The 200,403-nt window shown below is 60.2% G+C and carries 174 protein-coding genes, 6 tRNA genes and 1 pseudogene (1 of these 181 cut by a window edge); 103 read left to right on the top strand and 78 right to left on the bottom strand.

Going from position 1 to position 200,403, the window contains the following annotated elements; translation table 11 throughout:
- Window positions 1-876 carry the 3' portion of a sulfate adenylyltransferase subunit CysD gene (gene cysD / locus QP990_RS00495; RefSeq protein ID WP_086588811.1) on the top strand. Its footprint begins 24 nt before the window's first position, so only the last 876 of its 900 coding nucleotides appear in the window; the start codon falls outside the window, past its left edge; its stop codon occupies window positions 874-876.
- On the top strand, window positions 876-2,159 hold the full coding sequence (locus QP990_RS00500; RefSeq protein ID WP_239208684.1) for a sulfate adenylyltransferase subunit 1: 1,284 nt from the start codon (window positions 876-878) through the stop codon (window positions 2,157-2,159). Before cysD ends, QP990_RS00500 begins: the two co-directional genes overlap by 1 nt.
- Here the strand turns inward: QP990_RS00500 and QP990_RS00505 are convergent.
- From QP990_RS00505 to QP990_RS00530, 6 genes are all read right to left on the bottom strand, one after another.
- Window positions 2,156-2,350, bottom strand: a complete 195-nt coding sequence (locus QP990_RS00505) for a hypothetical protein (RefSeq protein WP_200288575.1) — start codon at window positions 2,348-2,350, stop codon at window positions 2,156-2,158. The genes QP990_RS00500 and QP990_RS00505 overlap by 4 nt on opposite strands.
- A gap of 111 nt (window positions 2,351-2,461) precedes the next feature.
- Window positions 2,462-2,866 (bottom strand): hypothetical protein, encoded by a 405-nt coding sequence (locus QP990_RS00510; RefSeq protein ID WP_239208682.1) that lies wholly within the window; start codon window positions 2,864-2,866, stop codon window positions 2,462-2,464.
- Window positions 2,867-2,935: 69 nt separating this feature from the next.
- Window positions 2,936-3,262, bottom strand: coding sequence for a hypothetical protein (locus QP990_RS00515; protein WP_086588807.1), 327 nt, complete (start codon window positions 3,260-3,262; stop codon window positions 2,936-2,938).
- Window positions 3,253-4,407: a TRAFAC clade GTPase domain-containing protein gene (locus tag QP990_RS00520; RefSeq protein ID WP_200288577.1), complete on the bottom strand. Its 1,155-nt coding sequence runs from the start codon at window positions 4,405-4,407 to the stop codon at window positions 3,253-3,255. Before QP990_RS00520 ends, QP990_RS00515 begins: the two co-directional genes overlap by 10 nt.
- Before the next feature lie 98 nt (window positions 4,408-4,505).
- Window positions 4,506-5,060, bottom strand: coding sequence for an LppP/LprE family lipoprotein (locus tag QP990_RS00525; RefSeq protein WP_200288578.1), 555 nt, complete (start codon window positions 5,058-5,060; stop codon window positions 4,506-4,508).
- Between the two features lie 268 nt (window positions 5,061-5,328).
- Window positions 5,329-6,315: a hypothetical protein gene (locus tag QP990_RS00530; protein WP_239208680.1), complete on the bottom strand. Its 987-nt coding sequence runs from the start codon at window positions 6,313-6,315 to the stop codon at window positions 5,329-5,331.
- A gap of 1,379 nt (window positions 6,316-7,694) precedes the next feature.
- On the opposite strand from QP990_RS00530, the gene QP990_RS12275 reads away from it, so the two are divergent.
- The gene (locus tag QP990_RS12275) at window positions 7,695-8,285 is read left to right on the top strand and encodes a nucleosidase (protein ID WP_200288580.1); all 591 of its coding nucleotides are present in this window, start codon (window positions 7,695-7,697) and stop codon (window positions 8,283-8,285) included.
- Between the two features lie 52 nt (window positions 8,286-8,337).
- Here QP990_RS12275 and QP990_RS00540 read toward each other — a convergent pair whose 3' ends face one another.
- The 5 genes from QP990_RS00540 to QP990_RS00560 all read right to left on the bottom strand — a co-directional run bounded on the left by QP990_RS00540 (window position 8,338) and on the right by QP990_RS00560 (window position 16,340).
- On the bottom strand, window positions 8,338-9,711 hold the full coding sequence (locus tag QP990_RS00540; RefSeq protein ID WP_239208678.1) for an AI-2E family transporter: 1,374 nt from the start codon (window positions 9,709-9,711) through the stop codon (window positions 8,338-8,340).
- A gap of 107 nt (window positions 9,712-9,818) precedes the next feature.
- The gene (locus tag QP990_RS00545; protein ID WP_239227013.1) at window positions 9,819-13,262 is read right to left on the bottom strand and encodes a bifunctional proline dehydrogenase/L-glutamate gamma-semialdehyde dehydrogenase; all 3,444 of its coding nucleotides are present in this window, start codon (window positions 13,260-13,262) and stop codon (window positions 9,819-9,821) included.
- Between the two features lie 599 nt (window positions 13,263-13,861).
- Window positions 13,862-14,560: a response regulator transcription factor gene (locus QP990_RS00550; RefSeq protein ID WP_284797962.1), complete on the bottom strand. Its 699-nt coding sequence runs from the start codon at window positions 14,558-14,560 to the stop codon at window positions 13,862-13,864.
- Between the two features lie 215 nt (window positions 14,561-14,775).
- Window positions 14,776-15,966, bottom strand: a complete 1,191-nt coding sequence (locus QP990_RS00555; protein ID WP_284797963.1) for a sensor histidine kinase — start codon at window positions 15,964-15,966, stop codon at window positions 14,776-14,778.
- A gap of 197 nt (window positions 15,967-16,163) precedes the next feature.
- Entirely contained in the window at window positions 16,164-16,340 is a 177-nt protein-coding gene (locus tag QP990_RS00560) for a hypothetical protein (RefSeq protein ID WP_239206754.1), read from the bottom strand.
- 450 nt (window positions 16,341-16,790) lie between these two features.
- Between QP990_RS00560 and dnaK the strand changes: the two genes are divergently transcribed.
- From dnaK to QP990_RS00585, 5 genes are all read left to right on the top strand, one after another.
- Window positions 16,791-18,641 carry a molecular chaperone DnaK gene (gene dnaK / locus QP990_RS00565; protein WP_005325523.1) on the top strand — a complete coding sequence of 617 codons (1,851 nt, stop codon included), beginning with the start codon at window positions 16,791-16,793 and terminating at the stop codon, window positions 18,639-18,641.
- Complete coding sequence (grpE, locus tag QP990_RS00570; protein ID WP_034655552.1) at window positions 18,641-19,348, top strand: nucleotide exchange factor GrpE; 708 nt, start codon at window positions 18,641-18,643, stop codon at window positions 19,346-19,348. The genes dnaK and grpE overlap by 1 nt, the downstream gene beginning before the upstream one ends.
- Before the next feature lie 96 nt (window positions 19,349-19,444).
- Complete coding sequence (dnaJ, locus tag QP990_RS00575) at window positions 19,445-20,650, top strand: molecular chaperone DnaJ (protein WP_284797964.1); 1,206 nt, start codon at window positions 19,445-19,447, stop codon at window positions 20,648-20,650.
- A gap of 20 nt (window positions 20,651-20,670) precedes the next feature.
- The gene (locus QP990_RS00580; protein ID WP_284797965.1) at window positions 20,671-21,120 is read left to right on the top strand and encodes a heat shock protein transcriptional repressor HspR; all 450 of its coding nucleotides are present in this window, start codon (window positions 20,671-20,673) and stop codon (window positions 21,118-21,120) included.
- Between the two features lie 244 nt (window positions 21,121-21,364).
- Entirely contained in the window at window positions 21,365-22,885 is a 1,521-nt protein-coding gene (locus tag QP990_RS00585; protein WP_284797966.1) for an aldehyde dehydrogenase family protein, read from the top strand.
- A 51-nt stretch (window positions 22,886-22,936) separates the two neighbouring features.
- On the opposite strand, the gene QP990_RS00590 is transcribed toward QP990_RS00585, so the two are convergent.
- A complete protein-coding gene (locus QP990_RS00590) occupies window positions 22,937-24,103 on the bottom strand; it encodes an alpha/beta hydrolase (protein ID WP_284797967.1) in 1,167 nt (388 codons plus the stop codon).
- Window positions 24,100-24,363 carry a hypothetical protein gene (locus QP990_RS00595; protein WP_284797968.1) on the bottom strand — a complete coding sequence of 88 codons (264 nt, stop codon included), beginning with the start codon at window positions 24,361-24,363 and terminating at the stop codon, window positions 24,100-24,102. Before QP990_RS00595 ends, QP990_RS00590 begins: the two co-directional genes overlap by 4 nt.
- A 91-nt stretch (window positions 24,364-24,454) precedes the next feature.
- On the opposite strand from QP990_RS00595, the gene QP990_RS00600 reads away from it, so the two are divergent.
- Complete coding sequence (locus tag QP990_RS00600) at window positions 24,455-25,270, top strand: carbon-nitrogen hydrolase family protein (RefSeq protein WP_284797969.1); 816 nt, start codon at window positions 24,455-24,457, stop codon at window positions 25,268-25,270.
- Here QP990_RS00600 and QP990_RS00605 read toward each other — a convergent pair.
- Entirely contained in the window at window positions 25,267-26,439 is a 1,173-nt protein-coding gene (locus tag QP990_RS00605) for an FAD-binding oxidoreductase (RefSeq protein WP_284797970.1), read from the bottom strand. The genes QP990_RS00600 and QP990_RS00605 overlap by 4 nt on opposite strands.
- A 179-nt stretch (window positions 26,440-26,618) precedes the next feature.
- Between QP990_RS00605 and QP990_RS00610 the strand changes: the two genes are divergently transcribed.
- The 9 genes from QP990_RS00610 to fbaA all read left to right on the top strand — a co-directional run bounded on the left by QP990_RS00610 (window position 26,619) and on the right by fbaA (window position 38,574).
- The gene (locus QP990_RS00610) at window positions 26,619-27,992 is read left to right on the top strand and encodes a sodium/glutamate symporter (protein WP_284797971.1); all 1,374 of its coding nucleotides are present in this window, start codon (window positions 26,619-26,621) and stop codon (window positions 27,990-27,992) included.
- A 260-nt stretch (window positions 27,993-28,252) separates the two neighbouring features.
- A complete protein-coding gene (locus QP990_RS00615; protein WP_284797972.1) occupies window positions 28,253-29,665 on the top strand; it encodes a TetR/AcrR family transcriptional regulator in 1,413 nt (470 codons plus the stop codon).
- Window positions 29,666-29,797: 132 nt separating this feature from the next.
- Window positions 29,798-32,353, top strand: a complete 2,556-nt coding sequence (gene clpB, locus QP990_RS00620) for an ATP-dependent chaperone ClpB (protein ID WP_239208658.1) — start codon at window positions 29,798-29,800, stop codon at window positions 32,351-32,353.
- A gap of 55 nt (window positions 32,354-32,408) precedes the next feature.
- Window positions 32,409-33,266, top strand: a complete 858-nt coding sequence (locus tag QP990_RS00625; protein ID WP_023019996.1) for a sulfurtransferase — start codon at window positions 32,409-32,411, stop codon at window positions 33,264-33,266.
- A gap of 88 nt (window positions 33,267-33,354) precedes the next feature.
- Entirely contained in the window at window positions 33,355-34,833 is a 1,479-nt protein-coding gene (locus tag QP990_RS00630) for a hypothetical protein (RefSeq protein ID WP_284797974.1), read from the top strand.
- 69 nt (window positions 34,834-34,902) lie between these two features.
- Entirely contained in the window at window positions 34,903-35,493 is a 591-nt protein-coding gene (pyrE, locus tag QP990_RS00635) for an orotate phosphoribosyltransferase (RefSeq protein WP_051138304.1), read from the top strand.
- Window positions 35,486-36,151: a TrmH family RNA methyltransferase gene (locus QP990_RS00640; RefSeq protein WP_284797975.1), complete on the top strand. Its 666-nt coding sequence runs from the start codon at window positions 35,486-35,488 to the stop codon at window positions 36,149-36,151. The genes pyrE and QP990_RS00640 overlap by 8 nt, the downstream gene beginning before the upstream one ends.
- 54 nt (window positions 36,152-36,205) lie before the next feature.
- The gene (locus QP990_RS00645) at window positions 36,206-37,396 is read left to right on the top strand and encodes a glycoside hydrolase family 76 protein (protein ID WP_023027775.1); all 1,191 of its coding nucleotides are present in this window, start codon (window positions 36,206-36,208) and stop codon (window positions 37,394-37,396) included.
- Between the two features lie 143 nt (window positions 37,397-37,539).
- Window positions 37,540-38,574 (top strand): class II fructose-bisphosphate aldolase, encoded by a 1,035-nt coding sequence (gene fbaA / locus QP990_RS00650; protein ID WP_023019991.1) that lies wholly within the window; start codon window positions 37,540-37,542, stop codon window positions 38,572-38,574.
- A 150-nt stretch (window positions 38,575-38,724) separates the two neighbouring features.
- Here the strand turns inward: fbaA and QP990_RS00655 are convergent, their stop codons facing one another.
- Complete coding sequence (locus tag QP990_RS00655; protein ID WP_284797977.1) at window positions 38,725-39,780, bottom strand: HNH endonuclease signature motif containing protein; 1,056 nt, start codon at window positions 39,778-39,780, stop codon at window positions 38,725-38,727.
- Between the two features lie 165 nt (window positions 39,781-39,945).
- Here QP990_RS00655 and QP990_RS00660 point away from each other — a divergent pair, with 165 nt between their 5' ends.
- Window positions 39,946-41,145: an aromatic acid exporter family protein gene (locus QP990_RS00660; RefSeq protein ID WP_200288594.1), complete on the top strand. Its 1,200-nt coding sequence runs from the start codon at window positions 39,946-39,948 to the stop codon at window positions 41,143-41,145.
- A 16-nt stretch (window positions 41,146-41,161) separates the two neighbouring features.
- Here the strand turns inward: QP990_RS00660 and QP990_RS00665 are convergent, their stop codons facing one another.
- Window positions 41,162-41,989 carry a hypothetical protein gene (locus QP990_RS00665; protein WP_284797978.1) on the bottom strand — a complete coding sequence of 276 codons (828 nt, stop codon included), beginning with the start codon at window positions 41,987-41,989 and terminating at the stop codon, window positions 41,162-41,164.
- An 87-nt stretch (window positions 41,990-42,076) separates the two neighbouring features.
- Here QP990_RS00665 and QP990_RS00670 point away from each other — a divergent pair, with 87 nt between their 5' ends.
- The 5 genes from QP990_RS00670 (at window position 42,077) to purT (ending at window position 51,517) form a co-directional block, all read left to right on the top strand.
- Window positions 42,077-43,369 (top strand): adenylosuccinate synthase, encoded by a 1,293-nt coding sequence (locus tag QP990_RS00670; RefSeq protein WP_284797979.1) that lies wholly within the window; start codon window positions 42,077-42,079, stop codon window positions 43,367-43,369.
- A 372-nt stretch (window positions 43,370-43,741) separates the two neighbouring features.
- On the top strand, window positions 43,742-44,065 hold the full coding sequence (locus QP990_RS00675; RefSeq protein ID WP_284797980.1) for a malonyl-CoA-ACP transacylase: 324 nt from the start codon (window positions 43,742-43,744) through the stop codon (window positions 44,063-44,065).
- Window positions 44,066-44,800: 735 nt separating this feature from the next.
- Window positions 44,801-49,012, top strand: a complete 4,212-nt coding sequence (locus QP990_RS00680; RefSeq protein ID WP_284797982.1) for a VaFE repeat-containing surface-anchored protein — start codon at window positions 44,801-44,803, stop codon at window positions 49,010-49,012.
- 155 nt (window positions 49,013-49,167) lie between these two features.
- On the top strand, window positions 49,168-50,013 hold the full coding sequence (locus tag QP990_RS00685; protein ID WP_284797983.1) for a class F sortase: 846 nt from the start codon (window positions 49,168-49,170) through the stop codon (window positions 50,011-50,013).
- A gap of 151 nt (window positions 50,014-50,164) precedes the next feature.
- On the top strand, window positions 50,165-51,517 hold the full coding sequence (gene purT / locus QP990_RS00690; RefSeq protein ID WP_284797985.1) for a formate-dependent phosphoribosylglycinamide formyltransferase: 1,353 nt from the start codon (window positions 50,165-50,167) through the stop codon (window positions 51,515-51,517).
- A 23-nt stretch (window positions 51,518-51,540) separates the two neighbouring features.
- Here purT and QP990_RS00695 read toward each other — a convergent pair whose 3' ends face one another.
- Window positions 51,541-52,044: a GNAT family N-acetyltransferase gene (locus QP990_RS00695; RefSeq protein WP_284797986.1), complete on the bottom strand. Its 504-nt coding sequence runs from the start codon at window positions 52,042-52,044 to the stop codon at window positions 51,541-51,543.
- 3 nt (window positions 52,045-52,047) lie between these two features.
- Entirely contained in the window at window positions 52,048-53,409 is a 1,362-nt protein-coding gene (locus tag QP990_RS00700) for an FAD-dependent oxidoreductase (protein WP_239208110.1), read from the bottom strand.
- Between the two features lie 228 nt (window positions 53,410-53,637).
- On the opposite strand from QP990_RS00700, the gene pta reads away from it, so the two are divergent.
- Window positions 53,638-54,999, top strand: coding sequence for a phosphate acetyltransferase (gene pta, locus QP990_RS00705; protein WP_284797988.1), 1,362 nt, complete (start codon window positions 53,638-53,640; stop codon window positions 54,997-54,999).
- Window positions 55,000-56,223 (top strand): acetate kinase, encoded by a 1,224-nt coding sequence (locus tag QP990_RS00710; protein ID WP_005325574.1) that lies wholly within the window; start codon window positions 55,000-55,002, stop codon window positions 56,221-56,223.
- 132 nt (window positions 56,224-56,355) lie between these two features.
- Here QP990_RS00710 and QP990_RS00715 read toward each other — a convergent pair whose 3' ends face one another.
- From QP990_RS00715 to QP990_RS00725, 3 genes are read right to left on the bottom strand one after another with little or no spacing between them, the layout of a single operon-like run.
- Window positions 56,356-58,929, bottom strand: coding sequence for a serine/threonine protein kinase (locus tag QP990_RS00715; RefSeq protein ID WP_284797990.1), 2,574 nt, complete (start codon window positions 58,927-58,929; stop codon window positions 56,356-56,358).
- The gene (locus QP990_RS00720) at window positions 58,926-59,939 is read right to left on the bottom strand and encodes a glutamate ABC transporter substrate-binding protein (RefSeq protein WP_023019976.1); all 1,014 of its coding nucleotides are present in this window, start codon (window positions 59,937-59,939) and stop codon (window positions 58,926-58,928) included. The genes QP990_RS00715 and QP990_RS00720 overlap by 4 nt, the downstream gene beginning before the upstream one ends.
- Complete coding sequence (locus QP990_RS00725) at window positions 59,939-61,384, bottom strand: hypothetical protein (protein WP_023019975.1); 1,446 nt, start codon at window positions 61,382-61,384, stop codon at window positions 59,939-59,941. Before QP990_RS00725 ends, QP990_RS00720 begins: the two co-directional genes overlap by 1 nt.
- Before the next feature lie 70 nt (window positions 61,385-61,454).
- Here QP990_RS00725 and QP990_RS00730 point away from each other — a divergent pair, with 70 nt between their 5' ends.
- The 3 genes from QP990_RS00730 to QP990_RS00740 are packed head-to-tail and all read left to right on the top strand — an operon-like array spanning window position 61,455 to window position 63,748.
- Window positions 61,455-61,949 carry an NUDIX domain-containing protein gene (locus QP990_RS00730; protein WP_023019974.1) on the top strand — a complete coding sequence of 165 codons (495 nt, stop codon included), beginning with the start codon at window positions 61,455-61,457 and terminating at the stop codon, window positions 61,947-61,949.
- A gap of 29 nt (window positions 61,950-61,978) precedes the next feature.
- The gene (locus tag QP990_RS00735; RefSeq protein WP_023019973.1) at window positions 61,979-62,962 is read left to right on the top strand and encodes an ABC transporter ATP-binding protein; all 984 of its coding nucleotides are present in this window, start codon (window positions 61,979-61,981) and stop codon (window positions 62,960-62,962) included.
- A 6-nt stretch (window positions 62,963-62,968) separates the two neighbouring features.
- Window positions 62,969-63,748 (top strand): ABC transporter permease subunit, encoded by a 780-nt coding sequence (locus QP990_RS00740; protein ID WP_023019972.1) that lies wholly within the window; start codon window positions 62,969-62,971, stop codon window positions 63,746-63,748.
- 131 nt (window positions 63,749-63,879) lie between these two features.
- Here QP990_RS00740 and cls read toward each other — a convergent pair whose 3' ends face one another.
- The 4 genes from cls to QP990_RS00760 form a co-directional block, all read right to left on the bottom strand.
- Entirely contained in the window at window positions 63,880-65,343 is a 1,464-nt protein-coding gene (gene cls / locus QP990_RS00745) for a cardiolipin synthase (protein ID WP_023019971.1), read from the bottom strand.
- A complete protein-coding gene (locus tag QP990_RS00750; protein ID WP_239208105.1) occupies window positions 65,344-66,153 on the bottom strand; it encodes an exodeoxyribonuclease III in 810 nt (269 codons plus the stop codon). It lies immediately after the preceding gene.
- Window positions 66,154-66,241: 88 nt separating this feature from the next.
- Window positions 66,242-67,231 (bottom strand): GNAT family N-acetyltransferase, encoded by a 990-nt coding sequence (locus QP990_RS00755; RefSeq protein ID WP_023019969.1) that lies wholly within the window; start codon window positions 67,229-67,231, stop codon window positions 66,242-66,244.
- Window positions 67,231-67,854, bottom strand: a complete 624-nt coding sequence (locus tag QP990_RS00760; RefSeq protein ID WP_023019968.1) for a peptide deformylase — start codon at window positions 67,852-67,854, stop codon at window positions 67,231-67,233. The genes QP990_RS00755 and QP990_RS00760 overlap by 1 nt, the downstream gene beginning before the upstream one ends.
- On the opposite strand from QP990_RS00760, the gene QP990_RS00765 reads away from it, so the two are divergent.
- The 3 genes from QP990_RS00765 (at window position 67,853) to QP990_RS00775 (ending at window position 70,272) form a co-directional block, all read left to right on the top strand.
- Window positions 67,853-68,128 carry a DUF3263 domain-containing protein gene (locus tag QP990_RS00765; RefSeq protein WP_239208104.1) on the top strand — a complete coding sequence of 92 codons (276 nt, stop codon included), beginning with the start codon at window positions 67,853-67,855 and terminating at the stop codon, window positions 68,126-68,128. The two genes, QP990_RS00760 and QP990_RS00765, sit on opposite strands and share 2 nt — an antisense overlap.
- Before the next feature lie 23 nt (window positions 68,129-68,151).
- Window positions 68,152-68,955, top strand: coding sequence for a LytR C-terminal domain-containing protein (locus QP990_RS00770; RefSeq protein ID WP_239208103.1), 804 nt, complete (start codon window positions 68,152-68,154; stop codon window positions 68,953-68,955).
- Between the two features lie 180 nt (window positions 68,956-69,135).
- Window positions 69,136-70,272, top strand: coding sequence for a glutamate--cysteine ligase (locus QP990_RS00775; protein ID WP_023019965.1), 1,137 nt, complete (start codon window positions 69,136-69,138; stop codon window positions 70,270-70,272).
- Window positions 70,273-70,307: 35 nt separating this feature from the next.
- Here the strand turns inward: QP990_RS00775 and QP990_RS00780 are convergent, their stop codons facing one another.
- The 8 genes from QP990_RS00780 to QP990_RS00815 form a co-directional block, all read right to left on the bottom strand.
- Window positions 70,308-71,777, bottom strand: a complete 1,470-nt coding sequence (locus QP990_RS00780) for a glycosyltransferase 87 family protein (RefSeq protein ID WP_284797993.1) — start codon at window positions 71,775-71,777, stop codon at window positions 70,308-70,310.
- Window positions 71,778-71,792: 15 nt separating this feature from the next.
- Window positions 71,793-72,173, bottom strand: a complete 381-nt coding sequence (locus QP990_RS00785; protein ID WP_284797994.1) for a monovalent cation/H(+) antiporter subunit G — start codon at window positions 72,171-72,173, stop codon at window positions 71,793-71,795.
- On the bottom strand, window positions 72,170-72,445 hold the full coding sequence (locus QP990_RS00790) for a monovalent cation/H+ antiporter complex subunit F (protein WP_023019962.1): 276 nt from the start codon (window positions 72,443-72,445) through the stop codon (window positions 72,170-72,172). Before QP990_RS00790 ends, QP990_RS00785 begins: the two co-directional genes overlap by 4 nt.
- Window positions 72,445-72,972 carry a Na+/H+ antiporter subunit E gene (locus QP990_RS00795; RefSeq protein WP_239205427.1) on the bottom strand — a complete coding sequence of 176 codons (528 nt, stop codon included), beginning with the start codon at window positions 72,970-72,972 and terminating at the stop codon, window positions 72,445-72,447. The genes QP990_RS00790 and QP990_RS00795 overlap by 1 nt, the downstream gene beginning before the upstream one ends.
- Entirely contained in the window at window positions 72,965-74,791 is a 1,827-nt protein-coding gene (locus QP990_RS00800) for a Na+/H+ antiporter subunit D (RefSeq protein ID WP_239208100.1), read from the bottom strand. Before QP990_RS00800 ends, QP990_RS00795 begins: the two co-directional genes overlap by 8 nt.
- Window positions 74,784-75,284, bottom strand: coding sequence for a Na(+)/H(+) antiporter subunit C (locus QP990_RS00805; protein WP_023019959.1), 501 nt, complete (start codon window positions 75,282-75,284; stop codon window positions 74,784-74,786). Before QP990_RS00805 ends, QP990_RS00800 begins: the two co-directional genes overlap by 8 nt.
- A complete protein-coding gene (locus tag QP990_RS00810; RefSeq protein ID WP_200288614.1) occupies window positions 75,285-78,266 on the bottom strand; it encodes a Na+/H+ antiporter subunit A in 2,982 nt (993 codons plus the stop codon).
- Between the two features lie 329 nt (window positions 78,267-78,595).
- A complete protein-coding gene (locus QP990_RS00815) occupies window positions 78,596-79,963 on the bottom strand; it encodes a M20/M25/M40 family metallo-hydrolase (RefSeq protein ID WP_239208098.1) in 1,368 nt (455 codons plus the stop codon).
- Window positions 79,964-80,191: 228 nt separating this feature from the next.
- Between QP990_RS00815 and QP990_RS00820 the strand changes: the two genes are divergently transcribed.
- From QP990_RS00820 to QP990_RS00850, 7 genes are all read left to right on the top strand, one after another.
- Window positions 80,192-82,162, top strand: a complete 1,971-nt coding sequence (locus QP990_RS00820; protein ID WP_284797997.1) for an OPT family oligopeptide transporter — start codon at window positions 80,192-80,194, stop codon at window positions 82,160-82,162.
- 232 nt (window positions 82,163-82,394) lie between these two features.
- Entirely contained in the window at window positions 82,395-84,041 is a 1,647-nt protein-coding gene (gene groL / locus QP990_RS00825) for a chaperonin GroEL (RefSeq protein ID WP_023019954.1), read from the top strand.
- 661 nt (window positions 84,042-84,702) lie between these two features.
- On the top strand, window positions 84,703-84,876 hold the full coding sequence (locus QP990_RS00830) for a hypothetical protein (RefSeq protein WP_023019953.1): 174 nt from the start codon (window positions 84,703-84,705) through the stop codon (window positions 84,874-84,876).
- A 44-nt stretch (window positions 84,877-84,920) separates the two neighbouring features.
- Window positions 84,921-85,055 (top strand): hypothetical protein, encoded by a 135-nt coding sequence (locus QP990_RS00835; RefSeq protein WP_023019952.1) that lies wholly within the window; start codon window positions 84,921-84,923, stop codon window positions 85,053-85,055.
- A gap of 171 nt (window positions 85,056-85,226) precedes the next feature.
- Window positions 85,227-86,126, top strand: a complete 900-nt coding sequence (gene ppk2, locus QP990_RS00840) for a polyphosphate kinase 2 (protein ID WP_023019951.1) — start codon at window positions 85,227-85,229, stop codon at window positions 86,124-86,126.
- A gap of 275 nt (window positions 86,127-86,401) precedes the next feature.
- Window positions 86,402-87,544 carry an alpha/beta hydrolase gene (locus tag QP990_RS00845; protein WP_284797998.1) on the top strand — a complete coding sequence of 381 codons (1,143 nt, stop codon included), beginning with the start codon at window positions 86,402-86,404 and terminating at the stop codon, window positions 87,542-87,544.
- Between the two features lie 106 nt (window positions 87,545-87,650).
- On the top strand, window positions 87,651-89,297 hold the full coding sequence (locus tag QP990_RS00850) for a metallophosphoesterase (protein ID WP_284797999.1): 1,647 nt from the start codon (window positions 87,651-87,653) through the stop codon (window positions 89,295-89,297).
- A 22-nt stretch (window positions 89,298-89,319) separates the two neighbouring features.
- On the opposite strand, the gene QP990_RS00855 is transcribed toward QP990_RS00850, so the two are convergent.
- The 5 genes from QP990_RS00855 to QP990_RS00875 all read right to left on the bottom strand — a co-directional run bounded on the left by QP990_RS00855 (window position 89,320) and on the right by QP990_RS00875 (window position 95,633).
- Window positions 89,320-93,222, bottom strand: a complete 3,903-nt coding sequence (locus QP990_RS00855; protein ID WP_284798000.1) for a Pls/PosA family non-ribosomal peptide synthetase — start codon at window positions 93,220-93,222, stop codon at window positions 89,320-89,322.
- The gene (locus tag QP990_RS00860; RefSeq protein ID WP_023019947.1) at window positions 93,223-93,681 is read right to left on the bottom strand and encodes a MarR family winged helix-turn-helix transcriptional regulator; all 459 of its coding nucleotides are present in this window, start codon (window positions 93,679-93,681) and stop codon (window positions 93,223-93,225) included. It lies immediately after the preceding gene.
- Window positions 93,682-93,718: 37 nt separating this feature from the next.
- Window positions 93,719-94,015, bottom strand: coding sequence for a rhodanese-like domain-containing protein (locus QP990_RS00865; RefSeq protein WP_086588224.1), 297 nt, complete (start codon window positions 94,013-94,015; stop codon window positions 93,719-93,721).
- A gap of 99 nt (window positions 94,016-94,114) precedes the next feature.
- Window positions 94,115-94,891, bottom strand: a complete 777-nt coding sequence (locus QP990_RS00870; protein ID WP_284798001.1) for an endonuclease domain-containing protein — start codon at window positions 94,889-94,891, stop codon at window positions 94,115-94,117.
- 253 nt (window positions 94,892-95,144) lie between these two features.
- A complete protein-coding gene (locus QP990_RS00875) occupies window positions 95,145-95,633 on the bottom strand; it encodes an inorganic diphosphatase (protein ID WP_218840696.1) in 489 nt (162 codons plus the stop codon).
- Window positions 95,634-95,700: 67 nt separating this feature from the next.
- Between QP990_RS00875 and dacB the strand changes: the two genes are divergently transcribed.
- From dacB to QP990_RS00940, 13 genes are read left to right on the top strand one after another with little or no spacing between them, the layout of a single operon-like run.
- A complete protein-coding gene (dacB, locus tag QP990_RS00880) occupies window positions 95,701-96,987 on the top strand; it encodes a D-alanyl-D-alanine carboxypeptidase/D-alanyl-D-alanine-endopeptidase (RefSeq protein ID WP_284798002.1) in 1,287 nt (428 codons plus the stop codon).
- Window positions 96,977-97,924, top strand: a complete 948-nt coding sequence (tilS, locus tag QP990_RS00885; RefSeq protein WP_239205449.1) for a tRNA lysidine(34) synthetase TilS — start codon at window positions 96,977-96,979, stop codon at window positions 97,922-97,924. The genes dacB and tilS overlap by 11 nt, the downstream gene beginning before the upstream one ends.
- A gap of 12 nt (window positions 97,925-97,936) precedes the next feature.
- Window positions 97,937-98,524 (top strand): hypoxanthine phosphoribosyltransferase, encoded by a 588-nt coding sequence (hpt, locus tag QP990_RS00890; protein WP_023019936.1) that lies wholly within the window; start codon window positions 97,937-97,939, stop codon window positions 98,522-98,524.
- A 12-nt stretch (window positions 98,525-98,536) separates the two neighbouring features.
- A complete protein-coding gene (gene ftsH, locus QP990_RS00895) occupies window positions 98,537-100,891 on the top strand; it encodes an ATP-dependent zinc metalloprotease FtsH (RefSeq protein WP_284798003.1) in 2,355 nt (784 codons plus the stop codon).
- Entirely contained in the window at window positions 100,891-101,484 is a 594-nt protein-coding gene (gene folE, locus QP990_RS00900; protein WP_005325658.1) for a GTP cyclohydrolase I FolE, read from the top strand. Before ftsH ends, folE begins: the two co-directional genes overlap by 1 nt.
- A 39-nt stretch (window positions 101,485-101,523) precedes the next feature.
- A complete protein-coding gene (gene folP, locus QP990_RS00905) occupies window positions 101,524-102,486 on the top strand; it encodes a dihydropteroate synthase (RefSeq protein WP_284798006.1) in 963 nt (320 codons plus the stop codon).
- Between the two features lie 3 nt (window positions 102,487-102,489).
- Window positions 102,490-102,870 (top strand): dihydroneopterin aldolase, encoded by a 381-nt coding sequence (gene folB / locus QP990_RS00910; protein WP_284798007.1) that lies wholly within the window; start codon window positions 102,490-102,492, stop codon window positions 102,868-102,870.
- Complete coding sequence (gene folK, locus QP990_RS00915; protein WP_284798009.1) at window positions 102,870-103,355, top strand: 2-amino-4-hydroxy-6-hydroxymethyldihydropteridine diphosphokinase; 486 nt, start codon at window positions 102,870-102,872, stop codon at window positions 103,353-103,355. The genes folB and folK overlap by 1 nt, the downstream gene beginning before the upstream one ends.
- Window positions 103,352-103,825 (top strand): DUF3180 domain-containing protein, encoded by a 474-nt coding sequence (locus QP990_RS00920; RefSeq protein WP_005329908.1) that lies wholly within the window; start codon window positions 103,352-103,354, stop codon window positions 103,823-103,825. The genes folK and QP990_RS00920 overlap by 4 nt, the downstream gene beginning before the upstream one ends.
- Window positions 103,826-103,830: 5 nt before the next feature.
- Window positions 103,831-104,862 (top strand): DUF6779 domain-containing protein, encoded by a 1,032-nt coding sequence (locus QP990_RS00925; RefSeq protein ID WP_284798010.1) that lies wholly within the window; start codon window positions 103,831-103,833, stop codon window positions 104,860-104,862.
- A complete protein-coding gene (locus QP990_RS00930) occupies window positions 104,863-105,537 on the top strand; it encodes a hypothetical protein (protein ID WP_284798011.1) in 675 nt (224 codons plus the stop codon).
- Entirely contained in the window at window positions 105,534-106,436 is a 903-nt protein-coding gene (locus tag QP990_RS00935; RefSeq protein ID WP_284798012.1) for a pantoate--beta-alanine ligase, read from the top strand. Before QP990_RS00930 ends, QP990_RS00935 begins: the two co-directional genes overlap by 4 nt.
- Window positions 106,436-107,056, top strand: coding sequence for a GNAT family N-acetyltransferase (locus QP990_RS00940; protein ID WP_284798014.1), 621 nt, complete (start codon window positions 106,436-106,438; stop codon window positions 107,054-107,056). The genes QP990_RS00935 and QP990_RS00940 overlap by 1 nt, the downstream gene beginning before the upstream one ends.
- 12 nt (window positions 107,057-107,068) lie before the next feature.
- On the opposite strand, the gene QP990_RS00945 is transcribed toward QP990_RS00940, so the two are convergent.
- The 6 genes and pseudogenes from QP990_RS00945 to QP990_RS00970 form a co-directional block, all read right to left on the bottom strand.
- The gene (locus tag QP990_RS00945) at window positions 107,069-108,370 is read right to left on the bottom strand and encodes an aminopeptidase C (protein ID WP_284798016.1); all 1,302 of its coding nucleotides are present in this window, start codon (window positions 108,368-108,370) and stop codon (window positions 107,069-107,071) included.
- Between the two features lie 13 nt (window positions 108,371-108,383).
- Window positions 108,384-109,682 carry an aminopeptidase C gene (locus QP990_RS00950; protein ID WP_284798017.1) on the bottom strand — a complete coding sequence of 433 codons (1,299 nt, stop codon included), beginning with the start codon at window positions 109,680-109,682 and terminating at the stop codon, window positions 108,384-108,386.
- Window positions 109,683-109,733: 51 nt separating this feature from the next.
- Window positions 109,734-110,675: an ArsA family ATPase gene (locus QP990_RS00955; RefSeq protein WP_023019923.1), complete on the bottom strand. Its 942-nt coding sequence runs from the start codon at window positions 110,673-110,675 to the stop codon at window positions 109,734-109,736.
- Window positions 110,666-110,923 carry a cory-CC-star protein gene (locus tag QP990_RS00960; protein ID WP_239205465.1) on the bottom strand — a complete coding sequence of 86 codons (258 nt, stop codon included), beginning with the start codon at window positions 110,921-110,923 and terminating at the stop codon, window positions 110,666-110,668. Before QP990_RS00960 ends, QP990_RS00955 begins: the two co-directional genes overlap by 10 nt.
- The gene (locus tag QP990_RS00965; RefSeq protein WP_284798018.1) at window positions 110,907-112,619 is read right to left on the bottom strand and encodes a carbon starvation protein A; all 1,713 of its coding nucleotides are present in this window, start codon (window positions 112,617-112,619) and stop codon (window positions 110,907-110,909) included. Before QP990_RS00965 ends, QP990_RS00960 begins: the two co-directional genes overlap by 17 nt.
- Window positions 112,620-112,840: 221 nt before the next feature.
- Window positions 112,841-114,943, bottom strand: a pseudogene (locus tag QP990_RS00970) (PhoX family protein).
- A 190-nt stretch (window positions 114,944-115,133) separates the two neighbouring features.
- Between QP990_RS00970 and lysS the strand changes: the two are divergent.
- On the top strand, window positions 115,134-116,711 hold the full coding sequence (lysS, locus tag QP990_RS00975; RefSeq protein WP_284798020.1) for a lysine--tRNA ligase: 1,578 nt from the start codon (window positions 115,134-115,136) through the stop codon (window positions 116,709-116,711).
- Window positions 116,712-117,303: 592 nt separating this feature from the next.
- Complete coding sequence (locus tag QP990_RS00980) at window positions 117,304-117,768, top strand: hypothetical protein (RefSeq protein WP_284798021.1); 465 nt, start codon at window positions 117,304-117,306, stop codon at window positions 117,766-117,768.
- Window positions 117,769-117,772: 4 nt separating this feature from the next.
- On the opposite strand, the gene crtI is transcribed toward QP990_RS00980, so the two are convergent.
- From crtI to QP990_RS00995, 3 genes are read right to left on the bottom strand one after another with little or no spacing between them, the layout of a single operon-like run.
- Complete coding sequence (gene crtI, locus QP990_RS00985; RefSeq protein ID WP_284798023.1) at window positions 117,773-119,302, bottom strand: phytoene desaturase family protein; 1,530 nt, start codon at window positions 119,300-119,302, stop codon at window positions 117,773-117,775.
- A 10-nt stretch (window positions 119,303-119,312) separates the two neighbouring features.
- On the bottom strand, window positions 119,313-120,188 hold the full coding sequence (locus QP990_RS00990) for a squalene/phytoene synthase family protein (RefSeq protein ID WP_284798024.1): 876 nt from the start codon (window positions 120,186-120,188) through the stop codon (window positions 119,313-119,315).
- Between the two features lie 25 nt (window positions 120,189-120,213).
- The gene (locus QP990_RS00995) at window positions 120,214-121,650 is read right to left on the bottom strand and encodes a GuaB1 family IMP dehydrogenase-related protein (RefSeq protein ID WP_284798025.1); all 1,437 of its coding nucleotides are present in this window, start codon (window positions 121,648-121,650) and stop codon (window positions 120,214-120,216) included.
- Between the two features lie 111 nt (window positions 121,651-121,761).
- Here QP990_RS00995 and QP990_RS01000 point away from each other — a divergent pair, with 111 nt between their 5' ends.
- Window positions 121,762-123,183: an MDR family MFS transporter gene (locus tag QP990_RS01000; protein WP_239208073.1), complete on the top strand. Its 1,422-nt coding sequence runs from the start codon at window positions 121,762-121,764 to the stop codon at window positions 123,181-123,183.
- 66 nt (window positions 123,184-123,249) lie between these two features.
- On the opposite strand, the gene QP990_RS01005 is transcribed toward QP990_RS01000, so the two are convergent.
- Window positions 123,250-124,476, bottom strand: coding sequence for a serine/threonine protein kinase (locus QP990_RS01005; RefSeq protein ID WP_284798026.1), 1,227 nt, complete (start codon window positions 124,474-124,476; stop codon window positions 123,250-123,252).
- A gap of 222 nt (window positions 124,477-124,698) precedes the next feature.
- Here QP990_RS01005 and QP990_RS01010 point away from each other — a divergent pair, with 222 nt between their 5' ends.
- Entirely contained in the window at window positions 124,699-127,455 is a 2,757-nt protein-coding gene (locus QP990_RS01010) for an ATP-dependent Clp protease ATP-binding subunit (protein ID WP_284798028.1), read from the top strand.
- An 82-nt stretch (window positions 127,456-127,537) separates the two neighbouring features.
- On the opposite strand, the gene QP990_RS01015 is transcribed toward QP990_RS01010, so the two are convergent.
- Window positions 127,538-128,665: a lipase family protein gene (locus QP990_RS01015; RefSeq protein ID WP_284798029.1), complete on the bottom strand. Its 1,128-nt coding sequence runs from the start codon at window positions 128,663-128,665 to the stop codon at window positions 127,538-127,540.
- A gap of 142 nt (window positions 128,666-128,807) precedes the next feature.
- Between QP990_RS01015 and QP990_RS01020 the strand changes: the two genes are divergently transcribed.
- Window positions 128,808-128,978 carry a DUF4236 domain-containing protein gene (locus QP990_RS01020; protein WP_080970400.1) on the top strand — a complete coding sequence of 57 codons (171 nt, stop codon included), beginning with the start codon at window positions 128,808-128,810 and terminating at the stop codon, window positions 128,976-128,978.
- Between the two features lie 56 nt (window positions 128,979-129,034).
- On the opposite strand, the gene QP990_RS01025 is transcribed toward QP990_RS01020, so the two are convergent.
- Window positions 129,035-129,895 carry an A/G-specific adenine glycosylase gene (locus QP990_RS01025; protein ID WP_239205483.1) on the bottom strand — a complete coding sequence of 287 codons (861 nt, stop codon included), beginning with the start codon at window positions 129,893-129,895 and terminating at the stop codon, window positions 129,035-129,037.
- 35 nt (window positions 129,896-129,930) lie between these two features.
- Here QP990_RS01025 and QP990_RS01030 point away from each other — a divergent pair, with 35 nt between their 5' ends.
- Window positions 129,931-130,545, top strand: a complete 615-nt coding sequence (locus QP990_RS01030) for a carbonic anhydrase (protein WP_284798030.1) — start codon at window positions 129,931-129,933, stop codon at window positions 130,543-130,545.
- Between the two features lie 63 nt (window positions 130,546-130,608).
- Window positions 130,609-131,301, top strand: a complete 693-nt coding sequence (locus QP990_RS01035; protein WP_284798032.1) for a hypothetical protein — start codon at window positions 130,609-130,611, stop codon at window positions 131,299-131,301.
- Window positions 131,302-131,304: 3 nt separating this feature from the next.
- On the opposite strand, the gene radA is transcribed toward QP990_RS01035, so the two are convergent.
- Both radA and QP990_RS01045 read right to left on the bottom strand, forming a co-directional pair.
- Window positions 131,305-132,666, bottom strand: a complete 1,362-nt coding sequence (gene radA, locus QP990_RS01040; RefSeq protein ID WP_259825268.1) for a DNA repair protein RadA — start codon at window positions 132,664-132,666, stop codon at window positions 131,305-131,307.
- Between the two features lie 73 nt (window positions 132,667-132,739).
- Window positions 132,740-133,327: a hypothetical protein gene (locus tag QP990_RS01045; protein ID WP_284798033.1), complete on the bottom strand. Its 588-nt coding sequence runs from the start codon at window positions 133,325-133,327 to the stop codon at window positions 132,740-132,742.
- Between the two features lie 191 nt (window positions 133,328-133,518).
- Between QP990_RS01045 and QP990_RS01050 the strand changes: the two genes are divergently transcribed.
- The 5 genes from QP990_RS01050 to rlmB are packed head-to-tail and all read left to right on the top strand — an operon-like array spanning window position 133,519 to window position 137,703.
- Complete coding sequence (locus QP990_RS01050) at window positions 133,519-134,103, top strand: CarD family transcriptional regulator (protein WP_005325718.1); 585 nt, start codon at window positions 133,519-133,521, stop codon at window positions 134,101-134,103.
- Window positions 134,075-134,824 carry a 2-C-methyl-D-erythritol 4-phosphate cytidylyltransferase gene (gene ispD / locus QP990_RS01055; protein ID WP_239208069.1) on the top strand — a complete coding sequence of 250 codons (750 nt, stop codon included), beginning with the start codon at window positions 134,075-134,077 and terminating at the stop codon, window positions 134,822-134,824. The genes QP990_RS01050 and ispD overlap by 29 nt, the downstream gene beginning before the upstream one ends.
- Complete coding sequence (ispF, locus tag QP990_RS01060) at window positions 134,817-135,299, top strand: 2-C-methyl-D-erythritol 2,4-cyclodiphosphate synthase (protein ID WP_023027768.1); 483 nt, start codon at window positions 134,817-134,819, stop codon at window positions 135,297-135,299. Before ispD ends, ispF begins: the two co-directional genes overlap by 8 nt.
- Window positions 135,300-135,343: 44 nt before the next feature.
- Window positions 135,344-136,732, top strand: coding sequence for a cysteine--tRNA ligase (gene cysS / locus QP990_RS01065; protein WP_284798035.1), 1,389 nt, complete (start codon window positions 135,344-135,346; stop codon window positions 136,730-136,732).
- Between the two features lie 23 nt (window positions 136,733-136,755).
- A complete protein-coding gene (gene rlmB, locus QP990_RS01070; protein ID WP_023019902.1) occupies window positions 136,756-137,703 on the top strand; it encodes a 23S rRNA (guanosine(2251)-2'-O)-methyltransferase RlmB in 948 nt (315 codons plus the stop codon).
- 16 nt (window positions 137,704-137,719) lie between these two features.
- On the opposite strand, the gene QP990_RS01075 is transcribed toward rlmB, so the two are convergent.
- The 5 genes from QP990_RS01075 to QP990_RS01095 all read right to left on the bottom strand — a co-directional run bounded on the left by QP990_RS01075 (window position 137,720) and on the right by QP990_RS01095 (window position 142,204).
- On the bottom strand, window positions 137,720-138,730 hold the full coding sequence (locus QP990_RS01075) for an HNH endonuclease signature motif containing protein (protein ID WP_200288647.1): 1,011 nt from the start codon (window positions 138,728-138,730) through the stop codon (window positions 137,720-137,722).
- 64 nt (window positions 138,731-138,794) lie between these two features.
- The gene (locus tag QP990_RS01080; RefSeq protein ID WP_239208066.1) at window positions 138,795-139,631 is read right to left on the bottom strand and encodes a PHB depolymerase family esterase; all 837 of its coding nucleotides are present in this window, start codon (window positions 139,629-139,631) and stop codon (window positions 138,795-138,797) included.
- An 11-nt stretch (window positions 139,632-139,642) separates the two neighbouring features.
- A complete protein-coding gene (locus QP990_RS01085; protein WP_200288649.1) occupies window positions 139,643-140,557 on the bottom strand; it encodes a metal ABC transporter permease in 915 nt (304 codons plus the stop codon).
- The gene (locus tag QP990_RS01090) at window positions 140,535-141,236 is read right to left on the bottom strand and encodes a metal ABC transporter ATP-binding protein (protein WP_023019898.1); all 702 of its coding nucleotides are present in this window, start codon (window positions 141,234-141,236) and stop codon (window positions 140,535-140,537) included. Before QP990_RS01090 ends, QP990_RS01085 begins: the two co-directional genes overlap by 23 nt.
- Window positions 141,236-142,204, bottom strand: coding sequence for a metal ABC transporter solute-binding protein, Zn/Mn family (locus QP990_RS01095; RefSeq protein ID WP_200288650.1), 969 nt, complete (start codon window positions 142,202-142,204; stop codon window positions 141,236-141,238). Before QP990_RS01095 ends, QP990_RS01090 begins: the two co-directional genes overlap by 1 nt.
- Window positions 142,205-142,284: 80 nt before the next feature.
- Here QP990_RS01095 and QP990_RS01100 point away from each other — a divergent pair, with 80 nt between their 5' ends.
- Complete coding sequence (locus QP990_RS01100) at window positions 142,285-143,382, top strand: LacI family DNA-binding transcriptional regulator (protein WP_284798037.1); 1,098 nt, start codon at window positions 142,285-142,287, stop codon at window positions 143,380-143,382.
- Between the two features lie 25 nt (window positions 143,383-143,407).
- Here the strand turns inward: QP990_RS01100 and otsB are convergent, their stop codons facing one another.
- The 5 genes from otsB to QP990_RS01125 form a co-directional block, all read right to left on the bottom strand.
- Window positions 143,408-144,187: a trehalose-phosphatase gene (gene otsB / locus QP990_RS01105; RefSeq protein WP_200288652.1), complete on the bottom strand. Its 780-nt coding sequence runs from the start codon at window positions 144,185-144,187 to the stop codon at window positions 143,408-143,410.
- Between the two features lie 18 nt (window positions 144,188-144,205).
- Complete coding sequence (locus QP990_RS01110) at window positions 144,206-144,724, bottom strand: META domain-containing protein (protein ID WP_023019894.1); 519 nt, start codon at window positions 144,722-144,724, stop codon at window positions 144,206-144,208.
- Window positions 144,721-146,163: a trehalose-6-phosphate synthase gene (locus QP990_RS01115; protein ID WP_239208064.1), complete on the bottom strand. Its 1,443-nt coding sequence runs from the start codon at window positions 146,161-146,163 to the stop codon at window positions 144,721-144,723. The genes QP990_RS01110 and QP990_RS01115 overlap by 4 nt, the downstream gene beginning before the upstream one ends.
- Window positions 146,164-146,177: 14 nt before the next feature.
- Window positions 146,178-146,537 (bottom strand): hypothetical protein, encoded by a 360-nt coding sequence (locus QP990_RS01120; RefSeq protein WP_239208063.1) that lies wholly within the window; start codon window positions 146,535-146,537, stop codon window positions 146,178-146,180.
- An 86-nt stretch (window positions 146,538-146,623) separates the two neighbouring features.
- Window positions 146,624-148,360, bottom strand: a complete 1,737-nt coding sequence (locus QP990_RS01125) for a threonine/serine exporter ThrE (protein WP_239208062.1) — start codon at window positions 148,358-148,360, stop codon at window positions 146,624-146,626.
- 151 nt (window positions 148,361-148,511) lie between these two features.
- On the opposite strand from QP990_RS01125, the gene QP990_RS01130 reads away from it, so the two are divergent.
- A tRNA-Thr gene (locus QP990_RS01130) sits at window positions 148,512-148,584 on the top strand.
- A gap of 27 nt (window positions 148,585-148,611) precedes the next feature.
- Here QP990_RS01130 and QP990_RS01135 read toward each other — a convergent pair.
- On the bottom strand, window positions 148,612-149,166 hold the full coding sequence (locus QP990_RS01135; RefSeq protein ID WP_023019890.1) for a TetR/AcrR family transcriptional regulator: 555 nt from the start codon (window positions 149,164-149,166) through the stop codon (window positions 148,612-148,614).
- Window positions 149,132-150,643 (bottom strand): MFS transporter, encoded by a 1,512-nt coding sequence (locus tag QP990_RS01140; protein ID WP_239208395.1) that lies wholly within the window; start codon window positions 150,641-150,643, stop codon window positions 149,132-149,134. Before QP990_RS01140 ends, QP990_RS01135 begins: the two co-directional genes overlap by 35 nt.
- A gap of 172 nt (window positions 150,644-150,815) precedes the next feature.
- Between QP990_RS01140 and QP990_RS01145 the strand changes: the two genes are divergently transcribed.
- The 3 genes from QP990_RS01145 (at window position 150,816) to QP990_RS01155 (ending at window position 154,970) form a co-directional block, all read left to right on the top strand.
- Window positions 150,816-152,561 (top strand): pyruvate dehydrogenase, encoded by a 1,746-nt coding sequence (locus tag QP990_RS01145; RefSeq protein ID WP_023019888.1) that lies wholly within the window; start codon window positions 150,816-150,818, stop codon window positions 152,559-152,561.
- A 186-nt stretch (window positions 152,562-152,747) separates the two neighbouring features.
- Window positions 152,748-153,452, top strand: coding sequence for a response regulator transcription factor (locus QP990_RS01150; protein WP_023019887.1), 705 nt, complete (start codon window positions 152,748-152,750; stop codon window positions 153,450-153,452).
- A 12-nt stretch (window positions 153,453-153,464) separates the two neighbouring features.
- A complete protein-coding gene (locus QP990_RS01155) occupies window positions 153,465-154,970 on the top strand; it encodes a cell wall metabolism sensor histidine kinase WalK (RefSeq protein WP_284798039.1) in 1,506 nt (501 codons plus the stop codon).
- On the opposite strand, the gene QP990_RS01160 is transcribed toward QP990_RS01155, so the two are convergent.
- Window positions 154,967-155,398 (bottom strand): HIT family protein, encoded by a 432-nt coding sequence (locus QP990_RS01160; protein ID WP_023019885.1) that lies wholly within the window; start codon window positions 155,396-155,398, stop codon window positions 154,967-154,969. The two genes, QP990_RS01155 and QP990_RS01160, sit on opposite strands and share 4 nt — an antisense overlap.
- A 35-nt stretch (window positions 155,399-155,433) precedes the next feature.
- On the opposite strand from QP990_RS01160, the gene purD reads away from it, so the two are divergent.
- The 5 genes from purD to QP990_RS01185 all read left to right on the top strand — a co-directional run bounded on the left by purD (window position 155,434) and on the right by QP990_RS01185 (window position 162,123).
- The gene (gene purD, locus QP990_RS01165; RefSeq protein ID WP_284798040.1) at window positions 155,434-156,708 is read left to right on the top strand and encodes a phosphoribosylamine--glycine ligase; all 1,275 of its coding nucleotides are present in this window, start codon (window positions 155,434-155,436) and stop codon (window positions 156,706-156,708) included.
- A gap of 41 nt (window positions 156,709-156,749) precedes the next feature.
- Window positions 156,750-158,180: an adenylosuccinate lyase gene (purB, locus tag QP990_RS01170; RefSeq protein ID WP_284798041.1), complete on the top strand. Its 1,431-nt coding sequence runs from the start codon at window positions 156,750-156,752 to the stop codon at window positions 158,178-158,180.
- A 133-nt stretch (window positions 158,181-158,313) separates the two neighbouring features.
- Window positions 158,314-159,207: a phosphoribosylaminoimidazolesuccinocarboxamide synthase gene (locus QP990_RS01175; protein WP_284798043.1), complete on the top strand. Its 894-nt coding sequence runs from the start codon at window positions 158,314-158,316 to the stop codon at window positions 159,205-159,207.
- A 52-nt stretch (window positions 159,208-159,259) separates the two neighbouring features.
- The gene (locus QP990_RS01180; RefSeq protein ID WP_284798046.1) at window positions 159,260-161,383 is read left to right on the top strand and encodes a S9 family peptidase; all 2,124 of its coding nucleotides are present in this window, start codon (window positions 159,260-159,262) and stop codon (window positions 161,381-161,383) included.
- A gap of 56 nt (window positions 161,384-161,439) precedes the next feature.
- Window positions 161,440-162,123 carry a DUF2334 domain-containing protein gene (locus tag QP990_RS01185; RefSeq protein ID WP_023019880.1) on the top strand — a complete coding sequence of 228 codons (684 nt, stop codon included), beginning with the start codon at window positions 161,440-161,442 and terminating at the stop codon, window positions 162,121-162,123.
- A 213-nt stretch (window positions 162,124-162,336) separates the two neighbouring features.
- Here QP990_RS01185 and QP990_RS01190 read toward each other — a convergent pair whose 3' ends face one another.
- A complete protein-coding gene (locus QP990_RS01190) occupies window positions 162,337-165,114 on the bottom strand; it encodes an ExeM/NucH family extracellular endonuclease (protein WP_284798048.1) in 2,778 nt (925 codons plus the stop codon).
- Window positions 165,115-165,346: 232 nt separating this feature from the next.
- Here QP990_RS01190 and purS point away from each other — a divergent pair, with 232 nt between their 5' ends.
- The 8 genes from purS (at window position 165,347) to QP990_RS01220 (ending at window position 172,932) form a co-directional block, all read left to right on the top strand.
- Complete coding sequence (purS, locus tag QP990_RS01195) at window positions 165,347-165,589, top strand: phosphoribosylformylglycinamidine synthase subunit PurS (protein WP_238801984.1); 243 nt, start codon at window positions 165,347-165,349, stop codon at window positions 165,587-165,589.
- Entirely contained in the window at window positions 165,590-166,273 is a 684-nt protein-coding gene (purQ, locus tag QP990_RS01200) for a phosphoribosylformylglycinamidine synthase subunit PurQ (RefSeq protein WP_284798051.1), read from the top strand.
- Between the two features lie 13 nt (window positions 166,274-166,286).
- Entirely contained in the window at window positions 166,287-168,596 is a 2,310-nt protein-coding gene (gene purL / locus QP990_RS01205; RefSeq protein WP_284798053.1) for a phosphoribosylformylglycinamidine synthase subunit PurL, read from the top strand.
- A gap of 221 nt (window positions 168,597-168,817) precedes the next feature.
- The gene (locus QP990_RS01210; protein WP_284798056.1) at window positions 168,818-170,452 is read left to right on the top strand and encodes a histidine-type phosphatase; all 1,635 of its coding nucleotides are present in this window, start codon (window positions 168,818-168,820) and stop codon (window positions 170,450-170,452) included.
- A 94-nt stretch (window positions 170,453-170,546) separates the two neighbouring features.
- The gene (locus QP990_RS12295) at window positions 170,547-171,035 is read left to right on the top strand and encodes a hypothetical protein (protein ID WP_396127264.1); all 489 of its coding nucleotides are present in this window, start codon (window positions 170,547-170,549) and stop codon (window positions 171,033-171,035) included.
- A 15-nt stretch (window positions 171,036-171,050) separates the two neighbouring features.
- Window positions 171,051-171,455 carry a hypothetical protein gene (locus QP990_RS12300; protein WP_349839550.1) on the top strand — a complete coding sequence of 135 codons (405 nt, stop codon included), beginning with the start codon at window positions 171,051-171,053 and terminating at the stop codon, window positions 171,453-171,455.
- A gap of 90 nt (window positions 171,456-171,545) precedes the next feature.
- Window positions 171,546-172,112, top strand: coding sequence for a type ISP restriction/modification enzyme (locus QP990_RS12305; protein WP_396127265.1), 567 nt, complete (start codon window positions 171,546-171,548; stop codon window positions 172,110-172,112).
- A 109-nt stretch (window positions 172,113-172,221) separates the two neighbouring features.
- Entirely contained in the window at window positions 172,222-172,932 is a 711-nt protein-coding gene (locus QP990_RS01220; RefSeq protein WP_374048529.1) for a hemolysin III family protein, read from the top strand.
- Window positions 172,933-173,075: 143 nt separating this feature from the next.
- On the opposite strand, the gene QP990_RS01225 is transcribed toward QP990_RS01220, so the two are convergent.
- Entirely contained in the window at window positions 173,076-174,062 is a 987-nt protein-coding gene (locus tag QP990_RS01225; RefSeq protein WP_248100183.1) for a tellurite resistance protein, read from the bottom strand.
- A 70-nt stretch (window positions 174,063-174,132) separates the two neighbouring features.
- Between QP990_RS01225 and QP990_RS01230 the strand changes: the two genes are divergently transcribed.
- Complete coding sequence (locus QP990_RS01230; protein ID WP_259825240.1) at window positions 174,133-175,152, top strand: LysR family transcriptional regulator; 1,020 nt, start codon at window positions 174,133-174,135, stop codon at window positions 175,150-175,152.
- A 56-nt stretch (window positions 175,153-175,208) separates the two neighbouring features.
- Here the strand turns inward: QP990_RS01230 and QP990_RS01235 are convergent, their stop codons facing one another.
- Complete coding sequence (locus QP990_RS01235; protein WP_248100185.1) at window positions 175,209-176,369, bottom strand: asparaginase; 1,161 nt, start codon at window positions 176,367-176,369, stop codon at window positions 175,209-175,211.
- 134 nt (window positions 176,370-176,503) lie between these two features.
- Window positions 176,504-177,514, bottom strand: coding sequence for an acyl-CoA thioesterase (locus tag QP990_RS01240; RefSeq protein WP_284798060.1), 1,011 nt, complete (start codon window positions 177,512-177,514; stop codon window positions 176,504-176,506).
- A gap of 33 nt (window positions 177,515-177,547) precedes the next feature.
- On the opposite strand from QP990_RS01240, the gene QP990_RS01245 reads away from it, so the two are divergent.
- From QP990_RS01245 to purM, 3 genes are read left to right on the top strand one after another with little or no spacing between them, the layout of a single operon-like run.
- Entirely contained in the window at window positions 177,548-177,952 is a 405-nt protein-coding gene (locus tag QP990_RS01245) for a sterol carrier family protein (protein WP_284798061.1), read from the top strand.
- 10 nt (window positions 177,953-177,962) lie between these two features.
- On the top strand, window positions 177,963-179,459 hold the full coding sequence (gene purF, locus QP990_RS01250) for an amidophosphoribosyltransferase (protein ID WP_284798062.1): 1,497 nt from the start codon (window positions 177,963-177,965) through the stop codon (window positions 179,457-179,459).
- An 18-nt stretch (window positions 179,460-179,477) separates the two neighbouring features.
- Window positions 179,478-180,530, top strand: coding sequence for a phosphoribosylformylglycinamidine cyclo-ligase (gene purM, locus QP990_RS01255; RefSeq protein ID WP_284798063.1), 1,053 nt, complete (start codon window positions 179,478-179,480; stop codon window positions 180,528-180,530).
- An 86-nt stretch (window positions 180,531-180,616) separates the two neighbouring features.
- Here purM and QP990_RS01260 read toward each other — a convergent pair whose 3' ends face one another.
- A complete protein-coding gene (locus QP990_RS01260; protein ID WP_023019866.1) occupies window positions 180,617-180,811 on the bottom strand; it encodes a DUF3073 domain-containing protein in 195 nt (64 codons plus the stop codon).
- Between the two features lie 140 nt (window positions 180,812-180,951).
- Window positions 180,952-182,016 (bottom strand): folate-binding protein YgfZ, encoded by a 1,065-nt coding sequence (locus tag QP990_RS01265; RefSeq protein ID WP_284798065.1) that lies wholly within the window; start codon window positions 182,014-182,016, stop codon window positions 180,952-180,954.
- 30 nt (window positions 182,017-182,046) lie between these two features.
- Between QP990_RS01265 and QP990_RS01270 the strand changes: the two genes are divergently transcribed.
- The gene (locus tag QP990_RS01270; RefSeq protein ID WP_284798068.1) at window positions 182,047-182,910 is read left to right on the top strand and encodes an aminodeoxychorismate lyase; all 864 of its coding nucleotides are present in this window, start codon (window positions 182,047-182,049) and stop codon (window positions 182,908-182,910) included.
- Here QP990_RS01270 and QP990_RS01275 read toward each other — a convergent pair.
- Window positions 182,907-183,602, bottom strand: coding sequence for an FABP family protein (locus tag QP990_RS01275; protein WP_239208377.1), 696 nt, complete (start codon window positions 183,600-183,602; stop codon window positions 182,907-182,909). The two genes, QP990_RS01270 and QP990_RS01275, sit on opposite strands and share 4 nt — an antisense overlap.
- Window positions 183,603-183,655: 53 nt before the next feature.
- Here QP990_RS01275 and QP990_RS01280 point away from each other — a divergent pair, with 53 nt between their 5' ends.
- Window positions 183,656-184,693 carry a diacylglycerol kinase family protein gene (locus tag QP990_RS01280; RefSeq protein ID WP_284798069.1) on the top strand — a complete coding sequence of 346 codons (1,038 nt, stop codon included), beginning with the start codon at window positions 183,656-183,658 and terminating at the stop codon, window positions 184,691-184,693.
- Here the strand turns inward: QP990_RS01280 and QP990_RS01285 are convergent.
- Window positions 184,677-185,504 carry a DUF2993 domain-containing protein gene (locus QP990_RS01285; RefSeq protein WP_200288673.1) on the bottom strand — a complete coding sequence of 276 codons (828 nt, stop codon included), beginning with the start codon at window positions 185,502-185,504 and terminating at the stop codon, window positions 184,677-184,679. The two genes, QP990_RS01280 and QP990_RS01285, sit on opposite strands and share 17 nt — an antisense overlap.
- Window positions 185,505-185,537: 33 nt before the next feature.
- Here QP990_RS01285 and mshD point away from each other — a divergent pair, with 33 nt between their 5' ends.
- The 5 genes from mshD (at window position 185,538) to pstB (ending at window position 190,696) form a co-directional block, all read left to right on the top strand.
- Window positions 185,538-186,455 (top strand): mycothiol synthase, encoded by a 918-nt coding sequence (mshD, locus tag QP990_RS01290; RefSeq protein ID WP_284798074.1) that lies wholly within the window; start codon window positions 185,538-185,540, stop codon window positions 186,453-186,455.
- A gap of 214 nt (window positions 186,456-186,669) precedes the next feature.
- The gene (pstS, locus tag QP990_RS01295; RefSeq protein WP_179386949.1) at window positions 186,670-187,773 is read left to right on the top strand and encodes a phosphate ABC transporter substrate-binding protein PstS; all 1,104 of its coding nucleotides are present in this window, start codon (window positions 186,670-186,672) and stop codon (window positions 187,771-187,773) included.
- Between the two features lie 121 nt (window positions 187,774-187,894).
- Window positions 187,895-188,941 carry a phosphate ABC transporter permease subunit PstC gene (gene pstC, locus QP990_RS01300; RefSeq protein ID WP_023019858.1) on the top strand — a complete coding sequence of 349 codons (1,047 nt, stop codon included), beginning with the start codon at window positions 187,895-187,897 and terminating at the stop codon, window positions 188,939-188,941.
- A 14-nt stretch (window positions 188,942-188,955) separates the two neighbouring features.
- Complete coding sequence (gene pstA / locus QP990_RS01305; RefSeq protein WP_284798077.1) at window positions 188,956-189,870, top strand: phosphate ABC transporter permease PstA; 915 nt, start codon at window positions 188,956-188,958, stop codon at window positions 189,868-189,870.
- A 52-nt stretch (window positions 189,871-189,922) separates the two neighbouring features.
- Window positions 189,923-190,696 carry a phosphate ABC transporter ATP-binding protein PstB gene (pstB, locus tag QP990_RS01310; RefSeq protein WP_023019857.1) on the top strand — a complete coding sequence of 258 codons (774 nt, stop codon included), beginning with the start codon at window positions 189,923-189,925 and terminating at the stop codon, window positions 190,694-190,696.
- Window positions 190,697-190,765: 69 nt separating this feature from the next.
- On the opposite strand, the gene phoU is transcribed toward pstB, so the two are convergent.
- Together phoU and dusB are read right to left on the bottom strand one after the other, a co-directional pair.
- Window positions 190,766-191,494 (bottom strand): phosphate signaling complex protein PhoU, encoded by a 729-nt coding sequence (gene phoU / locus QP990_RS01315; protein ID WP_284798080.1) that lies wholly within the window; start codon window positions 191,492-191,494, stop codon window positions 190,766-190,768.
- A gap of 101 nt (window positions 191,495-191,595) precedes the next feature.
- A complete protein-coding gene (gene dusB / locus QP990_RS01320) occupies window positions 191,596-192,741 on the bottom strand; it encodes a tRNA dihydrouridine synthase DusB (protein ID WP_200288675.1) in 1,146 nt (381 codons plus the stop codon).
- 191 nt (window positions 192,742-192,932) lie between these two features.
- Between dusB and QP990_RS01325 the strand changes: the two genes are divergently transcribed.
- Both QP990_RS01325 and QP990_RS01330 read left to right on the top strand, forming a co-directional pair.
- Window positions 192,933-194,435, top strand: a complete 1,503-nt coding sequence (locus QP990_RS01325; protein WP_284798082.1) for an acetyl-CoA hydrolase/transferase family protein — start codon at window positions 192,933-192,935, stop codon at window positions 194,433-194,435.
- A gap of 109 nt (window positions 194,436-194,544) precedes the next feature.
- Window positions 194,545-194,617, top strand: a tRNA-Lys gene (locus QP990_RS01330).
- A 31-nt stretch (window positions 194,618-194,648) separates the two neighbouring features.
- On the opposite strand, the gene QP990_RS01335 is transcribed toward QP990_RS01330, so the two are convergent.
- The gene (locus QP990_RS01335; protein ID WP_023019853.1) at window positions 194,649-194,981 is read right to left on the bottom strand and encodes a metal-sensitive transcriptional regulator; all 333 of its coding nucleotides are present in this window, start codon (window positions 194,979-194,981) and stop codon (window positions 194,649-194,651) included.
- 82 nt (window positions 194,982-195,063) lie between these two features.
- On the opposite strand from QP990_RS01335, the gene QP990_RS01340 reads away from it, so the two are divergent.
- From QP990_RS01340 to QP990_RS01365, 6 genes are all read left to right on the top strand, one after another.
- Window positions 195,064-195,139, top strand: a tRNA-Glu gene (locus QP990_RS01340).
- A 35-nt stretch (window positions 195,140-195,174) separates the two neighbouring features.
- Window positions 195,175-195,248: transfer RNA gene (locus QP990_RS01345), tRNA-Asp, on the top strand.
- An 85-nt stretch (window positions 195,249-195,333) separates the two neighbouring features.
- Window positions 195,334-195,648 carry a DUF4288 domain-containing protein gene (locus tag QP990_RS01350; protein WP_239208370.1) on the top strand — a complete coding sequence of 105 codons (315 nt, stop codon included), beginning with the start codon at window positions 195,334-195,336 and terminating at the stop codon, window positions 195,646-195,648.
- An 83-nt stretch (window positions 195,649-195,731) separates the two neighbouring features.
- Window positions 195,732-195,805: transfer RNA gene (locus QP990_RS01355), tRNA-Asp, on the top strand.
- 19 nt (window positions 195,806-195,824) lie between these two features.
- Window positions 195,825-195,897 (top strand) — tRNA-Phe (locus QP990_RS01360).
- 49 nt (window positions 195,898-195,946) lie between these two features.
- Entirely contained in the window at window positions 195,947-196,237 is a 291-nt protein-coding gene (locus QP990_RS01365) for a GNAT family N-acetyltransferase (protein WP_239208369.1), read from the top strand.
- Window positions 196,238-196,277: 40 nt separating this feature from the next.
- On the opposite strand, the gene epsC is transcribed toward QP990_RS01365, so the two are convergent.
- Both epsC and cysK read right to left on the bottom strand, forming a co-directional pair.
- On the bottom strand, window positions 196,278-196,841 hold the full coding sequence (epsC, locus tag QP990_RS01370) for a serine O-acetyltransferase EpsC (RefSeq protein ID WP_034655513.1): 564 nt from the start codon (window positions 196,839-196,841) through the stop codon (window positions 196,278-196,280).
- Between the two features lie 70 nt (window positions 196,842-196,911).
- The gene (gene cysK / locus QP990_RS01375) at window positions 196,912-197,847 is read right to left on the bottom strand and encodes a cysteine synthase A (protein ID WP_023019849.1); all 936 of its coding nucleotides are present in this window, start codon (window positions 197,845-197,847) and stop codon (window positions 196,912-196,914) included.
- A 265-nt stretch (window positions 197,848-198,112) separates the two neighbouring features.
- On the opposite strand from cysK, the gene ramA reads away from it, so the two are divergent.
- The gene (gene ramA / locus QP990_RS01380) at window positions 198,113-198,952 is read left to right on the top strand and encodes an acetate metabolism transcriptional regulator RamA (RefSeq protein WP_005325834.1); all 840 of its coding nucleotides are present in this window, start codon (window positions 198,113-198,115) and stop codon (window positions 198,950-198,952) included.
- A gap of 21 nt (window positions 198,953-198,973) precedes the next feature.
- Window positions 198,974-200,242 (top strand): UDP-N-acetylglucosamine 1-carboxyvinyltransferase, encoded by a 1,269-nt coding sequence (murA, locus tag QP990_RS01385; RefSeq protein ID WP_284798087.1) that lies wholly within the window; start codon window positions 198,974-198,976, stop codon window positions 200,240-200,242.
- Window positions 200,243-200,403: the final 161 nt, after the last annotated feature.

Here is a 200,403-nt window from a genome sequence, read left to right on the forward strand (position 1 = left end):
AAAGACCTTGAAAACGAGTCCATTCACATCCTGCGTGAGGTGGCCGGCCAATTCGACAAGGTAGGCATCCTTTTTTCGGGAGGCAAGGACTCCGTCGTTGTCTTCGAGCTGGCCCGCCGCGCCTTCGCTCCGGCCACGGTTCCGTTCGAGCTCCTCCACGTCGATACCGGGCATAACTTCCCCGAGGTCATCGACTTCCGCGACCGCCTCGTGGAAGAATCCGGTGCCCGCCTGCACGTCGCCCGCGTCCAGGATTGGATCGACCGCGGTGACCTGCAGGAGCGCCCCGATGGCACCCGCAACCCGCTGCAGTCGGTGCCGTTGGTAGAGACCATCGCCGAGCGCGAGTATGACGCCGTATGCGGTGGCGCCCGCCGCGATGAGGAGCGCGCCCGCGCCAAGGAGCGCATCTTCTCCATCCGTGATTCCTTCGGCGGCTGGGACCCCCGCCGCCAGCGCCCCGAGCTCTGGGACCTGTACAACGGCGGCAAGATGGCCGGCGAAAACGTCCGCGTCTTCCCCATTTCCAACTGGACCGAGTCCGATATTTGGGAATACATCGGCGCCCGCGAACTGGAGCTGCCCTCCATCTACTACTCCCACGAGCGCGAGGTATTCAAGCGCAATGGCATGTGGCTAGCCCCTGGTGAATGGGGTGGCCCGGCCGAGGGCGAGGAGCTAGAAACCCGCACCGTGCGCTACCGCACCGTGGGCGATATGTCCTGCACCGGTGCCGTGGAATCCACGGCATCGACGCCGGATGAGGTGCTCGCGGAGATTTCCATTTCCACCCTCTCCGAGCGCGGTGCCACCCGCGCCGATGACAAACTCTCCGAGTCCGCTATGGAGGACCGCAAGAAGGAAGGCTACTTCTGATGACCACCACCCTCGCGCCGAATGTCGGCGCCCTCAAGCAGCGCGATACCCTGCGCCTGTGCACCGCCGGCTCCGTTGATGACGGCAAGTCCACCTTCGTCGGCCGCCTGCTCTATGACACCAAGTCCGTGCTTGCAGACCAGGTGGAGTCCATGGAGCGCACCTCCACCGACCGCGGCTTCGACGGCATGGACCTCTCTTTGCTTGTCGACGGCCTGCGTGCCGAGCGCGAGCAGGGCATTACCATCGACGTGGCTTATCGCTACTTCGCCACGGATAAGCGCACCTTCATCCTCGCCGATACCCCGGGGCACGTGCAGTACACCCGCAATACGGTCACCGGCATGTCTACCTCCCAGGTAGTGGTGCTTCTTATCGACGCCCGCCATGGCGTCGTCGAACAAACCCGCCGCCACCTCAACGTCGCCGCCCTCCTTGGTGTGCGCCACGTGGTCCTCGCGGTGAACAAGATTGACCTCGTGGACTATGACGAGCAGGTCTTTCGCGATATTGAGTCCGAGTTCAACCAGATCGCCGCGCGCTTAGACATCACCGATACCACCGTGGTGCCGATTTCCGCGCTCAAGGGCGATAACGTGGTCGAGCGTTCCTCTAATATGCCCTGGTACACCGGACCGACTGTCCTCGAGGTGCTCGAGACCGTCCCCGTGGCCACTGGCCGCGCCGATGAGCTGGACTTCCGTTTCCCCATTCAGTACGTCATCCGCGAGCACGCCTCCGATTACCGCGGCTACGCCGGCCGCGTGAAGGCAGGCTCCATCTCCGTGGGCGATGAGGTTGGCCTTCCCGAAGGCCGCACCAGCACCGTCACCCAGATTGACACTGCCGACGGCCCCGCCGACTCCGCCACCACCGGCGACTCCGTGACGCTCCTGCTTGCCGACGACATCGATCTCGCCCGCGGCGATCTCATCGCCGGGTCCCAACGCCCCGCGGCCACCCGCGAATTCGATGCCACAGTCGTTGGCCTGACCGAAAAGGACATCAAGCCCGGACAGATGCTCAAGCTGCGCTACGGATCCTCCCTGGTCAAAGCCCGCATCGCCGCCATCACTCGCACCCTGGACCTCGATGGCGTTTCCGATGTTGAGAACCCCGAGTCCGTCGCTATGAACGACATCGCCCACATCACCATCCAGACCCAAGCCGAGCTCCCCGTCGAGGACTACGCCGCCCGCGGCGCGGTGGGCAACTTCCTGCTCATCGACCAATCTTCCGGCAACACCCTCGCCGCCGGATTCGTGGGCCACCGCCTGCGCTAGTTGTTCTTCGTGCCGCTGCTGCTCTCACTTCTGTCACCGCGCATCATAATGATGCCCGTGACTCCGAGCAGTAGCGGCGTGGAGATACCGAACACCGTAGGCCCTACTACGGTTAAGTTCACGCTCAGCAGGACAACCGCCGCCACCAGAGCGAAAGCTCCGAACTTCTGCTGAAACGTCTTCTCGCTCATTACTATCTCTCCTTCGGCTACGCTTTGGCCACGATAACCTGCTCCTAGTTCCCCGCGAAAGCCTAGAACGCGGCCACTTTTGGCTGCCGCGCCCCTCTAGGCTTTTGGTACTTATGGGAAGAATACTTCTCCCACAGCGGGGCCTAGCTCTGAGAAAAATTCTGGAGTGTTGCCGGCGACCTTTCCCTGCCATTGGATTTTGTCATCTTCGTTGTAGTCCAATGCGCTGGCCAGCGTATCTCCGGCTAATCGGTCTAACCAGCCTTCTATAGCGGTTTCTTCTTCCGACATGGCAGAACCAAGTCCCGGAAGAACCGTCATTTCCACTCCCACATACGCAATCCCTCTCGGTTTCGAGACTGTGAAAATGGCGTATGCGAGTCCTGCAGTTCTCCACACCGCCCGAAGCTCTACTGAAGCCGGAGAAAGCCCATTGTCTCCTGCGTAGTATCGCTTTAGTAGGCAGTTCATCTTCTCCGCGAATTCTGTTGAATTCCAGCCATCAGTCACCTTCATTATTCCTCTGGGGATAAGGTCTTGATATTCACGGCGGCGATTAACTGTTTAAAGAGCCCAGATTCTTTTCTAATTTTCTGCATTCCAGAGCTTGCTGTATTCGTCCGCAATCAAGGGCCACATAAAAGAGCATGCTTCGTCGTAGGAGCGTACATCGGTAATGGCATGGCCGCTGATAACTAGGTCGTGGTAAATCAAGCGACCTGATTCATCATGGCGTTCCTCTGGATCTGGAAACCTTAATGCCAAGTGTCCATTGCAGCGCTCAAACACGTGGCGGGAGTTTTCAAAGCCCGAAAATGCCTCAAGATATGGCGGCAATGGGTCCTTATAGCCGCCATCGAGTAAGAACTTATGGCCCCAGTGTTTGCCTCGCGTAGCCCAGATTATTTCCATCGCGGCGACCTTTCGAGAATGTCGTTGTCGATGCTCTCGCGCAATTTCATGACGAAATCTGTAAGCAACAATTCCTTAAATGCATGCTTTTCCACCGCATTCTTTCGAGCCTCGGCAATCACCGGAATGGCTGCAGACATGAGCGGGTCAACCAGACCAGCGATACCTTGAGCCTTGGCCAGGAAATTAAATGGCATCTTGTTTACTTTGCCAAGCATCGCAAAAGCCGATTGTGCTATACCAAGTCCCCTTTTCACCATCTTTTCGTCCGCTAGGCCAGCCGGGAGAAGGCGCAATACATTCCACCGCTGGTAGCGCTGGATAGGCAAAATCGTAGATAACGGAAGCAAGGCGTCGACGCCTTTGTGCTTTTCTAAATCAATTGTGCCGTTCTTGAATTCAGCTGAAGAGATGACGATGTAGTCCTCTCCGACGGATAGAGCCTCGTCGCCGTTGACGAAATCTGCCAGAACTTTGCGCAGCGCGTTCAGTTCATCAGCGGCATGAAGAACGACGAGCTCATGGAGCCTGTGCGCATCCAACTCCGGCATGAGGTCGGCTTTAGAAAGCGCGATAACCCAGATGCGGGGAAACTGCTCCAGCCGTTCATTGTCAGCAATGATGTCGGATTTAATGCCCAGCAATGTGTTCCGGAAGGTGCCGAATAGTGACTTGAGGTAGCGATCTTCGTCGCCTTCGTGGTCGAGCAGCTTTTGTGCGTCAACCAAAACCAGAGCGACATCTGATTGGATCAGCTGGCGGAAAGTATGAGCCCGATCATTTCGTTCGCTTTCAGAGCTGACCTCTGACTCGAACCATTCGCCTGGATAGTCATGCCAAGTAATGCCAATGTGCGAAGTCTTCTTCTTCGCGTCCAAGGGCTGTGACTCTGGTACGAATTTAAAACCGAATGGAGAGGAAACAAACTTATCCTGCATCGGAGCTTGGGCTTGCTCCTTCATTCCCAAGTATTTTTGGAGCAGTTTATTTCCGCGCGCAGAATCGTCCGCTAAGAATCTGTACCCGTTCTTATGGATAGTCGATGGCTCGTGGAAGCGGCCAAAGAGTGAGGAAAGAAGGACTGTCTTTCCGCTTCCAGCCTGACCAAAAACTGCGATGTGCTGGTGAATTTGTTGTTTGCTCATAGTGCGAAAATACATCAGCTGAAAACATCATGCCTGACGCCTGCGAGAAATTCTTCAGAGGCCAAGGGGTGGGTAAAAGCGGTGGATTGATTACGCCTTTAGCTGCCTACAGATGTTGGCGGTACGTCGCCGGACATGATGACCTTTTTCTGGCCTTCATCCCAGCGGAAGCCAGCGTCAGTCGTACCGGAGCGGTTCGCGTTGCCTTCGCCTTCGCGCGGCCAGTGGTAGGTTACCGCGATCTCGGAGTCACTGACGCGCTCAATAGTGGGGGCGAATCCATAGGGCTTTGCCGTTGCGGTGCCTAAATATTCGCCATGGTTAAACAACATAATGTGGAAGGGTGAAGAACTAGTTCCTCCCTCAACCATCAGCGTTTCCCACGATAGAGATGCACAGGGATCGTAGCCTGAGGAATCGAAAAGCTGCCATCCGATGGTGCCCCACGGAGCTACTTGGGATACGCCCTCGGAGAAAGCAGCTTGGGCATCTGCCGCGCCACACGACGAAGTGGTGTCGGCTTCTGGGCTCGGCTGCTCGTCATCCATCATCACGTTCGGTGGCACCGGCCGAGTAGGTTCTTCTTCCGCCGCAGCAGAGTCAGTGGACGATTCTTCCGGCTTGGCATCGCTACTTTCTTCCGTAACGGACATTGACGCCGACTCAACCGAAAACTCCTGTGCGGTTGTATCCGACGTTTCGTCATCGCAGGAAGCCAAGGAGAAACTAATAAGGGCGGCGCTCGCTGCAATGCTTATACGGCTTATTCGGCCTAGGTGGGCAGATGATTTAGGCATAAGATATTGCTTTCAAATTGAGGCGGTAGATGAAAAGTCAAAGGGGTGCACGCTGCGTTGTAGCGGGTGTAGGGAGACAACGCAGCAGAAGGGGAGTGACAGGGAATCGAACGCGGAATCGGGGTTAGCAGGGGTCAGAGAAATCCGCGTCATTATTGAGGGATCGGGCATTGCCGCCGTATTTAGCCTTGAGCTCGCAAACCTTTTCCACGCTGTGGCCGGCTTCATAGATGATGGCATAGACAGAGCCGCTCTCAGTACGGCTGCGCAGGGAACTACATGCGCCGCCCCGGATTATCTTGGAACCTGGGTACTTTTTGTGCACTCGGTAGGGCTCGGAAATCGGATCAGTTGCCGGCGGGATGATGACCGATTCCGCGATGAGTACGTAGCTGCCATCGCATTCGCCGTACCAATAATCTTCTGGCGGAAACTCCTCCTCGGCGGTAATGGGCCTGTCGCGAACCTTTGGAGTTTGCGTTTGCTGTGCATCGCAGAGTTGGAGCTGGTTGGTCAGCTGCTTCGGGGCGCCAGCGGTGTCCAACTTGCCCTTGTCGTAGCACTGATTGACGGAGTCTCCAGTCGTATTGTCAGACCGATACAACTTCCACTCATTATCGGTCCAGTAGAACAGTCCATAATTTGAGGATTGCTTTTGGGCCATGTAAAGCCAGGTGCCATCGCAAAACAGCTGAAGCGTGCCAATTGGAACGTCCATTAGGTCATCGGCTAGCGTTCCACACTTCTCCTCTGCGGAAGGTCCAGTGCTAGCGCTCTTAGCTTGTGTAGACGCAGCTTTCTTTTCAAGAGTGGATTCTTCTTCAGAAGCCGCTCCTTCGGTAGTTTCCTCGCTGCTGTTTTCTTGAGAATGAAAATTCGGTTCAGCGCTGCTCGAACCATCAGAATCCTTGTTTCCCGTTAGCGCCCAGGCGCCACCGCCAATAAGCGCAATGATGGCGAGAGCGGCAACGACAATAATGGCGGTGCGCGTGCCTTTGCTTGAAGATTCAGTGCTTGTTCCTGTGCCGGGGTCCTGCATAGAGGAGGCAGGCCCGTTCGAATCTGAAAGTGGGGTTGAGTCTGGTGGACCCCAAGAATTCTTGTCGTTCAAAGGTAAGGCTCCTTTGTGCGCTGTCCAGAAAGAGAAATGCGAAAGAAAGAGAATGATTAAGAATCATTCCGCGTCATACTATAGGCATAAGAGTTGCAAAGATTCTCTCGAATGGGACTATGAAAGGGGTATTTGCAACGTGCCACTTTTCTATTATGTAACTCGTAGGGATTAAGTACGTCATAATCTGTCTGACTGAAAAACCAACAGCGACCAAGCTGAGAAGTCCCAAAACCTCCTAGAAGGGCTTCATCTGATGCCTGCTTTCCGAGACAAGACCCAAATGAAGGAAACCGGGGAGGCCAATGTCCGGCTTAAGTCCAAGCATGACCAAAAATTATTTCCCCAATGAGGGGGAGAAAGGAGCCCTCGTGGGGCTGGACCGCAATCTCAACGCCGCGGAATTGCACGCAACTCGCAACCGGGTGAGTGTGTCCCCGGATCTCATCCGTCGCTTGGGTAGTGCCCTAGGCTATGACGCTATCGAGGCCTTCGGCTCCGAAGCACAGTCGGAATTGAACCAGGTCTTTGATTTGGGAGACATCATCGATCTGATGCTGCTTAGCCAGCTGTCGGACATGGAAGTCGCGCCGGGAATGGAGCAGCAGGTGGAGGGGGACGTCGCCAAGCAGCTGCTGCGGCGCATCAGTGCTGGTGATTACTTGACGCGCCGACAGGTGCATGACCGCCTGCCACGGGCGACGGTGATGCTCTACCGCATGGGGCATCCGCGGCTGTGGGCTTTTGCTGCGCGCCAGCGCCTGCCCCAGGACGCACACAAGGCAATTCCGGGGTCCTTTCACCGCGATATCACCGGGCCGTATACGACGCCGGAAGAGGCATGGCTGGGCATGTACGTGGCAGATGCTACGCGCCTGGGTGAGCTAAATACGCAGGTAGAAGATGCGGGGCTAGACGAGGACAGACAACAGCGCCTGCGGCTGGGTATGAGCCTGGCTGATACCTACCGCCAAGTCTGGAGCTCCGCGCGCGGTCATTGGCGCGTTAGCCCTCAGACGCGTTATATCGTGCCTTCGCGTTTTGGTTATTGCCCCTTTGTTTTCCGTGTGGCCGAGGGCGGGTGGCGCCGCGATTCCTTCGATGGGAGCCACGATCGCTTTATGGCCACTGAAGGCTATTGGATTGACGTGGAGCGCGAGCGGCTCATTCACCTTGGCGCGCCTGATCCGCACGACGCCTGGCTACCCACGGCACAGGTGGCCGCCGAAGCCCCCCACGGAGGCCGACCTGGCGGTCGCGCGCGTGCTCAGCGGGAAAATTATCGCACTCGGTGCTGGCCAGAAGAATATTACGATTCGCCTGCGCCAGAAGAACCGCACGTTGAACTTCGATTAGGGAGGGCAGGTATTCTCACAGGCATGGAGAATCTCAACGGACGTACCCTTTTCGTCGCCGCTGTCGATGCGGAGGCCGCGCACATTCCGGAGGGCGAGCCCCTGCTCATTACTGGAATCGGCACGGTTCCAGCGGCCATTGCCTTAACGGAGGCTCTTGCCGACGCCCGCGCTAATGGCGCCCTTCCCGAGCGCGTGGTCAATATCGGCACGGCCGGCGCGCTTGTCGACGGCATGGCTGGCGTCTTCGAAGTAGGCAAGGTCACCAAACACGACTTCAAGCTCGAGGTGCTTACCGATATCAACCGCTACCTGCTGCCAGAGGTCATCGAGCTGGAAACCTCCGGCCGCTTGCCGGTTCGTGGGCTGGCCACGGGCGATATGTTTGTCTCCGATACTGCCCTGCGCACTGAGCTGGCCCAAAAATCCCAGCTCTGCGACATGGAAGGCTATTCCATTGCCGCAGTATGCCAGCGCTTCGACGTGCCCTGCACCCTGCTCAAGCAGGTCTCCGATTCCGCGAATGAGGAGTCCAAGGGCACGTGGGCCAACGTCCTCGACCGAGGCGCGCGCCAGCTCGCCTCGGCCGCTACGGATCTAGGCTTTCTGCGCTAAATACTAAAGCGCGCCGGCGGAGGGCCGGCGCGCTGCTTGTGGTCGCTGAGTCTTAGCTCAGCGGGCTCATGGACTGGTAGAGCTGCTCTACCATATCGCGTGGAGTCTCGTCATGTTCGTAGGTGACGTCGCTGAAGTCTTCAGGATCATCCTTGGAGCCGGTGATGATGTCTATATCTGAAGGCTCGACTTCCCCGGAGCGCAGCGCAGCCATTTCGGCGTGGTAGCGCACGACAACGGCAATGGTTGCGGCCACGGGGACGGCGAGGAACGCGCCAACAATGCCGGCCAGGGTGGAGCCAACGGTCACAGAGAGTAGGACGACCGTGGCGTGCAGGCCCATGGCCTTGGACTGCAGCAATGGTTGGAGGACGTTGCCTTCTACTTGCTGAACGATGATGATAACTGCCAAAGCAAGAAGCGCGTTGGTTAGTCCATTGGATACCAGAGCGATAATAACTGCCAAAGCACCGGCGGTTACGGCACCGATGATGGGGATGAAGCTGGCGAAGAAGGTCACCACGGCGATGACGAGTGCTAACGGAACTTGCAGAGCCCACAGGCCAAGGCCGATAAGTATAGCGTCCACCATGGCCACAGCTGCCTGCGCTTGGATGAAGCCGGACAAGGTCTTCCAGATGCGCGCGCCCAGCTCGGTAACGTGCCAGCCGGTGGAATTGCCGGTGTACTTGCGCAGCCAGGGCAGGAATTTGTCGCCGTCTTTGATGATGAAGAAGGTGACAAAGAGCATGATCAGCGCGGCCACGACGATGGAGCTGGCCATGGAGAAGCCGGAGATAACGCCGGTGGCGATAGTGGAGGCTTGGCCCTTGGCAAACTTGACCACGTCTTGGAGCACGGATTGCAGCTGGTCACTTTGGATATCGATGGGGGATTTTTCCACCATCTCTGTCAGCTGGTTAATGCCATCTTCGGCTTGGTCAATGAGCGTCTGGCTCTGGCTGGTGACAACCGGGGCCATGGCGGCAAAGACGCCGCAGAAGATGATGATGAGGCCGAGCAAGGTGCTCACGGCCGCGAGTGAGCGCGGGAATCCCTTGCCGCGCAGCCAGGCGCTGACTGGGTAAAGCACCGTGGAGACAAGGATGGCGAGCAGGACAGGGAGCAGGCCTACCCAGATGAACTTGAGCAAATAGCCCGCCAGGGCCAGGCCGGCGACGATGAGGATAAAGACCACCGAGACCTTGGTCATGGTGCGGAAGTCCTTGGCCAGGATGGCAGACTTATCATCGCACTCGGCGGGGTGCTCGCTGGCGGCTTCTGCACCGAGATGCGCATCATCATAAGCGACGAGGGTATGCGAATCTTCCTCGCCTGGCTTCTGAATCTGCGTTGCGGTGCCTTTTTCCTGCGCAGACGGGCGCTGGGCCTCGTCGCGGGAAGATGAATTATGTGACGTAGACATTGCTTACCACTATGCCACATAAAACGCGCAGCGCATATATGAAAAAGGAGGTAGCGGCCCACGGGCGGGACGCTACCTCCTGGGAGTGCCTTTAATGCGGCGGGAGATTACTCCTCGCGCAGGTTGCCTACGTTGCGGATGATGCCGAAGCGGTGCATGGTTACAGAGACTGCCTGCTCAAGGAGGTAAGGGATGAGCTCACGGCGGCCGTCGGCAAGCACCGGCTGGTCCAGCACCACGGAGTTGGAACGCACCGCGGCCTCGTAGATGGAATCCGGCACGGTGCCCAAGGCGCGCACGCGGGAGGAGGGGTCGTTGGCCACGTCGGTGGCAAAAGCCTCGTCGGTAATGGCCTTGACATCGAAACCGAGGTCCTGCAGCTGGGTAGCAACCTCCGGGGTGGCGGAGATTTCCGTTGCGGTACCGGTGATGGCGGCGGCCAGCACCTGGCGAGCAACCTCGCGCAGCGCATAGCCCTCGCCCACACGCACGCGCAGTTTGGTCAGCAGCGGACGGTAGCGGAAGATATTGGCCTCAGAGACCAACCCGGTGCGGTCGTGATTGCGGCCGAACTCTTCCTGCCAAGCCAACTGGTCCAGCTCAGCGGCGCGCCACAGCCAGGTGATGTCGTCCTCGGTGAGCTTGCCGGAGAGGTTATCACGCAGGCGGTGAAGAACAGCAAGGCTGGCTGGGGCGATATCTACGTTGCGCGGCTTGAGCTCGCCATCAGCCCACTCACCCATTTGCGCCACGTAGTTCGGGCCGCCGGCCTTAGCACCCGGGCCCATGACGGACTTCTTCCAACCGCCGAAGGACTGGCGCTGCACAATCGCACCGGTAATGCCGCGGTTGACGTAGGCGTTGCCCACCTCAACGTTGTCGATCCAGTACTCAATCTCGGCGTCGTCAAGCGAGTGGATGCCACCGGTCAAGCCGTAGCCGGTGTCGTTTTGCCAGGCAATAGCCTCTTCCAAAGTATCGGCATACATGATGCCGAGGATGGGGCCGAAGCACTCATTCTTGTGGTACCAGGAGCCCGGCTGCACATTATCGCGAATGCCCGGGGACCACAGGGTGCCTTCCTGGTTGAGCTTTTCCGGCTTGAGCAGCCACTTCTCACCCGGCTCGAGCTGGGTTAGGCCGCGTAGGAGCTTCTCGCTCGGCTCCTCGGCCAAGCCGTTCATGGTGGTGGTGATATCAAAGCCCGGGCCCGGCTTAAGGGTCTTGACAGCATCCAAAAGCTGGGTGCGCAGACGCTCGGACTTGCCTGCCGCGCCGACGAAGATAACCAGGGAGGCCGCCGAGCACTTCTGTCCGGAGTGGCCGAAGGCAGAGTTATAGAGGTCATCGATGGCTAAGTCGGGGTCTGCCGCTGGGGTGATGATGAGCGCGTTCTTGCCGGAAGTCTCTGCCATGATGTTCATCTTGGGCTTCCAGGAACGGAAGAGCGCACCGGTATCGGACGCACCGGTGAGGATGACATTGTCTACATCATCGTGGGAAAGCAGCGCCTTGCCGGCCTCGGCTTCATCAGTAAGCACCAGCTGCACCAGATCCGGATCCAGGCCCTGCGCCTCGAGGGCGGTGCGGAAGGCTTCCACCACGAGCTTGCCACAGTGAACCACCTGCGGGGCTGGCTTGACGATGACCGCCGAGCCGGCCGCCAAGGATGCCGCAATGCCGCCGGTGGGAATGGCGATGGGGAAGTTCCATGGCGGAGTTACCACGGTGACGGTGTGCGGGGTGAACTGGGAGTAAGACTCCTCCAGCAGGCGCGCGGACTGGCCGTAGTAGGTGCAGAAATCAATCGCCTCAGAGACCTCAGGGTCGGTCTGAGTAACGGTCTTATTGGCCTCATATGCGGCCACGGAGATGAACTTGCCGCGCTGGGAAGCAATCTCGTCCGCGACTGCCTCGAGGGCCGCGGCGCGCTCGGCGGCAGGACGCTTACCCCACTCGGTGCCGAGCTCCTTGGCGCGGGCGATGTGGCTTTCTACCGCGGCTGGGTCGGTGACCTCTGTGATGCCGTGTTCGCCCGGGTTGCGCTTGAGCGCTTCCTGCGCCCACTGGCGGTTCGGGGCGAGAGCCGGGTCAGTATCAGCCTCGTTGGTAAAGCGGCCGGTGCGCGGTGCCTGGCGGCCATCCTCCTCGAGGCGGTTCTGGGTGCGGCGGGCGCCAGCGAAGGTGTCCCAGCGCTTGGCGACGGCCCGACGGAACGTCTCTTCCTGGTCCGCAAGCGGCTCCTCGCCTGGGGCAAAGAGTGCGTAGAGGAAGTTCTGCGGTGCGGAGTTCTCTTCCAAGCGGCGTACCAGGTAGGACACGGCGACATCGAAGTCTTCTGCGTGGACAACCGGGGTATAGAGGATCTGGCGGCCGTCAAAGACCTTGCGCACCGCTGCCTGCTGCGCTGGGGACATGCCCTGCAGCATCTCCGAATCCATCATGTGCAGCACGCCGCGCTTCTTGCCCAGCTCATAGGCCATTGCTGCGGTGTAGAGGTTGTGGGTTGCTACACCGATGCGGACGCTATCGGCGTACTCTTCGCGCAGGATGAAATCCAATAGGCGGTAGTAGTTGGCGTCTACGTCGAGCTTGTTGGTGTAGGTAGCCAGTGGCCAATCGTGGACCTCGCCCTGCACGGTTTCCATGGATAGGTTCGCGCCCTTTACAATGCGCACCTTGACCTTGCCGCCGCCCTTAGCCACGCGCTCCTTGGCAAAGTCAGCGACATCCTTGAGCGCATCGAAGGTATCTGGCAGGTAAGCCTGCAGCACGATGCCGGCATCTAGGGTGAGGAACTCCGGCTCGCTGAGCAGCTCCTTGAACAGGCGGATGGTCAGGTGGAGATCGTGGTACTCCTCCATGTCCATGTTGATAAAGACCTTGTCGGTACGGTCCGCCGCAGCCTGGTACAGCGGACGCAGGCGCTCCTTGAGGCGCTCTACCGAGCCATCGATATCCCAGTGATTGAGCTGGGCCACCATGGAGGAAGCCTTGACCGAAACGTAGGTTACGCGTGGGTTCTGGATGAGCTTGAGGGTGCGCTGCGCGCGGGACTTAGCCTCTTCCTCACCGAGCACGGCCTCACCCAGCAGGTTGAGGTTGAGCTGTTCGCCGGATTCGGCGGCCTTGTCCAGAATCTTGTTGAGTGCATCAGACTCGGCGTCCAGAACGAGGTGGCCAACCATCTTGCGCATGTATAGGCGGGCCACCGGCATGACCAGGTTGGGCAGGATTGGGCCGAAGAAGCCACCGGCGCCAACGAGCGCACCATTGATGCTGCCTAGGAACGACGGGTCATAGTGGGAGGAAATATCCTTCAGCGCGTGTGCGGCAACCTTGTCATCTTCTGGGCGCATGACGCGGTCGACGAAGTCCATGGTGAACTTCACGCCGTCGTCATCGCGCAGCAGGTCCGCGAGCTGTTCGGTGGCCTTATCTTCTTCGTCCGCAGTGGACTTCAACCAGTCGTGGGCGCGGCTAATCGCTGCGGGCAGGACTGCTTCCACATCATCAGAGATGGGCAAGCGGGTATTTGCAGGAGAAGTCATATGGGTTCTACCTCTATTTCAAACGGGTCACATCCTAGACACCACCCTTCACGCGGGAGTGAAGGTAGATGTATCTGCGCCGGTCTGGGACTGCCGGGCGATACGGCGTCTGGATGGTGAGCTGTGAGCTATGTGGTGCTGCAGAGTGCAAGCGGGGTGAGGAGCGAACACGCGGGTGCGCGCGACGCAATGTGAGGGTCGCAGAGATTCGGTATGAAATGCGATGTTCAGCGGGCCTTTATGCGGGACGAATGCGGACGGGGGGCCTATCGCTGCTGCGACGAACGCGCGCCAGGTTGGTGTTCAACACTCACCTGCTTTCTATGACGTGACTATAGGGGCAGAGGAAGAAACGTGAGCGGTATAGCGCTCTGACGTGCGACAACCCTGCAGGTTCAGGTTCCTATTGTTGCCTAGGAAATACTATGAAGTTTGGTGTTGCCGTAATTATAGGGAAGCGACAAACGTGATGCTAGTCTCCTTTGCAAATCGCTATGCGGGGGTAGAAAAACAAAAAATAAACCCCAGCATGTGGGGTTTAGAGGGGGTATTGACTCATCCGGGGGTATTCCACCCCCGGATTGTCCAACAATCGGGGTTTAAGAACCGTAGCCGGCCTTGAGCGCCTTCACCGCCAGTTCGAGGCGGGACTTGGCATGGAATTCACTGAGCAGGGTAGATACATATTTCTTCACCGTGCCCGGTGCGTAGTGCGTGCTTTTGGCAATTTCTTCATTGGACTTGCCTTGGCAGACCAGGTCCAGAACCTGCTCTAAAGCAGGCGAAATGTGATGGTTGTCCTTAATTCTTGCGGTTGCGGCGGCCACATCGGCATCGCTTCCCTCAGTGTTCCAATCGGGAAGTTGCTCAAATAAGCGGGTGAGGGATTGCGGGGTGACAACCGTGCCGCCGCGTACAGCCTCACGCACGGTATCCAAGATATAGACCGGCTTGGAGCTTTTCAGAATATAGGCTGCAGCCTTATTGGACATGACCTCTTTGAGGGTCTCGTCATTGTCCATCGCGGTCATCGCGACAAAGACCGGCGGGTCTTCCATCTTGTTGACCTCGCGCAAGAGGGTAGTGCCATCCATCTCGGGCATATGGATGTCCGCGACAATGACGTCAAAGTCTTGCTCCTGCAATATATCGAGGGCGACCTTGCCATTTTCTGCGGTGGCGCGCACCTCCATGTCCTCGGCCGAGGCGAAGTAACGCCCCAATGCTTCGAGGACAAGTGGGTCGTCATCGACGACCAAAAGGGAAGTTTTTACTTCGGGCACCACGGCGACGGGCAACCAAAGACCATATCGACCGGCGATTGATATTCAGTGGTGGGTGAAAGATCGCCCGGCGTTAGTCCTCCCAAAAGAGAAGAGGACAGCAAAAATGGAGCGAGAAAACTAGCAAGTGCGGCCTGCATATGCGGAATCCTTTAATAAAGTCTGCTTTAGTCAGAAACAAGCGATAGCTTAGTGTACGCCATCTAGGTTTGCTAGGCGACGTGTCGAAGCTAACCAGCCTTTTGGGTAGAGGGTGGAAGGAAAAGCGAAAGCTCCCATTGATTGTGCTCAAGCTTAGCATCGACACGAGCGTCAATTGTCGCCGCAATACGCGACATTGATGCCATGCCGATACCCGAAGACATGTCAGCGTTGGTGCTTGTGGGCTTAGATACTGGGTTAGTGATTGTTATGACGGTCCAACCGAGGTGAGGTCGCACCGAGATTACGATTTCAGCGCCTGCGGGTGAGTACTTCACGGCATTCAAGCAGGCTTCCGTGGTGATGGCAGCGATGGAGTCCAGTGTTTTCGGAGGAAAATGCGGGGCAAAATCCTCGGCGCTTACCTCCACAAGTGGCTTTCGATTGAGCCTTGAAAGGCGGGTTTCTTCTTGGGAAAGAAGCTGGGCAAAGCTATCAGGTTTGGTGCTGGAACCGAAGCTTATTCCGTCGGAAACGCCTTCGATATTGTTTCGGAGAACCTTAGTTAGTGCGCGCACTTCGGACATTGATGAGCGCATGGAATCGCTAAGCTCATCTAAGCGTTTAGCGAGTTTCGGGTCTTTGGAATATTCGAGGCTTAGGGCTTCTAGCTGCATCGTGTTAACAGTAAGGCTCGAGACCACGGAGTTATGGAGAGTTTCGGCGAGATCTGATTGTCGCCGTTGTACGTCGGCGTTCCACTCGACCATGGCTGTTTTGTATCGCTGCGCAGAGTGCGCGAAAGTCGCGCCAATTACTGCACCGACTCCAATAAACATTGCCCAAGCAAAAGCGGCAGCAGGATTAACGCTGATCTTTGCGGTGCCGGGATCGATAAGGCCGACCGCCCAAAAGACAGCACCGACTGCAAAAGTTTGCCAATTTTTGCCGTGATAAGCGATGACGGCAATGAAAATTGGGGTTAAAAAAATATAGCACAGGTAAGGAGTGCCCACAGCGAATGTCGAGCTCATCCATACGGCAACAAAGACTACTGACATCGTGATTGGGCGGCGGAAAGCTAAGGTGGTAACGACAGTTAGAACCAAGCCAAAGATGGCAGCAGATAACTGGTGCTCGGTGGGAGTAAAGAAAGCGCCGAGTAACGTCAACGTCACACAAATCACTGCAGTTAACGCGGCGGTTCGCTGCAGAGTCATGGCCGCGCGGATGCGCTGGTAGATGGGTGGCTGTGAAGATTTCGGCACGATGCGGTCCACGCTTCCTGGTTGCTAAGGCTCAACGGGGTTTATCTCCCTAGTCTATGTACAGCGGTGCGGGTGCAGCGAACGTAGAGCAGCGATTGAAAACAGCGAAACCCCCGCACCTTCGTGCGCGGTTCCTTGTGGTGGGTTCCGTGCGGAGGTAGAAGGTGAGGGGGTTTAGCTGGTCTTCATGAAGGAGTGCAGAGTGCTAATTACTTAGCTTCTGCAGCAGCCTCTGCGTCATCCTTGGAGGACAGGCCCTCGAATACGGAGGACAGGCCCTCGGAGTCGGTGTTGGACTCGGAGGAAGCCTCGACGAGGCCCTTGATGCCCTTGACGAGTGCCTCGAAGTCGATGGCGGAGCTGAGGTCTACTAGGGAATCGAACATATACATTCCTTTCGGATAGGCGGAGTAAAACTACAATCTCTCTCTGGGGTAGCAGCTCTTAACTGCTGTGATTCCTAGTATGCGGCAGTGGGGGCGCGCCGCCAATCCTCTTTTGGATCCTTTCTGAGGTAACTTTTGGATCCTCTTAGAGATGTTTAAGGATCCCGTTTGGGTCTGAGGCTGTGTGGGGGAGGGGGTTAATGGGCAGGGGCGGGAAAGTGGGCGTCGGAAAGAGCGGCGGTGAGCTGGTAAAAGTGGGACATTTGAGAAAAAGTTGAGTCTTGGGGAATAACTTTTGTAGGCTGCTCGTTGTAGAGATTGAGTGACATAGGCTCAAGGTTGTGTGACTGGGTGTGAAAGTTCTGTTACAGTAGCGCTCGGACACAACGAGAAGTTGAGTCACTGACAATCAACTTTATTAATTACCCCAAGATAAAAGGAGAAGAAATCATGGGACGCGCAGTAGGTATTGACCTTGGTACGACGAACTCCGTCGTTTCCGTACTGGAAGGTGGCGAGTCCACCGTTATCGCTAACTCCGAGGGCTCTCGCACCACGCCTTCCGTCGTTGCCTTTGCAAAGAACGGCGAAATTCTGGTTGGCCAGTCCGCTAAGAACCAGGCGGTAACCAACGTTGACCGCACCATTCGCTCCGTCAAGCGCCACATCGGCACTGACTGGAAGATCAACATTGATGACAAGGACTACACCTCCCAGGAGATTTCTGCTCGCACGCTGATGAAGCTGAAGCGCGATGCAGAGGCTTACCTTGGCGAGGATGTTACTGACGCCGTTATCACCGTTCCTGCATACTTCGAGGACGCACAGCGCCAGGCCACCAAGGAAGCTGGCCAGATTGCAGGCCTGAACGTGCTCCGTATTGTCAACGAGCCAACCGCAGCCGCTTTGGCTTATGGCCTGGAAAAGGGCGAGCAGGAGCAGACCATCCTGGTATTTGACCTGGGTGGCGGCACCTTCGACGTCTCCTTGCTGGAAATCGGCGATGGCGTGGTTGAGGTTATGGCAACCGCCGGCGATAACGAGCTGGGTGGCGATGACTGGGATCAGCGCATCGTTGACTGGCTGGTAGACCGCTTCAAGACCTCCCAGGGCGTTGACCTGACCAAGGATAAGCGCGCCGTGCAGCGTCTGCGCGAGGCTGCAGAGAAGGCAAAGATTGAGCTGTCCTCCTCCCAGCAGGCCAATATCAACCTGCCGTACATCACGGTTGACTCCGATAAGAACCCACTGTTCTTGGACGAGACCCTGACCCGCACCGAGTTCCAGAAGATCACCCAGGATCTGCTGGATCGCACCAAGGCTCCGTTCAACCAGGTCATCAAGGATGCTGACCTTTCCGTCGGCGATATTGACCACGTTGTTCTCGTTGGTGGCTCCACCCGTATGCCGGCCGTATCGGACCTGGTCAAGGAACTCACCGGTAAGGATGCCAACAAGGGCGTTAACCCGGACGAGGTTGTTGCCGTAGGCGCTGCCCTGCAGGCAGGCGTTCTGCGCGGCGAGGTCAAGGACGTGCTGCTTCTTGACGTCACCCCGTTGTCCCTCGGCATTGAGACCAAGGGTGGCGTGATGACCAAGCTCATCGAGCGCAACACCACCATTCCGACCAAGAAGTCCGAGACCTTTACCACCGCAGAAGACAACCAGCCTTCCGTGCAGATTCAGGTCTTCCAGGGTGAGCGCGAGATGGCTACTGCCAATAAGCTCCTCGGCTCCTTCGAGCTCGGCGGCATTGCTCCGGCACCGCGCGGTGTTCCGCAGATTGAGGTCACCTTCGATATCGATGCCAACGGCATCGTCCACGTGACTGCAAAGGACAAGGGCACCGGCAAGGAAAACACCATCAAGATTCAGGATGGTTCCGGCCTGTCCCAGGAAGAAATTGACCGCATGGTCAAGGACGCCGAGCAGCATGCCGAAGAGGACAAGAAGCGCCGCGAGGAGCAGGAGCTGCGCAATAACGCAGAGTCCACCTCCTACCAGACCCGCAAGTTCTTGGACGACAACGCTGACAAGGTATCCGAGGACGTTAAGACCAAGGTCACCGAGGCTGCTGACGCCGTCGATGAGGCCCTGAAGGGCGATGACCTCGAGGCCATCAAGTCCGCAGTGGAGAAGCTGTCCACCGAATCCCAGGAGATGGGCAAGCAGATCTACGAGGCACAGGCTGCTGAAGCTGGTGCTGAGGGCGCAGCTGATGCTGGCGCTGCTCAGGGTGACCCGAACGTCGTCGACGCTGAGGTAGTTGACGAGGATGAGAATAAGGATGGCAATAAGTAATGACTCAGGACAGCGGAATGCCGCATAACCCAGGCGACCCGGAAAACACGGATCCGGAGGCTACCTCGGCTGACCGCGCTGAGGCTGCTGCCGAGCAGGCTGAGGAGGCCCAGGCCGCGCAGGAAGCGCAAGCTGATGCCACCGAAGAAGCCGAGCTGGATCCCACCCTCGATGCTGACCTTGAAGAAGCGCTGGCAGACGTCAACGCCGATGAGGTAGAGGCCGAGGCCGCGGGTGAAGAGCCCGCTGGCAACGGCGTCAGCGATGTGGAAGCACAGTTGGCAGAACGCACGGAAGACCTGCAGCGTCTGAATGCGGAATACACCAACTACCGCCGCCGCACCGAGCGTGACCGCCAAGCCGTAATCGAGACCGCCAAGGCCAAAGTCATCGCAGATTTCCTGCCTGTCCTTGATGACCTGGAACTGGCCGATGAACACGGTGACTTGGAAGGCCCGCTCAAGGCTTTTGCGGATAAGCTCCACAGCACGCTTGAAAAGCACGAGCTTGCCGCCTTTGGCGAAGAAGGCGACGCCTTCGACCCGGAGGTTCACGAGGCCGTGCAGGACTTGTCTTCAGGCGATGAGCAGGTGCTGGGCACCGTGCTGCGCAAGGGCTACCGTGTGGGCGACAGGCTCGTGCGCAATGCCCTGGTCATCATCGCGGACCCCAGCGATGAGTCCAGCGGCTCGGAAGATTCCGAGTAAATAACATAAAGGGCGCCCTGGGAACTGACGATTGACCTTCCCGCGGCGCCCTTTTACTTAACTTTATCGATTCTCTTTGAAAGGAGGAGATGCCCAGTGAGCGCTAAACCCGAATGGGCAGACAAAGATTATTATGCGGATCTGGGGGTCTCCTCGTCCGCAGAACAGAATGAAATTAAGCGTGCCTACCGCAAGCTAGCACGCGAAAACCACCCCGATACCCACCCCGACGACCCCGCAGCAGCGGAAAGGTTCAAAAAGGTGGCGGAAGCCTACGACGTGCTTTCCGACGCCTCTGAGCGCAAGGAATACGACCAGTTCAAGGCCATGCTCCGTAACGGTGGGGGCTTTGGACGGATGGGAGGCGCCGGATTTCCCGGCGGGTTTCGATCCACGCGCATGGATGGACAAGGTGCGCAAGAATTCGACCTCTCGGACCTCTTCGGAGGATCCGCTGGAGGAGCGGCTCAAGGCGGCGGTGTTGGGGATATCTTCGGTAGCGTTTTCAACCGCGGCGGTGGTGCTGGCCACTCAGCTAAACCGTCGCGGGGGGCCGACGTCGAAACGGAAATAACCCTCGACTTCCGCGAGGCCGCCAAGGGAACCACCATCCCTCTGGCATTGAGCGGCAATGCGCCGTGTACCACGTGCCATGGCTCTGGTTCCGCCTCTGGCAAGACCTCTACCTGTGGTACCTGCAGTGGCACCGGTTTTACCTCTGAAAACCGCGGCGCCTTCGGCTTTTCCGCCCCCTGCAAGGATTGCGATGGCACCGGCCGCCGCATCACGGACCCGTGCAAGGACTGCCACGGTACCGGCACGGTTCATCGCACCCGCAATATCACCGTGCGCATCCCTGCCGGCGTCATTGACGGCCAAAAGGTTCGCCTTGCTGGTCAGGGCGAAGCCGGACCGAACGGCACTCCAGCCGGTGACCTCTTCGTGGCGGTAACCGTCAAACCGGACAAGGTTTTCACTCGAGAAGGCGATGACCTGCACGTTACCGTCCCGGTCTCCTTCACGGAGCTGGCCTTGGGCGATACCATCGCGGTTCCTACCTTGGATAACCCGGTACGCGTGAAGATCCCCGCCGGCACGCCGGACGGGCGAACGCTGAGGGTGCGTGGAAGGGGCATCGCCAAGCGCGGGGGCAACTCCGGTGATCTTTTGGTTACCGTTCAGGTCACCGTGCCCACCAAGCTCGATGCCGCCGCCTCCAGTGCCCTGCGTACCTATGCTCAAGCGGAAAAGGACTCCGGTTTCAACCCGCGTGCGGGTTGGGCCGGCGCCGAGAACGCTTAGGGTAGGAGGTGTGTTAAGGAATGAGCACTGGAAAGGCAGAAGATTTCGGCACCGCGGTATATGTGATTTCCGTGGCCGCGGAACTATCCGGAATGCACGCCCAGACGCTGCGAACCTATGACCGCATGGGCTTGGTTTCCCCGGCTCGTACCCGTGGCGGTGGCCGCCGCTATTCCGACCGCGACATCGAGCTGCTGCGCAAGATTCAAGCGCTGTCCCAAGATGATGGCGTCAATCTTGCCGGAATCAAGTCCATCATCGAGCTGACCGAGGAACGCGATCGCCTTGAAGCCGAGCGCGACGCCCTAGCTGAAGAGGTGCGGACCCTGCGCGAACAGGCCGCCGGGCGCCGCCCGCAGCGCAGCGGCGAACTTGTCCATGTCCCTCGGTCTACCTCCGTGGTGATGTGGAGTCCGCATACCGCGCGCGAGCGTAAACGCGCCCGCGGCCGTGGTAACGGTCAGGACTAATTCTTACTCTGCAGACGAGTACATCCCGCCCCGCAGCCAGCGTCGCCGCTGGCTGCGGGGTTTTCTTCTGCCTGCACAGTGACGGTGTGATGTTAAGGCTTGCAAAGGGGATAGCTGCAATCAGTGCGCGTTGCAAAGTTTGGGGTTAGTATATTCAACACAAAGGTGACCTATGGCACATAAACAATAACGAGTGTCATGTACCACCGATGATCCTCGTATTCTCCAGGAAAGGACACGCACCATGACCCTGTACGCAGCTCCGGGAACCGAAGGCTCCATCGTCGATTACCGGGAACGCTATGACAACTACATTGGCGGCCAGTGGGTAGCACCCGTCGACGGCGAATATATGGACAACATCAGTCCGGTCAACGGCGAGGTATTCTGCCAGGTAGCTCGCGGCAAAGAAGCCGATATCAACCTGGCTATCGACGCCGCGGAAAAAGCCTTCGAGACCTTCGGCAAAACCACTCCAGCCGAGCGCGCATTGCTCCTGCACCGCATAGCGGACCGCATCGAGGAAAATCTGGAAAAGATCGCGGTCGCTGAAACCTGGGAGAACGGTAAGGCTGTGCGCGAAACCCTTGCCGCCGATATTCCGCTCGCCGTAGATCACTTCCGCTACTTCGCCGGCGCCATCCGCGCCCAAGAAGGCCGCCTATCCCAGCTCAACCAGGACACCGTGGCCTACCACTACCATGAGCCGCTCGGAGTAGTGGGCCAGATTATCCCGTGGAACTTCCCGCTGCTCATGGCCGCTTGGAAGATCGCGCCCGCACTGGCTGCAGGTAACTGCATTGTTATGAAGCCAGCGGAGCAAACCCCTGCCTCAATCCTGCTTCTCATGGATATTATCGGTGACCTCCTCCCTGCTGGCGTGCTCAATATCGTCAACGGACTAGGTGAGGAGGCAGGCGCGGCACTCTCCGGCTCGGACCGCATTGCCAAGATTGCCTTCACCGGCTCTACTCCAGTGGGCAAGATCATCAACAAAGCCGCCGCAGACAAGGTCATCCCCGTCACCCTGGAACTGGGTGGTAAATCCCCATCTATCTTCTTTAAAGACATCATGGATGAAGATGATTCCTACCTGGAAAAGTGCGTTGAAGGCTTCGTTATGTTCGCCCTCAACCAAGGTGAGGTCTGCACCTGTCCATCCCGCGCCCTGGTGCACGAGGACATTGCGGATAAATTCTTGGAGCTGGCCATTGAGCGCGTGAAGAAGATCAAGATCGGTCACCCACTTGATACGGAAACCATGATGGGCGCGCAGGCTTCCGAGGAGCAGATGGACAAGATTAAGCAATACCTGGAGATCGGCCCGCAGGAAGGCGCGGAGACCCTCATCGGTGGCCACGTGAACAAGGTAGAAGGCTTGGAAAAGGGCTACTACATTGAGCCCACCGTGTTTAAGGGCAATAATGACATGCGCATCTTCCAGGAGGAGATCTTCGGCCCAGTACTCTCTGTAGCCACGTTCAAAGATTATGACGAGGCGATTGCCATCGCTAACGCTACTAACTTTGGCCTCGGTGCAGGCGTATGGTCGCGTACTCAAAACATTTGCTACCGCGCCGGCCGCGATATTCAGGCCGGCCGCGTATGGGTAAACCACTACCATGACTACCCGGCGCACAGCGCCTTCGGCGGCTACAAGGAATCCGGCCTTGGCCGTGAGAACCACTTGATGATGCTGGGTCACTATCAGGAGACTAAGAATATGTTGGTCTCCTACTCGGAACAGCCGGCCGGCCTGTTCTAAAACACCTCCCGCGGGTAAATCTGTGCAGGCGGTTCCACAATGTCGTGCGGCCTAGCGGGCCCGTGCCACTTGGCCTAGGCCGCGCAGGAACCGTGGGTCCTCCCAATAGGTGCCGTGGTCACCAGGGAGGCCATCTGCGCCGGGAAGGGGAGTGGCACCAAAGGCATCCGTGGTGGGATCGGGGCCATGGATGCCGCCGTGCGGCCCCGTCGCAATGGCGATGGGGTCGTGCGCGTTGGTAGCTGCCCAGATGCGGCCATGGAGTTCTGAGGAGTGGCTAGTGCCGGTTCCGGGGCTGCCGACGAGCACTACGTCATCAGCAATCTTGTCCTCCTTAGCGGCGTGCCCGGTGACTACTGAACCATAGGAATATCCCACTACGGTGCGCTTGGCCTGCGGATAACGCGCACCAAGCGCGCGCTGAAACCGGACGAGCTCTTGGCCAGCGGTGCGCGCGGGGTCGGCATGAATTGCCCGAGGCAGGGAAGATGGCGCCTGGTAGCCTAACCACACCACGGTCGGCCCACCGCTGGCTTTAGCCAAGTTGCGGCCCCGGTCCACCGCGCGCTGCCAGGTTTCTGGATCGGAGGAGTGAACTCCTTCGACAAATGTGGTGAGCGATGCCGGCGTGGTCCGGAATTCGCCTGGATCCACCATGGCAACAAGCCGTCCGTCGCTTGCTTCTAATACCTTCATATCTGGGTTTTTCGTGGCCAGCTGAGCCACGTGCTCGTTGGCTTGGGCTAGGTTAATCTCGTGAATGGTGTCCACAGGTAGATCGGAAAATTCTTCAAACCGCACGGGAGGAGAAACACCAGCAGGCGTACACAGGGCATCAATTTCTTGGGAACAGAGCCAATCGAGGGAATCGCCCAATGCTCGTACCTGACTTAATAGGAGCCCAGCGGCGCTGGCCGCCGCGACATTATGCTCGTCTATCTCACCTAGGAATGCGATGATGCGATCTTCTAGTTCCTCACGGCGGGCCTGCAGGTTGGCGTGGCGGTCAAGGGTGGCGGCAACGTGCTCCATCTGGTGCAACGACGGTGCCAGCCAGTCGGTATAGCTTGCCAAGCTGGTGCGAGCGGCGTCGCCAGCAGGCCCTCCCAGCGATAGACTAATCCAATCATGGTGCGAATCTATAAAACGAACGTGCAGTTCAGAGCGTTCTGTGCGCAGTTGGCTGGCGCCATTTCTTAGAGCCGCTGAGAGGGTCATCGAGCGGCTCCTAGGGATTGGCCTAGCTGGGAATCCACCCCGGCGGCGGTGTTGAGGAAGTCCGCGACGGAGCGCAATTGCTCGGTCGTGGCATCCTCAGTTGCGGACACGGTGCTGGACCAAGCTGACCGGGCTCGCTCCAGCGCGTCCGCGGTCCGGCAGGCGGTATCGAGCGCGGCCGTCGGCGGTGGCAGCGGAGGCCGTGAGAGCAGGGAACGGACATAATCGGGTAAGTGCGTGGGAATTTCTACATAGTTCATGCCCTTTAGCCTGATGGACATCGCGGTTCAGCGCTATGGGCACAGAGGCAGCCTGTGGATAACTCGGTTCTGCTTCATTACTTTGGAAGGCATGAAGGTAGCAGCAGTGCAGTTAACATCCACCGGAAATATCACCGAAAACCAGGAGATAGCCCTAGCAAAGATCCGTGAAGCCGCTGGAAACGGGGCGCGACTTATCGTGCTGCCAGAGGCCACGTCACAGAATTTCCGCTCCGGGCGTCTTGATGAGCAGGCGCAATCACTCGAAGGCCCGTTTGCCACGGCGATCCAAGCTCTGGCAGAAGAACTCGAGGTTACCGTCGTAGCCGGCATGTTTTGCCCAGCCGATACCGTTGAGCGCGATGGCAAGACCATCAATCGGGTTAGCAATACAGCGCTTATTGCAGGGCCTGGCGTGTTAGGTGGGTACGACAAGATTCATACCTATGACGCCTTCGATTACCGCGAATCGGATACTGTCTTGGCCGGCGAATCGCTGGTTGCCTTTGATGTTGATGACCTTGTAGTGGGCGTGGCCACCTGCTATGACATTCGCTTCCCGGAGCAGTTCAAGGAGCTAGCTAGCCAGGGCGCGCAGCTTATCGTGGTGCCTACCAGCTGGGCAGACGGCCCCGGCAAGCTGGAGCAGTGGCGCCTGCTTACGGCCGCGCGTGCCTTGGATTCCACCAGCTACATTGTGGCGGCCGGCCAATCGCGCCCAGGCGGTGACGCAGAAGCGGGCAATCCCTCCGGCCCGACGGGCATTGGACATTCCACCATCGTTGATCCGAATGGGGTGCGCGTGGCCGAGGCTGGCTACGAAGATGACATCCTCTATGCCGAGATCGATCCGAATGAGGTAGCGAAAACCCGCCGCACCTTGCCGGTCGTGGCCCCTGCGGACTAGGCGAGTGCTGCGTAATCCTCCGGCTGCCAGCGCCCGTCGCGGCCCCAGCTAAGGACATCGATCTGCTGCTTGTTCAAGCCCTTCTTAACCAACTCTTGTTTACCTTCCGCAACCTCTTCGGCGGGGCCGACGAGCAGGAAGCGCGGGGGAGTGCCTGTGGATAACTCCACCTCGTTGACTACTACATCGGTCGGCTCTCCGGAGACCACATAATCGGCACCGGGGGCCAATTCGCGGGCGTTGAGCAACCACGGGTCCCTTTCTTCCCGCACGATGCGGCGCACTCGGACTCCTAGCGCTGCCAGATTTTGCTGGAAGTAGGTGTCATAGTGGGCAGCGGGGCTGCCCGCTACGGCAAAGATGCGCGGTACGTGATTGTGGTCGCCGTCGTCCAGCGCGGCGAGCGCCGCGCAGCGGGCCGTGGCCCATCCGGTGCCGTAGGCAATGATGATTAGCTCTTCTGCGCCCGCGTTGTGGAGGCTTATTCCACCAGCGGGCTGGCCAAGGGTCCACCAATCACCGGGCTGCGCGTGCGCGAGGGACCGAGAGGCCTCACCCGCGGTGGAGACGTGGAAGACTAACTGGCCGGTTCCGTCGCTAGGCTGTGCGGGAGTAAGCATGCGCCATTGACCGGGCAAGTACTGCGTGGTCACGGGAAAGTGCTGTCCCGGTTGATAGGGCACGGCTAAGCCGGCTTCCACGCGAATAATAGAAGTATCACGGGTGGGATGGTCTACAGCCACCACTTGCGCCGAGTGCGCCGGTGCTTCGCCGGCGGCATCAGATTCCCCGGCAGCCTCGGCCATCGTTGTGCATATGCGATGGATGACATCGCGGGCGAAATCGTACTGATACTGCGTCAGTGCCAGGACTCGCAGGCCCGCTATCAGGGCGTGTTCAAAACGAGAATAAATCTCGGCCGGAAACCCATGCCGGCGGTGATCGCGGGCGAGTTGGGTGAGCTTTGCAGAGACTTCGGAAAGCAGGGGCTGTCCCGGCTCCGTATGTTCAATCACCCACGCCAGCGCGGGGACCAGAGAGGTATGGGTATCGTGCATAGACAGGGCGAATATTTGCCGGGATTCGGGCACCGCGTTAAAGAAATGCTCGTGCACCGCATCGCGGTACTCGTTTGCGTAATTTCGAAAATGCTCGCCCAATTCCCACATGTCTCATCATCCTAATAGTCGGTGCCGCACCGGAGGTCGAGCTACATACTGAAAGCTGTAGTGGGGGTGAAAACGGGAGCCTATGTTGTGGATCACTTAGTGGAAGGTATTGTATTCCCTATCCGTCTGCCCTCTAACGGGGGCAAGCCGCCATAATTGCACAGCTAGAAAGGGTCTCCATGGAAGATTTTTCCGCTTATACGCTCATGCTGGATGTGGGCTGGATTTCTTTGCTCATGGTCATCGGCAATGTCCTGCGTCACCAAGTGAAGTTCATCTTCCAGGACCTGTTGCTACCTGCCCCGATTACCGCCGGCCTCATCGGCTTGCTGGTTGGTCCAAACGTGCTGGGTTGGATTAAATTCTCCGATAACTTGGGTGACTACACCTCCATCCTCATCGCGGTGGTCTTTGCGTCTATGGCCTACTCCATGGAAGTAGGCGGAAATATGGGCAAGGGTGCGCGCAATATGTGGGGCTACTCCACCATGATGTTTACCGGCCAGTGGGGCCTGTTCATCGTGCTGGGTCTTTTCCTCTTTGCGCCGCTATTTGATACCCCAAATTGGTTCGGCATGATGCTGCCCGTTGGCTTTACCGGCGGCTTTGGTACCGCCGCGGCCGTGGGTGGCGCGCTCGAAGGTGTAGGCGCTGATGCGGCATCCTCGCTGGGCTTTACCTCGGCGACCGTCGGCACGCTGGCCGCAATCATTGGCGGCGTTATCGCCGGCAACTGGGGCATCCGCAAGGGCAAGGTTTCCCACGTGCCCAAGGAGCTGCCGGAAGAGCTGCGCCGCGGCTACATCAAAAACATTGATGATCGTCCGTCGCTCGGCCGCGCTACCACCAATCCCTCGTCCATCGAGCCGCTCGCACTGCACTTCGGCTTCATCATCCTGACCGTGATGACTGCCTACGGCATCAACCAGGGTTTGAGCAGCATCTGGGAGAATGTCTCCGTGCCGCTCTTTGCCATGTCCATGGTGGTGGGACTATTCTTCCGCGCGCTTATGAACTTCGTGGGCGCCGAGGACTACCTAGATAAGGACTCCATTTCCTCCATCTCCGGAGCAGCCACGGACTACCTCATTGCCTTCGGCGTGGCCGCCATCGTTCCGGCCGCCATTGCTTCCTACTGGCAGGCGCTTCTTCTCCTCTTTATCCTCGGCACCATCTTCTGTGTGTTCTTCTTGCTGTGGTTCCCGGCCGAGTTCTTTGGTGAGCGCTGGATTGAGCGCGGCATCTTTGGCTGGGGTTGGGCCACCGCCACCGTGGCGACCGGCATTGCCATCCTGAAGATCGTGGATCCCAAGCTCAAGTCCGGCACCCTGTCTGAATATGGCATGGCCTATATCGGCTTCGGACCCTTTGAAATCTCGTGGACCATCATCGCGCCAATGGCCGTCATGTACGGGTTTACCGGCATTTTCGGCGCCATTTCCTTGGCGATTTCCATCGGCGTCTATATCGCCTTTAAATCCATGCGTCTTATGCCACCGCGCGGCACCATCTTTCAAGAGGGTATTGGCCATGTAGGACAAAGGCAGGAATAGCCGCGCTTGCCGACGTCTCCCCTCCCGCATCGCTACCTTAAAAACTATGAGATTGGGTGCACCAAAACTTAGAAAATGGTTCCCAGTGCGAGGCGGGTGGACGCGGCTGCGGTCGTGACCATGGCCTATCGGCCCCGCTACCACCGTTAACATCGGTGAGGGTAAAAATACTTGAAAAGTGCAATCGATTGGGACTATCCCTAAACCTTAAAATTTGTTAGAATCAGCTGGTGTCAATCTCTGGCGTGATGAGGAAATAGATGTACCAGTTGGATGGGGCTTCCAGGCGGGTGATTATCCTGGAAGCCGCTGTTTATGTAGCGGGTTGCGAAGGCGAGCAGGCCGTTACCGTGGAATCTGTGGCAGACCAGGCTGGCCTCTCGCCGGAGGCGGTTTCTGAGGAATTTAGCAGCGGTGCTGCCATGCTTGCGGAAATCCCAGATTTTTTGGATTGCCGCATGTCTGAATACATGGTGGAGGCTGCACGTCACCTGCCAGAGGGTAACTCTGGCGGCGATGTCCTCATGCAGTTGGCGGAGGCCTACTTTGCCTACGCGCAAGACGAGCCCGACATCTACCACTACCTTTTCGAACGGTACGATGCCATGGATGAGGAGCGGGTCTGCCAATTTGCCAAGGGGGAAAAGTCGGGCACGCCGGGTGCGGACATGGCGCTGAACGTCGTCAAGCGCTTTGCCGAAGAGCAGGGTGCCGTCGTAGCGGCAGACGGAGATATCTCGCCCCTGGAAATCGGCCGCATTACTTTGGCCCTCTGGTCGCTCATCCATGGCATGGGCCACCTGAGTGTGGTGGGCATCTTGCGCCTGCAGCATGCCGTTATTCGCGCCGCTAACCTGAAGCAGGTGGATCGCCTTGTGGTTGATGCCCTGCAATATTGGTTTAAAAATAAGCAGATCCCGCAGCGCCGCCCCATTATGAACGATGCCCGCGGCATTGTAGAAAAGGTCATGGGCAGCGAACGTGAAAAGCCCTTCGTGGCCCCGGATAACCTCGAGCAAATGGACCCGGAGGAAGCCAAGAAGGTCATTATTGAGGCCGCGCTGCGCGTTGCTGGTCGCAACGGCGTCGACCGTCGCTTCTTTGACCACGTGGCCGAAAAGCTTGGTACCTCCAAAGACTTCCTGACCACCATTATGGACAATGACTTCGCGCTGCGTGAGGTGGCAGAAACTCTCACCACCACAGAGATGGCGAAGATCTTTGAGGCCTGCCTCGCCGAGCTTCCGGATGACACCCCCACGGTAGACCGCCTGCAGATTGTTGCGGCCGCCTACTTTAACTACGCGATGATGTACCCAGAGCGTTTCAGCTCCATTATTGCGCTGGCCAGCGGTTCTGTAGTTCCGCACAATGGTGATGGTAGCTCGCATGAGGGCATGACCAAGAACTTCGCCATCATGATGGATCTGCTCCGCAAGTTTGTCATCGAGATGGGAATTACTCCCACCGACCAGCTGGTTTATATCAGCACTTTGGCCGTGTGGGCAGGGGCCAATGGCATTGCCCATCTGTGCAGCATCGGCGATTTCAAGAGCTTTAATGAAGATCTCAAGTGGGCGCTTTTTATCCAGGTGGTAACCGTGTCCTTCTTTGCCATCGCCCATGGCTTGCAGATTCTTGGCCATGAAAACGAGGAGTTCAAGCAGGTTTAATCACCCTGTGCAAAGTTGAGCGACCTACGCTCAAAAATATTTAGGTTGAGTGGAATAGGCTCACCTCTGGGTGCGTTGTACTAAGTGAAGCCCTACAGTGGGTGAATAAATCTTAGAAGGAGCAACGCACACATGAACTCATTTAACCCCACCACTAAAACACAAGAGGCCTTGCAGGACGCCCTGCAAACCGCCTCTTCTAATGGAAACCCGGATATCCGCCCGGCTCACCTGCTGGCGGCAATTCTCAGTCAGGACGGCGGAATCGCCGCTCCGGTTCTTAAGGCCACCGGCGTAGATCCGGATACTGTGCTCAAGGAAGCCCGCGAGCTTGTTGATTCTTATCCCAAGGCCGAGGGCGCAAATATGGCCAACCCGCAATTTAACCGCGACGGCCTCAACGTCCTAACGCAGTCGCAGGAACTGGCCGGTGAGCTTGGTGATGAATTCGTTTCCACCGAGGTTCTGCTGGCTGCCATCGCCGCCTCCAAGACCGATGCCGCCGAGCTGCTTACCGGCCGCGGTGCTACTTATGACGCCATCAAGGGCGCTTTCCCTTCCGTGCGCGGTGCTGCCAAGGTAACCTCCGAGAATCCGGAGGACCAATTCCAGGCCTTGGAAAAGTACGCCACTGACCTCACTGCTCGCGCCCGCGAAGGCAAGATCGACCCGGTCATCGGCCGTGATCAGGAAATTCGCCGCGTGGTCCAGGTGCTCAGCCGGCGCACGAAGAATAACCCGGTACTCATTGGCGAGCCCGGCGTGGGCAAGACCGCCATCGTGGAAGGCTTGGCCCGCCGCATCGTGGCTGGCGATGTCCCCGAGTCTCTCAAGGGCAAGACCCTCATCAGCCTGGACTTGGGTTCCATGGTCGCTGGCGCTAAGTACCGCGGTGAATTCGAGGAGCGCTTAAAGGCCGTGCTCGATGAGATTAAGTCCTCTGAGGGCGAGATCATCACCTTCATCGACGAGCTGCACACCATCGTCGGCGCCGGTGCTACCGGTGACGGCTCTATGGACGCCGGCAATATGATCAAACCCATGCTGGCCCGTGGCGAGCTGCGCCTCGTAGGCGCCACTACCTTGGACGAGTACCGCAAGTACATCGAAAAGGACGCCGCTCTGGAGCGCCGCTTCCAGCAGGTCTATGCTGCCGAGCCCTCCGTGGAGGACACCATCGGTATTCTGCGTGGCCTGAAGGAGCGCTATGAGGTGCATCACGGCGTGCGCATTATGGACTCCGCGTTGGTTTCGGCCGCCGAGCTGTCCAATCGCTACATCACCAACCGCTTCCTGCCGGATAAGGCCATTGACCTTGTCGACGAAGCAGGTTCCCGCCTGCGCATGGAGATCGATTCCTCCCCGCAGGAAATCGACGAGCTCGAGCGCATCGTCCGCCGCATGGAGATTGAAGAGCTCGCGCTGAAGAAGGAATCGGACGCTGCTTCTCAAGACCGCCTGGCCACCCTGCAAGGTGAGCTTGCGGACCAGCGCGAGAAGCTCGGCGAGCTCAAGGCCCGCTGGGCTAATGAGAAGAAGGCCATCGATGATGTGCAAAACATCAAGGAAGAACTCGATGACCTGCGCCGACAAGCAGAAATCGCCGAGCGTGATGGCGACCTCGCACTCGCCTCTGAGATTAACTACGGCAAGATTCCGCCGCTGGAAAAGGATCTTGCGGCCGCCGAAGTTAAGGCCACCGAGCAGCGCAATACCATGCTCGATGAGGAAGTAAGCCCAGACACCATCGCTGAGGTCGTCTCCGCTTGGACCGGCATTCCGGCCGGCAAGATGCTGCAGGGCGAGACAGAAAAGCTGCTCAATATGGAATCCGTGCTGGGCAAGCGCGTGGTGGGACAGAAGGAAGCCGTTACCGCGGTATCGGATGCTGTGCGCCGTTCCCGTGCGGGAGTGGCCGATCCGAACCGCCCCACCGGTTCTTTCCTCTTCCTCGGTCCTACCGGCGTGGGCAAGACCGAGCTTGCGAAGGCCCTGGCGGACTTCCTCTTCGACGATGAATCCGCGATGGTTCGCATCGATATGTCCGAGTACGGGGAGAAGCACTCCGTTTCCCGCCTCGTTGGTGCTCCTCCGGGATACGTCGGCCATGAGGCCGGCGGACAGCTCACCGAGGCCGTGCGCCGTCGCCCCTACACGCTCGTGCTTTTCGACGAGGTAGAAAAGGCCCACCCCGATGTCTTCGACGTCCTCCTACAGGTCTTGGATGAGGGACGGCTTACCGACGGCCAGGGACGCACCGTCGACTTCCGCAATACCGTCATCATCTTGACCTCCAACTTGGGCGCCGGCGGCACCCGGGAAGAAACCATGGATGCGGTGAAGAAGGCCTTCAAGCCTGAATTCATCAACCGTCTCGATGACGTGGTCATGTTTGAGCCCCTTTCTGAGGAGCTCTTACGCGGCATTGTCGATATCCAGCTGCGTGGCTTGGCCGAGCGCCTCGACGCCCGCCGCCTGACCTTGCAAGTCTCGGATTCTGCCAAGTCCTGGCTGGCCGAGCGCGGCTACGACCCAGCCTATGGTGCCCGCCCGCTGCGCCGTACCATCCAGCAGGCCATTGGTGACAAGCTCGCCAAGAAGCTGTTGGCCGGCGATATCGTCGATGGCGACACTGTCCACGTGGACGTCGCAGATGGCGGTGCCGAGCTAGACATCGCCGCCCGCTAGTCGGCCGCGTACCGCCCGCCGCGCCAAATCCTGCTCATGCCCCTAGACTCGGGGCATGAGCATTTTGGTCTCCCCACAAGAACTCCGCGAATCCATTTATCACGGCGAACGATTTACCCTCTTGGCCACCCACTGGCAGCCACAGCTGCGTCAGAGCTATAACCAGTTCACTTCCTTGCATATTCCTACGGCACTGTTTAGCGATACCGCTAATTCCTTCGCCGGTCTCCCCGGTTCACAGGTAGGCCGCAACCCGCTGCCGGATCCGGATAAGCTGCAGGAGCACTTCCGCCAGTGGGGAATCCGTGAGGACCGCCCCGTCGTGGTCTACGACGAGGGGCGCGGCCTATTCGCCGGCCGCGCGTGGTGGACCTTGCGCTGGGCCGGCTTGGACAACGTCCGCATCCTCGACGGCGGCTTGGCCAATTGGCGCCACCTGGGCTATACGACGCTGACCGGCCCCGGCAACTTCGCCGTGGGCGCCAGCGCCACGGTAAACCCCGGCCAGATGCCGGTGGCCACCATCGATGACGTGCGCAGTCACGATGGCCTGCTCATCGATACCCGCACCCGCAACCGCTTTGCCGGCCGCCGCGAAAACCTCGACCTTAAGGCCGGTCATATCCCCGGCGCCGTCAATGTGCCGGAGCGCCTCTTCCACAACGACGGCCTGCGCACCTGGAAGTCTGCGGGTGAAATCCGCGAAGTTCTTTTCGACGCCGGACTAACCCCCGACAATGTCCAAGGCGCCATCATCTACTCCGGCTCTGGCAACCACTCCGCCCTCGCCCTCGCCGCCATGCACGACGCCGGCTTCACCGGCCTGCGCCACTATGTCGGCGGCTGGTCGCAGTGGTCCGCTAACCCTAAGAACCCTGTCGAGCGCGGCGACCGCCTTACCGTCAACGGCTAATCGCCCACGCTCACCCCTCGCCCTCAGCCTCCCGCCTCCGCGCGCCGAGCGCTGAGGGCTTGTTTGTTCCTACTACTATCGTGGGGTGATGGCTTTTCTAATCCTTGCTTTGGCGCTACTTCTCGGCATTGTCGGCGGTGCCTTGCTGCTTTACGACGGCAAACAGCGCACCTCCGCCCCTATACTCTCCGCCGACACGGACCCGACGCCCGCTGACGCCACGCCTGCAGACACCGCGCCCGCGGACACCGCTCCTGCAGACACCACTCCCGCAGACGCCGCGCCTGTCGACGCCGCTTCCCCCGAGCCTGAGCCCAAGACCGAGTCCACCGAGTCCGCCGAGCCTGCTTCTTCCGATACCGCTCCCGTTGACTCGACCTCTAGCGATGCCCCCGCTGTCGACCCAGCCCACCTAGCGTCTTCGCCAGCTGCCCCAGCTCCCGAGTCCCATGCCGAAGCCGCACCAGAGTCCGCACCGGAGTCTGAAACCCAGCAAGACCCTGAGCCAACCCCTGAGCGCGGACCAGACCAGGAGCCGAGCAACGAGCCGAAGCACGAGCGAAGCCACAATCCGAGCCAGGAGACCGCGAGCGAGAACCGCGCGCCCTCCAAGCCGCACACCCGCCATCGGCCGATTCTGCCGGGAACGTTGCGTCGCGAGCGCCGCAGTTGGGCAGAAGCAAAAGGCTTCGAATTTATGAAGTCCGATCCTTACCTCGTAGATGAATGGACGAGGGGAGTGGCCTCTACCGGTGCGGCGCCAAAAGACATTGTCGCGGGAAACGTGTATGGCCACGAGATGCTGTTGATGGATATTGATGGCGTCAACGTCATGGCGATGCGCACCGGAGCGGCCTCAGACATGGTGGTGGACTTCCGTCGCTTCGACCGCGAAGACACGAAGGCCTCTGAGGATCTGCATTTAGCCATGACTCTTGAGGGGTTTGATGTGTATTCCTCGGATAGTGCTGTTACCGAGCGCATGGTAGACGAGCGTGTTCACGTCGCCCTGCAGCAAATGCCCGAAGCGGTCACCGCACTGTGGATGGAAACTGAGTGGGTGCTAGCACAGACTACGAAGCAGGCGCGCTCCGCGGAATGGGAAGCGATGCTACCGCCGCTTGCGTTATTGGCAGACGCCGCCCGTGTCTTGCCACCGCGCTCCTCGGCCACCCATGTGGTGCGACTAGAGGAATTGGATCCAGCTCGCGAGATTCCCGCCCAGCCCATCGCGGAAGCTGTCGGCGGTGCGCCGGCTACCGGTGCACCCGTGTTTGAGCGTCCCGTCATCCAGCGGCCGGAAGAGCCTTTGCACATGCCGTCCCGGGCGTACTCCGAAACTCGCGGCCCAGTCGAACACAGCGCGCTAGGCGGCGACGAAGTAGACGCTATTGCCGACGGCCGCGAGCGCCCCACCCCCGATTCTCATACCGCCCGCCTGCCGCGCCAGCAGTTCCGCGCTGCCTCCATCTTCGACGGCCCCTCCGACGATTCCACTAGTGGGCCCGCCCCCGGCGCGGCCGATTCCCGTGCAGCCGAGGAATCGGACCCGCGCCGGGAAGAGTAGCCTAGAGACCGATACTGGCGGCCTGCCACCATGCGCGAACCGCCGCGCACGAACCACGACAAGGAGCAGATGACTGTGGATTCTCACAACACCAATGCGCACACCGCGAATGCCCAGAACCTGGATGCCGAGAAGAAGGCCCGCCTTGCCGAGCTAGTCAAGGAACTGGCCGTAGTCCACGGCAAGGTGACCCTGTCCTCGGGCAAGGAAGCTAACTACTACGTGGATCTGCGCCGCGCTACCTTGCACCACGAGGCCTCCCGCCTCATCGGTGCGCTGCTTCGCGAGTTGACCGCCGATTGGGATTTCGCGGCCGTCGGTGGCCTAACGCTCGGCGCTGACCCTGTTGCTACTTCCATCATGCATGCCGACGGCCGCGATATCGACGCCTTCGTCGTGCGCAAAGAAGCCAAGAAGCACGGCATGCAGCGCCGCATCGAGGGCACGGACGTGGAAGGAAAGAAGGTCCTTGTCGTAGAAGACACCACGACCACCGGTAACTCCCCGCTGACCGCCGTGGCTGCGCTGCGCGAGGCTGGCGCCGAGGTCGTTGGCGTGGCGACCGTCGTAGACCGCGAGACTGGTGCCGGCGACGTCATCGCCGCAGAAGGCCTTGAATACCGCTCCCTGCTGGGCCTGGGCGACCTTGACCTTGCCTAACGCAGGTGAGGCCAAGGGCCCGACCGAATGGAACGAGGGCCGCCATGGCGTAGGCCCGTGGGAAGGTCCGCTGCCGCAAGGGCCAGAGGCTGAGAAATACGACCCAGAGCTGCTCGCTGAAGGCGACCGTCGCAACGTCGTCGATGCCTACCGCTACTGGAGCAGGGAAGCGATCAAAAAGGACATCGATAAGCGCCGGCATAGCCTGCACATCGCTATCGAGAACTTTGAAAACGATGCCAATATTGGCACCGTCGTGCGTACCGCCAACGCATTCGCCGTCGATACAGTGCACATCGTCGGCCGCCGGCGGTGGAATCGGCGTGGGGCAATGGTGACGGATAGGTACCAGCACTTGATGCACCATGAGAGCGTCGAGAAGCTTATTGCGTGGGCGGCCGAGGAGGGGCTGACCGTCGTCGCCATCGACAACACCCCCGGTTGCGTGCCCCTGGAAACGGCCGAGCTGCCCGAGCGCAGCCTTCTACTTTTCGGCCAGGAAGGCCCCGGCGTGACACAAGCTGCCCAGGACGCCGCCGTGATGACCTGCTCCATCGCCCAGTTCGGCTCCACCCGTTCCATCAACGCAGGCGTCGCGGCCGGAATCGCCATGCACGCCTGGATTCGCCAGCACGCTGATCTAGCCGATTCTTGGTAGGAAGATCGTTACACTAGCTATATCTACCCGCGTAACTGGAGTGATAGAGGAATCGTGGAAGAAAAATGGGCCCACCGCGCCGAACTCGCAGAAGCCGCCATCAATGAGCGCCACGCGCACCCTGTGTGGGGCCTGCCGCGCACCAATCTTGCGGTGGTGAGCTGGCCGCCTACCACGAAAGAAAAACTCTTCATCCATTGGCACTACTGGTGGCAGGCCCATTATTTGGATTGCCTCGTTGATGCGGCGCTGCGCAATAACACCAAGGTGCGCCGACAGCGCATCTTCGACACCATGCGGGGGATTCGTATCCGCAACCTGACGCAGCTGACGAAGAATAAATACTACGATGACAAGGGGTGGCTCGCCTTGGCCTTCGGCCGCGTGGAGGAGCTAAAGAAGGCGAAGACGCCGAAGCGTTTGGCGGAGCTGCAGCGCAATATCCACGAAGGACTCGATGAATCGCTCGGCGTGCTGCCGTGGCGCCTCGGCGAGAATTTCATGAACGTGCCCTCCAATGGCCCGGGCGCCATCATGTTGGCGCGGATGGGGCGCATTGAGGAAGCGCGCCACATCATCGACTGGATCTACGATCACCTGCTTGATGACGACGGCTACATCATGGATGGCGTGCGCATGCGCATGGACGGCCCTGAGGTGGTAAAAAACATCCACCCCTACTGCCAAGGCGTGGTTCTAGGTGCGTGCTTGGAAATTGTGCTGGCGCTGCGGGAAAAGGCCGGTATCGGTGATTTGGAGCAAATCGACAGCGTGCACGAGGCCGAGCTGGCGTCCGAGATGATGGACTACATTATCCGCATCCGCGGCCTGGTGCAGACGGTGGCTTCGGGCATGGCTACCCCCTCGGGCGTGGTGGACTGGGAGACCGGCGATGGTGATGGGGGCCTGTTTAAGGGCATTTTGATGCGCTATCTTGCCGACGTCGCCGTGCGCCTGCCCGGCGATTCTCCCGCCAACCGTGCCACGAAGAAGCTGGCCGCGCGCATGGTGATGGCCTCGGCCGAGTCGGTGTGGGAGCACCGCTTAGAGGTTGATGGTCTGCCGATCTTCGGCTCTGATTGGTTGTCCGATGCGCGCCTGCCGCATAACTACGGCTTCGGCCGGCGCACCATGAGTGAGAAGGTAGGCATCATCCGCGTGGACGAGCGCGATTTATCCGTGCAACTTTCCGGATGGATGCTGATGGAGGCCTGCGCTCGCGTGACGCGGCATCTATCTAAATAGTCCGCAGGGGCGGGCCAGTTGTGCGGCGCGCATAGATGGGTTGAAAATGTCACAGAGTTTTTGCGGCAGAAATTCCGTGAAACGGGCATACTTGGGTGCTGGAACGTGTTTGACCACAAACCCACTTTTAAGGATGGAAATTCATGCCAATTGCAACCCCTGAGGTCTATAACGAGATGCTGGATACCGCGAAGAAGAATGGCTTCGCGTTCCCAGCTATCAACTGCACCTCTTCTGAGACCATTAACGCAGCTCTGAAGGGCTTTGCGGAGGCCGAGTCCGACGGCATCATCCAGTTCTCTACCGGCGGCGCAGCCTTCGGTTCCGGCTTGGCACTGAAGGACAAGGTCAAGGGTGCTCAGGCATTGGCCGCATTCGCTCATGAGGCCGCGAAGCACTACGGCGTCAATATCGCGCTGCACACCGACCACTGCCAGAAGGAGGTACTCGATGAGTACGTCCGCCCGTTGCTGGCTATCTCCCAGGAGCGCGTCGACCGCGGCGAGAACCCGCTGTTCCAGTCCCACATGTGGGACGGCTCCGCTATTCCAATCGACGAGAACCTGGTCATCGCACAGGAACTGCTGGAAAAGGCTAAGAACGCTCACGTCATCCTCGAGGCTGAGATTGGCGTCGTCGGCGGCGAAGAGGACGGTGTTCAGGCAAAGGCAGGCGCTAACCTGTACACCTCCCCGGAGGACTTTGAAAAGACCATCGATGCCCTGGGCACCGGTGAGAAGGGCCGCTACATGCTGGCCGCTACCTTCGGCAACGTTCACGGCGTCTACAAGCCAGGCAACGTGAAGCTGCGCCCAGAGGTCCTGCTGGAGGGCCAGAAGGTTGCACAGAAGAAGCTCGGCCTGGGTGAGGACGAGTACGCCTTCGACTTCGTCTTCCACGGTGGCTCCGGCTCCGAGAAGGAAAAGATTGAAGAGGCACTTCGCTACGGCGTCATCAAGATGAACGTGGATACCGATACCCAGTATGCCTTTACCAACCCGGTTGCTCGCCACATGATGGAAAACTACGATGGCGTCTTCAAGATTGACGGCGAGGTTGGCAACAAGAAGGTTTATGACCCACGCTCCTACCTGAAGAAGGCAGAGCAGGGCATGTCCGAGCGCGTCATCGAGTCTTGCCAGGACCTGCACTCTGTGGGCAAGTCCCTCTCCAAGTAAAGTTTCTAAGCTGCGGCAGCCACTTAAGTAGGCACGCCGAACTGGCCGCTTCCCCCGCGTGGGAGGCGGCTTTTTCATGTCTTCGGCCAGGATCGGGATTTCGCGGGCGGCGCTGGCGGGTGGTGGGGCCGGGGGCTAAGGGCTGGGTGGCTATGTGTGGGGATTCGGTGGCCGGGCGGGGCTGGGGACGAACCGTGGGGTATTGCTCCACGGCGGCACCCAGGCGATGCGGCCATTGACGCGCACCATGCGGCCGCGTTCTGTGGGTCGGGAGGGGTCATCTTGGTTGACGGCGTTGTGGTGCGCGCACAAGGTGACCAGATTTTCTTGGTTTGTGGGTCCGCCGGTGGACCAGGCGGTGAGGTGGTGGACTTGGGCGTCGTCGGCAGGCGTAGTGCAGCCCGGCCACGCGCACACGGGGTGCTCGGCCGCGGCGAGCATGCGTTGTTTCCACGTGGCCATGCGCTCGGTGCGATACAGGTTTACCGGGCCGTGCTCGGGGTGAACGAGGCTGACATAGCCGCGCTGGGCGAGAGCGCGGGCAACCAGCTGTGCGCCGGTCATGTGGGCGCCGTTGGTGAGCTGGAGGGTGATGTCGGAGGCATTGGAAGGTGCGGCGACGATGCGGTCGAGCTGGTCTAGGGTGAGGATGACGTTGGTATGCACGGCCGGCAGCGCGCCGGGATTGCCCTCGAGGAAGACCTTCTTGGCGGCGGCGAGGGGATCGTCTTTATTGACGGAGGAGAGCACGCCCTTGATATCGGCGATATCGGTGGGATCGGCCGTAATGGAGATGGTGTGGGGCCCGTCGGGGTGCCGGGTATAGCGCACTCCGGGCTCGGGGCGGCGGGGCGGATTGATCTGCTTGAGTAGCTTCTTGGCCACGGAGGGAATCAGGCGGGCCTCGGTGCGGCAGAGCGTTAGGCGCAGGTCCCAAGCGCGGTTGGTATCGCGCACGCGGTGAGTATAAGACTCGATGCTATCGAGCGTGGTGAGGTCATGGCCGCGGCTGCGGGCGGCCTCGCGGGCGTGGCGTTGCTTGCGGGTATTCGACGTGCGGCCGAAGTAGACGTGCTGCAGGCGGGCGAGTTGGGCAGCCAGAAGGGGACTGGCTCCGGCTTCGAGAAGCGAGTCTTCGGAGCAGCCCCGAAATTCGGCGACGAGGTCGACGCCGCGGCGGCATAGCAGAAGAAAATCGGTGTTCACACGGCCGAAGTTAAAGGGCACGCGAGGGCTGAACAAGCGGTGCGCGGCCGGGGAGGGAGAAATTGTGGATGAGTGGGGGAAAGGGGGCGTCGGCAAGAGCTGTCCACAGGTTAGCCGGCGGCCAAGATGCGCGGGGACAGCGGCGATGGTAGGGGGCGGTCTTCTATGCTGGAAGGCATGTCGGAAGCGAAGGAAAGAGTCTCAACGCGGCAAAAGCTGCGGGTGATTGACCGCTCGGTGCTCTCGCGGGTAAACCGCATCCGCTCGCGGTTTGTTTATATTGTGCAGGCGACCATTGGTGCGGCGCTCGCGTACTGGGTGGCCGGCGATGTGGTGGGGCACCCGCAGCCGTTCTTTGCGCCGATTTCCGCGGTCATCATTTTAGGGATGTCCGGTGGGGACAGGATGAAGAAGGCGCTGGAGATGTCGATTGGCGGCATCATCGGCGTGGCCGTAGGCGACTTGCTCTTTCAGATTGTGGGGCAGGGGCCGTTCCAGATTTTCTTCATCGTGGGCGCGGGCCTGGTGGTGGGCTCGTTTTTGACCAAGTCGCCGCTGATTACTAACCAGATTGTCTTTGGCGCGATTTTGATTGCGACGATTTTTCCACCCACGGAGGGCCCGGGTGGCCTGCACCGCGCGATCGACGCGATGATTGGCTCAGGCATTGGCCTGATAACCATCGCGTTGATTCCCAATTCCCCGTTGGTGGAGGCGCGGCGCGAGGTATCGAAGGTGCTCAAGATTGCCTCGAGCATTCTTGCCGACGTCACGTACGGCATCCGCCAGCAAGACCCCGCCGTTATCCGAGATGCGCGCGAGGCGGTGCGCGGTACGCAAGACAGCGTGAATACCCTGCTGAGTGCGGCGCAATCGGGCAGGGAGGCCTCGGAGGTCTCGCCACTGTTGTGGGCATCGCGGCGCAGCATTCGCTCGCTGGAGCGCATCCTCATGCCGGTAGATAACGCGGTGCGCGGCGTGCGCGTGCTCTCCCGCCAGGCATTGGGCCTGACGGAGGACCGCGACAAGGTTTCAGACGCGCAGGTGGAATTGCTCGATGAGCTTTCTGAAATCATGCTCGCCATCAGCGAGCTCTACGGCCAGGGCAAACAGCATGGGCACGACGAAGCGATTGAGATTCCGGACCTCGTGCAGCGGCTGCGCATCGTAGGCGGGCGCGCCGGGCTAGACATCATCGACAAGGACGGCACGTTATCGGCCTATATGATTTTGGGCCAGACGCGTTCCATTGTGGTCGACATGCTCATGGTCTGCGGGCTCTCGCGTGAGTCGGCCGTGGCGCACCTCGTGCCGACGTCGCAGCATCCGGCCTATCCGCCCGAGGTGTGGGGGCGCGAAGACTGAAGTCGTCGCCTGGGGGCTAAGGGCGGACGATCTGGAGATCGCGCAGGTGGCGGTAGAAGGTCACGCGGGTCACCGGCCGCTTGTGGGGGACCGAATCGACGATGACGCGCAGCTGTGGGCCGCCGGCCTGGACGGCGCGGCCGGTGCGTACGGATTCAGGGGCGAGCTGGCCGGGCTTGCGCAGCAGCGAGCGGAGGCGGCCCTGGGACTCGACGGGGGAAGTAGCTCGGGCGGCGAGGATGCCGGGGGCGTCGGTCATCGGGACCAGGCGTGCGCCGAAGGTCTTGGGGGAGGAAGCGGCCAAGGTGTGGTCATCGATGATGATTTCGCCGGTGAAAGCGCCGTTTGCGGCATCCGAGATGGTGGCAGAGCCAGCGACTGCGAGGCCGGAATCATTGCGGATGAGAGGGGCTGGGCGGACCGGGGCGGTGCGGGCGAAGTCGAGGGCTTCGGCCGGGTCTGTGGGAAGCCCCCAGTTCTGTGCGGCGGCGGAAGGAGCGGCGGCCGAGGCGACGGGGATGAAGGCGACTTCGGCCCAGAGGCGATCGGAGCGCATGAGGCGGGTGAGCACGGCCGAGAGTGCAGCATCGGAGCCGGCGACGACGATGCGGGCGGGCTCTGTGAGGTGGGGCGCCTGCGGGGATGGCTCCGGCGTGCCGAGGTGGCGAACATCGGGTTGGGCGGCGATGTCGTCTAGTGAGGGAGTGGGGTCGGTGGGAAGGAGGGGGGATAAGAAGGCGTCGATAAGCGCGAGCTCTTTGCGGGTAGGAACGGCCGAGAGATCGTGGGCCTCAGCGGGCATGGAAATGTCCGGGGCGCCGCAGCGGAGGAACAAAAAACGCATGCGCACCATGCTACGCGCGCTTTTTGAGCCGGGAAAGTGTAAAGTTGGAGAGTATTTTGGCTTCAATAATGAGGAAGTGACTAAACAATGGCAGCGATCGTCATTGTCGGCGCCCAATGGGGCGACGAAGGCAAGGGCAAAGCGACCGACATCCTCGGCGGCAAGGTTGACTACGTGGTCAAGCCGAACGGCGGTAATAACGCCGGCCACACCGTCGTGGTAGGCGGCGATAAATATGAGCTGAAGCTCCTGCCGGCCGGCATTTTGTCTGAGAACGCTACCCCGGTGCTGGGCAATGGCGTGGTAATTAACCTCGAGGCGCTCTTTGATGAAATTGATGGCCTCGAAGCCCGCGGTGCGAATGCCTCGCGCCTGAAGATTTCCGCCAATGCGCACCTAGTAGCCCCTTACCATCAGACGCTCGACCGCGTGCAGGAGCGCTTCTTGGGTAAGCGCGCGATTGGCACCACCGGCCGCGGCATCGGTCCGACCTATGCCGATAAGGTAGCGCGCATCGGTATCCGTGTGCAGGACATCTTTGATGAGTCCATCCTGCGCCAGAAGGTCGAGTCTGCGCTGGACATTAAAAACCAGATGCTGGTGAAGATGTACAACCGCAAGGCCATCGAGGCAGACCAGATTGTGGAGTACTTCTTGAGCTACCGCGATCGCCTACGCCCGATGGTTATCGATGCTGAGCTCGAGCTCAACAAAGCCCTCGAGTCCGGTAAGCACGTACTCATGGAGGGTGGCCAGGCCACCATGCTGGATGTGGACCATGGCACTTACCCGTTCGTGACCTCGTCTAACCCGACCGCCGGTGGTGCTTCCGTGGGCTCGGGCATTGGCCCAACCCGCATTAAGACCTCCCTGGGCATCATCAAGGCATACACCACCCGCGTGGGCGCTGGCCCGTTCCCGACTGAGCTCTTTGATAAGTGGGGCGAGTACCTGCAGACCACCGGCGGCGAGATCGGCGTCAACACCGGCCGCAAGCGCCGTTGTGGTTGGTACGACTCCGTCATTGCGCGCTACGCCACCCGCGTGAACGGCTTTACGGATTACTTCCTGACCAAGCTGGACGTTCTTACCGGCATCGGCGAGATTCCTATCTGCGTGGCCTATGACGTTGACGGCAAGCGCTACGACGAGCTGCCGCTTACTCAGTCCGAGTTCCACCACGCCGAGCCCATTTTTGAGACCATGCCCGCCTGGGACGAGGACATCACGGAATGCTCCACCTTTGAGGAGCTGCCGCAAAAGGCCCAAGACTACGTCGTGCGCCTAGAGGAGCTATCCGGTTGCCGCATTTCTTATATCGGCGTCGGCCCTGGCCGCGACCAGACCATCGTGCGTCACGATGTGATGGAAGACCAGTAAGGATGTAGTCCTTATTAGCGTGGTGTGAGAGCCCCACTCTCTAGCACAGCTGACCTGGCTCTCTGCACGATGATTTTCTAGCCCTCCTAGCAGACAACAAAGGTTCCTATCACTACCTAGCTCTTGGTCCCTCTAAGGGATCTAGCCCTAATTGAGCGAAAGCGCCCGTGTACCGCCCCTGAGACGGAGCACGGGCGCTGTGGCATTTCAGTGCCCTTTAAGCTGCTCGCAAGACCGTGACATGCCAGCATAGGTCCTTCCCTGTTGAACATAACCAAAAACTCATCTAAAGTTAAGTTCGCTTTAAGTACAGAGAGTTTTCAGCTTTCGCGGGCCCAATTCCCGCGTATTTCAACACAGGGAGTTATCTCAATGATTGTTAAGCTTTTGAGCGGCCTGCTAGCCACGATTATGGGCTTCTTCGGGCTGGGCGCCCCGGCACAAGAGGCTGCGCCGGCACCTGAGCAGGAGCAGGTTGCTGTTGCTGAGCAGGGCAACACCGACGACGTGCAGGCTCTTATCGACGCCGCACATGTCGAAGCCGGCTACGAGTTCATCAGCGTCCGCTACGAGGGCGACACCGCCAATATTGCCCTGAACCCGGAGACCTACAACCCGGACAAGGACGGCGATACCTTTGAGGCAGTTTCCCAGCTCCTGCAGGAAAAGGGCTACCAGGTCACTGCTGTTCTTTAAGGCCTAATTCATTCCAGGATCCGCACTGCGGCGTCGGTAAAGCATAGCTTGCCGACGCCGCAGTGCGGATTTTTCTTTGCCCAGTTCTCCCCCACCCTTGTGCGAGACCCCTAAGTGTGATTGTGACAACCCTAGGTAGAGTTTTTGCTCACATATGCCTTCTTGAAGGTGAATGGCAATAGGGTTATGGATTACTACACCTCCAGTGTATCGAACGTGTGCCCGCCCCTAGTGAGTGCTCTCCAGTCACTCCTGTAACACCAACTTTCTATGGATAATAATGGAGTAATGCGATGAAATTGTATGCAAATCTCCCTCTCAAATTTGCACGAAATTAGATAACGCGCAGAGTGTGGAAATGTTTACATGGATATTGTTAAATCTAAACATAGTATTGGTTAAGCTATCGGTTTAACTCTTTATCCTTAGAAGGTGCCTAGTGGGCGTCGAACATATGTATTTAACACTAGGTTGACCGTAAAGATAAACGCATCTACCTGTGGGGATGAAATGAGAAATTCTGCATAACGTGCAGTTTTCTAATGTTTTCTGGCTGGCGCCTTAAATTTTCCCGTGATATTATCCTGAGAGCACAATAAGAGTTAATCCGGATTCGGGTTCAAAACCCTGATTAACTGCAGTGTGTCCAAGTCTCAATTTCAGGTTCTGCTCAGCGAAAACACTCGCTGTACAGGAAAACGAATGTAAGTATTTGTACCGCTTGAAGAGGAAAGAATGAGTAAATTAAGAAACATATCCCGAGAGGGGTGGATGGTCTTTACCGCAGTGCTTGCTGCAATTGCGGTAATCGCGGCCATGGTCACCGTTCCGGGTAGTAAAGCAGAGGCTGCTGAGCCGACAGACTTTACGCCAAACGAAGAGATGGGCGGTAGGGTTAATGTAGGCACCGACGCCCAGGCGTGGGGCTCTCTGACATGGGCAGGTCCCCCTAAGGATGGCACGCAGGCAAACCCAAATAACGACGTGGGATGGGCTTGGTGTATAGATCCCCTTGACAAGTACCCAAATAACAAAACTAGCGTTTTGTACTCGAAGGACAACGCGACAAAATTGAGCATTCCTTCCGAGTATCGGGACGCTGTGATTCGGTTAGCTCTCGAGTGGCAAAAGGCCATCGAGGCTGGGGATAAGGCCGCTGCGGGTACGTATGTGGTATACATGACAGCGCTGGTAAGTGAACGTCCGGATAACAGGACTGCGGCCGCCTATACCATCAACGGGCAAAATCCCAAGTACATGAACCCTTATGGTCTAGTCAACTTTCCGACCTTTAATGGCTCTATGGAAGAGTTTACAGATCTAACGGGTCTTGAGATTGAGAGCGCTTATAATCCGGGAACTAACGAAAATGGTGGCGGCCCTTCTTTCAAGAAGGTTTCAGAGATTCCTGAGCAACCTGAAGACTATTTCGTCACTGTGGTTCTTCCGGTTGATAAGAGTGGGAACAGGGCTCCAGGCATGCAGCGAGTAATGCCGCCGGATCAGCCGGGTCTGCCCGACGATGAAGGTGAAACTGAGGAACCTACTACTTCTCCGGAGACTCCGAAGACGGAAGAAAATCCGTCCGATGAGACCACTCCTGAGAATCCGGGTGAGGAGACTACCCCTAATAGTGAGACGACTTCCGATTCTGAGCCGTCTAACACTGAGGAAACCACTCCTGAAGATTCCACTACTGAACCGACCTCCCCTGAGGAGACCACCAAGGTAACCGAGCCGACCGCTCCGGTTCCCGGTACTGAAGAGCAGGAGAAGAACCTCGAGCCGAAGATTGGAACCGAGGCTTCTTTTGAAGGCGACAAGCAGCAGGTTGTTGCTGGCACCACCGTTAAGGACAAAGTTCACTACGAGGATCTGGTTCCGGGTAAGAAGTACACCTTGAAGGCTGAACTGCGTAACAAGGCTGCTGACGAGAACGGCGAGCACGCTATTCTTGGTACCGGTTCTGAGACCTTTGAAGCTAAGGGTGAGTCTGGCGACGTTGAGGTAGAGATTGACGTCGATAAGCAGCTGGAGAAGCCAGTTGCTGCTGCCGTTGCTTTCGAGAAGCTGTACTCCCACGAGGTGGACGAGAGCGGCAAGGATGCCCCGAACGACTCTGGCGATGGCAACTTCATTGCGGAGCATGAGGACATTAATGACGAGGCGCAGACCGTCAATACCAAGTGGAACCCTGAGATCCACACGGAGGCCAAGATTAAGGATGGCGACCGTGTAGAGAAGGGCGCCACGGTTATTGACACTGTGACGTATAAGGACCTTGTTCCGGGCAAGAAGTACACCCTGAAGGCGAAGCTGATTTCCAAGGCAGATGGCGAAACCGTACTGGGTGAAGGCTCCGAGGAACTGGTTCCGGAAGAGTCCGCCGGCAAGAAGGACGTCGAGATCACTGTCAACGACAAGGCAGATCCTGCTGTTGACGCTGCGGTTGCCTTCGAGAAGCTGGTATCTACCGAGGTAGATAAGGACGGCAACGAGACCACTGGCTCCACCGATGAAAACGTGATTGCTACTCACGAAGACATCAACGATGAGAAGCAGACCGTTAACACCAAGTGGGCCCCGTCCATTAAGACCAACGCTGATTTTGACAACGCTAAGCAGGTAAAGGCTGGCGTCACCGTCAAGGACACCGTTACCTACACCGACCTGGTGCCAGGTAAGGAATACACCCTGAAGGCTGAGCTGCGTAACAAGGCAGAGAATGCTGAGGGTGAGCACGAGGTCGTCGGCAAGGGCGAAGTAACCTTCACCCCGAAGAAGTCTGCCGGCGAGCAGGTTGTTGACATCAAGGTCAACGACGATGTTGAGGGTGTCATCAAGGCTGCTGTCGCATTCGAGGACCTGTACTCCAAGCAGGTCGACGAGAACGGTAAGGAAACTCCGAACTCTGACGAAGAGAAGAAGATTACCGAACACCGCGACATCGATGATGAGGATCAGACTGTAACTTCTAAGCAGACTCCGAAGATCAGCACGAATGCTGATTTTGAGGATGGTTCTCATGAGGTTGTTGCTGGTGCCAAGATTGTTGATGAGGTTTCCTACGAGGGTCTGGTTCCGGGCAAGGAATACACTCTGAAGGCTGAGCTCATTTCCAAGGCCGATGGCGAGACTGTCCTGGGCAAGGGTGAAGCTACCTTCACTCCGGAGAAGTCCGAAGGCAAGGAGCCTGTCACCATCACCGTCAACGATGATGTGACTGAGCCGGTTGAGGCTGCGGTTGCGTTTGAGGAGTTGACTTCTACTGCGGTCGATGAGTTCGGTGAGGAGACTCTGGATGCTTCTTCGGATAATCCGAATGAGATTGCTGAGCACAAGGACATCGATGATGAGGATCAGACTGTGACCTCCGAGGATGAGCCGGAGACCTCTGCTCCGGAGACCACCACCTCGAAGGAAGAAGTTCCGGGTACGCCTGGTGACGGCGACGAGACTTGTGAGTCTGAGGAGCCGGGTAACTCTGAGAGCGAGAAGCCTTCCGAGTCTGAGGAACCGTCTTCCTCTGAGTCCAGCGAGCCGTCTGAGTCTGAGTCTGTAAAGACCACGTCCTCTGAGGCTTCCGAGACCTCTGAGTCTGACGAGCCTTCGGATTGCGGTTCGACTACTCCGGAGAAGCCGGGCGAGCCTTCTGAGTCGACCGAGCCTAACGAACCGGGCACCCCTGGTGACAACGACGAGAAGGACACCCCGAAGGTTTCCACTAATGCGGACTTCGAGGGCGGCCTGCGTGAGGTTGTTGCTGGTGCCAAGGTTGTGGACCAGGTTTCCTACGAGGGTCTGGTTCCAGGCAAGGAATACACTCTGGACGCTCAGTTGATTTCCAAGGAAGACGGTAAGACTGTTCTGGGTGAGACCAAGGGCCACAAGTTCACTCCGGATGAGGCTAATGGCACTGAGGCTGTCACCATCGTTGTCGATGAGAAGGTAACTGAGCCGGTTGAGGCTGCGGTTGCTTTCGAGACGCTGACTTCCACTCAGGTGGATAAGCACGGTGAGGATAAGCCTGCCGATGAGGACAACCCGAATCCGGTTGGTGAGCACAAGGACATCAACGATGATGACCAGACTGTGACCTCCGAGGGCTCTGAGAAGACCCCGAAGATCACCACTAACGCTGACTTCGAGAAGGGTTCCCACGCAGTTATTGCTGGTGCCAAGATTGTTGATGAGGTGACCTACGAGGGTCTGGTTCCGGGTAAGGAATACACCCTGAAGGCTGAGCTCATTAACAAGAAGGATGGCAAGTCTGTTCTGGGTACCGGTGAGAAGACCTTCACTCCGGAGAAGTCCCACGGCATGGTCCCTGTGACCATTACCGTGAACGATGATGTGAAGGAGCCTGTCCAGGCTGCGGTTGCCTTCGAGGAGCTCACCTCCATCGAGGTCAACGACAAGGGTGAGGAGACTCCGGGTACTACTCCGGAGAAGCCGAACCACATCGCTGAGCATAAGGACATCGATGATGATGACCAGACCGTGATTTCCCACGAGGTTGAGGATCAGGACAATCCTGACGATGACACCTCCAACGGTGGATCCTCTAACGGTTCCTCCAAGGACAATAAGTGGTGGCTCATCCTGATTCCGGGAATCGGCTTGGGCAAGATCATCAAGGATCACTTCGACCACAAGGATCATGGCAACCACAACGGTGGCCACGGTGACAACACCAGCAGCCACAATGGTGGCCACGGTGACAACACCGGTAACCACGATGGTGGCAATGGTCATGAGGTCAAGGGTCAGGATGCCCCTAAGGGCGGCAACGCTGACAATGGACACGGCCGCGGCGTCGAGGTCCAAGGTCAGGAACCTGAAGAGACTGGTAACGCACTGCCATCCAACGCCGAGCGCGTTGAGATTAAGTCCGTACCGTCCGGCGCAACCGAGCTTGAGCCGGGTATGCAGGATTACATCAAGTAGTCCATAAGCATCGGTGAGGCGGCCCGCGGGTCGCCCCACCGGGGTTGAGACTTAAACACCAAAAATCCCCTCCAGGGTGTGACTGCACACGCTGGAGGGGATTTGCATATAACCTGCACAAGGTAGACAAAACGAGGAAGTAAAGGAAGCTAGCTATGGGAAAGCACGCGCAACCACAGCAGCCGGAAGAGAATGGAACTTCGCAGTATCCGGCGAGTGGGGAAGAAGGGGGCGTCGGCAAGCAGGGCATGGGCCGTGGCAAGCTGATCGCCATTATTGCGGCAATTGTTGTCGTGGCATTGGTATTGCTGCAGGTAGTGCTGTACCTGGCGCGCGATGATGAGGATGAGGCCGGCTCGGCGCCAGAGACGGTGGCCAGCGAGAGCGCACCGGAGGAATCCGGGCCGAAGTCGGATGCCTTCGTGGATGATTCGGGCCAGCAGGAGCACGAGTACGAAGCCGCGCCTGGTGAGTTCAAGGGCTTTGAGGGTATGTCGGTAGGCATCGACGGCGAGTACGCGGCCGTAGACCCCGTACAGGTCACGGACCAGGGCGTGCTGCTGCCGCCACACGACGTCACTCGCGTGGGCTGGTACTCCGCCTCCGCTGTGCCAGGTGAGCCGGGCAATGTGGGCTCGAGCGTGATTACTGGCCACATTAACTACCAGGGCCAGGGCACCGGCTATGCGGAGAAGTTCACCAAGCTGAAGAAGGACCAGGAATTTACCGTGGTCATCGACGGCCAGGAGCGCACCTTCCGCGTGACCGAAGCACCGTACCGCCTGCCTAAGGGTTCCGGCTTCCCGGACGTGGTCAACGATAAGCAGGGTAAGAACCGCCTGGTTCTTATTACCTGCGGCGGCCAGTTCGTTGGCGGCGCGCTGGGTTATGAGGACAACATCATTACCGTGGCGGAGCCAGTAGGCGAGCCAGAGCAGCCCGCCGAGCAACCGGCGGGGGAGGCGCCGGCTGAATCCCCAGCCGAGGCCCCTGCAGCCTAGGCGGAAGCCTTTCAGGCGCCCTGTGGAATTGCCCACAGGGCGCCTTTTCTTATCCGTGGCACCTGGCATGTGGGTAGTGGGGTTGGGGCCTAAATATGAAATAATTTAAGGCAGTAACCGCCGCTGCCTGCGGCTTAGAAGGAGCATTTTCATGGATAATCCAGGCGAGATCGCCGGTCATATTGGCACGCCGCTGACCAGCAATGCCACCAAGGTATTGCTGCTGGGCTCAGGCGAGCTGGGCAAGCAGCTGGCCATGTCCTTCCAGAACCTGGGCCTTGAGGTCCACGCGGTGGACTCGTATGCGGGCGCGCCGGCACACCAAGTGGCGCAGTATAGCTACGTCGCCGATATCAAGGACGCCGGGCGCATCCTGCAGCTAGCACAAGAGATTCAGCCGCACTTTGTGGTTCCAGAGGTAGAGACCGTAGCGGTAGAAGCGCTGGAAGAGATGGAAGCGCAGAGTGACGCCATCGTGGTCCCCTCGGCTCGCGCCTGCGCCATGACGCAGGATCGCCAGTGCGTGCGCGAGGTGGCCGAGAATATTGGATTGCCGGTCTCCGCGTATCGCTTTGCTAGCTCATTGGAGGAGCTAGAAGAAGCAGTCGGGGAGCTGGGCTTTCCGTGCATCATTAAGCCGGATGTCTCCACCTCCGGCAAGGGCCACATGATTGCCCGAGATGAGGACGATGTGCGTGTGGCCTGGGAGACCGTGCGGCGGGTGTCCTCGGACTCGCAGCGCGTGGTGGCCGAGCGTTTCGTGGACTTTGATCTTGAGGTCACCCTGCTAGCTATCCGCTCCATCGACCCGGCCACGGGCAAACTGGCCACGTGGTTTAGCGAGCCCATCGGACACCGCCACGAGCGCGGCGACCTCGTAGAGGAGTGGCAGCCTACTGGAATGAGCGAGATTGCGCTGGAAAATGCCCGCTCTGTGGCGGCGCGCATCTCCAATGAGCTGGGTGGTCGCGGCGTGTACTGCGTGGAGCTTTTTGTCGCCGGCGATGACGTGTACTTTTCCTCCGTCTCCCCGCGGCCCTCGGATACGGCGATGCTTACCGCCTACACGCAGCGCTTTTCCGAGTTTGACCTGCACGCGCGCGCGATTTTGGGCTACCCCATTGACGCCACCCTGGTCACCCCGGGTGCCAGCGTGGTCATCCACGCGGACGAGGAGCTGAATGAGGTGGCCTATACCGGCGTCGCCGCGGCCCTTAGCTATGCGGAGACGGACGTGAAACTCTTTGGCAAGCCGGGGGCCTACAAGGGCCGCCGCATGGGTTTGGTCTCTTCTACTGCAGAAAATGTGGAAGAAGCGCGCGACCGTGCGGCTCTAGCGGCACACAAGATCGAGGTGACCACCACGCCGGGTCTGCTGGCGCAAGGCGGCGCCCGCGGCATCGATCCAGAAACCGAGAATGTTCCCGATATTGAGGTCGTGGAGTACGAAGGCGGCGTGGAGCTCGATCCGAAGCTCGCCTCCGGCGTGGACGACGCCGACTAGGAGGCGGCCAGCTGTCCAAGCGTCTAGCTGGCGGGGCGCAGCATCGGCTGGTGGGGGACTCCTTCGTCGTCGAATAGCTCGCCTACCGGAGTAAAGCCAAAGCCGGCGTAATAGTCCACGAGGCCGGCGTAATAGTCCACGAGGCCGGCCTGCGCCTCTAGGTAGAGCGGCTTGCCTGGGTGCATGCGCTCGCCTAGGTCGACGGCCGCCTGGAGAAGTTCGCGGCCGAGGCCCGTGCCGCGCGCGGCGGGCGCGAGCGCGAAGCGGCCGATTTGTGCGCCGGTGGCGTCGGCAAGCGCGGCGTCAGTAGGCGCAGCCGGAAAGACGCGGGCCGTGCCGAGCAATTCGTGGGAGTCCGTATCCCAGGCCAGCAGGTGCACGGTCTGGGGGTCGGCGTCGGTGGCGTCAATCTCGGTATACGGGCAGCGCTGCTCGTGCACAAAGACATCCACCCGCAGCTTGTAGAGCTGGTGGACGTCCAAGGCTGCCAGTTGACCCAAGGGCGCGGCGGAAATGAAATGCGGCATGGGCTAGGCCTGCGGACCGGCGTGCTTGACCATCTCGTCCCACTCGACGATCTTGATGCGCTCGCGGCCGTGCGGTTCACCGGCGGCGCGCTCCGCGGCATCCAGGCGGTGCCAGCCTTCCCAGGTGGTCACGGCGATATCGCGGGAAGCCAGGAAGTCCAGGATGTCCTGCGGATCGCGCTTGGTGGCAGGCTCCAAGTCACCGGCCTTGTAATCGGCGATAAGCATGGTGGTGGTGTCCTTGGCATCGGACTTGGTATTGCCAATCAGGCCCACCGGGCCGCGCTTAATCCAGCCGGTGGTGTAGAGGCCAGGCAGCTTTTCGCCGTCGACATTGGCCAGCACATGGCCGCCGTCGTTTGGCATGGTGGCCTTGGTCTCGTCGAAGGGCACACCGTCGACGGACTGTGGGTGGTAGCCCACCGCGCGGTAGACGGCCTGGACCGGCCACTCGGTGTACTTGCCGGTACCGGTTACGGTGCCATCGCCATTGAGCTCGGTGCGCTCGGTCTTGATGGCGGTAACGTGGCCGTCCTCGCCCAGCACCTCTACCGGGGACTCAAAGAAGTGAATGTAGAGCTTGTGCGGGGCATCGCCCGGCTCGCGCATAGCGTAGGACTCCAAGGTCTGGCACACCAGGTCGGTGGACTTGGCGGCGCGGCGTGCCTCCTCGGAGGCGGCGTCATACTCGATGTCCTCGGGGTTGACAATGACCTCAATGGTCGGGGACTCGTCTAGCTCCTTGAGCTCCTTCGGCGTGTACTTGGCCTGTGCCGGACCGCGGCGGCCGAAGACGTGGACCTCCTTGGCGCGGTTTTTCTTCAGCGCTGCGTAGACATTATCCGGGATCTCGGTAACGAGCAGCTCGTCGGCGGTCTTGGCCAAGATACGAGAGACGTCGAGGGAGACATTGCCCACGCCCACGACGGCGACGGATTCTGCGGAGAGATCCCAATCGCGCTCGAAGTTGGGGTTGCCGTCATAAAAGCCTACGAACTCGCCCGCGCCGTGATTGCCCTTAAGATCCTCACCGGGGATGCCCATGCGCTTATCGGCGGTGGCGCCGGTGGCGAAGATGATAGCGTCGTAATACTCGCGCATCTCCTCGACGGTGATGTCCTTGCCCACCTCGATATTGCCCAGGAAGCGGATCTCTTCTTTTTCCATAACGTTGTGCAGGGACTGCACGATGCCCTTAATACGCGGGTGATCCGGTGCCACGCCGTAGCGGATCAAACCGAACGGCGTTGGCATCTTTTCAAAAAGATCGATCTGCACATCGAGGTCGGATTTCACTAGAAGGTCAGAGGCGTAAATGCCTGCCGGGCCGGAGCCGACCACGGCGACGCGCACTGGGTTAGTCATGTGCTTAGGGTGTCCTTTCTTTCGTTGTGCTGCATATTCTACGCGGTCACTATGCGATAAAAACCACAGCATTGCTAACCCCAGTTTAGGGCGGTCACGATAGGGCATAGGAGGGGGTAAATCGCGTACAGTGGAAGAGTCACCGCGTGTTAATAACTGTGATGGATGACATGAAGTTATGACACGCGTTAATTGTGTTCAAGTGACCGTGAATGAAAGGTAATTTGCATGTCTGCATCCCATTCCGCAGTTATCAGCACTATCGGCCGTGGCTTTGATGGCCTCGACGTGTCGGCCCTAGCCCAAGACTTGGGGGCGGAGGTCATCCGTCTCGAAGACTTTGACCCCACCGTCGCCGCTGTACTCGCTGAGGCTCCTGCTGCCGAGAACATCGTGGCGCAGGGCACCGGCGATATCTCTTTTGATGCTGAGGTAGCTGCCGCCCTCGGCTTGCCCTTGGCCATCATTTCCGGCGCCCCGCAGCGCACCGGCGAGCTGGCACAGCACAATGCGGAATCCTTGGGTGCCACCGTTGCTGGCATCTTCACCGATCTCGAAGCAGTTCCGGGCGCACTTGCCTCGCTTGGCGACGTCACCCCGGTCATGTCCGCAGACCTCTTCCAGAAGCAGCTCATTGACCAGGCCCGCGCGGCTGGCGCACACATCGTCTTGCCGGAAGGCGACGATGACCGCATCCTCGAAGCCGCTCATGTGCTGCTGCGCGATAAGGTTGCCAAGCTGACCATTCTGGGCAATGAGGCCGATATCAAGGCCCGCGCCGAAGAGCTCAAGCTCGACCTGGCTGGTTCCGAAATCATCAATCACCTCGAGTCCCCGCTGGCGGAGGAATTCGCCGCCGACTTTGCCGAGCTGCGCAAGAAGAAGGGCGTTACCCTCGAGCAGGCGCGCGAGACGATGCAGGATATCTCCTACTTCGCCACCATGATGGTCCACAAGGGCTTGGCCGATGGCATGGTCTCCGGCGCTGCTCACACCACCGCCCACACCATCAAGCCTTCCTTCCAGATCATCAAGACCAAGCCGAATGCTTCCGTCGTCTCCTCCATCTTCCTGATGGTCATGCGCGGCCGCCTGTGGGCCTTTGGTGACTGCGCCGTCAACCCGAACCCCACCGCCGAGCAACTGGGTGAGATCGCGATTGTCTCCGCACAGACCGCTTCCCAGTTCGGCATCGACCCGCGCGTGGCCATGCTGTCCTACTCCTCCGGTACTTCCGGTTCCGGCCCGGACGTCGAGCGCGCCGTGGCCGCCGTAGAGGCCGCCAAGAAGCTGGATTCCTCCGTCAAGGTGGATGGTCCGCTGCAGTTCGATGCCGCCTGCGATCCAGGCGTTGCTGCGAAGAAGATGCCGAATTCTGAGGTTGCCGGACAGGCAAATGTTTTCGTCTTCCCGGACTTGGAGGCTGGCAATATTGGCTACAAGACGGCACAGCGCACCGGCGGCGCGCTCGCCGTGGGCCCGATTCTGCAGGGCCTGAACAAGCCGGTTAACGATTTGTCGCGTGGTGCGACCGTTCCGGACATCATCAACACCGTTGCAATCACCGCTATTCAGGCTGGAGAGAAATAAATGTCATACGTTCTGGTCCTTAACTCAGGTTCTTCCTCCGTTAAATTCCAGCTGGTCGATCCCGAATCCAGCGCCACGGATACCCCGTTGGTTTCTGGTTTGGTCGAGCAGGTTGGCGAGCCCCTCGGCGCTGTCACCGTGAAGACCGGTGGCGAGAAGTACAAGGAAGAGCTGGAAATCCCTACTCACTCCTTCGGCCTTGAGCGCGCTTTTGCCATCATGAGTGAGCACAACGTGGGCCCGACCGACGTGGATGTCATCGCCGTTGGCCACCGTGTCGTCCACGGCGGACGCCTCTTCTCCGAGCCGCAGCTCATCGTGGACCAGATCGAGTCCATGATTGAGGACCTCATCCCGCTGGCTCCACTGCACAACCCGGCTAACTTGGACGGCATCCGCGTGGCTCGCAAGATGCTGCCGGATATCCCGCACGTTGCCGTCTTCGATACCGCCTTCTTCAACACCCTGCCGCCGGCAGCCGCGCTGTATGCCATCAATAATGAGGTGGCATCCAAGTACGATATTCGCCGCTACGGCTTCCACGGCACCTCCCACGAGTTCGTCTCTCAGCAGGTGCCAGGCCTGCTGGGTCGCGACCCGATGCATACCCACCAGATCACCCTTCACCTGGGCAACGGCGCTTCCGCTGCGGCCATCCGCAATGGCCGCGCCATTGATACCTCGATGGGCTTGACCCCGCTGGCTGGTTTGGCCATGGGTACCCGTTCTGGCGATATTGACCCAGGCATCATTTTCCACCTTGTCCGCCAAGCGGGCATGAGCGTAGATGAGATTGACAACCTGCTCAATAAGCAGTCCGGTGTCAAGGGCATCTCCGGTGTCAATGACTTCCGTACGCTGCGCGAGCGCATCGACAACGAGGACCAGGACGCGTGGCTGGCCTACAATATCTACATCCACCAGCTGCGCCGCTTCATCGGTTCCTACATGATTGCCTTGGGCCGCGTTGACGCAATCACCTTCACCGCTGGTGTGGGTGAAAACGATACCGAGGTGCGCCAGGATTCCCTGTACAACCTGGATATGTACGGCATCCACTTTGATAAGGAGCGCAACCTGGTCCGCTCCGACCAGCCGCGCATGATTTCCACTGAGGACTCCCCGGTTAAGGTCTTTGTCGTTCCGACCAATGAGGAGCTGGCTATCGCCCAGAAGTCTGCCGAAATCGCCGCTATGGCGCGCGAGGCTGGGCTCTACAAATAAGAAGGTTCCTCCCCGGCCAGTGAAAACGGCCGAGCAGTGAACAAGGGGGCGTGCGGTAAAGAAGACCGCACGCCCCCCTTCTTTTGTTTTCTGCGCTGTGCGAGCAGATGCGAGCAGATGCAAGAACGCAAGCTAGAAGGTGGTCACGGGACGGACCTGGTTGGCAAGGTCCACGAGGGCGTAGCGGTGGCGGCTAAACGGTGCCTGGCGGGCGAGGGCGCGGAGGGTCTCGGACAGGCCGGTGCGCAGACCGCGTTGGGTGAAGGCGTATTCGAAAAGATCGTTGGGGGAGGCGGCATGGGAAAGATCCGCGTTGCGCAGGAAGTTTAGGCCGGCGGAGATGACGGCGATCTTAATCTGGAGGAAGCGCGGCTCGTTGGTGGGGACCTCTTCGAGGCGTCGGGCAGCGCGGCGGATGCGGGATTCGGAGAGATCGTGGACGATGAGCTGAAGGATCGTCGTCAAGCGGGCCATGCGGTAGTGACGCGAGGCATTAGGAACCTTGTCTAGTACGGTAATGGCGACCTCCACCTCTCCCTCGGAGCGCAGCTGGCGGGCGAGGCCAAAAGAGGAGGACACGGTCGTGGGGTTGGTGGACCACACGATGCCGTAGAGGCGCATGGAGTTAAACCGCAGGGCAGCTGGGTCTTGCGTGACGTGGTTCCAGATTTCTGGCTGGCCCTCAAAGGCGGAGTTGGGGAGATCGGCCAAGGTGGAATGCATATTGGAACAGGCCCGGGCCACCCTGGGATCAATGAGCGAGATTTCGCTGTAGTCCAGTTGCTGCAGGATGAGCTCGTTGATGGCGGCGATGGCGAGTTTGGGTGCCGCCTCGCCCGGAAGGAGATCGAGGACGGCGGAGAAGTATTTCTGGGCGTCGCGGTAGTCATCGAGGAGCAGTTCCGTGATGCCGGCATACCACTGGAAGCGCCAGTCCCGGCCGAGGCGGTTTTCGATGGAGCTGAGCCACTGCCGCGCCTGGCCGGTATAGCCCAGGTCGATCATGGAGCGCACCACGCCGAGTGGAATTTCGGCCGAGTGCTCGTACTCGGGGGTCTGCATGGCCTGGCGGAGGGTTTCGAGGGCTTCTTGTGGCTCCGCGTAGGAAGCACCCTGCAGCAGGCCGGCGCCCACATCGTCGCGGTCTAGCAGCGGGGTGGGCAGGGCGGAGACTACCTCGGGGGCGGTGATCTGGACGGTGCGATCGATGCCGTCAATAAGCTGGTCGGTGCGAAAGACCAAGTGCTTGGTGCCAAAGGTGGTACGTTGCGGCGAAAAGAGCGAGTGCTGGGAAGGATATTGCAGGCCGTCGCGGATGGCAATGACCTCGCGCAGCACGCCGTAGAGCTGGGTGCGCAGCTCCTTGATGGAGGTAAAGCGGCGCTCCGGATCCGGGTCCGTGGCGCGCTGTAGCAGGCGGTATAAGGACAAGAAACGGCGCAGTTCCGGCTCCTCGGTGGGGGTGGGGATACCTGGCAGATAAACGCCGTCTTCGGTAGGAAGCTTGAGGCACAGCGAGGCTAAGGTACGGCCGATGGTGTAGATATCGCTGGCGATGGAAGGCCCCTCGGTGGTGACTTCCGGGGCCTGATAACCCTTGGTGCCGTAGATATAGCCAAAGGCGCCGATGCCGGAGACCGCGCCCAAGTCAATGAGTTTGACCTGGTCCTCGGTGACGATGATGTTATCGGGCTTTAAGTCGTTATAGACCACCCCGCGCGAATGCAGGTACTCCAGCGCGGGCAGGACTTCCAGGATATAAGCGATTGCGATATCGACCGGCAGTAGCTTGTCCGTCTGCTTTTTCCGCCTGTTTTTAAGCGACGGCCCGCCGACGTACTCCATGACAATAAAGCCGCCGGGTACCCGGGGGTCATCGATGAAGTTGAAAATCTTGACGATGCCCGGGTGGGTAATATCCGCGAGGAACTCGCGTTCTGCCACCGCAGCGGCGGTTTCATCGGCCGATTTTTGTGCCTGCATACCTTTGAGGACCACCACTCTTCCAGAAACAAAGTGGTCATTGGCCAGGTAAATCCAGCCCATGCCGCCATGGGCGATGACGCCCAAGATTTCATATTGGCCGGCCACCATGTCACCAGGCTGTAACTGCGGTGGCGGGATCTTTTTACCGGAGGATGCCTCGTGTGGGTCGATCAGGGCGTCGGTCGGCTCGGAGGGGGTGATAAACGGCAGGCGCACCATGCCATCGGCCACGCGGCGCTCGGTGCGGTGGGTGCCACGGCGCTCGCGGAAGGTATCGAGTGCGCGGCGGCGCGAGCGCTGCGAGGAGTCCTCCTGGGCCTGCTGGGCGCGCTGCTGTACGCGCTTAGCCCGGATATTGTCTAGGTCCGCCAAGAGGCTAGAGATATGGTCCGGGTCGATGGAACCATCGCCATCCTCGTCATCGTCTGCGAAGGGATCGAAGGCTACCGCGGAGGTGCCGGTATCACCGTCTGCTTCATCCTCGTCAGCGAAGGGATCAAAGGCCACCGCCGCGGTTGCTTCCTCGTCTTCGTCCGCAAACGGGTCAAAAGCTACGGCTGCGGTGGCGGGGCCGTCGTCCGAGGAGGCATCGCCTAGCGCATCCGGCTCCTGCGCGGAATTGGTGGCATTGGTGGGCTGGCGGAAGGCACGCTGGGTATCAAGGTTTTCCGGCTCGATGTATTCGAGCTCATCATCGCTAAAGTTCGGGTTATGGCTCATGGTTTAGCCTCCTCCTCGATATACTTTCCGGCCGGCAGCGTGGGCTCTTCTAAGTAGGCACCGAGCCACTCCTCAAAAAGGGAAGACCACGTGCCATCGCGGCGTATGCGCTCTAGCGTGGAATTTATTTGGCGCAGCAGTGGGCGGGTGTCATGCTGCTTGCTGGGCAGGCGCACGGCCACGCCGTAGTTTTCGGTTTCCAGCGGTTCGCCCACGATGGAGGTATAGGAATCCTGGGCGGCCATGCCGGAGAGCAGGGCATCATCGACGACGATGCCATCGGCCTGGTTGAGCTGCAGTGCCATGAGGCAATCGCCCCAGGAACGGGTGACCAAGATATCGGCTTTGGGGGCGTGCTCGCGGATGGTATCGAGTGCGGTGGATTCGCCCACACCGCACAGCGTCTTCCCAGCGGTGTCCTTGATGGATTTGATGCCAGATTTGCTGAGCACCAGCATGCGGGTTTGGGTACGCATATAGGGGATGGAAAAGGCCACCTCCCGCTCTCGCTCCGGGCTAATGGTCATCGTGCGCACAATCATGTCCACCGCGCCGGAATTAAGGGCATCGACTCGGTTGGAGGATTCCACGAAGCGGAAGTCCACCTTATTGGGATCACCAAAAATATCGCGGGCAACCTCGCGGGCGATATCTACCTCGAAGCCGCGTACTTCACCCGAGGCGGCGTCGCGGTAACTCAGCAAGTTATTGGAACGGTCCACACCCACGATGAGCCGGCCGCGCTTGACGATGTCCGGCACCCGTTCTTTCGCTTTCTTGTCATCTGGGCGGTAGCTGCCTTTAATGTCTTCACCAGAGGCGCGGTGCGCGGGGGTGGTTCCTGCCTTTTCAATCTTTGCCCCATCTGGCAGCGGCGGGCCCGGCTTTGCGTCAAGGGCCTGCTCGGCGGGCGCCTCCAGTGGCGGGGTAGAGCGGACATCGCAGGAAGCCAGAGGCAGCGCGGCGCAGACGCAGGCAAGCGAAGCGAGGACGAGGCGTGGGCGGCGCATTAGAGGTACTCCTGCAATCGGGGACGGATGCCCAGCCACACGGCGATAATGGCGCATAAGGTCAGCAAGAATACGGCCGAGGACACCGCGGTCATGGCGGTCAGGCCGCGTTCCAGGTAGCTGCGCATAGCGACGCGCGCCTGACTAATGAGATCGGAGAGCTCCGCGTCGAGCTCGTCATAGGAACGCGCCGTGGTCATCTCACCGTCCTTGGGCTCGGTGGCCGTGGCCTGGTAGATGGCTTCATCATAGTCGCCGTCTTTCAGCGCGCCCATGAGCTTATCGTGGGTGCCACGCCACTGCTCGGCGGCCGCCCGGGCGCTGTGGATGAGTTCGGGGTCGGTGACCTCCACGTCCTCATCATTGAGGGCATCCTCATAATCCTGCAAGGCCATTTCGATGGAGTTAATCGAGCTGGAAAAGCGCACCATCGTATCCTCCTCGGAGGAACGCAGCACCAGCGCCAGGGTTTCAGAGGTGCGCGCCTGCTGCGCCTCAATACGCGAGGCCGTCAGCGAATCCCATGGGCGCGAGGCTGTCTCAAAGCCCTGGTGGCCGGTGGACCAGGTAGCGAGGTTGGATAGTGCTACCCAAGAAATGGCTAGGAAGAGCAGCACGCTGGCCGTCAAAAAGCCACGATTAAAACGCCGGCGGGTCTGGCGCCACAGCCACCACTGGGCCACAACGAGGAAAAAGAGCGCGGCAAAGAGGCCGGAGAGCGGCACCCACTGCGGCGAAGTGAGCTTTTGCTGCTGCTGGTTTACCTTGGCGGTGGTCAGTTGGAAAAGCTCGGAGGCGGCCGGCAGGATATGCTCGCGCATTAGTGCAGAGGCATTGGACATATAGGAGTTAGCTACCGCATTGCCCGCCCGGTGATTAGAACGGGCCTTTTCCACCATCGCGGTATAGACGGGCAGCTCGCGCTGGATAAAGGTCACCAGCTCGCGCACACGGCCATCTTCCTGTGTGGTACCCAGCACGGATTCGGTGGCTGCCACCGAAGCGGCATCAATAGCTTCGTTATAGCTATCGCGATTTTGCTCTGATTCCACACCGGCCTGTACGAAGCCGGTGGTGGCCACGGTATCGGCCACCGAAAGCGAACTATAAAGGTGGTGCGCCGCATTCGACATCGGTTCGGTAGTGCTTAGCAGCTCGTCCAAATCGGAGTGGCGGGCGGCGGAAGATTGGGACATCGATAAGCCGGCAGCGCCCAGGGCCACGGTGAGGATGAGCGTGACCGTAAAAAGCTTGCCCGGGGTGGTGGAGGCAAAGTAGTAAAAGCGGCGCATCAGGCGCGCCGGGCCTGCGAACCATTGCATGGCGCGGCTGCTGAGCCCGCTGAAGGCCGGGCCGGTGGGCGCGGTGACCTCATCGAGCCAGTGATCGCTCGGGTGAGCGTGCTCGTTGTGCACGCTTTCTGCCCGGACTGCCTGCTCGGTCATTAACTCAGAATAGCGTCCGCAGTGTGCTGGGCGCCACCATATACCCGCGTGTGTGGCTAGGATAGGCAGCATGCATAATCCTCACAGTGGAGACGGCTGGGCGGCAGGTCCTGGCGGCATTCGGGTCTGGGGAAAATTCGGTGCCGCTGGCCTCTTTCTTGTTGCCGGGCGCAAGGTGCTTCTCCAACACCGTGCCGCGTGGACCAATCACGGCGATACATGGGGGATTCCGGGTGGCGCCCGTGATTTTACGGAGACGCCGACCCAGGCCGCGTTGCGCGAAACTCAGGAAGAATGCGCGATTGCGCCCCACGATGTAGAGGTACTCGATGCGCAAGTCACGGCCGGGCCTTATCCCGCAGCGGGGGATCTACCGGGGGAGTGGACCTATACCACCGTGCTCGCGCGCACGCGCACCGGTGTTCCGCTTCCTACTACAGCTAATGAAGAGTCCTATGAGCTGCGCTGGGTGCCTTTCGACGAGGTGGAGACCCTCCCATTATTGGCTGCCTTTCGTCGCTCCTTTCCCACCCTGCGGGAGAGTATGGAGGCATTGAACAGGTAAAGTTGCCAGATTTATGGCACTCTAGTGCCATGATCGAAGTAGAAGGACTGACTAAACAATATAAGTCTGTCCGCGCCGTTGATGATCTCACCTTTCAGGTAAAACCCGGCATGGTCACCGGGTTCCTAGGCCCCAATGGCGCGGGCAAATCCACCACCATGCGCATGATCCTCGGCTTGGATGCTCCTACGGCCGGCAAGGCGCGCATTAACGGCAAGCACTACCACGAGCTCAAGCAGCCCCTGCGTGAGGTGGGTGCCTTGCTCGATGCCAAGGCAGTGCACCGCAACCGCAGCGCCGCTAATCACCTGAAATGGATCGCACAGTCCAATGGCATTTCTACTTCCCGCGTTGACGAGGTCTTGGGGCTGGTAGGGCTTTCCGACGTCGCCGGTAAGAAAGTCGGCGGCTTCTCCCTCGGCATGGGCCAGCGCTTGGGCCTCGCCGGCGCACTGCTCGGTGACCCGGGCATCCTCATTTTGGACGAGCCGGTCAACGGCCTTGACCCGGAGGGCATTCGCTGGGTCCGCCAGCTGGTACGTGCCCTAGCCAAAGAGGGCCGCACCATTTTGATTTCTTCCCACCTGCTGTCGGAGATGTCCCAAACCGCAGATCACCTCGTGGTCATTGGTAAGGGCCGCTTGGTAGCGGACCAGCCCACCTATGACTTTGTGAAGGACCACTCGGAGTCCTCCGTGCTGGTGCGCTCCGATCACCTCGATGCCTTTGGCTCTGCTCTGCGCGCCGAGGGAATCTCCTTTACCGAGTCCACCGACGAGGAAGGCCGCCCCCGCTTGGTGATTGCCAACCAGACCACGGATTTCGTGGGCCAGCTGGCGTACTCCACCGGTGTGCCGCTTAATGAGCTAAGCCTCAAGAGCGCCTCCCTAGAGGACGCTTTCATGGAGCTTACTGGCGACGCCGTCCAGTACCACGGCTCCACCGGCGCCCCCACCCCCGGAACCGCTGGCGCCGCCACTCCGTTCGCTCGACCCACCCAGCAGGAGGTTTAAGTCGCCATGCTGAATACCTTGAAGTCCGAATGGACCAAGCTGCACACCACCCGCTCCTTCTGGTGGACTACCTTCATCTTCCTCTTCTTTGTCTGGGGTTGGGCCATCTTGAATGCTCGCCTTACCCAACCGGCGGAAACCCCCGAGGATGTAGAGTTGGGCATGGGGATTATTACCCCAGATGGCGCAGTGACTTTCCTTTTTTCCCTTGGCCTGCCTGTACTCATGATCCAAGCCATCATGATTGTCACCACTGAGTACCGCTTTGGTACGCAGACCATCACTTTCATGGCCACCCCACGCCGCTGGTCGGTCGCTGTGGTCAAGTTGCTCATGTACGCGGTTATCGCCGCAGCATTGACCTTTGTGGCCGTGGTGGGTGCCTACCTACTCACCGAGTTTTTTGCTCACGATGAGGTAGCCGCGCAATTCCAGCCTTGGGACGATGAGATGGGGCAGAAGCAGCTGTGGAAGTATCCTCTAGCCGCCGCGCTGCTCGTCCTTTTCTCCCAAGGTCTCGGACTGTTATTGCGCTCGACGGCTGGTTCCGTGGCCATTGGTCTCATCCTCTTCCTCGGCGTGGATAATCTTGTGGCTGCCCTTCCCAAGTTTGGTAGCAAGCTGGTCAACTTTATGCCGTTCAAGTCTTTCCAGTCTTGGCTGTGGGAGATAGATCCGGTTGATGCTCCCTGGAAAGATAACTGGGTATTTTGCCTGGTATTTATTGCCTGGGCTCTCCTTTTGTGGGTCCTCGGCGTCATCGTCCTGCAAAAGCGCGACGCCTAAACACCTCCAACGCTTAAGCCCCCATTGCTTAGGCGCTTCACCGCCTCGGCCGGCAGCTCATTCGCTGCTCACCGGGGCGGTGTCTTGTTTCCGGACCGTTTTCGTTGCAGCCGCGGTGGTCCGTGTTCGCTCTACTGCAGCGCGGAGGTAAGTCGCATGACATTATCCACGTAGCGGCGGATAAAGCCGCGCTCATTCCATTCCTCCAAAGTTAGCTCGTGACACACGGCGCGGTAATTGGCTACGAGCTGGTTGAACTGGTCAATGAGGTCTCCCTTGGCCACCAGCATGGTGGACTCATAGTTCAGACCAAAGGAACGCGGGTCCATATTGGAGGAGCCGAACATACACAGCGGATCGCGGCCGGGATCGTCCGGGTCGGTAATAATGAACTTGGAGTGAAGCACAAAGGGGTAAGGGAATTGGTAGATGTGTACGCCTGCCTCTAGCAGGGCCTGGTAGTAGGAGGACTGGGCATGGTTGACCATAAACTGGTCCGCCTTTGCCGATACATAAAGCTCCACATCCACGCCGCGGTAGCAAGCGGTGGTTACGGCCTCCAGCAAGGACTCATCCGGGACAAAGTAGGGCGAGCACAAAACTAGCCGGTCCTTAGCGTGATGGACCAGGGAGTTGAACATGCGCAGGTTTGGCTCAGTGGTATAACCAGGGCCGGAGGGGATGATTTGGAGGTGATTGGCGTCGGCAGTCTGGGCGTCGTCATAAGGCAGCTCATCGAGGGGAAGGTTCTCGTCTGCCTCTAGGTACCAATCCACGGCGAAGACCGCGGACATGGAAGTCACAATCGGCCCGGAGAGCTCTACCATGTAGTCGATCCAGTAGCGGTCCTTGGTTTTGTACTGGCGCTTAATCATATTCAGCGAGCCGATAAAGCCCACCTTGCCATCGATGATCACCAGCTTGCGGTGGTTGCGCAGGTCCGGACGCCGGAAACGGCCCTTGTGTATCTGAATGGGCAGCATGAGATGCCAGTCCACGCCTATCTCTGTCAGCTGCTTGCCCAGCTTGAAATAGCCCTTGTACTTAAAACTGCCGATCTGATCCAGCAGTAGCCGCACCTTCACGCCGCGGGCGGTAGCCCTGCGCAGTGACTCGAAGAAGACGTCCGTGACCTCGTCCCAGGACTGGATGTAGATCTCGATGGACACGTACTTCTTGGCGCGGTCAATGGCGGCGGCGATAGCGCGAATGGATTCGTCATAATCCGCGTGCAGACCCAGGTTGTGGCCCACCAACGCTGGGAATCCGGTCAGCTCGCGGTTGAGCCGGATGACCGACTCAGTTTCTGCCGAAAGTATGCCCTGTGGGTGGTCAGGGGTGTGGGCCGTGACGTTTTCAATCTTCTCATTTGCTTGCTGCTGGATGCGGTGGCGGCGCCGGTTGATATACGGCGAGCCCATAAGCAAAAACAGCGGCAGACCGATAAACGGCAGCACCAAAATAGCCAGCAGCCACGCGGTGGAACTGGACGGGCGGCGGCCTTCGGGCACGAAGCCGACGGCAATAATCTTGATGCCGTAATCCAGGATTAGGAATAAAAGCTGCCAGAAGCTGAGATCAAGCGACCAAGACATTTATCGCACGGAATCGAAATCGGGCAGATTGAAATCTGCGAGAAGCGGGCAGTGATCGGAAGTTTTATCGCCGGCGCGCTCAACCAGGTCTACCTGTGCGCCGGTTACGTGTTGGGCAAGTGGGGCGGAAGCCAACTGGAAATCGATGCGCATGCCTTCGTTCTTTTGGAAGCGCATGCCCTTGTAATCGAAGTAGGTATAGCGTTGGTCCTCCGTGAACCGGCGGGTGACCTCCTCGAGCCCGGACTCTTCCAGCATCTGGAATGCGGCGCGCTCTGGCTCGGTGACATGCGTCTTGCCGCGGAAGGCTTCGATGTCCCATACGTCTTCATCGCGCGGAGCAATATTGAAATCACCGGTCAAGAGAAGTTTAGACTGCGCATTATTTTCCGCATAGTGCGCCAGGTGATAGAGAAAGTCCAGCTTGTAGTCATAGTGGCGGTCCGTGATCTCGCGGCCGTTGGGCACGTAGAGGGACCACATTTCTACGCCACGGATTCGGGCCCCTAGCGCTCGTGCTTCACGGTCTTGTGGCTTATCTGGATCTTTGGCAAAGCCGGGTTGTCCCGGGAAACCTACAAAGACCTCCTCGGGCGCGTCTGTGGACACGATGGCCACGCCGTTCCACTGGTTGAGCCCGTGGCACGTGACGTGCAGACCCGCTTCCTCGAAGGGCTCGCGTGGAAACTTATCGTCTTTTACTTTAGTTTCCTGCAGGCACAAAACGTCGATATCGTGCTTGGAGATAAGGTCCAGCGCCCGCTGTGTGCGGGTACGAACGGAGTTAATATTCCACGTGGCGATGCGCATGCCACATACAGTACCTGCCCGCTGCAGCGAGGTCAGTGGGCAGTCCCATAAGGCTCACCACCCAGCCCGAAAGGGTGCTGCGCGGGGCCTAGCCCCGCAGGCGGGCGTAGACGCGGCGGTGTTGCTCGATGAAGCCGAGCTTCTCAGCCAGCCGCACTCCTGCGGTATTGGAAGCCGGAACGGTGAGGTAGGCATGCTCCGCGCCATTATCGCGGCCCCAGCGCAGCAGGTGCTGGCCTAGCAGGGTGCCGAATCCGCGGCGGCGGGAGTTCGCAGCTACCTCCACATTAGAAAGGCCCAGCCACGCGGTGCCATCGCCGGATTCGCTAATGGCACCGCGGGCAATGGCGACGGTTACGCCTTCGAGCGCTAGGCGGCCAAAGCCAAGTGTGCCCTCGATGGGGGCGCTCAGGTGCTTCAGTGCCTGAGGCGAAAGGGTTCCGCTGCGGGAGTGATACATCTCCAGCCACTGGTCATCGGGGTGGTCTTCGACATGGAAGGTGGGGGAAGCAGAGGGGGCTTCGGCAAGCGCGGGCAGATCGCGCAAGACCATAGCGAGCGTTTCTGGTTCGGTTTCCGAGGCGGCGTCGGCAAGCAGGCGCTCGGCGGGTTTGCCAATGCGCTCTGGAACCAATAGGCGCACCGGCAGGTCGCGGCGGGCGAAGAAGTCCTTAATCTCTTCCATCGGCACCGGGGTAAAGCCGGCCGAAGGGCCCAAAGGCACGGCCGAATTGGAGCTGCCGGTAGCCCCGTCGCCGGCGCGCAGGAGCCAAGAACCATCGCTAGTCCAGGCGTGCTCCCCGCCGGGGAAAGCCGCGGCCGCCGCAACCTCCACGGCGCGGATATCGGAATTGCGGACCATGCGCGGGGAGAGCCGCTTGATGATTTTCAGCTGTTCCGGCGGGATCTCTACCGCATCCAGGTCAGAGGGGAAACCACCGACCTCCTGCGGGCGGATAACCAGCGGATTGAGGCTCAGCACGTGCCCGATGACGTCGCTATGCACGCCGCCGAAATCGCGCCGGGCCACCACGCGCTCGCCCACCTGGACGGCATCGGAGCGGAAAATACGTGACATTAGTCGTCGTGGCCGAAGGGATCGGCGTCCTCGCCCGGTACCCAGGAATAACCCGGCTCGGTCCACCCATTGCGTTTGATGGCCTTTTTGGCCTGGCGCTTATAGCGGCCGATGAGGGTATCGGTGTACAGGAAGCCATCGAGGTGGCCGGTCTCGTGCTGCAGGCAGCGGGCGAAGAAGCCATAGCCTTCGACGGAGATGTCGTTGCCGTTTTCGTCCTTGCCGGTCACGCGCGCCCAGTCGGCGCGGCCGGTGGGAAAGCCTTCGCCTGGAACGGAGAGGCAGCCTTCGTCATCGGAGCCGTCGTCGGCCGGCATGGTCTCCGGAATTTCGGAGGTCTCCAACACGGGGTTAATAACGCAGCCCTTGCGCATGCCTGCCTTTTCGGACGGCAGCTCGGTGCCATTGGGCCCGTCCGTATCGGGGCAGTGGTAGACAAAGAGGCGCTTGCCAATTCCTACCTGGTTTGCAGCTAGGCCCACGCCATGGGCGGCATCCATGGTTTCATACATGTCCGCGATGAGTTGCTGCATTTCCGGGGTGGAAATTTCGGATTCTTCCACCGGTTGGGTGGGATTGTGAAGCACGGGCTCGCCGTGGATAACGATGGGGCGAATAGTCATGCCTTACAGTTTAGGCATGGACCCCTTGTCTGACCTAGACGCCGCCATTTTGGACTTTGAAGAAAACGCGCCGCGCAGCATCGGCCGCAAGGAAGAGGCCATCCGCGCGCAACTGGATATCTCCCCGGTGCGCTACCATCAGCGCCTTAACCTGCTTCTCGACGCCCCCGCGGCCGCCCAATCCCATCCCCTCCTAGTCGCCCGGCTGCGCCGCCTGCGCGAGGAGAGAGAAAACACGCGGCGCGCCGCGCGGGGAAATACCCCTTCTAGTTAATTCTGGGTACTAGTGTTGCGTATGTGACTAATGTGAATCCGGAAAATTCGACCGACAAGGTACCCGACGAAACCCGCGCCGGCTCCGCTGCCGGTGCGTCCGCTTCCCGTGCCGCTAAGCGCCCCGCTGGTGGCGGCGCGCACGCTAAAAAGGGCGGACTCCCGCTGCGCGGCCTGGCGATGGTCCTCATCGCGGTGGCCGTCATGCTCGGCCTCTGGGCTTTGTACTCCATAACCTCGGGCGACGATGATTCCACCGTGGCCTCCGAGAGCAAGCAAGAAAACTCCACCGGTTCCACCATTGGTGCCGCACCCGAAGGCTCCGCTGGTCCCGATGCCGCAGGTTCCCGTGCCCCCGGTGCCCCAGGCGCTTCCGAGGGTGCAAGCGCTCTTTCCCCTGCACCGGCGCCAGGAAAGGGCGATGCCCCACGTGATTCGGCTGCTTCCGGTGCTGCCGACGAGGCTGCTGCGCCTCAGGGCAATGACGCTGCAGGAGAGGAAAACGCCCACTCCGCCGCGCGCGACCGCAAAGATATTAAGGTCAGCGTCCTCAATAACTCCGGTGAGGTAGACAAGGCCAAGAAGGAAGCCGATTCCCTCAAAGGCGGCGGCTTCAAGGTGGGCTACGTGGGCAACCTGCCTGGCGATGTCCTTACCGTCCCGAAGACCACCGTCTTCTACCCGGAAGGCGATACCTCTGCTGAAGCACTGGCCAAAGAGGTAGCCGCTCGCTATCAGGCCGATATCGCGCCCATGAATCGCGACCTGCCTAAGGAAGCAACCGATGACGGCGCCGTCGTTGTCGCCCTAGCGGTGCCGCAGGCCTAAGCTAGCTGCGTACCTGACCTAAAGTCCAAGGGCATCCGGCCAGAAAGAAACTTTATTGTTCTGTGGCCGGATGCCCTTGGACTTTTATGATCTGAGATATTGCCTACCCGCACGGCCGCCGCTGAGAATGGGTTAAATAAAATTCACTTCTTAATACCTGTCAGCCGTTAAGCTGAATGGGTGAAGATCCCGGCAGAACAATTCGCCCGCTCTCCCGAACCAACGCTAGGTGTGGAATGGGAGGTAGCGCTCGTGGACCGCGAAACGCGCGACCTCGTCCCGCGCGGTGCGGAACTTATCGATCTGGCCAATGCGACCTATCCCGATATCCATCTGGAAAAGGAATTTCTCCAAAATACGGTGGAGCTAGTTACAGGCATTTGCCACACCGTTCCGGAAGCAATCGCTGACCTGAAAAATTCCCTGAACGCGGTGGAAGAAGCCGCCGATAAGCTGGGGGTAGATGTCTGGGCATCCGGTGGGCACCCATTTACGGATTTCCGCGAGAATCCGCTTTCGGATAAACCCAGCTATCAAGAAATCATCGCGCGCACCCAGTACTGGGGCAAGCAGATGTTGCTTTGGGGCACGCACGTGCACGTGGGCATTAGCCACGAGGACCGCGTGTGGCCCATCATCAATGCGCTAATGACCAAGTACCCCCACTTGCTGGCCTTATCAGCGTGCTCGCCGGGGTGGGAGGGCCTGGATACCGGCTATGCTTCCAACCGCACCATGCTCTACCAGCAGCTGCCTACCGCAGGCATGCCATATCAATTCCGCGATTGGGCCGAGTGGCAGTCCTATATGCGCGACCAAGCGATTTCCGGCGTTATCAACCACACCGGCTCCATGCACTTTGATATTCGGCCGGCCGCCAAGTGGGGCACGGTGGAGGTGCGCGTGAGCGATGCGACGTCGAATCTGCGCGAGCTTTCCGCCATCGTTGCGCTTACTCACTGCTTGGTGGTCTACTACGACCGGCTTATCGACGCCGCGGAACCCCTTCCCACCCTGCAGCCCTGGCACGTGGCAGAAAATAAGTGGCGCGGCGCCCGCTACGGCATGGATGCGCTGGTAATTACCTCCCGCGAGACCGATGAAGCCTGGGTCAAAGACGAGCTAGCGCAGATGGTGGAAGAACTCGCCCCCATCGCCCGCGAGCTGGGATGCTTTAATGAGCTGCAGCTTATCCACGAAATTATTGATGGCGGCGCCGGCTATGAGCGGCAGCGCCGCTTGTTCAAAGAAACTGGCAGCTGGCGCGAGGTGGTTGAGGAGACCTGCCGCGAGCTGCGCACCTTCCGCCCGCTCTAAAGCGGGAGGGCAGGGGGCCGGTAGCCGCCTCGGGCTTAGTCCTCGGAGCGCGAGTGGCGCCCATAAGCCGGGGTATCGGGGATATCGGTGATGTCCTGGGACGCGGGGAAAGCGCGCGTTTCGGGACCCACCGCGGGCATTTCTGCCGTTTCATCGCTGATAGTGCGCGCTGCCCGTGAATGACCACCACGGGTCGTAGACTCGGTGTTCACTGAATGCGCCGGACGGGCCGCGGTCGTGGTGGCAGCAGGTTGCGCGGCAGCGGGCTGCTGGGGGCTACCAGGGGCGGTCGTTTCCTTGGCCGGTTGGGTGCCAGGGATAAATCCCCACACCGCGTAGAAGGCGATATAGATAACGCCGGCGCCGGTAAAGGCCAACATGCCCCAGGGCTGCAGATCCCAGTGGTTGAGCGAGCGGCTCGCAGCAGATAGCCACACGGGGGCGGAAATGAACGGCATGGTTACCGCACACATGGCCAGCACGGATACGAAACCAGCGAACTGTGCGCCGAGGAAACCGTGCAAGCGCCTGCCCAGCGCCTGGTTAACGGAAACCAGTACGACGACGGCCAAAGGCACCGTCCATACCCAGTGGTGATACCAGGAGAAGGGGGAGACCAAGCAGGAACTGATACCGGCGAGCGCAAGCGCGGCCGAGTTATTACGGTGCTTCATCGCGGTACGCAGCGCCAAGCAGGTCAGAATAAAGACCACGACCACGGCGGCAAGCCATACCCAGCCGCCGTCGATGCCCCATGCGCGGACCATCACGGAGCGGATGGACTGCGCACCTGGGTTAGTGTGCTCGCCCACGCGGGAGGATTTAAAGATGGCATCGGTCCAGAATTCGGCGGCATCCGGGATGGTTACAAAGCCAATGGCAACGGTTACCGCGAACGTCAAGATGGCGATAATCGCCTGCCACCAGCGTTTTTGGAAGAGCAGAACCAGTCCCATATAAGCGGGGGTAAGTTTCATACCCGCAGCCAAACCGATGCCGATGCCCGGCAGGGCCCGCTTGCGCGGGAGGAGGTCCAAGGCAACCAGCAACATCAAAAAGATGTTGATCTGGCCAAAGAATAGGGTGCCGTGCACCGGTTCATTTGCCGGGGTGCAGCACAAAAGCAAGATGCTCAATAACCACATTGCCGGGGAGAGCTTGAGCCCGCGCTCGCGCAGAACCAGCATGATGACCGTAAACAGGGCAAGGGCGGTGCCGCCTTGCCAAAAGAGGATCAAAGGGTCGTCGGCAAGCGAGGAAAGCCACGTGAAAAGAGTGCCGGAAAAGGGCGGATAGGTAAAAGGCAGGTCACCAATATAGGCGTTATCGTACAAGTTTGCGCCCTGCGCTACCTCACCACCGGCGAGCCAATAAATCTTCAGATCTAGCGGAACGCGCCACACAAAGGCGCTATTGCCATCGTAGATGCTGAAGCGATAGACAATGACGCCGATGAGGGCGGCGAGCAAAGTCACCACAGTGGGAAGCCCATAAAGCTTTTTCACGGTGAAAAGCGTCTCCTACTTGCGGCGCAGCGACTTCGCGGCGGGGCGGTCGTTGCGGGACATGGTTTCCTCGGTGCCGTATAGGCCCTCACGGCGTGCAATACGTGAGGTGCGCTGCGCGGTTACCGGGCTAGTGAACATGGCAAACAGTACCAGCAAAATGAGCATTCCTAAATCCCCCTGCTCGGCCACGCTGAAGGATTCCGCGCCCGTGAGGCGGATGATCGCGCCCAGGATGGTGAGGATAAGACCGGTGGTCTGCGGCTTGCTCACCGCGTGTACGCGCGACATTGTGTCTTTGAATCGAGCGATACCGATGGCTGCGGCCAAGGTGAGGAGGCTGCCGCTAATAATGAGGATGAGCGAGAGTACATCAGCGATAAAGGACCAGCTCATTGGTTATCCCTCTTCCTAAACCTTGTAACCGACACGGTAGAGATAAAACCCAAGAGCGCAATGACCAGCATGGCCGAGGCCACCGTGGTGTTGAGCGACCAGCACATGTAGGTAGCAAGCGCGCACTGGAACATCGCGGTAAAGCCATCCATACCCACCAAACGGTCCAGCGAATTAGGCCCGGTGATAATGCGCCAGACGGTAATGAGGAAGGAGACGACCAGCAGCGCGGCGGCCACCAGCAAAATCGCATTGTAGATCTGAGGATCCATTAGGGGTGGCTCCTTTCAAAGATTTCGATGAATGAGGCCTCCATACGGGCCACGGCATTGATCTCGCGCTGGATTTGCTCCTCATCGTGGGCATCTAAGATGTGGACGGTGAGCATGCGGTTAGCAATATCAATATCGGTTACCGTGCCACCCGGTTGCAGGTTGTACAGCGTCACCGCCAAAGAGATGGCAAACTCATTATCCAAGCGCATGGGCAGCTCCAAGATGGCGGTCTTGGGCACCGGCTGCGGGCGCACGGCCAGCCATCCCACCTTGAGCGAGGCGTAGAACAACTCCCAGAACCAGCGGAGCATAAAAGCAATGAGCTTGCCCCAGGAGACGTCGATGCCGGTAATCGGCATGGCCGGCAGCGGTAGGGCAAAGACAATAACGACGCCGATGATAAGTCCCGCCACCAAGTTTCCCACGGTGACCTCGCCCATCAGCATGCACCACATGATGATGAGCCAGACGATGAACCACGGACGGAAGCGGTGGTGCAGGCCGGAAAAGCGCGAGTTAGTCATCGCTAATATCCTTCCTCTTGGCGGCGTCCGGGGACTTTACGGTGGTGGAATGCGCATCGCGTCCACCGGCTTCTGGATCGGTGCGGGAATCCAGGCCCGGCGAGGCCGGGGGCTCCGCCTCAGGAGAGTGGCTGCGCCTATTTTCATAGGAATCAGCGCCGCCGGTGTAGCGCTCCTTCTGGTTGAGGTGGCGGGTGGGATCATCCGCGCGGTTGCCCAGCACGGCGTACTGGTAGATGGACGTATCCTGCGCGGATTCGGCCGCGCGCGAGGTTACACCGGAAATCGGTCCGGCCAGGAAAGTAATGGACGTAGACGCGGCCACCAGCAGGGTCGTAGAGGCGATCATGCCAAAGGGCACCCTGCCCACATCCTGGCGGGAGGAAAATTCCACCTCATCGGTGATATCGGAAAGCGGGGCCGGGCGGGCGAGCGCCACGTTGCCTTCAGGGGCATCGGCGCGGTCGCGTTGAAAGCCCTTAGCCCACACCAGCATCATCACGTAGAGGGTAAGCAGGGAGGTAGCCACGGCTCCAACGATAAGTACCCAGGCCATCCAGGATCCTTCATTCGCACCGGCTTGCAGCAAAATGACCTTGCCCAGGAAACCGGAGAACGGCGGGATGCCGCCCAGGTTGATGGCGGGGATGAAATACAAGATTCCGATGAGCGGGGCGGAATACATCAGCGAGCCCAAACGGCGCAGCGAAGATGTTCCGGCCTGGCGCTCAACCAGTCCGACCACCAGAAATAGCGCAGTCTGGACCAGAATGTGGTGTACGGCGTAGAAGATGGCGCCAGAAAGCCCCTGCGCGGTACCCAAAGAGACGCCGAAGATCATATAACCAATGTGGCTGACCAGGGTAAAAGACAAAAGGCGCTTAATATCGGATTGCGCGATGGCGCCCAAAATACCCACCAGCATCGTGGCGAGGGCTACCCACATGAGCACGGTATCGAGCCCACCCGCAGTAAAGACGGAGGTGCGGGCGCGGATGATGGCGTAGACACCCACCTTGGTCAGCAGGCCGGCAAAGACGGCCGTGACCAGCGAAGGTGCCGTGGGATAGGAGTCCGGCAGCCAGGCATCCAGCGGGACCACGGCGGCCTTAATGCCAAAGGCGACGAGCAACGTGGCAAAGATAGCGGTGCGAGTTCCTTCCGGAATGTCCTGCATGCGCTGGCCAATCTGTGCCATGTTCATCGTGCCCACGGAGGAATACACATACCCCAACGCGAGCAAGAAGATCATGGATGAGGCCATCGACACCATCACGTAGCCCACGCCGGCGCGCACTCGACCAGCCGAGGCCCCCAAGGTCAACAGCACATAGGACGCCACGAGGAAGACCTCGAAGCCCACGTAGAGGTTGAAGAGATCGCCAGCCAAAAAGGAGATATTAACGCCCATGGTCAGCAGCATGTAGGTGGGCAAGAAGACGGCCACCGGCTCGTCCTTGGTGCCGTCGCGAACGCCCTGAGAAATGGCGTACCAAATGACAGAAAACAGCACCACGGAGGACGTAAAGAGCATGACCGCAGAGAGGCGATCCGCCACGAGCGTGATACCCACCGGGGCGTCCCAGCCTCCTACCTGCAGGGTTTGGATGCCTTCAAAATCTGCGATGAGGATGAGTACGGCATTGACCACGGCGGTAATGAGCAGTGAGAAAAATACGATCTGGCGCTGCACATTGGGAATGCGGCAAAAGATCAAGGCGAGGGCCGCGGCCACTGCCGGGATGATAATGGGCAGCGGAATGAGGTAGCCGATGTAGGGAAAGAGGGCATCGACAAGCGGCTGTACGGTCTCACTCATCGCGGGCCCCCTTTACTGGTTCCTCGAAGGATGCAGGGCCGAAGTTATCGCCTTGCTTGGTGGCGCGGCCGGTAGCCGGATCATTGGACGCATCTTGGTCCGGGCTGGCGGCCGCATTGCCGGGGCGCGCGGCCTTGGCGGCAATAGCGGTATCTTCCGCGTCATCTTCAATGACATCATCCGTGCGGTAGCGGTACTGGCGGTAGGCCAGGGTAAGGATGAAGGCCGTCAGCGCCATGGAAATGACGATGGCAGTCAGAATCATTGCTTGTGCCAGCGGATCTGCAATCTCGGTGCCGAAAGGTTCCGAGTCGCGGCCATCGATAGGCGGAGAACCGGCCGAACCGCCGGACTGCAGCAGGAAGAGGTTTGCGCCATTGCCCAAAAGCAGCAGTCCAAGCAGCATTTTGGTCATGGCGCGGTCCAGGAGCAGGTAGACGCCCGCGGCTACGAGCACACCGGCGGCCAAGAGGAGGAAGAGGTTGGCTTCCATTTATTTCTCCTTCCCTGTGGTGGCGGTTGTGCTTGCTGTAGCGGCTTGTTTCTTTTCCTTGCGTTGGGCCCGTTGCGCTTTTTGCTTGGCGGTGCGTTGGCGCTGCTGCCGGGCCAGCGAGCGGGCGCGATCGCGGGCACGTTGCTTACGCATATCCTCTTCTTCATCCAGCTTGGCGCCCAAGGAATTTAGGATGTAGAGCGTGAGCCCCACGACGATGAGGTAGACACCTGCGTCAAAGACCAACGCTGAAGGTAGCGAAACCTTGCCGATGAGCGGAATCTCCGGTGAGGTGTATCCGCTGGTAAGCGGCGGGTGACCAAAGAACATCGGGGTCACCGTGGCTAGTGCGGACAGCAAGAGACCGGTGCCCATGGTGCGGCCGGCGTCAATAGGCAGGGTTTCTTCCAGCTCCGCGCGCCCACCAGCCAGGTAACGCAGGATGAGTGCTAGCGCTGCCACGAGGCCGCCGGCAAAGCCACCGCCAGGAGCATTGTGGCCGGAGAAGAAGAAATAGAAGGACAGTGCGACCATGGACGGGAAGAGCACGCGGGTGGAGACATCGATCATCAGCGAGCGGTTGAGTGCTTGCTCAGATTCCACCCCGGCGGCCAGCCACCGCCGGCCGGTAACCCGCAGGGTGGGGCGGCGGCTTTCACGGCCGAAAGATTGGGTGCGATAAATCAGCGAGACCACGCCCAGTGCGGCAATGATAATCACCGTGATTTCGCCAAAGGTATCCCAGGCGCGCAGGTCCACCAGCAAGACGTTGACAGTATTGGCACCGTGTCCAATCTCTTTGGCCAGATCCGGCATGAACTCGGAGATGGGCTTGGACTGACGCGCGTTAATAGCAAACATCGCTACTACGGTGACGGTAAGACCCGTGCCCACGGAAAGCCAGGCACGCAGGCGGCCCATCTTGGGGTCCTGCTTCCATTCGGTGGAGGCCGGCATGCGGCGCAGAACCAGCATGAAAAGAACCATCACGATGGTCTCGGTCAACAGCTGCGTCAGCGCCAAGTCCGGCGCACCGTGCAGAGCGAAGATGAAGGCGAGCGTATAGCCAGTCACCCCGACGATGATGACGGCTGATAAACGATTATCGGTGACCGTGGCAGCCACGGCGGCCACCATGATGATGAAGGCGGCGACGATCTGCCAAGGATTTTCCGCCACTATCATGCGGATATCAGTGAGATCGCCTTTGATGATCATAGCCAGTGGCAGCAGCATCAACGTGGCAAAGATAACCGTCAAGTTCAGCTGCAGGGAGCCGCGCTGCGTGGTTGCCGTCGTGCGCAGCGAGAGCTGGCGCAAAAGAGCGATGACCGAATCGTAGGCGTCATCCGCATTGCCCAGTGCGGGGTAGGAGAATTGCCACTTGACCAGGACCTGGCGTTGCCAGTGCATAATAATACCGGCCACAATAATGAGTGCGGAGAGGCCCAGCGCCACCGTCAAGCCATGCCACAGGGCTAGCTCGCTATGCTCCTCCGGGCCGAAGGTGGAATTGAGGTGTTGGTCAAAGGCTGCCGAAAGCGGCTTGGGGAATACACCAAGTACCACTGTCAGGACGGTAAGTAAGACAGGGGAGAGCCATAGCCCCAGGTTGACCGGATGCATCTTGGCGACGGCCTCTGCCAGCTCCGTTCCATTGACCTCCTTCTTGGTGGCAAAGGCACCCCACAAAAAGCGCAGCGTATAGGCCATCGTGAGGATAGAACCGAGGACATAGGCCACAAGCATCATATTGCGCGGCATGCCGGCCAAGAGCTCTTCGTGCATGGTGGCTTCCAGCACGGCCTCTTTAGCCACGAAGCCAAACAGTGGTGGGACGCCGGCCATGGAGAACCCGGAAATGATCGCAATACCGAAAAGGAAGGGCTCCTTGCGCCCCAAGCCGGATAGCTTGGTGATATCCCTCGTGCCCGAGCAGTGATCGATAGCTCCGACGACCATAAAAAGCGCCGCCTTAAATAGCGAGTGCGCAAAGGTCAGCGCGAGGCCGGCCTGCATGGCTTCCCGCGAGCCTACGGCCATGATGGAGGTGATAAAACCCAACTGGGAGACGGTGCCATAGGCCAAAATCAGCTTCAGGTCGCGCTGTTTGAGCGCCATCCAGCCACCGAGCAGCATGGTAAATACGCCTAAGGAGATAACCACCACGTGCCAGGTTGCCACCTCATACATCGAGGGCGCCAAGCGCCCGACGAGGTAGATGCCGGCCTTAACCATCGCGGCGGAGTGGAGATAAGCGGAGACCGGAGTCGGCGCCGCCATCGCGCCGGGGAGCCAAAAGTGTGCCGGTACGATTGCGGACTTTGTCAGCGCGCCCGCCAAGATGAGCACGATGGCCACCGTGACATAGGGTGTTTGCGCAAAGTTCTCATAGGCGGAGATATCACTAAAGGTCCACGCCCCAGTTTGCCGCCCGAGCAAGATAAAGCCCATGAGCATGGTTAGCCCGCCCAGCGCGGTGACCATCAGCGCCTGCTGGGCCGCGCGGCGGGAGGAGGCTCGTTCCGCATAGTAGCTAACCAAGAGATAAGACAGCAGGGAGGTAATCTCCCAGAACACGTACATCAGCAGGAAATTATCCGCGGCCACTAGACCAAACATGGCGGTGGCGAAGCCCACCATTTGCGCCGCGAACATGGCCAAGCGGCGTCGCGTGCCGTCGAAATAGCCCCAGCAGTAGATCAATACCAGCGCGCCCATGCCCAAGATGATGAGGCTAAACAGCGCGCCTAGTCCGTCTAAGCGGAGGTCAAAACTTAGGTTCGCGGAGGGCATCCATTCCACGGTATGCTCAACCGCGCCACCGTCTGCGAAGGTGCCGCGCAGAAAGTGCATGAGCGTCCACACAAAGCCTGCGCCGGGGACTAGGGCCAAAATTCCAAATGCCGGGCGACCCATTCGCATGATGAGCAGCGGTGCCACCACGGTGGCGGCGATGAGAGTACCTAGGAGTATTAGCACGTTGGTTACTGCGCTCCTTTTGGTTGTATCGCGTTCTCTTGCCCCGCTGCCGCGAACACCACGAGCATCACAACTACTGAGAGACGAGAACATTCACGAGCCGCACGCCGCTGAGTACGCCGCGGTGGCATAGTGCAAGCAACATGGCCGAGCGCGGGGCCAACTTTTGCCACTTTACCGGCTTTTCTACGGCTTTGAAAGAACTATTTTTGGCGCTGTATTATATGCTGCTGTTTTGCGGCATAAAGAAACCCCGCTCCGTGGGGAGCGGGGTACGCCGCAGTGCCGCGGCAATAGCCAGGACCCAGGCTGGGCCAGGGGCGCAAGCCTTAGGAGTAGCGCTGCAGGAAGAGTGCCTCGGCTGCGGCAATATTTTCGATCTCGGTGGGATCCACCGACTCATTGGCGGAGTGAATGGTGCACTTGGGCTCCTCCACACCGTAGAGGGCGATCTCCGCGTTAGGATGCGCCTCTTGCAGCTCGGTGGTTAGCGGAATGGAACCGCCCATGCCCTGAGCGGCGGTCTCTGCGTTATAGGCCTCGGAAAGGCATTCGCCTAGCAGGGCAGCGGCTGGCTTTTCCGGATCGGTGGCAAAGCCGGCATTGGACTCGAGCACCTCGGCCTTGACGTGGGCGCCCCAAGGGGTGTGGCTGCGGAGGTGCGCACAGACGGCGTCGGCAATCGCGGCGGCATCGGCGCCAGCCGGAACGCGAAGGTTGAGCTGGGCGGAAGCGGTAGCGGGCACGGCGTTGACTGCTTCTGCAACCGGGGTAGAGGTAAAGCCGGTCACGGTAATGGCTGGGCGGGACCAGACCATATTCGCCACCGGGGTGGCGCCAGCCGGGTCATCTTCGCCCATGATCTTGGTGCCCTCCAGCAGCTGTGCATCGGCACGGAAGGCCTCGGCCGAGTATTCCTGGCCGGACCACTCGGCGGTGGTATCTACGCCATCGATAACGGTGCGGCCGTACTCATCGGATAGGGAGTCGATGGCGCGCATCAGGGCTTTGGCGGCGTCCGGGGCCGCGCCACCAAATTGGCCGGAGTGAACGCCGGCGGCCAGCGTATCGACCTGCACACCAATCTGCGCGCCGCCGCGTAGGGAAGTGGTCAAGGTCGGCTGGCCTACGGCGGAGTTGCCGGCATCGGCGATGAGGATGGCATCGGCCGCAAAAAGCTCCGGGCGGTCCTTGATGAGCTGGGAAAGGCCCTCGCCGCCGCGTTCCTCAGAACCCTCGATGAGGTACTTCAGGTTGACCTTGGTGCCGCCGTTATTGTCCACCGCGCGCAGGGCCGCTAGGTGCATGGCCACGTTGCCCTTGCAATCGGCGGCGCCGCGGCCGTACCAACGAGTAGAGCCATCGGCGGCCTGGCGCTCAGTAAGGGTAAAAGGATCAGAATCCCACGCTTCGCGGTTGCCCGCCGGTACTACGTCATAGTGGGAGTAAAGCAGGACGGTTTTGGCCCCCTCGTCGCCCTTGCGCTCGCCCAAGATGGCGGTGGAGCCATCGGCCGTGGTGATGGTTTCCACGCTCACTCCGGCTTCTTCGAGTGCGGACTTAACCCACTGGCTCGCGCCCTTGGTCTGGTCCTCCAAGCCTTCCTCATTGTGGACGGAGTTGAAGGCTACGAGCTCGCTGAGCTGGCGGAAAATGGTCTCGCGGTCGTTGCGGATGCTTTCATTAAGTGCAGTCATGTGTACTACCGTACCCGCCCTGCCCAAGCTATAGAGCAACCGGAATAGGAAAACGCTGGGGTGGTGAACTAAAATTTATTCATTCCACCCTGTGCGGATTTTGTCCGTTCGGACCCTATTCCGGCGAGGAATCGGGGCCAAACAGACAGGAACGGACGTGGCAGGCTGCGGTTTGTTACGCGGGGTGAAACGAGAAACTTTCATAGCCGAGAATAGAAAGGACCTGGCATGGCGAACGCATCATCCGCCGCAGGTTCCAAGGCCACCCTGCCCGAGCTGACTCTGCGCGGCATTATCATCGGCGGCCTGATTACCCTCATCTTCACCGCTGCCAACGTGTACCTAGGCCTGAAGGTGGGCTTGACCTTTGCTACCTCCATCCCCGCTGCCGTGATTTCCATGGCAGTCTTGCGCCATTTCAAAGGTCATAACATTAAAGAAAATAATATTGTCCAGACCATCGCCTCTGCTGCGGGCACCTTGTCCGCCATCATCTTCGTCCTCCCGGGCCTAGTGATGGTGGGGTACTGGCAGGGCTTCGGCTTCCTGCAGACGGCCGGTGTGTGCATCATCGGCGGCGTGCTGGGCGTGATGTATTCCATCCCGTTGCGCCGCGCTTTGGTAACAGGCTCCGATCTGCCCTACCCGGAGGGCGTGGCCGCGGCCGAGGTCCTCAAGGTGGGCGATGAAAATGCTTCCGGCGCCAGCCAGGAAGAAAATGCCAAGGGTCTGCGCATCATCGTCGCCGGCGGTATTACCTCGGCCGTCATGGCGCTGCTGACCGCAATGAAGGCGGCCGCCTCTGAGGTCACCGCCTATTTCAAACTCGGCGCCGGCGCGACCACCCTGGGCACGAGCCTTTCTACCGCCCTTATCGGCGTGGGCCACTTGGTGGGCCTGCCGGTGGGCATCGCCATGCTGGTTGGCGTAGTGATTTCCTATTTCATCTTGCTGCCCATTTTCACCACCGGTGATATTTCGGGCGCCACCGCTCTTGCCGACGTCGTCGATACCACCTTCTCCGATGATATCCGCTTCATCGGCGTGGGCACCATGGCCATTGCCGCTATCTGGACCCTGCTGAAGATTGCCGGGCCCATTGCGCTGGGTATCCGCCAGTCGCTAGCCTCCTCGCGCGCCCGTAAGTCCGGTTCCGCCGTGGATGTGACCGAGCGAGATATTCCCTTCCCCTATGTTGCCACCACCATCGTGGCGTTTATGGTGCCTATCGCGTTGCTGTTGTGGGACTTTGTGCGCGGTACTGATATTCACGACCACATGGCCGTGCTCATTACAGTCTCCGTCCTCTTTACCCTGTTGGTAGGCCTGATTATCGCCTCCGTGTGCGGCTACATGGCCGGCCTGATTGGTGCGTCTAACTCGCCAATTTCCTCCATCGGCATCATCGCCGTGCTCGCCGCCTCGCTGCTCATCGCGGCCGTCACCCGCGGCACCACTGCGGATCCTTTGTCTTTGGTGGCCTACACGCTCTTCACCGCGGCCATCGTCTTTGGCATTGCCACAATTTCCAATGACAATCTGCAGGATCTCAAGACCGGTCAGCTCGTCGGCGCTACTCCGTGGAAGCAGCAGGTAGCGCTCATTATCGGCGTGGTCTTCGGCTCTCTCGTTATCCCGCCGATTCTGCAGGTCATGCTCAACGGCTTCGGCTTCCAAGGCATGGAAGGCGCCGGCGAAGACGCCTTGGCCGCCCCGCAGGCCGCCCTGATGTCCTCCGTTGCCTCCGGCATCTTCGATAGTTCGTTGGATTGGAACCTCATCTTCATCGGTATGGCCATTGGCGCTGTTCTTATTATTATTGACGAGCTCCTGCGCAAGTTCACCGATAAGTACTCGCTGTCCCCACTGGCCGCCGGCATGGGCATGTACCTACCGGCCGCCCTGACCATCGTCATCCCCATCGGTGCCATCTTGGGCACCTTCTACGACAAGTGGGCCGCGAAGCAATCCCACCCAGAGTTTGCCAAGCGTATGGGTACCCTCCTGGCCACCGGCCTCATTGTGGGTGAGTCCCTCTTCGGCGTGGTCAACGCCGGCATCATCGCCGCCGCTGGCGGCGAGAGCCCGCTGGAAATCTTTGAGGGTGGTGCCTCCGCCACCGTGGTAGGCGTGATCCTCTTCATTATCGCGCTAACGTTCATCTACCGCTGGACCAAGCGCACGGTGAAGAGCTCCTAGTTCCTGATCCATTCCTTATATAATGGCGTCCCTTCGCGGGGGCGCCATTTTTTCTTGCAGTCGCGGTGGGAGAGTGCCAGAATGGTCGTTAGCACTCGCACAGTATGAGTGCTAGATAAATCTACATCGTTGTGGTTGAGGTTGGTTCACACTCACCAGCCATGCCGTCGCGGGCGTCCGCAGCGAGAAAGACGTGAGTGTCGTCCTCAATAAACCAAGGAGCACAAACACAATGGCAAAGATTATCGCTTTTGATGAAGAGGCCCGCCGCGGCCTTGAGCGCGGCCTAAACACGCTTGCCGACGCCGTCAAGGTCACCCTCGGCCCTAAGGGCCGCAACGTCGTCCTGGAAAAGTCCTGGGGCGCCCCGACCATTACCAACGACGGTGTTTCCATCGCTCGCGAAATCGAGCTCGAGGATGCTTACGAGAAGATCGGCGCCGAGCTGGTCAAGGAAGTTGCCAAGAAGACTGACGACGTCGCAGGCGACGGCACCACCACCGCAACCGTGCTGGCACAGGCTCTAGTACGCGAGGGTCTGCGCAACGTAGCCGCAGGTTCCAACCCAATGGGCATCAAGCGCGGCATCGAGACCGCAACCAAGAAGGTTGTGGACTCCCTGCTGTCTTCCGCCAAGGAAGTAGAAACCCAGGAGCAGATTGCTACCACCGCTGGCATCTCCGCTGCTGACCCGGCCATCGGCGAGAAGATCGCCGAGGCTATGTACACCGTGGGCAACGGCTCCGTAAACAAGGACTCCGTTATCACCGTGGAAGAGTCCAATACCTTCGGTGTTGACCTCGAGGTAACCGAGGGCATGCGCTTTGACAAGGGCTACATCTCCGGCTACTTCGCTACTGATATGGAGCGCCAGGAGGCAGTCCTGGAGGACCCATATATCCTGCTGGTCTCTTCCAAGATCTCCAATATCAAGGACCTCGTTCCGCTGTTGGAGAAGGTCATGCAGTCCGGCAAGCCGCTGCTGATCATCGCCGAGGACGTTGAGGGCGAGGCCCTGTCCACCCTCGTGGTGAACAAGATCCGCGGCACCTTCAAGTCCGTTGCCGTTAAGGCTCCTGGCTTCGGCGATCGCCGCAAGGCCACCCTGCAGGACATGGCCATCCTCACTGGCGGCCAGGTCATCTCCGAAGAGGTCGGCCTCTCCCTCGAGACCGCCGAGCTCGAGTACCTGGGCCAGGCACGCAAGGTCGTTGTCACCAAGGATGAGACCACCATCGTTCAGGGTGCTGGCTCCCAGGAGCAGATCGACGGCCGCATCAAGCAGATTCGCGCTGAGATCGAAAGCTCCGATTCCGATTACGACCGTGAGAAGCTCCAGGAGCGCCTGGCTAAGCTCTCCGGCGGCGTTGCCGTCCTTAAGGTCGGCGCCGCTACCGAGGTCGAGCTCAAGGAGCGCAAGCACCGCATCGAGGATGCAGTCCGCAACGCAAAGGCTGCCGTGGAAGAAGGCATCGTTGCCGGCGGTGGCGTAGCCCTGCTGCAGGCTGCTTCCGTCCTGGATTCCCTGGATGACCTCAAGGGCGATGAGGCTACCGGCGTCAAGATCGTCCGCGAGGCCCTGTCCGCACCGCTGAAGCAGATCGCACACAACGCTGGTCTGGAGCCGGGCGTTGTTGCTGACAAGGTTTCCTCCCTGCCAGCAGGCGAGGGCCTGAACGCTGCTACCGGTGAGTACGTCAACCTCATGGAGGCTGGCATCAATGACCCGGTCAAGGTCACCCGCTCCGCACTGCAGAACGCTGCTTCCATTGCAGCTCTGTTCCTGACCACCGAGGCCGTCGTTGCCGACAAGCCTGAGCCGGCCGGAGCCAACAACGGCATGCCGGACGCTGACGCCATGGGCGGCATGGGCTTCTAACGCCCTATACCCCATAGGCCGCCAATAACAACGGGCCTAGCATCAGCCTGAGCGCCCCGTTTCTGTGCTTTAGAGCGCATGAAACGGGGCGCTTCGGCGTGTCTGCACCATTTTCTTTAAGTGATGCGATATGTGAACGCTGCGTCTTTACGAGATGACTTTCCGAATGTGCTCGTCATAGTCGGTTTCAATTGGGGCTGGAGATCGGAGAGCTTTTGGGAAATTCACCGCGCTATATGGCTCGCGATTCTCCGCCACAGCTTTTAACATGCGAACCATGCACCCCAGTGGCCCCGTATAGGGGTAGCTGAAGGAGCGGAATTTAAAAAGGTTTTTCGCTCTCGGAGAGTGGGTTTTGCGCCTACCTATCGTTCGTTACTCCGGAAGCGTTACAGTGTTAAGCCTGAGCTAACCTAGCTATTTAAAGCGTAATGTAAAAGCCCAGTTTAGTAGCCTTTCAGTTAAGTTAAAAAATTTTAATGCCTCCAAAAGCCATAAACTTATCCCTATCAAGTTGCCTGCGTGATGGGGCATCTATGCAAATTTGACTTGATTTCGTTCAAACTTGTGTCAAAATATCTTTTGTGACGCCCGCTGAGGGTGTCTGCAAACTGCAAACCCCTCCGCGCAGTAGCTTCGGATCTATTTTAGGAGTTCAAACATGGATCTCTCCACCATTCAGATGCACTTGGATAACTTCGTAACTACCTGGGAAGGCTGGGGCAAGATTGTTCAGGGCATCCAGGACTGGAAAGGCGTCGCTGAAGGATTTGAGGCCCTGAAGGAAGCTTTCGAGACTTTCGGTAACGGCTTGGAAGAACTGAGCTCCAAGTAAGCAAGACCTTTCCATCAACCAACCTTCAATAAGGAGACACTAAAATGCAGGAACTTTCCTCCAACTTCGGCAGCTTCGTAGAATTGAGCAGCAATTTGTTCAACTCTATCCACGAGGTTCTTTCTCCGCTGCTGTCCATTGCTGAAGGCGCTTCCAAGCTGATCGGCATGTTCGTATAAGAACATCCTCCAGTTCTGAGCTTTAAAGCTCACTGAAGCAAGAAGGTCTACCGTCTCGGTAGGCCTTCTTTTCGTTTTGGTGGCTGTTTAGGGAAGGGATAACTTCTTAGGGAAGGGATAACTTCGAAAGTTTAACGCGCTTGCTGTCTATATTCGGGTTACACTTAATGCATGGCTGATATTAAAGACGACGATCTTCCCGAGATTGACCTGGCAAAAACAGACGGCTACGTCGTCGACGGAACCGATGAGGATGACCCTTCGCTGATCATGCCGGATGGTTCCCCGGTTCAGACTTGGCGTGAAAATTACCCCTACGATGAACGCATGACTCGCGATGAGTACGAGTCCGTTAAGCGTGCGCTGCAGATTGAATTGCTGAAGTGGCAGAACTGGACCAAGGAAACTGGTCAGCGTCATATTATTATCTTTGAGGGGCGCGACGCAGCCGGTAAAGGCGGCACTATCAAGCGCTTTAACGAACACCTGAACCCGCGCGGTGCCCGCACAGTGGCATTGGAAAAGCCGTCGCCGCGTGAGTCCACCTCGTGGTACTTCCAGCGTTACATCGAGCATTTCCCGGCCGGTGGTGAAATCGTCTTCTTTGACCGCTCTTGGTATAACCGTTCCGGGGTGGAGCGGGTTATGGGCTTTTGTACCGAAAGTCAGCACGCGGAATTCCTTCGCGAGGTTCCGATGCTGGAGAATATGATTCTGGGCTCGGGTATCTCCCTGACCAAGCTGTGGTTCTCGGTTACTCGTAAGGAGCAGCGCACTCGCTTCGCTATTCGCCAGATTGACCCAGTGCGCCAGTGGAAATTGTCCCCGATGGACTTGGCCTCGCTGGATAAGTGGGACGACTACACCCGTGCTAAGGAAGAGCAGTTCCGTTATACGGATACGGAAGAGTCGCCGTGGATTACCATTAAGTCCAACGACAAGAAGCGTGCCCGCATTAACGCTATGCGCTATGTACTGTCCAAGTTCGAGTATACGAACAAGGATCACGAGCTGGTGGGCGAGGTTGATGAGAATATTGTTAAGCGTGGTCGCGACCAGATTGGTGACTAAGCTTTAGCTGGATTAGCCATCACGACGGCGGGAAACTCGGAAACTTCGAGTTTCCCGCTTTTTGTATTAAGGGGGTAACGGGGGTGGATTTGGGCAATAGTTTTGGCAAAATTTGTTCTTCCTAAAAGTCCGTTTCCGTGCGGTTATTTTACGGAACCGTAGGTTACATAATTGGAAGTTATTTGTGCTTTATATCGTCGCGTATTTAGCATCACTGTTATCTCAATCTCATCCAGGAAAGCACTATGAGCTACAACACTAAAGAGGAGACGGTAATGATGAAGAAGCATGTAACCGCTTGCTTGACGGCGGCTGCTGTCATGGCGGCACCAGTGGCGGTATCTGGAACGTTTACAGTTGGCGCAGCTGCTCAAGAGGCACCGGCCCCAACGGCAGACCAGAAGCCAGATGTATTGGGACGCCCGACCGTCTCTGACAAGCAGGTTTCTGACGAGGATGGCTACTTCGATAGCCAGCGCGGTCAGGGTGTAAAGATCTACTACCGGAAGCAGAAGGTGGCAAACCCACGCGGTGCGGTGGTTTTGGCGCACGGTGTATCTGAGCACTCGGGGCGTTACGATTACGTCGCCAAGCGCTTGCTCGATGCAGGCTACAACGTCTACCGCGTAGATCACCGCGGCCACGGCAAATCCGCCGGCGGCAGCGTACCGATGGGGCATATCGATAATTTCCAGTACATCCTCGATGATTTCGACCGTGTCGTGGACATGGCGAAGGAAGAAAATCAGGGAGTAAAGACCTTCCTGCTGGGCCACTCGATGGGCTCGCTGACCGTGGAGGCCTATGGCATTCGTGAGCCGGGCAAGGTCGATGGCATCATCACTAACGGTGGCGGCGCGCCGCTGAACCTTTCGGGCAAGAATGTTGCGGGAAAGAACATCACGCCGGATGATATTTCTGAGACCCAGAAGAAGCTGGATCCCACCATCTTTGAACGCTTGCCGCTAGCCCAACTCACCAGCTTTAATGCGAACTATGCGCAGAACCTGATTCCGCACCGCACCGAAATCGGCGCACAATCGCCGGAGTGGAGCAAGGACATTCAGCTGTCTAATCCATTTACGGATGGTATCTCCACTAACCAAGCGGTGAAGGACGAGTATGCCTCTAGCCCGCTCATTGCGCAGAAGACCAGTGCCGGCACGGCCTTGCAGCTGGCGGCAATTGCGAATTACGACGCCGTCAATGCGGACCTCTTCACCGCACCGACGCTCATCATGCACGGCACCAAAGACGGAATCGTTCCGCCGTACTTCTCCCAGGATTGGTATAACTCCATCTCCTCCAAGGACGTGGAGTACGTGACCTGGGAGGGGCAGAAGCACGAGGTCTTTAATGAGCCGGCTGCCGATCAGGCTCTCGATACCGTCGTGGACTGGCTCGACCGCCACGCCTAAATTCACGCGGACCTCAAAGTGAGGACTCTTGGCAGGCATGTAGTGCTTGCCAAGAGTTTACGTATATGTAACCGCGTCGTTGCCCAGGACGGATAGAAATTGAATTATGAAAAATAAACTCTGTGCTTTCTCATCTATCCTGGCGCTCACCGGAATGGTGGGCGCACCTGTTGCGGCGGCCCAGTCCTCGCTTCCGGGTTCCTCCTTTGGTTCTTCTTTGGGGTCATCGTTAGGCTCTTCTTGGGGGTCTTCCCAGAGCTCGTCCGAGGGGTCCTCGGCGGGAGACGATGTGCAGCCGGGGGAAGGCACAGAATCGCGGGTGCTGTGGCTGGAAAGCTTCGACGGGGTGGATACCCCGGCATGGTTTACTCACCGCGCGCCGGAGGGGTGGAAGACCGACGTGCACGGCGTGGACTCGGGCGAGGCCCGCTGGAAGGGCTGGACTTTTGGCGATATGCGCCATTGGACCTGGGCATCTGGTACCGATATGCGCCACTATTTCACCCAGGCGCATGACACCTTCGCCATCATCGACAACAAGCAGCAGCGCTTGGCCGAAGGCGATTCCATGACCGCGGGTCTAAAGAGCCCGGCCATCCCGGTGGCGGGGCAGGAGCGGGTGAATGTGGAATTCGACCACCATTACCGCCAGGGCAAGGACGGGCAAAATGCCAAGGTGACTGTCTCCTTCGATGGCGGGGAAGCCCAGGAAATCGCCGTCTTTGATAAGGATGTCTTCTCCAAGCACGAGTCCATTGGCGTGGACGTGCCAGCCGGCGCGAAGAATATGCAGGTTAGCTTCAGCTACAACAACGGCAATGATGACTGGTGGTGGGCGGTGGATAACGTGGGCGTCGTCAAGCCGCTCGGTGAGCTTCAGGGCTCGCCGCAGGCTACCGTGGACGTGCTTTCCGACGTCCAGGGCGACCCCCAAGACTACACAGAAGCGGTCCGCCAGTTGAACGGTATGGAGGACAAGGCCGGGGCGCTGGTGCTCAACGGCGACCTCGTGGACGATGGCTCGCAGCAGCAGTGGGATGATTTCTTGGCCGCGCACAGCGAGGTGCCGCACGATTCGGGCAAGGAATTGTGGACCATCGGCAACCACGAAATGTATGGCAAGGAAGGCTCTAAGACTTACCTGGATCGCTTTCTCAAATACTCCGGCCAGGATAAACCGTGGAAGGAAGAAGTGGTGGATGGGGTGCCGCTCATTTCGGTAAATACCGAGTTTTATTCCGATATTCTGCGCCACGGCAAGGAGCCGTTCCAGCGCATCAGCAAGGAGCAGCTCGATTGGCTAGATGAGCGCCTGGCTTATTGGGATGCTAAGGGCACTCCGGCGTTGGTCTTTAGCCATCCGCTGCTGCCGCAGACGGTATCGATGTCTCATTCGGCGTGGTACCAGAATGACTTTGAGGACCTCGAGGCGCTATCCAACGTGGTCAATAAGTACAACAACATCGTGTGGTTTAGCAGCCACAGCCACTCTTCGCTGCGTCAGAATAACTGGTGGGGAACCCGCCGCTATGACGGCACTGGTGAGGCTGGCCGTACCGGCTTCCCCGTGGTCAACACCGGCGCCATTCTCAATGAGTACCTACCGGATGGCGATAACGACGAAAAAATTGTTAAGGAAAAGGAAGAGGCCTCCACCGGACTGCGGGTCAAGGTGTTTGCTGACCGTGTCCGGGTGGAGGCCTGGGACTTCAAGTCCGGCGAGATGATTAAATACCAGGACTTCGCGCGGTAGGGCGCAGATTATGGCCGGCGACCTATCGCTCCCACGGCTCGATGGGGTTGCCCTGCCATACGGCGTTGGTGGGCACGCGGTCACCGCGCATAACCAGCGAGCCGGGACCCACGGTGGATGCAGTGCCGATGAGCGAGGCAGGCAGCGCCACCGAGTGGGCGGCCAGGGTGGAGCCGTCCTGGATGGTGACGGTATCTAGGCTCATCACGCGGTCCTGGAAAAGGTGGGTTTGCACCACCGTGCCAGGGCCCACGGTGGCGGCCTCACCGACGCGGATGAGGTCCGTTTCCGGGAACCAGTAGGAATCGATCCACGCACCGCGGCCGATTTCCACGCCGAGGGCGCGCAGCCCCAGGTTGATCTCGCCGGAGCCGTAGGTGTGCTGGAAGAACCACGGCGCGGCGACGACCTCCACGAAGGTATCCTGCAGCTCATTGAGCCAGACAAAAGCGGACCACAGCGGGTGGTCAGCCGCGCGGTGCTTGCCCACGCAGATCCACTTCACCGCGACGGTGACGGCCATGGCCACCGCACCCATGCCCATGAGCACGAGGCCGGAGAGGAGCCAGGTCAGGGGGAAGCCGAGGGCGTCGAGAAGCAAGTCGTAGACGCTAAGGGTTGCCGCGAGCAACATGGCAGAAAACATCGGTGCCAAAAGGCGCATGGTTTCCACCACGCCGCGGGCGGCCTTGACGGCAAAGCCCGGGTTATAGGTCAGCGCCTCACCCGAGTTGGCGGGGGAGTCCACCTCTACGGTCACGCGGCGCATGCGCTCTGGCGGCGCACCCCACCAGTTAGCGCCGGCCTTCGTCTTCTTCGGGGTAGAAGAAAGAACGGCAACCAGCGAGTTCTTGGATAGTTTGCGGCCGGGTGCGGTGATGCCGGAGTTGCCCACGAAGGAGCGCTTACCCACCTTGGTCTCGCCGGTGCGCATCCAGCCGCCGCCGAGCTCGTAGCCGCCGATCATGGTGTCATCGGCCAGGAAGGCACCCTCTTTGACCTCGGTGAGCTTGGGGATCATGACCGCGGTGGAGATTTCCACGTTGGCGCCAATCTCCGCGCCGAGCGAGCGCAGCCAGGCTGGGGTCAGCTGGGAGGCATAGAGCGGAAAGAGCTTGGTGCGGGCCTCGTCCATGAGGCGCTCGATGGCCCACAGGCGCCAGCCCGTGGCCGAGCGCACGGGTGCCACGCCCGGGCTAATGCCCAGCGAGAGAATGCGCACGCCCAGCCAGGTCTGCAGCATATAGGTGGCAAAGGCCGCCAGCGCGCCGACGGGCGCGAAGAAGACCGCACCGATGAAGCTATCGCCACCCGTGGAATGCACAAGGGCGAGGACGATGGCCGCGCCTATCGCCAGCGCCACGACCGGCTGGATGGCGAGGAGGACGGAGGTGGCGTCATAGATAGCCACCCACCACGGCCGGCGCTTTGGCGTATGGGACGGGAAGCGGTGCTTGGAGCGGCCCACCTTCTGGGCAGGCGAGCCGGACCAGCGTTGGCCGTCCTTGATCTTCTTGCGGCCGGTAACGGTGGAACCGGCCTCCACGTGGGCATACTTGCGCACCACGGTGCCAGGCAACAGCGTGGAGCGCGCGCCCACGCGAGCGCCTTCCTTGACGTCGATGGCGCCCACATGCAAGATATCGCCGTCCAGCCAATAACCGGAAAGATCCACTTCGGGCTCGATGGCGGCGTGCTTGCCCAGCGTGAGCAGGCCGGTCACCGGCGGCAGGGAGTGTAGGTCCACGCCGCGCTTGACCTTGACGCCAAGCGTGCGGGCGTAGTTATTCACGCGCGTGGCACCGGCCAGGGAGCTCGCGCCGGAGGCATTAGCCCAGCGCTCGGCCGCCCAGATGCGCAGGTGCGTCGACCCGCCGCGCGGGTAATCGCCCGGCTTAATGCCGGCCGTAATAAGACGCGCGCCGTAGCCGCCAATGGGGATGCGGCCGACGGGGGTGACAAAGACGATGAGCAGGGCAATGACCAGCCACCACGGATAGGCCGCGGCCCACTCAAAGCCCAGTGATGCCGCCACGGTAGAACCCAACATGAGCCAGGCCAGCCAGCTGGAGGCGGCCAGTGTCATGACGGGGATCTGAATCAGGGTCTGGGCGAGGCGGGTGCCGAAGCCGACCTTGGTGACCTCGCGCATGGGGACGTCAGCAGCAGCGGGGCGCGGTTCGGCTCCCGCAATGAGCTCGGCCAGCGAGCCCAAGCGTGGGTGGTCGTAGAGGTCGCGCACGGCCACGGTGGGGTAGCGCTCCCTGATATGACCCACGAGGGTCGCGGCCGCGAGCGAGGTGCCGCCGAGAGAGAAGAAATCGGCGTTCTCGTCCTCCACGGATACGCCGAGCGTTTCTACCCACAGCTCCGCGAGCCACTTCTCGGTCTCGGTCAGCGTGGTCGATTCCACGCCCACTCCAGGCAGCGGCCACGGCAGGGCCTTCTTATCCACCTTGCCGGAGGTACGCACCGGCAGCTCTTCCATCACGCAGATGCGCGGGACGAGCGCGGCCGGCATGGTATCGGCCAGGTGAGCGTGCGCGGCCTCGTGATCGAAGCCCTTGGCCTCATCCTCGAGGGAGACATAGCCCACCAGAACGGACTCGCCGCCGGGAGTCTTTTGCACGGCCACGGCCGAGTTGTAGACGTTATCTAGCGCCGCAACATTAGCTTCGACCTCGCCGAGCTCGATGCGGCGCCCGCCAATCTTTACTTGGTCATCCACGCGGCCGACGAAGTACAGCCCGTTTTCTTCCAGGCGAACGTGGTCACCGGTGCGATAGGCGCGCTGCCAGCCCATGGACTCCAGCGGTGCGTATTTTTCCGCGTCCTTGGCCGGATCCAGATAGGACGCCAGTCCCACGCCGCCGATTACCAGCTCGCCGACGCCGCCCATTTCCACGGGCATGCCCTGCTTATCGACGACCACCAGGTCCCAACCGTTAAGCGGCAATCCAATGGACACCGGCCGGCCCGGCAGCATCTGCTGCGCACAGGCGACGACGGTGGCCTCGGTGGGGCCGTAGGTATTCCACATCTCGCGGTCCTCGGTGGCCAAACGGTCCACCAATTCTTGCGAGCAGGCCTCGCCGCCGACGATGAGTAGGCGGATATTGTCGAGAGCCTCGGCCGGCCAGAGGCCCGCCAGGGTGGGCACGGTAGACACGACGGTGATGTCGCGGCGGATGAGCCATGGGCCCAAATCCATGCCGGAACGCACCAGAGACCGCGGTGCTGGGACCAGGCAGCCGCCGTGGCCCCAGGCCAGCCACATCTCCTCGCAGGAGGCATCGAAGGCGACGGACAAGCCGGCGAGCACGCGATCCTCAGGACCTAAGGGCCCGTGCGGGTGGTTGACCAAAAAGAGGCTCGCTTCCGCGTCCACGAAGGCGGCCGCGGAACGATGGCTGACGGCCACGCCTTTAGGCTTGCCGGTCGAACCTGAGGTGAAGATGATCCACGCGGTGTCCTCCGGGCGCGGAGCATTCGTCTCCTCGGCAGGGGCGTCCGGGCGCGCGGAGTCCCGCAGGAAGCGGAATCCGTCGTCCGTGAAAACGCCATCGATATCGGCTTCGCCGAAAACCATCTCGGCGCGCTCGTCAGGGTCATCGGCGTCGACAGGCACATAGGCTGCGCCTGCCGCCAAGGTCGCCAAAATGGCGAGGTAGAGCTCGCGTTTGCCGGAGGTCATCCTAATGCCGATGCGATCGCCGCGGCGCACGCCATTGGCGTGCAGCTCGGCAGCCCATGCCTCGACCTCGTGGATGAGCTCGGAATAGGTGATGATTTCGCCGTCATCAAGCGCGGCGGCATCGGGGTTCATTTCCGCGGTGGTGGTAATGATGTCCCACAGCGTGCGCGGCCGCGGTGCCGCGCTTCCTAGAAGGTACTGCTGTGGGACGAGCGATTCGGGACCCGCCATTTATGCCTCTTCTTCGTCCGCGGCAATGATGGACTTAGCCAACTTTCGCAGATGCTTGAGCTGCTTATTGGTGGACTCATCCAATGCCTCGTCCTCGGCGGTAGCGACCAGCACCGCCAGGTCCTTGTGGGCCTTTGTGCCCTTTTTGGTGGAAGCGACGATCTGGCGGCGGCGATCCTTTGGGTCGCGTTCGCGCTTTGCCCAGCCGCGGTCCTCGAGGGCGTCGATAAGACGCACCATGTCAGAGGCGTCAATGGCCAGGGTTTCGGACAGATAAGACTGCGACGCGGCATCCGCGTCGACCAGACAGGTAAGGACCCAGTACTCGCGCAGCGTTGTCTGCTTGGTCTGCAAAGCAGCCTCTACGCCATCGCGGGTGCGGCGGCGGAGGCGCTCCAATTGGAACGACGGGGACTCGAGCAGGGTCGTTGGGATTACAGAATTATTCGTGGAAGCCATACCATCATCATAATCCCAAAAGATTGGTTAAGGCCAATTAATCCGTTTCGATGGGGAGCCCAGAAGCCTTCCACTTATCCGTGCCGCCATCCACATTGATGGTGTCCCAGCCCAGCGCATGTTCTAGATACTGGCAGACCTGCATGCTGCGACCGCCTGCGTGGCAGATTACGTAGATATCCTTATCTGGGTCGATTTCCTGGATGCGACCCGTAATCTCGCTCATCGGGATATGGGTTGCGCCTTTCGCACGTTCCACTGCCCACTCGTCATTTTCGCGGACGTCAATAAGCTGTGCGCCTTCTGGTACTTCATGTGGTTGAACGTTTTTCATGCCATTTACCTTAGTTACTCGTGTGCTTGTGGATCAGCCGCGCGGTGTCGTTGCGCTAGTGCTGGAACCGCCAGTAGTGGTGCCACTGCCAGGGTGGGTTTATGAACTCGCCCTTCCCCGCACAATGGCTAGTACCTGGTTGACGGCCACATCGAGGTGGTGCTCAATCGTGGCGGCGGTGAAGTGGAGGGGCTTGTAACCTCTTTGGACGGCGTCGTTAAGCTTCTGGCGGTCAATCTCGAACCGTTGCCGGTTCTCGCCGTGGTGGTAGGCGTAGCCGTCAACCTCTATGGCCAGCTTGTGATCCTCTAAGAGTAAGTCCCAGCGGTAAGGGCCGATGTAGCTGTTATTGCGGACGGTGACATGCCGCCGGAGCGCGCGGGTGAGGCTGCGCTCCGGAACGCTATCGGCGCCAAGGATGGTGTTTTCCACTACGCACCGGGTGTGTCGCGGGAAGCGCTGGAAGTCGAGCATGTGGCCCTCCATTTGTGCAGCCCCGTACTGGCCGGAAAAGTAGGCCTCCAGGAAGGCGACAGCGTCTTCTTCGGCCATGATTTCTGTGGCTTGTAGTGGATTGCACACATTAATTCCATTTAGCTGGCCGAGCGCTTTCGGCCGGGCGCGGCGGCTGCGAAAGTACGGGCTGGAAGCCATGGTTCCCGCGCGCAGGAAATAGAGCGGGAAGCGTAGGGCTTTGCCTAGGTGATGGTGGGCGCACGAGTAGCCGTCGAGTGCCGAGTCCGGCCAGTGCTGAGAGACGATTTCCGCGAGTTCGCGCGGCGAAGGCTCCCTTTCGGTGTAGAGGCCGTGGCAGATTTTCAAGGCTTGGTTATTGGTAGCACGGCGCGCGGCCGTGCGCGTGGTGAAGATTTTCATGCGCCCACCCCTAGGCGTTTAATTCGATCATTTAGGTCCCCCGAGGCCGGTGGTTTCGGCCTGCTATGTGATCGAATTGTACTGCCGGGGCGGGTCGGTGTCGCGGGGAGAGCGTACGGAGGAGGGGAAGCAGGAAAAAGGGCGTTTCGATCAAATACGGTCTGGGAAACCGCCGCTTTCGCGGTGCTATTTGATCGAAACGCCCGGGAGGCGCCCTGGGGCCGGCCCTGGCCCAGCGCCAGGGCCCAAAAGCTTACTTGAAGCGAGCCTTAGCCTCGTCGAGGATCTTTTCTGCCTCAGCCTTGTCGCCCCAGCCGGAGCCAGTGACTTCCTTGTTCGGCTCCAGGTCCTTGTAGTGGACGAAGAAGTGCTCGATTTCGTCCTTGATGTGCTGCTCCACATCGTTGATGTCTTGGTAGCGCTCCCAGCGTGGGTCATCGATGACGGCGAGCAGCTTGTCGTCGCCGCCGGCCTCGTCGGTCATCTTGAACACGCCGACGATGCGGGCCTCAACGACAACGCCCGGGAAGACCGGCTCCGGCAGGATGACTAGGGCGTCGAGAGGATCGCCGTCTTCGCCCAGGGTGTGGTCGATGAAGCCGTAGTCAGCCGGGTAGGCCATCGGGGTGAACAGGTAACGGTCGAGGTAGACCTTGCCGGACTCGTGGTCAACCTCGTACTTGTTGCGGGAGCCCTTCGGGATTTCAATGGTTACTTCAACGCTCACAGCGATGTCCTCCATGGGGGATTGGGTATCAATTACTGCCCATAGTCTAGCGCGTTGCGGATTCGCGCTAGGGTTAAAGGCAATGAAAACAAAGCATGTTTGGTGGTCAGCGACCGCGCTCGTGGTAGCGGCAGCGGTCGGAGGTACGGCTGCGCTGGGCGTTACCCTCCAGCGCGAATACGGCGATCTCTCACACGGAGAAGCACAGGCGGTGCAGGCTCCTGAGGAGCCTTTGCGCACCGCCGAGCCGGGGGAAGCGGACCTGGATGCGCTAAGCGCGAAGCTGGACGAGCTCTCTAAGAATAAGGACCTTGCCACGTTCGGCGGCGAGGTAATTGATACCGAGACCGGGGACGTGGTGTGGCAGCGGGACGCGGATAAGCGGCTGACCCCGGCCTCGTCCACGAAGGTGCTCACTACCGCGGCGGCGACGTTGGCGCTGGATGAGAACGAGAAAATCACCACTAAGGTCTACCGCGGTGCGAATGAGAAGAACGTGGTCATCAAGGCTGCGGGTGATGTATGGATGACCCACGAGCAGCTCGATGACTTAGCTGAGCAGATTTCTCAGAACATCGATCAGGTCGATGGCGTGTTCATTGATACCTCTGCGTGGAAAGGCGAGCCGCAGGCTCCGGGCTGGGACCCGGAAAACGTGGACGGCGGTTTCGTCGCGCCGATGGAACCGGCCATGCTCTACGGCGGACGTTTGGGGGCGACGACGGGGGATGTGCCGCGCAGCCATACGCCGGCTTTGGACGTCGCTAAGCAGCTGGGCGAACGCCTCGGCGCAAGCGAGGCAGGCATGGGCTCCGTGGCCGAGAATACGCAGGAAGTAGCGAGTGTGGACTCGGCGCCGCTGTCGGACCGCGCCCGGGAGATGGTGCGTCATTCCGATAATGTCATGGCCGAGGCCATTGCCCGCGAGTTGGCTGTGTCCCGCGGTAATGAGGCCAGCTTTGAAGGCGATACGCAGGCCACGCTTGAGGTCCTGCGGGAGCAGGGATTCGACGTTGAGGGCGTGGATATTAAGGACAATTCCGGGTTATCGGAAGACAATCGGCTCACGGCCGGGCTTTTGACGCAACTTATTAATGGGGCGGTGAAGGATCCGCACCTACGCCCGTTGGTGTCCTACCTGCCGGTGGCAGGTGGCGATGGCACCTTGTATGAGCGTTACGGCGATTCCGCGGCCAAGGGCTATGTGCGTGCCAAGACCGGCACGCTGACGGGTGTTTCGGCCCTGGCCGGTACCGCGCAGGGCAATTCGGGGCGTGTGTATGCTTTTGCCTTCCTCGTCAATGGCGGCGATATCCAGGCCGCTCGCCAGGCCCAAGACGCGTTGGCTTCTGCGCTGCATGAGTTCTAAAAAGCCCTTTTGGCCGCGGGTCTCACCGCACTTTTTAGCTTGTCGACGCGGCGTGCGCGCCGCCTCCCTCAACCGCACCGTGGCGGTGGGACTTTCCGGAGGCGCGGATTCTTTGGCGCTGCTGGCGGCGCTGGTGGCTGAGGGGCACGACGTGCTCGCATTATGCGTGGACCACCGCTTGCAAGAGGGGTCGCGGGCGCAAGCCGAGCGCGCTGCTGAGCAAGCCCGAGAACTGGGCGCGCGGGCGCGGGTGCTCAGCGTTGAGGCCGGCGGGGCGGGTCCAGAGTCGATGGAGGCGGCCGCGCGGGTGGCGCGGTACCGGGCCCTAGCCGCCGCCAGTGCGGCCGAAGAGCTAGAAGTAGCCGTGGCGCACACGGCCGATGACCAGGCGGAAACGCTGCTGCTGGGGGCGCTGCGCGGGCGAGTGACCGGCATGAGCGAGCGCAGCGAGGTGGAAGGCGCCCGCGTGGTGCGCCCACTATTAGGCGTGCGCCGCGCCGATACCGAGGGCACCTGCGCGGAATTGGGGCTTTCGGTGTGGCAGGATCCGCAGAATGCGGACACGAATTTCCGCCGCGTGGCGCTGCGCCGCGAGGTAATCCCGCAGCTGAGCCGCATCATTGGCGGGGATGCGGTGCCAGCGCTGGCGCAAGCGGCCACCGACGCCGCGCTTGACGACGCCGCCCTCTACACCCCACCCACCACGGACTGCGCGGAGCTGGCGGCGATGGCAGAACCGCGGCGTCGGCGAGCGATCGCGGCGTGGCTAGTCAGCGAAGGGGTAGAGGTGACGCGGAGGGGAGTGGGGGACGTCGCTAAGCTGTGTACCCACTGGCATGGGCAAGGGCCGGTGGCTGTGCGATCGGCGCGGCAGGTGGGGCAGAGGTTGGAAGTAGCCCGTATAGGTGGCAAACTGGCACTGTTGTCTGGTCATTAAAGGAGCCCACTCGTGCACGACAAGAAAGACTTCGCCGTTCCCGCAAACCGCTACGGTGACGATGTAGAAGCAATCCTCATTGGAGAAGAGGAACTGCAAAACCGCGTCCAAGAACTCGCGGATATGGTCTCTGAAAAGTATGCCGACGCTGAGCAAGACCTGCTTTTGGTCTGCGTGCTCAAGGGTGCGGCTTTCTTCCTTACGGACTTCGCGCGCAAGCTATCCATCCCTTCCGAGTTGGAGTTTATGGCCGTGTCCTCGTATGGCGCCTCCACTTCTTCTTCCGGTGTGGTGCGCATTTTGAAGGACCTGGACCGCGATATTGCGGGGCGCAACGTGCTCATCGTGGAAGACATCATCGATTCCGGCCTTACCCTGTCATGGCTTATCCGGAACCTGAAGGGGCGAAACCCAGCCTCGCTTGATGTGGTCACGCTGCTGCGCAAGCCGGAGGTAGTAAAGGCCGATATTGACCTTTTGGATGTGGGCTTTGATATCCCTAATGAATTCGTCATCGGCTACGGGCTAGATTATGCGGAACGCTACCGCGATCTGCCCTACGTGGGCACCCTTCACCCTGATGTCTACACCACCGACTAAAATCGCGCAGTAATGAAAAACAACAAGATTATTCGCTACGGCGGGATAGCGGCACTTATCCTTATCGCGCTGTACGCCTTTACCTTCTTTAGCAACGATGCCCGCGGCTACGTGCAAGCGGATACCTCCGTTGCACTGACCCAGCTTAAAGACAAAAACGTCGATGAGGTGGAAATTGATGACCGCGAGCAGCGCTTGCGCATCAAGCTCAAGGACGAAATCACGGTAGATGAGCGCGAAGGCGTGAAGGAGATTGTGGCCAAGTACCCGGCCCGCGCCTCCGAGCAGGTCTTTAACTCTGTTAAGGATTCTGGTGCCCAGAAGTACCAGACCAATGTCACGCAGGAATCCTTCCTCGGCTCCATGCTCAGCATGCTGCTGCCTATGCTCATCCTCTTCGGCGTGCTCTTCTGGCTCATGTCCCGCATGCAGCAGGGTGCAGGCGGCATGTTTGGCATCGGCGGTTCCAAGGCTAAGGAACTGACCAAGGATATGCCGACCAATACTTTTGAGGACGTGGCCGGCGCGGACGAGGCCGTAGACGAGTTGCAGGAAATCAAGGACTTCCTGGAAGACCCCACCCGCTACCACGATCTAGGCGCCAAGATCCCGCGCGGCGTGCTGCTCTACGGCCCTCCCGGCACCGGTAAAACCTTGCTTGCCCGCGCCGTGGCCGGCGAGGCCGGCGTACCGTTCTACTCCATCTCTGGTTCTGACTTTGTGGAGATGTTCGTCGGCGTGGGTGCCTCCCGCGTGCGCGACCTATTCAAGCAGGCGAAGGAAAATAGCCCCTGCATCATCTTCGTGGACGAGATTGACGCCGTGGGCCGCCAGCGCGGTTCCGGTACCGGCGGCGGCCACGATGAGCGCGAGCAGACCCTTAACCAGCTGCTGGTAGAAATGGACGGCTTTGGTGACCGCGAAGGCGTGATCCTCATCGCCGCCACCAACCGCCCGGATATCCTCGATCCGGCGCTGCTGCGCCCGGGCCGCTTTGACCGCCAGATTCCGGTCACCAACCCGGACTTGGCCGGTCGCGAGGAGATCCTGCGCGTGCATGCGAAGAACAAGCCGCTGGCAGAAGAGGTTGACGTAGCGCAGCTGGCTAAGCGCACCGCCGGCATGTCCGGCGCGGACCTGGCCAATGTGCTCAACGAAGCCGCCCTGCTTACCGCCCGCATCGGCGGCAACGTCATTACCTATGACGCCCTGGAAGAGGCCACCGACCGCGTGGTGGGCGGCCCGCGCCGCCAGGGCAAGATCATCTCCGAGCACGAGAAGAAGGTCACCGCTTATCACGAGGGCGGCCACACCCTTTCCGCGTGGGCCCTGAAGGATATTGAGCGCGTGTACAAGGTCACCATCTTGGCCCGTGGCCGCACCGGCGGCCACGCCATGACCTCGCAGGAAGACGACAAGGGCATGTATACCCGCGACGAGCTCTTCTCCCGGCTGGTCTTTGCCATGGGTGGCCGCGCTGCCGAAGAGCTGGTCTTCGGTGCGCCGACCACTGGTGCGTCTTCCGATATTGAAAACGCCACCAAGATTGCTCGTTCCATGCTCACCGAGTACGGCTTCTCCCCGGATCTGGGCACCGTGAAGTACGGCAAGGAGCAGGGCGATCCCTTCAGCCAGATGGGTGGCGGTGGCTCCATCGATTACTCCGATGAGGTTGCCTCCAAGATTGATGAGCAGATGCGCTACCTGCTCGAGCGCGCGCACGAGCAGGCCTATGACATCCTGCGCAATAACCGCTACTACCTGGATAAGCTGGCCGAGGCCCTGCTGGAGAAGGAAACCCTGCGCCGCCCTGACTTGGAGCGCATCTTCGACGGCATCGAGCCGCGCGAGGCCTTCGACGTCTTCCCAGGTGAGGACGATCGTTTCCCGCGCCAGATTGGCTACGCCCCAGTGAAGACCCCGGTTGAGCTGGCGAAGGAGCGCGGCGAGGAGCTGCCTAAGCGCATGACGCTTCTTGATGCCTCCCGGGCCGCCCGCGAGCGCCGCCTCGCCGGCGAAGAGCCGAAGGGCGAGGTGGGCTTCAACTTTGGCCAGCACGCCGGCGATTACGTCGATCCGGACACCGTCCGCGAGCTGGGCAGCGGGCCCGCAGCCGCAAAGGATTCCGAGGACTCCGCGCCGAGCGAGCCTGCCCAGCAGGCTCGCGACGCTCAGTCTGCTCCGGCTTCCGAGCCAACCGCCCGTCCGGCCGCACGCCCCGCTGCCGGCGGTGGCAAGCACCACAAGCCGGACGCCGGCGCGGAGGCTGATGCCGAGACCAGCCAGTGGTTTACCCCTGGCTGGGACGAGAAGGATCGCCGCAAGAACCCCTATGCGCGCGAGGACGACAAGCAAGAAGATAGCTAATGCCTGATAATCACATTCCCGCTCGCGCCGCCTTTGACCAAGACCGGGCGGAGGCAGCGGTGCGTGAGCTGCTCCTTGCGGTAGGGGAGGACCCTGACCGCGAGGGCTTGCGTGAAACCCCGGCCCGCGTGGCCCGCGCCTACCGCGAGGTCTTCGCCGGCCTGCACGAGGACCCCACCGAGGTCCTGCACAAGACCTTCGCCGAAGACCACCAAGAATTAGTTCTGGTGCGCGATATCCCCATCTATTCCACCTGCGAGCACCATTTGGTGCCGTTTTACGGCGTGGCGCATATTGGTTATATCCCGGGCAAAGACGGCCACGTCACCGGCTTGAGCAAGCTCGCCCGCCTGGCGGATATGTACGCTAAGCGCCCCCAAGTCCAAGAGCGCCTCACCCAGCAGGTAGCGGACGCCTTGGTGGAGGTCCTCGGTGCGCAGTCCGTCATCGTGGTCATTGAGTGCGAGCACTTGTGCATGGCCATGCGCGGCATCCGCAAGCCGGGGGCGACGACGACCACCTCCGCGGTGCGCGGCGGCTTCAAAAATAATGCCGCCTCGCGCGCCGAGGTGCTCAGCCTGATTCGCAGCTAATCCCACCCCGGTTACCACGAAAGCGAGAAGGAGCACGCCATGCAGCAGGCAACCTCGGTATCGGATCTGACCATTGCTCAACGCACGCTGGTGATGGGCATCGTCAACGTCACGGAGGATTCCTTCTCCGATGGCGGTAAGTGGTTGGACGTCGATGCCGCCATCAACCACGCCCGCGAACTCGTGGCGCAGGGCGCTGACATGATTGACGTCGGTGGTGAGTCCACCCGGCCGGGTGCGGTGCGGGTAGAAGCGGAGGTCGAAAAGCGCCGCGTGGTGCCCGTCATTAAGGCGCTGAGCGAGCTGGGCATCCGCACCTCCGTGGATACGATGCGCGCCTCGGTGGCCCGCGCGGCGGCAGCGGCCGGTGTGGACATGATTAATGATGTCTCCGGCGGCCTGGCTGATCCGGAGATGTATCGCGCGATGGCCGAGGCCGGCGTGCCCGTGTGTCTGATGCACTGGCGCACGCTGCAGGAAGGCGCCTTTGGTTCCGCGGCCGGTAGCGCCGACCACGGCGGCGATGTGGTGCGGGATGTACATGAGACCCTCGAGCGCCTGGCGAATAATGCGCTGACGGCTGGCGTACGCCGCGATAATATCGTGCTTGATCCGGGCTTGGGCTTTGCCAAAACCCCGCAGGATAACTGGGCGCTGCTCAAGGCTCTGCCGGAGTTTCTCGACGCCGAATTCCCCATGCTGGTGGGTGCCTCGCGTAAGCGCTTCCTTGCCGCCATCCGGGAGGACCGTGGCGTGGAATCCAGCCCGCTGCTGGCCGATCCCGCGACTGCGGCCGTAACCGCCATTTCCGCCCACATGGGCGCGTGGGGCGTGCGCGTGCACGAGGTCGCTGTCTCGCGCGACGCCGTCGATGTGGCCGCTGCTTGGAACGCCGGCACCGGTTACGCGGGCGGCGCCAGGGCGACCGGCAGCTATAGCAATGGTGCCGATGGCAATGGAACCATGAAATCCACCGCCCTACCGCGCAATCCTGAGGAGTAAAACATGGCAGACCGCATTGAGCTCACCGGCCTAGAATGCTTTGGCTACCACGGCGTGTTCGACGAAGAAAAGCGCACCGGCCAACCCTTCATCGTGGACATCACTTGCTGGTCGGAGTTCGCAGAGGCCGCCGCCACCGATGATCTGACCAAAACCATCAATTACGCCGAGCTTGCCGACGTCGCCGCCACAATCATCGAAGGCCCCGCCCGCGACCTTATCGAGACTGTCGCCAGCGAGGTGGCCGATACCATCATGGACACCTTCGAGGGCCTGCATGCCGTGGAGGTCACCCTGCACAAGCCGCAGGCGCCGATTCCGCGCACTTTTGCTGACGTTGCGGTGGTCGCCCGCCGTTCCCGCAAGCACGCGAGGACCCTCTAATGCGGGCGGTGCTGTCCATCGGATCCAATATGGATGACCGCGTGGAGCTTTTGCGCACGGTATTCGACGAATTCGCCGGCGAAATTGTCGCCGCTTCGCCCGTCTATGCCACCCCGCCGTGGGGCGTGACGGACCAAGACGAATTCCTCAACGCGGTGCTCATCGTGGACGTCGAGGAGACTCCGAAGGAACTCCTGCGCCGCGGGCAGAAGCTCGAAGAGGCCGCCGAGCGTGTCCGCGTGCGCCACTGGGGCCCGCGCACGCTGGATGTAGACATCATTGATATCGAGGGCTATACCTCCGACGCCCCAGAGCTTATCGTCCCGCATCCTTATGCCCACGAGCGTGCCTTCGTGCTGATTCCGTGGTTGGCGGCGGATGCTGGTGCTAGGTTGAGTGGGGAGGGCGTCGCCAAGCGGGTAGCAGCACTCGACCCGAAAGAGCGCGCCGAGATTCGCCGGCTGGGCATGATGGAGGAGCTATGACACGGACCTCGCTGGGTGCCCTCATCGGCACCGGGGTCTTCTTTGCTGCCGCGGCGGCCATCCTCACCACGCGCTTTTATGGCTCCATGCTGCAAATCCCGGTAACGGTTTCGGCCACGCTGTGGCTTATGGCCGTCATCTGTGTGGCGCTGACCTGGAAGGTGGACCAAGCCACCGAGGACGAGCATGGCATTGGCCTGGATAATTCGCAGCTCAACCCCATGACCATCACACAGTTCATGCTGGTAGGAAAGGCCTCGGCATGGACGGGTTCCATCGTGGGTGGCATTTATGCCGGAATTGCTGTCTACGTCATTCCCAACGCAGGTACGCTGACCGCGGCCTCCGATGACCTCGTAGGGGTCATTGCCTCCGCGCTCGGCGGCCTCGCGATGGCCGCCGCTGGCCTGCGGCTGGAGCGACACTGCGAGACCCCGCCCCCACCAGATGGGGTACAAGCGGTACATTAGTGAGCATGACTGAGCCGCGCTCTTCTTCTAGCAAAACTCCCGCCAAGACGACCAAGCCGGATCTGGGCCAGACCGGGCTCATCGTCCTCGTGGTGCTGGCCGTTGTAGCCAGCATCGTCATGCTGATTTCCGGCTCTGCCGCAGCCCTTAAGATTGCGCTCATCGCCGCTTTGTGGGCTGCCGTGCTTGGCTTCTTCCTGGTGATGCGCTACCGCCGCCAGGCCGAGGAGTCCGTGACCAAGCTGGAGCTGCAGGAGCGCGCTCACCGCGCCGAGCTCAAGCAGGCCCGCACAGCCGATGGCCAGCTGCTGCCGGATCAGGAACTGCTGGATGAGATCCGCACCGAGCTGGCTTCCATCCGCAAGCAGATTGAGGATCTTTCGGGCCAGAACTTCACCTATGAACCGGCCGCTCTGCACGCCGAGGCGCGCCGCATCATGCAGCTCGAGGCTCAGACCGCGGCCGCTGCTCGCCCTGGCTCTGAGGAGGGTAATGTGGACTTCACCCAGTCTTCCTCCGGCGCCCCGTCCGCCGATGCCATCGCTGGTCGCTTGGGTAACCAGCCATCTGCTGCTCACGCCGAGTCCAACCCGCTCAATGACATCATCAGCGAAAAGACTCGTGCGCAGCGCAACTCCGGCAAGGCTTCTGGTGCCTCCACCTTTAATACTGGTGGCTTCCAGGCCGTGCGCTGGGATACCGGCGGCGATGCTTCCCTGAAGAATACCCGCACGTCCGCGGTCAGCGAGCACCACGGTAGCCATCGCAAGCCAGAGGCTGCTACCAAGGCCAATGACGAGACCCAGGATATTCCGCAGCAGCCGGCACCACAGCGCGATGAGCGTGCGGAGTACCCGGGCTCCGGTCAGCACGTAGCCCCAGAAAAGTCCGAGCCGGTGCGCCAGAAGGCGGGCCGCGCGCATCACCGCGCGGCCGAAGAGCCCGATTCCCGCGGCCGCCGCCGCAGCGACGATAAGCGCGAGGGCGCGGTCTCCGTGGCCGAGCTGCTGGCCCAGGCGAAGAAGAAGGATAAATAAATGCGCCCGCCACGCATGCGGGTAGCTCTGTTTGGCCGGAGCCTGGCGGGCTTTACCTTGGCCAATGCTATGGAACGCGCCGGCCATGAGGTGCAGATGCTCTCGGACCCGGCCGAACTTGCCTCTTTTGAGGCCCTCATCATCGCCGTGGGCGATTCCCGCCTGGAAGCTACCGTGGAGTTGCTTGAGCCACACGTACATCGCGGATTAATCGTTTTCCACACCTGCCTTTCGCGCGGAGTGCAGGTATTGGATCCACTGGAAACCCACGGCTGCGTTGTCGCGGCGCTCGCCCCATTTACGCTTAAGCGCTGGGCGGTGACCACCCTGGATGAGCTGGGCGAGACCGTGGTGGAACTTAATATCGCCGAGTTTCGCGCAGAAACCGTAGCGCTTTCTGACGCCGAACGTGCCCCCTTCGCTGCCCGCGCCTATTACGCCGAAATGCTTCGGCGCTTGCATATCTCTGCTGCAGTTGATGCTCATTTCCTCTCGCCCTCAGAAGAGCCACCACTGGTGGGTGAGGACATGGACACCGAAGAAATTATCGCCGCCTACCGCGGCGCCACCGACCCCGGACTGCGGCGCAGCTATGTGGAAGTTGCCCGCCGCCTAGGAGAGGTGGACGGCCGCGAAGAGTTAGAAATGTGGGCCCTACAAGAGGAGAGCCGATGAGCCTGGAGATGGGAAACGCTACCGTCATCAACGACATTGAGCGCATCCGCATGGTCGGTAGTGCTTTTCACAAGACTGGTCGCCCAGTCGCCTTCGTGCCGCTGACCAACGGCGTGCACGCCGGCCATATCGCGCTGATGCGCGCGGCCAAGCACATCCGCGGCGCGGTTACCGTCGTGGCCCTGCAGTCTCCACACGAGGAAGATCTTGAGCTCCTGCGCGCCGAGGGCGTGGACATCGTGTGGGATTACTCGCCAGAAATCTTGTGGCCACACGGCCGCCGCATCGCCGTGGCCCCTGTCGACGCCGCGACCGCCCTCGAGCCGGACCTCAGCGAGGACCTCTCCCTGTACCTTGCGCTCATCCTGACGCTTTCGCCTACCGAAGTCCTCCTCGGCGAAAAGGACTACGAGCTCCTCCTCGCCATCCACCACGCGGTCCAAGACTTCCACTTAGGCGTGCGCGTGCAGGGCGTGCCCGCCGTACGCATGCCCGACGGCGTGGTGATGAGCCTGCGCAATACCAACGTCCCGGCCGAATCCCGTGACCAAGCTGCGGCCCTATCCGCCGCGCTGACCGCCGGCGCGCATGCCGCCGAAGCCGGTGCGGAGAAGGTCCGCGAGGTCGCCGCGGAAGTCCTGCGCGCAGCAGGCGTTGAGCCGGACTACCTCGAGGTGCGCGGTCGCGACCTCGGCACCCCTCCCGAGGAGGGTGATGCCCGCTTGCTCGTCGCCGCGACAATCGGTGGCGTCCGCCTCATCGATAATGTGGGCCTGCCGCTGGGCATCGGCTTTAATAATATTGAAGAGCACGAAGCCAAGGCCGAGCTCGAGCGCGAGCAACAACGCGCGCTACAGCGCGCGCAGGGTACCGCTTCCCAGCAGCCATCGGAGGACTAATGACCGATATCCAGATCCGCGATCTTGACCCGCGCGATGAGCCCAAAGCCATTTCTTTTGCCATCGAGGGCATGCACCTGCACTGGTTTGTCACAAACCGCCGCTTCGAGCGCGCCTATGGCCGCTACTTTTGGGATTTAGAGCGCGCCAAGGCCACCGATATCTTGGCCGCTTACGATGGCGACCGCTTCCTCGGCGTGCTGTTGGCCTCCATGAAGGGCGAGCCCGCGTTGCCATATCCGTGGTGGCGCAAGGCGTTTGTCCGCGCGGTGGAAATCTTTAATAATCTGCGCCCGGGCGGGCACCGCGATGATTACGATGCCGCCAATCAGGACATGCTGCTCAAGTACTTGGGCAAGCACCCCATCGATGGCGAAATTGGTTTCCTCGTCGCGGATCCCAATTCCGGCGTGAGCGGCGTGGGCACGGCGCTGCTCGAGGCCTTCGAAGCCCGTCACGAGGGAAAGAATGTTTACCTGTTTACCGATGACGGCTGCACTTACCAGTTCTATGACAGCCGCGGTTTCACTCAGGTGGGCGAGCGCACCATCGCGGTCAACGAGGACCGCGACTTGGAGTGCATGCTGTATGTGCGCCGCTTGGGCACGCCGCAGGCTTAGCGTGCCGCAGTCTTAACGCGCCAACGCTCCCATCGGATCCCAAGCCGGCAGGGTAGTCACGGACTCGGACTGCAACGCCGCTTGGTATTGTTCCGGCAGTCGGGAGGGGTGCACGGCGATTTCGAAGACGAACTCGTCGAACCAGTCATCGGCCATGGTCCAAAAGCCCTTATCGGCCTTCTTTGGACCCCAGGAATTCTCCACGCGCCAGCGATTGACGGTGCCGTCGTCTCCGATATCGGCGCCGGTAAACACCATCGCGTGGGGCATCATGGACTCGTGCAGGCGCAAACGCTGTGCCTTGTCCAGATCCATCTCCACGCCGTAGAAGGCCTCATAATCGTGCAGGTGCTTGGCCCACACGCCGTGCTCATCATCGGATTGCTGGTCGGTATCGCAGCCGAACCAAACCGGCTGGCCGTCTTCGATAGAGGCACGCGCGGCATCGCGCAGCACCTCCACCGGCGCGTTCAGATAGGTTACGCGCTCGCCGGCCACATTGCCCAGGTATTCCACGGTGTAGAGCTTGCCGTAGGCATTGCGGGGATCATTGACCACGCACACGTACTCACTGAGGTCTGCGGGCAGGTATTCCTTGGCAAACTCCTGCGGGGTAAAGGTGCCCGCGCGGTGGAACTCATCATCCTTATCGCGATATTGCCAGACAAAGTCCTCCGGCGGCAGGCCCAGGTTGGCGGTGAGGATACGGTAGACGTCGGCAAGCGCCTGCTTGTGCGCGCCCTCTTCGCCGCTGCGGATCCGGTGCGCGGCGCGGCGCAGCACGGTCTGCAGGTTACGGTTCAACATCGCCGTGGCCTCCGAAGAAGCGGTTTCCGGCATGGCGTACTGCGGTACTACACCGTATTTTTCCACCAGTGCGACAAACATGGACCACTGTCCGCCGTCATCGATCGGATCATCCATGAGCTTGGTTACGGTGCGGTCCGTAATATCGCGGTCCTTCAGCTCAGCCATGGCGCTAAGGAACCAATTGGCCTTCTCGAGCTTGTCAAAGAAGTAAATATAGGTCTGGGAAAGCTCAAAATCTTTAAGCTTGGCCTTGTCCATCAGCCCACCGCGCAGGGAATTCAGGCCGGCAAAAATCCAGCAGCGGCCCGAAGCCTTCTGGTCGGCCACGCCCCAGGAATCTAGCTTATGGCTGGTCACCCGGTTAAGGGTGTGCAGTACCTCGCGGTCGAGGCTGAGCTTATCGACGCCTTCCTGAGCCACCCCATTGCGTACCAAGCGCAGCGTGGCATCACTGGCGAGCTCAGCATTGGCGGCATGAACCTCGTTCGGGTTAATCTCGGTCATTTCTCGATTCTCCTTAGTTCATCCGGTCCCAGAGGGGAAGCTCAATCGGTTCGGTATCTAGCGCCTGAGAAAGCTCATCGCTCAGGTGCTCCTTGCGCACGGCGATGTGGAAGACGTTCTGGTCAAACCAGGCATCGGACATGGTGGCAAAGCCCTTGCCGGGCACATCCTCGCCGTCTTCCTTGCGTGGTGGCTTGGAGCCCCAAGAGTTCTCCACGCGCCAAGCTCGGTCCCCATCCACACCGGTGAGCGCCATCGCGTGGGTAGGCGCGGTCTCGCCGGAGGTAAAACGCTCCTCCTTAGTCATGGTGGAATCGATGCCGTAGAGGCCATCGGTATCCACCAGTCCCTCGTCCCATACGCCGTTGAGGAAAGAGAATTGACGGTTGACGTCGCAGCTAAACCACACCGGCTCGCCGGCGGCTAGGCTGCGCTTGGCGGTCTCCTTGAGCTCTTCCACGGTGACGTTTAAGTACTCTTGTGGCGCGCCACCCAGCACATTGCTTTCATCAGCGCTGCTAAATACGCGATGCTTGGGGTTGGTGGAACGGGGGTCATCAGCCAGCACCACGAACTCGTCGAGGTGGGGTAGGTATTTCTTGGCAAACTCGCGCGGGGTGGAGTGCAGGCGCACGAATTGCTCGTCCTTGGTGCGATACGCCCAGGTAAAATCCTCGGGCGGGGTGCCCAGGTGGATGGCCAGGATGCGGTGGAAATCTTTGCGTGCCTGAGCAAGGATGTCCTCGCGCGGGCCATCTAGCGCGGCGGCGCGACGCACCACCGTGGCGAGATCGCGGTTCATTTCCGCGGTATGTCCAGACGAGCGGATCTCCGGCATGACCTCGGCAGGTACCACGCCGTACTTGGCCACCAGGTTGCTAAAGAAGCACCACCAGCCGCCGTCGGCTCCAGCGTGGTCGAGCACTGCGGCCACGGTGCGCTCATCCCAACCAGCGTCCTTTTTATCCAGCAGCTGATTGAGAACCAGGTTGGCCCGCTCCAGCTTGTCAAAATACTGCAGGTAGGTGAAGGAAAACTCGAAATTATCTACGTTGAGTTCCTGCGCAGCGCGGTGGCGGAAGACGTTTAACGCAGCGAACATCCAGCAGCGGCCGGAACGCTTTTGATCCGTTACATCCAAGCTATCCAGCTTGGTTTCCGTGGTGGGGTATAAGGCGGTAATGCGGTCGCGGTCAAGCGCCGCCTTGGCCGCGCCAACGTTGGTGATGGCGTTGCGGGCCAGCCGCTGTCGTGAATCGGCCGCAGCCTCCTTGCGCAACTGGGACAGGTATTCCTTGGTGAGCAAAGTCATATTTCGGTTTTAGCAGACTAGAAATCCTGATGGGGCTGGTTGGGGGAAGAGCTAGAGAAATTCCGCCAGCTTTTCGACGGCCCCCGGAGTCCCCACTTCCTCCGGCAGCCACGGAACCTCGCGCACTGGGGTCTGCGGGAGCTTGGCGCGGAGAAGTGCGAGCGCCTCATCTTCGGCCGCGCGACGGGCGGCGAGGAATTCTCCCTGGTTGGCAGGGGTACGGCGGTTAACCAGCATGGACCCCACGCGCACGCCATTTCCGGTGAGGTCCGCGTGGAACTCGGCTGACTCGAGTACGGGCAGGCGCTCGGCGGTAAGGACAATATGGAAGACCGTGCGCGGTGAAGTCAGCGCCGCGCGCAGCTGGGAAAAGCGCTCGCGCCGCTGGAAAAGAGTGGCGCGAATTTCCTGATTGCGCCGGTCCACGGGGTCATTATTCGCGCTGTTGCCGGGCGACATTCCGCGTACTAGCGAGCCGAATTTATCGGATTTCTCGCGCCGGGAAAGTAAGCCATCGGTATAGGCGGCCATGATTTCTGGCAAAGCCATCAGCCGCGAGGTATGCCCAGACGGGGCGGTATCGAAGATGAGGAAATCGACGTCGGACTCTTCGCCGACGAGCGCCGCGATACGCTCCAATAGTGCTGCCTCCTGCGTGCCGGGCGATTGCCGGGCCAAGTCCAGGTGCTTTGTGACCTCGCCATGCAGATGCTCGGGCATGAAACGGCGCATCGCAGAACCTACCTGCGCAAGATGTTGTTCCGTGGCGCGCGCCGGGTCGATCTCGATGGCGGAGAGGGAAGGGGTGAGGGCCACGGGGGCATCGCCAAGCGCGGTGCCAAAGATGTGCCCCAAGTTGTGCGCTGGGTCCGTAGAGACCAAGCAGACGCGGTGATCGCGGGACAGGCGCAGCGCGGTGGCGGTAGCCAGGGTGGTCTTTCCCACCCCGCCCTTGCCCCCAAAGAACATGATGGGTGCAGTCTCTAACAACATTGAATATTCTCCAGCGGGGATCTTTCCATTCCCATGCGCGTATGCCAGGCGTGGAAATCCTCATAGACCAACGGCAAAAGCTCCAGGGTGTAGTAACTGGCCGGGTTGGGAATGCCCAGGGCCTCCGAGACCACCAGCATCATGAAGAGATCGTCTTCCTGCTGCTGGGCTTTGGCAAAACTGGCGCGGTACGGGGCCTGGTAGAACTCATTGAGACCAGCCCCGAACGCCCTAAGCTTGTCGAGCATGCTCGGGCAGCGGGGCGTCAAGATCATCATCGGACCACTCCAGTGGGGCCTCCTTGCGGGCACGAGAGATGGCACCGACGGCCTCCACAATGACCCAGATGGTGGCGACCACGATGATGGCGTCCATGCAGAACAGCAGCCAGTTCTGGCTAGTAAATAGCGACTTTAGCTGCAGGAGCGCGGCCCACAGGGACATGGCGGTAACGAAGATGAGCGGGATGACCACTGGCCACGTCGGCCGACGTAGGTGGGTGAGGATGACTACCACGATGGCCAAGGAGAGTCCTGCCATGAGCTGGTTGGTGGTACCGAATAGCGGCCAGATGGTCATGCCGCCCGAGCCATCCACGCCGGCGGAGAAGGTCAGCCCAAAGGCCAAGCCCACCGCAATGACGGTGGCGGCCAAAGCCTTGATGCGTACGCCTATGATTTCGCCGATTTCTTGGACCACCAAACGCTGCAGGCGCACACCCGAGTCCATCGTGGTGGCCGCAAAAAGCACGGCCATGGTGGCCAAGATGGTGCCGGAAAGCGAGGTAGGAATACCCAAGCCCTCATTCATGAGCGCGCCGCCGCCTTGCACAAAGGCGTCCACGCCGCCGGCGTTCCACTCGGAGTAGATTTCTTCCCACTGCGCGGCGGTCTTGAAGCCAGCGGTAGTAGCGATGATGGTGCCCAGTGCGAGCAGGCCCTCGCCCACGGCGCCGAAGTAGCCCACAAAGCGCACGTCGGTTTCTTTATCCACCTGCTTGGAAGAGGTGCCGGAGGCCACCACGCCGTGGAAACCGGAGACGGCGCCGCAGGCGATAGTGACAAAGAGCAGCGGAAAGATGCCCGGGGTGCCGTCTGGTACGTTATCGCGCAACGCTGGCGCCATAATCGAGGGCCGAGTGATAAGGAAAGACCCGTACAAGATGGCCAAACCTACGAAAAGTTGCAGGCCGTTGATGTAATCGCGTGGCTGCAGCAACACCCATACTGGCAGCATCGAAGCGATGAAGGCGTAGATGAATAACAAGATGATCCACACGCCATTGGCGGGAATCCCCAGGACGGTATCTGGCAAGACCACGGGCACGCGGTCGCCGATAATCATCAGCGCGTAGAGCGCGACCACACCCACGATAGATACCAGCGGTAGGTTCCACTTCAGGCGGTAGATGGCCTGGCCGATAAGCAGCGCGACGGCGATGGCGCCCCACGTGGGAATGACGGCCGTGGGAGTGGATACCAACAGGTTGGAGATGACCACTGCGAAGGCAGTATTCACCATCAAAAGCAACAGGAAAATGACGATGAGGAAGAGGTTGCGCCCGCGCTTGCCGATATAGCGCCCAGACAAGGTACCAATGGATTGGCCCTTGTGGCGCTGGGAGGCCCACAGAGCGCCGAGATCGTGCAAGCCTGCAAAGAATATGGTGCCGATGGTGACCCAGAGAAATGCCGGTACCCAGCCCCAGATAACGGCTACGGCAGGACCGATAATCGGTGCTGCACCCGCTACGGAAGTGAAGTGGTGGCCCCACAAAACGTATTTATTGGTCGGGACATAATCCACGCCGTCTTCCATGGTGTGGGCCGGGGTGGAGTAATTCGGGGATAGCCGGAAAATTCTTCGCCCTAGGAACTTGGAGTAGAGCAGATAGCCGGCAACCATCATCGCGATACCGATGATGGCGAGGACAAGAGAGTTCATAGTGTGTGTCTCCTCATAGACGGGCAGGTGGCGTGCATCACACGTGCGAGTAGTATGCCATAACTCACATATGCATTTGCCTGTGGGGGAGACCGATGGGTGGATTTATATTTGAAGTGTGCCCGGAGACTTTTGGTTTAGTCGCCGTGGATAGACCAAAGCGCGGCCCTTGCTCGAAAAGGAACAGGGGCCGCGCGCTGGGTATTTAAACCAGGTGGTGGTTACTTCTTATCGACGCCGATATTGCCGTCCTTCTTCCACACCACAACCACTGCCGGGCGTGGGGTGGACTTGCCACCGTCAGGCCAGTGAGAGGTCTGCTTTTCAAAGGTGGCGTCATCGGTTTCACCTGGGTGCTGAACGTTGACCATCACACGCTCATCGGTGACGATGGGTCCGCAGGTCTCGGCACCTGCCGGAACGGTAAGGAAGCACTTCAGCTCACCGCGGGTATCGCCCTCGGTGGTCACTGCGTAGAGGCCATCATTGGACTCCAGCGCGTTACCGTCGGTGGAGATCCACAGATTGCCGTGGCTATCAAAGGCCAGGTTATCCGGGCAGGAAATCGGAGATACCTTCTCCTTGTCAAAGCCGCCGAAGTAGGTATTAGCCTCCTTCGGATCGCCACAGACCAGGAAGAGGTTCCAGGTGAACTTCTCACCAGCGTGATCATCTTCAATCTCCATGACCAGGCCGTTCTTGTTCTCCTTGATAGGAGCCCATTCCATAGGCTCTTCCTTGTTCTTCTTGGCGTTCTCGCCGGTAGCGCCACGGTACTTATTGTTGGTCAGGGCAACGTAGACCTTCTCCGAGTCTGGGTGGACCTGCATATCCTCAGGGCGGTCCATCTTGGTCGCGCCCACCTTATCGGCGGCCTCACGGGTGTAGACAGCAACCTCTTCTGCAGACATGCCGTCGACGTGGGACTCGAACTTATTGTTTTCCGTATCGGAGGTCAGCAGCTTAATCCACTTGCCCTCGCCGTCGAAGGCACCGTCTTCGGGCAGTACGCCGGAGCCGTCAATCTCGTCGGCTGGGGAGTTGCCCTCTACCTTGGCTACGTACAAGGTGCCGTGGTCCAAGATGGTGAGGTTGTGCTCGATATCGCCCTCTTTGTACTTCTTGGTGGAGATGAACTTGTAGATGTACTCGAAGCGGGAGTCATCGCCGGCGTAGCACACCACGGTGCCATCGGAGGCGATGTGGATGTTGCCGGCCTCGTGCTTGAATCGGCCCAGAGCGGTGTGCTTGACCGGCGTGGACTTAGGATCTAGTGGGTTAATCTCTACGATCCAGCCGAAGCGGTTCGGCTCGTTCGGCTCTTTGGAGACGTCGAAGCGCTTATCAAAGCGCTCCCACTTGCGCTGGGACTCGCCATCTTCCATGCCGAAGCGCTCCAGCGACTCCTGCGCCTTCTTGTCATCCAGCTTGGCGTGTGCAAAGTACTGGTCAAAGTTCTCTTCGCCGGAGAGCATGGTGTTCCACGGGGTGATGCCACCGGAACAGTTATTCAAAGTGCCCTTGACCTTCTTGCCCGTCTTATCGGCAGAGGTCTTTACAAACTCGGAACCGGCAGCTGGGCCGACCAAGGTGAATTCGGTGGTGGCGGTAATGCGGCGGTTGAGTGGGCCAAACTCGCGCTTGAGCTCACCGGTGTTGCCAACCTTGGATACTTCCACGATGGAGTGACCGTGACCAGCTCAGCCAATCTTGGCCTGCTCCTCGGTCGGGTTATCCGCATCGTAGTTGGGGAACATCTGCGGCTCGGTGGTGTACTCGTGGGAGCAGACGTAGATAAGGCGATTGTCATCGTCTGGGTGCTCGATAAGACCGGCGAAGTCATTGTTGAAGCCGAACTGCTTCTCTGCTGCCTCGGCGGTCTGGTTCTTGTCATCGAATTCCGGTGCGTCCTTAAACAGCGGATCGCCCCACGCGATGAGCACGGATTGCTTGTAGCCGTCCGGGATGACTACTTCGTCCTTTTCATTCGGCTGTACTGGGTCGAACTTCATGCCCTCGGCGGAGGTGAGCTCGACGTTCGCCTCAGAGGTCTTGCCGCCCTTGCCCTCGGAAGAAGACGCCTCAGTAGAAGCATCGTCTGGGCTAGAGCAGGCAGCCAGCGCGGCGCCGCCGCCGACGGTTACGACGGACAGGCTGCCCGCGCGCAGGGCGGTACGACGGGAGAACTGATCACCGAAGTACGGGTTATCGGACTTGTTCTCGCACTCTCCGAAGCACGCATTGCCACACTTGTAAGTGCAGGTCAGGCTGGAACGAGAGGATGCGAAGAGACTAGAGAGAAGATTGCGGCCCTTAAGCGCCATGGGTATTGCTCCAAAAATGTCGAAAAATATTGATTGCATATGGGGACAGCCATATATAAAAGGTCATCTTCGTAACTGTGTGTTGACCCCGAGGTGACAGTGAAGTGAATTATGCGTAAATCCTTTCCCGGGAGAGGGTGGCGTGGGCTAAATCGCGTGCTGCGGTGGGGATCGACTACCCTTGGCTAACGTGAGCGAGCAGAAGAATAATGAAGTAAACGATGTCCCTGAGCAGCTGCGCATCCGCCGCGAAAAGCGCGATCGCCTGCTGGAATCCGGCGTAGAGGCCTACCCGGTAACCGTTGAGCGCACCATCTCTTTAAAGGATTTGCGCCATGATTTCCGCGTCGTGGCTGAAGGCGAAGAGCCTGGCAACGAAGAGGGCGTAACCTACCTGGCCCCTGGCGAGGAAACCGAGGTCACCCATGCCATTGCCGGTCGCCTTATTTTTATGCGCAATACCGGCAAGCTGTGCTTCGCCACCTTGCAAGATGGCGATGGCACCCAGGTGCAGGCCATGCTTTCCCTCGCAGAGGTAGGCAAGGAGCGTCTCGACGCCTGGAAGTCCGACGTCGACTTGGGCGATTTCATCTCCGTGCGCGGCCGCGTGATTTCTTCGCGCCGCGGCGAGCTGTCCATCATGGTCTCCGAATGGACCATGGCCGCTAAGTCCTTGCGCCCGTTGCCGGTGTCCTTCGCCGATATGGCAGAAGACACCCGCGTGCGCCAGCGCTATAACGACCTCATTATCCGCGAAGATGCCCGCAAGAACGCCATGATTCGCGTCAAGGTCATGCGCGCGCTGCGCAATTACCTGGAAAGCCAGGACTTTGTAGAAATCGAGACCCCGATGCTGCAGACCCTGCACGGTGGCGCAGCCGCTCGCCCGTTTATCACCCACTCCAATGCGCTGGATATTGACCTCTACCTGCGCATCGCTCCAGAGTTGTATTTGAAGCGCGCGGTCGTGGGCGGCATTGACCGCGTCTTTGAAATCAACCGCAACTTCCGCAATGAGGGCGTTGACCGCTCCCATTCGCCAGAGTTTGCCATGCTGGAGACCTACGCTGCGTGGGGCGATTACAACGATTGTGCCCGCATGACGCGTGAGTCCATCCAGGCTGTTGCCCGCGATGTCTTCGGCTCGACCACCGTTACCCTTGCCGATGGCACCGAGTTCGATTTCGGTGGCGAAGAATGGCCGGAAATCGAGATGTACCCTTCCCTGAATGAGGCCCTGCAGCGTAAGCTCCCGGGCCAGCCGGAGGTCACCATCGATACTGACGTCGAGACGCTCAAGGGCATTGCAGACGTCATTGGTCTCGACGTCCCTAAGGACGGCGGCTGGGGCCACGGCAAGTTGGTCGAGGAAATCTGGGAGGTCCTGTGCGAGGACCAGCTCGAAGGCCCTATCTTTGTCAAGAATTTCCCGGTTGAGACCTCCCCGTTGACCCGCCAGCACCGTTCCGAGCCGGGCGTGACCGAAAAGTGGGACCTCTACGTGCGCGGTTTCGAGCTGGCAACCGGCTACTCCGAGCTCGTGGACCCGGTTATCCAGCGCGAGCGCTTCGAGGATCAGGCCCGCTTGGCCGCCGGTGGCGATGATGAAGCCATGGTGCTGGATGAGGACTTCCTCGCCGCTATGGAGCAGGGCATGCCGCCTACAGCAGGTACGGGCATGGGCATGGACCGTCTACTCATGGCCTTGACTGGCCTGGGCATCCGCGAAACCGTGCTCTTCCCGCTGGTCAAACCCGAGCAGAAGTAGCACCTAGCGTCCTATCGCTTGGCCGTCAGCCCGCGCGGGCTGACGGCTTTGCTATTTCCTGCTCATGTTCGTTCCTGCACCCCTGCTGCAAAAGACCAGCGCAGTTTCTCACCGCATGGAAAAATGCGAGGCATGAAAAGAATTCTCCCTATCCTTGCCCTACCTGTATTGGCCGTTGGGCTTGCGTCATGTTCCTCTGCTGACAGTAACGAGGAAGCGCCCCAATTCCGTCCACGGATGACCGAAAGCACCGCAACTAGCTCGGCGGAAGCTTCCTCCCCAGAGAGCACAGCGGAAGAAACTACCGAATCAGAAAAGAAGGTGGATTCCTCGGGGCTGACCATGCGTTCGGCCGAGGACTTTTTGGCGAAGGGCCCCGAATACGCGCAGTCGAAGGCGTGGGGAGTTAAAAGTCCCGATGGAAAAGTTTCGTGCTCCTTTAAAGAGCTCTCCGCAGGCCCGTGGTGCACCGTGCAGTTCGCAGATCCACCCCTAATGCCAGACCCAAACCAGCCGCAGTGGGAGGCTAATATGGTCAGCTTCAAAAAGGGGGGAGGGATTCTTCCCATCTGGCGCGGTGGATCCAGGTGATATGACTCCGTCGAAACAGCTCAAGGCAGGGGAGAAGGTAGAAATTGAAGGCGTTACCTTCGAGGCACCAAACTCGGATGAGTTCACGGTCACAGCGAAGGGACATCATTTCACCGTAAAAGACAACGGTCAGTACTACTCCGATACCTTCCCACCTAAGCCCGATTCCAATGGCAACGCCAAAATGGGCACTATCTGTGGGCAGATGGATACCAAATGGGGACGAAAGAACGTCTACGTGCAAGTCGATGGCACGAACTGCACCAAAGCTATGCAGGTCGTAGATAGCTACGTGAATCACGACTTTAAGCTGGAGGAAGTAAATACCCGCGGCTTCCTCAAGGTCGAAGGCTGGGCATGCGATGTATCCGCGCCAAAGTTCTTAGATGATTCAGAGCCGGAAAACCGCTTGCCCAAATGCGTGGATTTGAGTGGCAGCGGGCGAGTAGTTCTCCTGGATATCTAAGTTTTTAGCGCACGAGTGGGCCGGCGGATTTATCGCCCCGCAGGCGCTTAATGATGTTCTCGGCCGAAATCAGGCACATTGGCACACCGACGCCCGGCACGGTGGTAGCCCCCGCATAGTAGAGGCCGTTTACCTTGCGTGAGGTATTGCGTCCGCGCAAAAACGCCGACTGTCGCAGCGTGTGTGCCGGTCCGATGGAGCCGGCCGACCAGGCATGGTAGCGCTCGGCAAAATCGGCCGGGCCGAGCGTGCGCTTGACGACGACCCTCTCTCGCAAATCCGGCACTCCGGCCGTGGCCGCGATGCGGTTGAGGGCGGCGTCGGCAATCGCAGCAACGCGCTCGGACTCCTCAGCGTGATAGGCATTGCCAAACCCTGGTGCCTCCGCGGCCGGCACCGGCACCAGAATGAAGAGATTTTCGTGGCCCTCGGGGGCGACGCTCGGGTCGGTAGCGGAGGTCTTGGACACGTAGATGGACTCGGAGGCCCCCAACGGCCGGGAGGGCTCTGGGCCGGAATAGACGGCGCGGAAATCCGGATCCCAGTCCTTGCTAAATAGCAACGTATGGTGTGCCAGCTCGGGCAGCTTGCCCTTCACCCCGGCCAAGATGAGCACGGTACCCAGGCCCGGATTGCGCCGGCCCCAGTAACGCTCCGGGTAGGTGCGCAGCTGCGGCGGCAAAAGCTGGGTCTCGGTGTGGTGCAAGTCCGCCGCGGAGATCACGATATCGGCGTGGATGGCGCCCTTATTCGTGCGCACGCCTGTTACCTGCCGATTAGAGACCTTGATGGAGGTAACCTCCTCGCCCAAACGGTAGGTGGCGCCAAACTTCTTCGCTTGCCGGTAGACGGCCTGGACCACGGCGGCGAAGCCACCTTGTGGGTAGCGCACCCCCTCCACCAGGTCGGTGTGGCTCATCAGGGAATATAGGGCTGGGGCGGCGGCCGGCTCGGAGGATAAAAAGACCGCCGGATAACTCAGAATCTGGCGCAGGCGGGCATCAGCGAAGTTACGGCCCACGTGCTGCTGCAGGTTTGCCGCAAGCAGCGCCACGAGGCGAGAAAGCCGGGTGCGAATATCGCGGTGCACCAAATTGAGCGGCGCGGAGAAGGTGGTGTAGAGGAAGTGCTCGAGTGCCATGTCATAGGTATCGCTGGCCTGCGCCAAGTACTGCCGGACCTTGTCTCCCGCGCCGGGTTCCAAGGACTCGAACAGCGCGGTGACTTCCTCGATGCCGGAGTGCACGTCTACGGGCGCATCCCCATGAAAAACACGGTAGGCGGGGGAGAGGTCCACCAGAGCTAGCTCCGCCTCGGTAGAGGTGCCGCACAGCGCAAAGAAATGATCGAAAGCCTCGGGCATGAGATACCAGGACGGGCCCGTATCCCAGCGAAAGCCGTCTTCTGCAAAGCTGCCGGCGCGGCCTCCCACCTCATCCAGCGAGTCCACCACGGTGACCTCGTATCCTTCGCGGCCGAGCAAGGCGGCGGTGGCGAGTCCAGCGATGCCGGCTCCGATGACGACGGCGTGCATGACGTTCTCCTTAATCTTCGGCTTGGTGTGGGGCGTGCTTGCTGTGGCCGCGGCGGCGCACTGCGCGGGCCGCTAACCAAGCCTTGGTGTGGTTGGGCACGGATACGCGCGTGGTGGCGAGGTCCGTAGCAGGGGTTGCGGCGAGGCGATTGGTCAGCTCGGCAAAGATATCCGCCGCCGCGCTCACACCAACCCGTGCGGAGGCAGGTAGCAAGTCGATGGTGAGCGCGGCGGTAGCAAGCTCCTGGCGGATCTCTGCGATGAGCGCGGACTTGGTGGCCTCATCAATCCGGCCGGATGGGGCCTGCTGAAAATAGGTGCGCCCCAAAGTAGAGCTATCCTCGCCCAAATCACGCAGGAAGTTTATCTTCTGGAATGCCGAACCTAGCGCGCGGGCGCCGCGTTCCATGGCAGTGCGGTCGGCGGGTGAAACGCTTTCCTCGGCTAGGAAAATCTGTAGGCACAAAAGCCCAATGACTTCCGCCGAGCCGTAGATATAGTCTTGCAGCTCGGCCGAAGAATACTCGCGTTGTTTAAGATCCGCGCGCATGGAGTGAAAGAAGGCAGCAAGGTACTCGCGGGGGAAGCCACAGCGACGCGCGGTCAAGGCATAAGCGTGGACCACGAGATCCGTGTGCAGTCGCTGCTGCGGTGCGGCCAGGATGGTTTTCTCGTAGGCATCCAATGCGGCGGCGGGGTCGGTGTGGGCTTGGGCAGCGGCGCCGTCGACAAGCTCATCGGCAATGCGCACCACCGCGTATAAGTGGCGGATATCGGCGCGCACCCGCCCGCGCAAGAGCCGCGTGGCCAGCGAGAAGCTGGTGGAGTAGCGCCCCATAACCTGTGCGGCCGCGCGGGAGGCCGCTTGGTCATAGCGAGTTAGCATATCTGTCAACGTAGCATGCAGCCTATTAACGGTTCGTGGCGCGCGGCTGCCCCTCCGCGAACCCGGCGGCGGACTGCACGCCCACAGTGGCGCGTTCGTGGAAGCTAGCCAAGGAATTGGCGCCGGCGTAAGTGCACGAGGAACGGACGCCAGAAATGATTCGGTCCACTAGATGCTCCACGCCGCCGTGCTCGGGGTCGAGGTAGATACGAGAGGTAGAAATCCCCTCTTCAAACATCTCGCGGCGGGCGCGCTCGAAGGCCTCCGTATCGGAGTTGCGGCCGCGCACTGCCCGGCGCGAAGCCATGCCAAAGGATTCCTTGTAGAAGGCGCCATCGGCGTCCTTGTGCAGGTCACCTGGGGATTCAAAGGTTCCGGCGAACCAGGAGCCGATCATGACATTGGAGGCACCGGCGGCCAGAGCAAGAGCGACATCGCGCGGGTCGCGCACGCCGCCATCGGCCCAGACGTGGGCGCCAACCTCGCGGGCTGCCGCAGCGCACTCCAGGACGGCCGAGAATTGCGGGCGGCCCACACCCGTTTGCATGCGGGTGGTGCACATCGCGCCTGGGCCCACGCCGACCTTGATGATGTCCGCGCCGGCGGCCACCAGTTCGCGCACGCCCTCCGCTGTGACGATATTGCCGGCAGCAATGGGAAGCCCCAAGTCCAGCGCTTTTACCTTGCGCAGCGCGCTGAGCATGCTGTCTTGGTGCCCGTGTGCGGTATCAATGACTAGGACGTCGGCTCCCGCCTGCGCTAGGGCACGGGCGCGGCCTTCCACATCGCCGTTGATGCCCACGGCCGCACCAATGTGTAACCGGCCCTGCTTGTCGACGCCCGGCTTATACATCTTCGCCCTCACCGCCCCCTTCCTGGTGAGGATTCCGGCCAGGGTGCCATCCGGGTTGACCACCGGTGCCAACTTCCGCGAGGTTTTGCGCAGCTTGGTGAAGGCCTCCTGTGGGTCAATGCCCACCGGCAGCGTTACCAGATCCGTGGTCATCAATTGGCCGACGGCGGTGAAATTATCCTGCCCGCGCAGATCCTTCGGTGTGATAATGCCGATGGGCATGTCCCCGTCGACCACGATGGCCGCGCCATGAGCGCGCTTGTGCAAAAGGTTGCTGGTATAGCCCACGGTATGGTGCGGCTTCACGATAATGGGGGTGTCATAGACCAAGTCAGCCGCTTTCACGGAGGCGATGGTCTCTGCGGCCGCATCCAGGGATAGGTCCTGTGGCAGGATAGTGAGCCCGCCGCGGCGCGCGATGGTCTCGGCCATGCGGCGACCGGCCACGGCGGTCATATTGGCCACGATGAGCGGGATGGTATTGCCAGTGCCGTCCTCAGTGGTGAGATCCACCGACTGGCGCGAGCCCACCTCGGAGTGGCTGGGCACTATGAACACATCGGAATAGGTCAATTCGTACGGCGGGCGGGAATCCTGGAGAAAACGCACTGGGATGGCCTCTCTATATATTCGGGTGGCGCGGTCTGACCGCGCGGAGGAAGACATTAAAATTATACTCCCCGACTTTCCCCATATCGGCGGCCTCAGTATCCTATCTGGGTGTCTCAGAAACCAGATCCGCACATTTCCGCAGAGGTAAAAATCAACCTCACCATCCTCGTCCTTGGTGCGATGGTGATGATCCTGAACGAGACCGCCCTTTCGGTGGCATTGCCTGCCATCATGGCGGACTTTGACATCCCGGCTACCTCCGCCCAGTGGTTGCTTACCGGTTTCCTGCTCACCATGGGCGTGGTCATCCCGACCACCGGCTTTCTCATGGATAAATTCACCACCCGCCAGATCTTTCTCGCCTCCGCGGGTGTATTCCTTGCCGGTACAGTCTTTGCGGCACTCGCCCCAGCCTTCGGCATCTTGCTGGTGGGGCGCGTTTTCCAAGCGGCGGGTACTGCGTTGATGATCCCCACCTTGATGACGGTGGCGATGACCCTCGTCCCGCCGCAGCGTCGCGGCAGCGTCATGGGCATTATCTCCGTGGTCATTTCCGTGGCCCCAGCGCTCGGACCTACGGTGGGCGGTCTGGTTCTTAGCATGTTCACCTGGCACGTTATCTTCTGGACCATGGTTCCGCTGCTCGGCCTCATCGGCGTCGCCGGCTACCTCCGCCTAGTCAACGTGGGCGATAAACGCGATACCCCGCTGGATTTCCCCTCAGTTATTTTGTCCGTCCTTGCCTTTGGCGGGTTGGTATATGCCGTATCGTCCCTAGAAAATATTCTGGAGGGCGAAGGCCTCATAGACATCCTCGTCCTCGCCATAGGACTTGTGGCCTTGGCGCTTTTTACCCTCCGGCAAGTGCGCCTGGCTAAAGACAATCGCGCCCTGCTGGATATGCGACCATTTAAGGTTCCGAACTTCACCGTGGCGGTACTCGGCATGCTTTTGATGTTCGGGCTATTGCTTGGCGTGGTCAATGTCCTGCCCATCTACCTGCAGACCTCTTTGGCGGTAAGTTCCCTGGTCACCGGGCTCGTCGTCATGCCCGGCGGCTTGCTGCAAGGCGGCATCTCCCCGATGGTAGGCCGCCTCTATGATGTCCACGGGCCCCGTCCGCTGATGATTCCAGGTGCCCTTCTCCTTGCCGCGGGTACGTGGCTGATGACCCTGCTCACTGAGGACAGCGCTGTGTGGATGGTCATTGCTATGCACGTCCTATTCGCCCTCGGCATTGCGCTCATGATGACGCCACTGATGACGACGTCCCTGGCCTCCCTGCCGGATGAGCTCTACTCACACGGCTCCGCCATCCTTAATACTTTGCAGCAGCTGGCGGGCGCGGCCGGCACTGCCTTTTTGATGACGTTCCTTAGCCGTGGCACCAAGGCTGGCCTGGCACAAGGCATGAATGATGCTGCTGCCACCGCTCACGGTGCGCACTGGGCATTCCTTTTTGCAGGCGTGCTCTCGCTGGTGGTTATTGTGCTGGCCCCCTTCCTCAAGCGCGTGCCGTCGACGGAGTAGCCACTAGGACAGGCATAAGGCCCGCACACGCTATGCGCGGCGGGCCGGAAACTCTGAGAGTGCGATTTAAGAGGCGCACAGCGGCAGGTTCAGCCGCTCGTTTTCAGCCTTATCGCCCCACACGAGGAACGCGGATTGGGTGCCTTCAACGGCCATGACGTAAGTAGGAACATCCGCGGTGGTCTCATAGCTTTGGATGGTGCACTGGTCATTGGAAAGCTCCACCGGCTCGGCGTCGGGAAGCATGGCATCGCGCTCTTCTATGCTGGGGTAGTAGGTCACGATATAGCTAAACCCATCGCCCACGCAGGAAATCTTGGCCTCCTGGCCAGACTCCGGCTCACGCGAGGAACACTTTGCCCCATCGAAGCCCTCCTGGCCACTACGGGAGCTCACCAGGTTCGGGTACGCATCCGCCAGGTTTTGTTCTTTGTCATTCCAGCTGGGGTAGGACAAGAAGAACCACAGCGCCGCCGCGGCAGCAATCGCGGCCACCGCCAACACGCTAATCAACGCAATGAGACCGCCCTTGCCCTTCTTCTGCGGCGCTGGCGCCATGGGCTGTTGCCCCATGGGTTGCTGCCCCATGGGCTGGGCCATCGCCTGCTGCTGCTGCGGCTGTGGCTGTGGCTGCGGCGGGGCGAATTGCTGCTGGGGGCGCGGTTCGGGGGCTTGCACGCGCGGGATCTGCGCGGTATCGAACTCTCCCTGCGGGCGCAGATGCGCCACCACATCCTTGGCGCTATCCGCCGTGCCGGTGGCCTTATAGTCCGGGCACTTGCGCGCGACGAGTTGCTCGAATGCCTCTACCGCTTCGCCGTGCTCCTCGGGAGACGGGCCGGCCGCGGCCAGTACCGAAATCTGCCGTTGCTTGTCGACGCCCACCCGGGCCTCCCTTAGCCCATGGACCGCAAAGTCTGCCTGCTTGCGAGAGATCAAAAAGTCCACCGCACCGGCCAGGGGGCCAAAGATCTCCGCCGCGTCCGTGCGGCTGAGATTATTGGGTATTTGCGAAAGCTGGGTGCCGACAAACCCCTCGCGCACAATAAACTCTTGCCCGTCTGCGGTAGTGCCCGTGCCTACCAGCGGTGCGATAGCCGGGTGATGCAATCCATGTAACGCGGTGGACTTTTCCACCATGCCGGTGATTCCTGGGGCGAAAATCTCCACGCTCAGCGGCTGGTGCGTGGCCCCGTCTTCCACGGCAAAGAGTGTAGAGGAAGGAGCTTCATCCACTACTGCCAATTCGTGCAGGTTGTGTTGGGTGGCGAAGAACTCAGGAAGTTGCGGCACGGTGGAGATTTCCTTAAACAGTGCGGAAGAGGGGCGGGGAACAATAAAACGATTCCAGATTACATGCCCGTGCCCCTGTTCGCTACCGGCGTACACCCGTGTGAGCTGCGAAGATGGGGAATTATCGCGGTATTGCGGGCATCTGGGAGTAAAACCGGAAATGATCGGCGGATTGCCGCGTTAGAGTGGGTGACACATTAGAAGCGAAAGTATAGGGGAATCATGTTCGAGAGGTTTACCGATCGTGCTCGCCGCGTCATCGTTTTGGCGCAGGAAGAAGCACGCATGCTTAACCACAATTACATCGGCACCGAGCACATCCTGCTCGGCCTTATCCATGAAGGCGAAGGCGTCGCTGCCAAGGCACTGGAATCCATGGGTATTTCCCTGGAGGATGTCCGCCGTGAGGTCGAGGAAATTATCGGCCAGGGTAGCCAGCCGCATACTGGCCACATCCCCTTTACTCCACGTGCCAAAAAGGTTCTTGAGCTCTCCCTGCGTGAGGGCCTGCAGATGGGACACAAGTACATCGGTACTGAGTTCTTGCTGCTGGGTCTCATTCGCGAGGGCGATGGCGTCGCCGCGCAGGTGCTGACCAAGCTCGGCGCCGACCTGCCACGCGTGCGCCAGCAGGTTATCCAGTTGCTGTCCGGCTACGAAGGTGGACAGCAGGAGGGCGGCTCCTCCAATGGTCAAGGCTCCGGTCCAGTCGGTGCAGGTGCTGGCGCCGGCGCTCGTGGCGGCTCCGGTGGTTCCGGTGAGCGTTCCAATTCCCTGGTGCTTGATCAATTCGGCCGCAACCTCACCCAGGCTGCCAAGGACGGCAAGCTTGATCCTGTCGTTGGCCGCGAGTCCGAGGTAGAGCGCATCATGCAAGTGCTCTCTCGCCGCACAAAGAATAATCCGGTCCTCATCGGTGAGCCGGGCGTTGGTAAGACCGCCGTGGTCGAGGGCTTGGCGCTCGACATCGTCAACGGCAAGGTCCCGGAAACCCTCAAGGACAAGCAGCTCTACTCGCTTGACCTAGGCTCCCTGGTGGCCGGCTCTCGTTACCGCGGTGACTTCGAGGAACGCCTGAAGAAGGTCCTCAAGGAGATTAACCAGCGCGGCGATATCATCTTGTTTATCGATGAGATCCACACCTTGGTCGGTGCTGGTGCTGCTGAAGGTGCTATCGATGCAGCTTCCTTGCTCAAGCCAAAGTTGGCCCGTGGCGAGCTGCAGACCATCGGTGCTACCACCTTGGATGAGTACCGCAAACACATCGAAAAGGACGCCGCCCTCGAGCGTCGTTTCCAGCCGGTTAAGGTAGACGAGCCTTCCCTGGATGACACCTTCTTGATTCTGAAGGGCCTGCGCGATAAGTACGAGGCTCACCACCGCGTGTCTTATACCGATGAGGCGCTGCACGCTGCAGCTTCCCTCTCGGATCGCTACATCAATGACCGCTTCTTGCCGGATAAGGCCGTCGACCTTCTCGATGAGGCTGGTGCGCGTATGCGCATCAAGCGCATGACCGCGCCAAAGGGCCTACGCGAGGTCGATGACCGCATCGCGGAGGTCCGCAAAGAGAAGGAAGCGGCCATCGATGCCCAAGACTTCGAAAAGGCAGCTGGCTTGCGCGATAAGGAGCGCAAGCTGGGTGAGGAGCGCGCTGAGAAGGAAAAGCAGTGGCGTTCCGGTGACCTCGAGGAAATCGCCGAGGTTGGCGAGGACCAGATTGCAGAGGTGCTGGCACACTGGACCGGCATCCCTGTGCTGAAGCTGACGGAGAAGGAATCCAACCGTCTGCTCAACATGGAAGAAGAGCTGCACAAGCGCATCATTGGCCAGGACGAGGCGGTCAAGTCCGTCTCCCGCGCCATCCGCCGTACCCGTGCAGGCCTCAAGGATCCGCGCCGCCCGTCCGGCTCCTTCATCTTCGCTGGCCCGTCCGGTGTGGGTAAGACCGAGCTGTCGAAGTCCCTGGCTAACTTCCTCTTCGGTTCGGATGATGACCTCATCCAGATCGATATGGGTGAGTTCCACGACCGCTTCACCGCTTCTCGTCTCTTCGGTGCTCCTCCGGGATACGTCGGCTACGAAGAGGGCGGCCAGCTGACCGAGAAGGTTCGCCGCAAGCCGTTCTCCGTCGTGCTTTTTGATGAGATTGAGAAGGCCCACAAGGAGATCTACAACACCTTGTTGCAGGTGCTAGAGGATGGCCGGCTTACCGACGGCCAGGGTCGCGTTGTTGACTTCAAGAACACCGTTCTCATCTTCACGTCGAACTTGGGTACCCAGGACATCTCGAAGCCGGTGGGCTTGGGCTTTACTGGCTCTTCCGAAAATGATGCGGATGCTCAGTACGATCGGATGAAGCAGAAGGTCAACGACGAGCTGAAGAAGCACTTCCGCCCGGAGTTCTTGAACCGTATCGATGACATCGTTGTTTTCCACCAGCTCACTCAGGAGCAGATTGTGGAAATGGTCGAGCTGCTCATCGGCCGCGTGGCCAAGCAGCTGGAGGAGCGCGATATGGGCATCGAGCTTACGGACAAGGCCAAGAACCTCCTGGCCAAGCGTGGCTTCGACCCAGTATTGGGTGCTCGTCCGCTGCGTCGCACCATCCAGCGCGAGATCGAGGATCAGCTCTCCGAAAAGATCCTCTTCGGCGAAATCGGCGCCGGTGAGATCATCACCGTCGACGTCGAGGGCTGGGACGGCGAGTCCAAGGACAACACTGGCGCGAAGTTCACCTTCAGCCCACGCCCGAAGCCTCTGCCGGAGGACACCGAGGAGCCGCAGCTTGACGACGCCGAGGTGCGCGAAAACGACGCCGACTCCACCGATGCCGGCGAGCCCGACACCATCACCCCGGACGTTCCGGGCGATGGCGGCTCCACCGCCGCCGGAACCGACCTAGAGTCCGGCTCCGGTTCCGACTCCGATGACGATGGCCATAACCCGCCGCCAGCAGGCGCCGGCCAGCCGATGTAGTGGCGCTATAGCGCCTTAAAGCCGCCCAGCCCTCGCTTTCCCTGCGAGAACTGGGCGGCTTTATTTGCGCCCAGGAATCTATTTATGCTGTGCAGTTAGTGGGGGCCGGTTTGCCCTCAAAGCGGTCAAAGAGATACTGCAACCCGACCGGCATCTCTAGGTGCAAGGGCACGGCGTGGTCGATTCCAGTGCGTGGAATCGTTGCGGTGCCGGGTGCGGCTACGAAATCGATGGTTCCGCCCATAGAGCAGTACGCTCCAGCAGTCCTGCGTACCTGGTCATGAGAGATTAAATCATCACTAGGTGAGCTAGCCATCATTACCGGTGCATTTGGCACCGCTTTGCCCAGGTTTTGGCGCTCTAAAGTTTCCTTAACGACAGGTTTGCGTTCCACAATCCCGGACAAGGATTCCCCGGTGCGGGTAAGCATTCGGGTATTTGTAAAGCCCCACATGAGAACAGAATCGCCCGTGCAGCTGGTGGCCGCGGAACGTAAGAAGTCCTTGCCTCGTGGGTTGAGTTCCGCCAACACTGCATCGCGGAATTCTGGGCTACGCTCAGAAAAGCCATTAATGGCATAGCCCAGCACGTGGGCGATAGCTGAACCGTCAATGCTGCGCATAGTCTCCGGCAGGTCCGTTGGCGGCGCGCCAGCGTATGTGCCGGCTACGTTGAGGTCAGGAGCGTAGCGTTCGGCATACTCGGCTGCGGAGAGCGAGGCGCCGCCGCCCTGCGAATAGCCCGCAAAGCCAATAGGGGCGTCCTTCGGGGCGTGCGCGAGTTCTAGGCCGGAGCGGGCGGCGTCGAGAAGCGCGTGTGCTTCTTCAATGTGGTTTACATACGTGTGGTGTCCTGGCATGCCCAACCCAATAAGGTCGGCAACGATAACGCGTGCCCCGTGGCGCAGGGCCATCATATAAAATGAGTACTCGTAGCTGGCATTAATGGTGGGAGAGCCCACTTTGCTCAGGCCCACCGACCCCAGCTGCATGCCCGCGCGCGACGGCGCGCATTGGTCGCCCTGCCCACGCGTGCTTGGTCCGAAGACGATGGTCGGGCGCTCGCCCTTGCCACGCCACGGTGCAGTGGGCTCGTACAAGGTAGCCGAGGCTTGCACCGGCTTGCCGGCATCGGTGGTGGTGTCATATGTAAACACCTGCGCCTGGCCCGCCGATTCTGCCAGGTGCGGCGCCGGGTGAGCTGAAGTCACCGCCGCGTTTGCAGCTGGCGGCAGAAAGAGCGACCCGAGGATTAGTGAACAAACTGTGAGGAGTCTCATACAAATCTTTTCCATATCCAAAACCTACTGCGCAGTAGGAACGGTGGAAGTGGAATTGCTAAAATAAATGCTTATGGGACTTCAGTATCGTTCAAGAAAAAAGACCGGCAAGAATAGCTGGATCAACGTCTCTGGATCCGGCGCGTCGATGTCTACCAAGGTAGGGCCGGTCACCTTTAATTCCCGCGGCGGCATGTGGGTGAACCTGCCGGGCGGATTCAATTTCCGCGGCCGCTGGCGTTAACCAGCTCACACGCCCTGGATCGCGACCTGCGATTATAGCTGGCCATTATTAACCTCCTAAATAGGGAGGTGGAACAGGCCAGCGTCGTTTTGCTCGGCGAGGCCGTCGGCAAGCAGCGAAGCCAACGCCCGGGAGCGCTGTGCCGCATCGGGCCAGACCACGTCAATCTCGGACTGTGGTACCGGCCGCTCCGCCGCGCGCAGCACGTCCAGAATCTTGCCGCGCACCTGTCGGTCCGTGCCGACGAATTTCTGCACGCGCTTTTTCGCCTGTGCCTGCTCCTCTGCACTGGGCTGCGGCCGGCCAGCGAGCTGCCACGCACAGCTCGCGCGCAGCGGGCACTGCTCGCAGGCGGGATTCTTCGCCGTGCACACCAGCGCGCCCAGCTCCATAAGCGCGGCTGAAAAGCGCGGCCCATTCTCGGCCGGCAAAAGCTCTGCCACGGCCGCCAGCTCCCGCTTCGATGGCTGCGGCGCAAGGAACCGGCCCTCTTCTGCGCGGGTATACACCCGCCGCACATTGGTATCGACCACCGGTACGTTTACCCCGAAGTGAAAACAGGCCACAGCGCGCGCGGTGTAATCCCCAATGCCAGGCAGGCACAGCAATTCATCGACGTCCGCCGGTACCTCGCCCTCGCCAATAGCCGCCGCGCACTCCCACAGGCGCAGCGCGCGGCGCGGGTAGCCCAGCTTGCCCCAGGCGCGCAGCACCTCCGCCCGAGTGGCCTGGGCAAAATCTGCCGGGGTGGGCCAGCGCCGCATCCAGTCCTCCCACACCGGAGCCACGCGGGCGACTGGGGTCTGCTGGCTCATGACCTCACTGAGCAGCACACCCCACGCGCTCGTGCCAGGCCGGCGCCAGGGCAGGTCTCGTTCATTGGCATCGAACCAGGAAAGAAGAGCTTGCGAATCCATCGTGGGAGATAGTCTAGGGCATTAGAATGTGGCCTATGCCTTTACGTAATGTTGCCCACGAACCGCAGGCCGTATGGGAGGCCCTCAAGGCGGGAAATCAGCGTGTATTGGACGGCGAGACCGTCGACGTGCGCGAGATTTATAACCGCGAGGGCCTAACTCACGGCCAGGACCCTCGCGTGGTGGTTATTTCCTGTTCCGACTCCCGCGCCCCTATCGAGCACGTCTTCAATATCGGCTTCGGCGATGCCTTTGTCATCCGCACTGCCGGCCACATTCTTGACGACGCCGTCCTAGCCTCCCTCGACTACGCCCTTGCTGCCCTCAAACCCAACCTGCTGGTAGTCCTCGGCCATCAATCTTGCGGCGCGGTGGGCGCGGCTACCGGTTTCGTATCCGGCGGCAAGCTGCCCACCGGCCTGCAGCGCCCCATCATCGAGAAGGTTGCCGCCTCCGCACTGGTGGCGGGCCCAAATGCCACGACTGACGACGTCGAGCGGGAGCACACCCGCCAGACCGTCGCCCAGCTGGTGGCCAGCGTGCCCAACGTCCGCCGTCTGCTCGACGAGGGTGCCCTGGGCGTTATCGGCGCGCGCTACCTGCTGGAAGATTCCAGCGTGGAAACCCTGCAGACCTTCGGGGTGGACTAGCCCGCCTGACACGCGGCGCGGGCTTAGCGCACCGGCCCGTGCCCACCGCTTAAAATTGACAGCGTGACGCAGAAAAAGCCCCTACCAGAAGAGATTTACAAGCGCCGACGAGTAGCGGCGCTCATCATCGTACTCGTGCTGGTCGTGGTGCTGATCTGGGCGGCTGTGGCTGCTTTCGGGGGCAGCAGCGATGAGCCGGCCGATACCGCCGCACCCGCGCCTACGCCGGAACAGACCTCATCTTCTGCTGCCCCAGAAACCTCCGCAACCTCCGCGGAGACGTTGGCCGAGGGGGCGTCGGAAAGCGAGTCTGCCGAAAGCGAGCCCTCCAGCTCCGCGGCCGCGAGCTCCGAGGCAGCAAAGAAGACCTGTGACCTGGCAGACCTCCAGGTGCGCACTTCCATGTTGAACTACTCTGTGCCGGAGGGTGAACTGCCGAAGTTCTTCATGACAGTCACCAACCCCACGGCCGCAGATTGCAAGATCGACCTAGACAAGAACCTGCTGCGCTTCGAGGTCTACAAGATGGCCGATAACGAGCGCGTGTGGTCCGATACGGATTGCTATGCTTCCGTGCAGACCGGCTCGCAGACTTTCCCGGCCGGCAAGGACGTAAAATTCGAGGCCGAATGGTCCCGCCAAGCCTCCAAGCCGGGCGAATGCACCAATCGCTCCGCGGCTGAACCAGGCGCCTACTTCGCCCACACCATCATCGGCGATAACTCCTCCCCGCCGCAGGACTTCACGCTGCGCTAGGCGCTAGCCCGCCACCGCAGCGATGGCCTGCCCTAGCGTCCCAGCTTGGTGGACGCGAATGCCGTCTACTGGCTCGATTTCCCCGCGTGGGACAATCGCGTTCTTATAACCCAGCCGCGCGGCCTCCATTAAGCGCCGCTCCACATTGGGCACTGGACGCAACTCGCCGGCCAGGCCCACCTCGCCAATGACAACCGTCTTGGCCGGCAGCGGTTGCTCGTGCAACGAGGACCACGTCGCCAACGCCACCGCCAAATCCGTCGCGGTTTCCGTAATGCGCATGCCGCCGACCGTGGCGACGTAGGCATCTTTATCATTGGTGCGCTGGCCGGCGCGGGCCTGGAGCACCGCGAGCACCATCGGCACGCGGTTGGAATCTAGCCCGGTAACCACCCGCCGCGGGTTTTTCGCCACCGGGTCCACCGTCAGCGCCTGCACCTCCGCCAGAATCGGCCGCACCCCGTCCATCGCGACCGTCACGGCCGAGCCATCCGGCGTAGAACCGCGGTGCGAGAGGAATAGCCCGGAGGGATCCGCTACCTCCCGAATGCCGCCGGAGGTCTGCTCGAAGCAGCCCACCTCGTCGGTGGCACCAAAGCGATTTTTGATGCCGCGCAGCATGCGCAGGCTGGATTGGCGGTCGCCCTCGAAGTTTAAGACGACGTCGACAAGGTGCTCCAGCACGCGTGGCCCGGCCACGTTGCCGTCCTTCGTGACGTGGCCGACCAGTAGCACTGGAATGCCCGTGGATTTCGCCAATGACGTCAGCGCGGCCGTTACCGCGCGCGATTGTGCCACGCCACCGGATACACCCTCCACACCTACGGCATGCATGGTCTGTACCGAATCGACGATGATGAGGCTAGGCTGCAGCTTATCGACGTGCCCGAAGACCCCATCCAAGTTGGACTCGGCCGCCAAATACAAAGTTTCCTGCAAGGCGCCGGTGCGCTCGGCGCGGGAGCGGACCTGGCCGGCGGATTCCTCGGCCGTCGCGTAGAGCACGGTGCGGCCGAGCTGTGCCCACCGCGAGGCTACTTCCAGCAGTAGCGTGGATTTGCCCACGCCGGGCTCGCCGGCCATAAGCACCACCGAGCCCGGCACGATGCCGCTTCCCAGCACGCGATCCAACTCGCCGATACCGGTGCGCACCGTCTTTGTTGCCTGCGCCCCAATCTTGGTAATCGGCTGTGCCGGACTCGACGGGGCTACGCCCTTGCTTGCCGACGCCCCAGGCACCGCCACCACCGGTGCCTTTTCCTCCAGCGTGCCCCACGCACCGCAGTCCGGGCATCGCCCGAGCCATTTGGGCGAGACGTAGCCGCATTCGGAACAGGTATGGATGGGGCGGGTTTTCTTGGCCATGGCTTCTAGCCTAAAACACACAGACACTCCCAGCCCGAAGCGGGCTGGGAGCGGGGCAGGAAAGTGGTATGGCTTAGTTCTCCGGAGCCTCGGAGGTGTAGCCCTCGGAGGACTCGACGTCGCGGTCGAACTCGCCGGACTGCATCTGGGTGGCAGCGATGGTGGCGTTTACGTCGATGGAGCCATTGGAGAACTCGAAGGTAACCGGGCGGTCACCGGCGTAGCCGTAGTCATCATTCTTCAACTTGGTGGCGATGTACTGGACGGTTTCGGAATCCTGCTGGGGGTTAGCTTCCAGGTTCTTCTGAGAATCAGCGATGATGGACTCATCGCGGTGCAGCGGCTGTGGCTGCTTCATCTCAACGCGCTGGCCATCGACCTTCACGGACTCCAAGGAAATGACATCGGTGTCGTAGCCCTGGTTAATGGCGCTGAACTTCAGTGCAGCAGTGCCGTCCGGCTCTACCAGGATGGTGACATCGCGAACTGCAGCCTTATTATCTTCCGTGCTTGCAGAAGCGCCATCGACCGCAGCCACTTTTTCAGCGGTCTGGGTGACATGACCCGCCGAGCAAGAAGCCAACGCCAGAGCGGAGACGGCGGTAACGGAAATAATGGCACCGCGGCGGGCGGCGGACTTCAGGGACTGCACGTTGAGCATCCTCCATCAATTGCGATCACAGGGCTTGTCAACGCTTTAGCCTAGTCCCTTTCGCGATAAAGTACACAGTTGTCCCAAATCGGGCGGGTAGACCGTGGGGGTATACGGGGGTATCCGCAGTCGGGGCGGCCGTGCGTGATAAAATAGCGGCCTTAGTCAACCGGGATAAATCGGGAACACAAGGAGTGGCAATGGAGTATAAGGTCGGCGAGGTCGTCGTCTACCCGCACCACGGTGCGGCCGTCATCGAGGATATCGAGACCCGCGAAATGGGTGGCGAGACGCTCGAATACCTGGTGCTGCACATCAACCAGTCCGACCTGGTCGTCCGCGTGCCCATCAAGAACGCCGATAACGTCGGCGTACGCGACGTCGTGGGCAAGGAAGGCCTAGAAAAGGTCTTTTCCGTGCTGCGTGACGAGGACGTCGAAGAGGCCGGCAACTGGTCCCGCCGTTATAAGGCTAACCAGGAGCGCCTGGCTTCCGGCGATATCAATAAGGTCGCCGAGGTTGTGCGTGACCTGTGGCGCCGCGACCAGGATCGCGGCCTTTCGGCCGGCGAGAAGCGCATGCTTGGCAAGGCCCGCACCATCCTGGTAGGTGAGCTCGCACTGGCCAAGCCGGTCGATGAGAAGAAGGCCGACACCATGATGGAAGAAATCGATGCCACCATCGAGCGCCACCGCGCCGCCGGATTGGTAGATGATAAGTCCATCACCACCGATATCGACAACGACATCGATCTCGATGACCTCTCCTTCGACGACGAAGACTAAACAGCGCGTCATCGCGCTCATCGCGGCCGCAGGCCAGGGAACCCGCCTCGGCGCCGAGGTGCCCAAAGCTTATGTCGAGTTGCGCGGTCGCACCCTCCTGGAACGCTCCGTGCGAGCATTGCTGGCCTCCGGGGTAGTCGATGAAATTATCGTCCTGGTCAGCCCGGACATGGAGGCTGAGGCCGCGCGTATTATCGGCCGCATCGACGCCGTTGGTGCTACTGACGCTGCAAGCGCCGCCCCGATTCGCCTCGTTCACGGTGGCAGCGAGCGCGCCGATTCCGTGTGGGCCGGCCTGCAAGCAATCCCGGACGAGGATGCCGTGGTGCTCATCCACGATGCGGCCCGTGCGTTGACGCCGCCGGCGATGGTGCGGGGCGTCGCCAAGCGGGTGCTGGAAGGCGCTCCCGCGGCCGTGCCGGTGGTTCCGGTGGCCGATACCATCAAGGAAGTCGCGGATGAGGCCGTGTTGAGCACCCCCGATCGCTCCCGCCTGCGCGCAGTGCAAACCCCGCAGGCCTTCCGCCTGTCCGCGCTGCGCCAGGCCAACCTCGATTATTGGGCCCAGCAGCCCGAATTTACCGCCACGGATGACGCCAGCCTCATGGAATGGCACGGCGAGCGCGTGGCAACCGTGCCGGGCGATACCCTGGCTTTCAAGATCACCACGCCCATCGATCTCACCCTGGCCCACGCCCTGACCGAGGAGACCCATGACTAATCCGATTATCCCGCGCGTTGGAATTGCCACCGACGCCCACCAAATCGAGGCCGGCAAGGATTGCTGGATCGCCGGCCTGCTCTTCGAAGGCGTTGACGGGTGCGAGGGCCACTCCGATGGGGATGTTGTAGCGCACGCGCTTGTCGACGCCCTTTTATCCGCCTCCCACCTCGGTGACCTCGGCTCCTTCGTGGGCGTCGGCCGCCCCGAATACGATGGCGTTTCCGGCGCGAAGTTGCTGCGCGAATGCCGCCAGCTCCTCGAATCTGAGGGCTTTATCATCGGCAACGCCGCCGCCCAGCTCATCGGCCAGACCCCCAAGATGGGTCCGCGCCGCGAAGAGGCCGAGGCCGTGCTGAGCGAAATCCTCGGTGCCCCCGTGTCCGTATCTGCTACCACGACGGACCACCTGGGGTTCACCGGCCGTAAGGAGGGGCGTGCGGCGGTTGCTACGGCCGTCGTCTGGCGCGCCTAGCCCACCGCACTAACCCCGCGCACGCGTCAATTAGACTAAGTGGCGTGAGTACTTTGCGCATTTATGACACAGCCACCCGCAGCCAACGCGATTTCGAGCCGATCCGCCCCGGCCATGCCTCGATTTATCTGTGCGGCGCCACCCCGCAGGCCCAGCCGCACATCGGGCACCTGCGCTCCGGCGTCGCTTTCGACATCCTGCGCCGCTGGCTGCTCGCCCAGGGCTATGACGTAGCCTTGGTGCGCAACGTCACCGATATCGATGACAAGATCCTCACCAAGGCGGCCGAGAATAATCGCCCCTGGTGGGAGTGGGTATCCACGTATGAGCGCGAGTTCACCAAGGCCTATAACACCCTGGGCGTGCTTCCGCCTTCGGTAGAGCCGCGCGCGACCGGCTTTGTCACCCAGATGGTCGACTATATGCAGCGGCTTATCGACGCCGGCTTTGCCTACCCCGCCGAAGGCTCCGTCTACTTTGACGTTGCCGCATGGACCAAGGTCGAAGGCTCGGATTATGGTTCGCTGTCCGGCAACAAGGTAGAAGAAATGGAACAGGGTGAGGGCGAAGATTCGGCCAAGCGCGGCGCCCAAGACTTTGCTCTGTGGAAGGCCGCGAAACCGGGCGAGCCCAGCTGGCCCACCCCCTGGGGTGACGGCCGACCCGGCTGGCACCTGGAGTGCTCGGCCATGTCTACCTATTACCTGGGCTCCAATTTCGATATCCACTGCGGCGGGCTGGACCTGCAGTTCCCGCACCACGAGAACGAGATTGCTCAGTCGCACGCGGCCGGCGATAAGTTTGCCAACTACTGGATGCACAACCACTGGGTGACGATGTCGGGCGAGAAGATGTCGAAATCGCTGGGCAACGTGCTCTCTATTCCGAATATGCTCGAGCTGGTGCGTCCGGTGGAGCTGCGCTACTACCTGGGCTCGGCGCATTACCGCTCCGTGCTGGAGTATTCCGAGGCCGCGCTGACCGAGGCCGCCGCAGGCTACCGCCGCATCGAGGACTTCCTCGCTCACTTCGATGACCTGGAGCTGGGCGAGTGGACGCAGGGCTTTGAAGACGCGATGAATGATGATATCGCGGTGCCCAAGGCGCTGGCGGAAATCCACACCACCGTTCGCGCCGGCAATAAGGCCCTTGCCGCCGGCGATGAGGCCGGGGCGCGCACGCTGGCCGGCCAGGTACGGGCGATGGCACACGTACTTGGCTTTGACCCGCTGGAGTGGGAAGATGGAGCGCAAGCTAGCGGGGCGGATGCCGCGTTGGATGCGCTGGTGCAGGCTGAACTGGAGCGGCGCACCCAGGCGCGTGCGGACAAGGACTTCGCTACTGCCGACGCCGTCCGTGACCGCCTCGCGGCCGCCGGCATCACCATCACCGATACCCCAGACGGCCCGACCTGGTCGCTGGCGCAGCGTTAAGCACTCCGAAAGGACAATAAACTATGGCACGTACCCACGGCCGCGGTGGCGCGGGAATCCGCAAGACCAATAAGAAGGGCGCAACCAAGGGCTCCGGCGGCCAGCGCCGCAAGGGCTTGGCCGGCAAGGGCCCGACACCCAAGGCAGAGGACCGCATTTACCACGCCAAGCACAAGGCCAAGCTGGAGCGCGACCGCCGCAACTCCGGCCGCCACCAGAAGGAGACCGCCGAGATGGTCGTGGGCCGCAACCCGGTCATCGAGTGCCTGCACGCCAAGGTGCCGGCCACCACGCTCTATATCGTGGCCGGTACCCGCAACGATAAGCGCCTGTCTGAGGCCGTGGCCATGTGCAATACCCGCAATATCCCCATCATCGAGGTGCAGCGCCACGAGATGGACCGCATGACCGGCAACGGCATGCACCAGGGCATCGGGCTGCAGATCCCGCCGTATAAATACGCCGATGTCGATGAGCTCATCTCCCGTGCGGCCGAAAGTGCCCGTCCGGGCATGTTCGTCATCTTGGATAACATCACCGACCCGCGCAACCTCGGCGCGGTGATTCGCTCTGTGGCAGCTTTTGGTGGCGACGGCGTCATCATCCCAGAGCGCCGCTCCGCATCCGTGACTGCCGTGGCGTGGCGTACCTCGGCCGGCACGGCGGCGCGCCTGCCGGTCGCCCGCGCGACGAATATCACCCGCACCGTACAGCAATTCCAAAAGAGCGGCTACCAGGTCGTCGGCCTAGATGCCGGCGGCGAGCACACGCTGGATACATATAACGGCGCGACGGACCCCGTGGTCATCGTCATCGGTTCCGAGGGCAAGGGGATTTCTCGCCTCGTGCGGGAAAACTGCGACGTCATCATGTCCATCCCTATGACGGATTGGGTCGAGTCCCTCAATGCTTCCGTCGCGGCCGGTTCTGTGCTTTCCGAATTCGCACGCCAGCGCCGCGCGGCCCAGTAGTCTCTAGCGAGAGTTTCTAGCCGCCTTCTGCCCAGGGCGGCAGCCACCTAATGGTGCCATTCACCCGGGCCAGGCGGCCGCGAACTGGCGGGCCGTTGGGGTCATCGTCGTTGACGCCGTTGTGGTACGGGCAGGCGATGGTGAGGTTTTCGGGGTTTGTCTCGCCGCCGTGGCGCCAGGCGGTGAGATGGTGGACTTGGCATTCGTCGGCGGGATAATTGCACTGGGGCCAAGGACAAGTGGGATTTTCCGCGGCCGCCATGGTGCGCTGCTTGGGTGAGGCGAGCCGCTCCGTGCGATACAGATTCACCGGGCCTTTAACGGGATGGATGAGGGTGACATAGCCATGCTCGGTAAATGCGCGGCGCACGAGGTCTGCGCCGGTCATCCGGGCGCCATTGGTGAGCTGCAGTGTCACGTCATCGCCCGCGCAGTCGACGACGCGGTCGAGCTCGTCCAAGCGCAGCACCACATTGGTGGTCACGGACGCACCGGAGGCGGCGGTCTTGCCCTGGAAAATCTTGCGCACCGAATCTAGCGGGGCATCTTTATCCAGCGCGGCATGCATATCCGCAATATCGGCGGATTTGCCGGTAATCGTCATAGTCCAGGGGCCCTCGGCGCGGCGGTAGAGCTTGACACCGGGTGTGCGCTGCGGCGGGCCTTTAATCTCGCGCACGCGTTTACGCCCCCGCTTTTCGACGTCCGAGGCATCCCCCTTCATCCCACACAACTCCCGACGCAGCGCCCAGGCCTGACGCTTATTTCTCAGCCGAGTGGCGTAGCGCTCGATGGCCAGCAGCGCGGTAAGGCTGTGCCCATTGGTGCGAGCGGCGGCGATGGATTCGCGCTGGAGGCGGCTAAACGCGGTCGGGCCGAAGTAGGTATCGGCGAGGGCGAGCAGGCGGGTGGCGGTGGTGTCGGGGCAGCCGGCCTCGATTAGCGCGCGCTGAGTTAGGCCGTGGCAGTCGGCGATGATGTCCATGCCGGCGGCTAGGCCTGTCAAGAAAGTGTGCAGCGCGTTCATGGCTCCACACATTAGGTGCGGGACGCGACCAGAGGCGAGGGATAAGGCGCGCCGCTGTGGATAACTAGGACTGCGCGGTGCCGAGTCCGAAAAAGTCGCGGACCTTATCCACAGCGCGGAAGGAATCTGTATTGGGGCCTATGCGCGGGTCGGTTCTCATGCTAGAGGGAATCACGTGGCCAAGGCCCTCCATGGTCCATAGTTCGACGGGAAAATCGCCGGCGTATTCGGTGGCGGTGACATCCGGGGCGGGGTGGTAGTCGCGCGGTGGCTGGCAGCCATTGGCCAACGCAAAGTATTCCGCGGTGGCAGGCGCGGAGAGCACGCGGCCGCGGGTGCGCTCGGCGTCCAGCCCGGCCACACCGCCTTCATAAGGCGCATATGGGTCCGCGGTGCCGTGGAAAAACAGCAGCGGCGTGGGCCGGTAGCCATCCGGGTTGCTGGGCGCGTGGTTATCGCCCTCGCCCAAGGTGGAGGCGAAGATGCAGGCGCGGGTGAGGGTAAAGGGAGCGTCGAAAAGCAGGCGGAGCACCATCTGACCGCCATTGGAATAGCCGCAAGCAAAGGTGCGCGCGGTGCCGAACTCGCGCTGCATAGCTTCAACGAGATACGTGGCGAAGGCGATGTCATCAACGTTCTCCGTGCGGGCGGTGACCGGTAGGATGCTGCGGCAATCATTGAAATGGCGATCCACGCCGTCGGGGTAGACGAGGATGGTGTTGGTGGCATCGGCAAGCTCGTCGAAGGTGCCATTGGTAAAGCGGCGCATCACGTTGCCGGATTGCAACGAGCCGTGGAAGAAGAGCAGCAGGTCCGGATGCGGGCCGGGATTATCCGGCGTGATGACGAGGAAGCGGCGGGTGCGGCAATCCACATCCGCGGTGCGGCGGTGTACGTGCATAGCCGCCCAGTTTAGTCGGCGTGGTGCTCCTCGGCCGTGGTGTGGCAGTCGGCGTGGAAGCGTTTGGCAGCGACCTCGTCGCGCACTGCGCTTTTATTGCGCCGCCAGCCGATGAGCCGGCACACCAGATAGATGACAAAGGAAATGGTGGTGACGAAGACCGAGACCGGAAGACCAGGCGCGAGCGATAAGATGAAGCCGCCTACGGCCGACACCTCGGCGAAAATGGTGGCCCACATGACCGCGCGCAGGGGCGAGGAAGTAATCTGCACGGCCGCTGCGCCGGGGGTGATAAGCAGCGCCATGACGAGCAGTGAACCAACGATTTGTACCGACTGCGCGGCCGCTAGGCCCACGAGTACGGCGAAGGCGACCGAGATGAAGCGGGTCGGCACGCCGGCCGCCTGGGCCATAACTGGGTCGGCCGAAGCGAAGAGCATGGGGCGCCACAGGATGGCTACGGCGGCGAGGATAACCACGGTGGTTGCGGCCAAAAGCCATACCGAGGCCGAGGATACGCCGACGATCTGGCCGGTCAGCAGCGTCATCGCGGTATTCGCGTTGCCCGGATAGAGGTGCAGAAATAGCACCGACAGTCCTAGGCCAAAGCTCATGACCACGCCGATGGCGCTGTCTTGCTGGCCCTTAAAGCCCAGTACGGCGAGGATGATGGCGGCCACGATGGCCCCGGCGACCGCGCCAAAGCCTAAGTTGAGACCGAAAAGTAGTGCGGCGGAGGCACCCATGAGCGCGAGCTCGGAAGTCGCGTGGACGGAAAAGGACATCTGGCGCAGCACGATGAGCGAGGTCATCACGCCAGAAAGAATGCCCAGCAGCGCGGAGGCGATGAGCGAGGACTGTACAAAATCAACGCTCAGCAGGTACTGGGTGTCTTCTATGAAGCTAGACAACGATAAGCCTCCCATCGACGTTTAAGACGTTGACTTTGGAACCGTAGAGCTCGGAAAGGACATCGGAGCGCATGACCTCATCTACCGCGCCGAAGGTATGGCCGCCGGGAGCAAGGTAGAGCACCTTATCGGTCACTCCGAGTACCGGATTGATGCCATGGGTGACAAAGATGATGGAGGTGCCGCGCTCGCGGCGTAGCGCATCTAGCTTCTCCACGGTGTCTTGCTGGCGCGCCGGATCGAGCGAGAGCAGCGGCTCATCGGCAAGGATGAGCTCTGGGTCATTGGCCAGCGCTTGGGCCTGGCGGATAAGTTGCTGCTGGCCGCCGGATAGCTGTCCTACGCGGCGGTCGCGCAGGCCGGTGGCACCTACCTCGGCGAGGAGCTCGTCGACGCGGTGGCGGGGAGGGCGGCGGCGTCGGAAAGCGCCGTGCGCAAGGGAGAGCGATACTAAGTCGCGGGCGCGCAGGGGCAGGTCGGCCGGGAACATGCGCTGCTGCGGGATGAATCCGACGCGGCAGTCCACGTCGACGCTGCCGGCCGTGAGTTTGCGGGTGCCCAAGATAGTGCCGAGCAGGGTGGATTTGCCCACGCCATTGGGGCCCAAAACGGCGATAAACTCGCCGCGGTCAACGGCGAGGTTAAGGCTGGACCACAGCGGGGCAACCGCTGCGTCATGAAATTGGATGAGCACTAGAGCTTCCCCAGGGAGTCGGTGACCTCGTCATAGTAGGTCCAGAACTCCTTGCCATCCGGCGGGGTCTCGCCGATTTCGACGATATTGACATCCGCATCCTCCGCGGCGGACTTGATACGGCCGGCGGTATCGGTTTCGGTCTGCGGGTTAAAGATGAGAAGGTCCACCTTGTGGTCCTTGATGGCCTTGGTGAAGGCGGCAAGGTCGGCCGCGGTGGGCTCGCCCTCAGAAATGGTGGCCTTGCGGTAGCCCTCTGGGGTGACGTCCTTGCCGGAGGTGTACTTCATGATGTAGTCCGCAATCGGCTCGGTCTGGGCGTAGGAGAGATCGCCCGGTAGCTCCTTGAGCTTGTCGCGCAGGCGGTTGACGTGGGAGTCCACGCGCTCGGTGCTGGCGTGCGCATCGGTATTGAGCTCATTGATCTGGTCCGCGATATTACCGGCGACCTCGTCGAGCGCAGCTGGGTCGTACCAGATGTGCTCGTTGCCTTCGATATTGGTGACCTTCTTTGGGTCCTTCTTGGCGGTGGCCTTGGCGGCGTCGATGGTCATGACATTGGGGTCATCGGCCAGCTTGCCGTGGTCGGTCAGCGGCAGGGCGGAGATGATGTTGTCTTGCTCGGAGACGGCCTGGTAAATCCAAGAATCGTAGCCGCCGCCGTTGACTACGAGCAGGTCCGCGTCTTCGGCCTTGGCGATATCGGCCGCGGAAGGCTCGAAGTGGTGGGGGTCGACGCCATTGCCCTCCACGATGGGCTTGACCTCAATGTCCACGCCGGAGGCGGTATCGGCCACGGCTTGGGCAACATCGGCCCAGATAGAAGTGGAAGCGACGATAGAGATTTTCTTCTGAGCGCCGGGCTCGGCGGCCGAGTCTTGAGAGTCAGAGGAGGAGCAAGCGGTGGCGGTGAGGAGGAGGCCGCCGGCCGCGAGGAGGGCGGCGGTTGCGCGAAGTGAGTTATGCATAGCTCCCAGTGTGCTGTTGATGGTAATTGTTGTCAATTGAATATGTATTGAAAACGCGGCCGCGGGGTAAGCTTACGGCCATGGTGAAACGCAGCCCCACCCGCAAGACGCTGGCCTCGCTGGCCGCCGAACTGGGTGTTTCGCGCACGACGGTGTCCAATGCCTATAGCCGGCCGGACCAGCTCTCGGCCGCAACGCGCGAGCGCATTCTGGCAGCGGCGAAAGCGCGAGGGTACCCCGGGCCGGACCCCACGGCTCGTAGCCTGCGCACCCGCCGTGCGGGCGCGGTGGGCGTGCTGCTGACTGAGCACCTGTCCTATGCCTTCGAAGACATGGCCTCGGTGGATTTCTTGGCCGGCATGGCGGAGGCCTCGGCCGGCGCGCAAAGCATGCTTACCCTCATCCCGGCCGGCCCGGAGGGGGAAGCGGAAGCGACCAGCCTGGTCGGCTCGGCTGCCGTGGATGGCTTTGTGGTTTATTCCGTGGCGGCTGGGGATGCCTACCTGGAGGCGGCGCGCGGGCGCGGCCTGCCGGTGGTGGTCTGCGATCAACCGATGGATTCGGGCCTGCCTTTTGTAGGGATCGATGACCGAGCCGCGATTGCTCCGGCCGCCCGCGCGCTGGTGGAGGCCGGCCACCGCAAGATTGGCGTGCTGGCCATTCGCCTCAAACGCGAGCGCCACGATGGCCCCATTTCCTGGGAGGAGTTGCAAGAGGCCGATATGCACGTGCAGCACGCGCGCGTCATGGGCGCTATGGACGTCTTTGCGCAGGCGGGGATCGCGCCGGAAACCGTGCCCGTGGTCACCCAGCACATCAATGATGCGCAAACCACGCGGGCGGCCGCGCAGTTGCTTCTCGACGCCCACCCTGAGCTCACCGCAGTCCTGTGTACCACCGACTCCATGGCGCTGGGCGTGATGACCTATGCGCGCGAACGGGGCATTGATATTCCCAGTGAGCTTTCCGTCACCGGCTTCGACGGCATCGATGCGGCGCAGCGCCTTGGCTTGACGACCATCATCCAGCCCAATAAGGCCAAAGGCGCCGCCGCCGGCCACATGCTCTCTAACCTCATCGCCGCCGCGGATAATGCGGCGGCGGCCGTGCCGGCGGTGTCGCGGCGGGTACTGCGGACGAATTTCGCGGCGGGGCGGACCGTGGCACCACCGCGTTAAGTCGGGGCAGGCCGGGGTTTACCGGCTAGGCGTCGTCGCCGCGGGAGTGACCTATATGGGCCGCGCGGGCGGTGGCAAGCTCAGTGAGGAAGTGGGCGACGGCGTCGACGTCGGCAAGCTGCACTACGGCCGCCGTATCGCCCTCGCCTACCTTGACACCGACGTCCGGCGGCTGATGGAGGGCGCGGAAACCGTCCTCGTCGGTGACATCATCGCCCAAAAAGACCATGGCGGTGGCGCCGGTACGCTCGCGTAGCTCGTCTAACCACGTGCCCTTGGTGGCCTGAGTGGCAGAAAACTCCACGACGGACTTACCGGCCGTGCGTGGGAAGCCGCCCGGATCGAGTGCGAGACCGGCTTCATAAGCCTGGGCGGCCGCCTCAGGATCGGATTCCTCGAGCGCCCGCAGGTGCAGTACGCGCTGGAACGGCTTGACCTCGATATCCGCGCCTGGGAAGCGCTCCATAATTGCGCGGATCTCGGTTTCCTTGGCGGTCAGATGCTCGCGCATCGCGGGAGTTAGATCCGTTTCTTCCCAAGAGGATTCGGCACCGTGGGAGCCGCCAAAAAGCACGGGCTCGCGCAGTGGACACACGCGCTGCAGGCCTGCGAGGTGGCGGCCGGACAGCACGGCCGCGGTGGTATGCGGCAGATGAGCAAGTTTATCCAAGGCGCGCAGGGAGTCTTGGTTCATCTCGACGTCATAGATGGCCGTGGCAAAGGGGGAGAGCGTGCCGTCAAAATCCGAGACCACCGCGAGGTGCTCGGCGGCGGCAAGGGCCTTGATGGTGGTGGAAAGCGTCATGGCTTCCAGCCTACGTATTTAATTGCCGAGGGAAACCAATTTGATAGACGGCGAGTCTACCTCGTCTGTAACCAGCTCTAAGACCAGCTGGTTATTGCTATTGACGGTGTAGTGGAAATCGCGGCCAGCGGATATCAAGTTGCGCAGCAGGTTATCGGCCCACACGGACGCGCCATGGCAATCCTGGGCGGTCTCGTCATAATCCACCTCATCAAAGTGCAGGCGGTTGCCGTCCTGGATATTTTGGCGCTCCTCATCGGCGGAATAGGTCACCTTTCCCACCATTTGGGTGCAGCCGGTGGTGCCTACCAGCGTAGATTCACCAAAGCTCAACGTGGGTGCCTGCGGGATGGATTCGGGGATGGTAGAGGCAGCATCCGGGGTGGTGTTGATGGAGACTACTTGCCACTGTTTATCCAGGATCTGCTCATCACCAGGGGCCTGGGGCTCTTCTTCGCCGGAGCCGCAGGCAACTAGCAGCGTGGCGGCGCACGCAGCGGCGAGCGGAGTAATGAGGCGGGCACAGCGAGGAATCATGCGCCAGCCTCCTCGGCGTCGGCATGGCGCAGGCAGCTCAGGAAGGACTGGGACCATAGCTGTACGTCGTGCTCAGTGACCTGCTGGTGCATGGCGAGCATGCGCTGGGACATGGCAGAGGGGGCATCGTCAAGCGCGGTGAGCGCATTGAGCAAGGCGGCCTTGACGGACTCGATATCGAAGGGGTTGCACAGGTAGGCCTGGCTGAGCTCATCGGCAGCCCCGGCAAACTCAGAGAGCACTAGCGCGCCCGAACCATCGTCGTGGCAGGCCACGTATTCCTTGGCCACCAGATTCATGCCATCCTTGAAGGGGGTGACCAGCATGACATCGGCCATCCGGTAATAGCTGCGCAGCAAGCTTTTGGCTAGGCCCCGGTGCTGATAGTGCACCACTGGGTGGCCCACGCGCGCAAAGCGCCCGTTGATGCGGCCGACGGCTTCTTCCACCTTGGAGCGGGTGGCCTTGTAATGATCAAGTCGCTCGCGCGACGGCGTGGCCAGCTGCACCATTGCTACTTCTTCCGGGTCGAGCGCCCCGGACTCCAGCAGCTCCTCAAAAGCAGTCAGCCGCTGCAGGATGCCCTTGGTGTAATCGAGGCGATCCACTCCCAGGATAATGCGCTGGGGCGAGCCCAGCTCTTCGCGCAGCTTGGCGACGTCCCGCTCATCCTCCGCAGTGAACCTGGCAAAGTCCTTCGCGGCGATAGAGATGGGAAAAGCCCCCACGCCGATGGTGCGTCCCTGCGGTAGGTGAATATGTGCGGTGACCTCGCGGGTACTGGCCTCGCCTTCTACGTCGAGGCCGTGGCGGCGGGCGAGTTCCAGGAAGTTGCGGGCATTGGCCTCCAAGTGGAAGCCAATGAGATCCGCGCCGAGCAGCCCGCGCACGAGTTCCTCTCGCCAGGGCAGCTGACGGAAGAGATCGGCAGAAGGGAAGGGGATGTGCAAGAAGAACCCGATGGTGAGATCGGGGCGCTTTTGGCGCAGGATGCCGGGCAAAAGTTGTAGCTGGTAGTCCTGGACCCACACGGTGGCACCCTCGGCGGCGACCTCGGCTACCTCATCTGCAAAGCGCAGGTTGACCTCGCGATAGGCGTGCCACCAATCGCGGTCGTAGGTAGGGGTGACTATGAGATCGTGGTAGAGAGGCCACAGGGTGGCATTGGAAAAGCCCTCATAAAAGCCCTCGAAATCGGACTCGGTGAGCTTGACCGGATGCAGCAGCACGCCGGCATCGGTGCGGAAGGGCTCAGGTGCGGTGTCAGTCACGCCGGGCCACCCTACCCAGCAGCCCTGATGGGACTCCAGGACCGGGGACAAGGCGGTGACCAGTCCGCCTGGCGAGGGTGTCCACGTATGGCTGCCATCGGGCCGGGTTTCTAGATCAACCGGCAGGCGGTTGGCCACCACCACGAAGTCATTGCCATGCTCACTCATGGTGCAAGAATAACTTAAGACTTCTTAACAGACTTCTTTGTTGCCTTCTTAGAGGCCTTCTTCGTCGCTTTCTTCGTGGCCTTCTTGGTCGACTTCTTTGTCGATTTCTTGGTGGACTTTTTGGTCGACTTCTTCGTGGACTTCTTGCTGGATTTCTTGGTCGACTTCTTCGGGGCGGCATCGGCCTGCTCCGCCAGAACCTTCTTGTGTACCAAGCCCTTGGGCTCCACGCCCAGCATGGACATCAGGGTCACGCCGTCGAGGAAGTCCTGGGCGTAGGTGGCCACGATGCGGCGGGCTGCGCGGGAGGTCTCCTCCTCAAGGGCGTGATTCTGGTCAGCCTGTGGGTGGGTGTCTTGGACCTTGGGTGGCACGACGTGTCCTCCTGAACGTTGTGGAAACTACTTAAGCGCTTGCAAGAAAAGCTATCAGAGCAAATATTGTACGCTACCGGCGGCGTTTAGGGCCGCTCGGGTCCGGATTCGGTGCCCGGCTGCTCCGGTTTCTGGGCACGAAACGTTTCGGTGCCCGGCACGGTATAGGTGGTCTTCTCGTGCTGCTGCGGCTGCGCCGGCCACTGAGAATCCTCCGGCCACAGGTCCGCGGCGGAGCGGGTATGCGGCCCGTGGTTTTGGGCCTCGTGGCGCGGGTGCTGCTGCGGCGGCTTCGGCCCGAGCTTGGGTGGTAACTCCGGGCGATTGACGCGCGGGGCAAATGGGGACATCGGCACACGCGGGATTCGCGGGGCCTTGCGGGCCAAGTGCGTGGCCTTGTGGAAGGAGAAGCGGCCGATGCGCTTGAAAGCGGAGTAGGGGCGGAAGTACTGCGGGCGGCGCAGGCGGCGGGCCACGCGCTCGCCTAACACCACTCCGGCGGCCAGCGCGCCGGAAATGGCTAGCGCCATTGCCATGTTGGTAAAGCCGGTAATCATCTGCTCATTGAGCGAGGCGTACATGCCGCGGTAGAGCATGAGGCCGGGGAGCATCGGCGTATAGCCCACGATCATGGTGATAAGCGGCGGGATGCCCCAACGGCGCGACATCAAGCCGCCGGCCAGGCCGACGACCACAGCGGACAGGCCCGAGGCAATCACCGGGCCGATGCCAAACGGCACCACCACGAAGTAATAGAAGATCATGCCGGCCGCGGCGGTAAGCCCCGACATGGTGATCTCGATCCAGGCAGCCCCGCAGGCTAGCGCAAAGGCGGCGGAGCCGGTGCCACCGAGCACCACCAGCAGCGGAATCTCGTGGTAGACCGGCGGGGCCAGCGTGGCCAGCGGCGGCAGGTTAAAGCCCAGCGAATCAGCCAGCTGGATGCCCACGCCCACGCCAGCGATGATGGCGCCGGTAGATAGCAGCGCCTCAAAGAAGCGGGCGGAGGAGGTTACGGGGGCGCGCGTGATGCCGTCGACCAGCGATTGCACCAAGGTTAGACCCGCTACCAGCACGATGATGCCGGAGGCGATGATCTGTGCCGGCGAGAAATTAATGCCGAACGAGGCCGCCACGTTGTACAAAATGGCGGCAGGGAAGACAGCGAAGAAGCCACCGACCACATTCTGATAGAAGGGCGGCAAGCGATAGTTGGCCAACCAAGCGTTCAGACCCATGATGAAGGCGGAAACCACAAAGGCCACCACGCCGACGAGCAGATCGCCGCCGAGCATCATGGAAATCAGGCCACCCATCGCGCCCCAGCCGAGCATGACCGTGGCCGGCTTATAAGGGGCGGGCATGCGGTCAATCTCGTCGAGGCGCTGCTCCGCCATGGCCGGTGGCATCTGGCCGGAGTGGATAGAGCGAATGAGCTTATCGACGGCCGAGAGCTTGGAAAAATCCACGCCAATGCTCGGCACCACACGGAAGACGTGCAGGTTTTGGCGCTGCTCGCCGGTGCCGATGGTGGTGTGGATGGTGATGGTATTCATCAAGATATCCACGTGGCAGTAGTGCAAGCCATAGGAAGATGCCGCCAGGTGTACCTGGGCGCGGGCATCCGAGTTAGCCGTACCGGCGCCGATGAGGATTTCACCAATGCGGGCGGCGATCTCCATGACGCCGGTGACCTGGGCGGCATCATGGAGATCGACCGGGGCGAGTGGCGATGGCGGCGGTGCGGCTTTAGCCGCGTCGATGATGGCTACTTGGCCCGAGGAAGCGCGCAGGCGCTCCCGCATAGCGGACAAAAATGACACGGAAATAACCCTCGAAAAAGCGCTGAGAAAGTGGGATAGATTCTGCCTGAACTTTAGCCCCTGTACCCTGTCAATGCATAGATGGGGGACCGGCTTTCCCTTTAGCGTTGGTGCTCGGGTACTATGCAACGAGCGGGATATCTCCCGCGGTGCTGGAGTGGCGCAATTGGTAGCGCAACGCACTTGTAATGCGTAGGTTGCGAGTTCAAGTCTCGTCTCCAGCTCAAAAGGAGGCTGGGTCCAGCGTGGGCCTAGCCTTCGTGGTGTTTTGTGGGGGCATCAATAAGCCCAAAAAGCCGGTCAACCATGCGTTGGCGGTTAGCGGGGGAGAGCTTGCGCTGGTTGAGGTGATCGTGCACCCACAGCCCCGTACTAAGCAACATGACGAGCAGGTCATCCTCGTCGGTCTCGGCGGCGGAGGGATCCACCATCCACCGTGCATCCACATCTGCCCATTGGGCAGAAAAATCTGGGTGAGTCTGGGAGTGCACACACATCAGCAGCTTGACGAGCGGATCCTTTTTGCCCATGGAGAGCACCAAGGCGCGGGAGCGCTCGGCCCAACTGAGTTCGCTGGCAGGGCGGCCGCCGGCGAGTTGCTCGAGCTCTTCTTCCCAGCGCTCAGCGCAAAAACGGTGACAATCTACCAGCAGGTTGTGGCGGGTAGGAAAGTGGTAGATGAGACCGGACTTGGACATGCCGGTCGCCTGCGCAAGGGAGTCATAGGTAAGGCCGGAGACGTCCTCGGCGGCGATGATATCGAGCGCGGCTTCAAGGGCTGCGGTCTTTTTGTTGATTCGCGGCATGGGGATCTCCTGATTTGGGGTTATCGCGGAAGCACCAGGCGGTTATCGCGGCTAGGAGCAAGGCGAAGCAAGCTAGGCCGCCAATGGTGGAAAGATACCCGGCATTGTAGGCGCTGGCGGCGGTCGCGTGGGAAGCGGGGTGATGCAGCGCGTCGGTTCCTAGTTCTGCGAGGTGAGGTGGGAGTTCGCGGGCCATGAGTAAAGGCACGAGGGTTCCGGTCAGGGCAATGGAAATCAGGGTGCCAAATTCATAAGAGACCGCCTCTACGCCAGCGGCCATGCCGGTGCGGTGGAGGGGCGCGGCATTGATGATGGCGGTTGAGGATACGGACATGGCAAGGCCCGCGCCTAGGCCGGTGAGGACGAGGGCGACAACGAGTAGGGCAAGCGTCTCGCCTCGGGTTGCGAGCAGCAGGGTCATGCCGGTGGCCATAAGGAGGAATCCGCCGCTTATGAGCGGGAGGAATCCCAGGCGATGCAATGTGGCGCCGCCCAGGATGGAGGTAGGGATGGCAGATAGCGCCATGGCGGAGATGATAAGGCCGGCGTGGAGGGGTGAGAGGGCGTCGACAAGCTGCAGCTTTTGGGTGCTGAGTAGCTCTAGGCCGGACATACCGAACATGGCACCGCCGGCCGCTAAGGCCCCGCCGCTGAAGACGCGGGAGCCAAAGATATCGAAGGTCAGAAGGGGATCTGCCAAGCGGGTCTGGCGGTGGGCAAAGGCGAGCGCTCCGCAGACGAAGACGGCAGCCGCAGCGACGCTCACCGGCCACGCGTGTGACAGGGATTTAATGGCCAGTACCAGGCTGGTAAGAGTGATAAGGGAATACAGGGACGAGGGAAAGTCCCAGTGTTTAAGGGGGTTTGGGACGTTTGGCGGAGCTAGGAGCAAGGTCAACGCGAGGGCAAGGGTCACGACGGGGACATTGAGCAGGAATACCGAGCCCCACCAGAAGTGCTCCAAAAAGAAGCCGCCCACGGTGGGGCCGGCCGCCGCGCCGATGACGGCGACAGAACCCCAGATGCCAATGGCCGTGTTGCGCTCCACCTCATCGGGAAAGGTAAGGCGGATAAGTGCAAGGCTCGATGGCATCATGATGGCGGCGCCGCAGCCTAGGAAAGCCCGGCTTAGGACCAGCGCCCAGGCGCTGGGGGAATAGGCGGCGAGTAGGGAGGCGCCGCCAAAAATGGCCAGACCGATGAGGAACATCCGCCGGTGACCGGTGCGATCACCTAGCGTGCCGGTGCTGAGAAGGAGACCGGAGAGTACCAACGCGTAGGCGTTGATAATCCATAGTTGCTGGGTATCGGTGGTATGCAATTGCTGCGATAGCTGCGGCAATGCGGTGTAGAGGATGGAATTATCCAGCCCAACCATGAGTAACCCCAGAGAGATGACGGCGCAGAAAGACCACCGCTGCGTGGCCGTGGAGGCCGGGGTGGAAACGCTTCCTGCGCGGGGTGGGTGGATACTCATAGCAGAGTAAACAGTACCGAACGGTCGTTATAGTTTACAGCCAAAGATAGGTTAGTATTACCTTCCTCACAGCTGGACGCAGTGTGTGAGTGTATAGGAGAATAGTGGACTTTCCTGCGGTGTAAGTAGCACAGTGGTATTAGCACCAATTAAGAGTTAAGGATGATAATTAATGGCACGTAACTATGCAGAACAGCTAGTTGACACCCTAGAAAAGCAGGGTGTCGAGCGCATTTATGGCCTGGTCGGTGACTCTCTGAATCCGATTGTGGATGCAGTTCGTCGCTCCTCCATCGAGTGGATTCACGTCCGCAATGAGGAGGCTGCAGCCTTCGCCGCTGAGGCAGATTCCCTGACCACCGGCAAGCTGGCAGTATGTGCTGCATCCTGCGGTCCGGGCAACACTCACCTCATCCAGGGCCTGTATGACGCCCACCGCAACGGCGCCAAGGTTCTGGCACTGGCTTCCCATATTCCATCCCGCCAGATCGGCTCCAAGTTCTTCCAGGAGACCCACCCAGAGGCAATCTTCCAGGAGTGCTCTGGTTATTGCGAGATGGTCAATTCCGCTGAGCAGGGCGGTGTTGTCCTGCACCATGCCATCCAGTCCACTATGGCAGGCAACGGCGTTTCCGTCCTGGTCATCCCGGGCGACGTCTCCATGCAGGACGCCGACGATGACTCCTTTGTGGAGTCCAAGATTTCTACTGGTCGCCCAGTCGTCTTCCCGGACCCAGCCGAGGCTGCGGCCCTGACCCAGGCCATCAACGAGGCTAAGACTGTCACCCTCTTCGTTGGCGCTGGCGCCAAGGATGCCCGCGAACAGGTGCTGAAGCTGGCGGAGAAGATTAAGGCTCCTATCGGCCACGCCCTGGGTGGCAAGATGTACATCCAGTACGAGAACCCATTCGATGTGGGCATGAACGGCCTGCTGGGCTACGGTGCGGCACACGAGGCCACCCACGAGGCTGACCTGCTCATCCTGTTGGGTACCGACTTCCCGTATAACGACTTCCTGCCGGATGCCAACGTGGCACAGGTGGACATCAACGGCTCCCACATCGGCCGCCGCACCAAGATTTCTTATCCGGTTACCGGCGACGTAGCCGCTACCATCGAGAACATCCTGCCGCACGTGGATGAGAAGAAGGACCGCTCCTTCTTGGACAAGATGCTCAAGAAGCACTACGGCAAGTTGGAGCACGTCGTGGAGGCCTACACCTCCAACGTGGAAAAGCACACCCCGATCCACCCAGAGTACGTTGCAGACCTCATCGATAGGAACGCGGATGAAGACGCCATCTTCACCGTCGATACCGGCATGTGCAACGTGTGGGGCGCTCGCTACATCACTGCCAACGGCAAGCGCGAGCAGATTGGCTCCTTCCGCCACGGCACCATGGCCAACGCCCTGCCACAGGCGCTGGGTGCACAGGCCGCTAACCCTGGCCGCCAGGTCATCACCTTCTCTGGTGACGGCGGACTATCCATGCTGATGGGTGAGCTGCTGACCGTAAAGCTCCACAACCTGCCTATCAAGATGTTCGTGTTCAATAACTCTTCCCTGGGCATGGTCAAGCTGGAGATGCTGGTGCAGGGTCTACCGGAGCACGAGACCGACCACGAGTCTGTCAACTTTGCCAAGATTGCAGAGGCTTCCGGTATCAAGCACTTCCGCATCGAGGATCCGAAGGAAGCTCCGGAGCAGATCAAGAAGGCGTTGGCCTACAACGGCCCGGCTCTTATCGACGTCGTTACTGACCCCAACGCCCTGTCCCTGCCACCAACGCTGACCATCGAGCAGCTCATGGGCTTCTCCAAGGCCGCAACCCGCACCGTTCTGGACGGTGGTGTAGGCCAGATGATCACCATGGCAAAGTCCAACCTGCGCAACATCCCACGCCCGCAGGACTTCTAAATAGCGCGCCGCGTTAGTTACCACGCTCTTCCTCACTAGGGGAGGGGCGTGGTTTTCTTTTGCGGCGACCAGGGCGAGCATCTATGTTCACAGGATTCAGCCAGAAACTCTTCAGTAGGCTGGGAAGCAAGCGTGTCATGATTGCGTGATAGAAATTCGCAACCTTTAAGGGAGTCTGAGGAGAACATGGAAGACAAAAAACTCGCCAAGGTTCTTGTCGTCGATGACGAGCCCAATATTGTGGAGCTGCTCACCGTATCGTTGAAGTTCCAGAACTTCGAGGTCTTCAGCGCCAATTCCGGCCACGAGGCGCTGCGCGTAGCCCGTGAGGTAAACCCTGATGCCTACATCCTGGACGTGATGATGCCGGGCATGGACGGCTTCGAGCTGCTAGGAAAGCTGCGTCAGGAGGGGCTGGACGGCCCGGTGCTGTACCTCACGGCAAAGGATGGGGTGGACCAGCGCATCCACGGCCTGACCATCGGTGCGGATGATTATGTGACCAAGCCATTTAGCTTGGAAGAGGTCATCACCCGCCTGCGCGTCATCATGCGCCGCGGTGGTGCGGCGGAAGAATCCACCAACGACGCCACCATGAGCTACGCAGATTTGACGCTTAATGATGACACCCATGAGGTCACCAAGGCCGGTGAGCTCATCGAGCTTTCCCCCACCGAGTTCAATCTGCTGCGCTACCTCATGCAGAACAAAGAAGTGGTGCTGTCTAAGTCCAAGATTTTGGATAACGTGTGGCACTACGATTTCGGCGGCGATGGCAACGTGGTCGAGTCCTATATCTCCTACCTGCGCCGCAAGATTGATACGGGCGATACCCAGTTGATCCACACCGTGCGCGGCGTGGGTTATGTACTGCGCACCCCGCGCTCCTAAAGTGCTGTGGTAATGGAAGATTCACAGGAGACCCAGGGCCAGGCGCCTGCGCCAGCGGCAGCGCGCCCGCAATCCATGTGGCATGAAGGCCTAGGGCAAGACGAGGGGGAGGACAAGTCCTCCAAGCGGCGGATGTTTTCCCAGATTCCGCAGGCAATGCCGCTGCGTACGTGGTTGGTCATCCTCCTTGTCGTAGTCTCTGGGCTGGGTATTACAGGCTCGTCCTTTGCGGTGAACTCCATTATGCGCAATGTGCTCTTTAATAACGTCGATGATGAGCTGCGCTCCGCATCGACTACGTGGGCACGCGATATCAGCAATGACTTCTTTATCGGTGATCACACCAAGCGCCCGCCTACCGAATACGTGGTGCTGAACTACCTGCCCAATGGCACCATCCGCTATTCGGGGCCGTCTTCGACCACACCGAATGCGGAGAATATCCCGCTTGGCGGTTATCCCACCACCGTTGGGTCCATCGAGAACAATACCAAGTGGCGCGCGCTGGCTTTTGCGGATTCTAATGGCGTCATCACGGTCATCGCTAAGGATATGACCCATGAAAAGGAAATCCTGCACGGCCTGGCGATGGTGCAGGTGACCATCGCCGCCATCGCCTTGGCCGCCATTGCGGCCGTGGGTTTCTGGTTTATCCGCAGGGCGTTGCGGCCGCTGCGGGTGGTGGAAAAGACGGCGTCGGAAATCGCGGCGGGCGACCTGGACAAGCGCGTTCCCAAGTGGCCGCTGCATACCGAGGTGGGCCAGCTGGCCGCCGCGCTCAATATCATGTTGGGGCAGCTGCAACGCTCCGTCGTGCGTGCGCAGGACAAAGAGGAACAGATGCGCCGCTTCGTAGGCGATGCCTCACACGAGTTGCGCACGCCGCTTACTAGCCTGCGCGGCTATACCGAGCTTTATCGCTCCGGTGCCACCAAGGACGTGGACATGGTCTTTTCAAAGATCGATGATGAATCGAAGCGCATGTCCCTGCTGGTGGAGGACTTGCTGGCGCTTACCCGCGCCGAGGGCACACGCCTCGACCTGCGTCCGGTGGATCTATTGGAGCTGGCCCTGTCCGTAGGCTCGTCCGCGCGTGCTGCCTTCCCCGGCCGCGAGATTAAGGTAGCCAATGACGCCAAATCTATTCCGGTGGTAAACGGCGATGCCAGCCGCCTCCACCAGGTGCTGCTTAATCTAGTAACCAATGGCATCCGCCACGGCGGCGAGGGTGCCACGGTGACGCTGCGCCTGCGCCGCGAAGCCAATGACGTGCTGATCGATGTCATCGATGATGGCAAAGGCATGTCCAAAGAGGACGCGGCGCATATCTTCGAGCGCTTCTACCGTGCGGATACCTCGCGCACCCGCGATACCGGCGGTTCCGGCCTGGGCTTGGCCATCGTCCACTCCCTAGTGGAACAGCACGATGGCAGCATTAGCGTCGACTCCGAGCTCGGCCGCGGCACCACCTTTACGGTGCGCCTGCCCGCGCTTGCCGACGCCCCCTCTGAGTCCTAGTCCTCCTCGCGAAAGCCTTCCTCGTTGCAGCCCAGGTGCTGGCGGATGCGGGCGGCCGCCTCATCCATCGCGGCATCGTCGGTGTTATCGGCGTCGAAGGCCTTGGCAAAGTCATACTCTTCCATCTTTTCGGTAGGGAAGAGGTGGATGTGGGTATGCGGGACGTCGAATCCGGCGATGATGTAGCCAGTGCGCGGGGTATTGAACGCGGTCTTGATGGCACCGCCGATTTCCAGGGCGACCTCGTTGAGGTGGGCCCAGGTCTGCGGATCCAGGTCGGTCCACTTATCTACTTCCTCGATGGGAACGACCAAGGTGTGGCCGTAGCGCAGCGGCTCAATGGAGAGGAAAGCCACGCAGGTCTCATCGCGGTAGACAAAGCGAGCGGGTAGTTCACCGTTAATGATCTTGCTAAATACAGAAGCCATGTGTGCCAGGCTACCCGCTGGTTATGATGGTGGGCATGCGCATTCTCGTAATTGGTTCGGGCGGCCGTGAACACGCCCTTGTTAAGGGCCTGTCCGCCGACCCCCAGAGCACCGAAATCCATGCCGCGCCGGGCAGCGCGGCCATGTCCACTCTCGCCACAGTCCACCCGGAATACTCCCAGGTAGATGATGCGGACCGCATGGTAGAACTGGCCCGGGATATCGCCGCCGATCTCGTCGTCATCGGCCCCGAGGTGCCGCTCGTTGCTGGCGTGGCAGATGCCCTGCGCGCCGCCGGCATCTCGGTCTTCGGACCTAACAAGGAAGCAGCCCAGATCGAGGGATCCAAGGCCTTTGCCAAGGACGTTATGGAGGCGGCAGGAGTCAAGACCGCTCGCGCAGAACAGCTACGCCCAGGTGCGGCCGAGGAAGACATTGAGGCCGCGCTCGACCGCTTCGGCCCACAGTTTGTAGTCAAAGACGATGGCCTTGCCGGTGGCAAGGGCGTGGTGGTCACCGCGGACCGTGCCGCTGCCCGCGCTCACGTAGACGCCGTCCTTGCCGCCGGCAATCCGGTGCTGCTGGAGTCTTTCCTCGATGGACCGGAAATTTCGCTTTTCTGCCTGGTTGACGGCGAGACCGTCGTCCCGCTGCTGCCAGCTCAAGACCACAAGCGCGCCTATGACAACGACGAAGGCCCCAATACCGGCGGCATGGGTGCGTACACCCCGTTGCCGTGGCTGCCGGAGGAGGGCGTGCAGCGCATCGTGGACGAGGTTTGCGTCCCAGTGGCCAAGGAGATGGTACGCCGCGGAACCCCATATTCCGGCCTGCTTTATGCCGGCTTGGCGTGGGGCGAAGAGGGCCCGGCCGTAGTCGAGTTCAACTGCCGCTTCGGCGATCCCGAGACCCAGGCCGTGCTTTCCCTTCTCAAGTCCCCACTAGCCGAGGCCCTCCACGCCACCGCGACTGGCACCCTGGCCGAGCTCGCGCCGCTGGAATGGGAGGATGGCTTCGCCGTTATCGTAGTCATGGCAGCTGAAGGCTACCCGGCCTCCCCGCGCAAGGGCGATGCCATCTCCGGGGCTGCGCTGGATGATCCGCAGCGCGTCCTGCACGCCGGCACCGTTCACACCGACGGGGCCTACCGCACCGCGGGCGGCCGTGTGCTTAGCGTGCTGGGAAAGGGATCCACGCTGGCCGAGGCACGTGCCGACGCCTACGCCACCGTCGACGACATCGAGTTTGCGGGTGGTTTTGTCCGCCGAGACATCGGCAAGCGAGCAGAAGACGGTGAGATTTCTCTCTAACCCTTCACCCCGCGGTGGGGCAGGCATGGAATAATAGCCACGTGGCTGAAAAGAAGAAGATTTCCAACGTCCTGTCCTCCCGCTATGCCTCCGCAGAGCTGTCCAATATCTGGAGCCCGGAGCATAAAATCATCCTGGAACGCAAGCTCTGGATTGCGGTTATGCGCGCCCAAAAGGATTTGGGCGTAGACATCCCCTCCAAAGCCATCGATGCCTACGAGGCCGTGGTGGAAGACGTGAACCTCGAGTCCATCGCGGAGCGCGAGCGCGTCACCCGCCACGATGTGAAGGCCCGCATCGAGGAGTTCAATGCGCTGGCCGGTTACGAGCACATCCACAAGGGCATGACCAGCCGCGATCTCACCGAGAACGTGGAACAGCTGCAAATCCACACCTCGCTGGAGATCATCCGCGATAAGGCCATCGCCGTGGTCTCCCGCATCGGCCGTCACGCCGGCGAGTACCAGTCCCTGGTTATGGCCGGCCGCTCCCATAATGTGGCCGCGCAGGCCACCACCCTGGGCAAGCGCTTTGCTACGGCCGGCGACGAGATGCTGCTGGCCATAGAGCGCGTCGAAGATCTTCTTGCGCGCTACCCGCTGCGCGGCATCAAGGGGCCAATGGGCACCTCCCAGGACATGCTGGATCTCATGGGCGGCTCCGAAGACAAACTTGCCTCCCTGGAGACCGCCATCGCGGATTACCTGGGCTTCCACCGCATCTTCAACTCCGTGGGCCAGGTCTACCCACGCTCCCTCGACTTCGACGCCATCTCTGCCCTGGTGGAGCTCGGCGCCGCCCCGTCCTCGTTGGCAACTACCATCCGCCTGATGGCCGGCAATGAGACCGTCACCGAAGGCTTCAAGGAAGGCCAGGTGGGCTCTTCTGCCATGCCGCACAAGATGAACGCCCGCTCCTGCGAGCGCGTCGGCGGCCTGCAGGTCATCCTCCGCGGCTACCTCACCATGGCCGCAGACCTGGCCGGCCAGCAGTGGAACGAAGGCGATGTCTTCTGCTCGGTCGTCCGCCGCGTCGCGCTTCCCGACGCCTTCTTTGCCCTCGACGGCCAATTCGAAACCTTCCTCACCGTCCTCGACGAGTTCGGCGCCTTCCCCGCCATGATTGACCGCGAATTGGAGCGCTACCTGCCCTTCCTGGCTACCACCCGCATCCTCATGGCGGCCGTGCGTGCCGGCGTGGGCCGCGAGACCGCCCACGAGGTCATCAAGGAAAACGCCGTGGCTGTTGCGCTTAATATGCGCGAAAACGGCGGCGAGCAGGACTTGGTCCAGCGCCTTGCCGCCGATGACCGCCTGCCCATGGACGAGTCCGACCTCGAGGCCGCCCTGGCCGATAAGCACGCCTTCATCGGCGCCGCCGAGTCCCAGGTCAACCAGGTGCTCAACCGCATTAACGCCTTGGTAGGCGAGCACCCCAAGGCCGCCGCCTATACCCCGGGCGAAATCCTCTAGCCCGCATTTTCCGGCTCCCTTCGCAATTCCAGCCCCTTCGCATTTCGATCAAATAAGCCCCGGATCCCGCGCGGATTCCGGGGCTTATTTGATCGAAACCTACTCGCCACCCCTGGGCGCTAGAATGAAAGTCATGCGTCCTGAGCTTTCTTCTTATACCCATCTTGCCTCCGGCAAGGTCCGCGATATCTACGATGTAGACGAAAACACCCTGCTGATGGTGGTTTCGGACCGCATCTCCGCCTACGACCACGCCTTAGAGCCGGCCATCCCGGATAAAGGTCGCGTGCTGACCGCGACCTCGAAGTTCTTCTTCGATTCCATCGATTTTCCCAACCACCTGGCCGGCCCGCTCGATGATGAGCGCATCCCTGCCGAGTGCCTCGGCCGCGCGATGGTAGTCAAGAAATTGGACATGCTGCCCTTCGAGTGTGTGGCCCGCGGCTTTCTCACCGGCTCCGGTTTGAAGGAGTACAAGGCCAATGGCACCGTGTGTGGCATCGAGCTGCCAGATGGCCTCGTGGAGGCTTCCCGCCTGCCCGAGCCCATCTTCACCCCGGCCACCAAGGCGGAACAGGGCGAGCACGATGAGAACGTGTCCTTCGACTACGTGGTGGACAAGCTAGGCACCGAGCGCGCCGAGGAGCTACGCGCGGCCACCCTGCGCATCTACTCCACGGCCGCCGCGCTTGCGGAGGAAAAGGGCATCATCCTCGCCGATACCAAGTTCGAGTTCGGCCTCGACCAGGACGCTACGCTCGTGCTGGCCGATGAGGTCCTCACCCCAGATTCCTCCCGCTACTGGCCGGCTGATTCTTATGTCGAGGGCGAGGTTCAGCCATCCTTCGACAAGCAGTATGTGCGCAATTGGCTGACTTCCGACGCCTCCGGATGGGACCAAGCCGCCGACGGCACCCCACCTCAGCTGCCTGCCGACGTCGTTTCCGCCACCCGCCTGCGCTACATCGAGGCCTACGAGCGGCTGTCCGGCAAGCATTTCGCTGATTTCCTCTCGCCCGAGGACTAACTCCCCGCCGAAGCTCCCGCACCACGGGGTGCCACGCGTACAGTGGGACGGCATGAGCAACGAGAATCTTTCCGCCCCCGTAGCCGCCGTCCACCCCGTGACCCGTTCCTTCCACGGCCGGGAGTTCGTGGATAACTACGAGTGGCTGCGCGATAAGGAATCCCGGGAAACCCTGGATTACCTCAACGCCGAAAATGATTACACCAAGGCGAAGACCGCGCACTTGGGGGAGATGACGGAGAATATCTTCCAGGAGATTAAGTCCCGCATCAAACAGACTGATATGTCCGTGCCCTCCCGCCGCGGCGATTACTGGTACTACGGCCGCACTGAGGAAGGTAAGAGCTACGGTTATTCCTGCCGCCTTCCAGTAGAGGAGGGGTCCGACCCCTGGACCGCCCCGGTTATCCCGGAGGAAGGCACCCCGGACGGGGAAGAGATTATCCTTGACGCCAACGCGTTGGCCGAGGGGAAGGACTTCTTCGCGCTCGGTGCCGCCTCCATCTCTGATTCTGGCCGCTACCTAGCCTATTCGGTGGATTTTGCCGGAGATGAGCGCTTTGAACTCTACATCAAGGACCTAGAGACCGGCGAGCTTCTCGACGACCACCTAGAAGGCATTTTCTACGGCGCTACCTGGGCTGGAGACGGCTTTATTTTCTACACCACCGTCGACGATGCATGGCGTCCCGATACCATTTGGCGCCACAAGGTAGGCACCGCGCAGTCCGAGGACGTGCAGGTGTTTAAGGAAGATGACGAGCACTTCAACGTCGGCATCGGCAGCGCCCGCTCTGATAAGTACCTCTTCCTTGGCATAAGCTCCAAGGTGACCTCTGAGGTATGGGTGCTCGAAGAGGACAACCCCGAGGGCGACTTCCGCCTGCTGTGGGAGCGTGAATCCGGCGTGGACTACGACGTCGATCACGCCGTCGTCAAGGGCGAGAACTACTGGATTGTCACCCACAATGCCACCGGCCCCAACTTCGAGGTGGGCTATACCAAGGCCGACGGCGAGCTGCCCGCTCTCCGGGATCTGCCCGCGCTGCTGCCTCATAAGGAAACCACCCGCATCGAGGGCGTGGATACCTACCGCGACCAAATTGTGGTGGGTTACCGCCGCGGCGGCATCGGCCGTGCCGCCATCATGCGCATTAACGACGGCTTTGGCGAATTCGAAGAGCTCAACTTCAACGAAGAGCTTTTCACCGTTTCCGTATCTGGTAACCCGGAGTGGGACGCGCCGGTGCTTCGCGTAAGCTATGTGTCCTTTACCCAGCCCGCCCAGCTTTTCGATTACCGCGTGGACACCGGCGAGTACACCCTGCTCAAGGAGCAAGAGGTTCCCGGTGGTTATAATCCGGATGATTATGTGGCCTACCGCTTGTGGACCACGGCTGCCGACGGCACCGACATCCCCGTCTCCATTGTTCATCGCGCCGATCTTGACCGCACCCAGCCGAATCCGACTCTGCTCTACGGCTATGGCTCCTATGAGGTCAGCGTGGATCCGGCCTTCTCCGTGACCCGCCTGTCCCTGATGGACCGCGGCATGATTTTTGCGGTTGCCCATGTACGCGGCGGCGGCGAGATGGGGCGCACGTGGTACGACGATGGCAAAATGCTCAAAAAGAAAAACACCTTTACTGACTTCATCGCCGTTGCCGATGACCTCATCGCCCGAGGCGTGACCACCGCAGACCAAATGGTGGCCGAGGGCGGTTCGGCCGGCGGAATGCTTATGGGTGCAATCGCCAATATGGCCCCAGACCGCTTTACCGCCATCCAAGCCGTTGTTCCGTTCGTGGATCCTCTGACCTCGATCCTCATGCCGGAACTGCCGCTTACCGTGCCTGAGTGGGAGGAGTGGGGCGACCCGTACCACGATCCTGAGGTCTATGACTACATGAAGTCCTACTCGCCGTACGAGAATATCGAGGTCAAGGACTATCCGGACATCCTGGCTATTACCTCGCTAAACGATACCCGCGTGCTCTACGTTGAACCGGCCAAGTGGATTGCCCAGCTGCGGGCGACGGCCACCGGCGGTGAGTTCCTGCTCAAAACTGAAATGGCTGCAGGCCACGGTGGAGTGTCCGGCCGTTATGAAAAGTGGCGCCAAAACGCCTTCGAGTATGCGTGGACGATCAATAAGGCCACCGGTCTGGAGAAGTAAAACCCGGATAGGGGGCCAGCGCGCGAATCCTAAATTCCTGTGCGATAATTTTTCTTATGAATGGCCACCTTCTGGTATCGATCTCCAGCATCTTTGATGACACACGGAAGCAGGCTAGCCGGCTCCTCTCGATCCTTGATCGAGAGGAGATTCCTGTTTCCCTGCTTATTGCCCCGCATATCGACGGCAACTGGCACCTTGCGAAAGATAAAGACACCAAAAGCTGGCTCCGAGACCAAGCCGATGCCGGCCGCATACTCATCCTCAACGGTTTCGACCGCTCGGTGCAGGGACGTCGTGCAGAGTTTGCGAATCTCGACTCCCACGAGGCAAAGCTGCGACTCGCGGGTGCGACCCGTCAGATGGCCAAGATCGGCTTCGAACCCACAATTTTCGCCCCGCCGCGCTGGCGCATGTCTCCCGGCACCCTGCAGGTATTGCCACAGTTTAAGTTTGAGGTGGCAGCCTCTACCCGCGGTGTTTTGCAGATCAATTCCGGCAAATTCCACCAGGCCCGTAACTTGTCCTTTGGCGAGGGCTTTGGCTCCGCTAAGTGGTGGCGCAAGAACATCATTCGTGCAGCAGAGCGGTCCGCGCAGCGCGGCAATACCGTTCGCCTGTCCGTGTCCGGCCGCAACCTAGATGACCGCAAGGTGATCCATGACTTCGTCAAAGCTGCCGACCGGGCTATTAACGCTGGGGCGACCCCTGCCGATTATGGCGCCTTCCTGCCAAATTAGGGAGCGCATTCCCTCGTCAGAGGTTCTTCGAACAAAAGTGGCGGGGATGGTTGGTGGTGTCTATGTCCGGTAGCACGATTTCGTCCATCTAAAACCCTGTTTCCGTCAACGGTTGTAGTGTTTTAGATGGACGAAATCGTTGAAATCGCAAAAATTAAGACCCCGCACGCTTAGGATTTCTCCGAAGCGAGCGGGGTCCGCGTCTGTGGGCGGTTAGTGCTGCAGGCTGGTGATGAAGTTCTTTACTTCCTGCGGCAGCATGACCCAGATCGGGGCCGGGATGGCCTTCTGGAGATTGCCGGTCACAGCGAGGAAGCCGGGGATGGCGACGAGGCCGGCGATAGCCGCGATGGCAGCGGCGATACCGGCGCCGACAGAGCTAGTGCTGGAGTTGGAACCAAAGCCAGGCTTACCGGGCTTTTCTGACGGCTTGTCCTCTGGCTTATCGGAAGGTTCATCGGAAGGCTTATCCGCCGGATCATCTGCAGGATCATCCGCAGGATCGTCTGGCTGGCCGGCGGAGTCGTCCGCACCGAGGGTGAAACCGACCTTGACTGGGTCATGGTCAGAGGCGCGGAACGGGGAGTCATCGTAGAAGTCGACGATATTGTAGTTGCGGCGGGAATACTCGAAGGCGACGGGTTCGTCGGCATTGATGTTCCAGACTTGGGCGTCGTCAAGCGTGCCGGTGGCTACCTCGTTCGCCAGCACGTGATCCAAGGTGCCAAGCAGGCCGGAGAACTGGTAGGAGGGATCGGCACCATATTTTTCGGCGGGCACGGTAAAGCCATCGTTGCGGAAGACGTCGAGCGCGGTCTCGTGGGTATAGGTATTGAAATCACCGAGGGCGAAAAGCGGCTTATCCTTCCAGTCCTCCTGCTTGTGCAGGGCATCGAGGACGGCCTGTGCCTGCGCGTTGCGCACGTTCGGGTTATTGCCCTGGCCATCGCCGGAGTCGGCATCGCCCTTGGCCACCGAGCCCTTGGATTTGAAATGGTTGGCTACGGCAACGAAGGACTCCTCGCCCTCCTTTAGCGGTTGGAATTCCTGGGCGAGAGGCTCGCGGGCGGTGCCGGTGAAGCGATCGTCCTGGAAGATGCGGGACTCGCCGACAGGCTTCACCACGTCCTTGTGGTAGATAAACGCGGTGCGGATGACATCCGGGGAGCCCGGTACGGCGTCCTTGGACGGGGAAGGAACGAAGGCCCACTTATCGGAGCCGGCGGCCTCATTGAGCTTTTCCGTCAGGTGCTTGAGTGCCTTATCGCGCTGGGCAAAGTCGCCGGTGACAGCGTAGCCATCTTCGATTTCGGAAAGGCCGATGACATCGGCATCGAGACCGTTGATAGCCGCGACAATCTTGCGTTCCTGGTCTTCGAGTGCGGATTGGGTATAGGCGCCGCGGGTCTTACCGCGATTGACGGTGACCTTATTGCCCTCGCGATCGGTGTAGGCGCTGCCGCCAAATTCCTCGCCCAGGGAGGTGAAGTAGTTCAAAACGTTGAAAGCGCCGATGGTGTATTCGCCCTTGACATCATCGATGGCGTGCAGCTCAGCCTCGCGGGAGTCCTCCCAAGAGATGGGCAGGTCCGTGCCCTTGGTAGTGCCGGTGACTGGGGTGGTGGGTTGGAAGCGCCACTGCTCGTGAGAAAAGCCTACGATGACCGGGTGCTGGAAAGCTACGGTATCGGTGGTACGCAGGGACTTGATGGTGTGGGCATCATCCTGGGCGATATACGGCAGCGGGGTATTCTGGTCGGTTTTCAGGTAGTCGCGGGTGCGGCCATCGTCCAAGGTGACCAGTTTATCGGCGTTATCCTTGGTTAGCTTCTGAATATCGGAATTGGGATCCGTGGATGGGGAGAAGATATCGGAAGGCTGGCGGAAGGCTTCCTTACCGGGGGCGAGACCGACCTCGCCGTACTGGTTGAGGGCGTAGTTATTGGTTACGGTGTGCTCGCCGGGCTGGATGAGCATGTGCTCGAAGGGCTCGCGGGCCTCGTTGCCATCGGGAAGCTGGTCCACCTTGAGCGGGGTGACCTTCTCTAGCGGGGTATCGAGCTGCGTGACCGCGGAGGCGGTGATTTGGGTGGAACCGTAGAACTCGGAGACCTTGCCGGTAACCGCGACGGAATCCGCGAGGTCCGGGTACTGGTCGGCCGGCTTATCGCCCATGTACACGAAGAGGGCCTGGGAGGCGTCGGTAGTCTCGGCGCCGGTGCCGCCCGTCTGGATGGTAAAGCCATTGAGGCCACCCTCGCTCCACACGCCGGTGACAACGCCCTCGGTGGCAACGGTCTGGTCCTTGAGCGGGGACTCAGCGCCGGTGCCTTGGATATCCGCGATGGCGGTCACGCCCTCGGGAGCTGGCTGCTCGGGCTCGGCCGGATCCTCAGGCTGAGGGGAGGGAGCCTCATTACCGGTATTAGTCGGGGTGGGAGCGCCACTGGTGAAGTCGGCGGCATTGTCATCGGTATCGGTGCCCTCAGCGTCGCGAGAGGCGGATTTGGCATTGGACAGACCCGCGGCAGAGGTGCCCTCCTTGAGGGAAGCGGCGCCGTAGCCGATGGCATCGATGGGGGTTCCGGTGGCGTCGGCAAGCTGCACTGAGCCCTTGGAACCGGACATGTTGAGGCTGCCCTCGGCGTCTGGGGTAGGCAGTGCAGCGCCCGCTCCATTGCCGGCTGCGCCCTGCACCAGGTAATAGCCGTGCGGGGCGATGGTGCCGGAAAGCTCTACCTTGCCGCCCGTGTTGCCGGAGGCGGAGAAATACTCCACGGTATAGCCGCTCAGGTCAATCGGGGCTTCGGTGGGGTTATAGAGCTCGATGAAGTCATGGGTGAAGGCAGCGCCCTTATTGCCACCGCCCCCGTAGACCTCGGAGATGACAGCAGCGGAACCGTCGGTGGCAGCCGTGGCAGTGGGAACGGCAAGGGCAGCAGTAGACAAGGCGGTGGCGAGAGCCAGCGCACCTAGGCGGCGAGAAGACATAGATTCAACCTTAAAAAGAGAGCGATAGTGTGCGATGTCTATTAATAGAGCGCCGCGCCGGGGCAGGCTGGAGCGCACGCCGGAGTTTGCCAGAGCGTTGTTTGAGGTTCACGTAGAGTTTGCCCAACCGGGGTGAAACCCACACTGCGGGGGGTGAGTCTAGGTAAAAGCCGGGGTGCCAACTAAACTAAGCCGCGCAGACCAAAGCCCCATACAGTAAGGCAATATTTTCATGGCTCGTGTAGTTGTCAATGTCATGCCCAAGGCGGAAATTCTGGATCCGCAGGGCCAAGCCGTCGTCCGCGCGCTGGGTCGCATCGGGGTATCCGGTGTCAGCGATGTGCGCCAGGGAAAGCGCTTCGAAATCGAGGTCGATGACTCTGTTAGCGCAGAAGACCTAGATAAGGTAGCCGCCACACTGCTGGCCAATACCGTCATCGAGGACTACGAGGTTGTTGGGCTGGAGGTCAAGTAAGTGACCGCAACAATCGGAGTAATCACTTTCCCCGGAACCCTGGATGATGTGGATGCCGCTCGCGCAGCCCGCACCGCCGGTGCAGAGGTGAAAAGCCTCTGGCACGCAGATAGCGATCTGCACGGCGTGGATGCGGTAGTAGTGCCGGGCGGTTTTTCTTATGGTGACTACCTGCGCTCGGGCGCTATTTCCGCGCTTGCGCCGGTAATGCAGTCCGTCATCGATCGTGCGAAGCAGGGCATGCCGGTGCTCGGTATCTGTAATGGCTTCCAGATCTTGACCGAGGCGGGCCTGCTGCCAGGCGCGCTGACCCGCAATAAGGGCCTGCATTTCCACTGCACCGATACTTACCTCGAGGTGGCAAATTCCACCACTGCATGGACCAGCGAGTTTGAGCAGGGCCAGAAGATCCTGGTGCCTGCCAAGCACGGTGAGGGCCGCTTCCAGGCCGGCGATGATGACATTGCCCGCATCGAGGGCGAAGGCCGCGTGGTCTTCCGCTATACCGATAATTACAACGGCTCTGTCAACGGCATTGCCGGTGTCAGCGATGAGTCTAGCCGCATCGTGGGCCTCATGCCGCACCCGGAGCACGCCATTGACACGCTGACCGGCCCATCCACCGACGGACTGGGACTTTTCGTATCCGCCATCAAGGCCGTCGCCCAGGCGCCGGCGGTTTAAGGAGGCCACTTTAATGACCGTTCAAAATGACACCGTAGAAAAGGCACAGTCCACCCCGGATGAGCAGCAGCCCTACGCGGAGCTCGGCCTGAAGGATGACGAGTACCAGCGCATCCACGATATTTTGGGCCGCCGTCCTACCGACGCGGAGCTGACCATGTACTCCGTTATGTGGTCCGAGCACTGCTCCTATAAGTCTTCCAAGACGCACCTGCGTTATTTTGGCGAGACCATGACCGAGGAGATGGGGGAGAAGATCCTCGCTGGCATCGGTGAGAACGCCGGCGTGGTGGATATCGGAGACGGCAACGCGGTGACCTTCCGCGTGGAGTCCCACAATCACCCCTCCTATGTGGAGCCTTACCAGGGCGCGGCCACGGGCGTGGGCGGCATTGTGCGCGACATCATGGCCATGGGTGCCCGCCCGATTGCTGTGATGGACCAGCTGCGCTTTGGGCCTGCCGACGCCCCCGATACCAAGCGCGTCCTTCCCGGCGTGGTCTCCGGTATTGGCGGCTACGGCAACTCCCTGGGTCTGCCCAATATTGGTGGCGAGACCGTCTTTGATGAGACCTACGCGGGTAACCCACTGGTCAACGCGCTGTGCGTGGGCACCCTCAAGGTGGAGGACCTGAAGCTGGCCTTTGCATCCGGCAAGGGCAATAAGGTCATGCTCTTCGGCTCCCGCACTGGCTTGGACGGCATCGGCGGTGTTTCCGTGTTGGCCTCCGATACCTTCGAGGACGGCGCCGAGCGCAAGCTGCCGGCCGTACAGGTAGGCGACCCCTTCGCAGAGAAGGTTCTTATCGAGTGCTGCCTGGATCTCTACCACGCCGGCGTGGTCGTAGGTATCCAGGATCTCGGCGGTGCGGGCTTGGCCTGTGCTACCTCGGAGCTGGCAGCGGCCGGCGATGGCGGCATGGAGGTCAACCTCGATAATGTACCGCTGCGTGCGAAGGATATGACCGCGGCCGAGATCCTCGCCTCCGAGTCTCAGGAGCGCATGTGCGCCGTTGTGTCTCCGGAGAACGTGGAGAAGTTCCGCGAAATCTGCGCGCACTGGGATGTAACCTGCGCCGAGATCGGCGAGGTCACCGAGGGCAATCACCTGGTTATCCGCCACCAGGGTGAGGTCGTCGTGGATGCCCCGGCCGGCACCATTGCGGATGAGGCTCCGGAGTATGACCGCCCGTATGCCCGCCCGGAGTGGCAGGACGAGCTGCAGAAGTACCAGGGCACCGACAAGCGCGGCTTGGTTGAGTCCCTGCAGAAGCTCGTGTCTTCTCCGGCGCTGTGCTCGCGCGATTTCATCATGAACCAGTATGACCGCTACGTGCGCGGAAATACCGTCCAGTCTCACCATGCGGATGCCGGCGTGCTGCGCATCGATGAGGAGACCGGCCGCGGCGTGGCCGTGTCCGCCGATGCATCCGGCCGCTACACCAAGCTGGATCCGAACATGGGCGCCCGCCTCGCGCTGGCGGAGGCCTACCGCAACGTGGCCGTCACCGGCGCCAAGCCTGTCGCGATTACCAACTGCCTAAACTACGGCTCCCCGGAGAACCCCGACGTTATGTGGCAGTTCCGCGAGTCAGTGCATGGGCTTGCCGACGCCGCCGTGGAGCTCTCCATCCCCGTTTCCGGCGGCAACGTCTCCTTCTACAACCAGACCGGCGAGGAGCCGATCCTGCCTACCCCGGTGGTGGGCGTGCTGGGCGTTATCGATGACGTGCACAAGGCCATTGGCAATGAGCTCGGCGCCGTAGGTGAAAAGGAAGTTCTCATCGCCCTAGGTGAGACCAAGGACGAGTTCGGCGGCTCCATCTGGCAGCAGGTCAGCGCCGATACCTCCGAGGCTTCCTCCCTCAATGGCCTGCCGCCGCAGGTGGATATGGCCAACGAGAAGCGCCTGGCTGAGTTCTTCCACGGCAATGAGCTGCTTACCGCCGCGCATGACCTGTCCGAAGGTGGCCTAGCAGTAGCCGCTTTTGAGATGGCTAAGCGCGCTGGTGCGACTGCCGACGGCGCCGGCCTCGGCCTCAACCTGGACCTTTCGGCAGTCCACGAGGATGAATTTGTCGCCGCCTTCTCCGAGTCTGCCTCCCGCGTGCTCGTGGCCACCACCGCCGACCGCGCCGAGCAGGTGCTTGCCCGCGCCGGCGAGCTCGGCATCCCAGCCGCCATCGTGGGTGAGACCACCGAAACCGGCGCACTGACCCTCGGTGGCGAGTCCGTCGCCATCTCCCAGCTGGTCGCCGCCTGGTCCGCCACCCTGCCGGACCTCTTTGACCACGCCGTGGGTGCTAACTCCGTAGTGGAGTAAAAACTCCCGGCGTTGGACAAACGCAACTAAGCGACAAAGCGGAAAGCCCGGCTTCGGCCGGGCTTTAATTCTCGGTAGGAGCAGTGACAAAGGCTAAGAACAGCGTCGGGACGAGTTCTTTTCAATCATTTTCCTTTCAGGCAACCTTTCCGTAACGTCAGCGGCCTACCGTGGGTGTGTTCCTCTTCAAGATATCCACTACTCATGGAAGCCAACGTCCAATGCGCATTCGTACTCTCGCTCTTATTGCTGCCGTTGCGTGTTCTGGTGTAACAGTGCCAGCCACGGCCGCCGAGCATGGTTCCTATTACTCCACCAAGCAGCACTATGAACCGCAGGGGCGGGAGTATTCCGAAGCTCCCGCAGGATTCCGACAGATCTATACCTCCACGGTGGATCGGCATGGCTCGCGTGGACTGTCTAGCTTTAAGTATGACGACCTCGCGCAGCAGATGCTGGAGTATGCCCAGGAGCGTGGTGAGCTCACGGATTTAGGAGAAAAGCTCATTCCGCGGGTAGAAGCGATGATTTCCGTGAATGAGGAATTGGCCGGTGGCGCCGGACAAGACGCCGGATACGGAAACCTCACCGCAGTTGGGCGGGAAGAACTGCGGGGGATTGGTCAGCGCAATGCGCAACGCAATGCTGAGCTTATGCACAGCATCGACAGGGACGACTCCAAGGTGAAATTCATCTCTTCGGGTGAGGACCGCGCTAATGACTCTGGTTGGAATTTCGGTGCGGCGTGGCTGAAGGAAGCTCCCACTCTTGCTGACAACCTCGTGGACGGAACCAACGATGGTCATGTCACCATCGAGCCACGCACCGACCTGATGTATGCGCATAAAGATAAGAAGTCACCGTCGTACGAAAAATATTCGGCGTGGAAAGACTCACCGCAGCTACAGGAAAAGATCCAGGAAGCTTATTCCAAGCCGGCCTCCCAAGAAGCATCGCAGGAGTTGCTGTCCAAGATTTTCACCTCGGATTTTATCGATGAGCTAAAAGATGGGTCCATTTCTTTTAGCGCCCGTGAAAAGGATGGCAAGACAGTAGAAGGAATAGTGGACGCCGCGCTGCAGTTCTACAATCTGTACATCATTGCTCCAGCACTTGCTCATGAGGAGAAAACCCCTGCTGAGGGGTGGATATTTGATCAGTACATGGACGATGCGAGCGGGCCTACCTTTGCATACCTATTGGATGTAGAAGACTTCTATGAGAAGGGGCCGGCTATCGAGGGTCGCACTGTTTCTTACGACAATTATGAGCCACTGCTTGAGGAAATGATTGAGGGCGTACAGGATCGCGCGGCCGGTGGTGATATAGCTGCGGAATATAGGTTTGGTCACGCGGAAACCATCATTCCGCTCGCCGCATTGCTGAAAACGCCTGGCTCAGAGAATGGAGTTCCCGCAGGAGAGCTCTACACCTGGCAGAACTCGGATTGGCGTGGTGACGAGGTCTCCCCAATGGGAGCAAATATCCAGTGGGATGCCTTCCAGAATGACAATGGCGAGACCCTCGTGCGCATGCTGTACAACGAGAAGGAAATTCCCTTCAAGGAGGGGTGTGAGCCAATAAGTGAGGGCTCGACGTTTTATACCATCGATGAGCTGTCCGCTTGTCTGCCGCTTGGTTCTGTCTCTGACCACTCTCAAGCTCATATTGATTCCACCGCGGACAGCGGGTACAAGCCACAAACAGGAAGTAGCGTTGCCTCTTCACAGTCGAAGATGTGGGCGGTAGTTGGTGCCCTCGCCAGTGTACTGACTATTGCAGTGGGAACGGTGTATTTCAACCGGCAGCAGATAGAAAGTCTTCTACACAAGTTCGGCATCCAACTTCCCTTTTAGTAACGGCAAGATATTACTGAGGGGGGGCGACAAACTGGGAAGCTCTCCTCGAATCACCGCTTAGTGGCGGCTTCCGAAAGGCACAGCCTCCCATATGGTTTCCATAGTTCAATGGAACCGCAAGCAGGCTCGCTACAGCTCTAGGTCTAGCGCCATTGCAGCCTTTAGTGCTCGGCTGGGCCTAGTGTGTGTCGTCCTTTCGGATTTCGACCTTGAAGTATGTCCGCAGCGCAACGGGGAACCAATTCCGGACTACGTAACCTTTAACAACATCGCTCTAGCGGATACCTTCCAAATTCACGAAGACGGCGACATTCCGGACCTCAACGTCTTCCGCGAAAACAACGCCACCATTGAGCGCCAGAAGAAGGCACCCATCAACGTAGTTATTGGCAACCCGCCATATTCCGCCGGCCAAAAGTCCGCCAATGATATAAACGCCAACCAGAAATACCCGGGGTTGGATAAGCGCATTGCAGAGACTTACGCTGTGAAATCCACGGCGACGCCTCAGCGAACCCTCTACGATTCCTATTTGCGAGCTTTCCGCTGGGCACCGACCGCATCGGCGACCAGGAGGTAGTAGCCTTCGTGTCCAATGGCGGGTGGATCGACGGCAATACGGGTGATGGTGTGCGCTTATCGATGGCCGAGGATTTCACGGACCTTTATATTTTTAACCTTCGCGGCAACCAACGTACCGCTGGCGAACAGTCCCGCAAAGAAGGCGGCAAAGTCTTCGGCTCTGGTTCCCGCAACTCCGTGGCTATCACCGTCGGTATCAAAGACTGGTTTCCAGCTTCACTACCGAGACATTAGTGACTATCTGACAGTCGAAGAAAAGCTTGGGATCGTCGACTCCTCCGCGATTGAAACCATTGACTGGCAGTCCATTGAACCAAATGAAGAGGGTGACTGGTTGCACCAGCACTCTGAAGAATTTGAAAAGTGGCCGGTACTGGGGGCAAAAGCCAAACAAGATTTCTATTTTCAAGGATTATAGTCTGGGCCTCGCTACAGGCCGAGATGCTTGGGTTACAGGGGGAGTCCAAAGCCGTAGTATTCGAAAAGCGGTGATGACATCTTCCACTTTGTGTACGGAAAGTTGCATGACTCGGGCTATCGCACGAAGAATGCGGCGGATTTGAAGAAGATGCTGCCGCATATTGAAACGCCATCCTCGCGTGCGGAGTTCGACAAGTTTGCTGCGGCTGGTAAAGAATTAATGGACCTGCACGTGGACTACGAGTCCGTGGAGCCGTGGCCGCTGGATATTCAGGTCAAGGGTGATGAGTCTGACCGTGAGACGTGGCGCGTTAAGAAGATGATATGGGCCAAGCGCAAGGACCCGGAGACAGGCAAAAACGTCAATGACGTGACCAAGCTGATCTACAACAGGCAGGTGACCATCGGTGGTATTCCTGCGGAGGCGGATGAGTATATGCTTGGCTCGCGCTCAGCTCTCGCCTGGCTGATTGACCGTTACCAGGTTAAGAAAGACAAGGCCTCCGGTATTGTTAATGACCCGAAGGATTGGGCCGATGAGGTGGGCAATCCGCGCTGCATCGTGGACCTAATTGGCAAGGTCACGCGCGTAGCGATGGAGACGGTACGCATTGTTGATGGGCTGGTAGAGGAAGGTTCTGCTGTGGAAAGTTAGCAGCATTTCGAGGCGATTTTCCTTGAATCCCTCCGGCTGCGTCCGTAGACTTACGGTATCGTAGGTTTCTTGTTCGGGTTCGTTGCGGCTAGCAGAAGGGAAGTACCTCGTGGCACAGATTCATGCGGATAGCGCGCCGGGGCCGGGCCTTGTCCAGCGCACGTACTGGATGGCCGACCGCGGTCCCAGGCCGCTAAGCCGTGGCTGGGGACATGCGATTGCAGCATTGCTGTCGGTGATTGCCTCCACCGTGCTCATTACCTATGCGTGGATGACGCTGCAGTGGTGGCAGGGGCTTGGCGTAACTGTTTACGGCGTGGGGCTGGTCGGGCTTTTTGGCGTTTCGGCGCTCTACCACCGCTATCCGTGGGCGAGCGCGCGTGCCGTGCAGTGGTGGCGGCGGGCGGATCACGCGACCATCTCGGTGTTTATTGCGGCGACGTATACGCCGCTGTGCCTCATCGTGTTATCGCCGGTACAGGCGGCATGGATGCTAGGCGTTGCCTGGGCAGGAGCGATTCTCGGCGCGATTTTGAACCTGGTGTGGATTGGCCACCCGCGCTGGTTGGACGTGGTGGTTTACCTAGCGCTGGGCTGGTTGGTGCTGCCGCTCTTGCCCACGCTGTGGACGCAAGCCGGCGCGGCCGTCGTCTGGCTGCTCGTTGCCGGCGGCGTGGTTTATTCGCTCGGTGCGCTGGTCTATGGCTTTAAGTGGCCAGGGCGCAACGCACGCTACTACGGCTACCACGAGCACTTCCACACCGCGACGATTGCGGCGGCGGTGGTGCACCTGGTTGCGGTGTGGATGGTCGTCGTCTAGGGGTAGGTCGACTATTAGCACGTCTATCTCCTCCACCCAGGAATTGCCGGACTGCCTGTAAACTCCTTTTTAGATGGAAGGGGGGTACACATACTGACGCCGCTACGGTGGGTATTCACCTAGAAGTCATGAGACTCGAAAACTCAGCGTGCTTTTGCCCAGCCGATCACGGCTGCGCCGATAGTAGCCCACATGACGTGGACAAGAAGCAGCACTAGAAGGGCGGCGCTGATGGTATCCATCCATCCCATGCCCAACGTCAGTGCCGCAGGTTGGGTGGACAAAGTATGACTACCAAGACAGCAGGTACCTACGGGAAATGTACTAGCCCACCACGTGGGGTTATAAGACATGGGGGTGCTTCCTAGGGCCGCTCCCCAGTGCTTGCTCATGGCGTAAATGGCCAGCGGGATGCCAAGCCCGAGCATCGCTACACCGTAGACCATTGCGCGGAAGTGCCATTGTTCACCTGCAAGCAATTGTGCTCCCGCGGTAGATTGGCCTACCAGCCCGAGCGGGATCCAAGCAGTGGCAGCGAAGCTGGTAGGAATTTTCGGAATGGTACGCAGGTAAACGAAGGCGAATGTAGGCAATCCTGTAAGCCAAGCCAATGCAAAACTGATTACGCCAATGCTGTGGACTATCGATCCCCACTCGCCGGCATGCGGTGCCAACTGAGCTGAGGAGGTAGCCGCAACCATGGGGGCAACCAGCGGTAGTCCCCAGGTGAAAGCGGGGGCTGACGGGCGATCGCAGATGAGAAACACGAGAAAACGGATGCACGTCACCGCGCCGAGAACCGTTCCTATTGCCCAGCACAAGGTATGAACCGACCAGGCATCATAAATGAGGGAGTAGGCGCTACCCAAAGAAAGTATGCCCATAGATACCATGCCCCAAGCAGGCATGTCGGCGGCGTAAAATCCCGGATTATGGTGCTTTAGAAACCCAAATACGAGTGATATAGCAAGAATTGTTACAACCCCAAGCATGGCTTTCGAGGGGGCCGAGCCTAATAGGGGAGTTACGTGTACGTCGATAAGAGTAGAAGAGATTCCGAGGCCCATAACGGCCCCGGCCCAGCCTGGGCCGAGCGGGGGAAGGTCTATCTCGTTCTGAATTTTTAACATGCGCTTGAGGCTAAGCTTTACGGCAGAATTGCGGGAGGGCGTTCATTCTGGACGGGGTTACAATGAAAATATGTACCCCTCGCGAATCGGTAGTAGTGATGACTTTTTACCAGTTCGGCGCGGATTTGTCCCCGATGCCCAGACAGTCGACGCCGTACTTGCTGTGGCACGGTATGGGGGTATGAATCAGGCCGCCATACACCTGAATGTCTCCCAACAGTCGGTGAGTAATCGCATTGCCAATTTTGAAAGGCATCTAAATCAACGCATTTTTTGGCGTGGAGCTGCGGGTAGTTTTACTACGGAAGTCGGCTCCCAGGTTGTCCGGGTACTCGAGGTGCTAGAGGGTGCCTTGAACGACTGCGCGCGTGGTCTTGAGAGAGCCATCGGTGAAGGCGTCACCGAGGAAATTAAATTGGTGGTCTCGCATACAGTCGCCGAGGTAGATTACCCGCGCTGGGCTGCGGCGTTTCAACGTGCTCACCCGAAAACTTTTCTGCGTATGCGCCAGCTCAATAGCCGGGAGGCCCAGCGCTACGTAGTACAGGGATTGGCGGAATTGGCCATTGTGGAAGGCAACTGGGTATCCCATGAATTGCAACAGCGTGTAGCCGGACACGATGAACTCGTTGTTGTCGTCCCCGCAGGCCATCACTGGGCTCGGGTGGATAACCGAAATGAAGCTGGGACTTCTACAGTTTCAGCACCATTGAAGGGGATGGCTGCAGTAACTAAGGAGGAGCTGCAGACTACTCCTTTGGTTCTGCGTGAGCAGGGAAGCGGCACGCGGGAGGTAGTAGAGGACATTCTGGGGTCACTCGCTCCTCCTGCAGGAGAATTTGGATCTCTGGGGGCGCAACGCGCTGCTATAGGTGCCTTAGGCGCTCCAGGGGTTATAGCCAGGCGAGCAGTGGAGTCGCAGTTGGCCACCGGTGAGTATATAGAGGTTCCGGTAGCTGAGATCAAGTTTGACCGGCCTCTACGTGTGGTGTGGAGCTCGCAGAACCGACTCCCAGAGCCGGCTCACCGGTTTCTTCGCTTCTTGGCGGACTATGCGGACGGGGACGAGGTCGAAACTAAGCGTGGCTGATGAAAACTCGTTCATTAATGTGGTGACTCCACCAGCCGGTGCTCCAAGGCGAGTGTTTATTCAGCATGAGCGAAGAGATCCTCAGCATCGGTGCCGGTCGTAATCGCAGCGGCTAGCAGCATACGTGCTTGGGGCGCGCGCAGGGTGCCAGAGGAGATAACGCCGGCGTCGGCAAGCGTGGCACCGCCACCGGCTCCGCCGTAGATTCCCTCCACTGGGCCGTGGTCCACGCGGGTGGTGAGCACCACCGGAACCTTCTTGGCCGCGGCCTGAGCGGCCTGTGCTAGTTCGTCGCCGATATTGCCGGCGCCCATGCCCTCAATGACGATGCCTTCGGCGCCGCTGTCCAAGGAACGCTGGATGAGATCAGCCGGCGCACCGGGGTAGGCGGCGATAATATCGACGCGGGTATTGCCCAGTGGCTTAAACTTCAGAGCCTTCGGGCGCTGAGGCTGCTTCTCGCCATTGTTATTGGCAAAGCCATCGGCTTTGGACGTATCGGACTTGAAAGCGCCGCGGGCAGGAATGACCTGATCCGCAAAGGCGATAAACGTGCCGCGGCCCCTATTGGCGGGATCGGTGACGGTCTTCACCGCGAGCGCCAAGTTATCCGGGCCATCTGGATTCGGATCATCAAAGGGGCGCATTGCACCGGTTAAGGCCACCGGCTTCTCACTGTCTTGGAAGGTATCGACAGCGATGGCGGTCTCTTCCATGGAATCGGTGCCATGGGTTACCACAACACCATCGACGTCCTTGCGCTGCAGCTCCTTGTGTACGGCCGTGATAATGCTATCGGTATCGTCCAAGGTCATCGCGGAAGAATCCAGCTTAGCAATGTCTTTGACCTCTAACGTGAGTTTGTTGTTATCAAAGGTGCCAGAAAGCGGTTCCACCAACTTGGAGCCAGTAACGGTAGGCACCACCGCGCCAGTCTTATCGTGTGTGCTGGCGATAGTGCCGCCGGTAGAAAGGACCACCACGTGTCCCTCGGCGGTGGCGCGTGGGCCCTCGCTTTCCGTGGCGGAGGTTTCGGTTGCTTCTGTGGTCGCGGGCTCAGAACTGGTGGGGCTGTGCGAGGCGGAAGACTCGGGTGTGGTGGCCGAAGTTTCGTCCGCTGGGCGGTTATCCGGATTCTGGCAGGACGCCAAGAGGCAGGCCGAAGCTATCAGGGCAAGGCCGGTGCGTACCGACCGGCGCAAAGTTGGGGTGTGCATATTCCCTCGTTTCTGTGTGGATATAAGAGCAGACGGCAGGAAACCGTCGTCCGCGTATAAATCCATCTAAAGCATAAAGACGGGGTTGCCGCTGCCACTATGGACTTGCTAACACCGAAACGAGGGGAGAGCAGTTAATTGATGTGCTGATTTGTCGGCGCCACCACCAAAGGTTTTGGCGAGTACTTGGCGCGTAGCTCGCGCAGCACGGTGGCGTGCTCGGCCAAGCGCTTATCTTCCTCGGTATGCGGATGGAAGGGGCGGGCCACCTGTGGCTGACCATCATGATCGAGGGCGATATAGGCCACGGTGGCATGGATGGCGGTTTGCAAGTGCTCACGGCCGCCGCGGGGGTTGCCGGAGCGGACGTGGATGGACATCTGCATCGAGCGGGTATCGGTACGCATCATGCGGGCGTCGACCTCGATGAGGTCGCCGATGGAAATCGGGCGGTAGAAGCGGATGCCACCGGCATAGACAGCTACGGTGCGCTCGGCGGACCACTCCATGGTGCAGGCCGCACCGGCCTCATCGATCCATTGCATGGCGGTGCCGCCGTGGACCTTGCCGCCCCAGTTGACGTCGGTGGGCTTGGCTAGGAAGCGGTTGACCATGCGCGGGGCATCGGAAGGCCCGTCATAGGTTTGCTCTTCCATCTCCGCCTCGATGGCCTTGCGCAGCTCAATGCGGGACTTGGCTGCTTCTTCTACGCGGCACTGTTCATCGGTTTCCGGCACGAAGGGCGGCACCGGGGTGGACTTGCCAGTGGCAGGGTCCTTGGCTACGAAGATGACCAGGCAATCGCAGGCGCGAGTGAAGATGCCTTCGCGCGGGTCAGCCGAAAGCACCTCATTGACGATGTGCATGGAAGACCGGCCGGTCATGGCGATGCGCGAGCGCACCTCCACGATGTGCCCGGAAGGGATGGGGCGGGTGAAGTGAATATGGCCCACGTATGCGGTCACGCAGTACTGGCCGGACCACTGCACGGCGCAGGCATAGGCGGCCTTATCAATCCATTCCAGGACGCGTCCGCCGCTGATGCCGGGGGCGCCGGCCATGGTGACGTCGGTTGGCGATGCCATAAAGCGCAGCGTCAGCGCCGGCGATTTCTGATTTTCCGCAACGGAAGGCGTAGGTGACATAAACAACAAGATAACAGTAGTTATGATGTAGTTATGAAAAAGCCCGTCGATCCCGCCGCTACCCGCGCGGCCGTCATGGCCATCAAAGACTGGATTGCCGCCCCGGCGGAGCACGATAAGCCTGGTAGAGCCCTGCTTGCCGACGCCGTCCGGCGCACCGCCCGCACTCTCGAAGCCGACGCGCCGGGTCACTCCGTGGAGCTGCGCGTACCCCCATTTGTTGCGGTGCAATGCATTGAAGGACCCCGCCATACCCGCGGCACCCCACCCAATGTGGTGGAGACTGATCCGGAAACCTGGCTGCGCCTTGCCACCGGATTGGCGGACTGGGAAGAGGCCGTAGGCACTGGTCGCGTGGATGCTTCCGGCTCCCGCGCGGGCGAAATCGCGCAGTGGTTGCCGCTCATTCCGTTAGTTTCCGGCGGCGCGACAGGCTAATATAAACGCCGTGGTAGAAGTACATACTCCTAGTATCACCAATCTTGACGATCAGAATGAGCAGGAGCCCCGCGAAGAATGCGGCGTCTATGGCGTCTGGGCTCCTGGGGAGGAAGTCTCCAAGCTGACCTACTTTGGGCTCTTCGCCCTGCAACACCGTGGCCAGGAGGCCGCTGGCATTGCAGTGGGCGATGATGACCGTATCGTCGTCTTCAAAGACATGGGCTTGGTGGCCAATATCTTTGATGAATCCACCCTGTCCGCCCTCCAAGGAAACGTAGCGGTGGGCCACACGCGCTATTCCACCGCCGGCGGCAAGGAATGGTCCAACGTGCAGCCCATGTTTTCTACCTCTTCCACCGGGGTAGACATTGCCCTTGGGCACAACGGCAATCTGGTCAACTACCTGGAGCTGCGCGAGGAAGCCGTGCAACGCGGCCTCATCAAGCCGCACGAGGAATCCGTTTCTGACTCCATGTGCTTGTCCATGCTGCTTGCCGACGGCGTGGATGAAGACACCTCCGTCTTTGACTCCGCCCGCGACCTGCTGCCGCGAGTTAAGGGCGCGTTCTGCTTGACCTTTACTGATGGGCACACCATGTACGCCGCCCGCGACCCACACGGCGTGCGCCCGCTTGTCCTTGGCCGCCTGGCCAAGGGCTGGGTAGTAGCTTCCGAGACCTGCGCGCTCGATATCTGCGGCGCCCAGTTCATCCGCGAGATTGAACCCGGTGAGCTCGTCGCCATCGATGAGGCTGGCATCCGATCCGTGAACTTCGCGCCGGCAAAGCGCCACGGTTGCGTCTTCGAATACGTCTACTTGGCCCGCCCGGATAGCGATATCAAGGGCCGTTCCGTCAACGCCTCCCGTGTGGATATTGGCCGCCGCTTGGCCCGCGAATACCCCGCGGAGGGCGCGGACCTCGTCATCCCAGTACCCGAATCCGGTAATCCAGCCGCCGTGGGCTATGCCCGCGAATCGGGAATCACCTTCGCCCACGGTTTGGTTAAAAACGCCTACGTGGGCCGCACCTTCATCCAGCCCACCCAGACCCTGCGCCAGCTGGGCATCCGCTTGAAGCTCAACCCGCTGCGCGAGGTCATCAACGGCAAGAAGCTGGTCGTGGTGGATGATTCCATCGTGCGCGGAAATACCCAGCGCGCGCTCATTCGCATGCTGCGCGAGGCCGGTGCCGCCGAGGTGCACGTGCGCATCGCCTCCCCACCGGTGAAGTGGCCGTGCTTCTACGGCATTGACTTCGCCTCCCCGGGTGAGCTGATTGCTAATGCCAGCCCTTCCGACGATCCGGAAACCGTCTGCGCCACCATCTGTGACACCATCGGCGCCGATTCCCTGGGCTTTGTCTCCGTTGAGGAGATGGTGGCCGCCACCGAGCAGCCCCGGTCCGAGCTGTGCACCGCTTGCTTCACGGGCGAGTACCCGCTCGGCCTGCCCGCCGGAAACTCCAATGCAGACGCCGTGCGCACCCTGCTCGGCACCGAATAACAAAGGACTTTTGAAACCATGAGTGACAATACCTACGCCGCAGCCGGCGTCAGCATCGAAGAGGGCGACCGCGCCGTTGAGCTTTTCGCCCCGCACGCCAAGCGCGCCACCCGCCCCGAGGTCCTTGGCGGCCTCGGCGGCTTTGCCGGCCTGTTTAAGCTCGGCGATTATAAGGAGCCCATCTTGGCCGCGGGTTCCGATGGCGTTGGCACCAAGCTGGCCGTGGCCCAGGCCATGGACAAGCACGACACCATCGGCATCGACTTGGTCGCCATGTGCGTCGATGATCTCGTCGTCTGCGGCGCGGAGCCGCTTTTCCTGCAGGACTATATTGCCGTGGGCAAGGTCGTGCCGGAAAAGGTGGCCGAGGTAGTCAAGGGCATCGCCGAGGGGTGTGTGCAGGCCGGTGCCGCGCTATTGGGCGGCGAGACCGCCGAGCACCCCGGCATGATGGAAGAAAATGAATACGATGTCTCCGCCACCGCGGTAGGCGTCGTTGAGGCTGATGGCGTGCTTGGCCCCGATAAGGTCCGTGATGGGGACGTGCTCATCGCCATGGGGTCTTCCGGCTTGCACTCCAATGGCTACTCTTTGGCCCGCCACGTCCTTTTGGAGCAGGCTGGCATGCCTCTCGACAGCCACGTAGAAGAGCTGGGCCGTCCCCTCGGAGAGGAGCTGCTGGAGCCTACCCGCATCTACGCCAAGGACTGCTTGGCTTTGGCCAGTGAGTGCTCCGTATCCACCTTCTGCCACGTCACCGGCGGTGGGCTGGCCGGCAACCTTGAGCGCGTCATCCCGGAAGGCCTAGCCGCCGATATTAACCGCGCTTCGTGGACCCCAGGCCAGATCTTCAAGCTCATCTCCTCAGTGGGCAAGGTGGAGCTGGCTGAGATGGAGAAGACCTTCAATATGGGCGTGGGCATGATTGCCGTGGTCAACCCTGAAGACCGCGACCGCGCCCTAGCAATGCTTACCGCGCGCCACATCGATGCGTGGGAGTTGGGCACCGTTCGCTCCGCCTCTGGCGAGGAGCCGCGCGTGCTCATGCACGGCGAGCACCCAAATTTCTAATAGTGTCTTGCCCCGCTAGGGGAGGGCATGAGGAAGGGCCCTAGGAAATCCTAGGGCCCTTGAACTATCCGGCGGCGAGCGGAAGATTAGCGTTCGTCGCGGTCGTCATCCCATTCATCGACGTAGTCGGCGTATGGGTCATCCTCTTCATAATCGCGGGAGTCACCCTCTTGCTGTGCGGCGAGTTCCCGTTGTAGGGACTCGATATCCATCTCGGGTGAGTTGTACTTGAGCTGGCGTGCAACTTTGGTCTGCTTTGCCTTTGCGCGTCCGCGTCCCATGTGCATGACCCCCTTGGGTTAGTAGGGCGCGCCAGGGATTCTTGGGCGCCCCATCGACTTGTCTATTGAGTATCTTCCTGTAAGACACAATAGCCTGTGTGACGAAAAAATTCCGCACCGCCCCCTAGCTAGTGGGAGATCTAACGTCCGCGCAGCCGGTTTACCGCCTCACGTCCGGCCTTGGGGCCCTCATCTTCGGGGATGGAAGAAGGATCAATTGAAGCCGCCGTATCGCCCACCTCTAGGGTGCCGGCATCCAGCGCAGAGCGCTTCACGAGGCCTAGGGCAATGGGGCCAAAATCGCAGTCATCCACGATCGTGCCGATGCGGCCTACCTTACGTCCATTGAAAGTAATGTCATCGCCCACATTCGGCCGTTGCGGGGCTGAGCCGTCGAGGTGTAGCTGCACCAATAGGCGAGGAGAGCGGCCGAGGTTTTCCACGCGCGCTACCGTTTCCTGACCGCGGTAACAGCCCTTATTGAGGTGGACGTGGGCCGGATTATCTGCGCTACGGCTAATCCACTGCGGTACCTCGTGGGGGATGGATTTATTATCTAGATCCGTTGCCAGTTCCGGCTCGCGCGCACGCACCCGCTCGGCGGTAAACGCCATAAGCCCGGCCAGTCGCGCGCCGGATCCCTCCAAGAGCTTCGTTGCCTCAACCAAGGATTTGCGTGGGACTCCCAGGTCAACGCGATTGATTCCGGTCCACTGAACCTGGCGGGAAAACTCCACCATGGGTGGTAGCGCAATATCGGTCTCACCCAGTAGGGTGAGGATGGCGATATCGGCTTCCTCTACGGTGACCTCGGACCAAAAGATCATCATGGTGAGGAACTTAAAAAGGGAGTCGAATTGGGCCGCGGGGACGTCGATAAGAAAGGCGTCTTCGGTGCGGACGATATCCATGTGGTGGAGGATATGTCCTTGGATGTCTAGGTCAAGGGCACCGGCGCTAAAGCCCACGGGGGCGGTATCCAGCTTTTGCGAAAGCAAATTATTAAGAAACTCGGCGGCGTCCTTGCCGCTGACACGGATGACGCGGCGTTGGGAACGGTCGATGACTATGGTGCCGCCATCGGCAGCTCGTTGCTCACCCAGCGGATTGCCATAATGCCAGGCCACGCCTTGGGCATCGAGTACGGTTGCGTCCTGGTGCTCCGCGGCACCGGTGCGTTGCAGAAGAGGCGAAGAATAACTCACAACTACCGATGGTAGGGCATAATCAAAGGTATGAAGTTCTCGCCGCGAAAAGAGCCGGTCATCTACGTTGTGGAGCCCTTTGGAGGGTCGGTACGCAGGCACATGCCCACGCTGCCTCTCGTCTATGCGGATGATGCCGCGGTCACCCGCGGCGATGGCATTTTTGAATCCCTGCTCGTACGCGGAGGAAAAGCCGCCAACCTGCAGCGGCACGCGCAACGCTTCTGCGATTCAGCGCGCACCATGAATCTGCCAGAACCGCCTATGGAGAAGTGGGAAGAAGCCACGCGTCTCGCGATTGCGGACTTCTGCGGGGATGAGACAGGGGATGCCAAATGCACCTGGACTTATACCCGCGGGCGCGCCTCTACGGGAAGGCCGAGCGCCTGGGTCGTGGTTCAACCCATCGAGGAAAGGGTCCTAGAACAGCGCGCGCACGGCGTAGCCGTCATGACCAGCCCGCGCCTGTGGCACGTAGCGGAGGAATTACCCGCCAAGACGCTCAACTATGCGGCCACGATGGCGATGCTGCGCATGGCGCGAGATAAGGGCTTTGAGGATCTCATCCTCACCGATCCGGACACCGGAGAAATCCTCGAGGGCGCAACCTCGACCGTGGTGGCCGTCAAGGGAGAGAAACTGCGCACCGCCGCCGGCCGCGGCATCCTTCCCGGAACCACGCAGGCGGCCCTTTTCGCCCACGCCACTAAGGAGGGCTATCGCTGCAAAGCCAAGCCGCTCACCGTGGAGTATCTGGAAAAGGCGGACTCAGTGTGGCTGGTGTCCTCGGTGCGCGTTGCCGCCCGGGTCACCCGGCTTAATGGCAAAAAATTAAAGGCCCCGGATAACGTGGACGTCATTCGAGACCTTATTGATAAAGCGCTGGGGGACTAGCCAGCGATACGGGTGAGCTCCGCGGACATGTAGGGGCGCATTTCCCCATCAACCATGCGCTCGTCTACCCAGCCCAGGTTGTTATTGGGCATCAGGCCGTACATGCGCTTGCCCGGCCCCAGGTTTTTCGGTCCGGTTTCGGTGACCATGGTGGAGGCGGACTCCAGCTGCCATGCGCGGTCATTGAACGGCTCGCCGTAGAAGATTTCCACAATGCCGTTTGAAGAGGTGTAAGTGACCTCGATTTCATCCTTTTCAGAAATGCGCCAGAAGCCGGTCTCGCGCACGGAGGGGCCTTCCGGCTTGCCCTCGGTATCAATCTTCCAGGTACGGGAGCTAAACGTGAGGTAATTCTCGCCATCGTGGGCGATCACCAGCTGCTGGCCAAAGGTATATTCCTGGCCCTGCGTATCGTGTGCCTGGCCCTCGCCTTGCCAGACGCCCACGAGGGGGAGCAGTCCTAGCAGGCCGTCGTGCAGCGATGGGCCCTGGCGCAGGTTGGCAGTATCGTCCGGTACCGGGGTATCGCCCAGCTCGAGAGCAGGGATATTGCGGCTAGCGGCGTCTTTCCACTGCTCGGCGGCTTGGTTCACGGCATCGTTGCCGTTGAGCTTTCCCGGGTCATTTTCCGGGTGGGAAGCCGCGGTGGTTTCGATGTTTTCGGGAGTGGTTTCATTATTGTTTTCGTTCATGGGCGTCCAGCCTAGTCGTGAACCCGCCTATTTAACTACTAGACTTGGGCCTCGTGCATGCATTGATGATCTCGAATCCCAACTCGACCTCACAAACCAACGCCCTTTTCCGCCAAATCGTTCCTTGCCTACAAGCGGTGGAGGGGCTGCGCCTGAAGGTGCAATTTACGCACCACCCCGGCCACGCCGAAGAGATGGTCAAGGGAATGACCAGGGATGACTATGACGTCATTATCGCTGTAGGCGGAGATGGGACCGTCAACGAGGTAGTCAACGGGCTCCTCGGCCCGGCCGATGGGCAGCGCCCCGACCCCCACTCCATCCCCGCGTTGGCCGTAATTCCTACCGGGTCTGCCAATGTTTTCGTGCGCGCTCTAGGTTTTCCCAACACTCCGGTGGAAGCCACTCACGTATTGGCGCGCATGCTGGAGCGCAACCTCCGTCGCACCATTTACCTGGGCACGTGGAACGATCGCTGGTTTGCCGTCAATGCCGGCTTCGGCTTGGATGCGGATGTTTTGGCGCGCGTGGACCGGGCGCGCGAGCAAGGATTTTCTGCCACTCCACTGCGCTATCTCAATGTTGCCATTCGGGCGTGGAGCCGCGCGCGGAAGAATCCACCGCATATTGCGGTTAAGGCCGAATCCAGCATCGGCGAGCAGCTGCGCAAAGACGATGTGCCGCTCATGTTTACCTCCAATACCAACCCGTGGACCTTCCTAGGCCCTCTGCCGGTTGTGACCAATCCGCGCAATTCTTTTGATGAGGGCCTTGCTCTTTTTGGCCTGGAGGAGTTTAGCGGACTTGGCGGCGTCGTCGGCCTGCTGCACCTCTTTGGTGCCGATAAACGTGGATGGCTCAATAAGCTCACCAAAGAAAAGACCGTGGCCTTCGACGATGCCATGCGCGTCGAACTGGTCTGCCGCGAACCGCAGCGCTTCCAGGCCGACGGGGAATCTGAGGGGCGCTTCGATGCCGTTACCTTAGCCTCCGTAAAGGAAGCCATCGAGGTATTCGCCCCGCAGGATAGGAGAGAAGTCCATAAGCGCACGATGAAGGAAGTGCTCCGGGACTTTATCCGCCTGCGCTAGCCTGCGGCGCAGGTCCCACCCGGTGCTTGGTGTCGGCGGCTTTCTTTTCTGCCTCTTCCACGGCCTTTTGCTCCGAGCCTTCAATCTCCAGAGGAGAGAGTTGGGCCAGCTGCACCTTGATATTGCGGCGCTGTATTTCGAAGGAGATGGTGCCGCCCTGCATTTTTACCGCGGTAGCCTGGGCCGGAAGCGGAAGCTGGCGAGTATCAAAGTTGAGGGAAAAGGCCTTTTGCAGGCGCTCGTCATCGGTGTCATAGACCTGCATGCGAAACTCCGGCCCGACTAAGCGGAGGGTGACTTTGGCGGTGGACTTGTGAGTATCGCCAGGCAGGGTGCCTGTCAGCTCAGCTTCCGCGGAGGTGCCACCGGAAGGGGAGATATCGTCTGGGTTGGCAATGGATAGATCGGTAATTCCCAGCAGGCGGCCCAACGCCACCCCGTCTAAGGAAATGCCGCGCGAGTAGGTAGAAACAGGCGCGCCCTCAATATCGCCGTTCATTACTTGTTCTGGGGTCACCGTAATATCGCGCAGTACGGTCGAAGCATTGACCATTCCCAGCTTGGGCACCTCCACGTCGAGCGCCTTGACCTCCAAATAGGGAATTTCCTTCGAGGCCGCAGCCCACACGTAGGGGGTGCCACCGATAAAGACATCTGGCGTATTTTCCAGCCGTGAATTGGCTTTTACGGCCTGTGCCACCTTGTGTTCCGTGTGCATAGCCACGCAGGCATCCGCCACCCAGGCCGCAATGAATACGCACACCACGAGGAGGATGTGTACGATGCGCCGGTCAATTCTTAGAACACTCACCCCTTCATTCTTACCCTACGTATTCTGGGGTCTATGACTAGCAATGCCTTTAGTATCACGGAAGAAAACCTGCCGGACTCCCCGGAGCTGGCGAGCCGCCTAGAAGAGCTTGCTGAGCAGGCCGAACGTGTGGATGGAATGGCGCCCCTTTCAGAGCAGTTCCTTAATGGCCTCACTGATTCCCGCCTGCAGCATCGCCACTTGGTGGCGTGGGTAGATAAGAAGCCGTGCGGCGTGGCTGGGCTGGATGGTTCCACCGCCGAGCTATTTATCGCCCCAGATTTCCGCGGACAGGGCTATGGGGCCTTGCTTTACGACGCCGCCGCGGAAACCCCCAATCTCCAGGCCTGGGCCCACGGGAACCTGCCGGCCGCACAGGCCCTGGCACACTCCCGAGGTCTGCAGGTCACCCGTAAGCTAGTGGTTATGGGTATTGGGGGAGAAGAGCTCGCTGCTGTCGCCCGTCCCGAGGACGTGCCTTTGACGGCGCTCAATTACTCCGAGTCGGTAGCAAAATGGGGGCAGGAGTTTGTGGAGGAGCAGTGGCTCAAGGCAAATAATGAGGCTTTTTCCTGGCACCCTGAGCAAGGTGGCTGGGATATAGATCGCCTGCACCGCGGCATGGAGGCGGATTGGTTTGATCCCGCTGACCTGCTCTTCTTGTGGGATACGGCAGGAGATCCGGTCCTAGCCGGCTTCCACTGGACCAAATGGCATGCGGAGGAAGCCCCGGGATTCGGTGAGGTCTACGTGGTGGGCTTGGCTGCGGACTATCGCGGCAAGAAATTGGGTGGACCGCTGCTGCAGATTGGTCTGCGTCGCATGGTGGAAAAGGGTGCTCAGCGGGTAATTCTTTATGTGGAAGCGGACAATGATCCGGCGCTGAAAGCATATGAGCGCCTGGGCTTTAAAGTTGATGAAGAACACGTCGTATGGGGTGTATGTGATTAAAGTCATGGGGTGAGCCGTGTTTGTTCACTCAGTGTTCACCTATTGGCACCCTTTTGGTCAGATCCTGCGGATAGCTTTACACCTTGTGAGTTAACCGCACCTGCGCACCTGCATCTCGCCCCAGAAAGCGAAGCGGGATGCGGGAAATATCTCTCTAGGAGATGCGGTTTCCTCGGACAATCAATCTCTGATCTGCACCGGAAAGGGTTTTCCCGTGATTCGCAACTTCAAGCGCACCGCCGCAATCTTCGGCATCGTAGCCGCAACCTCTACCGCTCTCGTAGCTTGCTCTGAGGAGTCTGGCTCCTCCTCCGATTCCGCTGGCGGCGAGGACGTCTCCGGCGAGCTCGTCGGCGACGGTGCATCCTCCCAGCAGAACGCAATGTCTTACTTCCAAACCGCGTTCTCCGAGGATCACCCAGACGCTTCCCTGTCCTACAATGCTTCCGGTTCCGGCGCCGGCGTTGAGGCCTTCACCAACGGCCAGGCTGACTTCGCTGGTTCTGACTCCGCCCTGAAGGAAGACGAGGGCGAGGTCGAGGCTGCCGCTAAGCGTTGCGACGGCAACGAGGCATGGCACCTGCCAACCACCATCGGCCCGGTTGCAATCGCCTACAACCTGGGTGACACCGAGATCAACCTTTCCACCAAGACCCTGGGCAAGATCTTCAAGGGCGAAATCAAGAAGTGGAACGACAAGGCTATCGCCGCTGACAACGAGGGCACCGACCTGCCGGACAAGGACATCACCGTCATCTTCCGTTCCGACGAGTCCGGTACCTCCGCAAACTTCCAGAAGTTCCTGAAGGCCGCTACGGGCGACTGGGACTCCGAGGGCAAGCAGTTCCCGGATTCTGTTGGTGAGGGCGCTAACGGTTCCTCCGGCGTTGCTGACCAGGTTGCAAGCATCGACGGTGCTATCACCTACGTCGAGGCTGGCTTTGCAGACCAGAAGGAAGGCGAAGGCGTTAAGAAGGCCAAGATTGACTTCGGCCACGGCCCAGTTGAGCTCTCCACCGAGTCCGTCAACAAGGCTTTGGAAAACCTGGAGTTCAAGAAGACCGACTCCGAGCACAACATGGTTGTTGACTCTGAGGCACTGTTCTCCTCCGATAACGAGGGTGCATACCCGCTCATCCTGACTACCTACAACATCGTCTGCTCCAAGGGCTACGATGAGGAGACCTCCAAGCTGGTCAAGTCCTTCTTCACCACCGTCCTGGATCACCAGGACGACCAGCTGGCTGAGCAAGGCTTCATCCCGGTTGAGGGTGCTCACCTGGACAAGCTGAAGGCTGCTGTTGACGCTTTGCAGTAAGCGCTAAAGCTGTAAAAGCTTAATATCTCCCGCCCCCACTGCCGCACACGATTCGCGCTTTGGGGGCGCAGGTATGTAACGATATTTTCCATTTTCAACGCTGAAAAGGATTAACAGTCTCATGGCAGACAATAATCTCACCACGGCTCCAGAGCAGGCGGACGCGAATATCACCGCTGCCGAGCGAGTCTCCACCAGCGGACACGAAGAAGTAGCTACCACCAGCTCCAATAGCGGCGTAAAGCGCCCAGGCGATCGTGTCTTTGAGTTCCTGTCCACTGCTTCGGCAACACTTATTACCGTCATGATTGCGGCTATTGCCGCCTTCCTGCTGTGGCGTGCAGTTCCCGCCCTGGGAGTCAACGACGGCGGCATCTTGGGTTTCTTTACCTATGGTGGCCGTTGGGAGACCACCGATACTTCTGCGATGAAGTTCGGTATCCCGACCATGTTCGGTACCACCGTCCTTATCTCCGTCTTCGCCCTCCTGCTGGCTATGCCGGTGGCCCTGGCCATTGCCATCTTCCTGTCCAACTACGCGCCTGCCCGCTTGGTCAAACCTCTCGGCTTCCTGGTGGACATGCTCGCTGCGGTTCCTTCCATTGTTTATGGTCTGTGGGGCTGGCAGGTTCTCGGCCCGGCGCTATCCGGCTTCTATTCCTGGATGGAGTCTTGGGCCGGTGGCTTCTTCCTCTTCCATGTCTTCGATAACTCGCCCTCTTTTGCTACCGGCCGCAACTTGTTTACCGGTGGCATCGTGCTCGCCGTGATGATTCTGCCGATCATCGCGGCCACCGCCCGCGAGGTCTTCGTGCAGACCCCTCCAGGCCAGGTGGAATCCGCCCTGGCGCTGGGCGCTACCCGTTGGGAAGTTATCCGCATGACCGTGCTGCCATTCGGCATGTCCGGCTATATCGCAGGCTCCATGCTCGGCCTGGGCCGTGCGCTGGGTGAGACCATGGCGCTGTACATGGTCGTCTCCCCGCTGATTGACTTCCGCTTCTCGCTTTTCGATGGCGGCACGACCTTCGCCACGGCCATCGCCCTGGCATCTGCCGAGTTCGGTAACGAGATGCGCGCTGGTGCCTACATCGCCGCCGGCCTCATGCTGTTCTTGCTGACCTTCGTGGTCAACGCAATTGCCCGCGCCATCGTGAAGAAGAAGTAAGGAGGGGAGGATCAATGACTACGACAACTAATGCCAAGCCTGTCTCCCAAGGCGGCGCGACATTCCTGGACATCTCCGGCTCCCGCAAGATGACCAATAACATCGCCACTGCAGTGGTCTGGGGCGCAATGATTTTGGCTATGGTCCCGCTGGTGTGGGTTCTGTGGGAACTCATCGCCCGCGGCAGTGGCGTAATCCTCAACCCTGAGTGGTGGACCGCCTCCCAGCGCGGCATCATGAATAGCTCGGCCGGCGGCGGTGCTGCCCACGCAATCGTGGGTACTTTCGTGCAAACCATTTTGGCTTCCGTCATCTCCATTCCCATCGGCATCTTCACCGCTATTTACCTGGTGGAGTACTCCAAGGGTGGATGGCTTGGCCGCATCACTACCTTCATGGTGGACATCCTGTCCGGTGTGCCGTCCATTGTTGCGGCTCTGTTCATCTTCGCCATGTGGATCACCCTCTTCGGTTTCGGCCGCTCCGGCTTCGCCGTGGCGCTGTCCCTGGTACTGCTGATGATTCCGATTGTGGTGCGCAATACCGAAGAGATGCTGCGCGTGGTCCCAATGGACTTGCGTGAGGCGTCCTACGCGCTCGGTGTACCAAAGTGGAAGACCATCGCCCGTATCGTTCTGCCTACCGCCCTGTCCGGCATTGTCACCGGCATCATGCTGGCGATTGCCCGCGTGATGGGTGAGTCCTCGCCGGTGCTGGTCTTGGTTGGTTCCTCCTCCGTCATCAATTGGGACGCTTTCAAGGGATCTCAGTCCTCGCTCCCGTTGATGATGCTGGATATGTACAAGGCCGGCGCTCAGCCAGCCGTGCTGGACAAGCTTTGGGGTGCAGCTTTGACGCTGGTTATCCTCATCGCCGTCCTCAATATTGCGGCCCGCATCGTGTCCGCAAAGTTCTCGGTTAAGAAGTAAAACGCCGTAACACTCGATTCCGCCATACACTTGCTAGAGGAGAAACTCCCAAATGTCTAAGCTCGCGCTCAATGACGTGAACATTTTCTACGGCGACTTCCACGCCGTGCAGAACGTGAATATGCAGATCCCGGCCCAGGCCGTGACCGCATTCATCGGCCCTTCCGGCTGCGGTAAGTCCACCGTGCTGCGCACCATCAACCGTATGCACGAGGTCATTCCCGGCGCCTCGGTAAAGGGTGAAATCCTGCTCGATGGCACCAATATCTACGGACCAAAGGTTGACCCAGTATCCGTACGCAACACCATCGGCATGGTCTTCCAGAAGGCTAACCCGTTCCCCACGATGTCCATTGAGGACAATGTCGTGGCTGGCCTCAAGCTTTCCGGTGAGAAGAACAAGAAGAAGCTCAAGGAAGTCGCGGAGAAGTCCCTGCGCGGCGCCAACCTGTGGGACGAGGTCAAGGACCGCCTGGACAAGCCGGGCGGCGGCCTTTCCGGTGGTCAGCAGCAGCGTCTGTGCATCGCCCGCGCCATCGCCGTGGAGCCAGAGGTGCTGCTCATGGACGAGCCTTGTTCCGCCCTAGACCCGATTTCCACCCTCGCCGTGGAGGACCTTATCCACGAGCTGAAGGAGAACTTCACCATCGTCATCGTGACCCACAATATGCAGCAGGCAGCCCGTGTGTCCGATAAGACCGGCTTCTTCTCCCTGGAAGCAACCGGCAAGCCGGGTCACCTGGTGGAGTTCGATGACACCACCAAGATCTTCGAGAATCCTTCCCAGAAGGAGACCGAGGATTATATCTCTGGCCGCTTTGGCTAAAGAGTAGAGAGATTGTCCGAGAAAACGGGCCAGTTCATTCGAACCGGCCCGTTTCTTAGTTTTTATTCCTTAGCGGCGGAACTGACGCTCCAGCTCGGCCATACGGGCCTCGAACTCCGCGTCCTTCTTGCTCTCTTCTAGCTTCTTGGCATAGTCGTGGGGCAGCAGCCCAGTGATCAAATAGATAATGTGGCCGGCAACCGAAACGCAGTGGTCGGCATAGCGCTCGTAATAGCGCGTAATCTGCGAGGTCTCCACTGCCTCTCGGACGGATCCTTCCCACTCGCGCTGGGTCAGGAGGCGCAAAAGATGAGAGTTGATATCGTCCACGGCGTCGTCATCGGCGCGAAGGTTCACGGATAGATCCGCGTCGGGAGTAACGAGAATATTGTGCAGCACAGAACCCATCTCTTCAGTGAGACGGTACAGCTCCTCAAAGTAGCCCATGTAGTTCGCAGGCACCACGGGATCGGGGTGGCGGCGGCGTGCGGAATCCGCGATGTGTTGGGCAAGCTTTCCCATTCGGTAGAGGTCTTCCACGATATAGATGGAAGAGACAACTTGGCGGAGATCCTGCGCCATGGGGTTTTCTAGTGCTAAAAGTTTTACGGCGCGCTCCGAGCATCGAGTGCGGATCTCATCGAGCTCCTCAGTCATAGTGAGAGCTTCTTCGGCAGATTCCAAAACGCCCTGGATTAGCGCCTGTGAGGCATTATCCATGATGGTGCGCACGGTATCGCACATGACGATGAGGTCATGGGAGAAGTTGTCTAAGTGTTCCCTGTAGGCAGCACGCATGCCAGAAATAATAGCGAAAACTTTCCATTCCCGCGCAACTTAAGTGGAAGATAAATGCACGATACCTATATACCCCAGGGTGCTCTGATGCCCTAATAAGGTTAACCGCCGGAATTCATAATATCTGCGGCGACGGGAACGCATTCATCCTCCGGATCGTCGAGCCAGCCATCTGGCAATGCCACCTTGGAAGGCGAACCTTGGCGGCCTCGGGCACCGTCGGCGTCGGCAGCCAAGGCGTCGGAATCTGCCCATGGGGCTAGGAGCTCTCGCAGTGCGTCGAGGGAATCCACCTTGGCCAAGCCCGCGCGTACTTGGCCGCCGACTGGGAAGCCGCGCAGGTACCAGCCAATGTGTTTGCGAATGTCGCGGGAAGCATTATCCTCGCCATCGTGCTCTGCGAGTAGCTCTGCGTGGCGGAGAATAACCTGGGTAACCTCACCCAGGGTGGGCTCAGCTGGGATGGACTCGCCGCGAAGGGCAGCGCCGAGCTCCGCAAAGAGCCACGGGCGGCCGAGGCAGCCGCGCCCGACCTGCACGCCGTCGCAACCGGTCTGTTCCATCATGCGGCGCGCATCCTCGGCGCGGAAGATATCGCCATTGCCCAAAACCGGGACTCCAGTGTCTGCTAGGTGCTCTTTTAGTCGGGCGATCTCGTCCCACCGTGCTTCACCGGAATAGCGCTGGGCGGCGGTACGGCCATGCAAGGTAACGGCGGCGGCGCCGGATTCGACGGCGATGCGCCCCGCATCAAGATGCGTATGGTGTTCATCGTCAATGCCTACGCGCATCTTTACCGTTACTGGGATGTCGGTGCCCTCAGTAGCTTTGACGGCGGCGGAGACAATATTGCCAAAGAGGCGTCGCTTATAAGGCAAAGCGGATCCACCGCCGCGACGGGTCACCTTGGGAACCGGGCAGCCAAAGTTCATATCAATGTGGTCCGCCAAGTTCTCGTCCACGATCATCTTTGCTGCCTTGTAAGTATATTCCGGATCCACCGCATAAATCTGCAGTGATCGGGGATCCTCCTGCGGAGCAAAGGTTGTCATGTGCAGCGTCTTTTCATTGCGCTCTACTAGCGCGCGGGCGGTGACCATCTCACAGACGTAGAGGCCGGAAACCGTGCCAGTGCGCGCCAATTCCTGCTCGCGGCACAACGTGCGGAAAGCAACGTTGGTTACCCCCGCCATCGGGGCGAGGATGACGGGGGAGGAGAGATCGTAGTGTCCAATGCGCAAATTCACGCCCCAATTGTGCTAGTTGACGGGCCAAAATAGCAACTAGGGCCACAGTGGTGGCGTTCCTTATTTCCGTTTTATGGGGTGGGGGTCACACAAATGTGGTGGAAATCTTGCAAAGATTCGCTAATGTGGTCTGTGTAACTAATTAGGACGGCCGTTATTTTGGCTAGTCTCTCGATGAAGGAGGATTACCCTTGTCCGAAAGAATCGCGTATGCCCCGTTTCAAAAGCTCGTAGTTTCGGCAGAAGAGGCTGCTCAGCACGTAAACCACGGTGATCGCGTAGGCATTTCCGGCTTTACCGGCGCTGGCTACCCTAAGGGCCTGCCTACCGCCATTGCAGAAAAGGCCAAGGCCCTGCACGAAAAGGGCGAGGAATTTAAGATCGATGTCTTCTCTGGTGCCTCTACTGCTCCGGATTGCGATGGCGTCCTCGCGGAAGCTGAGGCGATTCGCTTCCGCTCTCCTTATAACTCCGATCCCACCTTGCGTAAGCAGTTCAATGACGGAACCGCGCTCTACCAGGACATTCACCTGTCTCACTCTGGCCAGCAAGTAGAGGAGGGCTTCTACGGTGATTTCCAGGTAGCCATCATCGAGGCTGTGCGCATCACCGAGGAAGGCCACGTCGTCCCGTCCTCCGCCGTGGGCAATAACCTCGAATACATTGAGGCTGCGGATAAGATCATCATCGAGATTAATGAGTGGCAGTCCATCAACCTCGAAGGCATGCACGATATCTACCGCATTGAAAAGCTGCCGAACCGTCAGCCTATCCCTATCACCAAGCCGGGTGACCGCATCGGTACCACCTACATGGAGGTACCGGAGGACAAGGTTGTCGCAGTGGTCAAGACCGATGCCCCCGATCGCAACGCGCCATTTAAGGAGCCGGACGAGATCTCGGAAAAGATCGCTGCAAACTTCATCGAGTTCCTTGAGGGTGAGGTGGCTGCCGGCCGCCTTGAGTATGACAAGTTCATCATGCAGTCCGGCGTGGGCAACGTGCCAAATGCCGTGATGGCTGGCCTCCTGGATTCCAAGTTTGAAAATATCCAGGCGTACACCGAGGTTATCCAGGATGGCATGCTTGATCTTATTGATGCCGGCAAGATGACCATGGCCTCTGCTACCTCCTTTGCCCTTTCCCCGGAGTATGCCGAGAAGATGAACGCGGAGGCAGAGCGCTACCGCAAGCACATCATTCTTCGCTCACAGCAGGTCTCCAACCACCCAGAGGTCATTCGCCGCGTCGGCTTGATTTCTTCCAATGGCATGATTGAGGCCGATATTTACGGCAATATCAACTCCACCAACGTCTCCGGCTCCCGAATCATGAACGGCACCGGTGGCTCGGGTGACTTCACCCGCAACGCCTATATCTCCACCTTCGTCTCGCCGTCCGTGGCCAAGGATGGCGCCATTTCCGCGCTGGTTCCTTTCGTGTCCCACACGGACCACACCGAACATGACACCATGGTCATCATTACCGAGTATGGAGTAGCTGACCTGCGCGGACTGGCTCCGAAGGAGCGCGTGGAGAAGGTCATCTCTGTGGCTCACCCAGACTACCGTCCGCTGCTGGAGGACTACTTCAAGCGTGCCAAGGAAAACAAGTTCCAGCACACCCCGCACGATTTGAAGACCGCCTTCGACTTCCAGGTGAACTTCATGGAAAAGGGCGATATGCGCGGCTAATCTAGCTGCGTCCTGGCAGGCGCTCAGCGATGAGCTGGGCGCCTTTCGCTTGCCGACGCCCCCCTAATTAGGACTTTGCAAATGCCGCAAGCTAAGATGTAGCGACGTTGGGCCTTTAGCTCAGTTGGTAGAGCTACGGACTTTTAATCCGCAGGTCGTGGGTTCGATCCCCACAGGGCCCACAACGGGAGCCACCTTATCGGGTGGCTCCTTTTAGTTTTTCACCATCTTCTTGATGGCGCGCATAGCCTCTTCTAGCTTCTCCGTGGCCACTTCGCCGTCCTCGGCGGCAGCACCGGCCACGCAGTGCTCGATATGGTCTTCTAGGAGCGCGAGTGAGACATTTTCTAGCGCTGACTTCACGGCCGAAATCTGGGTAATAATGTCAATGCAATATTGGTCTTCCTCGATCATGCGATGGATGCCGCGTGTTTGGCCCTCGATACGTTTGAGCCGTGCGAGGTAGCGATCTTTACTTTGTGAATCTGCGTTATATCCGTGCACGTGTGGCTCGTGACAGGAGCACGTTTGATGCTGGTCAGACATGGTTCCTAATCTTTCTGGGGGAGCGATTTTGTAACTAGGTGAGGTCTCCAGTATATTTCTAGAGGTCGCCATAGCGCGACGGGCCCCCATCGTCTAGCGGCCTAGGACACTGCCCTTTCACGGCAGCGGCACGGGTTCGAATCCCGTTGGGGGTACCAACATGAAAGTGTTGGTACGAATTAAATATTCGATTGGCCTTGTGGCGCAGTTGGTTAGCGCGCCGCCCTGTCACGGCGGAGGTCGCGGGTTCAAGTCCCGTCAAGGTCGCAGAAAAAGCAGCAATCGTTTCTACGATTGCTGCTTTTTGTTTTGGTACGCTGGCGCCAACTAAGGAATTAGGAGGGTCAGCACTGTGGAACCATACGTAGGGATTGTCGTCTTTGAGCTCGTGTCGCAGGATTCGGAGCGTGGTAATTTCTACCGGGAAGACTTCTTCCTCGTCTACGCAGATTCTGAGGAGGAGGCGCACCACAAGGTTGCTAACCGAGCTCACGAGCAAGAGTATGAAGAGCTGAAGTTGCGCCACATTGTAGATGTTGCTCCGGCCCTGTATGGCTATGTGGACCGAGATTGCGACCTTTACTCGCGACACTTTGCCGCACTGGAAGACTATGAGCGCTTTGAGATGAAATTAGGAGGAAGCGATCCTCTTCAGGCTCCCGAATAGTGTTATGACGTGCTGATTTGGTGAGTGTTGGGAGTCTTCTGTAAAGTAACTATCCGTGCCAGAGAGCACACATAATTTAAAATGGCCTTGTGGCGCAGTTGGTTAGCGCGCCGCCCTGTCACGGCGGAGGTCGCGGGTTCAAGTCCCGTCAAGGTCGCCGAAACCTTCGGGTTTCTGGCCAGATAGCTCAGTCGGTAGAGCACACGCCTGAAAAGTGTGGGGTCGCCAGTTCGATCCTGGCTCTGGCCACAATAATGGCTCCTCTTTAGAGGGGCCATTTTTGCTTTAGTATAGGTGCATGGAACACGCTATTGCACACCAGACCGATAAATCCCGCTACGTGCTGACCGTGGATGGCACTGAGGCGGGTGCTTGCTACTACGTAGACGCGGGCGATACCCGCGAGTTCAACCACACGGTCATCAAGGATGCGTTCCGCGGCCAAGGACTGTCCGCGCCGTTGATTGAGGCAGCGCTTGACGATGCCCGGGGCGTCGGCAAGCAAGTCATCGCTTCCTGCTCCGCCGTGGCACACTTTATAGAAAAGAACCCCGAATACCGCGACCTGCTGCGCCCAGAAGGCATATAAAAAGCGGCCCACAAGTGCCTGTGGGCCGCTAGGAGAGAATTTAGATGTAGTAGTCGGGGTCGACCAGCTTGATGCGCTCATTTGGATTGCGTGGGCGGTTCTTGGCCGGGATGCCCACCGCGATATGTTCGGCGGGCACGTCCTTCGTCACTACGGCATTGGCGCCAATGGCCGATCCCTCACCGATCGTGATAGGGCCGAGTACCTTAGCGCCTGCGCCGATGACTACATTGTCCTCGATGGTGGGGTGGCGCTTGGTCTGGGTAAGCACCTGGCCACCGAGGGTGACACCGTGGTAAAGCATGACGCCATCGCCAATCTCGGCGGTTTCACCGATGACGATGCCCATGCCGTGGTCAATAAAGAAGCGGCGACCGATAGTGGCGCCCGGGTGGATTTCCACGCCGGTAAAGAAGCGGTTAATTTGCGCTAATATGCGCGCGGGCCCGCGTAGGCCGCGCTTCCACATCCAGTGGGAAATGCGATGAGACCACACCGCGTGGAGGCCGGAGTACACTATTGCATTTTCGACGTCGCCGCGAGCGGCTGGATCGTGATCTCTTGCATTCGCTAAGTCTTCACGGATGTAGCTCATAATGTTCATGCTCACATAGTACTGGCATAAAAAAGGCACCCGCCAAGGTTGGCGGGTGCTTTTATTCAACCGAAGTGATTTAAGCCTCGCGGATGTCCTCGAAGAGGATGGTGGAGACGTAGCGCTCACCGAAGTCCGGCAGGACAACCACGATGGTCTTGCCCTCAAACTCTGGGCGCTCTGCCAGCTTCAAAGCTGCAGAGACGTTAGCGCCGGCGGAAATGCCTACCAGCAGGCCTTCCTGTGTGGCCAGGTCGCGGGAGGCCTTAATGGACTCCTCGGTGGTGGCGGTAAAGACTTCGTCGAGAAGCTCGCGGTCAAGTACCTCAGGAACGAAGTTGGCGCCGATGCCCTGGATCTTGTGCGGGCCAGCGTGGCCTTCAGATAGGACAGGGGAGTCGGACGGCTCGACGGCGGCCAAGTGCAGGTCCGGATTCTTGGACTTGAGGAAGCGACCCACACCGGTAACGGTGCCGCCGGTGCCTACACCAGCAACGAAGGCATCAACCTTGCCCTCGGCGTCTTCCCAGATCTCCGGGCCGGTGGTCTCCTCGTGCATCTTCGGGTTTGCCTCGTTGGCGAACTGTGCAGCCAGGATAGCGTTGTCGTTCTCGGCGACGATTTCATTCGCCTTGTCGACGGCGCCCTGCATGCCCGCCGCGCCTGGGGTCAGTACAATCTCTGCGCCATAGGCGCGCAGCAGCACCTTGCGCTCGTTGGACATGGTCTCCGGCATGGTCAAGATGACCTTGTAGCCCAAAGTGGCGCCGGCCAGAGCTAGGGCAATGCCGGTATTGCCGGACGTGGCTTCCACGATGGTGCCGCCCGGCTTGAGCTGACCAGACTTCTCAGCGGCCTCAACGATGGCCTTGCCGATGCGGTCTTTCACGGAGTTAGCGGGGTTAAAAGATTCAACCTTGGCAAGCACGGTTGCACCCTTGCCCTCGGTAAGACGGTTTAGGCGGACCAGCGGGGTGCCGCCGATGGTTTCCATAATGTTGTTGTAGACAGCCATTGTATTGACTCCTTTGGGAATCGGATTTGGATTCAAATCGTGTACAACGCAAGGGTACACTACACAAGTAGACCGGTCAGTATATAAATTCTAGACCGGGCATTCGGGCATTCCATGTGGGATTACAACACCGGATAAGCCAGGGGCGATTTCGAATTACCCCCACATGCTGTCTATACTTCCACTCAGTTGCCCGCTGGCCCCCAAATTCCCGGGGGGAAGACGGGTACACCTGCTTGGTTACCCCCGACGAGGAAAGAGTCTCATGGAGTCGCATCGCCTCAAAGATGATGAAGAATCCGTACGCGCGGCGTTATCGTCCCTGAAAACCGCTACAGGTATTCCGGTGACGATGTATGCCACGCTGCTGCCAGACAATCGCTTGCAGATTACGCAGTGGGTGGGCCTACGTACCCCAGCGCTGCAGAATCTGATCATTGACTCAGGCGTTGGTGTGGGTGGGCGAGTGGTGAGCACTCGCCGCGCGGTAGGCGTCTCCGATTACACCCGTGCTACTACCATTTCGCACGAGAATGATCGCGTAATCCAAGACGAGGGCCTGCACTCCATCGTGGCTGTGCCCGTTACGGTCCAGCGCGAAATCCGCGGCGTCCTCTACGTGGGAGTGCATTCACCAGTTCGCCTGGGCGACAAGGTCATTGAAGAAGTGACGATGACCGCGCGCACTCTTGAGCAGGACCTAGCTGTAAATTCCGCGATGCGCCGCGCCGATGGGTCTAAAGGCGGAGCCGCCCGCGGCCACGTTATGAACGGTGCTGAGTGGGAACAGGTACGCTCCACCCACTCCAAGCTGCGCATGCTGGCTAACCGCGTGGAAGACGAGGAGCTGCGCAAGGAACTGGAGACGCTATGTGACCAGATGGTTTCTCCGGTGCGCGTGAAGCAATCCACCAAGCTCTCCGCCCGCGAGCTCGACGTTCTCTCTTGTGTGGCCCTGGGCCACACCAACGTGGAAGCGGCTGAGGAAATGGGAATCGGCGCAGAAACTGTGAAGTCTTATCTGCGCTCGGTAATGCGTAAACTCGGTGCGCACACCCGCTACGAGGCGGTCAATGCCGCCCGTCGCATCGGCGCGTTGCCTTAAGAACCGGTAGCGTAGGCAGTTGTGAAAGATCAGTTTATTGTTTCCGGCGGTGCCCGCTTAGAGGGCACCGTCAAAGTAGATGGCGCAAAAAATAGCGTCTTAAAGCTCATGGCCGCATCCTTGCTGGCGGAGGGCACTACGACGCTGACCAACTGCCCAGAAATTCTGGACGTCCCCCTGATGAAGAAGGTCCTCGAGGGGCTCGGTTGCGAGGTAGTTATCGAGGGCTCTGAAGTCCGGATTACTACTTCTGCGCAGCCACAATCTAATGCGGACTTTGATGCAGTCCGCCAGTTCCGCGCCTCCGTTTGTGTGCTCGGACCCCTGACCTCCCGCTGTGGTCATGCCAAGGTAGCGCTGCCCGGCGGCGACGCGATTGGTTCCCGCCCGCTAGACATGCACCAGACGGGCCTGGAAAAGCTGGGCGCTACCACTCGTATTGAGCACGGTGCCGTCGTGGCAGAAGCCACCCACCTACGTGGCGCGAATATTCGCCTTGATTTCCCGTCAGTGGGTGCAACCGAAAACATCCTCACCGCCGCGGTTCTCGCTGAGGGGGAAACCGTTCTGCATAATGCGGCTCGTGAGCCCGAAATCGTCGATCTGTGCACCATGCTCAAATCCATGGGTGCCGATATCGAAGGTGAAGGAAGCTCGGTGGTGACTATCCGGGGCGTCGATAAGCTGCAGCCCACCCAGCACGAGGTTATCGGTGACCGCATCGTGGCAGGTACATGGGCATATGCCGCCGCCATGACCCAGGGGGACATCACGGTGGGCGGTATCTCACCGCGCCACCTGCACCTGCCACTGGAAAAGCTGAAGTCCGCCGGTGCCGAACTGGAAACCTATGAGAACGGCTTCCGCGTACGCATGGATCAGCGCCCGCAGTCGGTGGACTATCAGACCCTGCCATTTCCGGGGTTCCCTACTGATTTGCAGCCTATGGCCATTGGCATCTCCGCCATTGCGGACGGAACGACGGTCATTACAGAGAATGTCTTTGAATCCCGCTTCCGTTTTGTAGATGAAATGCTGCGCCTGGGTGCCGACGCCCAGGTTGACGGCCACCATGTAGTAGTCCGTGGCAAAGAGCGGCTGTCTTCTACTCACGTATGGAGCTCCGATATCCGCGCAGGTGCGGGCTTGGTGCTTTCTGCGTTGTGTGCGGATGAGACCACTACGGTTCACGATGTTTTCCACATCGACCGCGGTTATCCGAATTTTGTAGAAAACCTGCAGCGTCTCGGCGCCACGATCGAAAGAACTCAAGAAGAAGAGCTCTTTTAACGACGTCCTCAGTACACAGTTTTCCGTAGTGTGCTGGGGATTTGTGTTGTTTGGTTGTGGTGGGCTAGATTAATCCAAGTCGCCGAGAGGTAGCCGGGAGGTTACTTGTGAGCGAATTTTGTACGGACTTGGTTCGATGATTTGATTTTGTTCTTTGAGTT

This window comes from Corynebacterium sp. MSK071, from assembly GCF_030232125.1.
Classification (GTDB): Bacteria; Actinomycetota; Actinomycetes; order Mycobacteriales; family Mycobacteriaceae; genus Corynebacterium; species Corynebacterium kefirresidentii.

Coding starts and splice junctions, on each gene's coding strand:
- QP990_RS00500 (WP_239208684.1), top strand. CDS start 876: ATGACCACCACCCTCGCGCCGAATGTCGGCGCCCTCAAGCAGCGCGAT.
- QP990_RS00505 (WP_200288575.1), bottom strand. CDS start 2,350: ATGAGCGAGAAGACGTTTCAGCAGAAGTTCGGAGCTTTCGCTCTGGTG.
- QP990_RS00510 (WP_239208682.1), bottom strand. CDS start 2,866: ATGAAGGTGACTGATGGCTGGAATTCAACAGAATTCGCGGAGAAGATG.
- QP990_RS00515 (WP_086588807.1), bottom strand. CDS start 3,262: ATGGAAATAATCTGGGCTACGCGAGGCAAACACTGGGGCCATAAGTTC.
- QP990_RS00520 (WP_200288577.1), bottom strand. CDS start 4,407: ATGAGCAAACAACAAATTCACCAGCACATCGCAGTTTTTGGTCAGGCT.
- QP990_RS00525 (WP_200288578.1), bottom strand. CDS start 5,060: ATGTCCGTTACGGAAGAAAGTAGCGATGCCAAGCCGGAAGAATCGTCC.
- QP990_RS12275 (WP_200288580.1), top strand. CDS start 7,695: ATGGAGAATCTCAACGGACGTACCCTTTTCGTCGCCGCTGTCGATGCG.
- QP990_RS00540 (WP_239208678.1), bottom strand. CDS start 9,711: ATGTCTACGTCACATAATTCATCTTCCCGCGACGAGGCCCAGCGCCCG.
- QP990_RS00545 (WP_239227013.1), bottom strand. CDS start 13,262: ATGACTTCTCCTGCAAATACCCGCTTGCCCATCTCTGATGATGTGGAA.
- QP990_RS00560 (WP_239206754.1), bottom strand. CDS start 16,340: ATGTTCGATTCCCTAGTAGACCTCAGCTCCGCCATCGACTTCGAGGCA.
- dnaK (WP_005325523.1), top strand. CDS start 16,791: ATGGGACGCGCAGTAGGTATTGACCTTGGTACGACGAACTCCGTCGTT.
- grpE (WP_034655552.1), top strand. CDS start 18,641: ATGACTCAGGACAGCGGAATGCCGCATAACCCAGGCGACCCGGAAAAC.
- QP990_RS00580 (WP_284797965.1), top strand. CDS start 20,671: ATGAGCACTGGAAAGGCAGAAGATTTCGGCACCGCGGTATATGTGATT.
- QP990_RS00585 (WP_284797966.1), top strand. CDS start 21,365: ATGACCCTGTACGCAGCTCCGGGAACCGAAGGCTCCATCGTCGATTAC.
- QP990_RS00590 (WP_284797967.1), bottom strand. CDS start 24,103: ATGACCCTCTCAGCGGCTCTAAGAAATGGCGCCAGCCAACTGCGCACA.
- QP990_RS00595 (WP_284797968.1), bottom strand. CDS start 24,363: ATGAACTATGTAGAAATTCCCACGCACTTACCCGATTATGTCCGTTCC.
- QP990_RS00600 (WP_284797969.1), top strand. CDS start 24,455: ATGAAGGTAGCAGCAGTGCAGTTAACATCCACCGGAAATATCACCGAA.
- QP990_RS00605 (WP_284797970.1), bottom strand. CDS start 26,439: ATGTGGGAATTGGGCGAGCATTTTCGAAATTACGCAAACGAGTACCGC.
- QP990_RS00610 (WP_284797971.1), top strand. CDS start 26,619: ATGGAAGATTTTTCCGCTTATACGCTCATGCTGGATGTGGGCTGGATT.
- QP990_RS00615 (WP_284797972.1), top strand. CDS start 28,253: ATGTACCAGTTGGATGGGGCTTCCAGGCGGGTGATTATCCTGGAAGCC.
- clpB (WP_239208658.1), top strand. CDS start 29,798: ATGAACTCATTTAACCCCACCACTAAAACACAAGAGGCCTTGCAGGAC.
- QP990_RS00625 (WP_023019996.1), top strand. CDS start 32,409: ATGAGCATTTTGGTCTCCCCACAAGAACTCCGCGAATCCATTTATCAC.
- QP990_RS00630 (WP_284797974.1), top strand. CDS start 33,355: ATGGCTTTTCTAATCCTTGCTTTGGCGCTACTTCTCGGCATTGTCGGC.
- pyrE (WP_051138304.1), top strand. CDS start 34,903: ATGACTGTGGATTCTCACAACACCAATGCGCACACCGCGAATGCCCAG.
- fbaA (WP_023019991.1), top strand. CDS start 37,540: ATGCCAATTGCAACCCCTGAGGTCTATAACGAGATGCTGGATACCGCG.
- QP990_RS00660 (WP_200288594.1), top strand. CDS start 39,946: ATGCTGGAAGGCATGTCGGAAGCGAAGGAAAGAGTCTCAACGCGGCAA.
- QP990_RS00665 (WP_284797978.1), bottom strand. CDS start 41,989: ATGCGTTTTTTGTTCCTCCGCTGCGGCGCCCCGGACATTTCCATGCCC.
- QP990_RS00670 (WP_284797979.1), top strand. CDS start 42,077: ATGGCAGCGATCGTCATTGTCGGCGCCCAATGGGGCGACGAAGGCAAG.
- QP990_RS00675 (WP_284797980.1), top strand. CDS start 43,742: ATGATTGTTAAGCTTTTGAGCGGCCTGCTAGCCACGATTATGGGCTTC.
- QP990_RS00680 (WP_284797982.1), top strand. CDS start 44,801: ATGAGTAAATTAAGAAACATATCCCGAGAGGGGTGGATGGTCTTTACC.
- QP990_RS00685 (WP_284797983.1), top strand. CDS start 49,168: ATGGGAAAGCACGCGCAACCACAGCAGCCGGAAGAGAATGGAACTTCG.
- purT (WP_284797985.1), top strand. CDS start 50,165: ATGGATAATCCAGGCGAGATCGCCGGTCATATTGGCACGCCGCTGACC.
- QP990_RS00695 (WP_284797986.1), bottom strand. CDS start 52,044: ATGCCGCATTTCATTTCCGCCGCGCCCTTGGGTCAACTGGCAGCCTTG.
- QP990_RS00700 (WP_239208110.1), bottom strand. CDS start 53,409: ATGACTAACCCAGTGCGCGTCGCCGTGGTCGGCTCCGGCCCGGCAGGC.
- pta (WP_284797988.1), top strand. CDS start 53,638: ATGTCTGCATCCCATTCCGCAGTTATCAGCACTATCGGCCGTGGCTTT.
- QP990_RS00710 (WP_005325574.1), top strand. CDS start 55,000: ATGTCATACGTTCTGGTCCTTAACTCAGGTTCTTCCTCCGTTAAATTC.
- QP990_RS00715 (WP_284797990.1), bottom strand. CDS start 58,929: ATGAGCCATAACCCGAACTTTAGCGATGATGAGCTCGAATACATCGAG.
- QP990_RS00720 (WP_023019976.1), bottom strand. CDS start 59,939: ATGCGCCGCCCACGCCTCGTCCTCGCTTCGCTTGCCTGCGTCTGCGCC.
- QP990_RS00725 (WP_023019975.1), bottom strand. CDS start 61,384: ATGACCGAGCAGGCAGTCCGGGCAGAAAGCGTGCACAACGAGCACGCT.
- QP990_RS00730 (WP_023019974.1), top strand. CDS start 61,455: ATGCATAATCCTCACAGTGGAGACGGCTGGGCGGCAGGTCCTGGCGGC.
- QP990_RS00735 (WP_023019973.1), top strand. CDS start 61,979: ATGATCGAAGTAGAAGGACTGACTAAACAATATAAGTCTGTCCGCGCC.
- QP990_RS00740 (WP_023019972.1), top strand. CDS start 62,969: ATGCTGAATACCTTGAAGTCCGAATGGACCAAGCTGCACACCACCCGC.
- cls (WP_023019971.1), bottom strand. CDS start 65,343: ATGTCTTGGTCGCTTGATCTCAGCTTCTGGCAGCTTTTATTCCTAATC.
- QP990_RS00750 (WP_239208105.1), bottom strand. CDS start 66,153: ATGCGCATCGCCACGTGGAATATTAACTCCGTTCGTACCCGCACACAG.
- QP990_RS00755 (WP_023019969.1), bottom strand. CDS start 67,231: ATGTCACGTATTTTCCGCTCCGATGCCGTCCAGGTGGGCGAGCGCGTG.
- QP990_RS00765 (WP_239208104.1), top strand. CDS start 67,853: ATGCCTTACAGTTTAGGCATGGACCCCTTGTCTGACCTAGACGCCGCC.
- QP990_RS00760 (WP_023019968.1), bottom strand. CDS start 67,854: ATGACTATTCGCCCCATCGTTATCCACGGCGAGCCCGTGCTTCACAAT.
- QP990_RS00785 (WP_284797994.1), bottom strand. CDS start 72,173: ATGAGCTGGTCCTTTATCGCTGATGTACTCTCGCTCATCCTCATTATT.
- QP990_RS00790 (WP_023019962.1), bottom strand. CDS start 72,445: ATGGATCCTCAGATCTACAATGCGATTTTGCTGGTGGCCGCCGCGCTG.
- QP990_RS00795 (WP_239205427.1), bottom strand. CDS start 72,972: ATGACTAACTCGCGCTTTTCCGGCCTGCACCACCGCTTCCGTCCGTGG.
- QP990_RS00800 (WP_239208100.1), bottom strand. CDS start 74,791: ATGAGTGAGACCGTACAGCCGCTTGTCGATGCCCTCTTTCCCTACATC.
- QP990_RS00805 (WP_023019959.1), bottom strand. CDS start 75,284: ATGGAAGCCAACCTCTTCCTCCTCTTGGCCGCCGGTGTGCTCGTAGCC.
- QP990_RS00815 (WP_239208098.1), bottom strand. CDS start 79,963: ATGACTGCACTTAATGAAAGCATCCGCAACGACCGCGAGACCATTTTC.
- QP990_RS00820 (WP_284797997.1), top strand. CDS start 80,192: ATGGCGAACGCATCATCCGCCGCAGGTTCCAAGGCCACCCTGCCCGAG.
- groL (WP_023019954.1), top strand. CDS start 82,395: ATGGCAAAGATTATCGCTTTTGATGAAGAGGCCCGCCGCGGCCTTGAG.
- QP990_RS00830 (WP_023019953.1), top strand. CDS start 84,703: ATGGATCTCTCCACCATTCAGATGCACTTGGATAACTTCGTAACTACC.
- QP990_RS00835 (WP_023019952.1), top strand. CDS start 84,921: ATGCAGGAACTTTCCTCCAACTTCGGCAGCTTCGTAGAATTGAGCAGC.
- ppk2 (WP_023019951.1), top strand. CDS start 85,227: ATGGCTGATATTAAAGACGACGATCTTCCCGAGATTGACCTGGCAAAA.
- QP990_RS00845 (WP_284797998.1), top strand. CDS start 86,402: ATGATGAAGAAGCATGTAACCGCTTGCTTGACGGCGGCTGCTGTCATG.
- QP990_RS00850 (WP_284797999.1), top strand. CDS start 87,651: ATGAAAAATAAACTCTGTGCTTTCTCATCTATCCTGGCGCTCACCGGA.
- QP990_RS00855 (WP_284798000.1), bottom strand. CDS start 93,222: ATGGCGGGTCCCGAATCGCTCGTCCCACAGCAGTACCTTCTAGGAAGC.
- QP990_RS00860 (WP_023019947.1), bottom strand. CDS start 93,681: ATGGCTTCCACGAATAATTCTGTAATCCCAACGACCCTGCTCGAGTCC.
- QP990_RS00865 (WP_086588224.1), bottom strand. CDS start 94,015: ATGAAAAACGTTCAACCACATGAAGTACCAGAAGGCGCACAGCTTATT.
- QP990_RS00870 (WP_284798001.1), bottom strand. CDS start 94,891: ATGAAAATCTTCACCACGCGCACGGCCGCGCGCCGTGCTACCAATAAC.
- QP990_RS00875 (WP_218840696.1), bottom strand. CDS start 95,633: ATGGAGGACATCGCTGTGAGCGTTGAAGTAACCATTGAAATCCCGAAG.
- dacB (WP_284798002.1), top strand. CDS start 95,701: ATGAAAACAAAGCATGTTTGGTGGTCAGCGACCGCGCTCGTGGTAGCG.
- tilS (WP_239205449.1), top strand. CDS start 96,977: ATGAGTTCTAAAAAGCCCTTTTGGCCGCGGGTCTCACCGCACTTTTTA.
- ftsH (WP_284798003.1), top strand. CDS start 98,537: ATGAAAAACAACAAGATTATTCGCTACGGCGGGATAGCGGCACTTATC.
- folE (WP_005325658.1), top strand. CDS start 100,891: ATGCCTGATAATCACATTCCCGCTCGCGCCGCCTTTGACCAAGACCGG.
- folP (WP_284798006.1), top strand. CDS start 101,524: ATGCAGCAGGCAACCTCGGTATCGGATCTGACCATTGCTCAACGCACG.
- folB (WP_284798007.1), top strand. CDS start 102,490: ATGGCAGACCGCATTGAGCTCACCGGCCTAGAATGCTTTGGCTACCAC.
- folK (WP_284798009.1), top strand. CDS start 102,870: ATGCGGGCGGTGCTGTCCATCGGATCCAATATGGATGACCGCGTGGAG.
- QP990_RS00920 (WP_005329908.1), top strand. CDS start 103,352: ATGACACGGACCTCGCTGGGTGCCCTCATCGGCACCGGGGTCTTCTTT.
- QP990_RS00925 (WP_284798010.1), top strand. CDS start 103,831: ATGACTGAGCCGCGCTCTTCTTCTAGCAAAACTCCCGCCAAGACGACC.
- QP990_RS00930 (WP_284798011.1), top strand. CDS start 104,863: ATGCGCCCGCCACGCATGCGGGTAGCTCTGTTTGGCCGGAGCCTGGCG.
- QP990_RS00935 (WP_284798012.1), top strand. CDS start 105,534: ATGAGCCTGGAGATGGGAAACGCTACCGTCATCAACGACATTGAGCGC.
- QP990_RS00940 (WP_284798014.1), top strand. CDS start 106,436: ATGACCGATATCCAGATCCGCGATCTTGACCCGCGCGATGAGCCCAAA.
- QP990_RS00945 (WP_284798016.1), bottom strand. CDS start 108,370: ATGACCGAGATTAACCCGAACGAGGTTCATGCCGCCAATGCTGAGCTC.
- QP990_RS00950 (WP_284798017.1), bottom strand. CDS start 109,682: ATGACTTTGCTCACCAAGGAATACCTGTCCCAGTTGCGCAAGGAGGCT.
- QP990_RS00955 (WP_023019923.1), bottom strand. CDS start 110,675: ATGTTGTTAGAGACTGCACCCATCATGTTCTTTGGGGGCAAGGGCGGG.
- QP990_RS00960 (WP_239205465.1), bottom strand. CDS start 110,923: ATGCTCGACAAGCTTAGGGCGTTCGGGGCTGGTCTCAATGAGTTCTAC.
- QP990_RS00965 (WP_284798018.1), bottom strand. CDS start 112,619: ATGAACTCTCTTGTCCTCGCCATCATCGGTATCGCGATGATGGTTGCC.
- QP990_RS00980 (WP_284798021.1), top strand. CDS start 117,304: ATGACTCCGTCGAAACAGCTCAAGGCAGGGGAGAAGGTAGAAATTGAA.
- crtI (WP_284798023.1), bottom strand. CDS start 119,302: ATGCACGCCGTCGTCATCGGAGCCGGCATCGCTGGACTCGCCACCGCC.
- QP990_RS00990 (WP_284798024.1), bottom strand. CDS start 120,188: ATGCTAACTCGCTATGACCAAGCGGCCTCCCGCGCGGCCGCACAGGTT.
- QP990_RS01010 (WP_284798028.1), top strand. CDS start 124,699: ATGTTCGAGAGGTTTACCGATCGTGCTCGCCGCGTCATCGTTTTGGCG.
- QP990_RS01020 (WP_080970400.1), top strand. CDS start 128,808: ATGGGACTTCAGTATCGTTCAAGAAAAAAGACCGGCAAGAATAGCTGG.
- QP990_RS01025 (WP_239205483.1), bottom strand. CDS start 129,895: ATGGATTCGCAAGCTCTTCTTTCCTGGTTCGATGCCAATGAACGAGAC.
- QP990_RS01030 (WP_284798030.1), top strand. CDS start 129,931: ATGCCTTTACGTAATGTTGCCCACGAACCGCAGGCCGTATGGGAGGCC.
- radA (WP_259825268.1), bottom strand. CDS start 132,666: ATGGCCAAGAAAACCCGCCCCATCCATACCTGTTCCGAATGCGGCTAC.
- QP990_RS01045 (WP_284798033.1), bottom strand. CDS start 133,327: ATGCTCAACGTGCAGTCCCTGAAGTCCGCCGCCCGCCGCGGTGCCATT.
- QP990_RS01050 (WP_005325718.1), top strand. CDS start 133,519: ATGGAGTATAAGGTCGGCGAGGTCGTCGTCTACCCGCACCACGGTGCG.
- ispD (WP_239208069.1), top strand. CDS start 134,075: ATGACCTCTCCTTCGACGACGAAGACTAAACAGCGCGTCATCGCGCTC.
- ispF (WP_023027768.1), top strand. CDS start 134,817: ATGACTAATCCGATTATCCCGCGCGTTGGAATTGCCACCGACGCCCAC.
- rlmB (WP_023019902.1), top strand. CDS start 136,756: ATGGCACGTACCCACGGCCGCGGTGGCGCGGGAATCCGCAAGACCAAT.
- QP990_RS01075 (WP_200288647.1), bottom strand. CDS start 138,730: ATGAACGCGCTGCACACTTTCTTGACAGGCCTAGCCGCCGGCATGGAC.
- QP990_RS01080 (WP_239208066.1), bottom strand. CDS start 139,631: ATGCACGTACACCGCCGCACCGCGGATGTGGATTGCCGCACCCGCCGC.
- QP990_RS01085 (WP_200288649.1), bottom strand. CDS start 140,557: ATGGGAGGCTTATCGTTGTCTAGCTTCATAGAAGACACCCAGTACCTG.
- QP990_RS01095 (WP_200288650.1), bottom strand. CDS start 142,204: ATGCATAACTCACTTCGCGCAACCGCCGCCCTCCTCGCGGCCGGCGGC.
- QP990_RS01100 (WP_284798037.1), top strand. CDS start 142,285: ATGGTGAAACGCAGCCCCACCCGCAAGACGCTGGCCTCGCTGGCCGCC.
- otsB (WP_200288652.1), bottom strand. CDS start 144,187: ATGACGCTTTCCACCACCATCAAGGCCCTTGCCGCCGCCGAGCACCTC.
- QP990_RS01110 (WP_023019894.1), bottom strand. CDS start 144,724: ATGATTCCTCGCTGTGCCCGCCTCATTACTCCGCTCGCCGCTGCGTGC.
- QP990_RS01115 (WP_239208064.1), bottom strand. CDS start 146,163: ATGAGTGAGCATGGCAATGACTTCGTGGTGGTGGCCAACCGCCTGCCG.
- QP990_RS01135 (WP_023019890.1), bottom strand. CDS start 149,166: ATGCCGCGAATCAACAAAAAGACCGCAGCCCTTGAAGCCGCGCTCGAT.
- QP990_RS01140 (WP_239208395.1), bottom strand. CDS start 150,643: ATGAGTATCCACCCACCCCGCGCAGGAAGCGTTTCCACCCCGGCCTCC.
- QP990_RS01145 (WP_023019888.1), top strand. CDS start 150,816: ATGGCACGTAACTATGCAGAACAGCTAGTTGACACCCTAGAAAAGCAG.
- QP990_RS01150 (WP_023019887.1), top strand. CDS start 152,748: ATGGAAGACAAAAAACTCGCCAAGGTTCTTGTCGTCGATGACGAGCCC.
- QP990_RS01155 (WP_284798039.1), top strand. CDS start 153,465: ATGGAAGATTCACAGGAGACCCAGGGCCAGGCGCCTGCGCCAGCGGCA.
- QP990_RS01160 (WP_023019885.1), bottom strand. CDS start 155,398: ATGGCTTCTGTATTTAGCAAGATCATTAACGGTGAACTACCCGCTCGC.
- purD (WP_284798040.1), top strand. CDS start 155,434: ATGCGCATTCTCGTAATTGGTTCGGGCGGCCGTGAACACGCCCTTGTT.
- QP990_RS01175 (WP_284798043.1), top strand. CDS start 158,314: ATGCGTCCTGAGCTTTCTTCTTATACCCATCTTGCCTCCGGCAAGGTC.
- QP990_RS01180 (WP_284798046.1), top strand. CDS start 159,260: ATGAGCAACGAGAATCTTTCCGCCCCCGTAGCCGCCGTCCACCCCGTG.
- QP990_RS01185 (WP_023019880.1), top strand. CDS start 161,440: ATGAATGGCCACCTTCTGGTATCGATCTCCAGCATCTTTGATGACACA.
- QP990_RS01190 (WP_284798048.1), bottom strand. CDS start 165,114: ATGTCTTCTCGCCGCCTAGGTGCGCTGGCTCTCGCCACCGCCTTGTCT.
- purS (WP_238801984.1), top strand. CDS start 165,347: ATGGCTCGTGTAGTTGTCAATGTCATGCCCAAGGCGGAAATTCTGGAT.
- purL (WP_284798053.1), top strand. CDS start 166,287: ATGACCGTTCAAAATGACACCGTAGAAAAGGCACAGTCCACCCCGGAT.
- QP990_RS01210 (WP_284798056.1), top strand. CDS start 168,818: ATGCGCATTCGTACTCTCGCTCTTATTGCTGCCGTTGCGTGTTCTGGT.
- QP990_RS12295 (WP_396127264.1), top strand. CDS start 170,547: ATGGTTTCCATAGTTCAATGGAACCGCAAGCAGGCTCGCTACAGCTCT.
- QP990_RS12300 (WP_349839550.1), top strand. CDS start 171,051: ATGGCGGGTGGATCGACGGCAATACGGGTGATGGTGTGCGCTTATCGA.
- QP990_RS01225 (WP_248100183.1), bottom strand. CDS start 174,062: ATGTTAAAAATTCAGAACGAGATAGACCTTCCCCCGCTCGGCCCAGGC.
- QP990_RS01230 (WP_259825240.1), top strand. CDS start 174,133: ATGTACCCCTCGCGAATCGGTAGTAGTGATGACTTTTTACCAGTTCGG.
- QP990_RS01235 (WP_248100185.1), bottom strand. CDS start 176,369: ATGCACACCCCAACTTTGCGCCGGTCGGTACGCACCGGCCTTGCCCTG.
- QP990_RS01240 (WP_284798060.1), bottom strand. CDS start 177,514: ATGTCACCTACGCCTTCCGTTGCGGAAAATCAGAAATCGCCGGCGCTG.
- QP990_RS01245 (WP_284798061.1), top strand. CDS start 177,548: ATGAAAAAGCCCGTCGATCCCGCCGCTACCCGCGCGGCCGTCATGGCC.
- purM (WP_284798063.1), top strand. CDS start 179,478: ATGAGTGACAATACCTACGCCGCAGCCGGCGTCAGCATCGAAGAGGGC.
- QP990_RS01260 (WP_023019866.1), bottom strand. CDS start 180,811: ATGGGACGCGGACGCGCAAAGGCAAAGCAGACCAAAGTTGCACGCCAG.
- QP990_RS01270 (WP_284798068.1), top strand. CDS start 182,047: ATGAAGTTCTCGCCGCGAAAAGAGCCGGTCATCTACGTTGTGGAGCCC.
- QP990_RS01275 (WP_239208377.1), bottom strand. CDS start 183,602: ATGAACGAAAACAATAATGAAACCACTCCCGAAAACATCGAAACCACC.
- mshD (WP_284798074.1), top strand. CDS start 185,538: ATGACTAGCAATGCCTTTAGTATCACGGAAGAAAACCTGCCGGACTCC.
- pstC (WP_023019858.1), top strand. CDS start 187,895: ATGGCAGACAATAATCTCACCACGGCTCCAGAGCAGGCGGACGCGAAT.
- pstA (WP_284798077.1), top strand. CDS start 188,956: ATGACTACGACAACTAATGCCAAGCCTGTCTCCCAAGGCGGCGCGACA.
- pstB (WP_023019857.1), top strand. CDS start 189,923: ATGTCTAAGCTCGCGCTCAATGACGTGAACATTTTCTACGGCGACTTC.
- phoU (WP_284798080.1), bottom strand. CDS start 191,494: ATGCGTGCTGCCTACAGGGAACACTTAGACAACTTCTCCCATGACCTC.
- QP990_RS01335 (WP_023019853.1), bottom strand. CDS start 194,981: ATGTCTGACCAGCATCAAACGTGCTCCTGTCACGAGCCACACGTGCAC.
- QP990_RS01365 (WP_239208369.1), top strand. CDS start 195,947: ATGGAACACGCTATTGCACACCAGACCGATAAATCCCGCTACGTGCTG.
- epsC (WP_034655513.1), bottom strand. CDS start 196,841: ATGAACATTATGAGCTACATCCGTGAAGACTTAGCGAATGCAAGAGAT.
- cysK (WP_023019849.1), bottom strand. CDS start 197,847: ATGGCTGTCTACAACAACATTATGGAAACCATCGGCGGCACCCCGCTG.
- ramA (WP_005325834.1), top strand. CDS start 198,113: ATGGAGTCGCATCGCCTCAAAGATGATGAAGAATCCGTACGCGCGGCG.